The 226,643-nt window shown below is 72.1% G+C and carries 206 protein-coding genes and 4 pseudogenes (2 of these 210 only partly in view); 112 read left to right on the top strand and 98 right to left on the bottom strand.

Annotated features, from left to right (window positions below; translation table 11 throughout):
- Positions 1-670, top strand: partial view of a tyrosine-type recombinase/integrase gene (locus E5083_RS07355; protein WP_341869864.1) — the 3' portion only. It extends 236 nt beyond the left edge of the window; the window shows 670 of its 906 coding nt (coding positions 237-906); the start codon falls outside the window, past its left edge; it ends in the stop codon at positions 668-670.
- A 275-nt stretch (positions 671-945) separates the two neighbouring features.
- Here E5083_RS07355 and E5083_RS07350 read toward each other — a convergent pair whose 3' ends face one another.
- The 3 genes from E5083_RS07350 to E5083_RS07340 form a co-directional block, all read right to left on the bottom strand.
- Complete coding sequence (locus E5083_RS07350; protein WP_135784781.1) at positions 946-1,641, bottom strand: GntR family transcriptional regulator; 696 nt, start codon at positions 1,639-1,641, stop codon at positions 946-948.
- 145 nt (positions 1,642-1,786) lie between these two features.
- Complete coding sequence (locus tag E5083_RS07345) at positions 1,787-4,315, bottom strand: FUSC family protein (RefSeq protein ID WP_135784780.1); 2,529 nt, start codon at positions 4,313-4,315, stop codon at positions 1,787-1,789.
- The gene (locus E5083_RS07340) at positions 4,312-4,767 is read right to left on the bottom strand and encodes a MarR family winged helix-turn-helix transcriptional regulator (RefSeq protein WP_135784779.1); all 456 of its coding nucleotides are present in this window, start codon (positions 4,765-4,767) and stop codon (positions 4,312-4,314) included. Before E5083_RS07340 ends, E5083_RS07345 begins: the two co-directional genes overlap by 4 nt.
- 157 nt (positions 4,768-4,924) lie before the next feature.
- Here E5083_RS07340 and E5083_RS07335 point away from each other — a divergent pair, with 157 nt between their 5' ends.
- The 4 genes from E5083_RS07335 (at position 4,925) to E5083_RS07320 (ending at position 10,136) form a co-directional block, all read left to right on the top strand.
- The gene (locus E5083_RS07335; protein ID WP_135784778.1) at positions 4,925-6,406 is read left to right on the top strand and encodes an aldehyde dehydrogenase family protein; all 1,482 of its coding nucleotides are present in this window, start codon (positions 4,925-4,927) and stop codon (positions 6,404-6,406) included.
- A gap of 32 nt (positions 6,407-6,438) precedes the next feature.
- Positions 6,439-6,780 carry a DUF4286 family protein gene (locus tag E5083_RS07330; RefSeq protein ID WP_135784777.1) on the top strand — a complete coding sequence of 114 codons (342 nt, stop codon included), beginning with the start codon at positions 6,439-6,441 and terminating at the stop codon, positions 6,778-6,780.
- Between the two features lie 54 nt (positions 6,781-6,834).
- Positions 6,835-7,953 (top strand): NDMA-dependent alcohol dehydrogenase, encoded by a 1,119-nt coding sequence (locus tag E5083_RS07325; protein WP_135784776.1) that lies wholly within the window; start codon positions 6,835-6,837, stop codon positions 7,951-7,953.
- A 104-nt stretch (positions 7,954-8,057) separates the two neighbouring features.
- The gene (locus E5083_RS07320; protein WP_135784775.1) at positions 8,058-10,136 is read left to right on the top strand and encodes an FUSC family protein; all 2,079 of its coding nucleotides are present in this window, start codon (positions 8,058-8,060) and stop codon (positions 10,134-10,136) included.
- A 28-nt stretch (positions 10,137-10,164) separates the two neighbouring features.
- On the opposite strand, the gene E5083_RS07315 is transcribed toward E5083_RS07320, so the two are convergent.
- From E5083_RS07315 to E5083_RS07300, 4 genes are all read right to left on the bottom strand, one after another.
- The gene (locus E5083_RS07315; protein WP_244317412.1) at positions 10,165-10,629 is read right to left on the bottom strand and encodes a MarR family winged helix-turn-helix transcriptional regulator; all 465 of its coding nucleotides are present in this window, start codon (positions 10,627-10,629) and stop codon (positions 10,165-10,167) included.
- A gap of 100 nt (positions 10,630-10,729) precedes the next feature.
- On the bottom strand, positions 10,730-11,539 hold the full coding sequence (locus E5083_RS07310; RefSeq protein WP_135784774.1) for an HpcH/HpaI aldolase/citrate lyase family protein: 810 nt from the start codon (positions 11,537-11,539) through the stop codon (positions 10,730-10,732).
- On the bottom strand, positions 11,536-12,408 hold the full coding sequence (locus E5083_RS07305; protein ID WP_135784773.1) for an HTD2 family dehydratase: 873 nt from the start codon (positions 12,406-12,408) through the stop codon (positions 11,536-11,538). The genes E5083_RS07310 and E5083_RS07305 overlap by 4 nt, the downstream gene beginning before the upstream one ends.
- 124 nt (positions 12,409-12,532) lie before the next feature.
- Positions 12,533-13,471, bottom strand: coding sequence for a LysR family transcriptional regulator (locus E5083_RS07300; RefSeq protein WP_135784772.1), 939 nt, complete (start codon positions 13,469-13,471; stop codon positions 12,533-12,535).
- Between the two features lie 144 nt (positions 13,472-13,615).
- Here E5083_RS07300 and E5083_RS07295 point away from each other — a divergent pair, with 144 nt between their 5' ends.
- From E5083_RS07295 to E5083_RS07280, 4 genes are all read left to right on the top strand, one after another.
- Positions 13,616-14,800, top strand: coding sequence for a CaiB/BaiF CoA transferase family protein (locus E5083_RS07295; protein WP_135784771.1), 1,185 nt, complete (start codon positions 13,616-13,618; stop codon positions 14,798-14,800).
- 70 nt (positions 14,801-14,870) lie between these two features.
- Positions 14,871-16,037 carry an acyl-CoA dehydrogenase family protein gene (locus E5083_RS07290; protein ID WP_135784770.1) on the top strand — a complete coding sequence of 389 codons (1,167 nt, stop codon included), beginning with the start codon at positions 14,871-14,873 and terminating at the stop codon, positions 16,035-16,037.
- Complete coding sequence (locus E5083_RS07285; protein WP_135784769.1) at positions 16,034-16,822, top strand: electron transfer flavoprotein subunit beta/FixA family protein; 789 nt, start codon at positions 16,034-16,036, stop codon at positions 16,820-16,822. Before E5083_RS07290 ends, E5083_RS07285 begins: the two co-directional genes overlap by 4 nt.
- 21 nt (positions 16,823-16,843) lie before the next feature.
- Positions 16,844-17,806 carry an electron transfer flavoprotein subunit alpha/FixB family protein gene (locus E5083_RS07280; protein WP_135784768.1) on the top strand — a complete coding sequence of 321 codons (963 nt, stop codon included), beginning with the start codon at positions 16,844-16,846 and terminating at the stop codon, positions 17,804-17,806.
- A gap of 86 nt (positions 17,807-17,892) precedes the next feature.
- On the opposite strand, the gene E5083_RS07275 is transcribed toward E5083_RS07280, so the two are convergent.
- Entirely contained in the window at positions 17,893-19,224 is a 1,332-nt protein-coding gene (locus E5083_RS07275) for an MFS transporter (protein WP_135784767.1), read from the bottom strand.
- Positions 19,225-19,432: 208 nt separating this feature from the next.
- Here E5083_RS07275 and E5083_RS07270 point away from each other — a divergent pair, with 208 nt between their 5' ends.
- A complete protein-coding gene (locus E5083_RS07270; RefSeq protein WP_244317411.1) occupies positions 19,433-21,835 on the top strand; it encodes a SpoIIE family protein phosphatase in 2,403 nt (800 codons plus the stop codon).
- Positions 21,836-21,888: 53 nt separating this feature from the next.
- On the opposite strand, the gene E5083_RS07265 is transcribed toward E5083_RS07270, so the two are convergent.
- Positions 21,889-22,953: an aldo/keto reductase gene (locus E5083_RS07265; RefSeq protein ID WP_135784766.1), complete on the bottom strand. Its 1,065-nt coding sequence runs from the start codon at positions 22,951-22,953 to the stop codon at positions 21,889-21,891.
- A 104-nt stretch (positions 22,954-23,057) separates the two neighbouring features.
- On the opposite strand from E5083_RS07265, the gene E5083_RS07260 reads away from it, so the two are divergent.
- The 8 genes from E5083_RS07260 (at position 23,058) to E5083_RS07220 (ending at position 31,600) form a co-directional block, all read left to right on the top strand.
- The gene (locus E5083_RS07260; RefSeq protein ID WP_167513482.1) at positions 23,058-23,681 is read left to right on the top strand and encodes a TetR/AcrR family transcriptional regulator; all 624 of its coding nucleotides are present in this window, start codon (positions 23,058-23,060) and stop codon (positions 23,679-23,681) included.
- Positions 23,682-23,802: 121 nt separating this feature from the next.
- Positions 23,803-24,570: an SDR family oxidoreductase gene (locus E5083_RS07255; RefSeq protein ID WP_135784764.1), complete on the top strand. Its 768-nt coding sequence runs from the start codon at positions 23,803-23,805 to the stop codon at positions 24,568-24,570.
- A 119-nt stretch (positions 24,571-24,689) separates the two neighbouring features.
- Complete coding sequence (locus E5083_RS07250; protein WP_135784763.1) at positions 24,690-25,229, top strand: YbhB/YbcL family Raf kinase inhibitor-like protein; 540 nt, start codon at positions 24,690-24,692, stop codon at positions 25,227-25,229.
- A gap of 358 nt (positions 25,230-25,587) precedes the next feature.
- Positions 25,588-26,067 carry a MaoC family dehydratase gene (locus E5083_RS07240; protein WP_135784762.1) on the top strand — a complete coding sequence of 160 codons (480 nt, stop codon included), beginning with the start codon at positions 25,588-25,590 and terminating at the stop codon, positions 26,065-26,067.
- 27 nt (positions 26,068-26,094) lie between these two features.
- Positions 26,095-28,044, top strand: coding sequence for an AMP-binding protein (locus E5083_RS07235; protein ID WP_135784761.1), 1,950 nt, complete (start codon positions 26,095-26,097; stop codon positions 28,042-28,044).
- Positions 28,044-29,207 carry an acyl-CoA dehydrogenase family protein gene (locus E5083_RS07230; protein WP_135784760.1) on the top strand — a complete coding sequence of 388 codons (1,164 nt, stop codon included), beginning with the start codon at positions 28,044-28,046 and terminating at the stop codon, positions 29,205-29,207. The genes E5083_RS07235 and E5083_RS07230 overlap by 1 nt, the downstream gene beginning before the upstream one ends.
- A gap of 91 nt (positions 29,208-29,298) precedes the next feature.
- On the top strand, positions 29,299-30,420 hold the full coding sequence (locus tag E5083_RS07225) for a CaiB/BaiF CoA transferase family protein (protein WP_135784759.1): 1,122 nt from the start codon (positions 29,299-29,301) through the stop codon (positions 30,418-30,420).
- 10 nt (positions 30,421-30,430) lie between these two features.
- Complete coding sequence (locus E5083_RS07220) at positions 30,431-31,600, top strand: CoA transferase (protein WP_135784758.1); 1,170 nt, start codon at positions 30,431-30,433, stop codon at positions 31,598-31,600.
- A 190-nt stretch (positions 31,601-31,790) separates the two neighbouring features.
- Here E5083_RS07220 and E5083_RS07210 read toward each other — a convergent pair whose 3' ends face one another.
- On the bottom strand, positions 31,791-32,495 hold the full coding sequence (locus E5083_RS07210) for a GntR family transcriptional regulator (RefSeq protein WP_208753992.1): 705 nt from the start codon (positions 32,493-32,495) through the stop codon (positions 31,791-31,793).
- Positions 32,496-32,739: 244 nt separating this feature from the next.
- On the opposite strand from E5083_RS07210, the gene E5083_RS07205 reads away from it, so the two are divergent.
- Both E5083_RS07205 and E5083_RS07200 read left to right on the top strand, forming a co-directional pair.
- Entirely contained in the window at positions 32,740-33,471 is a 732-nt protein-coding gene (locus E5083_RS07205) for an SDR family NAD(P)-dependent oxidoreductase (protein ID WP_135784756.1), read from the top strand.
- Positions 33,472-33,551: 80 nt separating this feature from the next.
- Complete coding sequence (locus E5083_RS07200; RefSeq protein WP_135784755.1) at positions 33,552-34,385, top strand: oxidoreductase; 834 nt, start codon at positions 33,552-33,554, stop codon at positions 34,383-34,385.
- 93 nt (positions 34,386-34,478) lie between these two features.
- On the opposite strand, the gene E5083_RS07195 is transcribed toward E5083_RS07200, so the two are convergent.
- A complete protein-coding gene (locus tag E5083_RS07195; protein ID WP_135784754.1) occupies positions 34,479-35,651 on the bottom strand; it encodes a CaiB/BaiF CoA transferase family protein in 1,173 nt (390 codons plus the stop codon).
- 197 nt (positions 35,652-35,848) lie between these two features.
- Here E5083_RS07195 and E5083_RS07190 point away from each other — a divergent pair, with 197 nt between their 5' ends.
- From E5083_RS07190 to E5083_RS07155, 8 genes are all read left to right on the top strand, one after another.
- Entirely contained in the window at positions 35,849-37,657 is a 1,809-nt protein-coding gene (locus tag E5083_RS07190) for a CoA-transferase (protein ID WP_135784753.1), read from the top strand.
- Positions 37,641-38,825, top strand: a complete 1,185-nt coding sequence (locus E5083_RS07185; RefSeq protein WP_135784752.1) for an acyl-CoA dehydrogenase family protein — start codon at positions 37,641-37,643, stop codon at positions 38,823-38,825. Before E5083_RS07190 ends, E5083_RS07185 begins: the two co-directional genes overlap by 17 nt.
- 54 nt (positions 38,826-38,879) lie before the next feature.
- On the top strand, positions 38,880-39,671 hold the full coding sequence (locus tag E5083_RS07180; RefSeq protein ID WP_135784751.1) for an enoyl-CoA hydratase/isomerase family protein: 792 nt from the start codon (positions 38,880-38,882) through the stop codon (positions 39,669-39,671).
- A 53-nt stretch (positions 39,672-39,724) separates the two neighbouring features.
- Positions 39,725-40,615, top strand: a complete 891-nt coding sequence (locus E5083_RS07175; RefSeq protein ID WP_135784750.1) for an HpcH/HpaI aldolase/citrate lyase family protein — start codon at positions 39,725-39,727, stop codon at positions 40,613-40,615.
- A gap of 63 nt (positions 40,616-40,678) precedes the next feature.
- Positions 40,679-41,875, top strand: coding sequence for an acetyl-CoA C-acetyltransferase (locus tag E5083_RS07170; protein WP_135784749.1), 1,197 nt, complete (start codon positions 40,679-40,681; stop codon positions 41,873-41,875).
- A 62-nt stretch (positions 41,876-41,937) separates the two neighbouring features.
- On the top strand, positions 41,938-42,393 hold the full coding sequence (locus E5083_RS07165; protein WP_135785256.1) for a MaoC family dehydratase: 456 nt from the start codon (positions 41,938-41,940) through the stop codon (positions 42,391-42,393).
- A gap of 49 nt (positions 42,394-42,442) precedes the next feature.
- Positions 42,443-43,213, top strand: a complete 771-nt coding sequence (gene fabG, locus E5083_RS07160; RefSeq protein WP_135784748.1) for a 3-oxoacyl-ACP reductase FabG — start codon at positions 42,443-42,445, stop codon at positions 43,211-43,213.
- A 53-nt stretch (positions 43,214-43,266) separates the two neighbouring features.
- On the top strand, positions 43,267-44,301 hold the full coding sequence (locus E5083_RS07155) for an MBL fold metallo-hydrolase (RefSeq protein WP_135784747.1): 1,035 nt from the start codon (positions 43,267-43,269) through the stop codon (positions 44,299-44,301).
- A gap of 66 nt (positions 44,302-44,367) precedes the next feature.
- Here the strand turns inward: E5083_RS07155 and E5083_RS07150 are convergent, their stop codons facing one another.
- Positions 44,368-45,720: an MmgE/PrpD family protein gene (locus E5083_RS07150; protein ID WP_244317410.1), complete on the bottom strand. Its 1,353-nt coding sequence runs from the start codon at positions 45,718-45,720 to the stop codon at positions 44,368-44,370.
- Between the two features lie 296 nt (positions 45,721-46,016).
- Between E5083_RS07150 and E5083_RS07145 the strand changes: the two genes are divergently transcribed.
- The 4 genes from E5083_RS07145 (at position 46,017) to E5083_RS07130 (ending at position 49,975) form a co-directional block, all read left to right on the top strand.
- Positions 46,017-47,480: an aldehyde dehydrogenase gene (locus E5083_RS07145; RefSeq protein ID WP_135784745.1), complete on the top strand. Its 1,464-nt coding sequence runs from the start codon at positions 46,017-46,019 to the stop codon at positions 47,478-47,480.
- Positions 47,481-47,552: 72 nt separating this feature from the next.
- Positions 47,553-48,086, top strand: coding sequence for a cupin domain-containing protein (locus E5083_RS07140; protein ID WP_135784744.1), 534 nt, complete (start codon positions 47,553-47,555; stop codon positions 48,084-48,086).
- Positions 48,083-49,159 (top strand): zinc-dependent alcohol dehydrogenase family protein, encoded by a 1,077-nt coding sequence (locus E5083_RS07135; protein WP_244317409.1) that lies wholly within the window; start codon positions 48,083-48,085, stop codon positions 49,157-49,159. Before E5083_RS07140 ends, E5083_RS07135 begins: the two co-directional genes overlap by 4 nt.
- A gap of 114 nt (positions 49,160-49,273) precedes the next feature.
- Positions 49,274-49,975: a nitroreductase gene (locus tag E5083_RS07130; protein WP_135784743.1), complete on the top strand. Its 702-nt coding sequence runs from the start codon at positions 49,274-49,276 to the stop codon at positions 49,973-49,975.
- 67 nt (positions 49,976-50,042) lie between these two features.
- On the opposite strand, the gene E5083_RS07125 is transcribed toward E5083_RS07130, so the two are convergent.
- Positions 50,043-50,648 carry an alpha/beta fold hydrolase gene (locus E5083_RS07125; RefSeq protein WP_279632451.1) on the bottom strand — a complete coding sequence of 202 codons (606 nt, stop codon included), beginning with the start codon at positions 50,646-50,648 and terminating at the stop codon, positions 50,043-50,045.
- A gap of 560 nt (positions 50,649-51,208) precedes the next feature.
- Between E5083_RS07125 and E5083_RS07120 the strand changes: the two genes are divergently transcribed.
- The 6 genes from E5083_RS07120 to E5083_RS07095 are packed head-to-tail and all read left to right on the top strand — an operon-like array spanning position 51,209 to position 57,524.
- A complete protein-coding gene (locus tag E5083_RS07120; protein ID WP_135784741.1) occupies positions 51,209-52,729 on the top strand; it encodes a class I adenylate-forming enzyme family protein in 1,521 nt (506 codons plus the stop codon).
- The gene (locus E5083_RS07115) at positions 52,726-54,402 is read left to right on the top strand and encodes an AMP-binding protein (RefSeq protein ID WP_135784740.1); all 1,677 of its coding nucleotides are present in this window, start codon (positions 52,726-52,728) and stop codon (positions 54,400-54,402) included. Before E5083_RS07120 ends, E5083_RS07115 begins: the two co-directional genes overlap by 4 nt.
- Positions 54,399-55,490 (top strand): CaiB/BaiF CoA transferase family protein, encoded by a 1,092-nt coding sequence (locus E5083_RS07110; protein WP_135784739.1) that lies wholly within the window; start codon positions 54,399-54,401, stop codon positions 55,488-55,490. The genes E5083_RS07115 and E5083_RS07110 overlap by 4 nt, the downstream gene beginning before the upstream one ends.
- Positions 55,478-56,665: a CaiB/BaiF CoA transferase family protein gene (locus tag E5083_RS07105; protein WP_135784738.1), complete on the top strand. Its 1,188-nt coding sequence runs from the start codon at positions 55,478-55,480 to the stop codon at positions 56,663-56,665. The genes E5083_RS07110 and E5083_RS07105 overlap by 13 nt, the downstream gene beginning before the upstream one ends.
- 5 nt (positions 56,666-56,670) lie before the next feature.
- A complete protein-coding gene (locus E5083_RS07100) occupies positions 56,671-57,108 on the top strand; it encodes an FAS1-like dehydratase domain-containing protein (RefSeq protein WP_135784737.1) in 438 nt (145 codons plus the stop codon).
- Positions 57,105-57,524 carry a MaoC/PaaZ C-terminal domain-containing protein gene (locus tag E5083_RS07095; protein WP_135784736.1) on the top strand — a complete coding sequence of 140 codons (420 nt, stop codon included), beginning with the start codon at positions 57,105-57,107 and terminating at the stop codon, positions 57,522-57,524. Before E5083_RS07100 ends, E5083_RS07095 begins: the two co-directional genes overlap by 4 nt.
- A 10-nt stretch (positions 57,525-57,534) precedes the next feature.
- Here E5083_RS07095 and E5083_RS07090 read toward each other — a convergent pair.
- Positions 57,535-59,003 (bottom strand): annotated as a pseudogene (locus E5083_RS07090) (aldehyde dehydrogenase family protein).
- A 267-nt stretch (positions 59,004-59,270) separates the two neighbouring features.
- On the opposite strand from E5083_RS07090, the gene E5083_RS07085 reads away from it, so the two are divergent.
- A complete protein-coding gene (locus E5083_RS07085; protein WP_244317408.1) occupies positions 59,271-60,734 on the top strand; it encodes a sigma-54-dependent Fis family transcriptional regulator in 1,464 nt (487 codons plus the stop codon).
- Between the two features lie 20 nt (positions 60,735-60,754).
- Here the strand turns inward: E5083_RS07085 and E5083_RS07080 are convergent, their stop codons facing one another.
- Positions 60,755-61,198 carry a VOC family protein gene (locus E5083_RS07080; protein WP_167513481.1) on the bottom strand — a complete coding sequence of 148 codons (444 nt, stop codon included), beginning with the start codon at positions 61,196-61,198 and terminating at the stop codon, positions 60,755-60,757.
- 275 nt (positions 61,199-61,473) lie between these two features.
- Here E5083_RS07080 and E5083_RS07075 point away from each other — a divergent pair, with 275 nt between their 5' ends.
- On the top strand, positions 61,474-62,241 hold the full coding sequence (locus E5083_RS07075) for a glucose 1-dehydrogenase (RefSeq protein WP_135784733.1): 768 nt from the start codon (positions 61,474-61,476) through the stop codon (positions 62,239-62,241).
- 245 nt (positions 62,242-62,486) lie between these two features.
- Here the strand turns inward: E5083_RS07075 and E5083_RS07070 are convergent, their stop codons facing one another.
- Complete coding sequence (locus tag E5083_RS07070; RefSeq protein ID WP_135784732.1) at positions 62,487-62,909, bottom strand: hypothetical protein; 423 nt, start codon at positions 62,907-62,909, stop codon at positions 62,487-62,489.
- 126 nt (positions 62,910-63,035) lie between these two features.
- Between E5083_RS07070 and E5083_RS07065 the strand changes: the two genes are divergently transcribed.
- A complete protein-coding gene (locus E5083_RS07065) occupies positions 63,036-63,533 on the top strand; it encodes a (R)-mandelonitrile lyase (RefSeq protein WP_425276700.1) in 498 nt (165 codons plus the stop codon).
- A gap of 69 nt (positions 63,534-63,602) precedes the next feature.
- On the opposite strand, the gene E5083_RS07060 is transcribed toward E5083_RS07065, so the two are convergent.
- The 3 genes from E5083_RS07060 to E5083_RS07050 all read right to left on the bottom strand — a co-directional run bounded on the left by E5083_RS07060 (position 63,603) and on the right by E5083_RS07050 (position 66,546).
- Positions 63,603-64,535 (bottom strand): NADP-dependent oxidoreductase, encoded by a 933-nt coding sequence (locus tag E5083_RS07060; protein WP_135784731.1) that lies wholly within the window; start codon positions 64,533-64,535, stop codon positions 63,603-63,605.
- Between the two features lie 14 nt (positions 64,536-64,549).
- Complete coding sequence (locus tag E5083_RS07055) at positions 64,550-65,455, bottom strand: alpha/beta hydrolase family protein (protein ID WP_135784730.1); 906 nt, start codon at positions 65,453-65,455, stop codon at positions 64,550-64,552.
- An 86-nt stretch (positions 65,456-65,541) separates the two neighbouring features.
- Positions 65,542-66,546 (bottom strand): AraC family transcriptional regulator, encoded by a 1,005-nt coding sequence (locus E5083_RS07050; protein WP_167513480.1) that lies wholly within the window; start codon positions 66,544-66,546, stop codon positions 65,542-65,544.
- A gap of 218 nt (positions 66,547-66,764) precedes the next feature.
- Here E5083_RS07050 and E5083_RS07045 point away from each other — a divergent pair, with 218 nt between their 5' ends.
- From E5083_RS07045 to E5083_RS07020, 6 genes are all read left to right on the top strand, one after another.
- Positions 66,765-66,974: a hypothetical protein gene (locus tag E5083_RS07045; protein WP_135784728.1), complete on the top strand. Its 210-nt coding sequence runs from the start codon at positions 66,765-66,767 to the stop codon at positions 66,972-66,974.
- An 82-nt stretch (positions 66,975-67,056) separates the two neighbouring features.
- A complete protein-coding gene (locus tag E5083_RS07040; protein ID WP_135784727.1) occupies positions 67,057-69,096 on the top strand; it encodes a hydantoinase/oxoprolinase family protein in 2,040 nt (679 codons plus the stop codon).
- 2 nt (positions 69,097-69,098) lie between these two features.
- A complete protein-coding gene (locus tag E5083_RS07035) occupies positions 69,099-71,042 on the top strand; it encodes a hydantoinase B/oxoprolinase family protein (protein WP_135784726.1) in 1,944 nt (647 codons plus the stop codon).
- 29 nt (positions 71,043-71,071) lie between these two features.
- Positions 71,072-72,088 carry an alcohol dehydrogenase catalytic domain-containing protein gene (locus E5083_RS07030; RefSeq protein WP_135784725.1) on the top strand — a complete coding sequence of 339 codons (1,017 nt, stop codon included), beginning with the start codon at positions 71,072-71,074 and terminating at the stop codon, positions 72,086-72,088.
- 14 nt (positions 72,089-72,102) lie between these two features.
- On the top strand, positions 72,103-73,578 hold the full coding sequence (locus E5083_RS07025) for an aldehyde dehydrogenase family protein (protein ID WP_135784724.1): 1,476 nt from the start codon (positions 72,103-72,105) through the stop codon (positions 73,576-73,578).
- A 40-nt stretch (positions 73,579-73,618) separates the two neighbouring features.
- A complete protein-coding gene (locus tag E5083_RS07020) occupies positions 73,619-73,864 on the top strand; it encodes an alpha/beta hydrolase (protein ID WP_425276709.1) in 246 nt (81 codons plus the stop codon).
- A 59-nt stretch (positions 73,865-73,923) separates the two neighbouring features.
- Here E5083_RS07020 and E5083_RS07015 read toward each other — a convergent pair whose 3' ends face one another.
- Both E5083_RS07015 and E5083_RS07010 read right to left on the bottom strand, forming a co-directional pair.
- On the bottom strand, positions 73,924-74,883 hold the full coding sequence (locus tag E5083_RS07015) for a ketopantoate reductase family protein (protein ID WP_135784723.1): 960 nt from the start codon (positions 74,881-74,883) through the stop codon (positions 73,924-73,926).
- 112 nt (positions 74,884-74,995) lie between these two features.
- Entirely contained in the window at positions 74,996-75,919 is a 924-nt protein-coding gene (locus tag E5083_RS07010) for an alpha/beta hydrolase (RefSeq protein WP_135784722.1), read from the bottom strand.
- Between the two features lie 149 nt (positions 75,920-76,068).
- Here E5083_RS07010 and E5083_RS07005 point away from each other — a divergent pair, with 149 nt between their 5' ends.
- Positions 76,069-76,950 carry a helix-turn-helix domain-containing protein gene (locus tag E5083_RS07005; protein WP_135784721.1) on the top strand — a complete coding sequence of 294 codons (882 nt, stop codon included), beginning with the start codon at positions 76,069-76,071 and terminating at the stop codon, positions 76,948-76,950.
- An 85-nt stretch (positions 76,951-77,035) separates the two neighbouring features.
- Here the strand turns inward: E5083_RS07005 and E5083_RS07000 are convergent, their stop codons facing one another.
- On the bottom strand, positions 77,036-77,908 hold the full coding sequence (locus E5083_RS07000) for a helix-turn-helix domain-containing protein (protein WP_135784720.1): 873 nt from the start codon (positions 77,906-77,908) through the stop codon (positions 77,036-77,038).
- A 146-nt stretch (positions 77,909-78,054) separates the two neighbouring features.
- Between E5083_RS07000 and E5083_RS06995 the strand changes: the two genes are divergently transcribed.
- From E5083_RS06995 to E5083_RS06980, 4 genes are all read left to right on the top strand, one after another.
- Positions 78,055-79,035, top strand: coding sequence for an aldo/keto reductase (locus tag E5083_RS06995; protein WP_135784719.1), 981 nt, complete (start codon positions 78,055-78,057; stop codon positions 79,033-79,035).
- Positions 79,036-79,105: 70 nt separating this feature from the next.
- Positions 79,106-80,155, top strand: a complete 1,050-nt coding sequence (locus E5083_RS06990) for an NAD(P)-dependent alcohol dehydrogenase (RefSeq protein ID WP_135784718.1) — start codon at positions 79,106-79,108, stop codon at positions 80,153-80,155.
- Between the two features lie 59 nt (positions 80,156-80,214).
- Positions 80,215-81,057 (top strand): SDR family NAD(P)-dependent oxidoreductase, encoded by an 843-nt coding sequence (locus tag E5083_RS06985; protein WP_135784717.1) that lies wholly within the window; start codon positions 80,215-80,217, stop codon positions 81,055-81,057.
- A gap of 31 nt (positions 81,058-81,088) precedes the next feature.
- Entirely contained in the window at positions 81,089-81,502 is a 414-nt protein-coding gene (locus E5083_RS06980) for a (R)-mandelonitrile lyase (protein WP_135784716.1), read from the top strand.
- A 95-nt stretch (positions 81,503-81,597) separates the two neighbouring features.
- On the opposite strand, the gene E5083_RS06975 is transcribed toward E5083_RS06980, so the two are convergent.
- Positions 81,598-82,926, bottom strand: a complete 1,329-nt coding sequence (locus tag E5083_RS06975; protein ID WP_135784715.1) for an NtaA/DmoA family FMN-dependent monooxygenase — start codon at positions 82,924-82,926, stop codon at positions 81,598-81,600.
- 56 nt (positions 82,927-82,982) lie between these two features.
- Positions 82,983-84,146, bottom strand: coding sequence for an FAD-dependent monooxygenase (locus tag E5083_RS06970; RefSeq protein WP_135784714.1), 1,164 nt, complete (start codon positions 84,144-84,146; stop codon positions 82,983-82,985).
- A gap of 522 nt (positions 84,147-84,668) precedes the next feature.
- Between E5083_RS06970 and E5083_RS06965 the strand changes: the two genes are divergently transcribed.
- The gene (locus E5083_RS06965; RefSeq protein WP_244317407.1) at positions 84,669-85,601 is read left to right on the top strand and encodes an alpha/beta hydrolase; all 933 of its coding nucleotides are present in this window, start codon (positions 84,669-84,671) and stop codon (positions 85,599-85,601) included.
- 51 nt (positions 85,602-85,652) lie between these two features.
- Here the strand turns inward: E5083_RS06965 and E5083_RS06960 are convergent, their stop codons facing one another.
- Positions 85,653-86,528: a helix-turn-helix domain-containing protein gene (locus tag E5083_RS06960; RefSeq protein ID WP_135784713.1), complete on the bottom strand. Its 876-nt coding sequence runs from the start codon at positions 86,526-86,528 to the stop codon at positions 85,653-85,655.
- A gap of 262 nt (positions 86,529-86,790) precedes the next feature.
- On the opposite strand from E5083_RS06960, the pseudogene E5083_RS06955 reads away from it, so the two are divergent.
- Positions 86,791-87,036: pseudogene (locus E5083_RS06955) on the top strand (NAD(P)H-binding protein); the annotation flags it as partial.
- 160 nt (positions 87,037-87,196) lie between these two features.
- Complete coding sequence (locus tag E5083_RS06950; protein ID WP_135784711.1) at positions 87,197-88,363, top strand: low temperature requirement protein A; 1,167 nt, start codon at positions 87,197-87,199, stop codon at positions 88,361-88,363.
- A 19-nt stretch (positions 88,364-88,382) separates the two neighbouring features.
- Here E5083_RS06950 and E5083_RS06945 read toward each other — a convergent pair whose 3' ends face one another.
- From E5083_RS06945 to E5083_RS06930, 4 genes and pseudogenes are all read right to left on the bottom strand, one after another.
- Positions 88,383-89,405, bottom strand: coding sequence for an alpha/beta hydrolase family protein (locus E5083_RS06945; protein ID WP_208753990.1), 1,023 nt, complete (start codon positions 89,403-89,405; stop codon positions 88,383-88,385).
- Between the two features lie 210 nt (positions 89,406-89,615).
- Positions 89,616-89,832: pseudogene (locus E5083_RS32220) on the bottom strand (cupin domain-containing protein); the annotation flags it as partial.
- A gap of 272 nt (positions 89,833-90,104) precedes the next feature.
- A complete protein-coding gene (locus E5083_RS06935; RefSeq protein ID WP_135784710.1) occupies positions 90,105-90,707 on the bottom strand; it encodes a GNAT family N-acetyltransferase in 603 nt (200 codons plus the stop codon).
- Positions 90,708-90,718: 11 nt separating this feature from the next.
- Complete coding sequence (locus E5083_RS06930; protein ID WP_208753989.1) at positions 90,719-91,279, bottom strand: hypothetical protein; 561 nt, start codon at positions 91,277-91,279, stop codon at positions 90,719-90,721.
- Here E5083_RS06930 and E5083_RS06925 point away from each other — a divergent pair.
- From E5083_RS06925 to E5083_RS06915, 3 genes are all read left to right on the top strand, one after another.
- The gene (locus E5083_RS06925) at positions 91,268-91,756 is read left to right on the top strand and encodes a hypothetical protein (RefSeq protein ID WP_135784709.1); all 489 of its coding nucleotides are present in this window, start codon (positions 91,268-91,270) and stop codon (positions 91,754-91,756) included. The two genes, E5083_RS06930 and E5083_RS06925, sit on opposite strands and share 12 nt — an antisense overlap.
- A gap of 133 nt (positions 91,757-91,889) precedes the next feature.
- Positions 91,890-92,564 (top strand): hypothetical protein, encoded by a 675-nt coding sequence (locus E5083_RS06920; RefSeq protein ID WP_137984210.1) that lies wholly within the window; start codon positions 91,890-91,892, stop codon positions 92,562-92,564.
- A complete protein-coding gene (locus tag E5083_RS06915; protein WP_135784707.1) occupies positions 92,558-92,965 on the top strand; it encodes a hypothetical protein in 408 nt (135 codons plus the stop codon). The genes E5083_RS06920 and E5083_RS06915 overlap by 7 nt, the downstream gene beginning before the upstream one ends.
- A 1,507-nt stretch (positions 92,966-94,472) precedes the next feature.
- Here E5083_RS06915 and E5083_RS06910 read toward each other — a convergent pair.
- Together E5083_RS06910 and E5083_RS06905 are read right to left on the bottom strand one after the other, a co-directional pair.
- Entirely contained in the window at positions 94,473-95,438 is a 966-nt protein-coding gene (locus E5083_RS06910; protein WP_135784706.1) for a pirin family protein, read from the bottom strand.
- Between the two features lie 80 nt (positions 95,439-95,518).
- Positions 95,519-96,304, bottom strand: a complete 786-nt coding sequence (locus tag E5083_RS06905; protein ID WP_135784705.1) for a pyrroline-5-carboxylate reductase family protein — start codon at positions 96,302-96,304, stop codon at positions 95,519-95,521.
- Positions 96,305-96,418: 114 nt separating this feature from the next.
- Between E5083_RS06905 and E5083_RS06900 the strand changes: the two genes are divergently transcribed.
- Genes E5083_RS06900 through E5083_RS06890 form a run of 3 tightly spaced genes read left to right on the top strand, consistent with a single transcriptional unit; the run spans position 96,419 to position 98,705 of the window.
- On the top strand, positions 96,419-97,099 hold the full coding sequence (locus E5083_RS06900) for an ABC transporter permease (RefSeq protein WP_135784704.1): 681 nt from the start codon (positions 96,419-96,421) through the stop codon (positions 97,097-97,099).
- Positions 97,096-97,767 (top strand): ABC transporter permease, encoded by a 672-nt coding sequence (locus tag E5083_RS06895; RefSeq protein WP_135784703.1) that lies wholly within the window; start codon positions 97,096-97,098, stop codon positions 97,765-97,767. The genes E5083_RS06900 and E5083_RS06895 overlap by 4 nt, the downstream gene beginning before the upstream one ends.
- The gene (locus tag E5083_RS06890) at positions 97,764-98,705 is read left to right on the top strand and encodes an ABC transporter substrate-binding protein (protein WP_135784702.1); all 942 of its coding nucleotides are present in this window, start codon (positions 97,764-97,766) and stop codon (positions 98,703-98,705) included. The genes E5083_RS06895 and E5083_RS06890 overlap by 4 nt, the downstream gene beginning before the upstream one ends.
- 1 nt (position 98,706) lies before the next feature.
- On the opposite strand, the gene E5083_RS06885 is transcribed toward E5083_RS06890, so the two are convergent.
- The 4 genes from E5083_RS06885 to E5083_RS06870 are packed head-to-tail and all read right to left on the bottom strand — an operon-like array spanning position 98,707 to position 102,786.
- A complete protein-coding gene (locus E5083_RS06885) occupies positions 98,707-99,861 on the bottom strand; it encodes a betaine/proline/choline family ABC transporter ATP-binding protein (RefSeq protein WP_135784701.1) in 1,155 nt (384 codons plus the stop codon).
- Positions 99,858-100,559 (bottom strand): LutC/YkgG family protein, encoded by a 702-nt coding sequence (locus E5083_RS06880; RefSeq protein ID WP_135784700.1) that lies wholly within the window; start codon positions 100,557-100,559, stop codon positions 99,858-99,860. Before E5083_RS06880 ends, E5083_RS06885 begins: the two co-directional genes overlap by 4 nt.
- Complete coding sequence (locus tag E5083_RS06875) at positions 100,556-102,034, bottom strand: LutB/LldF family L-lactate oxidation iron-sulfur protein (protein ID WP_135784699.1); 1,479 nt, start codon at positions 102,032-102,034, stop codon at positions 100,556-100,558. Before E5083_RS06875 ends, E5083_RS06880 begins: the two co-directional genes overlap by 4 nt.
- On the bottom strand, positions 102,031-102,786 hold the full coding sequence (locus tag E5083_RS06870) for a (Fe-S)-binding protein (RefSeq protein WP_135784698.1): 756 nt from the start codon (positions 102,784-102,786) through the stop codon (positions 102,031-102,033). Before E5083_RS06870 ends, E5083_RS06875 begins: the two co-directional genes overlap by 4 nt.
- A gap of 65 nt (positions 102,787-102,851) precedes the next feature.
- On the opposite strand from E5083_RS06870, the gene E5083_RS06865 reads away from it, so the two are divergent.
- Positions 102,852-103,670 (top strand): pentapeptide repeat-containing protein, encoded by an 819-nt coding sequence (locus E5083_RS06865; RefSeq protein WP_135784697.1) that lies wholly within the window; start codon positions 102,852-102,854, stop codon positions 103,668-103,670.
- On the opposite strand, the gene E5083_RS06860 is transcribed toward E5083_RS06865, so the two are convergent.
- Positions 103,632-105,146 (bottom strand): cytochrome P450, encoded by a 1,515-nt coding sequence (locus E5083_RS06860; protein ID WP_135784696.1) that lies wholly within the window; start codon positions 105,144-105,146, stop codon positions 103,632-103,634. The genes E5083_RS06865 and E5083_RS06860 overlap by 39 nt on opposite strands.
- Positions 105,147-105,278: 132 nt before the next feature.
- Between E5083_RS06860 and E5083_RS06855 the strand changes: the two genes are divergently transcribed.
- Both E5083_RS06855 and E5083_RS06850 read left to right on the top strand, forming a co-directional pair.
- Positions 105,279-105,884 (top strand): TetR/AcrR family transcriptional regulator, encoded by a 606-nt coding sequence (locus tag E5083_RS06855; protein ID WP_135784695.1) that lies wholly within the window; start codon positions 105,279-105,281, stop codon positions 105,882-105,884.
- Between the two features lie 107 nt (positions 105,885-105,991).
- Positions 105,992-106,717 (top strand): DUF2470 domain-containing protein, encoded by a 726-nt coding sequence (locus E5083_RS06850; RefSeq protein WP_135784694.1) that lies wholly within the window; start codon positions 105,992-105,994, stop codon positions 106,715-106,717.
- Here E5083_RS06850 and E5083_RS06845 read toward each other — a convergent pair.
- The 5 genes from E5083_RS06845 to E5083_RS06825 all read right to left on the bottom strand — a co-directional run bounded on the left by E5083_RS06845 (position 106,685) and on the right by E5083_RS06825 (position 111,558).
- Positions 106,685-107,866, bottom strand: a complete 1,182-nt coding sequence (locus E5083_RS06845) for a lactonase family protein (RefSeq protein ID WP_244317406.1) — start codon at positions 107,864-107,866, stop codon at positions 106,685-106,687. The two genes, E5083_RS06850 and E5083_RS06845, sit on opposite strands and share 33 nt — an antisense overlap.
- Before the next feature lie 84 nt (positions 107,867-107,950).
- Complete coding sequence (locus tag E5083_RS06840) at positions 107,951-108,961, bottom strand: hypothetical protein (RefSeq protein WP_135784693.1); 1,011 nt, start codon at positions 108,959-108,961, stop codon at positions 107,951-107,953.
- Positions 108,962-109,009: 48 nt separating this feature from the next.
- Positions 109,010-110,269, bottom strand: coding sequence for an FUSC family protein (locus E5083_RS06835; RefSeq protein WP_244317459.1), 1,260 nt, complete (start codon positions 110,267-110,269; stop codon positions 109,010-109,012).
- Positions 110,270-110,365: 96 nt separating this feature from the next.
- A complete protein-coding gene (locus E5083_RS06830) occupies positions 110,366-110,860 on the bottom strand; it encodes an FBP domain-containing protein (RefSeq protein ID WP_135784692.1) in 495 nt (164 codons plus the stop codon).
- Positions 110,861-110,961: 101 nt separating this feature from the next.
- A complete protein-coding gene (locus E5083_RS06825) occupies positions 110,962-111,558 on the bottom strand; it encodes a PAS domain S-box protein (protein ID WP_425276708.1) in 597 nt (198 codons plus the stop codon).
- A 279-nt stretch (positions 111,559-111,837) separates the two neighbouring features.
- Here E5083_RS06825 and E5083_RS06820 point away from each other — a divergent pair, with 279 nt between their 5' ends.
- Both E5083_RS06820 and E5083_RS06815 read left to right on the top strand, forming a co-directional pair.
- Positions 111,838-115,011 (top strand): cytochrome P450, encoded by a 3,174-nt coding sequence (locus E5083_RS06820; RefSeq protein ID WP_135784690.1) that lies wholly within the window; start codon positions 111,838-111,840, stop codon positions 115,009-115,011.
- Between the two features lie 124 nt (positions 115,012-115,135).
- Complete coding sequence (locus E5083_RS06815) at positions 115,136-116,425, top strand: ROK family transcriptional regulator (RefSeq protein ID WP_135784689.1); 1,290 nt, start codon at positions 115,136-115,138, stop codon at positions 116,423-116,425.
- 171 nt (positions 116,426-116,596) lie between these two features.
- Here E5083_RS06815 and E5083_RS06810 read toward each other — a convergent pair whose 3' ends face one another.
- The gene (locus tag E5083_RS06810) at positions 116,597-117,625 is read right to left on the bottom strand and encodes a PHP domain-containing protein (RefSeq protein ID WP_135784688.1); all 1,029 of its coding nucleotides are present in this window, start codon (positions 117,623-117,625) and stop codon (positions 116,597-116,599) included.
- Positions 117,626-117,748: 123 nt separating this feature from the next.
- Here E5083_RS06810 and E5083_RS06805 point away from each other — a divergent pair, with 123 nt between their 5' ends.
- On the top strand, positions 117,749-118,018 hold the full coding sequence (locus E5083_RS06805) for a hypothetical protein (RefSeq protein WP_135784687.1): 270 nt from the start codon (positions 117,749-117,751) through the stop codon (positions 118,016-118,018).
- Here E5083_RS06805 and E5083_RS06800 read toward each other — a convergent pair whose 3' ends face one another.
- From E5083_RS06800 to E5083_RS06790, 3 genes are all read right to left on the bottom strand, one after another.
- Positions 118,019-119,254, bottom strand: coding sequence for a ricin-type beta-trefoil lectin domain protein (locus tag E5083_RS06800; protein ID WP_135784686.1), 1,236 nt, complete (start codon positions 119,252-119,254; stop codon positions 118,019-118,021).
- 117 nt (positions 119,255-119,371) lie between these two features.
- A complete protein-coding gene (locus E5083_RS06795) occupies positions 119,372-119,965 on the bottom strand; it encodes a VanZ family protein (RefSeq protein WP_135784685.1) in 594 nt (197 codons plus the stop codon).
- Positions 119,966-120,049: 84 nt separating this feature from the next.
- Positions 120,050-120,739: a DUF4230 domain-containing protein gene (locus tag E5083_RS06790; RefSeq protein ID WP_425276699.1), complete on the bottom strand. Its 690-nt coding sequence runs from the start codon at positions 120,737-120,739 to the stop codon at positions 120,050-120,052.
- Positions 120,740-120,930: 191 nt separating this feature from the next.
- Between E5083_RS06790 and E5083_RS06785 the strand changes: the two genes are divergently transcribed.
- The gene (locus tag E5083_RS06785; RefSeq protein ID WP_135784683.1) at positions 120,931-121,884 is read left to right on the top strand and encodes a ribose-phosphate diphosphokinase; all 954 of its coding nucleotides are present in this window, start codon (positions 120,931-120,933) and stop codon (positions 121,882-121,884) included.
- Here E5083_RS06785 and E5083_RS06780 read toward each other — a convergent pair.
- Both E5083_RS06780 and E5083_RS06775 read right to left on the bottom strand, forming a co-directional pair.
- Positions 121,881-122,249, bottom strand: coding sequence for an anti-sigma factor antagonist (locus E5083_RS06780; protein WP_244317405.1), 369 nt, complete (start codon positions 122,247-122,249; stop codon positions 121,881-121,883). The genes E5083_RS06785 and E5083_RS06780 overlap by 4 nt on opposite strands.
- A gap of 184 nt (positions 122,250-122,433) precedes the next feature.
- Positions 122,434-122,751 carry a DUF4235 domain-containing protein gene (locus E5083_RS06775; protein ID WP_135784681.1) on the bottom strand — a complete coding sequence of 106 codons (318 nt, stop codon included), beginning with the start codon at positions 122,749-122,751 and terminating at the stop codon, positions 122,434-122,436.
- A gap of 201 nt (positions 122,752-122,952) precedes the next feature.
- Between E5083_RS06775 and E5083_RS06770 the strand changes: the two genes are divergently transcribed.
- The gene (locus E5083_RS06770; protein WP_244317458.1) at positions 122,953-123,897 is read left to right on the top strand and encodes a cation diffusion facilitator family transporter; all 945 of its coding nucleotides are present in this window, start codon (positions 122,953-122,955) and stop codon (positions 123,895-123,897) included.
- Between the two features lie 73 nt (positions 123,898-123,970).
- Here E5083_RS06770 and E5083_RS06765 read toward each other — a convergent pair whose 3' ends face one another.
- Positions 123,971-124,420 carry a nitroreductase family deazaflavin-dependent oxidoreductase gene (locus tag E5083_RS06765; protein WP_135784680.1) on the bottom strand — a complete coding sequence of 150 codons (450 nt, stop codon included), beginning with the start codon at positions 124,418-124,420 and terminating at the stop codon, positions 123,971-123,973.
- A gap of 361 nt (positions 124,421-124,781) precedes the next feature.
- Between E5083_RS06765 and E5083_RS06760 the strand changes: the two genes are divergently transcribed.
- From E5083_RS06760 to E5083_RS06750, 3 genes are read left to right on the top strand one after another with little or no spacing between them, the layout of a single operon-like run.
- The gene (locus E5083_RS06760; protein ID WP_135784679.1) at positions 124,782-126,011 is read left to right on the top strand and encodes a cytochrome P450; all 1,230 of its coding nucleotides are present in this window, start codon (positions 124,782-124,784) and stop codon (positions 126,009-126,011) included.
- A gap of 13 nt (positions 126,012-126,024) precedes the next feature.
- A complete protein-coding gene (locus tag E5083_RS06755; protein WP_135784678.1) occupies positions 126,025-126,225 on the top strand; it encodes a ferredoxin in 201 nt (66 codons plus the stop codon).
- Positions 126,226-126,257: 32 nt separating this feature from the next.
- Positions 126,258-126,767, top strand: coding sequence for a flavoprotein (locus E5083_RS06750; protein WP_135784677.1), 510 nt, complete (start codon positions 126,258-126,260; stop codon positions 126,765-126,767).
- Between the two features lie 5 nt (positions 126,768-126,772).
- Here E5083_RS06750 and E5083_RS06745 read toward each other — a convergent pair whose 3' ends face one another.
- A complete protein-coding gene (locus tag E5083_RS06745; RefSeq protein ID WP_425276707.1) occupies positions 126,773-127,591 on the bottom strand; it encodes an endo alpha-1,4 polygalactosaminidase in 819 nt (272 codons plus the stop codon).
- 283 nt (positions 127,592-127,874) lie between these two features.
- On the opposite strand from E5083_RS06745, the gene E5083_RS06740 reads away from it, so the two are divergent.
- Positions 127,875-129,674 (top strand): ricin-type beta-trefoil lectin domain protein, encoded by a 1,800-nt coding sequence (locus tag E5083_RS06740; protein ID WP_135784675.1) that lies wholly within the window; start codon positions 127,875-127,877, stop codon positions 129,672-129,674.
- 9 nt (positions 129,675-129,683) lie between these two features.
- On the opposite strand, the gene E5083_RS06735 is transcribed toward E5083_RS06740, so the two are convergent.
- The 4 genes from E5083_RS06735 to E5083_RS06720 all read right to left on the bottom strand — a co-directional run bounded on the left by E5083_RS06735 (position 129,684) and on the right by E5083_RS06720 (position 133,813).
- Positions 129,684-130,175 carry a universal stress protein gene (locus E5083_RS06735; protein ID WP_135784674.1) on the bottom strand — a complete coding sequence of 164 codons (492 nt, stop codon included), beginning with the start codon at positions 130,173-130,175 and terminating at the stop codon, positions 129,684-129,686.
- Between the two features lie 31 nt (positions 130,176-130,206).
- Complete coding sequence (locus E5083_RS06730; protein WP_208754013.1) at positions 130,207-131,460, bottom strand: arsenic transporter; 1,254 nt, start codon at positions 131,458-131,460, stop codon at positions 130,207-130,209.
- Between the two features lie 93 nt (positions 131,461-131,553).
- Positions 131,554-132,258 carry a DUF4232 domain-containing protein gene (locus tag E5083_RS06725; protein ID WP_135784672.1) on the bottom strand — a complete coding sequence of 235 codons (705 nt, stop codon included), beginning with the start codon at positions 132,256-132,258 and terminating at the stop codon, positions 131,554-131,556.
- Between the two features lie 187 nt (positions 132,259-132,445).
- Complete coding sequence (locus E5083_RS06720) at positions 132,446-133,813, bottom strand: serine/threonine-protein kinase (protein ID WP_135784671.1); 1,368 nt, start codon at positions 133,811-133,813, stop codon at positions 132,446-132,448.
- A 47-nt stretch (positions 133,814-133,860) separates the two neighbouring features.
- On the opposite strand from E5083_RS06720, the gene E5083_RS06715 reads away from it, so the two are divergent.
- Positions 133,861-134,409 carry an RNA polymerase sigma factor gene (locus tag E5083_RS06715; protein ID WP_135784670.1) on the top strand — a complete coding sequence of 183 codons (549 nt, stop codon included), beginning with the start codon at positions 133,861-133,863 and terminating at the stop codon, positions 134,407-134,409.
- A 42-nt stretch (positions 134,410-134,451) separates the two neighbouring features.
- On the opposite strand, the gene E5083_RS06710 is transcribed toward E5083_RS06715, so the two are convergent.
- Positions 134,452-136,077, bottom strand: a complete 1,626-nt coding sequence (locus E5083_RS06710) for a multicopper oxidase family protein (RefSeq protein WP_135784669.1) — start codon at positions 136,075-136,077, stop codon at positions 134,452-134,454.
- A 162-nt stretch (positions 136,078-136,239) separates the two neighbouring features.
- Between E5083_RS06710 and E5083_RS06705 the strand changes: the two genes are divergently transcribed.
- The 3 genes from E5083_RS06705 to E5083_RS06695 all read left to right on the top strand — a co-directional run bounded on the left by E5083_RS06705 (position 136,240) and on the right by E5083_RS06695 (position 138,820).
- Positions 136,240-136,482, top strand: coding sequence for a hypothetical protein (locus tag E5083_RS06705; protein WP_078858354.1), 243 nt, complete (start codon positions 136,240-136,242; stop codon positions 136,480-136,482).
- Positions 136,483-136,488: 6 nt separating this feature from the next.
- Positions 136,489-136,866 carry a toxin Doc gene (locus tag E5083_RS06700; protein ID WP_135784668.1) on the top strand — a complete coding sequence of 126 codons (378 nt, stop codon included), beginning with the start codon at positions 136,489-136,491 and terminating at the stop codon, positions 136,864-136,866.
- 373 nt (positions 136,867-137,239) lie between these two features.
- Positions 137,240-138,820, top strand: coding sequence for an RICIN domain-containing protein (locus E5083_RS06695; RefSeq protein WP_135784667.1), 1,581 nt, complete (start codon positions 137,240-137,242; stop codon positions 138,818-138,820).
- Here the strand turns inward: E5083_RS06695 and E5083_RS06690 are convergent.
- The 4 genes from E5083_RS06690 to E5083_RS06675 all read right to left on the bottom strand — a co-directional run bounded on the left by E5083_RS06690 (position 138,817) and on the right by E5083_RS06675 (position 145,875).
- Entirely contained in the window at positions 138,817-139,986 is a 1,170-nt protein-coding gene (locus E5083_RS06690) for a lactate 2-monooxygenase (RefSeq protein ID WP_135784666.1), read from the bottom strand. The two genes, E5083_RS06695 and E5083_RS06690, sit on opposite strands and share 4 nt — an antisense overlap.
- A gap of 46 nt (positions 139,987-140,032) precedes the next feature.
- Entirely contained in the window at positions 140,033-141,319 is a 1,287-nt protein-coding gene (locus E5083_RS06685) for an MFS transporter (RefSeq protein WP_135784665.1), read from the bottom strand.
- Between the two features lie 71 nt (positions 141,320-141,390).
- On the bottom strand, positions 141,391-142,539 hold the full coding sequence (locus E5083_RS06680) for a tetratricopeptide repeat-containing protein (protein WP_135784664.1): 1,149 nt from the start codon (positions 142,537-142,539) through the stop codon (positions 141,391-141,393).
- Positions 142,540-142,578: 39 nt separating this feature from the next.
- A complete protein-coding gene (locus E5083_RS06675; RefSeq protein ID WP_135784663.1) occupies positions 142,579-145,875 on the bottom strand; it encodes a CHAT domain-containing tetratricopeptide repeat protein in 3,297 nt (1,098 codons plus the stop codon).
- 122 nt (positions 145,876-145,997) lie between these two features.
- Here E5083_RS06675 and E5083_RS06670 point away from each other — a divergent pair, with 122 nt between their 5' ends.
- Complete coding sequence (locus tag E5083_RS06670) at positions 145,998-146,405, top strand: hypothetical protein (protein WP_135784662.1); 408 nt, start codon at positions 145,998-146,000, stop codon at positions 146,403-146,405.
- The gene (locus tag E5083_RS06665) at positions 146,402-147,310 is read left to right on the top strand and encodes a hypothetical protein (protein ID WP_135784661.1); all 909 of its coding nucleotides are present in this window, start codon (positions 146,402-146,404) and stop codon (positions 147,308-147,310) included. The genes E5083_RS06670 and E5083_RS06665 overlap by 4 nt, the downstream gene beginning before the upstream one ends.
- Before the next feature lie 14 nt (positions 147,311-147,324).
- On the opposite strand, the gene E5083_RS06660 is transcribed toward E5083_RS06665, so the two are convergent.
- The gene (locus E5083_RS06660) at positions 147,325-148,878 is read right to left on the bottom strand and encodes a purine-cytosine permease family protein (protein WP_135784660.1); all 1,554 of its coding nucleotides are present in this window, start codon (positions 148,876-148,878) and stop codon (positions 147,325-147,327) included.
- Positions 148,879-149,329: 451 nt separating this feature from the next.
- On the opposite strand from E5083_RS06660, the gene E5083_RS06655 reads away from it, so the two are divergent.
- The gene (locus E5083_RS06655) at positions 149,330-149,752 is read left to right on the top strand and encodes a subtilase-type protease inhibitor (protein ID WP_135784659.1); all 423 of its coding nucleotides are present in this window, start codon (positions 149,330-149,332) and stop codon (positions 149,750-149,752) included.
- A 187-nt stretch (positions 149,753-149,939) separates the two neighbouring features.
- On the opposite strand, the gene E5083_RS06650 is transcribed toward E5083_RS06655, so the two are convergent.
- From E5083_RS06650 to E5083_RS06635, 4 genes are all read right to left on the bottom strand, one after another.
- Positions 149,940-152,756, bottom strand: coding sequence for an NHLP bacteriocin export ABC transporter permease/ATPase subunit (locus E5083_RS06650; RefSeq protein WP_135784658.1), 2,817 nt, complete (start codon positions 152,754-152,756; stop codon positions 149,940-149,942).
- Position 152,757: 1 nt separating this feature from the next.
- On the bottom strand, positions 152,758-154,992 hold the full coding sequence (locus E5083_RS06645; protein WP_135784657.1) for an NHLP family bacteriocin export ABC transporter peptidase/permease/ATPase subunit: 2,235 nt from the start codon (positions 154,990-154,992) through the stop codon (positions 152,758-152,760).
- On the bottom strand, positions 154,989-155,795 hold the full coding sequence (locus tag E5083_RS06640; RefSeq protein ID WP_135784656.1) for an HlyD family efflux transporter periplasmic adaptor subunit: 807 nt from the start codon (positions 155,793-155,795) through the stop codon (positions 154,989-154,991). The genes E5083_RS06645 and E5083_RS06640 overlap by 4 nt, the downstream gene beginning before the upstream one ends.
- A 108-nt stretch (positions 155,796-155,903) precedes the next feature.
- The gene (locus tag E5083_RS06635) at positions 155,904-156,119 is read right to left on the bottom strand and encodes a hypothetical protein (RefSeq protein WP_031179346.1); all 216 of its coding nucleotides are present in this window, start codon (positions 156,117-156,119) and stop codon (positions 155,904-155,906) included.
- 654 nt (positions 156,120-156,773) lie between these two features.
- Between E5083_RS06635 and E5083_RS06630 the strand changes: the two genes are divergently transcribed.
- Positions 156,774-158,201: a S1 family peptidase gene (locus E5083_RS06630; protein WP_135784655.1), complete on the top strand. Its 1,428-nt coding sequence runs from the start codon at positions 156,774-156,776 to the stop codon at positions 158,199-158,201.
- 54 nt (positions 158,202-158,255) lie between these two features.
- Here the strand turns inward: E5083_RS06630 and E5083_RS06625 are convergent, their stop codons facing one another.
- Positions 158,256-160,388: a PP2C family protein-serine/threonine phosphatase gene (locus E5083_RS06625; protein WP_425276698.1), complete on the bottom strand. Its 2,133-nt coding sequence runs from the start codon at positions 160,386-160,388 to the stop codon at positions 158,256-158,258.
- Positions 160,389-160,592: 204 nt separating this feature from the next.
- Between E5083_RS06625 and E5083_RS06620 the strand changes: the two genes are divergently transcribed.
- Entirely contained in the window at positions 160,593-163,046 is a 2,454-nt protein-coding gene (locus tag E5083_RS06620; protein WP_135785248.1) for a SpoIIE family protein phosphatase, read from the top strand.
- Between the two features lie 125 nt (positions 163,047-163,171).
- Positions 163,172-163,441 (top strand): hypothetical protein, encoded by a 270-nt coding sequence (locus E5083_RS06615; protein ID WP_135784653.1) that lies wholly within the window; start codon positions 163,172-163,174, stop codon positions 163,439-163,441.
- 60 nt (positions 163,442-163,501) lie between these two features.
- Here E5083_RS06615 and E5083_RS06610 read toward each other — a convergent pair whose 3' ends face one another.
- Both E5083_RS06610 and E5083_RS06605 read right to left on the bottom strand, forming a co-directional pair.
- Entirely contained in the window at positions 163,502-164,086 is a 585-nt protein-coding gene (locus tag E5083_RS06610) for a hydrolase (protein WP_135784652.1), read from the bottom strand.
- 32 nt (positions 164,087-164,118) lie between these two features.
- Positions 164,119-164,556, bottom strand: a complete 438-nt coding sequence (locus E5083_RS06605) for a MarR family winged helix-turn-helix transcriptional regulator (protein WP_135784651.1) — start codon at positions 164,554-164,556, stop codon at positions 164,119-164,121.
- An 89-nt stretch (positions 164,557-164,645) separates the two neighbouring features.
- Here E5083_RS06605 and E5083_RS06600 point away from each other — a divergent pair, with 89 nt between their 5' ends.
- Together E5083_RS06600 and E5083_RS06595 are read left to right on the top strand one after the other, a co-directional pair.
- A complete protein-coding gene (locus E5083_RS06600; RefSeq protein ID WP_135784650.1) occupies positions 164,646-165,140 on the top strand; it encodes a metallophosphoesterase family protein in 495 nt (164 codons plus the stop codon).
- 89 nt (positions 165,141-165,229) lie between these two features.
- Positions 165,230-166,255, top strand: a complete 1,026-nt coding sequence (locus E5083_RS06595; RefSeq protein ID WP_135784649.1) for an alcohol dehydrogenase — start codon at positions 165,230-165,232, stop codon at positions 166,253-166,255.
- 5 nt (positions 166,256-166,260) lie between these two features.
- Here the strand turns inward: E5083_RS06595 and E5083_RS31110 are convergent, their stop codons facing one another.
- Complete coding sequence (locus tag E5083_RS31110; RefSeq protein WP_167513479.1) at positions 166,261-166,437, bottom strand: hypothetical protein; 177 nt, start codon at positions 166,435-166,437, stop codon at positions 166,261-166,263.
- Positions 166,425-166,790 carry a nuclear transport factor 2 family protein gene (locus E5083_RS06590; protein WP_135784648.1) on the bottom strand — a complete coding sequence of 122 codons (366 nt, stop codon included), beginning with the start codon at positions 166,788-166,790 and terminating at the stop codon, positions 166,425-166,427. Before E5083_RS06590 ends, E5083_RS31110 begins: the two co-directional genes overlap by 13 nt.
- A gap of 171 nt (positions 166,791-166,961) precedes the next feature.
- Here E5083_RS06590 and E5083_RS06585 point away from each other — a divergent pair, with 171 nt between their 5' ends.
- The 6 genes from E5083_RS06585 to E5083_RS06560 all read left to right on the top strand — a co-directional run bounded on the left by E5083_RS06585 (position 166,962) and on the right by E5083_RS06560 (position 171,209).
- Positions 166,962-167,261 (top strand): hypothetical protein, encoded by a 300-nt coding sequence (locus tag E5083_RS06585; RefSeq protein WP_135784647.1) that lies wholly within the window; start codon positions 166,962-166,964, stop codon positions 167,259-167,261.
- 171 nt (positions 167,262-167,432) lie between these two features.
- Positions 167,433-168,521: an S-(hydroxymethyl)mycothiol dehydrogenase gene (locus E5083_RS06580; protein WP_135784646.1), complete on the top strand. Its 1,089-nt coding sequence runs from the start codon at positions 167,433-167,435 to the stop codon at positions 168,519-168,521.
- Positions 168,521-169,150, top strand: coding sequence for an MBL fold metallo-hydrolase (locus tag E5083_RS06575; RefSeq protein WP_135784645.1), 630 nt, complete (start codon positions 168,521-168,523; stop codon positions 169,148-169,150). Before E5083_RS06580 ends, E5083_RS06575 begins: the two co-directional genes overlap by 1 nt.
- A gap of 77 nt (positions 169,151-169,227) precedes the next feature.
- Positions 169,228-170,037 (top strand): SDR family NAD(P)-dependent oxidoreductase, encoded by an 810-nt coding sequence (locus tag E5083_RS06570; RefSeq protein ID WP_135784644.1) that lies wholly within the window; start codon positions 169,228-169,230, stop codon positions 170,035-170,037.
- Positions 170,038-170,184: 147 nt separating this feature from the next.
- Positions 170,185-170,880 carry a L,D-transpeptidase family protein gene (locus E5083_RS06565; protein WP_135784643.1) on the top strand — a complete coding sequence of 232 codons (696 nt, stop codon included), beginning with the start codon at positions 170,185-170,187 and terminating at the stop codon, positions 170,878-170,880.
- 143 nt (positions 170,881-171,023) lie between these two features.
- A complete protein-coding gene (locus tag E5083_RS06560; RefSeq protein WP_030805061.1) occupies positions 171,024-171,209 on the top strand; it encodes a hypothetical protein in 186 nt (61 codons plus the stop codon).
- Positions 171,210-171,296: 87 nt separating this feature from the next.
- Here E5083_RS06560 and E5083_RS06555 read toward each other — a convergent pair whose 3' ends face one another.
- Together E5083_RS06555 and E5083_RS06550 are read right to left on the bottom strand one after the other, a co-directional pair.
- Positions 171,297-172,670 carry a S1 family peptidase gene (locus tag E5083_RS06555; protein ID WP_135784642.1) on the bottom strand — a complete coding sequence of 458 codons (1,374 nt, stop codon included), beginning with the start codon at positions 172,668-172,670 and terminating at the stop codon, positions 171,297-171,299.
- A gap of 136 nt (positions 172,671-172,806) precedes the next feature.
- Positions 172,807-173,637, bottom strand: coding sequence for an SAM-dependent methyltransferase (locus E5083_RS06550; protein ID WP_135784641.1), 831 nt, complete (start codon positions 173,635-173,637; stop codon positions 172,807-172,809).
- A gap of 141 nt (positions 173,638-173,778) precedes the next feature.
- On the opposite strand from E5083_RS06550, the gene E5083_RS06545 reads away from it, so the two are divergent.
- On the top strand, positions 173,779-174,165 hold the full coding sequence (locus E5083_RS06545; protein ID WP_135784640.1) for a PPOX class F420-dependent oxidoreductase: 387 nt from the start codon (positions 173,779-173,781) through the stop codon (positions 174,163-174,165).
- Between the two features lie 9 nt (positions 174,166-174,174).
- Here E5083_RS06545 and E5083_RS06540 read toward each other — a convergent pair whose 3' ends face one another.
- On the bottom strand, positions 174,175-174,576 hold the full coding sequence (locus tag E5083_RS06540) for a Zn-ribbon domain-containing OB-fold protein (protein ID WP_135784639.1): 402 nt from the start codon (positions 174,574-174,576) through the stop codon (positions 174,175-174,177).
- Positions 174,577-174,692: 116 nt separating this feature from the next.
- Complete coding sequence (locus E5083_RS06535; protein ID WP_135784638.1) at positions 174,693-175,424, bottom strand: TetR family transcriptional regulator; 732 nt, start codon at positions 175,422-175,424, stop codon at positions 174,693-174,695.
- A 165-nt stretch (positions 175,425-175,589) separates the two neighbouring features.
- Between E5083_RS06535 and E5083_RS06530 the strand changes: the two genes are divergently transcribed.
- Positions 175,590-176,441: an ATP-grasp domain-containing protein gene (locus E5083_RS06530; protein ID WP_135784637.1), complete on the top strand. Its 852-nt coding sequence runs from the start codon at positions 175,590-175,592 to the stop codon at positions 176,439-176,441.
- Positions 176,442-176,508: 67 nt separating this feature from the next.
- The gene (locus tag E5083_RS06525; protein ID WP_135784636.1) at positions 176,509-177,111 is read left to right on the top strand and encodes a peptidoglycan-binding protein; all 603 of its coding nucleotides are present in this window, start codon (positions 176,509-176,511) and stop codon (positions 177,109-177,111) included.
- A 4-nt stretch (positions 177,112-177,115) separates the two neighbouring features.
- On the opposite strand, the gene E5083_RS06520 is transcribed toward E5083_RS06525, so the two are convergent.
- From E5083_RS06520 to E5083_RS06500, 5 genes are all read right to left on the bottom strand, one after another.
- Positions 177,116-179,485, bottom strand: a complete 2,370-nt coding sequence (locus E5083_RS06520; RefSeq protein ID WP_425276697.1) for a SpoIIE family protein phosphatase — start codon at positions 179,483-179,485, stop codon at positions 177,116-177,118.
- A 99-nt stretch (positions 179,486-179,584) separates the two neighbouring features.
- Positions 179,585-179,965: a hypothetical protein gene (locus E5083_RS06515; RefSeq protein WP_031179370.1), complete on the bottom strand. Its 381-nt coding sequence runs from the start codon at positions 179,963-179,965 to the stop codon at positions 179,585-179,587.
- Between the two features lie 108 nt (positions 179,966-180,073).
- Complete coding sequence (locus E5083_RS06510; RefSeq protein WP_135784635.1) at positions 180,074-181,012, bottom strand: MurR/RpiR family transcriptional regulator; 939 nt, start codon at positions 181,010-181,012, stop codon at positions 180,074-180,076.
- Between the two features lie 54 nt (positions 181,013-181,066).
- Positions 181,067-182,731 carry a phospholipid carrier-dependent glycosyltransferase gene (locus E5083_RS06505; protein WP_135784634.1) on the bottom strand — a complete coding sequence of 555 codons (1,665 nt, stop codon included), beginning with the start codon at positions 182,729-182,731 and terminating at the stop codon, positions 181,067-181,069.
- 165 nt (positions 182,732-182,896) lie between these two features.
- On the bottom strand, positions 182,897-183,562 hold the full coding sequence (locus tag E5083_RS06500) for a nucleoside/nucleotide kinase family protein (RefSeq protein ID WP_135784633.1): 666 nt from the start codon (positions 183,560-183,562) through the stop codon (positions 182,897-182,899).
- A 105-nt stretch (positions 183,563-183,667) separates the two neighbouring features.
- Here E5083_RS06500 and E5083_RS06495 point away from each other — a divergent pair, with 105 nt between their 5' ends.
- The 3 genes from E5083_RS06495 to E5083_RS06485 all read left to right on the top strand — a co-directional run bounded on the left by E5083_RS06495 (position 183,668) and on the right by E5083_RS06485 (position 187,895).
- Positions 183,668-184,408 carry an HAD family hydrolase gene (locus E5083_RS06495; protein ID WP_135784632.1) on the top strand — a complete coding sequence of 247 codons (741 nt, stop codon included), beginning with the start codon at positions 183,668-183,670 and terminating at the stop codon, positions 184,406-184,408.
- Entirely contained in the window at positions 184,405-186,756 is a 2,352-nt protein-coding gene (locus E5083_RS06490; protein ID WP_135784631.1) for a glycoside hydrolase family 65 protein, read from the top strand. The genes E5083_RS06495 and E5083_RS06490 overlap by 4 nt, the downstream gene beginning before the upstream one ends.
- 170 nt (positions 186,757-186,926) lie before the next feature.
- On the top strand, positions 186,927-187,895 hold the full coding sequence (locus E5083_RS06485) for a lysylphosphatidylglycerol synthase domain-containing protein (RefSeq protein WP_135784630.1): 969 nt from the start codon (positions 186,927-186,929) through the stop codon (positions 187,893-187,895).
- Positions 187,896-187,897: 2 nt separating this feature from the next.
- On the opposite strand, the gene E5083_RS06480 is transcribed toward E5083_RS06485, so the two are convergent.
- Positions 187,898-188,104, bottom strand: coding sequence for a hypothetical protein (locus tag E5083_RS06480; protein ID WP_030805020.1), 207 nt, complete (start codon positions 188,102-188,104; stop codon positions 187,898-187,900).
- 144 nt (positions 188,105-188,248) lie between these two features.
- Here E5083_RS06480 and E5083_RS06475 point away from each other — a divergent pair, with 144 nt between their 5' ends.
- Entirely contained in the window at positions 188,249-190,087 is a 1,839-nt protein-coding gene (locus E5083_RS06475) for a glycoside hydrolase family 15 protein (RefSeq protein WP_135784629.1), read from the top strand.
- Position 190,088: 1 nt separating this feature from the next.
- Here the strand turns inward: E5083_RS06475 and E5083_RS06470 are convergent, their stop codons facing one another.
- Entirely contained in the window at positions 190,089-190,670 is a 582-nt protein-coding gene (locus E5083_RS06470; protein ID WP_135784628.1) for a TetR family transcriptional regulator, read from the bottom strand.
- A gap of 59 nt (positions 190,671-190,729) precedes the next feature.
- On the opposite strand from E5083_RS06470, the gene E5083_RS06465 reads away from it, so the two are divergent.
- Complete coding sequence (locus E5083_RS06465) at positions 190,730-191,224, top strand: GNAT family N-acetyltransferase (RefSeq protein ID WP_135784627.1); 495 nt, start codon at positions 190,730-190,732, stop codon at positions 191,222-191,224.
- Between the two features lie 4 nt (positions 191,225-191,228).
- Here the strand turns inward: E5083_RS06465 and E5083_RS06460 are convergent, their stop codons facing one another.
- From E5083_RS06460 to E5083_RS32130, 5 genes are all read right to left on the bottom strand, one after another.
- Entirely contained in the window at positions 191,229-193,850 is a 2,622-nt protein-coding gene (locus E5083_RS06460; protein WP_135784626.1) for a SpoIIE family protein phosphatase, read from the bottom strand.
- Positions 193,851-194,122: 272 nt separating this feature from the next.
- Positions 194,123-194,413 (bottom strand): YkvA family protein, encoded by a 291-nt coding sequence (locus tag E5083_RS06455; protein WP_135784625.1) that lies wholly within the window; start codon positions 194,411-194,413, stop codon positions 194,123-194,125.
- A 78-nt stretch (positions 194,414-194,491) separates the two neighbouring features.
- Positions 194,492-195,661, bottom strand: a complete 1,170-nt coding sequence (locus E5083_RS06450) for a hypothetical protein (protein ID WP_135784624.1) — start codon at positions 195,659-195,661, stop codon at positions 194,492-194,494.
- A gap of 225 nt (positions 195,662-195,886) precedes the next feature.
- Positions 195,887-197,251, bottom strand: coding sequence for an FAD-dependent oxidoreductase (locus E5083_RS06445; RefSeq protein ID WP_135784623.1), 1,365 nt, complete (start codon positions 197,249-197,251; stop codon positions 195,887-195,889).
- A gap of 115 nt (positions 197,252-197,366) precedes the next feature.
- The gene (locus E5083_RS32130; protein ID WP_341869863.1) at positions 197,367-199,103 is read right to left on the bottom strand and encodes a C40 family peptidase; all 1,737 of its coding nucleotides are present in this window, start codon (positions 199,101-199,103) and stop codon (positions 197,367-197,369) included.
- A 458-nt stretch (positions 199,104-199,561) separates the two neighbouring features.
- On the opposite strand from E5083_RS32130, the gene E5083_RS06435 reads away from it, so the two are divergent.
- Positions 199,562-201,520 carry a DUF1996 domain-containing protein gene (locus tag E5083_RS06435; RefSeq protein ID WP_135785245.1) on the top strand — a complete coding sequence of 653 codons (1,959 nt, stop codon included), beginning with the start codon at positions 199,562-199,564 and terminating at the stop codon, positions 201,518-201,520.
- Between the two features lie 36 nt (positions 201,521-201,556).
- Here the strand turns inward: E5083_RS06435 and E5083_RS06430 are convergent, their stop codons facing one another.
- Positions 201,557-202,198 (bottom strand): class I SAM-dependent methyltransferase, encoded by a 642-nt coding sequence (locus E5083_RS06430; RefSeq protein WP_244317403.1) that lies wholly within the window; start codon positions 202,196-202,198, stop codon positions 201,557-201,559.
- A 108-nt stretch (positions 202,199-202,306) separates the two neighbouring features.
- Here E5083_RS06430 and E5083_RS31655 point away from each other — a divergent pair, with 108 nt between their 5' ends.
- The 7 genes from E5083_RS31655 to E5083_RS06400 all read left to right on the top strand — a co-directional run bounded on the left by E5083_RS31655 (position 202,307) and on the right by E5083_RS06400 (position 208,917).
- Positions 202,307-202,759, top strand: coding sequence for a flavodoxin family protein (locus E5083_RS31655; RefSeq protein WP_244317402.1), 453 nt, complete (start codon positions 202,307-202,309; stop codon positions 202,757-202,759).
- 212 nt (positions 202,760-202,971) lie between these two features.
- Positions 202,972-205,050 (top strand): acetoacetate decarboxylase family protein, encoded by a 2,079-nt coding sequence (locus E5083_RS06420; RefSeq protein WP_135784620.1) that lies wholly within the window; start codon positions 202,972-202,974, stop codon positions 205,048-205,050.
- A gap of 22 nt (positions 205,051-205,072) precedes the next feature.
- On the top strand, positions 205,073-205,390 hold the full coding sequence (locus tag E5083_RS31105) for a hypothetical protein (RefSeq protein WP_167513478.1): 318 nt from the start codon (positions 205,073-205,075) through the stop codon (positions 205,388-205,390).
- A gap of 110 nt (positions 205,391-205,500) precedes the next feature.
- The gene (locus E5083_RS06415) at positions 205,501-206,754 is read left to right on the top strand and encodes a beta-ketoacyl-[acyl-carrier-protein] synthase family protein (protein WP_135784619.1); all 1,254 of its coding nucleotides are present in this window, start codon (positions 205,501-205,503) and stop codon (positions 206,752-206,754) included.
- A 29-nt stretch (positions 206,755-206,783) separates the two neighbouring features.
- Positions 206,784-207,797, top strand: coding sequence for an acyl-CoA desaturase (locus E5083_RS06410; protein ID WP_425276696.1), 1,014 nt, complete (start codon positions 206,784-206,786; stop codon positions 207,795-207,797).
- A gap of 56 nt (positions 207,798-207,853) precedes the next feature.
- On the top strand, positions 207,854-208,351 hold the full coding sequence (locus E5083_RS06405) for a hypothetical protein (protein ID WP_135784617.1): 498 nt from the start codon (positions 207,854-207,856) through the stop codon (positions 208,349-208,351).
- Positions 208,352-208,446: 95 nt separating this feature from the next.
- Positions 208,447-208,917, top strand: coding sequence for an SPW repeat protein (locus E5083_RS06400; RefSeq protein ID WP_208753986.1), 471 nt, complete (start codon positions 208,447-208,449; stop codon positions 208,915-208,917).
- A gap of 99 nt (positions 208,918-209,016) precedes the next feature.
- Here E5083_RS06400 and E5083_RS06395 read toward each other — a convergent pair whose 3' ends face one another.
- The 3 genes from E5083_RS06395 to E5083_RS06385 are packed head-to-tail and all read right to left on the bottom strand — an operon-like array spanning position 209,017 to position 210,882.
- A complete protein-coding gene (locus E5083_RS06395; protein ID WP_135784616.1) occupies positions 209,017-209,430 on the bottom strand; it encodes an arsenate reductase ArsC in 414 nt (137 codons plus the stop codon).
- The gene (arsB, locus tag E5083_RS06390; RefSeq protein ID WP_135784615.1) at positions 209,423-210,517 is read right to left on the bottom strand and encodes an ACR3 family arsenite efflux transporter; all 1,095 of its coding nucleotides are present in this window, start codon (positions 210,515-210,517) and stop codon (positions 209,423-209,425) included. The genes E5083_RS06395 and arsB overlap by 8 nt, the downstream gene beginning before the upstream one ends.
- A complete protein-coding gene (locus E5083_RS06385; RefSeq protein ID WP_135784614.1) occupies positions 210,514-210,882 on the bottom strand; it encodes an ArsR/SmtB family transcription factor in 369 nt (122 codons plus the stop codon). Before E5083_RS06385 ends, arsB begins: the two co-directional genes overlap by 4 nt.
- An 80-nt stretch (positions 210,883-210,962) precedes the next feature.
- Here E5083_RS06385 and E5083_RS06380 point away from each other — a divergent pair.
- Positions 210,963-211,067, top strand: a pseudogene (locus tag E5083_RS06380) (VOC family protein); the annotation flags it as partial.
- A 273-nt stretch (positions 211,068-211,340) separates the two neighbouring features.
- Here E5083_RS06380 and E5083_RS06375 read toward each other — a convergent pair.
- The 7 genes from E5083_RS06375 to E5083_RS06345 form a co-directional block, all read right to left on the bottom strand.
- Positions 211,341-212,330, bottom strand: a complete 990-nt coding sequence (locus tag E5083_RS06375) for an aldo/keto reductase (protein WP_135784613.1) — start codon at positions 212,328-212,330, stop codon at positions 211,341-211,343.
- A gap of 138 nt (positions 212,331-212,468) precedes the next feature.
- Entirely contained in the window at positions 212,469-213,695 is a 1,227-nt protein-coding gene (locus tag E5083_RS06370; protein WP_135784612.1) for a cytochrome P450 family protein, read from the bottom strand.
- Entirely contained in the window at positions 213,692-214,912 is a 1,221-nt protein-coding gene (locus E5083_RS06365; RefSeq protein WP_135784611.1) for a cytochrome P450, read from the bottom strand. The genes E5083_RS06370 and E5083_RS06365 overlap by 4 nt, the downstream gene beginning before the upstream one ends.
- Positions 214,912-215,493 (bottom strand): GTP-binding protein, encoded by a 582-nt coding sequence (locus E5083_RS06360; RefSeq protein ID WP_135785243.1) that lies wholly within the window; start codon positions 215,491-215,493, stop codon positions 214,912-214,914. Before E5083_RS06360 ends, E5083_RS06365 begins: the two co-directional genes overlap by 1 nt.
- Positions 215,494-215,506: 13 nt before the next feature.
- Complete coding sequence (locus E5083_RS06355; protein WP_135784610.1) at positions 215,507-215,854, bottom strand: DUF742 domain-containing protein; 348 nt, start codon at positions 215,852-215,854, stop codon at positions 215,507-215,509.
- Positions 215,851-216,258 carry a roadblock/LC7 domain-containing protein gene (locus E5083_RS06350; RefSeq protein WP_030813062.1) on the bottom strand — a complete coding sequence of 136 codons (408 nt, stop codon included), beginning with the start codon at positions 216,256-216,258 and terminating at the stop codon, positions 215,851-215,853. The genes E5083_RS06355 and E5083_RS06350 overlap by 4 nt, the downstream gene beginning before the upstream one ends.
- Complete coding sequence (locus E5083_RS06345) at positions 216,255-217,766, bottom strand: sensor histidine kinase (RefSeq protein WP_135784609.1); 1,512 nt, start codon at positions 217,764-217,766, stop codon at positions 216,255-216,257. The genes E5083_RS06350 and E5083_RS06345 overlap by 4 nt, the downstream gene beginning before the upstream one ends.
- 282 nt (positions 217,767-218,048) lie before the next feature.
- Between E5083_RS06345 and E5083_RS06340 the strand changes: the two genes are divergently transcribed.
- On the top strand, positions 218,049-218,882 hold the full coding sequence (locus tag E5083_RS06340; RefSeq protein WP_135784608.1) for a hypothetical protein: 834 nt from the start codon (positions 218,049-218,051) through the stop codon (positions 218,880-218,882).
- A gap of 76 nt (positions 218,883-218,958) precedes the next feature.
- Positions 218,959-222,333, top strand: a complete 3,375-nt coding sequence (locus E5083_RS06335; RefSeq protein WP_135784607.1) for a pyruvate carboxylase — start codon at positions 218,959-218,961, stop codon at positions 222,331-222,333.
- Positions 222,334-222,395: 62 nt separating this feature from the next.
- Here the strand turns inward: E5083_RS06335 and E5083_RS06330 are convergent, their stop codons facing one another.
- The 3 genes from E5083_RS06330 to E5083_RS06320 form a co-directional block, all read right to left on the bottom strand.
- Entirely contained in the window at positions 222,396-222,845 is a 450-nt protein-coding gene (locus tag E5083_RS06330) for a hypothetical protein (protein WP_135784606.1), read from the bottom strand.
- Between the two features lie 91 nt (positions 222,846-222,936).
- Positions 222,937-223,707: a polysaccharide lyase family 7 protein gene (locus tag E5083_RS06325; protein WP_135784605.1), complete on the bottom strand. Its 771-nt coding sequence runs from the start codon at positions 223,705-223,707 to the stop codon at positions 222,937-222,939.
- A 120-nt stretch (positions 223,708-223,827) separates the two neighbouring features.
- On the bottom strand, positions 223,828-225,048 hold the full coding sequence (locus E5083_RS06320) for a carbohydrate-binding protein (protein WP_135784604.1): 1,221 nt from the start codon (positions 225,046-225,048) through the stop codon (positions 223,828-223,830).
- Positions 225,049-225,336: 288 nt separating this feature from the next.
- On the opposite strand from E5083_RS06320, the gene E5083_RS06315 reads away from it, so the two are divergent.
- Together E5083_RS06315 and E5083_RS06310 are read left to right on the top strand one after the other, a co-directional pair.
- Positions 225,337-226,428: a GNAT family N-acetyltransferase gene (locus tag E5083_RS06315; protein ID WP_135784603.1), complete on the top strand. Its 1,092-nt coding sequence runs from the start codon at positions 225,337-225,339 to the stop codon at positions 226,426-226,428.
- A gap of 201 nt (positions 226,429-226,629) precedes the next feature.
- On the top strand, positions 226,630-226,643 hold the 5' portion of the coding sequence (locus tag E5083_RS06310) for a discoidin domain-containing protein (RefSeq protein WP_135784602.1). It continues 2,143 nt past the right edge of the window; only the first 14 of its 2,157 coding nucleotides appear in the window; its start codon is at positions 226,630-226,632; the stop codon falls past the right edge of the window.

Below are 226,643 nucleotides of genomic sequence, written 5' to 3'. Positions count from 1 at the left end.
GGACGCCCACCGGCTGGGGATTTACGCCGACAACCCCTTGCTAGGGGTCAAGCCACCGCAGTACGACCCGGCGCGGGCCGTCATCCCGTCCCTCGATCAACTCCGCGCGATACGCACGGCTGGGGACGACGCCTTCATGCTGATGGTCGACCTGATGAGCGGCTGCGGCCTGCGCAATGGCGAGGCGGCCGCGGTGAACCTCGACAACCTCGTGGCCGACGACGTCTACCGGGTCAGCGAACAGGTCATCCTGTCGACCAGGAGCTACGGACCGCTCAAGCATCGCAAGGTGGGGGAGTATCGCGATGTGCCCCTGCCCGCTCGGATCAGGGAGACGATCGAGTGGTACGCCGAGAAGCACGGAACGTTCGACGGCTATCTCCTGCGTCAGCCCACTGATTCAAGCAAGCCGTATCCGCACTGGGCGATGGACAACCAGTGGAAGCGAATCCGGGCCGCCGGTGAGGTGGACATCCCGGCAGGGATGGTTCTCTACGGCAACCGTCACTTCTTCGCATCGAACTGCCTGAGCAACGGCATCCCGATCACGGACGTCGCCGAATGGATGGGTCACAAAAGCCTCGACATCACGTTCAAGACCTACCGGCATCTCATGCCTGGATCGATTGGTAGGGCCGCTGAAGTGCTGGATATGGCACTTGCTGCCTGATACGCAGAGGGTCCTGGGCGCTTTCGCGCTCAGGACCCGGCGGATTGGGCTTCAGCCGAGCCTCTGCTGCTGGGCCCAAGCCTGTACTTCTGAGATCTTGAATTGCAGTTTGGAGCTGTGGCCGTGCCCGAACTTGTAGGGTGTCAGGCCAAGTTTGGGTGCGTCACGGTAGACCCACGCGGGCATTGCCGTTCCTCCAGGTCGCGCTGCACAACACCTCAAGCGTCGCGGCGACTGTAGGATTTGGTGGAGCCGCAGCAGATGGTCCGCGTCGCTCAGGACGCCGCTTCGCCCTCCTCGTCCCGCTTCCAGACGCCGCGTTCCTCGAGGGTCTCGATCAGGTGGTCGGCGCTGTCGAGGGTGTGCTGTTCCATGAGGGAGCGGGCCATGCGGGAACTGCGCCTGCGGAGAGCTTCGAGGATGAGCGGGTGTTCCTCGCGGGTGGCGGCCGCCCGGCCCTCGATCGAGAGGTAGAAGCGGTTGGGGAGCTGCTTCACCACCGAGCGCAGGAGCAGGGACAGGCGGTGCGAGTCCGCGGCGAGGTTGATCTGACGGTGGAAGGCATGGCCGTACTCGACCATGCCTTCCTCGTCGTCCGCCGCGATGGCCTTCTCCTGCTGCTTGACGATCGCCTCGAGTCCGTCGAGCTGCTCGGGGGTGATGTTCTTCGCCGCGCGGGCCGCCAGCTCGCCGCCGAGCTGTGCCTGGACCCAGAACAGGTCCCGTACGTCCTGCTGGGTGAAGGGGGCGACGACGAAGCCTCGGCGGGGGATGAGTTCGATGAACCCCTCGCTGCTCAGGGCGAGGAGGCCCTCCCGTACGGGGGTGTTGCTGACGCCGACCGCTTCGGCGATGGGCTCCATGCGCAGGAAGTCTCCGGGGCGGACCTCGCCGGAGATGATCTTCTCCCGGACGTAGCTGGCCACTTCCTCGGGGAGCTGCTGCCGCCTGGAGTCGCGGTCGCGGGTCATCGATACCTCGTTCGCCGTCGTGTGTTCGGCTCCGCGGGCTCCACCGGCCGGCCGAACCGGGAATAGTACGCATCATATAGTCGTGGCCGACCGGCCGAGGCCCGCTTCGGCCCGGCCGACCTGTGCTCCTATTCCCTGACGGCGTTCAGCCCGTGACCGTGATGTCGTGGCGCACGTCGTGTCCGCTGCGGCGGATCAGCAGGCTCTGCGCGCGGGGCGGGTGCGCCGGGGAGGACACGATCAGCGTGTACGCACCCCGGGGCAGCCCGGTTACGGTGTAGCCACCGTCGGCCGAGCGCACCTGCGCCCGCCGGGTGCCCCGGTCGTCCAGCACGGTGACCGACACCTCGCAGTCGTCGTGCTCAGGGCACCGTACGGCGCCCCGAACGGTCACCAGGGTGTCCGGACCCACCGCGTCCACCACCGTCATGCCCTTCTCCTGGGCGAACGCGGCCAACGCCTGGTCCAGGGAAGCGAGTTCGCACAGTGCCCGGTCCGGGCGCGCGTGGCCGGCCGGGCGCAGTGCGGAGACCAGCGGGCCGACCCGGGTCCAGGTACCGCCGTGCTCGCCGGTGGTGACCCGGTGGTCCAAGGCGCGCAGGGAGGAGGTCAACACCTCCATGATCCGCCCGGTGCCGTACGCCGGGCTCGGGGCCACGGCCAGTGAACGGGCGTGCCGCGTCGCCGTGCCGAGCAGTCCCAGTACGGTGTCGGCGGACCGGCCACGCGTCCCGCGCGGCATCCGGACCAGCGGCCGGTAGGCGCTGTCGACCTGGTGCAGCGCGGCCTCCACCGCGCGGGCCGCGCCTCGCGGCCTGACCGCTGCCGTGGGGTCGCGCCAGCGCTCGGCGAGTCCGTCGAGCAGCTCCTCCACGGCGGACAGATAGCCGTGCACCGCCTCGCGCGTGACCTTCCGGGTGGGGACCGGCAGGATCAACAGACAACAGACGGTGGCCACCAGCATGCCCAGCACATTGTCGGCCAGCCGGTCCACGAGCAGTCGTTCCATGGCGTCGTATGGGGTGAAGAGCCCGTACACCTGCACCAGCGCGGCCACCAGGCCGACGACCAGGTAGGCGTACCGGCGCTGCATGCAGGCCGCGCCGATGGACAGGCCGGCCACGATGACCAGCAGTGTCCACAGGACGTGGCCGGGACCGATCAGCCTGAGCAGGGCGACGCCGAGGACGCCGCCGACGACGGTGCCGGCCGCCCGGTCGCCGAGCTTGCGCAGCCGTTCGCGGGTGGTGTTGGTGCCGAGCAGGGCGACCATCACGCCGACCAGGCCCCAGTAGTGGCGGCCCGGATTGACGGCGACGGCGATCGGCAGGGTGATCGCGCCCGCCGTCGCGGCCTGGAGCGGGGCCCGAAGCGCCGGGACGATCCGGCGGAGCCCACGTCCGCCGTGCGCGGTCACCACCCGCTGGGTGGCCGGACCCGTCCCTGCGGGACGTCCGTTCTCCAGCACGACCGTGGGCTGGAACGGCACCGACGCGCCCGAGGTGGAGGTGCGCCGGCCGAGCCGCAGCCAGGAGGCGAGGGAGTCGGCGAGCGCGTCCAGCAGATCGCCGATCCGTCGCGCCAGTGCACGTACCGCGTCGTCCTGCGCCGTGAGGCCCGGCGTGTCCGCCACCCGGTCGCGGATGCGGACGGCCACCGGCCGCAGCGCGTCGGCCCGCCCCAGCGGTGTGTCGCGGGCGATGACCAGCCCCTCGACGAGTGCCCGGCGCAGCGGGTCCGGCACCTCGTGCCGGGCGAGCGCGGTCACGGCCTCGCCGATGCCGTGCAGGGCGAGTTCGGCGTCGAAGAGGTACTGGTGGAGCAGTTCGGCCGCCTCCGGGTCGGCCGCCAGCTCGGGCTGTGCGAGCCGGCCGTCGATGATCAGTGTGGTGGTGTTGAGTCCGCGCAGCGCCCGGTGCACCCGGCGGAGCGCGGCGGCCCGTCCCGCGCCCGGTTCCAGCGCGGTGGCCGCCGCTCCGGTGATGCGGCGCGCCTCGACGACGAACGCCCGCTGGGTGCGTAGCAGATCCTCGCGTGGCGTCGGAGGGCACAGCAGCAGTCGGGCGGCCAGCAGGGCCACCGCCGTCCCGACCGCTACGCCGAAGAGGTCGCCGCATTGCGCCAGCGGCAGCGGGATCATCTCCCCGACCAGCAGCGCGACGAAGATCAGCGTCCCGGAGAGCAGCCCCAGCGGGCCGAAGCGCGCCAACACCATCACCAGGACCAGGCCGACGACGAGCAGACACATGGATGCCACCCGGTACGGCCGTACGGCGGCACTCACCGGCAGCGCGGCGGAGAACGGCACCGGCAGCCAGAGCAGCGCCCTTGCCAGCCTGCCGCGGGTGTTCTCGGCGATGAGGAAGGCGCTCACCAGGCCCAGCACGCCGCCGACCGTCATACCGAGCACGGCCGGCAGGCCGAGGGCGCGGGAGAGCCCGTAGCCCACGGTCAGGGAAGTGATCATCGACAGCAGGACGCGCCAGCCGGTCTGGAGCCGGCCGAGCCCGGGGTCGAGCGCCAGCGCCCAGTCCCACCAGCGCGGCGGTCCGCCGACCCGGCCGGGGAGGAGTCTGGCATGCGGTGCCTCGGGGTGAGCGGAGGGGCCAGGGGGCCCGGAGGCAACGCCGGACGGCGCCGGACCAGTGGCCGGCGCCGGGGGATGGGTACTCAACTAACCTCGGATTCCAGTGCGTTGACGAGTGTGAGGACGGTCTCTCGAGCCGAGGCGACCATGCGTTCGGCGTCGTCGGCCGGGGTGCCCAGGGCGTCGAGCAGGGCCGCCGCGATGCGCAGCCGGGCTTCGTGGAGCAGTTCGCGGCCGCGCTCCGTGAGATGGGCGCGGATCGCGCGCCGGTCCTCGGTGCAGCGATGGCGTTCGAGCAGGCCGCGCTCCTCCAGCTCCTGGAGGAGGACGGTGACCCTGGGCTGGGTGAGCCCGGTCGGCAGGGTGAGGTCACCGACCCGTAGCGGGCCGGACTCCAACGCGGTCAGCACGTTGACGTGGCTGTGCGGGACGCCGAAGTCACCGATGCGGTACATCGTGCGCCCCAGCCTGCCGACGCCGCTCATCAGGTCTTTCGCGGCCCGCGTGATGCGCTGCTGATCCTGCGCCCGCGAGTCCATAGGCAAATTATATAGGCAACCTATGGAAGCAGGCGGCCCGCCCGCCTTCGAGCCGGGCGAGACTCGGATCACATGCATAACCTATTTATATATTGCTATTATGTATCTCGTGCTCGGGTTCGAGCTCGCAGTGAGTGCGGTGAGAGGAGAGACGGCAATGACAGTCGAGATCGGGGCTGCGGTGCCCCGCTCGCTCGTGGAGCCCGAGCGGATGCTGATCGACGGCTCCTGGGTCCCGGCCCGGTCCGGGCAGACGTTCCCCGTGGTGGACCCGGGGACGGGTGATGAGGTCACCCGCATCCCCGAGGGCGACGCCGCGGACGTCGACACGGCCGTGCGCGCGGCGCGGCGGGCCTTCGAGGAAGAGCGCTGGACCGGGATGTCCAGCCAGCAGAGGGCGGTCGTGCTCTGGCGCGTCTCCGATCTGCTGGAGGCCCGCGCGGACGAACTGGCCCGGCTGGAGAGCCTCGACGTGGGCATGCCCGTGCCGGCGGCGCGCGGCATGCTCGGCGAGGCGGTCAACCTCTTCCGCTACTACGCGGGCTGGGCCGACAAGATCCACGGCCAGTCCGTGGAGATCGGCCCCGGCGAACGCAGGCTCCAGGGCATCACGCACAAGGAGCCGGTCGGCGTCGCGGGACTCATCGTGTCCTGGAACGCCCCCCTCATCGGTGTCTCCATGAAGCTGGCGCCCGCGCTGGCGGCGGGCTGCACCTGTGTGGTGAAGCCCTCCGAGGAGGCGTCCCTGTCGGTGCTCGCGCTCGTCGGCCTGCTGCTGGAGGCGGGCGTACCCGAAGGCGTCGTCAATGTCGTCACCGGCCACGGACCGGTGGGCGCCGCGCTGGCCTCGCACGACGATGTCGACAAGGTGAGCTTCACCGGCTCCACCGCCGTCGGCAAGAAGATCGTGCAGGCCGCCGCGGGCAACCTCAAGAAGCTCTCCCTGGAGCTGGGCGGCAAGTCCCCGGTGATCGTGCTGCCCGATGCCGACCTGGACGCGGTGATCCCCGGTGTCGCCGCGGGCATCTTCTGGAACTCCGGCCAGATCTGTACCTCCGGTACCCGTCTCCTCGTCCACCGGGACATCTACGAGGACGTCGTCCAAGGCGTCGCCGAGCACGCGGCGGCACTCAAGATCGGTTACGGCACCGAGTCCGGCGTCGATCTCGGCCCGCTGATCTCCCAGCGGCACCTGGACCGGGTCGCCGGATTCGTGGAGAGCGGGATCGCGGAAGGCGCCCGCATCGTCACGGGCGGCTCCCGCGTCGGCGACAAGGGCTACTACTACGAGCCCACCGTGGTCGCCGACGCCGACCCCTCCATGCGGATGATCCGCGAGGAGATCTTCGGCCCGGTGCTCGGCGCCATCCCCTTCTCCGACGTGGCCGAGGCGGTCGCCATGGCCAACGACACCGAATACGGCCTGGCCGGAAGCGTGTGGACCCGCGACATCGCCACCGCCCACACCGTCGCGCGCAAGCTGCGCACCGGCCGGATCGGCATCAACGTCCACCGCGCGGGCGGCGTCCAGATGCCCGTCGGCGGCTACAAGCAGTCCGGCTGGGGCCGCGAGAACGGCCCCGAGGGGCTGGACGAGTACCTGGAGACCAAGTCGGTCATCACGCTGCTCGACCGCTGAGCCCGCGTCACCACCCCCCGAAGGAACACACCATGCCCCGCTACACCTATGTCGTGCTCACCAACCCGGTCGAGGGCCGGGAGGACGAGTACAACGAGTGGTACACCAACACCCACGTCCACGACGCCCTCAAGGTGCCCGGATTCGTCGGCGCCCAGCGCTTCAAGCTCGCCGGCGCCCAGCGCAACGAGGCGCCCTACCCGTGGCAGTACCTCGCCCTGTATGAGATCGAGACCGACGACCTCCAGAAGTCGATCGACGAACTGGCCGCCCGGTACGACACCCCGGCCATGGTGATCAGCACCGCGCTGCACCCGGAGCGCCTCGGGCTCATCTACGAGGAACTCACCCCTCGCGTGGAAGCACAGCCGTAACCACGCCCCACATCCCCCCTGCCCGACATTCAACAGATCGACGGAGATCAGAACATGCGTACTCGTGGAGCAGTCATCCGGCAGAACCCCGGCGAGCTGGAGGTCGTTGAGCTGGAGCTCGACGACCCCCGCCAGGACGAGATCCAGGTCAAGCTCGTGGCCTCCGGGCTCTGCCACTCCGACAGCCACCACATGACCGGTGACGTACCGGTCGGCACCTACCCCTTCGCCCTCGGGCACGAGGGCGCGGGCATCGTCACCAAGGCGTTCCCGAACAGCAAGGGCATCGAGGTGGGCGACCACGTCGTCTTCACCGCCATCCCGTCCTGCGGCCACTGCCGCTGGTGCGCCTCGGGCATGGAGAACCTGTGCGACCTGAAGGACGGCATCCTGCGCGGCCCGCGCTGGACCGACGGCAGCTACCGGCTGCACACCCCCGAGGGCGCCCCCGTCGGCCAGATGTGCGGCATCTCCACCTTCGTCGAGCACACCACGGTGTCCCTGAACTCGGTCGTGAAGATCGACAAGGACATCCCGCTCGACAAGGCGTGCCTCGTCGGCTGCGCCGTCAGCACCGGCTGGGGCTCGGCCGTCAACCTGGCCGCCATCCAGCCGGGCGACACCGCGATCGTGATCGGCGTCGGCGGCATCGGCGCGGCGGCCCTCCAGGGCGCGGTGAACGCCGGGGCGGCGAACATCATCGCCGTGGACCCGCTGCCCTTCAAGCAGGAGAACGCGAAGCTGTTCGGCGCCACCCACGCCGCCGGCTCGGTCGGCGAGGCCGCGGAGCTCGCGAGCGGGCTCACCAGCGGCTACGGCGCCGACGCGGCCGTCGTCGCCGTGGGCGTACGCGACTCGTCCATCGTGGCCCAGGCGCTGCGCGCCGTCCGCAAGGCCGGCACCGTCGTCGTCGCCTCGGTGGCCCCGCACGCCGCCGACGAGGCGCCGATCCCGCTGTCCGACCTGACGCTCAACCAGAAGCACCTGGTCGGCTCGCTGTTCGGCGGCACCAACGGCAACCGGGACGTCAACCGGCTGCTCGACCTGTACCGGGCGGGCAAGCTCAACCTGGACGACATGATCACCCGGACCTACTCGCTCGACGAGATCCAGCAGGGCTACCACGACCTGCACGCGGGCAAGAACCTCCGCGGAATCGTCGTCTTCGACTGAGTCCCTCCCGCCCCTCACCCAACGGGGCACGCCCAGGAAAGACGGCCCCCTCGGCACGGCACGCCGAGGGGGCCGCGTCCAGCGGAAAGAAGCGGAACATCGCCATGTTGGTCCACTACCGGCGCGCGGTCCTCGACGCCGTACGTCACGGTTTCAAGCTGGGGCGCCCCTTCCAGAACCCGGAGGCGCTGCTCAGGGTCGCCGTGGCCGTGGTCGCCGCGACCGTCGTCGGCTACCTCACGAACGAGCCGATGCCCGCCATCGGCGCCTGGTTCAGCGGTATGGGCTCGCTGGTGCCCCGCCGCCGCAACCGCGTCGCCATCTCGGCCGCGAGCACCCTCATGCTCTGCATCGCCGGGCCGCTCCTGGGCGTCTGGCTGCACGCGACCCCCTGGCTCCTCTACGTCCTCGCCTTCGCCGGCACCTTCCTCGGCGGCCTGCTGCTGACCATCGGTGTCGGACCCGGCATGCGGGTCGTCATCATGATGATCATGATGGTGGCCTTCGCCGACATCTCGCCCGACGTCACCACGGGCCTGAGCGAGGTGAAGTGGCTCGCCGTCGGCGGCGCCATCGGCTTCCTCTGCCACCTCCTCCCGCCGTACGGCCCCCGGTTCGCCGCGCAACGCGAAGCGGTGGCCGCGCTCTACGACGCGCTCGCCGCCGACGCCCGCGCCTACGCGCGGGGGCAGACGCCGGACCAGCCCTGGCCGCTGCCCCTGCTGACCGCACGCCAGACCCTGGACGCCGTCCCGCAGCGCTCGCGGGCCGCCGCCGCACCCCTGTTCGCCCTGCTCGGCGAGGCACACCGCCTCGTCCCCCACCTCCGCGCACTGGAATCCACCGTCGACGGCGACCCCGCCGTCCGCGAGGCCCGTCACACCGCCGCCGCGGACATCCTGTCCGGCATCGCCACTGCCGTACGGTCCGGGAAGCCGGTCACCGATGCGCCGGAGCACCTTCCCGAACCGCGCCCCGGCGAGCCCCTTGAGGCCACCCTCCGCGCACTCGGCGACCTCCTCGACGAGGCCCGGCGCGTGGCCTCGCTGCCCGTCTCCCGCGACGCCGGGGCCTCCTGGCAGCACGCCGAGCTGACCGGGCCGCACGCACTGTCCGGCTTCCTCACCCGGGGCCTCGGACAACTGCGCGCCGAGTTCCGCACGGACTCGCCCGCACTGCGGCACGCCCTGCGCCTGGCGTTCGCCGCCACCCTCGCCGAGGCCGTCGGCCGCGCCACCGGTGACTGGGGCGGACTCGGGGTGAGCAGCCACGCCGTCTGGGCCTTCCTGACGGCCGCCGTCGTCCTCGTCCCCACCTTCGGTCACACCGTCGGCCGGGCGGTGAGCCGCAGCTCGGGCGCCGTCGTCGGCGGCCTCCTCGGCTGGGCGCTGGTCATGCTGCCCGACGACCGCCTGCTGCACGCGGTCCTGGTGGTCGTGCTGATCTTCGGCTACCTGGTGCTGCGCAGCGTCGGACAGGCACCGGTCATCATCTGCATCACGGCCGTCGTCGCCTACATCGGCGGCAGCGGCGCCAGCGCCTGGAGCCGCACCGTCGACACGCTGATCGGCGCCGCCATCGCCGTGGCCGTCCAGTTCCTGTGGCCCACCTGGCACACCGACCGGCTGCCCCGGCTGCTGGGGGAGTGGACCAGGTGCGAAGCCCGGCACCTCGAAGCCGTCGTACGCGTGTGGGCGGACCCCACCGGCGCCGACCGGGACGCCCTGGCCGGACTGCGGCACGAAGCACGTCTCGCCCGCCGCCGCTACCAGGAGGCCGCCACCGAGGCCGCGTCCGAACCGGTCCACCACCGCGCCCGGTGGAGCGGCTCCCGGCTGGCAGCCCTGTCCCGCGCCACCCGCGAACTCACCAAGGGCACCGCGCTGCTGGCCGCACACCTGCCCGAGCCGGACCGGGCGCCGGTCCCCGAGGCGGCCGGCCACGCCGAGATCCTGCACGAGCGGCTGACCCGGCTGGCCACGCGCGCCGAGACGGGCGCGGCATCCGAAGCCGTACCCGAGGTCCAGCCGCTGGAACTCCTCGCGCTGGACCCTGCGGCCGAGCCCGACCGCGAGCTGTTCGCACGGGTCGCGGACGCCATGGCCGAACTGGAGCGCGCGGTCGAGGACCGGCGGCCCGAGCACGGACGGCACCGGCTCGACCCGGCCGCCGGCGCGGCGTGAGCGCGTCCGTCCGGAGGGGCCCGGCGGCTCAGTCCGCCGGCTGACTCTCCCTGATCACCCGGGCGAGAGCGGGGAGCGCCGCCTTCACGGCGTGCTGCTCCGGCTCGCTCAGCCGGTCGATGAGATGCCCCAGGGCCGCGGACCGCTCGGCGTGCCGGGCCCGGAAGAGCTCAAGCCCGCTGTCGGTCGCCTCCACCAGCACGACCCGGCCGTCGCTGTCGTCGGCGACGCGGCGGACCAGCCCCGCGCGTTCCATGCGCGTGATGAGCTGGGTCATGTTCGGCTGGGAGACGCCTTCGGAGCGGGCCAGCGCGGTGAGCCGCTGCGGGCCCTGCCTGCCCAGACGGCCCAGTGTGGAGGAGGCAGCGGTGCTCAGCCCGCCGGCGGTGGCGCGCAGGCGCACATAGCGGGCGAGCTGCTCCACGGCGATCATCAGTTCTTCCGGGGGTGCCTCGGGCGCCGTGGGGTCGAGAGCTGCGTCCGCTTCGTGCATCCGGCCAGTATATCGGCGGGTCACCGGGCCGGAGATGGCCCCGAGCGCCCGCACCGGTCCGCCCGCGTGCGTGGTCCGCGCGGCCGGCCTCTGCCGCCCGTCAGCCCTCGGCCGCCAGGACGCGCCGGGCGCGGTCGAGCACCGGCTTGTCGATCATCTGCCCGTCGATCACCGTGACGGACTCGCCTGCCGCCAACACGGAACGCGCCCAGCGCAGTTCGTCCTCGCTCGGTGCGAATCCCGTCTGCACTCCGTCGACTTGTGCCGGATGGATGCACAGCTTCCCGCTGAACCCGAGGCGCCGGGCGTGCGTCACATCGGCCGTGAGCGCGTCCAGGTCCCGCACGCTCGTGGTGACACCGTCCACCGGCGGGCACAGGCCGGCGGCGGCCGACGCCGAGACCAGCCGGGAGCGTGCGTACGCCAGGGCCAGGTGGTCGTCGTGGGCGACGCCCAACTGGGCGGAGTAGTCGGCGTTCCCGAAGGCCACGCGGATCACACCGGGCGCGGCGCACACCGCTGCGGCCCCCTCGATCCCGGCCGCCGTCTCGACCAGGGGGATCAGCGGGCACGCGCCGCCGGTGAGGCGGCCGATGTCCGTGAGCACGGCCGGGTCCTCGGACTTGGGCACCATCACCGGCACACCGTGCCGGGCGGCCACTTCCAGGTCCGCCCCGAACCAGGTGGTGCCCGGCGGGTTGACCCGGAGCACGGCACTGCCGCCCGCCGCGAACCACTCGGCGGCGTGGGCGCGGGCCCGGTCCTTGTCCGAAGCAGCGACCGCGTCCTCCAGGTCCACGATGACCGCGTCCGCGCCGGAGGCCGCCGCCTTGGCGAACCGGTCCGGCCGGTCACCGGGCACGAAGAGGAAGCCGCGCGCGGTCTGGAGACGGCTGGGGAAGTACGTCATGCGAACGTCACCTCCGCCGTGGCGTGCCGTTCCTCGCGGTGCGTGGCGACGCGCAGGGCGGCACCGCCGTCGCCCGTCGGGGACCCGGCGACCAGCAGGCGCTCGCCCGCGAAGGCCGGGCGCCGCAGTCGGTAGGAGACGGACCGCACCTGCCGGGCGGGGGCCTCGCGGCGCAGCGGTTCGAGCATGGCGAGCACCAGCAGCGGGCCGTGCACCACCAGACCGGGGTAACCCTCCGCCTCGCGGGCGTACGGGGCGTCGTAGTGGATGCGGTGGGCGTTGGCGGTGAGCGCGCTGAACCGGAACAGCAGGGTCGGGTCGGGCTGGAGCGGCAGCAGCCAGGTCTCCTCGGCGAGCGGCTCGGCGAGCGGGTCGAGGGCCGCCGGGTGAGCGCCGGCGGCACGCCCGGACCGGTAGACGATGTCCTGCTCCTCGACCACGCGGGTACGGCCCGCCTGGAGGTATTCGGCGCGCACGGTGACGAAGAGGAGTTCGCCGGTGCCGCCCCGCTTGGCGGTCACCGTGGCCAGGCCGCTGATCCGCTGGACGGGTTCGCCGACGATCAACGGCTCCCGCACCTCACACCGGCCGCCGGCGAACATCCGCTGCCGGTCGGGGACCGGCGGCAGGAAGTGACCGTGCCGGGGGTGTCCGTCCTCGCCCAGCTCCCGCTGCGCGGGCGCGCCCAGGAAGTACAGCCAGTGCCACAGCGGCGGCAGGGCGTCTCCGGCCCGCACCGCGGTCTCCGGCACGTCCAACAGGGCCGACAGCGCTGCGGCCGGAGCGGGCGAGAGGACGTCGTCCTCGGTGACCGGCGCGGGACTCCACGACTCCACGTGGGAGGCGAGTCCGCTCGGTGTGGGGGGCATAGGTTCTCCTCGGCGAGGGGTATGGGCGGGCAGCATGGCGGGCCTCGGCCATCATGCGCGCTGATGACAGGCCGTACGTAATAGAAAACCCTGATGCCGCCATGCGGTCCCGGCATGCGCGGGGTCAGGCGCTCGGCCCGGACAGCTCCGCCGACGGCCACCTGCCCTCCCGTACGGCCGACTGGATCTGCCGGGACAGCTCCCGGGCGACGACCTCGGCGGCGGGCGTCACCCGCCCGGCCCGCGAGGTGGCGAGCACGATCGAGCGCCACACCTCGGGTGCGCACAGCGGGGCCGCGCTCAGCGAACCGCTCGCCACGTCCTCCGCGATGCCGACGCCCGGCAGGATGGTCCAGCCATGGCCGGCCCGCACCAACTGCTTCTGCACGGGCATCGAGTTGGTCTGCACGACCAGCGACAGTTCCGCCCGTGCCTGGGCGGCGGCCGCGTCGATCACCCGGCGCAGGCCATGGCCGGGCGCGGGCACCACCAGCGGGTGGGAGACGGCCTCGTCGAAGGGCACGGGCCGCTCGGCGGACAGCCCGGCCGAGGCGGGCGCCACCGCCCACAGGCGCTCGCGCACCAGCGGCTCCACGTCGAGCGACGGGGTGCCCGCCAGGTTGTACAGCAGGGTCAGATCCAGATCACCCTCGTCGAGCCACTGCTGGAGATGACCCGAGTACGCGGTGAGCAGGCGCAGTTCGATGCCCGGATGGTCGCGGACCACCGCGGACGCCAGGGGTTCCGCCAGCAGTTCGCTCGTACTGTCCAGCAGGCCGACCGCCACGATGCCGGTAACCACACCGGGTGTCGGCCGCAGCTCGGCGCGAGCCCGCTCCAGCTCGTGCAGCGCCCGCCGGGCACGCTCGACCATGGTCGTGCCGGCCGCGGTGGGCCGCATGCCCTGCCGGGTCCGCTCGAACAGCGTCACCCCCAGCTCCTGCTCCAGGGTCCGGATCTGCCGGGTGACGGCGGGCTGCACCAGATGCAGGAGTTCCGCCGCCCGCGTCACACTGCCCGCCTCGGCCACTGTGACGAGCGCCCTGAGCTGCCTGACGTCCATGGTGCTCCCTCCGTCCGCTCCATCCGCAGCGGGCATGGAGCCATCAGTAAAGAGTATTTCACCTGAGGTGCCATGAACATTGATGATGGAGCCCGGCCGTCCGGACCCCCGGCGCGGCCCGCACACGACTCTGGAGGCCACCGCATGACCGGACTCCCGCTCTCCGGCGTCACCGTGGTGAGCGTCGAGCAGGCGGTGGCCGCCCCGTACGCCACCCGCCAGCTCGCGGACCTCGGCGCCCGGGTGATCAAGATCGAGCGACCCGAGGGCGGCGACTTCGCCCGGCGGTACGACACCACCGTGCACGGCCAGTCCAGCTATTTCGTCTGGCTCAACCGGTCCAAGGAGTCCGTCACCCTCGACCTGAAGTCCCCGGCAGGCCGGGACCTCCTGGAACAACTGCTGGGCGGAGCCGACGTGTTCGTGCAGAACCTCGCACCCGGCGCGGCCGCCCGGCTCGGCCTGGACAACGACGCGCTGACCCGGCGCCACCCCTCCCTCATCCCGTGCACGATCTCCGGTTATGGCACCACCGGACCCTGGGCCGATCGCAAGGCGTACGACCTGCTCGTACAGTGCCAGACCGGCCTGGTCTCCCTGACCGGCACCCCGGAGGAGACCGCGCGGACCGGAGTGTCCGTCGCCGACATCGCGGCCGGGACGTTCGCCTTCTCCGGCATCCTGACCGCGCTGTACACCCGGGCGACCGCGGGGGTGGCGCGGGCGGTGGAAGTCTCGCTGTTCGAGGCGCTGGGGGAGTGGATGGGCCAGCCCGCCCACTACACCCGCCACGGCGGCACCCAGCCCCCGAGGCTCGGCACCCGGCACGCCACCATCGCCCCCTACGGCACCTACCCGACCGCCGACGGCAAGCAGGTCCTGATCTCCGTGCAGAACGAGCGCGAGTGGACCGCTCTGTGTGCCGAGGTGTTGGCCCGGCCGGAGCTGGCCACCGATCCGCGCTTCGCCACCGGCCCGGACCGGGTCACGCACCGTGACGAGCTGGACCCGGTCATCGCCGAGTCGTTCGGGCACGTCCCCTTCGCCGAGCTGACCCGGCGGCTGGACACCGCCGGAATCGCCAACGCCGGGGTCAACGACGTACCCGACTTCCTCGACCACCCGGTGCTCGCCGAACGCGGCCGATGGCTCGACGTGCGCGTACCCGGCGCGGTCGTGCCGGCGCTGCGCCCGCCGGCCGACCTGGCCGGTGTCGAGCCCCGCATGGACCCCGTGCCCGCCCTGGGCGAACACACCGACAGTGTCCTGGCCGAGCTGGGCCTCGACGCGGCCCGGATCGCCAAGCTGCGCGCCGACGACGTCGTATGACGGTCCGGCGCGGACCCGAGAAACCCGAGAACGGAAGAGCAGGAGACACCGTGAGGACGAGGAGCACTCTGTGAGCACCCTGGACGCGCTGTCCGAGGACGAGCGGTTCGTCGTGAAGACCGTGGCCGACTTCGTGGACAAGGAGGTGAAACCCGTCGTTCAGGAGCTGGACCACACCAATACCTACCCCGAGGCCCTGATCGAGCAGATGAAGCGGCTCGGCATCTACGGGCTCGCCATCCCCGAGGAGTACGGCGGCAACCCCGTCTCCATGCCGTGCTTCGTTCTGGTCACCGAGGAGCTGTCACGCGGCTGGATGAGCCTGGCCGGTGCCATGGGCAGCCACACCGTGGTCGCCAAGCTGCTCACCCACTTCGGCACCGAGGAGCAGAAGCGCCGCTATCTGCCCCGCATGGCCACCGGTGAGATGCGGGCCACCATGGCCCTGACCGAGCCCGGCGGCGGCTCCGACCTCCAGGCCATGCGCACGGTCGCCCGCAAGGACGGTGACGCGTACGTGGTCAACGGTGCCAAGACCTGGATCACCAACTCCCGGCGGGCCGGGCTGATCGCGCTGATGTGCAAGACCGACCCCGAGGTGAGCCCCGCGCACCAGGGCATCTCGATCCTGCTGGTGGAGCACGGTCCGGGCCTCACCGTCTCCCGCGACCTGCCCAAGCTGGGCTACAAGGGCGTGGAGAGCTGCGAGTTGTCCTTCGACGACTACCGTGCGCCCGCGGACGCCCTGCTCGGCGGGGTGGAGGGCAAGGGCTTCGGCCAGATGATGAAGGGTTTGGAGACGGGCCGGCTCCAGGTCGCGGCCCGCGCGCTCGGCGTCGGCCGCGCCGCCCTGGAGGACTCCCTCGCCTACGCCCAGGAGCGTGAGTCCTTCGGCAAGCCCATCTGGCAGCACCAGGCGGTCGGCCACTACCTGGCCGACATGGCCACACAGCTGACCGCGGCCCGCCAGCTCACCCTGTACGCGGCCCGCGAGGCGGAGGCGGGCCGCCGGGTGGACATGGAGGCCGGCATGGCGAAGCTGTTCGCCTCCGAGACGGGCATGCAGATCGCTCTCAACGCCGTCCGCATTCACGGCGGTTACGGCTACTCGACCGAGTTCGACGTGGAGCGGTACTTCCGGGACGCCCCGTTGATGATCGTCGGCGAGGGCACCAACGAGATCCAGAAGAACGTCATCGCCGCCCAACTGGTCAAGCGTGGAGGACTCGAAGCATGAAAATCCTTGTCACTGTGAAGTACGTGCCCGACGCCACTGGCGACCGGCACTTCGCCGATGACCTGACCGTCGACCGCGACGACGTGGACGGTCTGCTCTCCGAACTCGACGAGTACGCGGTGGAGCAGGCTCTTCAGATCGCGGAAGACTTCGACGGGGACGGCGACGCCGAGGTCACCGTGCTGACCGTCGGCCCCGAGGACGCGAAGGACGCGCTGCGCAAGGCCCTCTCGATGGGCGCCGACAAGGCGATCCACGTCGAGGACGACGACCTGCATGGCACCGACGCGCTGGGTACCTCGCTGGTGCTGGCCAAGGCGATCGAGAAGGCCGGCTTCGACCTGGTGATCTCCGGCATGGCCTCCACCGACGGCACCATGGGCGTCGTTCCGGCGCTGGTCGCCGAGCGTCTGGGCGTGCCGCAGGTGACCCTGCTCTCCGAGGTCTCGGTCGAGGACGGCACCGTCAAGGGCCGCCGTGACGGCGACGCCGCCTCCGAGCAGCTCGAGGCTTCGCTGCCGGCCGTGATCTCCGTGACGGACCAGTCGGGCGAGGCGCGTTACCCGTCGTTCAAGGGCATCATGGCGGCCAAGAAGAAGCCGGTGGAGTCCTGGGACCTGTCCGACCTCGGCATCGAGGCGGAGGAGGTCGGTCTCGAGGGCGCGTGGACCAAGGTCGAGACCGCGACCGAGCGCCCGGCGCGCACCGCGGGCACGATCGTCAAGGACGAGGGCGAGGGCGGCAAGCAGCTCGCCGAGTACCTCGCGGGCCAGAAGTTCGTCTGACATCAGAGGAGTTGGATTCCCATGGCTGAAGTTCTCGTCTACGTCGACCACGTGAACGGTGCCGTCCGCAAGCCCACTCTGGAGCTGCTGACGCTGGCCCGCCGTATTGGCGAACCGATCGCGGTGGCGCTGGGCGCGGGTGCTGCCGACACCGTGACTGTCCTGGCCGAGCACGGTGCGACCCGTGTCCTGACGCATGACGCGTCCGAGTACGCCGATTACCTGGTGGTGCCGAAGGTGGACGCCCTCCAAGTTGCCGTGGAGGCGGTGTCCCCGGCCGCCGTGTTGGTGCCATCCTCCGCCGAGGGCAAGGAGATCGCCGCGCGTCTGGCGCTGCGCATCGGCTCCGGTCTGATCACCGACGCCGTCGACATCGAAGTCGGCGACGAGGGCCCGGTGGCCACCCAGTCGGTGTTCGCCGCGTCCTTCACCACAAAGTCCCGTGTTATCAAGGGTGTTCCGGTCATCACGGTCAAGCCGAACTCGGCCGCCGTGGAGGCCGCCCCGGCCGCCGGCGCGGCCGAGGCCCTGTCGGTGACCTTCTCGGACCAGGCGACCGGCACCAAGGTCACCGGCCGTACCCCGCGCGAGTCGACCGGCCGTCCGGAGCTGACCGAGGCCGCGATCGTGGTCTCCGGCGGCCGTGGCGTGAACGGCGCGGACAACTTCGCGCTGATCGAGGCCCTCGCCGACTCGCTCGGTGCCGCTGTCGGCGCCTCGCGTGCCGCCGTCGACGCCGGCTGGTACCCGCACACCAACCAGGTCGGCCAGACCGGCAAGTCGGTCTCGCCGCAGCTCTACATCGCCAACGGCATCTCCGGCGCGATCCAGCACCGCGCGGGCATGCAGACCTCGAAGACGATCGTCGCGGTCAACAAGGACCCCGAGGCCCCGATCTTCGACCTGGTCGACTACGGCGTGGTCGGCGACCTCTTCGAGGTCGTCCCCCAGCTCACCGAGGAAGTCAAGACCCGCAAGGGCTGACCACCGCCGAAGTCGAAGCAGCATGCGCCGCCGACGCCGGTGCCGGACCGCGGTCACACCGTGGCCGGCACCGGCGCGTGCGCCGCTCAGACCGACCCGGCGGGTTCCTCCGTCGCGGGCCTGATCAGCCCCACGGCGATCAGGCTCACCACGGAGGACAGGGCCATGTACGCCGACACCGAGACCGTGGTGTGCGTGGCCGCCAGCAGCGAGACCATGATGAACGGGGCGAGCCCTGCCCCGAGCACGTTGGCGAGCTGGTTGCCGAGGGAGGAGCCCGAGTAGCGCATGCTCGGTGGGAACGCCTCCGCGAGCAGCGCGGTGCCCGGCCCGAACAGCGCGCCCACCGCGAACTGCCCCACGCAGACGCCGAGCAGGATCAGCGGGAAGCTGCGGGTCTCCACAAGCGGAAAGAGCGCGAACACCCAGGCCCCGGAGAAAACGGCACCGGCCACGTAGACCCGGCGCCGCCCCACCAGGTCGGACAGCCACGCGAAGCCGACCGTGCCCGCAGCGAAGAACACCATGGAGACCATGACCACGGTCAGCATGCTGTCCTTGGAGACCTTCAGATCCTCCGTCGCGTAGTGCAGTACGCCCGTGACGATGCCGTAGAACATGATGGTGGCGGGCAGGAAGGTGAACGCGACCACCAAGAGCTGCCTCGGATGCCGCAGCACCCGCAGGGCGGACGAGCGCGGCGCGGTGCCCTTGCCGGCCGACAGCCGCGCCTCGGCGCGGTGGAACTCCGGGGTGTCCTCCAGATAGCGGTGGACGAAGTGGGCGAGCGGGAACATCAGGACGCTCAGCAGGAACGGGACGCGCCATCCCCAGGACTCGAACTGCTCCGTCGTGGTGAGGCTGCCGACCAGCAGGAACACCAGCGTTCCGGTGATCATGCCGAAGACGATGCCGAGCTGGGGGAACGAGCCGAACAGGCCCCGGCGTCCCGGCGGTGCGCCCTCCAGCGCCAGCAGCGTGGCCCCGCCGAAGTGGCCGCCCACCGAGATGCCCTGCGCGGTGCGCAGGACGACCAGGGCGACCGGGGCGGCGGCACCGATGGTGTCGTAGGTGGGCAGCAGTCCGATGAGCGTCGAGGAGACGGCCATCAACAGCATGGCCATCAGCAGCGCGGGCTTGCGGCCGACCTTGTCCCCGATGTGCCCGAAGAGCGCAGCGCCGACGGGTCGGCCCGCGAAGCCGACCGCGAACGTGGCGAAGGAGGCGAGCGTGCTGGTCAGGGGGTTCCCCGAGGGGAAGAACAGGGTGTTGAGGACCAGTGAGGCGGCCGTCCCGTAGATCAGGAAGTCGTAGTACTCGATCGACTGGGCGGCGATGGCGGCGAAGAGGACCCGGCCTCGGCGCTTCGGCGGGGTTCCCGTGGCGGCTGTCGCCGTCGTGCTGTCTTGGACGCTCATTTTCCCCTTCCTGAGGGTTGTGGTGGAGGGGGGCCGTGAAGACCCTGAGCGACAGACAGGATTGTGTATTAAATTTTATGTGTCTAGATGCTGGAGATCGTCAAAAAATCACGCTCACCTGTCCGGCCGCCCTGAGCGCCTCGAAAAGCACTCCCACCTGGTCGGACGTACCTTTGGAGAGGCGGGGGCGCCGAGCCGGAGGAACGAGATGGGCGGGTTCAGTGCCGGTGCCGGGGACCGCGTGTTCTCCTTCGCCGGTGTGGCGATGGCGGTGCTCGACGACCGCGGCACCGTGATGCGCTGGTCGGGCGCGGCCGCCGATCTGCTGGGCTGGGCGGCCGAAGAGGTCTGCGGCCGTCCGGTGCGTGACCTGCTCGCCCGCGACTGCCCGAAGCTGAGCGGGAACGGTGTGCCGGCCGGCGACGGCAGGGCCCTGTTCCGGCATCGCTCCGGCGACTCGGTCGCCGTGGGATACCGGGCCCTGCCCATGGAACCCGCGGGGGAGTCGCTGCTGCTGATCGCCCCCACCTCGCGGGTGCGCCAGTGGGGGGTGGAGGCGAACATCCTGCGCGCCATGCTGTCGCAGGACCGCATCGGCATCGGACTGCACGACGTGGATCTGACCGTGGTGTGGACCAACATCACGCCCGGCATGTTCGCCGGCGCCGCTCTGCCCCGGGGCAGCCGACTGACCGAGGTCCCGAATCTGGAGGACGCCAAGGCCGTGGAGGCGGACCTGCGCCGAGTGCTGGAGAGCGGCGAGCCGCTGATCGGCAGGCCCCTCCATATGAGGTCGCCCCAAGAGTCGGACGGATACACGCACCTCTCGCTGTGCGCGTTCCGGGTGGACGACCCGGACGGCACCCCGGAGGGCGTCGTCGCCCTCTACGCCGACACCCCGGAACAGCAGCGGGCCCGCCGGCGCCAGAAGGTGCTGCACGCGGCCTCCGACCGTATCGGCAGTTCCCTCGATGTCACGCGCACCCTGCGGGACCTCATGGACGTGCTCGTGCCCGCCCTCGGCGACGTCGGATGGGCCGACGTCTCCGAAGCCGTGCTCGGCACGGAGGAACCACCGAGGTCCGCCGGCGGGGGAGACCTGCATCAGCGCCGGGTCACCGTCGTGCCCGAGTGCGATGCGGAATCCGGTGCTCTCTACCGGCCGGGTGAGCCCATCCCGCCGCTGCCGTACACGCCCGAACTCGGCTCGGTCCAGCGCGGCCGGCCCGTCGCACTCGACCGTGAGACCGTGGCGAACGTCCTCGGGGAGCCCACGCTGCTGGACCGGTTCGTGCCCGAGCACGGCCACTCCGGCATGTGGGCGCCGCTGTTCGCGCGCGGACTGCTCCTCGGGTCGGTCACCGTCTGGCGCACCGGCCACCGCGAGCCCTTCCAGCCCGAGGACGCCGAACTGCTGGCGGAGATCGCCTCGCGGGCCGCGCTGAGCGTGGACAACGCCCGCCGCTACGCGCGCGAGCGGCGGGTGGCAGTCGCCCTCCAGCGCCGGCTGCTCCCGCCCGCCACCACCCAGGGTCCCGCGGCCGAGACGGCCGGCCTCTACCTGCCCGCGGGCGGAGACGCCGACATCAGCGGCGACTGGTACGACGTCATCCCGCTGCCCTCCTTCCGAGTCGCCCTGGTGGCCGGGGACGTGGTCGGTCACGGCCTCAACGCCACCGCTGTGATGAGCGGCCTACGCTCGGCCGTCCGAACCCTCGCCGACCTGGAACTCGACCCGTCCGAACTCCTCACCCACCTCGACGACCTGGTGCAACGGCTCGGACAGGAGATGGAAGAGGACAACTCGGTCGGCGCCACCTGCCTGTACGCCGTCTACGACCCCGTCGCCCGCACCTGCGTCGTGGCCGGCGCCGGGCATCCGCCGCCTGTCGAGGTCCGCACGGACGGCACCACCCGGGTACTCCGATTCGCGCCCGGACCGCCGCTCGGGGTGGGTGGCCTGCCCTTCGAGACCTTGACCGCCGACCTGGAACCCGGCAGCGTCCTCGCCCTCTACACCGACGGGCTCCTCGACCGGTACGACGGAGACCTCGACGCGGGCCTGCGGTGGCTCACGGACCGGCTCGCCACCATGTGCGTCGCCGGCAGCGATCTGGCGGACGTCAGCCGCCGGTTCCTCGCCGAACTCGGCGATGCCCCGCGCCGCGACGACATCGCCCTGCTGCTGGCCCGCACCCACGCCGTCCCGGCGGAGGACATCGGCGACTGGGAGTTCGACGCGGACGGGTCCGTGGTGTCCGACGCCCGGCACGCCGCCAGGGAGAAGCTGGCCGAATGGGGGCTGGAGGAGCTCGCCTTCACCACCGAACTGATCGTCAGCGAGCTGGTCACCAACGCCGTACGCTACGCCGGCGGACCGGTGGGACTGCGACTGGCCCGGAACGACGTGCTCGTCTGCGAGGTCACCGACCCCAGCAACACCCAGCCGCGGTTGCGCCGGGCGCTCTGGAGCGACGAGGGCGGGCGCGGCCTCTTCCTCGTCGCCCAGCTCTCGACCCGGTGGGGCAGCCGCTACGGCCGCAGCGGCAAGACCATCTGGGCGGAACAACCGCTGATACCCCGCGATGTGGATTTCGCGGGCCTCGTGTGAACCACCGCCGCCCGGCCCCGGCGGACCGGGCGGCGGTGGCGCCGACTGTTCGGCTACTGGGCGAAGTCGATCGGTGTCGTCGGCTCGCCGTTCACGGTGGCGCCGGCGTGCATGAGGTTGGGCGCGCCCGCGTTGACGTTGGCGGGGAAGTTGAGCGTCGGCGTGGAGAGGGCGTCGAGCGCGGCGACCTGCTCCGGGGTCAGCCGGAGGTCGAGGGCCTTGAGATTGTCCTCGAGCTGGGTGAGCCGGCGTGCGCCGATGATGGTGGAGGTGACGCCGGGGCGGTTCTGCACCCAGGCGAGTGCGACGGCGGCGGGCGTGGTGTCCAGCTCGGACGCGATCCCGCGCAGTTCGTCGACGATGTCGAAGGTCTTCTCGGCCAGGTAGCCGGAGACCATCCAGCCGCGGTCGGCGTCGGCCTTGCCCGCGTCCTCGCGGGTGTACTTGCCGGACAGGGCGCCGCCGGCCAGCGGGCTCCAGGGGGTGACGCCCATGCCGAGGCGCTCGGCCATGGGGATCAGTTCGCCCTCAGGGGTGCGCTCCAGCAGCGAGTAGTTGAGCTGGATGGCGATGAGCGGGGCCCACCCGCGGAACTGGGCGATGGTGTGCGCCTGGGCGGTGGCCCAGGCCGGGATGTCGGAGAAGCCGATGTAGCGGACCTTGCCCGAGGTGACGAGGTCGTCGAGGGCCCGCATGGTCTCCTCGACCGGCGTGTACTTGTCGAAGTTGTGCAGCCAGTACAGGTCGATGTAGTCGGTCTTCAGGCGGCGTAGTGACTGCTCCGCCTGCGCGATGATCGCCTTGCGGCTCGCGCCGCCGCCGTTGGGGTCGCCCGGGTGGAGGTTGCAGAAGAACTTGGTGGCGATGACGAGGCGGTCGCGCAGCTCGCTCCGGCCGGCGACGTAGTCACCGAGGATCTTCTCGGAGTGGCCGTTCGTGTACACGTTGGCCGTGTCGATGAAGTTGCCGCCCCGCTCGATGTAGCGGGCGAGGATGGCCTCCGAGTCGGCGACGCTCGATCCCCATCCCCAGCCCTCCCCGAAGGTCATGGTGCCGAGCGAGAAGGGGCTGACCCGCAGCCCCGAGTTCCCGAGAGTGGTGTACGAGTCCAAGGACATGGATGCGTGTTCCCGTCAGTAGGAGAGAAGGGCGCCTATGTAAGTGCTCTTTCACATCAATGTAAGAGCGGGCTAGCATGGAGTCAAACGACGAGAGAGGGACCATGACGAGGGACTCGGCCGAGGGCGCCCGCCCGTACCATCACGGCGATCTGCGCGCTGCGCTCGTGCAGGAGGCGATGCACCTGCTTGCCGCGGAGGGGCTGGCCGGATTCTCCGTCGCCAAGCTCGCCCGTGCTCTCGGTGTCAGCTCGGCCTCGCCCTACCGTCACTTCCCCGACCGGGAGAGCCTGCTCGCCGCGGTGGCCGCCCGTATCGCCGACGAACTCACCGAGCGGCTCCGCGCGGCGGCCGACCGGGCCGGGGCGGACCCGGCCGCACGTCTGGCCGCGGCGATCGGCGCGTACACCCGCTACGTCATCGAGCACCGCGTCGGCCTCGACATCGTCTTCCTCGACGGACTCCAGCAGGCCAAGTACGTGGACCTGCACGAGCACACCCGCAGGCTGACCGACCTGCAGCTCGACCTGGCCGTCGACGCCTGCGCCGGGGCCGCCTACGACGACGTCTTCGACCTGGTGGACCAGGTGCTCGCCCTCGCCCACGGCTACGCGGCCCTGCACAACTTCGGTGCCTACGCCCAGGAGCGCCGATCCGCCGAGGAGATCGAGCGCAAGGCCGTCGCCGCCGCCCGGCGGCTGATCGACGGGCAGCGGTCCGCCGGCTGACGGCCGGCCGCTCCTCTGGTGGAGGTCCGGGGCGCATGCCAGAGTTGTGTGGGCGCTCATATCTGGGCATGTCGGTACGAATTCACCCCAACGCTCTGAAAGACCGAAAGGTGCGAATGCCGTGACCACGATCGATCGGGTGCTGGTTGTCGGCGCCACCGGCCGCACCGGCCGCCATGTCGTCGCGGAGGCCGCCGCGCGCGGTCTCACGCCCGTCGCCCTCGCCCGCGACGCCGGCCGTGCCCGCGAGGTACTGCCCGGCACCGAGATCGTCACGGGCGACCTCACCGACCCCGGCTCCCTCGCGGACGCGGTCCGTGACATCGACGCGGTCGTCTTCGTGCACGGTTCGGACGGCGACTCCCGCCCCGACTCCTTCGAGCGGATCGACTACGGCGGCGTCCTCGACGTGCTGCGCGCGCTCGGCGAGCGGCGCCCCCGGATCGTCCTCATGACCACCTTCTTCATCACCCACCGCGACCATTTCTTCAATGAGGGCGGCCACGCCCTGGACTGGAAGCGCCGCTCCGAACGCCTGGTGCGCGCCTTCGGTGCCCCGTACACGATCGTGCGGCCGGGGTGGCTGGACAGCGGGCCCGGCGGCGAGCACGTGAGCGTCGGTCAGGGCGACACCGTCGAGGGGTCCATCGGGCGCGCGGTTCTCGCGCGCGTGCTGGTCGCGGCGCTCCTCGACGACGAAACGACCGGGAAGACCTTCGAAGTCTTCGCCGGACCCGGCACCCCCACCACCGACTTCGGCGCGCTGTTCGACGGGCTCCGGCCGGACGAGCCGGGCGCCCCGGACGCGGTCGAGGACACCGCCAACCTGCCGGAGTCCGGCGAACCCGAGCGCGTCCGCGCCGACCTCGCCGCGTTGCGCACCCGCTGACCCGGACTCGCCCCCAGGCACGGCTCCGGCCGAGACATGCATAACACTATTATGCATGTACGTGTACCGTGCATCGGCGAGAGCATGCGGATGTGTATCCGCGAACCGAGGAGACACGTATGACCCAGCCATTCGACCCCTACAGCGTGCTGCCGCCGGTGCCGGGGTTCACACTGCGCAGCGCCGACATCGCCGACGGGCATACCCTCGACGTCGCTCAGTGCAGCGGTCTGTTCGGCGGCCCGGGACAGGACCGCTCCCCGCAGCTGGCCTGGGACGGGTACCCGCACGGCACCCGGAGTTTCGCGGTGACCTGCTACGACCCGGACGCGCCGACGGTCAGCGGCTTCTGGCACTGGGTGGTGTACGACATCCCCGCGACCGTGCACGAACTGGCCGCGGACGCGGGCGCGGTCGGCGGGAAAAACCTGCCCGCCGGCGCCAAGATGCTGGCCAATGACGCGGGCAGGGCCGGCTACATCGGCGCCGCGCCCCCGCCCGGGCACGGCGACCACCGCTACCTCTTCGTCGTGCACGCGCTGGACGTGGCCACGCTCGACATCGCGCCGGAGGCCACCCCCGCCTGGCTCGGCTTCCAGCTCCTCGGCCACACCCTGGCGCGGGCCACGCTCACGCCGGTCTACGGGGAACCGGCCTGAGCGGAGTAGACGCCCCGCGCGGGTCACGGCCTTCCAACAGCAGGGGGTGCTCCGTTCGGTCTGCCGCGCGGTGATCCGTCGCGCGGCCCGTGCGGCCGGCTCGCCGGACAACTGCGCCGGGGTCCGGGACAGATGGCGTACGTCCTGCCGGCTGAACGGCGCGACCAGGAACCCGCGGCGCGGGACCAGATGAACAAAGCCCTTGCTGCGCAGGGCGAGCAGGCCCTCGCGCGTGCTGCTGACACCGATCTTTCGTAGCTCCGGATCACTCTTGCTTGCGCATAATATATTTTGTATGTTGACGCCACTCCCTGAGAGTCCCCCCGAGAGTCCCCCAAGAGTGAGAGGGCCACCCCTCATGGCAGGTCTTTACTTCGAAGAGTTCGAGCCCGGTGCGGTCATCGAGCACGTGAACCGGCGGACGGTCACCGAGACCGACAACGTCCTCTTCAGCACCCTCACGCTGAACCTGGCCCCGCTGCACCTGGACGCGGAGTACAGCAAGAACAGCATCCACGGCCAGCGACTGGTCAACAGTCTGTTCATCCTGGGACTGGTCTCGGGCATCACCGTCCCCGAGACGACCCAGGGCACCACGCTGGGCAACCTCGGCTTCCAGGAGATCAAGTTCCCCAAGCCGGTCTTCCACGGCGACACGATCCACGTCCGCACCGAAATCGTGGACAAGCGTGAGTCCAAGAGCCGCGACGACTCCGGCATCGTCACCTTCCGCCACCTCGGCCTCAACCAGCGCGACGAGATCGTCTGCGACGCCCGCCGGGTCGGCCTGATGCTCAAGCGGTCCGCCGTCGAGAAGGCGGACACGGCCGCCTCCTGAGGACGCGGCTCGCAGATAGGAGTCGGTATGCGCAACACCAGCTTGTTCGCCAGGCCCGAGCACCCCGTGTGGGTGCCCGGCGAGGCCGAGCGCAAGCGCAGTCGCCTGCTCACGGCCATGCGCCGATGGGGATACGACAGTGTCGAGGAACTGCACCGGGAGTCCGTCGACAACCCGGAGCGGTTCTGGCGGGACGTCGTGGACGACCTCGGCATCACCTTCTCGCAGCCGTTCGAGCGGGTCCTCGACGAGAGCGACGGCAAGCCCTTCCCCCGCTGGTTCGAGGGCGGACGCCTCAACGCGGCGACCCTCTGCTCACGGCGGCACGCGGTCGGCCCGCTCGCCGACAAGCCGGCCGTCGTCTACGAGGGCGACGGAGGACAGCGGCGCTCGCTGAGCTACGCCCAGCTCGACGCCGAGGTGCGACGGTTCGCCGGCAATCTCGCCCAGCTCGGCGTCCAGCGGGGGGACCGGGTCGTCCTGTTCCTCCCGGTGACCCCCGAGGCCACCGTGGCCTTCCTGGCCTGCGCGATGATCGGCGCCGTCTCGGTGCCCGCCTTCACCGGGTACGGAGCCGAGGCCCTGGCCACCCGGCTGCGCGACTCGCAGGCGGTCGCCCTCGTCACCGCCGACGGAACCACCCGCCGCGGCAAGCGGATCCCGCTCAAGGAGACCGCTGACGACGCCCTCGCCTCGACGCCCTCGGTCCGCAACGTCGTCGTGGTCCGCCACCTCGCCGACGGCGTCGACATGACCGACGGACGCGACGTCTACTGGGACGAGCTCGACCGGCAGCCGGTCCCCGTCGACACGGTCGACGCCGATCCCAACGATCCGCTGACCATCGTCTACACCTCGGGAACCACCGGCGCCCCCAAGGGCATCGTGCACTCCCACGGCGGCCTCGCGGTGAAGGCGGCCGCGGACTTCGGCTACGGCTTCGACGTGCACAGCGACGACGTCATCGCCTGGATCAGCGACATGGGCTGGCTGGTGGGCCCGCTGCTCATCATGGGCGGACTGCAACTGGGCGCCACCGTCGTGTTCACCGAGGGCGTGCCCGACCACCCGACGCCGAAGCGCCTCTGGGAGATCGTCGAGCGCAACGGCGTCACCCTCCAGGGAGTCGCCCCCACCGCGATCCGCGCCGTGATGGCCGGCAGCGACGGCACGTTCGGCGACCTCGGCACCCTGCGCGCGTTCGTCTCCACCGGCGAGGCCTGGGACGAGCCGACCTGGCGCTGGCTGTTCGAGACCGTCGGCGAGTCCCGGCGCCCGATCATCAACTACAGCGGCGGCACGGAGGTCGGCGGCGGCCTGCTCAACAGCTACCCCTTCCTGCCCATGGACCCCGCGTCCTTCAACGGCCCGCTGCTCGGCATCGACGTCGCGGTCCTCGGGCAGGACGGCCGGCCGGTGACCGGCGAGGTCGGCGAGCTGACGGTGCTCAACACCTTTCCCGGCATGACGCACGCCTTCTGGCAGGACCGCGAGCGCTACCTGGAGACCTACTGGAGCCAGTGGGACGGCGTCTGGCTGCACGGCGACCTCGCTAGCGTCGGCCAGGACGGCACCTGGCGCATCCACGGCCGGTCCGACGACACGATCAAGGTGTCCGGCCGCAGGGTCGGCCCGGCCGAGATCGAGGCGTCCCTCCTGAAGGACCGCAGGATCGTCGAGGTCGCCGTCATCGGTGTCCCCGACGAGCAGCGCGGGCAGCGTGTGGTGGCCTTCGCCGTCCTCGGCGACGCCGACATCGACCCCGACGCGCTGAGCGCCAGCGCCGTCCACAACGTCGGCCGCTCCTTCGCGCCGACGCTGCACATCGTCGCGACCCTGCCGAAGACCAAGAACGGCAAAATCATGCGCCGCGCGATCCGCGCCCGCCACCTCGGTGCACCCCTGGGCGACCTGTCGTCGCTCGACCCCATGACCCCCCTGGAGGACATCCCCGTCCTCGAAGAAGGAGAACACTGATGGCTACGACCGAGCTCAGTGATCTGGAGCTGATCCGCAAGACCGTCCGCGAGCTGGCGCGCAAGTTCGACTACGGCTACTGGCGGGAGAAGGACAAAAAGGGCGAGTACCCCTGGGAGTTCGTCAAGGCCTTCGCCGACGGCGGCTGGCTCGGCGCGATGATCCCCGAGGAGTACGGCGGCCTCGGCCTCGGCCTGACCGAGTCCGCGGTCATGATGACGGAGATCGCGCAGTCCGGCGCCGGCATGAGCGGCGGCTCGGCGATCCACTTCTACGTCTTCCCGCCGGCCCCGATCCTGCGCTACGGCTCGGAGGCGATGAAGCGCGAGTACCTGCCCAAGCTCGCCAAGGGCGAACTGCTGATGGCGTTCGCCATCACCGAGCCCGACGCGGGCGTGGACACCTCCCGCATCCGGACGCGGGCGGACAAGATCGACGGCGGCTGGCGGATCAACGGCCAGAAGATCTTCATCACCAACGCGCAGAACGCCCACAAGATCCTGATCGTGGCCCGCACCTCGCCGCGTGACGAGAACAGGCCGCTGGACGGCATGACCCTGTTCTTCACCGACCTGGACCGCTCGAAGATCACCGTGCGCGAGATCGAGAAACTGGGCCGCGCGGCCATCGACACCAACGAGCTGTTCATCGACGACCTCGAGGTCAGCGACGCCGATGTCATCGGCGAGGTCGGCCAGGGCTTCCGCTACCTGATCGACGGGCTCAACCCCGAGCGCATCGTCGTCGGCATGGAAGGCGTCGGCATCGGCCGCGCCGCGCTGGAGCTGGCCTCCAAGTACGCCAACGAGCGCGTCGTGTTCGACCGCCCCATCGGCAAGAACCAGGCCGTCGCCCACCCGCTGGCCGACTCCTGGATCAGGCTGGAGGCCGCCGAACTGGTCGCCATGAACGCCGCCCGGCTCTTCGACGCCGAGCAGAACTGCGGCAAGGAGGCGGCTGCCGCGAAGTTCCTCGGCGCCGAGTCCGGCTTCCAGGCGTGCGACCGGGCCATGCAGACCCACGGCGGCTACGCGTACGCCAAGGAGTACCACGTCGAGCGGCTGTGGCGAGAGGTGCGCCTGCTCCCGAACGCACCGTTCTCGCAGGAGATGGTCCTCAACTACATCTCCGGCAAGGCGCTCGGCCTGCCCAGGTCCTACTGAGCCGTACCGACGAACGGCCGGGCCGCCCGCGCGGCGGCCCGGCGGACAGGAAGGCCACCGGAGGAAGAGTGAGGACACCATGGTTGACGCGATGAGCGGGCCCCTGGCCGGAGTCCGCGTCGTCGTCCTGGCCGGCATGGGGCCCGTCCCCTTCACGGGGATGCTCCTGGCCGACATGGGCGCGCACGTCGTACGGGTGACCCGGCCGGCCAACCGGTCCGCCCGCGCGCTGGGCCAGACCGACGGTCTGGGCCCGCAGCACGACCTGGCGAACCGGGGCGTCGACGCCGTGGCCGTCGACCTCAAGGACCCGGAGGGCGTCGAGACGGTGCTCCGCCTGGTCGAGGCCGCGGACGTCTTCATGGAGGGCTACCGCCCTGGCGTGGCCGAACGCCTCGGCCTGGGACCGGACGTCGTCACGGCCCGCAACGCGGCCGTCGTCTACGCCCGCCTGACCGGGTACGGCCAGAGCGGACCACTGTCGAGGACGGCCGGCCACGACATCAACTACGTCGCCCAGTCGGGCGCCCTGCACGCCATGGCCCGTCAGGGCGAGGCGCCCCGGCCGCCGGTCAACCTGCTCGGCGACTACGCCGGCGGCGGGACGATGGCCGCGTACGGGATCGTGTGCGCCCTACTGGAGGCGCGTACCTCGGGACGTGGACAGGTCCTGGACGCCGCGATGCTCGACGGGGTGGCCGTACTGACCGCCAAGCTGCAGGGCCTCCGGGCGGCCGGTCTCTACAGCGACGAGGCGGGAACCAACTTCCTGGATTCCGGCGCGCCCTTCTACGACACCTACCGGTGCGCGGACGGCCGGTACCTCGCGGTGGGAGCGCTGGAGCCGGACTTCTACCGGGAGTTCACCGCACGCCTCGGTGTCGACGTCACCGGCTGGCCCGACCAGAACGACCGGTCCGGCTGGCCGAAGCTGCGCGAACTCATCGCCTCGGCCGTCGGGTCGAGGACACGCGCCGAGTGGGCGGAGGTCTACGCGGGCACGGACGCCTGCGTCACGCCCGTCCTCACCTTCGACGAGGCGGCCGAGGACCCCCACAACTCCGAGCGGCAGGTCTTCCGGCGCGTCGGAGGCGTGCTCCACCCGACGCCCGCGCCGCGCCTGAGCCGCACGCCGGGGCGCGACCCCGTGACACCGAGCGCCGAGCCCGTCGAGGCGCGCGACCTGATCCACTCCTGGCAACGACAGGGCTGAAGGGATGACCATGCCTCCTGAAGAACTGCCCTCGCGGAAAGGGCTCCTGTCCGGCCTCAGGGTTGTCGAGATCTCCAGCTACGTGGCCACGCCGCTGTGCGGGCTCACGCTCGCGCAACTGGGCGCCGATGTCGTGCGGGTCGAGCCCGCCGGTGGCGCGGCGGACCGGACGCGCTGGCCGCTGGCCGATTCCGGCACGAGCCTGTACTGGTCGGGTCTGAACAAGGGCAAGCGCGCCGTGGCCGTCGACATGGGGTCAGCGGCGGACCGCGGGCGCGTGGTGGACCTGATCACGCGGGGCGGCCCGTGCGTGGTCGTGAGCAACAGTGACAGATACCCGGAGCTGGGCTACGAGGCGCTCAGCGCACTGCGTCCCGACGTGATCCACGTGCTGCTGCAGGGGCGTGCCGACGGCGGTGCCGGTGTGGACTACACCGTCCAGGCCGCCACCGGGTTCCCCCTGGTCACCGGAGCGCCGGGCGCCGCCGCGCCGGTCAACCACGTGCTGCCCGCCTGGGACATCGCGGCCGGCCTGTATCTGGCGGTCGGTCTGCTCGCCGCGGAGCGGGAGCGGCTGGTCAGCGGCCGGGGCCGGGAGATCCGGGTCGCGCTGGAGGACGTCGCGCTCGCCACTGCGGGCAACCTCGGCTATCTCGCCGAGGCGCAGGTGACCGACCACGAGCGCACGAAGTCCGGCAACGACGTCTTCGGCACCTACGGCCGCGACTTCGAGACCGCCGACGGCGTGCGGATGATGGTGGTGATCCTGACCGAGCGGCACTGGACGAAGCTGCTGACCGCCACCGGTCTGACGGCCGCGTTCGAGGGCCTGGCCGAGGCGTTGGACATCGGCTTCGCCGGCGAGTCGCAGCGCTACGAGCACCGCGAGCTGATCTCGACCCTGCTGGCGCGCTGGTTCGCCGGCACCCGGTTCGCCGAAGCGGCCGAGGCCCTGGACCGTCAGCGGATTCTGTGGGAGCGCTACCGGAGCTTCGAGGAGCTCGGCCGCGACGGCGGTGCCGCGCTGCGTAAGAGCGACCTGTTCGACGAGGTCGACCAGCCCGGGGTGGGCCCGCACCTCGCGCCGAAGTCCCCCATCGTCGTCGACGGAGGGCGTCTCGCACCCCGGCCCGCCCCCGCGGTCGGCGAGCACAACACGCAACTCCTCGACCGCGAGTAGGGCCTGTCTTCTGGATCAGGCCGGCTCGGGCCGACGGTGCCTTCGAGCCGACCCGAGCGGGGTCTGGTGCGTGCAGCTGCAAGGCGGAGGAGGGAGTCGACGCGGAGCGTCGGCGAGTGACGACAACGCCGCAGATGGGCGTGCCAGGCCCCGCGACACCGGCAAGATCCGGAAGACAGGCCCTAGGCGTTCAGGACGCCGACCCCAGCCTGCTCCACAGCCCGCGCTCCTCCAGGGCGTCCACCAGGTGATCGGCGCCCGCGGAGATGTGCTGCCGCATCAGCGCCCCCGCCTCGTTCGCGTCGCCCACGCGCAGCGCTTCGAGCAGGAGGGGGTGCTCGTGCCGGCTCGCGACGACCTGGCCCTCGATGGTCGCGTAGAAGCGGTTCGGCACGTGCTGGACGGCCGCGTTGAGCAGCAGGGTGAGGCGGTGGGAGTCCGCCGCCAGGTTGATCTCGCGGTGGAAGGCGTGGCCGAGGTCGGCGATGTGCTCCTCGTCGCCGGCGGCGATGGCCTCCTCGTGCTTCGCGAGGAGCGTCTCCAGCCTGGTGAGCCGCTCCTCCGTGATCTTCTCGGCGGCGCGTGCGGCCAGCTCGGCGGCCAGATGGGCCTGGGTCCAGAAGAGGTCCCGGATGTCCTGCTGGGTGAAGGGGGCGACCACGAAGCCGCGGCGGGGGACGAGTTGGACGAAGCCCTCGCTCTGCAGGGCCAGCATGCCTTCCCGCACCGGTGTGTTGCTGACGCCGACCGCCTCGGCGATGGGCTCGATGCGCAGGAACTCGCCTGCGCGCACCTCGCCCGAGATGATCAGTTCGCGGACGTAGCTCGCCACCTCGTCGGGAAGTCGTCTCCGCGTGGCACGTCGTCCGTGCAGGGTGATCACGTTGCCCGTCATGTCTGCTTCTCGCCTCCTCGTGAGAGGTCCAGCATAATATACGATCGATCGCATGCCTTTGTTCGTAGTCGACGCGCAACGAGACGTTTACGCGCGATACCGGGCGCGCTTGTGAGCGCCCCACGTTTCTCCCGCTCTGTACCACCCCGTCCTCGTTTGACTCGTCGCTAGAGCCCTCTTACATTGATGTGAGAGGGCTCTAGCATGCCGCTGGCATGCAGGAACGCATCAGTGAGGGAATTCGTTGATTGAGAACTTCGAGGGCAAGGTCGCGGTCGTCACCGGAGCCTCCGGTGGCATGGGGTCGGCGGTCGCGGCTCGACTCGCCGGGCTCGGGGCCACCGTCCACGGCGTCGACGTGAGCACCGAGGGGACCTCCCCGGACGGGGTCACGACGGCTGTCTGCGACATCACCGATCCCGGTGCCGTGCGGCATACCGCTGCGGAGATTCTCGGCGCCGAGGGCCGCGTCGACTTCCTGGTGAACGCGGCGGGCCTGGTGAGTACCACCCGGCCGGTGGAGACCATCGGGGACGACGAGTGGTCGCGCTTGATGGGCGTGAATGTGGACGGTGCGTTCTACTGGATGCGAGAGGTCCTGCCGGGGATGAAGGAACGGCGGTCGGGAAAGATCGTCAACGTCTCCTCACGGGCCGGCCGGACTCTCGCCAACTTCGCCGGTGCCCACTACTCGGCGTCGAAGGCCGCGCTGCTGGGCCTCACGCGTCAGGTCGCCCTCGAAGCCGCGCCGGACAACGTGCATGTGAACGCGATCGCACCGGGACTCGTGGAGACCCCGATGCTGAGCGGCTCGGTCGACGAGTCGCGTGTCGAGGCGGCCCGTCAGGCCACCCCGCTCCGTCGCATCGGGACGACCGGGGACATCGCCGAGCTGGTGCTCTTCCTGCTCTCACCGCGCTCGGACTACATCACCGGCGCCACGGTCGACATCAACGGTGGCGACCTGATCCTCTGACCGGCGCCGGGCGCCCGGACGGGCGCGACACGGGGCCACCCGGGGGGCTCACGCAGAAAAGATCAATGGGAGAGTTTCAGATGAAAACGTGGTTCATCACGGGCGCCGGCCGTGGACTCGGTCTCGAGGTCGCCCGGGCCGCACTCGAATCCGGGGACCGTGTCGTCGCCGCCGCGCGTCGGCCGGAGGTGGCCGCCGCGGAGCTGTCCGGGTTCGGCGACCGCCTGCTCACCGTGCGGCTCGATGTCACCGACCACGCCGCCGTCCAGGCGGGCGTCGACGCGGCGGTGGACCGTTTCGGCCGCATCGACGTCCTCGTCAACAACGCCGGATACGGCCAGCTCGGCACGTTCGAGGAGATCTCCGCTCCCGCGATGGAGCGGCAGTTCGCGACGAACGTGTTCGGCACGATGGCGGTGACCCGAGCGGTCCTGCCGGTGATGCGAGCGCAGCGCTCGGGGCGCATCCTCACGGTGTCGTCCATCGCCGGACTGAGGGGCTTCGAGGGCGCGTCCGCCTACACGGCGACCAAGTTCGCGCTGGAGGGCTGGTCGGAGACGCTCGGACTGGAGGTCGCGCAGTTCGGGATCAAGGTCACCCTCCTGGAGCCGGGATTCTTCCGCACGGACTTCCTGGACCCGAGCTCGGCCTCCTACGGTGACGTGGACGTACCGGACTACGCCGAGTACTCGGCCAAGCAGAAGGCCGGCTACGACGCGGCCAACCACCAGCAGACCGGTGACCCCGTGAGGTACGGCCGGGCGGTCGTCGCCCTGGCCGCGTCCGACGAGCCCCCGGTGCGCTTCGCCGCGGGACCCGACTCCTACGAGATCGTGACCAACCGGGCCGACACGCTGCGGGTCGACGCCGAGAAGTGGCGCGACCTTTCCGTCTCGACCGACTTCCAGAACTGAGGGACCGTGGGGAGGCGTGCGCGCCTGCCCACAGATCTGGACAACCCCGGCGGTCCGACCCCCGCCGGGGTTGTGTCATGGGTGCGGCCCCGTTCAGTCGGTGAACAGGACCCCGGCGGCGAGCAGTTCGTCCACGCGCGAGTCGTCGTACACCTCACCGGCGATCTCGCGGGTGTGCTGACCCACGCGGGGGGCGACGCCGCCCCGGTCGGGGCGGGTGCCGTCGAACCGCCACGGGGGCCGGAGCAGGGAGACGCCGTTGGTCTCCGGTTCGACGAGTTCGAGCCACTCGGTCTGCGGGTGGTTGATGTAGCCGGAGACGGTGAGCACCGGGGCGAAGGGGACGTCGGCCTCGGTCAGCCGCTTCTCCCACTCACGCGCCGGACGGGTGCGGAACTCGGCCTCCACGATCTCGACCAGCTCGAAGTAGTTGCGTTCGCGGTCGGGGTAGGTGGCGAACCGGGGGTCCTCCGCGAGATCGTGCCGGTCCAGGGCCGTGACCAGACACTGCCAGAACTTCTGCTGCGACGACAGGTGGATCGCGAAGTCCTCACCGGTGGAGGACTTGAGACAGAAGTTCTGGGCCTGCGGGTGGCGGCTGCGCCGGGTGGGGTCCCGGTGGTCGTCGTCGAAGTACTGGCTTACGGCGTCGGCGGTGATGGTGCTGACCGCCTCCATGATGGAGGTCTCCACATGCTGCCCGGTCCCGGAGGCGGCGCGGCCGACCAGCGCGGCCAGTACGCCGGTGGCGGTGGACAGGCCGGTGACCAGGTCCGCGAGGATGGTGCCGGTGAGCTGCGGGGTGCCGGCGTCGCCGAGCAGGGAGTACAGCCCGCCTACCGACTGGCCCATGGTGTCGTACGCGGGACGCTGGGCGAACGGGCCGCCGTTGCCGAAGCCGGTCACGGACGCGTACACCAGGTCGGGCCGGAGGGCCGCGCATTCCGCCTGGCCGAGCCCCAGAGAGGCGAGCTTGCCCGCACGCAGGTTCTCCAGCACCACGTCGAAGCGGGGGACCAGCGCCTTGACCAGCTCGACGCCCTCGGGGGTCTTCAGGTCTACCGCGAGGCTGCGCTTCCCGGCGTTGTACTGGATGAAGTAGGGGCTGCGGTCGTTCTTGTGCCGGCGGAAGTCCTCGCCGGTCCCGGGCCGCTCGACCTTCACCACCTCGGCGCCCAGCGCGCACATCAGTGAGCTGGCGTAGGGGGCCGAGATGTATCCGCCGAGCTCCAGTATCCGGATGCCGTTGAGCGGCTTGTGCTGCATTGGTGACCTCGCTCCATTGTGACGGTCGCCAGCTGACTGAGGTATGTAAAATATATTTAGGGCGCGCTGTCAAGGGGTGGGCCCGGCTGACGGCCGGGCGGGTGGGAGGGTGCTTGCGTGATCCGCGTCTCATTGCCCCTGGCGGTGGATGAATATATTTTATTTAAACTTCGCGACTGAGCAAGAGGGAGTTCGACATGGCGACCGCCGCGACGCAAGCCCACACCGAACCCGCGCCGCATGCCGTCGACTTCTGCCGGCTGGACGAAGCGATCTGCCGGTACGTGCGACCGGGCGACGCCGTGCACGTGATGATGGGGCACAGTCGCTGGAGCGCCCTGGTGCGCGAACTCGCCCGTCAGCACTGGGAGAAGCCCTCCGGCTTCACGCTGATCATGGCCAGCCTCTCCTCGCTGGGGGCCGTCCTCTTCCGCGCGGGCTGCCTGAAGAAGGTCGTCACCGTGTACTCCGGCGACTCGTTCCCGGTCTTCACCCCCAACCCCGTCTTCCAGGAGGCGTACGCCTCGGGCGCGGTGGAGGTCGAGAACTGGTCCTTTCTGACCTTCATCCAGCGGCTGCGCGCCGCGGCCACCGGGGTCCCCGCGGTCGTCACGGGCTCGGTGCGCGACTCCTCGATGACCGACAACGACGCCTACCAGGAGGTGGACAGCGCCTTCGGCCGGGTCGGTCTGGTCGCGCCCCTCGTACCTGATGTGACGCTGGTGCACGCCGCCGTCGCCGACCGGCAGGGCAACCTCGCCATCGCACCGCCCATGTTCGAGGGCGTGGTGGGCGCGCTCGCCTCGCGGCGCGGAGTGATCGCCACGGTCGAGAAGGTCGTGGACGACCTGCGTCCCTGGTCGTCCCTGGTGCGCATCCCCGCCCACCGGGTCCTCGGCGTTGTGGAGGTGCCCTTCGGCGCGCACCCCGGTGGTGTCTTCCCCGGACCTTCCGGAGCGCGGCTGCCCGTGCGGGGCTACGTGGAGGACATCCCCTTCTGGGTGTCCGCCCGCGAGGCCAGCAGGGGAGCGGACTTCGAGGACTGGCTGCGCGAGTGGGTCCTGGAGCCCGCCGACCACGAGAGCTATCTGGCGAAACTCGGTCCCGAGCGGCTGGAGGGGCTGGCGCGCGGGGCGGAGGGGGCGCCCGCGGTGCCCGCCGGGGCCGGGCGCGTCGAACCGCCGACCCCGGCCGAACGGGCCGCCGTATGGCTCGCGGACCTGGTGAACCGGCGTATCGCCGAGACCTCCGCGGACACCGTGCTCGCCGGGGCGGGACTGGCGAACCTCGCCGCCTGGGTCGGGGTCGGGCAGGCCAAGGCGGCCGGCCACCGGGTGGCGCTGGCGGCCGAGCTGGGACTCTGGGACTACACCCCGACACCCGGTGACCCGTTCATCTTCAGCTTCTCCAACTTCCCGTCCTCGTCCATGCTGCTCGACACGGAGCAGGTGCTGGGGAACCTGGTCAACGGCGCGTTCTTCCGGTCCATCGCCTGCGTGGGCGCCGCCCAGATCGACCGGCAGGGCGACATCAACACCACCAAGATCGAAGGCGGCCCCTACCTGGTCGGCTCCGGCGGCGGCAACGACGTCATCACCAACGCCGACGAAGTGCTGGTGATCGGCATGATGGGCAGACGGCGCTTCATCGAGAAGTGCGGCTACGTGACCAGCCCCGGCCGCCGCGTGCGAGCCGTCGTGACCGACCTCGGCACGCTGACGATGCGGGACGGGGAACTGGTCCTCACGCACATCGCCCCCAGCCCGGAACCCCTGGCCGAACGGATCGCCCACATCCGCGACAACTGCGGCTGGGACCTGACCGTCAGCCCGGACCTGGAGGAACTCCGCCCGGTCACGGCCGCCGACGTCGAGGAACTGCGGTCCTACGACCCGGAGGGGCTGTTCCTCGGCCGGGCACGCGGGCGGGCCCGGCGGCCCGCCCCCGAAGCGACGCCCTTCTCTGCCCCGAACACAGAAAGGAAGGAAAATGCCCACACCCGCTGAAGCGACGGTCGGCGCGGAGGACTTCGCCCACATGCGTTCCCAGGTACGGGAGTTCATCCGCGAGGAGGTCGTCCCCCGCGAACGGGAGATCGCGGACGGCGACGCGATCCCGGACGACCTGCGCCGGAAGGCAGCGGCGATGGGCCTGTTCGGCTACGCGCTGCCCCAGGAGTTCGGCGGACTCGGCCTCGTCATCACCCAGGACGTCGAGCTGGCCTTCGAGTTCGGCTACACGGCCCTGGCCTTCCGCTCGCTGTTCGGGACCAATAACGGCATCGCCGGGCAGGTCCTCGCCGGCTTCGGCACCGACGAGCAGAAGAAGCGGTGGCTGGAGCCGATGGCCGCGGGCGAGTGCATCGCCTCCTTCGCCCTGACCGAACCGGAGGCGGGGTCCGACCCGTCCGGCATGCGCACCACCGCCACCTGGTCGGCCGGCGGATGGAGCATCAGCGGCCAGAAGCGGTTCATCACCAACGCCCCGCTCGCCGACCTCTTCGTCACCTTCGCGAAGGTGCGGGGGACCGACGCCGACGGCAAGATCGCGGTGTTCCTGGTCCCGGCCGGCACCGAGGGACTGACCGTCGCGGCCAAGGACCGCAAGATGGGCCAGGAGGGCGCCACCACCGCCGACGTCTACTTCGACCAGGTCCGTGTCGGTCATGACGCGCTGATCAGCGGTGAGGTGGAGACGGGCTTCCGGGCGGCCATGACTGTCCTGGCGCGCGGCCGCGTGCACATCTCGGCCCTGGCCACGGGGCTGGCGGAGCGCGCCCTGGACGAGTCGGTGGCCTACTCGGCCCAGAACCGGCAGGGCGGCGTGCCGACCGGCGAACGGCAACTCGTCCAGGCCATGCTGGCCGAGCAGCAGTCGCTCGTCATGGCGAGCAAGGCGCTGGCCCGGGAGGCCGCGCGCAACTACCTCGACGGCTCCGACCGACGGCTGGGGCCCTCCGCGGCCAAGCTGTTCTGCACCGAGTCGGCGGGCCGGGTGGCCGACCTCGCGGTCCAGGTCCACGGCGGCAGCGGCTACATGCGGGAGGTCGCGGTGGAGCGCGTCTACCGGGACGCGCGCCTGCTGCGGCTCTACGAAGGCACGAGCGAGATCCAGAAGCTCATCATCGGACGGGAACTCATGCGACGGGAGCGTGATCGTGCGTCCCGTGCCTGAGAGCCGGGGTCACCACGGCCCGGACGCCGGACAACACGATCGGAAGGAACGACCATGACCCGCTACGCACGCTTCTCCAACCTCCGTGTCGACGGACCCGACGAGGCCGGAGTGATCGAGCTGGTGCTCGACGCGCCCAAGCTGAACGCCGTGAGCGAGGACGCCCACGCGGACCTCGCCGAGATCTGGCGCGAGTTCGACGCGGACCCCGAGGTGAAGGCGGTGCTGCTGCGGGGCGAGGGCAAGGGATTCTCGGCCGGCGGGTCCTTCGACCTGGTCGAGAAGCTGACGAACGACTTCGACACCCGTACCCGCACGATGCGCGAGGCACGGGACCTGGTCTACAACGTCATCGACTGCTCGAAGCCGGTCGTCTCGGCGATGCACGGTCCCGCCGTGGGCGCCGGACTCGTCGCCGGTGTGCTCGCCGACGTGTCCGTGGTGAGCAGGACCGCGAAGATCATCGACGGGCACACCCGGCTCGGCGTCGCCGCCGGTGACCACGCGGCGATCTGCTGGCCGCTGCTGTGCGGCATGGCGAAGGCCAAGTACTACCTGATGACGTGCCGTCCGCTGACGGGTGAGGAGGCCGAGCGGATCGGTCTCGTCTCGCTGTGCGTCGAGGAGGACGAGCTGCTGTCCACGGCCCGTGAGGTCGCCCGCGAGCTGGCGCTGGGCGCCCCGTCGGCCATCCGCTGGACCAAGCAGTCGCTGAACAACTGGTACCGGCAGGTCGCCGGTTCCATCTTCGACGCCTCGCTCGCCCTGGAGTTCTACGGCTTCGGCGGTCCCGAGGTGCGCGAGGGACTCGCGTCGCACCGCGAGCGGCGCAGGCCGAGCTTCTGATCCGGCTCCGGTCCGCCTGAGCGCTTTTTGTTCACAGAAGAGGAGAGGTTCCCATGAAGCCGTACCGTTCCATGCTGTTCGTGCCCGGCCACAAGCCCACGTGGGCGGAGAAGGCGATCGCCACGGGTGCCGACGCCGTGATCCTCGACCTCGAGGACTCGGTGCCGGCCACGGACAAGACCGACGCCCGCAAGACGGTCCGCGAGACGATCGGGCGGCTGCGTGCCCAGGACGTCCGCGCCGACGTCTGGGTCCGTCCCAACAGCGTCGACAGCGGGCTGTTCGGCGCCGACGTGGAGCAGGTCGTCACGGAGGGCCTGGCCGGGCTGTTCCTGCCCAAGGTGTTCACCGCCGAGGAGATCGTGCGCATCGACGCGGTGGTGTCGCACATCGAGGAGCGTGAGGGGATCGAGCGCGGCTCGGTCGGCCTCATCGTCAGCTACGAGACCGCGGTCTCGATGGCCCACTGCGAGGAGATCGCGGCGGCCAGCCCCCGGGTCGTGAGCCTGCTCGGCGCGACCGGCCCCAGCGCCGACGTCGGCCGTGAGCTCGGCTTCGAGTTCACCCCGGAGGGGTTCGAGACGCTCTACCTGCGCAGCCGGATCGTCCTCGCCGCCCGGGCCGCCGGTCTGCACCACCCGGTCGCCGGTGTCTGGCAGGACATCACCGACCTCGACGGGCTCCGGAAGTTCGCCGTGGACAACCGCGGCCTCGGCTACCGCGGCCTGGTCCTCATCCACCCCTCGCACGTCGCCGTGGCGAACGAGGTCTTCACGCCCGAGCCGGAGACGGTGGACCACTACCGCAGGATGATCGCCGCCTTCCGCGAGGCGGAGGCGGGCGGCAGCGGGGCGGTCACCTTCGAGGGGCAGCACATCGACCTCGCCCACGCCCGGACGGCGCAGGGCGTGATCGACCTCGCCGACGCCATCGCCGCTCACTGATACATATATGATATTTATCAAGTTTCCAGCTTTGCAGCACCGTCGAGAAAGGGCCCTGGAACCATGCGACGAGCAGCCATCGTCAGCCCGTTGCGCACCCCCATCGGTGCCTTCGGAGGCAGTCTGAAGCCGGTCCCGGCCGAGGACCTCGCGGCCACCGTCATCAAGGCCGTCGTCGAGCGGACCGGGATCGACCCGGAGCGGATCGACGACGTGACCATGGCCCAGTCGTACGCCAGCTCGGAGGCGCCGTGCATCGGCCGCTGGGCCGCGCTGCACGCCGGCCTGCCGCTCTCGGTGCCCGGCCTGCAGATCGACCGGCGGTGCGGCGGAGGACTCCAGGCCGTCGTCACGGCGGCCATGATGGTGCAGACCGGCGCCGCCGACGTCGTGCTCGCCGGCGGCGTGGAGAGCATGTCCAACATCGAGTACTACAGCACCTCGATGCGCTGGGGCGGCCGCGCGGGCAACGTGGCCATGTACGACCGGCTCGACCGGGGCCGGGAACGCTCACAGCCCGAACACCGCTTCGGCAAGATCTCCGGCATGCCCGAGACCGCGGAGAACCTGGCCAAGCGCTACGGCATCACCCGTGAGGACGCCGACCGCTTCGCCGTCTCCAGCCACCTCAACGCGGCCCGCGCCTGGGACACCGGCGCGTTCAAGGACGAGGTGGTGCCGGTCACGGTGCCGCAGCGGCGTGGCGAGCCCCTGCGCTTCGACCGGGACGAGGGCATCCGCCCCGACTCAAACACCGAGACCCTGGGAAAGCTGCGCACCGTCCTGCCCGGCGGCACCGTCACGGCCGGCAACGCCTCGCAGCAGAACGACGCCGCCGCGGCCTGCCTGGTGGTCGCCGAGGACCAGCTCGAGTCCCTGGGCCTGGAGCCCCTCGCCTTCCTGGAGGGCTGGGCGGCCGCCGGCTGCGACCCGGCCGTCATGGGCATCGGCCCGGTCCCGGCCGTGGCCAAGCTCTTCGCCCGCACGGGCAAGTCCTTCGAGGACCTCGACCTCGTGGAGCTCAACGAGGCGTTCGCCGTCCAGGTCCTCGCGGTGCTCGCCGAGTGGGACTGGCACGACCCCGACCGCCTCAACGTCAACGGCTCCGGCATCTCGCTCGGCCACCCCATCGGCGCGACCGGCGTCCGCATCATGACCACGATGCTGCACGAACTGCGCCGCCGCGGCGGCCGGTACGCCCTGGAGACCATGTGCGTCGGCGGCGGCCAGGGCATGGCCGCGCTGTTCTCCGCCGCGTGACGACGACCCTCGAAGAGACGACCCTCGAAGAGACGACCCTCAAAGAGGAGACAGGACACCCGATGACCAAGGTCTTCCCTTCCCCCGCCGCGCTCGCGGCGGCGGCGGGCACCCATGTCGGGACCGGTGAATGGATCTCCGTCGACCAGGACCGGATCGACATGTTCGCCGACGCCACCGGCGACCACCAGTGGATCCACACCTCCCCCGAGCGCGCCGCCGACGGCCCCTTCGGCGCCACCATCGCGCACGGCTACCTGACGCTGTCGCTGGTCCCCGCCCTGGTCAGGGAGGTGTACCGGACCGAGGGGGTGGCCATGGCCGTCAACTACGGCCTCAACAAGGTCCGCTTCATCCATCCGGTACGCGTCGGCTCCCGCATCAGGGCCTCGGTGGACCTGGTCTCCGCCGACCAGGTGGCCGGCGGCTACCAGGTCGTCTCCCGGGTGACCGTCGAGATCGAGGGCGCCGAGAAGCCTGCCTGCGTCGCCGAGACCGTCGCCCGCGTCTCCGGCTGACCGCACGGCGCACACCCCACCTTCCACACCGTCGTCCAGGAGTACCCACGTGTCCGAGTCCACCACCCCCGCTCAGCGCGTCGCCGTCGTCACCGGTGCCGCCCGTGGCATCGGCGCCGCGACCGCCCGGCGCCTGGCCCGCGACGGCTTCGCCGTCGCCGTCCTCGACCTCGACGAGGCGGCCTGCGCCGACACCGTCACCGCCATCGAGAAGGACGGCGGCCGCGCCCTGGCCGTCGGCGTGGACGTCGCCGACGCCGGACGCGTCGAGTCCGCCGTCGCCCGTGTCGCCGCCGAACTGGGCCCGCCCGCCGTGCTGGTAAACAATGCCGGCATCACCCGTGACAACCTGCTGTTCAAGATGGCCGAGGCCGACTGGGACGCGGTGCTCGGCGTCCACCTGCGCGGCGCCTTCCTGATGAGCAAGGCCGCCCAGGCGCACATGACCAAGGCGGGCTGGGGCCGTATCGTCAACCTGTCCTCCGTCTCCGCGCTCGGCAACCGAGGCCAGGCCAACTACTCCACCGCCAAGGCCGGTCTGCAGGGCTTCACCAAGACCCTCGCCATCGAGCTCGGCAAGTTCGGCGTCACCGTCAACGCCGTCGCCCCCGGCTTCATCGTGACGGAGATGACCGAGGCCACCGCCGAGCGACTGGGCGTGCCCTTCGAGGAGTTCAAGGCCAAGCGGGCCGCCGTCACCCCCGTGCCCCGGGTGGGCGAGCCCGACGACATCGCCCACGCGGTCTCCTTCTTCGCCGGCGAGGGAGCCGGCTTCGTGACCGGGCAGGTCCTCTACGTCGCCGGAGGCCCGCGGGGCTGAGCGGGCGAACCGGACAGCGAGATCCACGTCGTACCAGCAGTGAGGGAGTCACCATGAAGCGGTTCGATCAGGGACCCTGGGCCACCTCGGGGGTCCAGACCGTCCGGCCCGGCGTCCACCGCGTACCGCTTCCCCTCCCCAACGACGGACTGCACGCGGTCAACGTCTATCTGCTGGAGGACCTGACCGACGACGGCAGCCTCGTCATGATCGACGGCGGATGGGCGATACCCGAGGCGCGCAAGGCACTTGAGGAGGCGCTGTCCGCCATCGGCCGTGACCTCGGCGACATCAGGAACATCCTGGTCACCCACGTCCACCGCGACCACTACGCGCAGGCGGTGGAACTGCGTCGGCTGATGGGCGCCCGCGTGCACCTCGGTGCCGGGGAGCGCCCCGGCCTCGAACTGCTCAACAGGCTGCGCGGCGGCATCGCCTGCTCCCTGAAGATCCTGCGGCAGGCGGGCGCCGACGAGGTGGCGGACCGTGTCGAGGTGACCTACCCCAACCAGTACGACCCCCGTGACTGGGAGATGCCGGACAACTGGCTGGACGCGGGGACCCTGCGCCTGGGCGCCGGAGAACTCCAGGTCATCCCGACCCCCGGCCACACCCAGGGGCATGTGGTGTTCCTGGACGCGCGGCGCGGACTGCTGTTCGCGGGCGACCACGTCCTGCCGCGCATCACACCGTCCATCGGCTTCGAGGCGGCCGAGCCCGGCGGCCGGCCGCTGGCCGACTACCTGGACTCGCTGAATCTGATGGCACGGCACGCGGACGCCCGCCTGCTGCCCGCGCACGGTCCCGTCGCCGACAGCACCCACACCAGGGTCGCCGAGCTGCTCGCCCACCACGACGACCGGCTGGTCAGGACCCTCGACGCGCTGAAGGACGGCACGCACGACGCGTACGCGGTCGCGCGCCGGCTCGCCTGGACGCGCCGCGAGGTGCCGTTCGCCGACCTGAACTCCCTCAACCAGATGCTCGCGGTCAACGAGACGGTCGCGCACCTGGACGTGCTCGTCCTGCGAGGCGACGCCGCGGTGGCCTTCACGGACGGGGTGAACCAGTACACGCGCCTGCGCTGACACCGCCGGGGCATCGATTACAGAAGTCCGGGGTCCCCCTCCACCGGGAGGGGGACCCCGCGTGTGTCAGACCATCAGCAGGTCGACCAGAGCCGAGGCGGGCATGGTGGCGTCGCCCTCGGTGATGGCGAACAACAGTGCCTCGCTGCGTTCCGCGCCCAGGGCCGCGACCGTGAGGTCCCGGAACTTGGCATCGAGGTCGGACTGCGAGACCGGGTTGTCGGCCGTGCCGCGCGGGCTGTCGACGAACACGTTCTCGCTGGTGCCGTCGTCGTAGGTGACCGTGATGTCGGCGACCCACTTGCCGGGGTGGGCGGTGTCGAGTTCCGGCTTGTGCGTGATGCGGATGCGGCCGGCGAGCTTCGCGACCTGGCTGCCGTCGCCGATGTCGAGACGGCCGGCCAGGTAGTCGTGGTGCGTGGTGAAGCCGTTGCCGAGGCCCAGGAGCGAGAGGGCGAACTGGTAGGGAAGGCTGTACTGGAGGTTCTCGATGCTCTTGGGCGCGAAGGCGCTCGCGTTGCGGTTGCCGATGACGACGTCGCCGCCGGCCTGGATGCCCAGTTCCACGGAGTCGATCCGGTCGGCCCGGTCCGCCAGCTGCCGGGCGCCGTCGATGTAGGCGTGGTTGATGCCGCAGCAGCAGTACGGCTTGATCCAGATCCGGGTGATCTCGAACGGGGCGTCGAGAGCGAACGCGGCGGCGGCATCGGCGCCCACCTCACGCCGGACGAAGGTGCGGAAGAACCCCTTGTTGCCGGTCAGGAAGGCCGCGGGACCGGTGATGCCCGCCTTGGCCATCTCGGCCGAGCGGATGCCGCCCCGCGTGCCGATGCCCGCGTGCACCCGCTTCACCGAGCCGCCCGACGAGGTGTACTCGGTGGTCCCGGCGGAGTGGCTCATGGCGATGGACAGGGCGTGGAGGGTCTGTTCCACGTCCAGCCCGCGCATCTTCGCGACCACCGCGGCGGCGCCGAAGGTCGACAGCAGCGCGTGCGGATGGAAGCCGAGCTCCAGCAGTTCCGGCGCGGCGAGCACGCCGATCCGCGTGTAGACCTCGTAGCCCGCGACGATGCCGAGCAGCACCTCGCGCATGCTCGCGCCGATCTCCTCGCCGACCGCCAGCGCCGTGGGGACCACGCAGCTTCCGGGATGGCTGGAGCTGGCCCGGTGCGCGTCGTCGTACTCGAAGCCATGGCCGAAGCTGGCGTTGACGAACGCCGCGTCGGCCGCGCTCATCGCGTCGCCGTCGACGGTCACCCGTGCCCGGCCGGGCACGTGCCGCTCACGCGTCAGGCCGAGGATCGTCCGGCTCCAGGGAAGGCCGGCGCAGCCCGCCTGGAGGGCCAGTTGATCCTGCATGAGCCGACGGGCGCCCTGGATGACGTCGGAGGGCAGTGCGTCGTAGTCCAGCTCGGTCACCAGACGAGCGACCGCTGCCTCGACAGGGGGGATGTTCTGCATGTGTCCGCGTCTCGCTTCCGCTTCGGTTGACCGCCGTTCCGGCGGTCCGGCAAGGCACTGTGCGCATGGATCGTATATATTATATTTAGCGCCCTGGCAACCGCCGCGAGCCAGAGGCTGCTGGTCCCCCCTATGGAGAGCACCCCCTTCAGGGGGTTGACCTACTTAATATATTCTATAAAGTGACGCCAACTTACGAACCGCAGGGCCCGCGAGGAGACGCCCGGGTCGCTGTTCGGCGGGAGGACAAAACTGTGGTCTGGCAAGGAAATTACGCCCAGTTCTTCATCGGGGGCGAGTGGGTCCGGCCGAAGTCGGCCGAGACCATCGAAGTGATCAACCCCTTCACCGGGAAGCCGATCGCCAACGTGCCCGCGGGTTCCGCCGAGGACATGGACCGCGCCGTGGCCGCCGCGCGACAGGCCTTCGACCAAGGCGAATGGCCGCGCGCCACCCTGCAGGAGCGCATGCGGGTCCTGCGCCGGCTCAGCGAGCTGCTGGGAGAGCGGACGGAGGACTTCGCCTCCATCGTGACGGACGAGATGGGCTGTCCGATCACGCTCTCGCGCTCCATGCAGGCCGCCAGCCCCAAGGTGCTGCTGGACAGCTTCCTGGAACTCGCTCAGCGGTATCCGTTCACCGACGTCCGGCAGTCGGCGACCGGGCGGGCGCTCGTCCTGCGGGAGCCGGTCGGGGTCGTCGCCGCGGTCGTCCCGTGGAACGCGCCCCTCCTCATCACCATGCTCAAGCTGGCCCCGGCACTGCTCAGCGGCTGCACGATGGTGCTCAAGCCCGCGCCGGACACCCCGCTCGACGCCTATCTGCTCGGCGAGCTCCTCGTGGAGGCGGGACTTCCGGCCGGCGTGGTGAACATCGTCCCCGCGGACCGTGAGGCGAGCGAGCACCTCGTCACCCACCCCGGTGTCGACAAGGTCACCTTCACGGGTTCCACCGCGGCCGGCCGCCGGGTCGCGTCGCTGTGCGGGAACGACCTGAAGCGGGTCACGCTGGAACTGGGCGGGAAGTCCGCCGCCGTCCTCCTGGACGACGCCGACCTCGCGGCCGCCGCCGAGTCGCTGCGCGTGGGGTCGTTCCGCAACAGCGGCCAGGTGTGCAGCCTCAAGACCCGCATCGTGGTGCCCCGGTCGCGGGAGGCCGAGTTCCTCGACGTCTTCCGGTCCGTCGTCTCCTCGATGCCGGTGGGCGACCCCAAAGACCCGGGTACCCAGATCGGCCCCCTCGTCAGCGCCCGCCAGCGGGAACGCGTGGAGGGCTACATCGAGTCCGGACGCGCACAGGGCGCCCGGGTCGTGCTGGGCGGCGAGCGGCCCGCGGACCTCGCCGAGGGATTCTTCGTGGAGCCCACGGTCTTCGCCGGTGTCACCCCGTCGATGACCATCGCCCAGGAGGAGATCTTCGGGCCGGTCGTCTCCGTCCTCACCTATGACGACGAGGACCAGGCCGTGGCGATCGCCAACGACTCGTCCTACGGCCTCAACGGTTCCGTGTTCACCGCGGACCCCGAACGTGGCGTCGCGCTCGCGCGCCGCATCCGCACCGGCACTGTCGAGGTCAACGGCAGCCCGGTCGGATTCCACGCCCCCATCGGGGGGTTCAAGTCGAGCGGCATCGGCCGTGAGGCCGGGCTGGAGGGGTTCGACGCGTACGTCGAGCTGAAGTCCATCGGTCTGCCGCAAGGGTTCGATGTCCCGGCGTGACATCGCCGCACAGCAGGACAGCACCGAACAGCACGACAGTCTGAAGAGCACCGAACCACAAAGGAGTGGGAAGTGAGCGGAGAGCACCTGAAGGCTCAGGCGCGACGTGTGGTGTCCGGCCTCGATGCCGAGGGCAGGTCGGCGATCGTCGCCGACGGACCGACCCCGACGCGGATGGCGGCGCCGGGCTTCACGGTCATGGACGTGTGGCAGTTCGACAGTCTTCCGGCGCGTGTCGACGGGCCCAACACCCTCGGCACGGACGCGGTCATCGCCCCGCCGCCCGAGGGCCTCGTGGTCCGGCTGGCCAGCTTCCCGCCGGACAGCGAGTTCGACGCGGCCGACTACGCCGCGTCGCTCGACGCCTTCGGTGGCGGCGACTCCCACGACGGTGACACCAGTGAGGCCGGCGGGGTCTGGCACCTCACCGACACGGTCGACGTCGTCACGGTCATATCCGGCGAGCTGCATGCCGTCACCGAGACGGGGGAGACCCTCCTGAAGCCGGGTGACACCTTCGTGACGCGCGGCGTCAAGCACATCTGGAGCAACCGGACCACCGAGCCCGTGGTGATCGTGGCGACGATGATGGCGGCCAAGCGATGACGATGCGCGGTGTGGTGTTCAAGGGGAACCGGGAGCTGGAGGTCAGGGACTTCCCGGACCCGACTCCCGGCCCCGGTGAAGTGGTGGTCGAGATCAAGGCCTCCGGTCTGTGCGGCAGTGACCTGAAGTTCTACCGCGACCCGCCCGAGGCCGCGCTGAAGGCCCTCGGGTTCAAGGACTTCGCCTCGCGGGGCATGGCTGAGGTCCCCGCGATCATCGCGGGGCACGAGCCCTGCGGCGTGGTGGCCGAACTCGGCCCGGGCGTCGATCCCCGGAGCTTCAAGGTCGGGGACCGGGTCATGGTCTTCCACTACAAGGGATGCGGACACTGCGACCTGTGCCGCACCGGGTGGAGCCAGATGTGCCCCCAGGGGGCCACCATCTACGGCGCCACCGCCCACGGCGGTCACGCGAACTTCATGGTCACGCCCGCCGAGACCCTCGTCCGCCTGCCCGAGGAGATCAGCTTCTCGGCCGGCGCCGCCATCGCGTGCGGTACCGGTACGGCGTTCGGAGCGCTCAGGCGCGCGGACGTGACCGCCCGGGACACCGTGTCCGTGTTCGGGCTCGGACCGATCGGCCAGTCGGCCATCCAGTTCGCCTCGGCCATGGGTGCCGAGGTGATCGCGGTCGACATAGCCGCCGACCGGCTCGCCCGGGCAGGTGAACTCGGCGCTCACCACGTCATCGACTCCGGTGAGACCGACGCCGTGGCCGCGATCAGGGAGATCACCGGCGGCAGGGGGGCGACCGTCTCCGTCGAGTGTTCCGGCGCCCCCACGGCACGGGTCGCGGCGACGCGCTCCCTCGGGCCGTGGGGCCGGGTGGCGCTGGTCGGTCTCGGCGGCGACATCACCCTGGACGTGTCGCCGGACATCATCATCAAGCAGATCTCGCTGATCGGTTCCTACACCTTCTCCAACGTGGGACTGGGCGAGTGCGCCAGGTTCGTGGCCAAGCACGGCATCGACGTGGACCAGCTGTTCTCCGACCGCTGGAACATCGAGGACGCCGACGCGGCCTACAAGGAGTTCGACAAGCAGGTGCGGGGCAAGGCCGTCATCGAGTTCTGACCGGCCGGTCCACGGGATCAGGACGGCCGCCCGGAACCGGCCGTCCTGGTCCGCCCGCCCCACAACCGATCGGTACCGACAGGCCGCCGTACGGCGGCGTGCAGAAGGAGTCTCGTGAGCACGTCAGAAGCGCTTGAAGTCCAGGCAGTGTCCGCCGGGTTCAAGAGGCTGCTCGATGACCGGTGGAGTTGCCGCGCCTATCAGCCCGGCCAGGTGCCCGACGACGTGATCGCCGAGATGCTCCGGATCGCACAACGCACCGCGTCGTGGTGCAACACCCAGCCGTGGCAGGTGTATCTGACGAAGGGCGAGGCGACCGGGCGGTTCGCCCGGAGTCTGACCGAGCACGCGAAGACCCATGAGCAGGTCTCGGACCTCGACATGCCCGCGGGCTACCACGGCGTCTACAAGGATCGTCGGCGCGGGGCGGGTTACGCGTTGTACGCCAGTCTGGGGATCACGCGCGAGGACTGGGACGCCCGCGAGGCGCAGCGGCTGCGGAACTTCAGGTTCTTCGGCGCCCCGCACGTCGCCGTGATCACCACCGACCGGGACCAGGGCGTGTACGGGGCGGTGGACTGCGGCGGTTATGTCGCGAACTTCATCAACGCCGCCACGTCCCTGGGAGTCGCCACGATTCCGCAGGCGGCGATCGCGATGCACGCGGACCACGTGCGTGAGTTCTTCGAGATCCCCGAGGACCGGCTGATCGTGTGCGCGGTGTCCTTCGGCTACGCCGACACCGAGCATCCGGTCAACCAGTTCCGCACCAGCCGTGCGGAGGTCGAGGACGCGGTCGTGGTCGTCGACCACTGACCGGACCGCGTCGAACAGGCGGGCGGGAGCACCCGGACACCCCGGGGCTCCCGCCCGTCACGCGTTCTCAGACGCGGTCGGCGCGCTGGACCCGCTCGGCGAGGAAGTCGCGGAGCCGGGAGGTGAACACGTCGTTGTCATCACCGGTGATCATGTGCCCCGCCGCGACCTCGACCAGGCGCGCCGAGGGCACGAGTTGGAGCAGTTCGTTCGCCGCCTCGGCGGTGACCATGTCCGACCGGCTGCCGCGGACCAGCATGGTCGGAGCGGACACGTTGCCGGCCGCCCGGAGCAGCCTGTCGACGGCGAAGTTCTGCTCGTCCGTGCTGGCTTCGAGGAACCGCGGGTCCCAGTGCCAGTACCAGCGGCCGTCGGCGCGCTGCCGCACGTTCTTCCTGAGCCCTTCGACGTTGCCCGAGCCGCGGCGGCGGGGACTGTAGGCGTTCACCGCCTCCGCGACCTCCTCCAGCGAGGAGAATCCGTCCGGGGCGCCGGCCATGAACGCGCGCACCCTGGCCTGGCCGGCCGCGTCGACGCGGGGCGCGATGTCGACCAGAACCAGTCCGGCCGTCGTGCCGGGGCGTTCGCCCTCCGCGACGAGCGCGGTCCGCCCGCCCAGGGACGCGCCGACCACCACGGGCGGCCGGCCGATCGTGTCCACGACGGCGTACAGATCGCTCGTGATGGAGATGTTCCTCCGCAGCCACGCTGCCTCCGTGGGTTGATTCGCCGGCCGTCATCGCCAGATCCGACATTATATATATGCGCTTTGGTCCAGGTCGGGATCGGGCGACCTGCTCAAGATCGGCCGCGCGTGCCGGAGCCCGAAGGTGCAGACCGCCGCCAGGAGGCACAGCGCGGACAGGTAGATCCTAAAGGCGGACGCCCCGAAGGACTCCGTCATCGAGGGCGCGATCAGAGGCGAGACGCTGCCGCCGACGACCGTGCCCAGGTTGTACGAGACCGCCGACGCCGAGTACCGGTACCGGGTGTGGAACTGCTCCGGTAGGAAAGGGCGACGGGCGCCGCAGGGCCGATCAGCGCGGGATGTTCTCGGTGTGATTCATGGGGCCTCATCCGTGTGCTTCGTCGAACAGGGAAGAGCCCCTTGAGCCGCTGTACCGTATATTAAATATTTATGGAGTTCAAGACTCCCGAGGACTCCCGGCTGCGGCCTGAACGATCGTATATTTCCTGCGAGTTGGCCCGTTCCCTCTGTCGGGAGGACGAGTAATGCGCAGCTGGTCCGAGATGGTCGCCTACCACGCGGCGCGCAGACCGGACGCCCTCTTCGCGCGGGACGAGACGGAGGGAGCGACCTACGCGGAGATGTCCGGCCGGCTGGCCCGTCGTGCCACCTGGCTCGCCGAGCATGGCGTCGAACCGGGGTCCCGCGTCGCGCTGCTGGCCCGCAACAGTGTCGCGCTGGTCGAGGCCCTGCTGGCCTGCCACCACCTGGGCGCGGTCGGGGTTCCGCTGAACCACCGGCTGTCCGCCGACGAGATCGCGTACCCCGTCGGGCACAGCGGGAGCCGACTGCTCGTGGTGGAACCCGAGTTCCGCGAGCTCGCCCGCCAAGCCGTCGCAGACCGTCCGGATTCGCCCGGGGTCGCCGTGCTCCGGCCCGCCGCCGAGTCCGGGACCGACCGTCTCGCGCCCGCGGCACCCGTGGAGGTGGGGCCCGACGACGTCTGCCGGATCATGTACACCTCCGGCACGACCAGCAGGCCCAGGGGCGTCGCCCTGACGAACCGCAACATCCTCGTCAAGTGCGTCGCGCAGGCACGCGAGTTCGGCCTGAGCTACCGGGACCACGGCCTGGTCGCGGGACCGCTCTTCCACATCGCCGCCCTGGACGTGACGCTGACGAACGCGGCGTACGTGGGCGGTTCCGTCCGGCTGCTGCGCGGGTTCGACGCCGACCGCGTGCTGGAGCACCTCCGCGACGACGGCGTGACCCATGTCTGGCTCGCACCGGTGATGATCCGCCGGGTGCTCGAAGCGGCCCGGCGGGACGGCCTCGTCCTCGACGAGGGACCCCGGCTGATGATCGGCGGCGGCGAGCCGACCCCCGTGGAACTCATGGAGCGGATCGCGACGGTCTTCCCGAACACCTGGTACGCCAATGTCTACGGGCTGACCGAGACCAGCACGGGGGACACCGTGCTGCCACGCTCGCAGGCGTCGGTGCGCCCGGCGAGCGTGGGACTCACGGTCGCGGAGTCGACCGTACGGGTCCTCGATCCGGAGGGCCGGCCCGTCGCGCCGGGCGTGCGCGGCCAGGTGGCCATCGGCGGGCCGAAGCTGAGCCAGGGGTACTGGCAGGACCCGGCGGCGACGGCGGCGAGCAGGCACGAAGGGCTGTTCCTGACCGGCGACGAAGGCTATCTCGACGACGAGGGCTACCTGTTCATCACCGGACGCTTCAAGGACGTGATCATCTCGGGTGGCGAGAACATCGCCGCCGCCGAGGTGGAACGCGTGCTCGTGACGCACCCGGCGGTGGCCGAGGCCGCCGTGGTGGGCCGGCCCGACCCGCGGTGGGGAGAGGTCGCCGTGGCCTTCGTCGTGGCGAGACAGGAAGTCCCGCTGGAGGTCGCCGACCTCGACGGGCACTGCCGGGAGAGACTCGGGCCGCTGAAGACGCCCAAGGAGTACCGGCTGCTGCCGGAGCTGCCCCGGACAGCCATCGGAAAGACACACAAAGCCCGGCTGCGAGAGCTCCTGGGCCGCGCGGAGAGGGCGCACAGATGATGAAGCCGTGGGCCGAGGCCACTGTCCTCGACCTCTTCGAGTCCGCCGTACGCGCCCGGCCGCGCGGTGAGGCGGTGGTCTGCGGGACGGAGCGCCTCAGCTACGAGGAACTCGGCGCCCGGGTCGACCGGTTCGCCGAGGGGCTGCGGCAACTCGGCCTCACCAGGGGCGACCGGATCGCGGTGTGGATGGTCAACCGCACGGAATGGCTCGTCACCTACTTCGCGGTGGCCCGGCTCGGCGCGGTCCTGGTCGCGCTGAACCCCCGCTACACCGTGGACGAATGCCGGCACGTCCTCGACGCCTCCCAGGCGAAGGCCGTCGTCATGCAGGACGGCTTCCGGCGGCACGACTACCTGGCCGCGCTCCGCTCGCTCTGCCCCGAGATCGACCGGGTCGGACCCGGCCGGTGGTCGAGCGTCGCCGTGCCGAGCCTGCGCGAGGTCGTCGTGGTGGGCGACGCAGGCGCGCGGGGGACGCGCTCGTTCTCCGAGGTCGTCGAGAGCGGCCGCCGGTCGATCGACGCCGGTGAACCCGTACCGACGGCCGACGCCGACCCGGACGACACGTTCCTGCTCCTGTTCACCTCGGGGACGACATCGCGCTCCAAGGGGGTGATGCTGAGCCATCGCAACATCGTCGCCAACAACTTCCTGAGCGGGGAGCGGCAGCGCCTGACCCCGGACGACCGGATGCTGTTCGTGCTGCCGCTCGCCTCGGCGTTCAGTTGCGCCCACGGGCTGATCGCGATCCTCAGCCACCACGGCACGTTCGTACTGCTGGACTCCTTCTCGCCGTCGGACTGCATGCGCCTGATCGAGCGGGAGCGGTGCACGACCATGTACGGCGTGGGCTCGATGTTCCAGGACATCATCGACGCGCCGGAGCGGCCGGACCACGACCTCGGCTCGCTGCGCACGGGCGTCGGCATCCTGACACCCGAGATGGCGGAGGCCGTCCGGGAGGTACTGGGCGTCCCCGAGTACCACAACGGCTGGGGCATGACCGAGTCCGGCGGGGTCAGCACCATGACGACCGTCGCCGATCCCGTCGCGATCCGCACGGGCACCGTCGGCACACCGCTGCCCGGAGTGGAGCTCAAGATCGCCGATCCGGTGACCGGTGAGAGGGTCGCCGAAGGCGCGGCCGGAGAGGTCCTGGTGCGGGGCACCGCCGTCACCCGGGGGTACCACCAGGACCCGGAGGCGACCGCCGCGCTGATCGACGAGGACGGCTGGCTGCACAGCGCCGACCTCGGCCGGCTGCTGCCCGGCGGCTACCTGGAGTACCTCGGGCGTCTCAAGGACCTGATCAAACCGAACGGGTTCAGCGTGTCCCCGGCGGAGATCGAGGCGGTGCTGTCCACGCTGCCCGGCATCAGGGCCGCCGCGGTCGTCGGGGTGCCCGACCGGCGGACGATGGAGGCGGTCTTCGCCTTCGTCGTCCGCGATCCGGCTGCGGAGGTACCGCTCGACACCGACGCCGTGCGGGAGCACTGTGCCGGTCTGCTCGCCGGGTACAAGATCCCCCAGTACGTCGAGTTCATCGAGGACGACCTGCCCCGCAACGACCTCGGAAAGGTCCTCAAGAACCGGCTCCGCGAGGACGCGGAGCGGCGGGTCTCGTCGGGGGCCGCCGGACAGCGGTACCCGCGGGCGAGGACGAGCGCATGAGCGGGCCCCTGGAAGGCGTCCGGGTCCTGGAACTCGCCGGCCTGGGACCGGCCCCGCACGCCGGAATGCAACTGGCGGACATGGGGGCCGACGTCGTACGCGTCGTCCGGCCGGGCGCCGCCGCCCACGAACGCGCCGGAAACGCGCACGTGCAGCGCGGGCGCACCGTCGTCGTCGCGGACCTCAAGGACGAGGGTGCCCGCCCCGGTCTGGCCGGTCTCGTCCGCCGGGCGGACGTGCTGATCGAGGGCTTCCGGCCGGGGGTGGCCGAGCGCCTCGGGCTGGGGCCCCGGGAGTGCCATGCGCTCAATCCGGGCCTCGTGTACGCGCGGGTGACGGGGTGGGGGCAGGACGGGCCGCTGTCCGGGCGCGGCGGGCACGACATCAACTACATCGCCCTGACCGGCGCGCTGCACGCCATCGGCACGGCCGACGAGCCGGTGCCCCCGCTGAGCCTGGTGGGCAACTACGGCGGTGGCTCGATGTTCGTCGTCACCGGCGTGCTCGCGGCACTGCTGCGGCGGACCCGCACCGGACGGGGCGACGTCGTGGACGTCTCCACCGTCGACGGCACCTGCGCCCTCCTCCAGCCGATCCTCGAACTGCGCGGAAGACAGGAGTGGTCGGACCGCCGGCAGGACAACCTGCTCGACGGCGGACGCCCCTACTACCGCACCTACGCCTGCGCCGACGGCCGGCACATGGCCGTCGGCGCCATCGAGCCGAAGTTCTACGCGAACCTGGTCGCGGGACTGGGTCTCGCGGCGGCGGATCTCCCCGCGCAGGACGACCCCGAGGGCCGCCCGGCTCTGGCGAAGTCGTTCGCCGACGCGTTCGCCCGGTATCCCCGCGAGCAATGGGAAGAGGTCTTCCGCGACCTCGACGCCTGCGTGACACCGGTTCTCTCCTTCGCCGAGGCCGCGGCACATCCGCATATCGAGGCGCGGCGCACGCTCGTGGACGGCCCCGAGGGCCTGGTCGCGACCGGCGCGCCCCGCTTCGCGTCCGCGTCCGGCACCGGCGCGCCCACCCCACCGGTCTCCCGGACGGCGACCCTGGCGGAGGCGGTCGAGGCATGGCAGAGCTGACCGGGCACAAGGGAGACCGTCCCCTGGCGGCGGGAAGGTGGCCCGGCCCGTCACCCGGTGGCGCGGACACCGGGGCGCCGCTGCACGGGATACGCGTGCTCGACTTCTCCGCGTTCCTCCCCGGCCCGTTCGCCTCGCTGGTCCTCGCCGAGGCGGGCGCCGACGTCGTACGCATCGAACCCCCGGGCTCCGGTGATCCGCTGCGGTCCCTCGAACCGCTGCTGGGGCCGGGGCGGGTCGGCGCGATGTACGCGATGCTCAACCGCGGCAAGCGCGTCCTCGCCGCCGACATGGCCGACCCCGGGGACCGGGCCTCGGTCCTCCGGCTCGCCTCGGCCGCCGACGTGGTGATCGTCCAGGAGCGCCCGGGTGCCGCCGAACGCCGGGGACTCGGCCACGCCCAGCTGAGCCGGACGAACCCCGGGCTCGTCCACTGCGCGATCACCGGATACGGCTCGTCCGGCCCGCACGCCGAACGAGCCGGGTACGACCTGGCGTTCATGGCGGACTCGGGGCTCCTCGGCGCCGCCCTGTCCCCGGCGGGCGTCCCGGTACTGCCCGCCACGAGCGTGGCCGACATCGCCGGCGGCACCTACCCCGCGCTGATCAACATCCTGCTGGCCCTGCACCGGCGAGAACGCACCGGGCGGGGGAGCGCGCTGGAGATCTCCATGACGCACAACCTCCAGGCCCTCGGCTACCGGCATTTCGTGCGGCGCCAGGCACACGGCTCATGGCCCGACCCGCGCGAGGACTTCCTGGGCGGCGGCAGTGCGCGCTATCACCTCTATCCCACCGCCGAGGGCCGGTTCGTCGCGGTGTACGCCCTGCACGATCGCTCATGGGAACGGCTCGTCACCGTGCTGGGGCTGACCCCGGACGCCACCGGGGACAGCAACGGCCGTGACGCGGTCGGGCTGTTGACCGACGTCTTCCTCCGGCATCCGGTCACCCACTGGCGGGACGTGTTCGCCGCCACGGGCGTCAAGGCGACGGTGGTGTCCCACTTCGGGGAGGCCGAACAGGCCGGACTCATCGACACCGACTCCGCCGACCGGGTCCGTTGCGGGGACGACGAGGTCGGCACCCTGCCGAGCATCGTCGCCCCCTGCCTGCGCCGTCCGCCCGGCACGCTGAACTGCCCCGACTTCGCCGAGCTGGACCAAGGAGTGTGACAGCTATGGACGCCGACGCCGTCGGAATGACCAGCCCCCCGTTCACGATGCTCGTGGAACTCGGCAAAGTCCGCGAGTTCCACCGGGCGGTCGCAGCGCCCGGTCCCATGGCCTCGCCCGACGACACGCCCTGCGTCCTCCCGACCTTCCTGTGCACCCAGGACCTCTGGCACGACGGGTCGGCCGACCCTCTCGCCATGTCGGGGCTGGACGTGAGCCGGGGACTGCACGCGGAGCAGGAGTTCGTCTTCTTCGGCCCGCCTCCTCGCGCCGGAAGCCGCCTGACCTGCGTGACGAGGATCGAGGAGGTCTTCCGCAAGTCCGGACGCCGGGGCGGTGACATGACCTTCATGGTCGCCGTCACCGAATTCCGGGACGGGCGGGGCCGGTTGGTCGCCGAGTCCCGCAAGACGTCCGTGGAACTGGGAGAGGGGCACGCGTGAACGCGCGGGACATTCCCGTGCGCCCGGACCCCCTGGTCGTCGGGCCGGTGACCCGTACCGACTTCGTGAGGTACCAGGGCGCGTCCGGGGACATGCAACCGGTCCACCACGACGAGGAGTTCGCCCGGCGGGCCGGGCATCCCGGCCCGTTCTCGGTCGGCATGTACCAGGGCGGCGTACTGGGCGCGTGGGTGGCTGGGTGGTTCGGCGCCGAGAACGTGCGGCACTTCCGCCTGCGGTTCAAGGAGCGGGTCTGGCCGGGGGACGTGCTGACGTGCACGGGCGAAGTGGCCGCGTGGCGGCGCGGCGACGAAGGTCTGGAGGTCGACCTGGAGCTGCGTTGCACCCGGCAGAACGGTGACGTGGCCGTGGAGGGCCGGGCGATGTGCGTGGTGCCCCGGGCCCGGAACGGATGAAGGGCAGCGGTCAGGCGGTGGCGGGGGGAGTGCCGAGGACGAGTCCGTACGCGCGCCGGGAGACGTGGCCGGTCAGGTCGATCGTGATGGCCTTCTCCTCGGTGAACTCGTCGAGCGCGTCGGGGCCGAGTTCCCGGCCGTTGCCGCTCTGCTTGTAGCCGCCGAACGGCATGTGTTCCGAGATGTTGTGCCAGTCGTTGATCCACACGCTGCCCGCCTGGAGCCGGCGGGCGACGTCGAGCGCGCGCTGGACGTCCTGGCTCCAGACACCGGCGGACAGCCCGTACTCGGTGTCGTTGGCGATCTTGACGGCCTCGTCGAGGGAGTCGTAGCGCAGCACGGACAGGACCGGGCCGAAGATCTCCTCGCGGGCGATGCACATGTCGTTGGTGACGTCGGTGAAGACGGTCGGCTCGACCCAGAAGCCCTTCTCGAAACCGGGTCCGCCGGGGCTGGTGCCGCCGTGGGCGAGGGTGGCGCCCTCCTCTTGCCGCGCTCGATGTAGCCGAGGACGCGGTCGCGCTGGACGGCGCTCATCACGGGGCCGATGTCGGTGGCGGGGTCCAGCGGGTTGCCGATCTTCAGCGTCTTCAGGCGGGCGATGAGCCGCTCGACGAACTCGTCGTGCAGCGAGGTGGGCAGCAGCAGCCGGGTGCCGGACTCGCACGCCTGGCCGGCGTGCAGCAGGAAGGCGTAGAGGGAGCCGTCGACGGCCGCGTCCAGGTCGGCGTCGTCGAGGACGATGTTGGGTCCCTTGCCGCCGAGTTCGAGGGTGACCTTCTTGATGGTGTCCGCGGCGGTGCGCATGACCTCCCGGCCGACCTCGGTGGAGCCGGTGAAGGACACCTTGCGCACGTCCGGGTGGGCGACCAGGTGGGACCCGACGGTCTCGCCGTCTCCGGTGACGACGTTGTAGACACCGTCGGGCAGGCCCGCGTCCCGCAGCATCACGGCGAGTTCGAGCTGGGCCGTCGGGGTCTTCTCGTCGACCTTGATGACCACGCTGTTGCCGGCCGCGAGCGCCGGGATCGCCTTCCAGGCGCCCAGGACCAGGGGGAAGTTCCACGGCACGATGCCCAGGCAGACCCCGATGGGCTCCCGGCGCACGAGCTGGGCGTTGAGGACCTGGCCGCTCACCGGGCCCGGCCGCTCCCACTGGTAGGCGCGGGTCAGGTCGGCGAAGTGCTGGATGTGCATGAGCGGGAAGCCGACGCTGATCGCCCGGGACAGCCGCAGCGGGAAGCCGCATTCGCGGGAGCCGAGTTCGGCGAGTTCGTCCATCCGGCTCGCCAGCGTGACCAGGACCCGGTCCAGGACCGCGGCCCGCTCCACCGGTGGCGTGTCGCGCCATGTCCCTTCATCGAACGACCGCTTCGCCGCCGCGACGGCCGCGTCCGCGTGTGCCGCCGAACCGCTTCGGCGGCTTCCGACCGACGTTATGAGGCGACAACACCCTTGAGCGGCCAGGAAATTGGACACCGCGAGCGCGTGGCTCCGTCGCTGAGCGACCGGTCCGCGAAAGCGCAGATGTTATATAATGTTTCCAACAGATTTCATGGCATGCGACATCGAGCGGGACCGGCCGATGTGTCCGGCGAGAAGAGGTGGCTCGCGTTGTCCAGAACCTCCCGGGAGACTCACGCCGGACCGGCACGGCCCGAGATCGAGTCCTCGTGGGCCAGGTCGCGGCTGAACGGCTTGCGTCAGGACGGCAGTCCGGGACTCCGGCAGGGGACCGTCGCGGGAGTGGGCGGTCTGACGCGCGCGGCCGGTCCGGTGATGGAGCGGGTGAGGGCCGAACTCGACGACACGCCCTTCGCCTTCGTCCTCGCCGACCGCAGCGCACGGATCGTCGACATCCGCTGCTCGGACAGGGCGCTCGGCGACCTCGGCATCGTGCCGGGTGTCCGGTTCGGCGAGGACGAGGTGGGCAGGAACGCCATCGGTACCCCGGCGGAGACCCGGCAGGGCCTGTTCGTGCGCGGGGACGAGCACTTCCTGGCCGCGTTCCACGACTTCGCCTGCTACGGGCATCCGATCGTCCACCCCCTCACCCGTCGGCTCGAAGGCGTGGTGAACATCGGCGGCCGCGCGGGGGACGAGCACCGCCTCTTCTCGCCGCTGGTGCGCCGAGTCGTACGGGACATCGAGGACCGCCTCCAGCTCGACGCGTCCGGCGCCCAGCGGAAGTTGCTGGCGGCGTTCCAGACGGCGGCGCGCTCTCCCCGGCGCCCGGTGCTGGTGGTCGGGCACGGGCTCGTGCTGGCCACGCCCTCCGCGCTGGACCTTCTGGAACCCGCCGATCACGCGGCCGTGCAGGCGTGCGCCGAGGGGATGCGCGGCGGGGGCGAGGCGACCCACCGGCTGACCCTGGCCTCCGGCCGGACGGTCCGGCTGAGGTGCGCGCCGGTCGACGGGGTGGAGGGTGCGCTCGTCGACATCCTCCCGGAGCAGGAGGGCCGTCGCGGCACCCGCGGCCCCGGCCCCGCGGAGGGACGGCCGCTGCTCGTCGTCGGTGAACCGGGCAGCGGCCGGACGACCGAGGCGCGGCGGGCCGTGGGACCGGGGGCGGTCGTTCTCGACGCGACGGACGTCGTCCGGCAGGGCGAGCGGGCGTGGGCCGCGAGCCTGGTGGAGCTCCTCGAGGCCGAGGGGCCCGCGGTGGTCGTCGAGAACGTCCAACTGCTCTCCGAGCGGCTGACGTCGCTCCTTGCCAGATGCCTGCGTGGTGTCCGGCGTGAGACGGTGCTGACCGTCACGCCGGGCGATCACCTGGACGGAGCCCACGCCCCGCTGGTGGCCCTGTGCGGCGCCCGCCACGATCTGGTGCCCCTGCGCCGGCGCAGGCACGACATCCCCGGACTGGCCCAGCGCATGCTCGCCGAGACGAGCGGCACCGGACCCCGGCGGCTCACGGTCGACAGCTCGCGCGTGCTGGCGGCGCAGCCCTGGCCGGGAAACCTGGCCGAGCTGCGCCGCGTCGTCCAGGCCGTCGCCAGGACCCGTTCAGCCGGTGACATCATCCCCTCGGACCTGCCCGCCTCCTACCGCGAGGCACCGGCGCCGACGTCACCCTTCCGGCAGGCGGAACGGGAGATCATCGTCGAGGCCATCAAGGCCGCCGGGAGCAACAAGCGTCAGGCGGCACGCGCCCTCGGGATGAGCCGGTCCACGCTGTACAACCGGATGCACGCGCTGCACATCCACTGAGCCGGCGGAACCGGCGCCCGCTACTTCGCGGCGTGGATGTGCGGGACGGGGTGCGGGATCTTCTGATCCGTGGGGAGGTTGTCGATGACCATCTCGCCGGCGAAGATCTCGATGAGGTACCCGTCCGGGTCGGCGGCCATGAAGATGCTGAGCGGTCCCAGGCCGACCGGCTCGAACGCCACCTCGAAGCCGGCCGCCGCCAGCTCCTCCCGTGCGGCCTGGACGTCGTCGACCTCCAGGACGAGCGGCGACCATCCGGGGCACGAGGGGACGGGCAGGACCTCGCTGTTCATGAGGATGACGCGGCGTCCTCCGGTCTCGTCCTCCAGGAGCACCTCGGTGATGTCCGGGTCGGTGAAGTTGAACCGCGCGACTTCCCGCAGGCCGAACACGCCCGCGTAGAACGCGAGAGAACGATCGAGGTCGCTCACCACGACCTTGCAGCCGTAGAAGCGTCCGTTCATCAGGTACATCTCCGTCCGAGCAGCGGAGAGTCCGCGGGCGTGCTGTCGGCCGACCGTGGACCCCGGCCACGTCCGTGGCCCGTCGCGCCAGTCCACCCACCGGGGACACCTGCGAGGAAGACCCGTGCGCGGAAGTGTCCAGGAAGCTGGACACCGGATGTCCCGGCGGGAAAAAGAGGGCTGGAACCGCGTCCGCAGAGCTGACTCTCAGCGTTGATACATGATATACGATCTTGCGTCAACGGAACGGCCCGTGCCCGAAGGGATGTCAGCACATGACAGTCACGTACGACTACACGGGGAAAGTCGCGCTGGTCACCGGGGCCGGCTCCGGTATCGGACGGGCGGCGGCGGTGGCCTTCGCCCGGTCGGGAGCGGGGGTCGTCCTGCTCGACATCGACGCGGCGGGTCTCGACGACACGACGGCGCTGATCGCCGCGAGCGGCGGCACGTCCCACGCCGTGGTCACCGACGTCTCGGACGCCGGCCAGGTGGAACGCGCGGTCGCGGCCACCGTCGAGGTGTTCGGCCGGCTCGACATCGCGTTCAACAACGCCGCGACCTTCGACGCGCCCCAGGCCGTGGACGAGCAGGACCTCGATGCCTGGCACCGCGTCGTCGCGGTGAATCTGACCGGGATGTTCTCCTGCATGAAGTACGAAGCGGCGGCGATGCTGGCGACCGGTGGAGGCGCGATCGTCAACACGGGCTCCGTGGCCAGCGAGATCGCTTCGCTCGGCCTCACCGCCTACACCGCGACCAAACACGCGGTCGTCGGCCTGACGAAGAAGGCGGCCCTCGACTACGCCACGCGAGGCATCCGGGTCAACGCCGTGCTTCCCGGCGCCATCGACACCCCCATGGCCGCGACCTTCAGCGGAGGAACCGAGGAGGGGCGGGCCGCCATGGTCGCCCTGGAGCCCATCGGGCGCCTGGGCCGGCCGGAGGAGATAGCGAACGCGGTCCTGTGGCTCAGCTCCGACGCGGCCTCGTTCGTCACGGGGCACTGCCTCGCGGTCGAGGGCGGCTGGCTGGCCCGCTGAATCTGCGGGACGCGAATTCCTTCAGACGCCCGGCGGGGATCTCGCGCCTTCTTTTCCTCGAAAGGGGTACATTTTTGTACCCCCCGGAAAAGAGCCGAGCCAGGTATAAAACTGGGCCCCCCGGAACAGGAAGGCGGGGCGGCATGAACCCGGTCGCCACTTTTCTTCACAGTGGCCGGGAATGCCGCCCCGTCAGGGGTGCGCTTTTATGCGCGGTGCCTCTTCAGTCGCGAGGCGGTGGTGCTTCAGCCGCGGTCGCCGTTCCAGTTCTGGGAGCGGCCGTCGCCGTCACGGTGCTGACGGTTCTGGTCGTAGCCGGCGTCCTGGTGGCTCCGGTGGGACGAACGATTGTCGTTCCAGTGGTCCCAACGGACCTGACGGTCGTCGCGGTCGTAGCGGTCCCAGACCCAGCGGCCGTAACGGTCGTAGTGGCCATAGAAGTGACGGTAGTTGTCGAGGCCGTCACGGTCGTAGCGGTTGTGGCGGTAGTCCGAGTCGCGGCCCTTGTCGTGGGTGACGTGGCCGACGGACTCGGCCGGGACGCGGGCGGGGGCGTCGGTCGACATGGTCGCCGCGGACGCGGAGCCGCTGGTGCCGACGAGCGCGACAGTTGCGACCGCCGCGGAGGCGACTGCGACCGCAGCCCGACGCGCAAACTTGAGTGCCATGGTCTTTTTACTCCTTGCTACCCCGCGTTCTTCAGGAATTCTGTCGCGGGGGCTTGTTTTGCTTGGCAATAAAGACCATACGCCCGCACAAGTGAAGGGCGAACTATTCATGGAGTGACGTGCGCCATGTCCGCATATTCCCTTCGGCCGGAATATTCGACGGTATTGATCGACTTCGAGACTGACACCGATCCAACGGGAGTTTTCATGGAGCTGAAGCCGGTGGCGCCCGCCGCCAAGGGGCACGAGAGCCGGTTCGTGGGGGAGATGTATTCCACCGCTATCTCCGGGCGTGACGAACCGTCACCGCTGATCGCCGGAGTCGTCCGGTTCATGCCGGGTGCGCGCACCAACTGGCACTCCCATGCACTGGGGCAGACGCTGTACGTCACCGAAGGGGTCGGGCTGGTCGGCACCAGGGACGGCGAGGTGGTCCGCGTGCGCGCGGGCGACACGGTGTACGCGCCTCCCGGCGAGGAGCACTGGCACGGAGCGACGGCCGGCCAGGTGATGTGCCATGTCGCGATGGTCGTCCGTGACGCGGACGCTCCGGACACCACCTGGCTCGAGCCTGTTTCCGAAGAGGTGTACCGGGCGGCCGACGAGGCCGTGGCATCGGCATGAGCCGTGGCATCGGCATGAGCGGTCGCCCTCGACGGGAGACCGCTCATACCGTGCCCGCTCCGTGGCCGCTCAGTCCATGGTGAGGACGACGCGGCCCCGGAGACCGCCCGCGGCCAGGCGCTCGTAGGCCTTCGCGGCCTCTTCGAGCGGATAGATGTTGGCCACGCGGAGCGCCAGCTCCCCGGAGGCGGCCAGATCGGAGAGCGTGGTCAGCATCGCGGCGTCCGCGGCGACCTGGGTCAGCCGCACCCGGATACCGCGCTCGGCGCGGGGCACCGCGTCGCTCCGCGCGGTCACGAAGGTGCCGCCGTCCTTGACGGCCCCCATGAGGGACTGGCCCAGTGTGGTCGCGTCCAGGACGGCGTCGACCCCTTCCGGCCGCACCGCGCGGACCGCCTCCACGGGCGCCTGGGCCGTCGACACGTACGCGTCGGCCCCGGCCACCTTGGTCGCGAACTCGCTGTCGGCGCTCCTGCCACTCGCGATGACCACGGCGCCCCGGCGCTTCGCCAGTTGGACGGCGTAGCCGCCCACGGCTCCTTCCGCACCCGTCACGAGGACCGTCTGCCCCGGGCGGATACCCAGCAGCTCCACCGCCTGCGCGGCCGTCAGCCCGTTGAGGGGGAGGGTGGCCGCGTGGATCGGGTCGACACCCTCGGGAGCGGGGGCGATCGCGTAGCTGGGCACGACGGCGTACTCGGCGTGCGCCCGGTGCAGCCCCATCGGGACCCCGTAGCTGAGCGCGATGACGGGCTGTCCGGGCTCCCACGGGGCCCCCGGTCCCACCGCGTCGACGACACCGGCGATGTCCCAGCCGAGGCCGTAACGGCTGCCTTCCGGCGGCGCCGGGTAGTAGCCGCTCAGCGCCGCCAGATCGGTGAAGTTGAGCGCGGCCGCCTTAACCTTGATCCGGATTCCGATCAGGCCCGGCTCGGGCTTGTCGATCTCCGCGATCTCGATGGCGTCCGGGCCCCCGGTCGTACCGTATACGGCTGCTCGCATCAGTTCACTCCCCATCAGGCGAAGTGGCCGTTGAACCAGTTGATCAGCTGCTCGGGATTCTCCGGGAAGTAGTTGTACCCGTCGAAGCGCACGGACGTGCCCTCGATCCAGAACAGCTTCTTGTCCTCGGAGCCGAGGCTGTCGTAGATGCCCTGCACGTCCTCGGGACGGGTGGAGGAGTCGTCGTGCACCTGGGCCACGAGGGTCGGCACGGTGACGTCCTTGGCGTACGGCGTCGGGGACAGCTCGGAGAGGTCGAAGCTGGTCAGCCTCTTGAACTCCCGGCCGAACACCTCCACTCCCTCGGGGAAGCCGAGGGCCTCGGAGGTGGACTCGATCAGATAGCGCAGGGTCATCGGCTGGAGCGCCACCAGGGCGCGCAGCCCCTCGAACTCCTCGGGGTGCCTGGACATGGCGACGATCGTGGAGTTGGCGCCCGCGCAGCGGCTGTAGAGCCCGATGCGGGAGTTGTCGATGCCGAGGCGCTCGCGGCCGTAGCGCAGGGAGCCGATGACGTCGCGGTACTCCAGCAGGCCCTGCCCGCAGACGCCGCCGCTGGCCGAGTCGCTGCGCCCGTGGTTGCGCAGGTCGTAGGCGAGGACGTTGTAGCCGGCGTCGTGCAGGTTCTTGTAGTCCGGCAGGAAGTTGACCTCGAAGTCGACCGAGGGGTTGGCGTACTCGGGCAGGTGCCCGGGGTAGCCGTAGCGGTTACACGGCATCGGGTGGTTGGCGATGATCAGCTTGTCGGAGTCGGCCGGGATGAACCAGCCCTCCAGGATCGTGCCGTCCGTGGCCTGGAAGCGGACGTCCTCGTAGGCCATTCCGTACTCGTCCGGGCGTCGCAGGATCGGAGTGCGGATCGAGTAGGCGAGGGTCTGCGCCAGGCCGGTGATGATTCCCTCTGGCGTGGCTGTGGTCATGATCGAAAAGCTCCTGTTCACAGGGGTGCCCTACAGCGTGAATGTAAGTACTCTATCGCATCAATGTGAGAGGGCTCTAGCAACGGTCAGGCGTCAGGGGTGACCCGGCTGCGCAGGGTCTGGGAAGGGGAGTCGCCGAACCGCTGCCGGTACTGCTGGGCGAACCGGCCGAGGTGGTGGAAGTGCCACCGGCTCGCTATGTCGCTGACCGACGGCCCGTTGCCCGCCAGCAGGTCGCCGCGGGCGCCGTCGAGCCGCACGTTGCGGATGAACTCGCTCGGGGTGACTCCCGCGAACCTGCGGAAGCCGGACTGCAGCGTGCGCGCCGTGACCCCGGCGACCAGGGCCAGGTCGTCGACGGTCAGCGTGTCCTGCGCGCCGGCCCGGATGTAGTCCATGACGTGCCGGATGCGCCCGTCCGCGTCCCGGTCCTCCGCGTCGCGGTTCAGCGCCGGAGTGAGGTTGCTGCCGGCCACCAGCAGGACCTGGGTCATCAGTGCCGATTCCAGCTCCCGCTGCACGGCGCGCATGGTGGCGAGGCCGCCCTCCTGTGCGAGCTGCTGGTAGTAGAACGCCACGGCCGAGGACAGCGAGCGTCCGGCCGCGTCGTTCAGCGGGAACGTGAGACCGAACTCGACCGGCGCCACCGCCGGGCGCCCCGCCAGCTTCGCCGCGTGCTCCTCCAGGGCGCGCCGGGGGATCTTCAGGTGGTACTGGGCCGAGTCGGCGCTCCAGTCGATCAGCAGCGGCTCGTCCGGGCCGAAGATCACGCCGCGGCGGTCGCCGTCGGCCCCGAAGCCGCTGCGGCGGCCCGACTGCTCCACTCTGCAGCTGCCCGCGACCAGCAGGTTCACGTGGTAGCAGTCCCGCATCGCAGGACCTTTGATGCGGGCGCGCTTGCCGTACGCCATGCGCCCGACGGTGACTCCGGGCGTCACCGCCGTGTCCAGCCGGAAGGACATGCCGTCGCGGCCCTCGAGCGTCATCTCGTGCGCTGCGAAGGTCCGCTCCACGTACTCGTGTGCCGCGTCGGGATCGGTGGTCGTGAAGGTGCGGTGCACAGCACCGCCCGAGAGCGCCGGACCGGGCATCGTCACCTCCGGTCGGTCGTGAGAGGCGTCACCCAATATCGTACACAATATTTTTAGAGCACCCCATGGCTTCCCGCGTCGGATCTCCGGCTCACCCGCCCGACATCCGTTTCGCCGAGCGGACAGGGCTTCGTTCTGCGGATTGTGCCCCAGGTCACTCATTTCTAGCGTTGCCCGGCGTTCACCGAACCCGCGACGACATCGCTCGGGAGACCCGAATGAGCCAGATCCCACCCCCACGCCCCGTCGAGCGGACACCCGTCGATGGCGACTGCCCCGCCTGCGGCCGGGCCGAGCTCACCGAGTACGACGTGGTCGGCGAGACCGGGTGGACCCACGTGGTCAAGTGCGGCCACTGCCTGACCTCCGCTCGCCGCACTCCGGCGCACCGGCTGGGGCCGATCACCCTGCTCGTCGACCAGCTCTGAACCGGATGGCCCCGCACGCGGGGCCCGGTCCGTCCTCCCGCCCTCCCCCCTCTTCCGATCCACTATCCGAAGGAAGAACCACATGATCGCCGTTGATGTAGGCGGAACCTTCACCGACGTCGTCGGCTGGCGCGACGGCAAGATCCTGACCACCAAGGTGTCCACCGAGTACACCGACGTCGCCGCACCCGTACTGCGCGGCGCGGAGCGCCTCGGTGTCGACGGCTCGACCGTCTTCAACCACGCCAGCACGCACGGTCTGAACGCGGTGATCACCCGCAAGCTCCCGAAGATCGGCTTCCTGACGACCGAGGGGCACCGCGACATCCTGGACATGGGCCGCGTGTGGCGGCCGTCCGACGCGATGCTCGATCCCGGCTGGCGGCGCAGCTTCGGCGACGCCGCGAAGCCGCTGATCGACCGTTATCTGCGGCGCGGCATCGCCGAGCGGATGCTCGCGGGCGGCGACGTGCTGTTCAAGCTCGACGAGGCCCAGGCCCGAGCCGAGATCGAGACGCTGGCCCGCTGCGGCGTCGAGGGAGTCGCGATCTGCCTGATCAACGCGTACGTCAACCCGGCCCACGAACTGCGGCTGCGCGAGCTGGTCCGGGAGATCGTCGGTGACGTTCCCGTGTCGATCTCCAGCGAGGTCTCCCCGCTGGCCAAGGAGTACGCACGGGCCTCCACCACGGTGATCGACACCCTGATGAAGATCATCTACTCCGACTACACCGACCGGCTGTCCGCCGGTCTCACCGGGCTAGGCTTCACGGGCGCGCTCAACTTCGCGGACTGCGCGGCCACTCTGGTACCGGCCGAGCACGCGATGGCGAAGCCGTTCCGCATCGTGTTCTCCGGGCCGGCGGCCGGCACCGTCGCCTGCGCGCACTTCGGCAAGCTGACCGGCCAGATCGACCTGCTGTGCGCCGACGTCGGCGGCACGAGCTGTGACATCAGCGTGGTGACCGGCGGCGAGCCGTTCGTGAACACGTCGTTCGAGCTGGAGCACGACCTCGTGGTCAACGCCCTCGCCAACGACATCTCCAGCATCGGCGCCGGCGGCGGCTCGATCGTGCGCATCGGCGCGGCCGGCGAGATCCAGGTGGGCCCGGACAGCGCCCGCGCCGAGCCGGGCCCGGCGTGCTTCGACCGCGGCGGCACCACGCCCACCACCACCGACACCTGTCTGATGATCGGCATCCTGGACCCCGACGGCTTCGCGGGCGGCGAAGTGGCCATCGACCGCAGCCTGTCCCAGCGCGCGTTCGAATCGCTGGAGACTCCCTTCACGCTCCAGCAACGGGTGCGCTACGCCTACGAGATGGCCGTGCACAACATGGCCGAGGGTGTGTTCAACGTGGCCATCAAGAACGGCGTCGACCCGCGCGACTACAGCCTGATGGCGTTCGGGGCGGCCGGACCCATGCTGCTGCCCGCCGTGCTCGACGCCGTGCAGTGCAAGGAGGTGATCGTCCCGCCGAGCCCCGGTCTGTTCTCGGCGCTCGGACTGCTGTCCGCGGACCAGGTGTTCACGGTCAACCGCAGCGCCTACCTGATGCTCGACGCCGCGAACGCCGAACGCGTCGACGTTCTTTTCGCGGAGATGGAGGACGAGCTCCGGGCCCAGGTGGGCGACGGCGACGTCGAACTGCAGCGCAGCATGGACGCCCACCTGGTGGGCCAGAGCTGGGAGACGCCGTTCATCCCGGTGCCCGACGGCACGCTGGACGCCGACGCGCTGGCCGCGATGGTGGCCGCCTTCCACGACACCTACGAGTCGCGCTCCGACAACCGGTTCGAGGCGATGCCCGTCGAGGGCGTCACGTTCCGCGTCCGCGCCGTGCTGAAGACCGACAAGATCGAGTACCCGAAACTCCCCGCGCGGGGCGACGAGCCGCTGCTCCCCGTGGGCACCCGCACGCTGCGCTACCTGGGCGACCTCTCGGACGGCGGAGACGGCGACCAGACCGCCACCGTCTGGGACCGCGAGTCGCTGCGCGCCGGTGACGAGATTGCCGGCCCCGCCATCGTGCACGAGGGCCTGTCCACCACGCACGTCGGCGCGAACCAGAGCGCCACCGTCGGCGAGTACGGCGAGATCGTCATCCGGAGGAACCACTGATCATGACCGACACCATCGAACCCGCCGTGCGGCAGGCCGACCGGATACGTGACCTGTCCGACGACGACTTCGCGGCCCGGTACGGCAGCGACCGCTTCACCGCGTCGGTCCTGCGCAACCGGCTCGACTACATCGTCGAGCACATGTCCACCGGCTTCATGCGGGAGGCTTTCTCCCCGATCATCCGCGACTGGTACGACTTCGCCTGCACCATCAGCGGCCCCCCGGAGCAGGGCTATCCGATGGCCGTGGTGAGCAACAGCCTCATGGTGTTCCTGGGCACCATGGGCGACGCGGTGCGCAACACCGTGATCGAGTACGGGCCGGAGAACCTGCGCCCCGGTGACGTACTCATCTGCAACGACCCGTACCGCGGCGGCCGGCACGTGAACGACGTGGCGTTCATCCGACCGGTGTTCCACGACGGCCGGATCGTGGCGTTCGTGAACATGTGCGCGCACCAGCTCGACATGGGCGGCACGGTGCCGGGCGGGTTCTCGGCGACCAAGCGCAACGTCTACGAGAACGGCCTGGTGATCCCGCCGATGCTGCTCTGGTCCCAGGACCGGCCGGTACGCGGGACGTTCAGCCTGATCTTCGACAACACCCGCTGGGGCGGCCTGCTGCTGCCCGACTTCAAGAGCATGCTGCACCAGCTCAAGCTGGGCGAGGAACTCGTCCACAGCAACATCGAGCGATACGGGCTGGACGCCTTCCTGGGCAATCTGACGTACTCGTGCGACACCTCGGCGGAGCGGATGCGCGACGCCATCGCGCAGGTCCCGGACGGCGACTACCCCGGCTCCGCACTGGTGGACGCCGACGGCCTGGACGACTCCGAGGAGTACCGGGTGCACGTGACGCTGCGCAAGCGCGGCACGGAGATCGAGGTCGACCTCTCCGGCACCACCGGGCAGGCCCGTACCTGCATCAACTGCGGTGTCCTGGACACCAAGACGGCGGTCGGCGTGGCGCTGACCATGCTGCTCGATCCGGCCGTGCGCTTCACCTCCGGCACCTGGCGCAACATCGACGTCGTCACCCCGGCCGGCTCGTTCGTCTCGTCGCTGCCGCCGGGCGGCGGGATCATGATGTTCTGGGAGGCCTCCGGGGCGGTGGTCTCGGCGATCTTCGACGCGCTCAATCCGGTGCTGGGCGAGCGCGGTGTGGCCGGCGACTACGGCTCCACCAACACCCACAACGCGTCGGGTACGCGGGACGACGGCACGTTCTGGACCAGCGCCACCCAGTGCGGCGGCGAACACGGCCCGTGGGGCGCCACCCGGCACGGCGACGGCGACAGCTACACGGTGCTGTTCCCGCTGAACAACCTGGACCCGGCCACGGAGACCATCGAGCACGAGTCGCCGGTGGTGCTGCTGCGCAAGGAGCACGCCATCGACAGCGGCGGGCCCGGCGCGTTCCGCGGCGGCGCGGCCAACCTCAAGGACACCCTGTGGCTGACCGCCGCGGAGCAGTACCTCTCACCGTTCCGCACCAAGGAGCCGAGCGGCGTGGGCGCGAACGGCGGGCACCCGGGCCCCAACGGCGCGATGTGGCTGTTCCCACAGGCCGACGGGGCCGGCACCGCCATGCTGGGCACCGACCCGGAGGTCTACCGGGACAGCGTCCCGGTGGCCGGCGTGCTGGACCCGGAGACGAAGCACCTCGACCCGGAGCACGGCCGCTACCACTACTTCGCGAGCCAGAACGTGTGGCGGACGACGCCGAACACGGTACTGCGCTGCCTGACCAACGGCGGCGGCGGCTGGGGCGACCCGCTCACCCGCGACCCGGAGGCCGTGCTCCGAGACGTCCGCAACGAGTACGTGAGCGTCGAGGGCGCCGCCCGCGACTACGGGGTCGTGGTGGTGGGCGATCCGCACCACGACCCGGAAGGTCTGCGGATCGACGCCGACGCCACGGCCCGGCTCCGCGCGAAGTAACCCCCGGACAGCCAAAGGAGATTGACATCATGAAGGGCATCACCTTCGCGGGCGACGGCACCGCCGCCCTGACCGACTTCCCCGACCCCGAGCCGGGCGTCGGCGAAGTCGTCGTGAAGATCCGCGCGTCCGGGATGTGCGGCAGCGACCTGCACTTCCTCCACGGCAATTTCGACTTCGACCACTCGGTGATCCAGGGGCACGAGCCGTGCGGCGAGGTGTACGCCGTGGGCGAGGGCGTCACCCCGGCGCAAGCCGCGCCGGGCGACCGCGTGATGATCCACCACTACTTCGGCTGCGGGACCTGTCGCCGCTGCCGGGCCGGCTGGCCGCAGATGTGCGAGACCGCGCCGGGCCGGACGATGGCGGTCCACGTGAACGGCGGCCACGCGCCCTACGCGGTGGTGCCCGTGGCCGCGCTGCTGCCGATGCCGGATCGGCTGTCGTTCAAGGCGGGTGCCGCGATCGGCTGCGGCACGGGCACCGCGTGGGGCGCGATCAAGCGGCTCGGCGGGGTGGCGGACACCGTCACCGTCGTCATCGGGCAGGGGCCGGTGGGCCTCTCGGCGACGATGTTCGCGGCCGCGCTGGGCGCGAAGGTGATCGCGGTGGACGTGGACGACCGACGGCTGGCGAAGTCACGGGCGTTCGGCGCGGACGTGGTGGTCAACTCCCGCTCGGAGTCGCTGGTGGACGTGGTCTCGCGGTACACGCGAGGGCGGCTCGCCGACGTGGTGATGGAGACGTCCGGCCGCGCGGCCGACGACGCGTTCAGCGTGCTGGGCACGTTCGGCCGCGTGGTGTTCTCGGGCCTGCCCGGCGAGGTCAAGTTCACCACGCAGGCGGTCTACAAGAAGCAGTGGACCGTGATGACGAGCTGGACGCAGTCCTCGATCGAGCAGTCCCGGTGCGCCGACTTCACCGTGGCGCACGACCTGCCCGTGGACGACCTGTACTCGCACACCTGGCGCCTCGACCAGGCGGCCGACGCCTACGCGTGGTTCGACAAGCAGGACGCCGGCAAGGGCGTCATTGAGTTCGACTGAGGGAACGGAAGAAGATGACGACCGCATATCAGCTCCCGGCGTTCATAGGGGGCACCAAGCAGAACCTGATCGGCGGACGCTGGGTGTCCGCCGCCTCGGGCGAGACGATCGACGTGATCAACCCCGCCACCGGCTCCTCCCTCGGTGCGATCGCCGCGGGCGGCGCGGCCGACGTGGACGCCGCGGTCAGGGCGGCGCGCACCGCGTTCGAGGGGGAGTGGTCGCGGTGGACCCCGCACCAGCGGCGCAAGCTGCTGCTGAAGGTCCACGACGTGGTGCTGGACCACTTCGACGAACTCGCCCTGATCGAGACCCTCGACATGGGCGCCCCGCTGGCCCGCACCAGCGGACTGAGGGAATGGACGAGCCAGGTCCTGCAGTTCTTCGCCGGCCAGACCGGTGCGGCGACGGTGGCGACGGCACCGAACTCCCTGCCCGGGGACTTCTTGACGCTGAAGTCCCTGGAGCCCGTCGGCGTCGTCGGCGGGATCATCCCGTGGAACGGACCGCTGATCGGCCTGTGGTGGATATTCGGCCCGGCTCTCGCCACCGGCTGCACCGCGGTGCTCAAGCCCGCCGAGGACGCGTCGCTGTCGGTGCTCAGGATCGCGGAGCTGCTGACCGAGGCCGGCGTGCCGGACGGTGTGATCAACGTGGTCACCGGCTACGGAAAGGACGCGGGCAGCGCGCTCGCCGAGCATCACGGCGTGGACCGGATCGCCTTCACCGGCTCGGTGGGCACGGCACGGAGCATCGTGCGGGCGTCGGCGGGCAACATGAAGCGGCTGCAGATGGAGCTGGGCGGCAAGTCACCGGACATCGTGTTCGCGGACGCCGACCTGGACCTGGCCGTGCCCGGCGCCGCGATGGGCGTCTACACGAACAGCGGCCAGGTGTGCGTGGCCGGGACGCGGATCTTCGTGCAGCGGCCGGTCCATGACGAATTCGTCGAGCGGCTGGGCGAGTTCACCAAGACCGTACGGGTGGGCAACGGCCTGGACCCGGAGACGCAGATCGGCCCGCTGATCTCGGCCCGGCAGCTGGAGCGGGTGCAGCACTACATCGAGGTCGGCAGTGGTGAGGCCCGCCTGGTGGCGGGCGGAAGCCGCCTCACGGGCGACCACGCGGGCGGTTACTACATCGAGCCGACGGTGTTCGCGGGCGCCACCAACGACATGACCATCGCCCAGGAGGAGATCTTCGGCCCGGTGGCCACGGTGATCCCCTTCGACGACATGGACGAGGCGGTCCGGCTGGCCAACGCCACCCCGTACGGCCTGGCCGGCGGCCTGTGGACGCGGAACGTGTCCACGGCGCACAAGGTGTCGAGGGCGATCGACGCCGGAACCGTCTGGGTCAACTGCTACGGCGTGCTCGATCCCGCGATCGGTTTCGGGGGCACCAAGATGAGCGGTTACGGCTGGAAGGGCGCCCGGGAGCACGTCGAGAGCTACCTGTACCCGAAGGCCGTGTACATGAACTTGGGCTAGGCCGTGGGGCGGCCGGGACCAAGCCGGCCGCCCCGTCGGTCTGGGGCAGTACGGGCAGCACTGGCAGACCTTGTGGGAGCGGCAGTGGGGCGACTCGGCGGTGAGGATCTCCCCTGCCTCGTGGTCCGCCCCCGATCTGCACGACTGGGTCGGCGCCGTCCAGGAGGCGTACGACGAGGCGTCCCGGCGGGACAGCCGCATCGTGCTGGTGGCCCACATCCTGGGCTGCTGGGCAGCGCCGACGACCCGTACTGGCAGCACGGCCGTGAACTCCTGGACTCACTGACCCAGCAGTGATCCATCGTCGGGGGAGGCGCAGCCGGCGTAGAAGAGCGCGCCGGCCTCCTACACCTGGCGGGGCGCCGGTGCGGGGATGCGGGCGGCGAGGCGGACCAGCGGTGCCGGGTCGACACCGGCCGCCCCGGCCAGCCGGCTCAGCTCGCGCAGCAGCAGCGCGCTCTCGGCCGCCACCGAGTCCGAGACCTGAGCGACCATCCCCTTGCCCGCGGGCGAGGCGAACATCAGCCAGAACAGCGCGGTGAGCACCGGTCCGGGGACGAACGGCATCGCGCGCATGTTGCCCGGCGCGACCGTGGCACCCGACCCGCGCACCGCGCGCATACCGGTCCGCACGGCGGCGCCGAGTTCGCGGGCCGAGGACCAGCTCAGCCGGGGGCCGCGCCCCGGACGTCCTGGCAGGAAGGCCGCTGCCACCATCGGCGCGACGAACGCGGCGTGCGTCTTGAGCCAGCCGTCGATGACAGGGGAGACGACGGTCGGGATGGCGGCGCCGGAGAACAGCGAGGCGATCTGCCGCACGTCGTCGTCGATCACGCCGTCGGGACGGCCGATCGTGGTGACCTGGACGCGCGACACGATCGAGTACCCGACGGTGTCGCCGTTCACCTTGGCGAGGATCGCCGGGAAGCCCCAGATCAGGCGGTCGGCACCGATCTCGTCGGACCAACTGTCCGCGTCCGAGGCGTTGTTGAACATGAGCATGATGCGAGCCGAGCCGTTCGCCGCCAGCGTCGGGACGAGCCCGTCGATCTGGTGGCGCTGGACCGGCACGATCACCAGGTCGTAGTCGTCGTCGAGCGAAGCGGTCACCCGGACATCGGCGCGCTCGACGGTGCCGCCGCGCGCCCGGCCGCGCAGCCCGTCACGCTCCAGGGCCTCCCGCCGCCGCGCGTCGCGCACCGCCATGGTGACCTCGTGACCGGATTCGGCGAGCTTCAGCGCGATGGTGCTGCCGATCGCTCCGGCGCCGATCACGGCGATGCGCCAGTACGGGGTTGTCGTCATGGTGACCCTTCGAGTCGTAAAGGAACGTCGGAGAGGAGCGGTCGTGGTGCCGCGAGGGCGGGTGGTCCGCCGGTCCGGGACCGGCGGACCACCCGGTGCGCCACGGGACCGGTCAGTCCTGCGCGGCGGCGAGGTGCTGGGTGAAGAAGGGGACGGCCTCGGCGACGGCCTGGTCCACGTACTTCGGGACGTCGTAGAAGTCCATGTGGGTGCCGCCCTCGATGACGCGGAGGGTCTTGGTGCTGCGGGCGCGGCCGTGGAGTTCGGTGGACATCCACAGGGAGCCGGCGTCGCTGCCCGCGACGATCAGGATCGGCTGGGTCAGCAGGTCCTCGACCATGTGGAACGCGTCGAAGGTGAAGATGCGCGAGACGCTCTTGGTGAACAGGAACTTGTTCTTGGCGTTGGGGTGCTGGGCGCGCGGCGTGAGGTAGTACTCGCTGGCCTCGACCAGGTCGCGGGGGGTGTTCTCGTCCGGCTCGGCGGGGACGTAGGGGAGGTAGGCGGGCTCGGCGCCCTGGGCGGACTCGGCGGTGCGCTGCTGGGCGAGGGCCTGGAGGGTGGGGACGGCGGCGGCGTCGGAGTCGGTGCCGTACCAGCCGCGGCGGAAGGAGGTGCCGATGTTGACGGCGCTGACGGTGGTGAGGGCCTTGATGCGGTAGTCGGTCAGCGCGGCGTTGACCGCGTAGCCGCCGCCCGCGCATACGCCGAGGGCGCCGATGCGCTCGGGGTCGACGTAGGGGAGGGACTGGAGGTGGTCGACGGCCGCGCGGACGTCCTCGACGCGGGCGTAGGGGTCCTCCAGGTGGTGGGGCTCGCCGCCGCTGTCGCCCTGGAAGGAGGCGTCGAAGGCGAGGGCGACGAAGCCCTGCTCGGCGAGCTTGGCCGCGTACAGACCGGCGGTCTGCTCCTTGACGCCGCCGCCGGGGTGGACGGTGACGACGGCCGGGTAGCTGCCCTCGGCGTCGAAACCGGCCGGCAGGTAGAGGTTGCCCGCCATGGCGATCGGGCCGTTGGGGAAGGTGATGGCTTCCACGGATACTCCAGAGGGTCACAGTGGTTCCGGCCGGTCGTTCCGGCCGATGACTCCACCCTGCGGCTTCTTACGCGGGCGAGGCAGAGGCTCCTTGTCGGGGGTACTGGCAGCCTCTCCATCCGGTCCCGACCTGGGCTTAGCCTCGAAGCATGGAGACCGCCAAGGAGATCAAGGACTTTCTGACCACCCGCCGCGCGAAGATCACCCCCGACCAGGTGGGCCTTCCCGTGGTGGGCCGCCGTCGGGTGCCCGGCCTGCGCCGCGAGGAAGTCGCCCTGCTCGCCGGGGTCAGCGCCGAGTACTACGTCCAGATCGAACGCGGCCAGGTCGCCGGCGTCTCCGAGGAGGTGCTCCACGCCATCGCGGGCGCGCTGCGGCTGGACGAGGTGGAGACCGCCCACCTCTTCGACCTCGCCCGCGCGGCCGGGAAAGCGGGCCGCAAACAGACCCGCACCCCGCGCCGCCAGGTCACCCAGGCCCTCCAGGCACTCATCGACGCCATGGTCACCGCTCCCGCCATCGTGCAGAACAACTACCTCGACATCGTCGCCGCCAACCACCTCGGCCGCGCCCTCTACGAGGCCGTCTACGCTCACCAGCCTGAACCGCCCAACCTCGCCCGGTTCATCTTCCTCAACGACCGCGCCGAGGAGACCTTCCCCGCCTGGGAGAAAGCCGCCGACGACGCTGTCGCCCTGCTGCGCACCGCCGCGGCGAAGCCGCCGTACACGAAGGCGATCACCAACCTGGTGGGTGAACTGGCCACCCGCAGCACCGAGTTCCGCACCCGCTGGGCCGCCCACGACGTCCGCGCCCACCGCAGCGGCACCAAGGAATTCCGGCACCCGGCCGTGGGCGACCTCACCCTGCGCTTCGAGGCACTCGACGTCACCGGCGCGCCCGGACTCGCCGTCATCGGTTACACCGCCGAACCCGACTCGCCTTCCCAGCAGGCACTCACCCTGCTCGCCAGCCTCGCCGCCACCGAACGGGTCGAATCGGCGGCAGGGATGCCGCGCACGACGGAATGAGCCGCGCACCTTCTGACGGCGACCCTGGCTCCGGGAACTACTTCATGTGGGTGTCGAACCAGTCGATGCCCGTCCGGCGAGCCCTTCAGGCCGTGCCGGACTGTCGCGGAGCGGTGCGGTCGGTGGCGGACCAGGAAGCGAGGAAGCGGAGTCCGTCGTACGAGGGTGTACCCGGCTCCGCGGTCCACACGGTGAGCTGCTGGTCGGGGTCACCGGCGGAGCTGAGCGTCTCCCAGTCGAGGATGAGGTCGCCCGCCACAGGGTGACGCATCGCCTTGGTCCCGAAGGCCCGGTGCGCCACGTGGTGACCGGCCCACCACTGCCGGAAGTGCGGGTCCTTGACGGACAGCTCCCCGACGAGTGCCGTCAGACGCGGGTCGTCCGGGTTCCGCGCGGCCTCCATGCGGAGAAAGGCGACGCAGTCCCGGGCCATGGACTCCCAGTCCACGTACCGACTCCGTACCGTGGAGTCGGAGAAAATCAGCCGTACGTAATTCCGCTGCTCCTGCGGTATCCGGGAGAAATCCGTGATCAGGGCGGACGCGAGCGAGTTCCAGGCCAGAATGTCCATACGGCGGCCGAGGACCATGGCGGGAATGTCCGTGAGGCTCTCGAGAAGGCGCTGCATCGACGGCCGGACCTTCTGGTCCTTTTGGCGCCGCGGCCGGGTGTTCTCCTTGCCGGCGAGTTCGAACAGGTAGTCCCGCTGGCCGTCGTCGAGGCGCAGCACCCCCGCCAGGATGGTCAGTACCGGCGCGGACGCCTGGAGGCGTCCTTGCTCTAGACGCGTGTAGTACTGGGCGCTGATCGAGGCGAGTTGAGCCACCTCTTCCCGGCGCAGGCCAGGTACCCGTCGCAGCGTTCCGGTCTCGGGCAGTCCCACGGCCGAGGGGCTCAGCTCGGAGCGCCGGGCCTTGAGGAATTGTCCCAGCTCGCTGCGATTGATCTGCCTGCTCATGCGAATCAGGGTACTGCTGTCACCGTGCCGGAACCGGTCGGCTGGGGGGTAGGGATTCCTACCCTTCAGTACAGCCCTCCGGCGTGTAAGTCTTCATAGAGGCAGAAATGTCTCTTCACCTAGTCGGAGAACGGAATTACTTTCGTATGAAGCGCGTTTCCCTCGGCGGACTCGAGGTCTCCCGCATCGGTCTGGGCGCCATGTCGATGTCCGCTTATTACACCGGCGCGGGCACTGACGAGGCCGAGTCCGTCCGCGCCATCCACCGTGCACTGGAGCTGGGCGTCACCCACATCGACACCGCGGAGGTGTACGGGCCCTACACCAACGAGGAGCTCGTCGGCCGGGCCGTGAAGGGACGCCGCGAGCAGGTGGTGCTGGCGACGAAGTTCGGCGGCGGCATCTCGCACACCGGTCGCGAGGGCGTGGGGCTGGACAGCAGCCCGGCGAACATCCGCCTCGCCGTGGAGGGCTCCCTCAAGCGGCTGGGCACCGACCACATCGACCTGTACTACCAGCACCGCGTCGACCCCAGCACGCCCATCGAGGAGACCGTCGGCGCCCTCGCCGAGCTGGTGGCCGAGGGCAAGGTCCGGCACATCGGCCTGTCCGAGGCCGGCCCCGAGACGATCCGCCGTGCCCACGCCGTGCACCCGGTGGCGGCTCTGCAGACGGAGTACTCGCTGTGGACCCGTGACGTCGAGGAGGAGCTGCTGCCCCTGCTGCGTGAGCTGGGCATCGGTCTCGTCCCGTACTCGCCGCTGGGCCACGGCTTCCTCACCGGCGCGCTCCGCTCCCTGGACGGGCTCGCCGCGGACGACTGGCGCCGGGGCAACCCGCGCTTCACGGGCGAGAACCTGGGGCGCAACCTGCGCATCGTCGACGAGGTCGAGGCGGTCGCCGCCGAGGCGGACGCCACCCCGGCGCAGATCGCCCTCGCCTGGCTCCTCGCCCAGGGCGAGGACATCGCCCCCATCCCGGGCACCAAGCGCGTCTCCCGCGTCGAGGAGAACTCCGCCGCCGACGGCATCGAGCTGACCGCGGAGCAGATCGCACGACTGAACGATCTCCCGGCGGCGCACGGCGACCGCCACGACGAAATCGGCATGGCGGTCATCGACCGCTGAGCCCGGCAGGGCCCGGCCAGGCCGGGCCCTGCCGTCAGACCTACTCACCCCCCCACGAGGACTTCTCATCATGACCGCTGTACCGGCCTTTGCCGCCCCCGCCGCCGGAGTCCCGCTCGAGCGCACCACCATCGAGCGGCGTCCCGTCGGCGAGAACGACGTGCTGATCGAGATCAAGTACGTCGGTATCTGCCACACCGACATCCACCACGTCCGTGACGACTGGGGCCGGGGCGGCTTCCCCCTCGTACCCGGCCACGAGATCGCCGGTGTCGTCGCCGAGGTCGGACCTGGCGTGACCGGCTACCAGGTCGGCGACCGGGTCGGCGTCGGCTGCATGGTCGACTCCTGCCGCAAGTGCGAGAACTGCCGCAACGGCCTGGAGGTCTACTGCACCGGCGGCGGCCTCGTGGCCACCTACGCCGACACCATGCGGTACACCGACGGCGCGCCCACGCAGGGCGGCTACTCCACCCACATCGTCGTCGACGAGCGCTTCGTGCTGGGCATCCCCGAGGGACTTCCCCTGGAGCAGGCCGCCCCGCTGCTGTGCGCGGGCATCACCACGTACTCCCCGCTGCGGCACTGGAACGCCGGCCCCGGCAAGAAGGTCGCCGTCATCGGTCTCGGCGGTCTCGGCCATCTCGGCGTGAAGTTCGCCCACGCGCTCGGCGCGGAGGTCACGGTCCTCTCGCAGTCCCTGCGCAAGAAGGACGACGGCCTCCGCCTCGGCGCCGACCACTACTACGCCACCAGCGACCCGAAGACCTTCGAGGAACTGGCCGGCACCTTCGACCTCATCCTGAACACGGTCTCCGCCTCCCTGGACGGGGATGCCTTCCTGTCCCTGCTGCGCATCGACGGCACCATGGTCTATCTCGGCATCCCGGAGAAGCCGGTCTCGGCGAACGTCGGCTCCCTGATGATGGGCCGCAAGTCCATCGCCAGCTCCGGCATCGGGGGCATCCCCGAGACCCAGGAGATGCTCGACTTCGCCGCGGCGAACGGCATCGGCGCCGACGTGGAGGTCATCTCCGCCGACGAGATCGAGCAGGCCTACGACCGCGTGCTGCGCAGCGACGTCCGCTACCGCTTCGTGATCGACAACTCCACCATCTGAGCGTGGCCGGTCATCCGGCCACGCCGTCCGAACCATCGCCTGATCCGGAGCAACACCCCATGAGCAAGGTCTACTTCATCACCGGCGCCGGTCGCGGCCTCGGTGCCGACATCGCCCGCCAGGCGCTGAAGGCCGGCCACCGTGTCGTGGCCACCGGCCGCCGCCCCGAGAAGGTCCTCGAAGCCCTCGGCGGTGAGCGGGACACCCTCCTGCCGGTCGCCCTGGACGTCACCGACCCGGCCTCGGCCCGGAGCGCCGTCGACGCGGCCGTCGAACGCTTCGGCCGTATCGACGTCCTGGTCAACAACGCCGCCAACACCTACGGCGGGTTCTTCGAGACGATCTCCGACGCGCAGATGCGGGCACAGCTGGAGACGAACCTGTTCGGTCCGATGAACGTCACCCGCGCCGTCCTGCCCGTGATGCGGGCCCAGCGTTCCGGGCACGTCGTCTCGATCTCGTCCTTGGCGGGCCTGGTCGGCCTGCCCGGCACCACCGCCTACGCCACCTCCAAGTTCGGCCTCGAGGGCTGGATGGAGGCCCTGCGCTTCGACCTGGAGCCGTTCGGCATCCGCACCACGGTCGTCGAGCCGGGCTACTTCCGCACCGAACTGCTCACCGACGCCTCCTCCAACTTCGCTGAGCTGTCCATCGACGACTACGCCGAGCGCTCGGCGGCCATGCAGGAGGGCCGTGTGCGGATGAACGGCAAGCAGCCGGGCGATCCGGCCAAGCTGGCGGACGCCCTCCTCAAGGTCGTGGACCTCGAGGAGCCGCCGCTGCGGTTCGTCGCGGGTTCGGATGCCATCGAGGCCGTCGCGGTCAAGGCCGGGGAACTCCTCGCCCAGGCCGAGGCCTCGCGAGAACTGGGCACCGGCCTGTCCCACACCGACGCTGCCTGACCAGGCACAACGCACTACTCAGCGAGGAATCATGGAATTCGTCAAGCGACAGGCCACCAGCAAGGCGCCGGCCGACTGGTTCACCGGCGACGTCTGGTGGGACGTCATCCACGCGGGACAGGAGCCGTCCCGGGTGCGGGCCAACCTGGTCCGTTTCGCCCCGGGCGCACGCACGCACTGGCACTCCCACGTCCTGGGCCAGACCCTGCACGTCGTGTCCGGCGTCGCGCTGATCGGCACCCGTGACGGCACGGTCTTCGAGGCCCACCCGGGCCAGACCGTCACCTGCCCACCCGGCGAGGAGCACTGGCACGGTGCCGCCCCCGACCGGTTCATGGAGCACATCGCCCTGTGGGAAGGCGCGGGCGACGACACCCCGGAGACCGAGTGGAACGAAGCGGTCACCGAGGAGCAGTACGGCGCTCCCCGCACGACCGGCGGCTGACCGCGGGCACCCGTCCACCGCACGGACGAGGACATGCCGACGGCGTCGAGAAGGGCCCAACCTTCTCGACGCCGTCGGCATGTCCGGGTCGCGGGCTAGGCCGGGTGGGCGGCGGGCAGTCCGTTCTGGTACGGGATGCCCAGGTGGTCGCGCAGGGTGGTGCCCTCGTACTCGGTGCGGAACAGGCCGCGCTTCTGCAGGATCGGCACCACGTGGTCGACGAAGTCCTCCACGCCGTCAGCGGCGTCGGGAGTGATGGTGAAGCCCCCGCCGACGCCGGACTCGAACCAGTGCTGCAGCATGTCGGCGATCTGCTCGGGAGCCCCCACGGCGACCGGGTGGTACTGGATGATCCCGTGCGCGATGACGTCGCGGACCGTCCAGCCCTCCTTCGCCAGGCGCAGCGCGAGCGGCGCGCGCGGGTCGCCGGGGTGGGCGTAGGCGTCACGGAGCAGGTCTTTGTGGACCGGCTTGTCGAGGTCCCCCATGTCCAGCGGGACCCCGATCTGGACGCCGAGGTACTGGACCCGGGATTCCAGGTCGCCGAGCTCGTCCAGCTCCCGGCGCCGCTGGAGTGCCTCGCCTTCGGTGGAGCCGACCGAGGTGACGATCCCGTTGAAGACCGTCATGTGGTCCGGGTCGCGGCCGTAGGCCTGCGCGGCCCGCCGGACCGCCTGCCAGTGCGCGGCGCCGGAGGGGATGTCGAAGGGGCTGTTGTAGACGCCGTTCGCGTAGAGCCCGGCCAGGGCGAGGCCGTTGCCGCCGCCGCCCGCCTGGAAGACGACCGGCTGGCCCTGCGGGGAGGGCGGCAGGCCCAGCGGGCCGCGGGAGAACATGTGCCGGCCGCGGACCATCACCGGCTGGATGCGCTCGGCGTCGGCGAAGCGCCCGTTCTCGGTGTCCAGCAGCAGCGCGCCCTCGGGCCAGCTACCCCACAGCGCCATCACGGAGGCGATGAACTCCTCGGCGATCGCGTAGCGTTCGCCACGGCTGGGGACCTCGGCGCCGTAGTTCAGGGCGGCCTGGGGGCGGCCGGTGGTCACGGCGTTCCAGCCGATCCGGCCGCCGCTGACCAGGTCCAGGGCGCGGAACTGGCGGGCCACGTTATAGGCGTGGTTGAACGTCGTGGACGACGTGGCGACCAGTCCGATCCGCTCGGTCTCCCGGGCGAGGGCGGTCAGCACGACGACCGGTTCCAGGGGCGCCCAGGACGGCGAGCGGGTCGACAGATCGTCGACCACGGCGGGTGTGTCGGCGAAGAAGACGGCGTCGAACTTGCCGCGCTCGGCGGCCTTGGCCGCCCGTACGGCGGCGTCGACGTTGACGTATCCGTCGGCCGCGACACCCGGCCGGCGCCAGGCGCCCGGTTCTATGCCGGTGCCGCCGACGAGCTGCATGGTCAGGTGCATCTGTGGTGTGCGCATGTCGTTACCTCGTGGTGCCGGATGCGGCCCCCCTGGAAGTCGTCGCCTCCTGCGGGTCAGGCGGCTTCGCCGGAGAAGGAGCGGCTGAACTGCTGCCCGGAGCGCACCAGGTCACGAGCGCTGTGCAGGCGCGTCATCTGGTACGACCGGAGGCACTCCTCCATCGTCGACCCGGGCAGACCGGCCGCGAGGGCTTCGGCGAGCGCCTCCGCGTCCTGCACCGACTGGTCGAACCCCTGGCCGGTCATCGGGGTCTGCACGTGGGCGGCGTTGCCGACGAGTGCGAGACGCCCGTTGGCGATCGTGTCGGGCACGTACTCCGCGATCGGGGTGCCGATGAGCCGGCGCCGGCCGATGCGGTCGAGCACCGCGCTCCGCCACGGCTGGGGCCAGAGCTTTTGGGCCTGGGCTTCGAGCTCGCGGTACGTCCGCTCCGGGATGTCGTCGTTGCGCAGCGAGCGTCGCACCACGTCGCCGACGATGCGGCCCTTCTCCCGGAAGAGGTCGTTGCGGGTCGCGTCGAACCAGGCGAAGCCCAGCTGCCGGGACCCGACGGCACTGCTGCCGTCCTTGCCCAGCAGGGGATAACCGACGAAGTAGTCGTCCCCGCCCGACATCATGTCGGGCCCCTCCTGGTGGCGGCCCAGACGGTGCGCCGCAGGGAGGTCGGACTCCTGGGCGATGCCGAGCCAGAGGACGTAGCCGGCGAAGGTCGCGTCCGGCTTGTGCGGCGCGACGCCCCGGCGTACGACGCTGCGGTGCCCGTCGGCGCCCACGACGACGTCGGCCCGGAGCGTGTCGCCGTCCGAGGTGGTCACCCAGGCCGCGTCGGCGTCCTGGCCGACGTCGGCGACGACGGTGTGATGACGGAGTTCGACACGGGGATCGGCTTCGGCGGCGATCCGCAGCCTGGCGTGGACCGAGGACCAGGAGTGCATCGCGCTCGACCCGCCGGCGGCGATGGCGATCAGCGAGGGGGCCCTGCGGTTCGAGCCGTCCAGCAGCCTGCTCTCGCCGTCGAGGTCGACACCGACGAGGCCGAGCGCGGCGCCGCTCTGCGGAGAGGGGCCCGAGCGCTCCAGGACCGTCACGTGGAGACCGGCCCGGGACAGGGTCAGCCCGGTCATCAGGCCGGACAGGGAGGCACCCACGACGATGGCGGTGCCCCGGCTCTCGCGCCGGTCGGCGGCAAGGTGCGTTTCGCGTATGTCAGTGCTCATGAATCTCTGTTGTTCTGCGCCGCGCGCGGCGACGACGGGTGCGAATTCCTCGGGGCGGCCGTCGGAATTTCGGTCGGCCACCCCCTCGAGGCTCGCACGGGCCCATGTCCGCGAAAAGGGTAGATTTCTCTACCCCTGACAGGAGCCGACGCAGGTGGAAACGGCACCTCACGTGTGCTCCGCTTCACGCCGGGGCCCCGGTGGCACTCCGGCCGATCCGCGACGACATCCTGGTCTGCGAGGTCACCGACCTCAGCAACACCCAGCCCCGCTGCGGCGAGCGGTCTGGAGCGACGAGGGCCGACCCACCCCGGACCCGCGCAGGCGCGCCGTCCGGTGAGGGGTGCCGCCGGTGCCCCCCAATACCCCCACCCCCCTCAGGTGCTGCGCACCGGCTTTCTCCGGGTCAGGATGGTGGAGTCGGCCGCCCGAGGCGTCGGTCGCCCCTTCGTGAGAACCGGCGACCGCCCGCGAGCGCCCCAATCCCATTCCGAACCACCTCTTGCAGGAGGCGTTGTACCCGTGAGCGAGAACATCGAGCACGTCGAGATCAAGGCGCTGGCGTGGAACCTGGCCGCTGACATCCACTTCCCGCCCGGCTTCGACGCGAGCCGAACCTACCCCGCGATCGTGAGCGTCCACCCCATCGGCTCCTGCAAGGAGCAGACCTCGGGGAACGTCTACGGCAAGGCGCTGGCCGAACAGGGCTTCGTGGTCGTGGCCTTCGACGCAAGCTTCCAGGGCGCGAGCGGCGGGGAGCCCAGGTCGATCGAGGACCCGACGTTCCGGGTCGAGGACATCAGCTATGTCATCGACTTCCTGGTGACGCTGCCGTACGTGGACGCCGACCGCATCGGGGTCATCGGGGTGTGCGGCGGTGGCGCGTACGCCATCAACGCCACGATGACCGACCGCCGCATCAAGGCCGTCGGCAGTGTGACCGGCGTGAACTTCGGACGTCTGATGCATGAGGCGTTCAGCGGCTACGACCCCATCGCCACGCTCGACGCCATCGCCGAGCAGCGCACCGCCGAGGCGCGGGGCGGAGAGCCGCGCGTCAACCAGTACCTGCCGGCCTCGCCCGAGGCGGCCGAGGAGCAGGGACTGACCGAGCTGGACCTGTTCGAGGCCACCGAGTACTACCGCACGGACCGCGGTGAGAAGCCCGGCGGCCGCACCGAGTCGCTGTTCTCCCGCCAGGCCAACGCGGTCGGCTGGGACGCCTTCAACCGCGCCGAGGTCCTCCTCACCCGGCCCCTGTGCGTGGTGGTCGGCGACAAGCCTGGCGCCTTCGGCGCCTACCGGGACGGCCTGGAGATCTACCGCCGCGCGGCCTCCAAGGACAAGGAACTGGTCGTCGCCGAGGGCTACTCCCACTACGACCTGTACGACCAGCCCGAGCCGGTCAAGATCGCCCTGGACCACCTGATCCCGTTCTACAAGAAGTACCTCTGACCGAATCTACAAGAAGTACCTCTGACCGAAGCCCTCCCGACCCGCGCACCCTCAAGGCTGCGCGGGTCGAGGGCTCTCAGGGGCTCGTGCGGCGACGCCGACGGCCAGATGGTGAAGCCGCTGTTCCGAAAGGCTGCCCGGCACTGGAGTCCAGACGACGATGTGCTGGTCGGGAGCCGTGGAGCTGGTCAAGGTGTCCCAGTCCAGGGTCAGAGTGCCTGCCGAGGGATGGTGGAACACCTTGTTCCCCGTGCTCTGTACGGCGACCTCGCGCGCCTGCCACCACTGCTGGAAGTCGGAGTGCGAGCCCATCCGCGACAGCAGGGCCCTCAGCCTGGCATCCCGCGGGTGGGCGGTGGTGTGCATACGGAGGTACGCCACACAGGCGCGGGCGCCGGTCTCCCAGTCGTCGTACAGGGCACGCAGCGCGGGATCGTTGAAGAGCAGCCAGACGTAGTTCCGATCCTTCTCAGGAACCCTGTCGAAGTCGGTGAGGAAGGCCGCGGCGAGCCGGTTCCAGGCCAGGACGTCCATGGTGTCGGACAAGACCACGGCCGGGGACTCCGTGAGTTGGTCCAAGAGCCTGCGGGTGTGCGGGCTCACCGTCCGGTGCTCGTGTCCGTCGCGCGGCGGAGCCTGTGGCCGGCCGGCGAGCCCGAAGAGGTAGGCATGCTGGTCGTCGGTGAGACGCAGCGCGCGGGCGATGGATTCGAGGACCGGGACCGACGCCCGCATGCGCCCCTGCTCGACACGCGTGTAGTAGTCCGGGCTGATGGCGGCAAGCTGCGCGACCTCCTCGCGGCGCAGACCCGCGACGCGCCGGGGGACCCCGGTCTCCGGCAGGCCCACCTGGAGGGGGTCCAGCTCGGCCCGGCGGGCCTTGAGGAAAATGCCCAGCTCTCTCAGGTCGCCGTCGCCGGAACTCATGCCTCCAGTGTCGCAGCAGTCGCTGCGGACCGGGATGACAGCGGACCGGAGTCGCCCGACCGGTCCAAGGCGGAGGCCGAGGCGCCGGGCTGCTGGGCGTGGACCCGGTGGGTGCGGCAGCCGCCAATCCCCGTACCGACGGGCCGTCGGCGACCGCCTCGGCCACCCCGCCACTGGCCGGCCAGTCGTCGGCGCCACCGGCCGCACCGGTCGGCACGTCGTGGAGACCGCCACCAAGCGCGGCTGAACACCCGTCGCCTTCGCCCGGGACGAGGACCGTGCCCGCGGCGTACTTCCGCCGTACACCGAGATCGTGATCGGCGACCTGACCGCGCCGGACACACTCACCGCGGCCGTCCGTGACATCGACGCCGTGATCTTCGTCCACGGCTCGGACGACGACTCCCGACCCGAGTCGACGGACGCGGTCAGGGACAAGGCCAACCTCCGCCTGGACGAGGAGCCGGCACGCGTCAGGGACGACCTCGCGCACGTGCGAATTCCTTGACAGGGCATCACTCAACCGCCCTGCACGCACCTCGCCCATCAGGGCTGATGCGTGCCATATCGTGGTGCCGGTCGGCGCGCAGGCGCCGGTCGGTACTGTCGTACGAACCACAACGGGACGGCAATTGAGGCGCGTCGTCCCGAGGCAGGAGACCCTGATCATGAGCAGCGTGCCCGAGTCGCTGAATCTGCGGCGGGAGGTGTCGCCGCTGGAACTGTTCTACGACCTGGTCTTCGTCTTCGCCGTCTCCCAGCTCTCCCACCACCTTCTGGAACACCTCACCTGGCGCGGCGCCGTGGAGACGGCGATCCTCCTGGTCGCCGTGTTCGGCACCTGGTCCTACACCAGTTACGAGGCCACGTTCCTCGACATCAAGCGCGATGTCACCCGGTGGATGATCGTCATCGCCATGGGGCTCGGGCTGTTCATGAACGCCGAGATCCCGGGTGCGTTCGAGGACCGGGCCTGGGCCTTCGTCGTCCCGCTCCTCGCCATCCTGCTCTTCGCCAGTGCCGTCACCGCCCTGGCCGCCCGCACCGACGCGCTGCGCGAGCATTTCCACCGGACCCTGGTGTGGATCGTGGCGTCCGCGCCGCTGTGGATCGTCGGCGCCGTGGTCGGCCCCGAGCCGCGGCTGTGGTGGTGGGCCGCCGCCGCGCTCGTCGACCTCACCGGCACCTGGCTCGCGCATCCGCTGCCCGGCCGTACCCTCAGGGGCGGCGAACTCGTCTTCGACGCCGAGCACATGCTGGAGCGACTGCGGCTGTTCTTCATCATCCTGCTCGGTGAGACGGTCCTCACCGCCGGCCGCGCGATGACGGACGCGCCCGTCGATGTCGCGAGCGTGCTCGCCACCGCGGGCGTGTTCATCGCCCTGGTGTGCCTGTGGGCCGTCTACTTCGGCGGCGGCGAGGACGTCATCGCCATCGTCGTCGCGTCGTCCACCGACCGCGTGCGAGCGGTACGCCTCGGTGTCAACAGCGCCTACCTCGTGCTGGCGGCGCTGGTCGCCCTCGCCGTCGGCAGTGAGCTCGCCATCGCCCACCCGACCGGTCACGGGTCCGTGCCCCTCGCCCTCCTCCTCTTCGGGGGCCCCGCGCTCTACCTGGCCACCACGGCCTGGTTCTACCGCGCCACGGCCCAGGGCGCCTGGGCCCAACGCCTCGTCGCCTCCGGCGTCCTGGTCGTCGTGGGAATCGCGGCCGTCTGGCTTCCCCCGTTGGCGTCCATCGCCCTGCTCGACGTCATCCTCGTCGTGACGGCCGCCGTACTGGCCCGGGCGCACCGGGCGTTGACCCGGTCGCTCCGGGAGGATGCCGAGAGCTGAGCCGGGAGCGCCCCGGGAACTACTTGAGGTGGCTGTCGAACCAGTCGATGAGCTTCTCGGGGTGCTGTCCGAAGTAGTTGTAGGCGTAGAACCGCTGGTTGGAGCCCTCGATCCAGAACAGTTCCTTGTCCTTCGCGCCGATGGCGTCGAAGATCTCGGTGCCGTCCTTCTCGGCGTCGATCAGGAAGTCGTGGCGCAGTTGGGCCATGAAGGTGGGCACCTTGACCGCGTGGGCGTACAGCTGGGGGGCTTCGTCGTCCAGGCGCATGCCGCACATGCCGACCAGCTTCTTCGCCAGCGCCTCGCGTGCCGTGTCGGGGTCGAGGCCGATGTTCCTGGCGCCCTGCTCGATGAAGGTCTTGCCGGACACCGAGTTGAGGACCACGAGGGCCTGGACACCGTCGAACTCCTCGGGCCAGAAGTTCATGGCGACGATGGTGGAGTTGGCGCCCATGCACCGGCTGTAGAGGCCGAGCTTCATCGCCGCCAGGTCGTCGCGGCTGCGGACGTACCGCAGCGAACCGACGACATCGCGGGCCTCGATCAGCCCGAGCCCGCTGGTGACGCCGTTGGCGTCGCTGCTCAGGCCGTGGTTGCGGAGGTCGTAGGTGAGGATGTTGTAGCCGGCGTCGTGCAGGAACCGTAGCTCGGTCAGGAAGTCGACCTCGAAGCCCCCGAACACGCCCAGCTCGGTGTGCCACGGCTCGAGCTGCCCCGGGAATCCGTACCGGTTGCAGGTCATCGGGTGGTTGACCACGAGCAGGCGGTCCGACCCCTCGGCCGGGATGTACCACGCCTCCAACGGGACCCCGTCCTTGGAGGGGAACTGCACCTCCTCGTACTCCATCCCCACATCCGTCGGCCGCTTCAGCACCGACGTGCGGGCACCGTGCGCGAACATCTGCGCGTACTGGTCCACCAGCCCCCGCAGCTTCTCCTCGTCGGTGCCGGTGGGCTGGGGCAGCGTGGAGAGGTCACGGTCGTGCTGACCGAGGTCGAGGTCGACGTCGATCTGCTCACCCTTGTCGTTGAACGCGATCATGGCTTCTTCTCCTGGCTCTGGTCCGGGGTTCTTGTGTTGTCGCGGTGCAAGGGCCGGCGATACGCTACGGTCGCCGACCGACGCTTAACAGATTTCTTTCTCGATTCCGGAATTCCGGCGCAGTGCCGGTTTTTCACAGTGCCCTATTGCCGCACCAATTCCCGCCACAAATTTTACTCTCGGGCCCGTGGAATGGCCGCTTCGGCAGTCGGCCGTGCACAGCAGGATCTGATCACCGCCGCCACCCGTCCCGTGGCGGATAGGCCAGTTGTCGCGGCAGCCCGGCTCGAACGACGCGTTGCTGACCGGGACACTCCCGCCGGCCAGGGGGAGCCAGATGGCTCTGCCCGACGAAGTACTCGGCGTACGCGTCATTGGTCTCCCCGAGTGGGAAGATCCGCTCGAATCCTGGTGTGGCACGTCGGATGCCTCCTAGGTGATTAACGTTCTGGCGGTACCCAAGCGTCCTCCTGCCGGCGCGCCGAATTCCAACGTGCCACGTGTGTGGGCACCCCTGCAGAGCATGCTTGCCTCCTGGGACGCGAACATCCGGGGAGAGAATTCTCCCCCCCACGGCTGGTTTCACTGCGAGACCTGAGGCATGAGTCCGATGTCGGTGACTCTGTCGCTGTGTGCCTGGGCCGAAGTGGCCGGGCAACAAGACCAAGCTGGCGTGATTCAGTGCTGCCGAAAAGGCAGCTACTGCTCGCCGGGCCCAGAGGCTCTGCCTGCGGACAGGCAGACCGGCCCAGCGGATACGGCGGCCCACTCGCGGTCAAGGATCGCGTGCACGACCGAGTCGCGCCAGCGCCCGCCCTTGCGGACGTGCTCCCGGATGGTGCCCTCCTCGACCATGCCGACGGTCGTCATGACCCTGGCCGAGGCGGAGTTGACGGGGGACCGGGCACCCCATACGCGGTGCAGCAGCAGGTGGTCGAAGCCGAGGTGGAGGAGGAGGCGGACGGTCTCCGTCCCGTATCCGGCGCCCCACCAGTCCGAGTTCATCGCGAAGCCGATGGTGGCTCCGCTCGGCTGGTGGGGATCGAGGGCGAGGCGGCCGAACCCGCAGAGGCGGCCCGAGGCCCGGTCGGTGACGGCCAGGGCGTACTCCGTGCGCGGAACGGCCGTCGCCGAGGCGACGGCACGTATCACGATCTGGCCGACCTGTTCATGACTGCGAGGCTCGAACGAGAGGTGTTCGGTGGCCTCGCTGCTCCCGTAGATCGCGAACACTCCGTCCACGTCTTCGGCGGCGAGTTCGCGTAGTTCCAGACGGGCGCTGGAACAGAGGACGGGGTGCATGGGCACTGACCCTATCCCCGGGGCAACGCCAGCCGGGTGGCGGGGAACGCCTCGATCTCCGCCGTCAGGTCACGTGCGACGACGGCGCCGTTCACCGATCCGCCGGCCAGCGCCGCCCGCACGCGCTGGGCGGACACGACGATGCCGTTGTTGCGGTGGGAGACGGGAAGGTCCAGCACCGGTCGCATCGCCGCCGCCGCTCCGTCGAGGTCGCCGCTGAACAGCCGGACGAGGGCCAGGTCGCACTGAGCACCCGCGAGGTCACCGAAGGCCCAGCTTGCGGCCGTGGGGTCGCTGAATCCCTCGACGGCTCGCTCGGCCAGGGCGACGGTCTCCGCGCTTCCGTTCCCGAGCAGGGCCTCGCATTCCACGCTGTAGTAGAGCTGCTTCTCGACCGGATAGGTGAAAAGACCGCCAAGCGAGTCGAGATCGTCAGGGACCACCCGCTCACGTCGCTCGTCGGCCTCCGTGTTGGCCGCGCGGGCGGGCTCCGAGTCTCCGAGGGCCGCGGCGGCGCGGGCCTGGAGGCCCATCAGCCACACGCCTACGGTCCCTTGCAGGTGGGCGGCCATTTCGACGCCTTGGCCGGCGTAGATCGCATCCGCCAGGTGGCCGACCTGATGGCCGGTCGACAGGTTCGCCTCCCTCTCGGGGGCCAGTTCTTTGATGTTGTGGTCACCGCGAACGGTCCTGAGGCGTCCGCCGTCATCGCGATGCTCGACGACCTTCAGCGGGCCGAAGCAGACGCCCCGGACGCGTGCGGTCCCGTGATCGAGTCCCCTGAAGAAAGTCGGCTCTACTGGCTGGTGCCGCCCGGAACCAGGGCGCAGTGGCAGTCACACGCCTACGCCTCGTGCTTCGGCCAACCCCACGAGATCGTGCTTCCACCCCTACCCCACAATGAGCCGCCCGGCATCTACTGGCGCCGTCGCTGCCGCGCGGACCGCTTGGTGCCCGTCGGCCCGCTGCGAATCCTGCTGGACCGTTTCCGTCCTACCCCCGCGCCTCACGACGAGCCGCTCGGGCGGGTGCTCGCCATGAAGCCCTGATCTCCGCGCGCTGCTCCCTGTCCAAGCCGAAGCCTCCTCAGTCCCAACTCCTCCGCCGGCGAGCTGAGGTCTCCCTCACGACCCCGCGGCGGGGGAACACAACAAGTCTCAATCCACCCCTGGGAATACATCTATGCCGCGACAATTCGAATGGGGCGGAATGCCCGTCCCGTACATCACGGCCTGGTCCGCGGAGAGCCTGGATCAGCCCCCGCTCATCCGCCGTGTCGTCGGCTCCTTCCACGGCATCGGCTACGCGGACGAGGACCCACGCGCCGACCGCGATGCTGACACCGGGGCACTCCTCGCCCGGCAGGCGCTCGCTCCCGGGTTCGGTATTCCCGTCTTCGAGGAGATGAACGGCTTGCGGCAGCGACAGGCAGTCCGCCAGATGCTGTGCCAGGTATGCGGCCGGCCGGCCCCGATGCGCATAAAGGGTGGGCGATCCCTCTACATGGTCGGCTCCGGCACTCCCATCGGCGAGGGCGAGACGACCACGGCACCGTCTGTACACCCGGCATGTGCGCTCGAGTCCGTCGAGCATTGCCCGTCCCTACACCGCGGCTTCTCCGCCGCGCTCGTGGAGTACAGCCCGCTGTGGGGAGTCGCCGGCGTCGTCCATGACCCCGCGACGCTCGGCCCTCGCTTGCCTTCCCCTTCCCCGACCCGGCTGACCCGGGTGCCCGTGGGTTCGCCCGACATCCCGTGGACGCCGGCAGCCGCCCTGGTGATCAGTCTCCACGGAATTACCCCGATCTCGCTCGACGGCATCCGCAAGCTGGCCGTACTGGAGGAGGCGCCGTGCTGACGACCGAGAGCCTGGGCCCCGAAGAACTGCTGCGTCTGCGCGTGTTCTTCACCGTCGAGTTCCCCCACCAGCTCACCCCCGCCGTCGTCGCGGGCGGGGCGTGCGCGTGGTGCGGGAACCCGCCCGGAGCGAACGGGCTGCCCTTGGTGTATGTGAAGGGCTTTGACGTACGTGGGTGTGCCGACTGCTACTCGGCAAGGCTCCAATGGGTACTCAGCTGGGACACCTGGGCGGCGCACTTCCTGACCTGCGACGTGTGCCAGAGGGGTGAGCACTGCCGTGTGGCCCACGCTCAACGCCTGCTGCACGAGCAGACGATCAGCGCGGCGGCGGATCACACGCCCTGGGAACTCGCCTTTGCGGTCCCTCGGGACGGAGGCTGGGCCCTGGGCGGTGCATGACTTCCCCTTCCGTCTGCGTACGTGCGGCACGTTTCGCCGCCTTCATCTGGGTCCTTGGTCTGTTCCTCAGCTGAGTCGCGCGGCGCTGCCCCTCCATACTTGGCAGTCCAGGCTCGCGGTCGACGCCTGGCGTATACCGTCCTTGCGCACCAGGCGGGCGGGCAGAGGGCCGGCGCGGTTGCTCCTTCGGCCGCTGCCGTTTCGGCAGTGTGGCAGGCTTGCAGACCCTTCTCGGCGTCCGCATGTTGCTCTTCCGCCCGAGTGGGCGGTGCGTAACTCCAACCTGTTGATTGAGGGTTTTAGGGGTTCATGTTGGACGGGTCTGCTCCCCGCATGCGCGGGGATGGTCCGAACGAGTGGCGGTCCAACGCCCGCGCGTCGTCCTCGCCCTCGCGCCCCCGCCCGCGGGGATGCTCCGTTCTTGGCCTCGCTGCGGTGCCGGTTCTGCTGCCCGAGACGAGGGCGGCCGACCGTTGGCCATCGGATTGCTTGCAGCCGGTCTCACCGATGTGGAGTGCGTTGGGCGCAGCCCGGGTGGCGGTCTTCTCCGTGCGCAAATCCTGACGCTATGCCACTACAGCGATCCCAGAACCGGTAGTTACGACATGCTTTCGGCGAGCCCTTAAGGTGTTCTCTTCAGGGGGCTGCATGACACCGTTCAACAAGGGGGAGCCGCCCAGGTGGTGCCGCTGTCTGCCCTCAGTCGCTTGTCGCGCAACAGCGCCAAACAACTGCGTGTGCTGGAGTTCCTACTGGCGCATCAGGTAACCGTGGTGACAACCAACTACCTTCTGGCCCCTGGCACGGTGGGAGTGCGAGCCAGGCCGCTCGTCAAGCCGGACTCCTATGATCTCAGGCGCAGTTTTAAAAGTCTGCGTGGACTGGGCCCAGCACACACCCGGTGGGCCAAGGTGCTGCGCAAGCAACTGTAAGAGCCTGCGCGGGGACGGCCCCCCGGCGTTCGCTGTCATGGCCCAGGACGTGGCTGCGCCCCACACGCGGGGGATGGTCCCGGGACGCGTTCGCATCATGAGTGGATGGTCCCCGCGGGATTGGGCCGTCGAGGATGAGGTCCGCTGCTTCCCCGCCTGTGGGGATAGTCCGGCAGGCCCATGGGACACGGTATCGACCAGCCCATCGCACTCGCGCACGCGGGGACGCTCCGGGCGGCGTCCCCCCCCAGCCAGGGTGACGCGCCTCGCGCTGAGTTTGTGGGACCCCTATAGCAGGGGCCCAGGTCGGCATCGTTCCGATGGAGGCGGCGTTTCGAGCTTGCCAAGCGAGCGGTGCGCCGCTGGCGGCTCGCGGCGCGCCGTCGAAAACTCGGTGGTGAGAGGGGTGCGGGATGCGCGAGTAATCCCTTCCGCAGGGACCTGACTGCCTGTCAGGAAAGTTTGCATTGAGTCAGCATCAGTCCGAGTGAGGGCGATTAAGTCCGGCGAAACGGGTCGGGCGGGGGTGTGTCCCCTCGCCCGACTGCGCGTACCCCTGCTCGGGAAGTGTCAGGTCAGCGCACTCGACCGCGTGGCTTCAGCGGCACGGACGGCAGTTCGGGCGCGGGGAGTCGTCCTCCGTCGTACCCCTTCACTTCTCCGAACCGCGACCCCCTCATCCACTCCTCCCGAGCCCCCTCGATCTCCGCCTGCGTACGCCCCACGAAGTTCCACCACATGATCAGTTCCTCCGCGAACGGCTCGCCGCCCAGCAGCATGATCGAGGCGTCGGAGTCCGCGTGGAGGGGGAGGGACGTGCGGCCGCAGCCGAGGTAGAGCATGGAGCCGGGGGTGACGGGGACGCCGTCCACATGGACGGAACCCGACATGGAGAGGACGCCGTACTCGAAGTCGGGGTCGAGGGGGAGGTGGGTTCGGGTGCCCTCGGTGAGGGTCAGGTCGGCGCCGACCAGGGGGGTGTACGTCGTGCCGGGGGAGGTTGTGCCGTCCAGGGTGCCGAGGATCACCGTGGCCGTCAGGCCGGGGGCCGTTACCGTCGGCAGGTTCGCGTGGTACTCGAAGTGCGGGTCGGTGTGGCGGTGTTCGTCCGGGAGGGCCACCCACAACTGGGCTCCGTGCAGGTAGCGCGCGTGGGGCCTCGGGCTCTCCTCGGAGTGGCTGATCGCCCGGCCCGCCGTCATCAGGCCCAGCTCGCGCGGGCGGATCGTCTGGAGGCTGCCCGTGGAGTCCCGGTGCAGCACCTCGCCCTCGTGCAGCCAGCTCACCGTCTGCAGGCCGATGTGCGGGTGCGGGGGCACCTGCATGCCGGGCTCGTCCGCGATGTCGTCCGGGCCGTAGTGGTCCACGAACGCCCACGCGCCGATCATCCGCCGCCCCAGGTTCGGCAGCAGCCGGCGGACCTCGGTGGACTCCCCGAGCTTCACCGTACGAGGGCTCATCAGCTCACGCACCGGCTCGGCGACGACAAACCCACGTCCACCGCATGCGCTCGGCTCCGGCGCGAGGTCAAGGTTGCTCATACGGCCAACCTAACGCCCACCTCACCCGACGACGGGACCGATTCCCTCACATTCCCGCGCTCCGCCCGATCCGGCCCCCCTCACCCCGCCAGTTCCCGCGCTCTCTCCGTCGTGGCCTCCAGCGCCGTCCGTACCGATTCCCCCACCCGGTGTTCCCGCAGCGTGGCGATGCCCTCCGCTGTCGTGCCGTTCGGGGTGCTGGCCTGTTGGTACAGGGACTGTGGGGTCACGCCCGGTTCGGACAGGACGTCCGCCGTGCCCCGGAGGACCTGGGTGGTCAGCAGCAGGGCGTCGTCGGGGGTGAACCCCGCTCCCCGGGCGAAGTCCGTGAAGGACTGGGCCAGGTATGCCACCAGCGCCGGGCCGCTCCCCGCGACCGCGGTCGCCGCGTCGAGGAGGGACTCGTCCTGGATCACCAGGACCTTGCCGATGACCGAGAGGGCACCCTTGGCCCGGTCCACGCCCTCGGCGGGGACCTGGGGGCCGGGGCAGAGGACGGTCATGCTCTGGCCCACCCGCGAGGCGAGGTTCGGCATCGCGCGGAGGACCGTGTCCGTGCCCAGTGCGGAGGCGAGGGTCTCCAGGCGTACGCCCGCCATGATCGAGACGACGGTCACGCCCGCGCACGCGCCCCGAGGCAGCCCGTCCGCGAAGGAGTCGAACGCCTGCGGCGGGATGGCTAGGACGAGGAGGTCGTCCGCGCGGGGGTCGTACGCGGCGACCACCTCCGCGCGGCCGTCCAGGGAGGCGCGGCGTTCCGGCGAGGGTTCCACGATGACCACCTCGACCTGCGGCATCCCGTCCAACAGGCCCCGTACGATGACCGACCCCATGTGGCCGGCACCGACGACGACGATTCGTTCCACAGCCGCCACACTCCTCGCTTCGGATGCCAGAAGTGATACCAAAAGGGGCGTTACGGCCCCCGTACGGGCGACCACAACGCGCCGACCCGCTGCCCCGGCCGGTGCAATGGACGGGTGACCGCCGCTCCGGACGACTGCCTCGCGCGCAACGAGTGGATCTGCGGCGACTATCTGAGCAGCCGCCGCCAGATCCTCCTCGACGCGGTCGGCCAGCACCTGGAGCTGACCGCGCTGTCCGTGCTGATCGGGCTCGTCATCGCCGTGCCGCTCGCCGTGCTCGCCCGCCGCTGGGGGTGGGCCGCCGGGCCGGTGCTCGCCGTCACCACCGTGCTCTACACCATCCCGTCCCTGGCGATGTTCTCCCTGCTGCTGCCCGTGTACGGGCTGTCCGCCACCCTCGTCGTCGCCGGGCTGGTGCTGTACTCGCTCACCCTGCTCGTACGGAACATCCTCGCCGGGCTGCGCGCGGTCCCCGAGGAGACCCGGCAGGCCGCGCGCGGGCTCGGCTTCGGGCCCGTACGGCTGCTGCTCACCGTGGAGCTGCCGCTCGCGCTGCCCGCCGCGATGGCCGGGCTGCGCATCGCCACCGTCTCGGCGGTCTCCCTGGTCACCATCGGCGCGATCGTCGGCTTCGGCGGGCTCGGCAATCTGATCTACGCGGGCATGAACACGTACTTCAAGGCCCAGGTGCTCACCGCGTCCGTGCTGTGCGTGCTCATCGCCGTCGCCGCCGACCTGCTCCTGCTGGGCGTGCAGTGGCTGCTCACCCCCTGGGCGAGGAAGGGCCGTACATGAACGTGCTCGGCTCCACCTGGGACTGGCTCGCCGACCCCGCCCACTGGTCCGGCGACGACGGGGTCTGGCACCGGCTGCTGCAACACCTGCTGCTCACCGTGGTCTGCCTGATCGTCAGTTGTCTGATCGCGCTGCCCGTCGCGCTGGTCCTCGGGCATCTCGGCAAGGGCGGGGCGCTCGCCGTCAACATCTCCAACGTCGGCCGGGCCGTGCCCACCTTCGCCGTGCTGGTGCTGCTCCTGCTGACGCCGGTGGGCAAGTGGGGGGAGGGGCCCACCGTCGTCGCCCTGGTGCTGTTCGCCGTGCCGCCGCTGCTCACCAACGCCTACGTCGGCATGCGCGAGGTCGACCGGGGGGTGGTGCAGGCCGCGCGCGGCATGGGGATGACCGGGCGGCAGACGCTGGTCCGGGTCGAGGTGCCGCTCGCGCTGCCGATGATTCTCAACGGGGTACGGATCGCCGCCGTCCAGCTCGTCGCCACCGCCACCATCGCCGCGCTGGCGGGTGGGGGTGGTCTCGGCCGGATCATCACGGCGGGGTTCAACCTGGCCAGCACCCCGCAGGTCGTCGCGGGCGCGATCCTCGTCGCCGTGTTCGCCCTGCTCGTGGAGGGCGTGTTCGAGGTCGTGGAGCGACTCGGACCCGCCTGGGCGAGGGCCGGCCGGTGAGCGCCCGCGCGGCCCTCGCCGCCGCCACCCTCCTCACCCTGGCCGCCTGCTCCTCCGGGCCCTCGCTGGAGAACCGGGACGCCGTCACCGCGCCGCCCGGCGACAGCCACCACCTCACCATCGGCTCGGCCGGCTTCACCGAGAGCGATCTGCTCGCCCAGCTCTACGCCCAGCTCCTCGGCCAGGCCGGGTACAAGACCTCGCTGATCACCGTCGCCAACCGGGAGCTGTACGAACCCGCCCTGGAGTCCGGCCAGATCGACGTCGCCCCCGAGTACGCCGCCACCTTCGCCGACTGGCTCAACGCCAAGGCGCACGGCCCCGACGCACCCCCGGCCGGCTCACCCGACCTCGCGAAGACCATGAAGAACCTGCGCGCCCTGGCCACCCCGCGCGGACTCACCGTCCTCCCGCCGGGCCGGGCCGTCGACCAGAACGCCTTCGCGGTCAGCGCCTCCTACGCCCGCCGCCACCACCTCAAGACCCTCAGCGACCTCGGCGCCTCCGGCCTCAAGGTGCGCCTCGCGGCGGGCGACGAGTGCGTGAAGCGGCCGTACTGCGCGCCCGGCCTGAAGAAGGAGTACGGGATCGACATCACCGCCGTCGATCCCAAGGGCGTCGGCACCACCCCGGCCAAGCAGGCCGTGCAGTCCGGCCGGGACCAGATGGTGCTGACCACCACCACGGACGCCACCCTCGGCTCCTTCGGCCTGGTCCTGCTCGCCGACGACAAGCACCTCCAGAACGCCGACTACGTCGTCCCCGTCGTCAACCGCGCCCGCGCCGGCAGCGAGCGGGTCGCCAAGGCGCTCGGCAAGCTCAACGACGTCCTCACCACGCAGGACCTCGCCGACATGAACCAGCAGGTCGATAGCTGGCGCCGACTGCCGGCTGATGTGGCCCGCACCTATCTGGAGGACAAGGGACTCATCAAGTGAGCTACGCGTCCGACACCGAGTCGAACGGCACCTGACCCCGCGCCACCCCCAGCACGTCCGCGTCCACCGACCGCCGCAGCGCCTCGTGCAGCTTGGCCGGGGTCAGGACGCCCAGCAGCCGGGAGCCGTCCAGCACCGCGACCCACCCGGCGTCGTACTGGAGCATCACGCCGAACGCCTGCTTCAGCGGGGCGCCCACCGGGACCCACGCGGTCATCCGGTGCGCCAGCTCGCCGACCGTGCCGCCCGCCGACAGTTCCTCCAGGCCCACCCAGCCGTGCAGATCGCCGTCCGCGTCCAGGACGACCGCCCAGCGGGCACCCTCCTCGCGCAGCCGCCGGGCCGCCGATGCGGCGGGCTCGTCCGGGCGGGCCACCGGGGGCTGTTCCAGATCGTCCGGCTCGATCGCGGTCACCGACAGCCGCTTCAGACCCCGGTCCGCGCCGACGAACCCGGCGACGTAGGGGGTCGCGGGGGCGCCCAGCACCGCGCCGGGGGTGTCGTACTGCTCGATGCGGCCCGCGCCGTACACCGCGATCCGGTCGCCGAGCCGGACGGCCTCCTCGATGTCGTGCGTGACGAGCAGGACCGTCTTGCGCACCGCCTGCTGCATGCGCAGGAACTCGTCCTGCAACTGCTCGCGCACCACCGGGTCGACCGCGCCGAACGGCTCGTCCATCAGCAGCACCGGCGGGTCCGCCGCGAGCGCCCGCGCCACCCCGACCCGCTGCCGCTGGCCGCCGGAGAGCTGCTCGGGGTAGCGGGCGCCGAACGTCTTGGGGTCCAGGCCGACCAGGTCCAGCAGCTCGGCGGCGCGCGCCCGCGCCTTGGCCCGCTTCCAGCCGAGCAGGGACGGCACGGTGGCGGTGTTGTCCAGGACCGTGCGGTGGGGGAAGAGGCCGACCTGCTGGATGACGTACCCGATCCGGCGGCGCAGCCGGACCGGGTCGACGCGCGCGATGTCCTCGCCGTCCACGACGATCCGGCCCGCGGTGGGCTCGATCAGCCGGTTCACCATCATCATGGTGGTCGTCTTGCCGCAGCCCGAGGGGCCGACCAGCGTGACGAGTTCGCCCTCGGACACCTCGAAGGAGAGGTCGTCCACGGCCGTCGTTCCGTCCGGGTAGCGCTTGCTGACCTGCTCGAACCGGATCATTCCCCCACGCTAGCCGGGGTCCCGTCCGGCCGCCCGGTCCCGCCGACCGAAGGGATGACCCCGGCGAGCACGACCTCCAGCGTGCGCGGCCCGTGCACGCCCTCCACCCGGTTCAGCTCGATGTCGCTGGTGGCCGAGGGGCCGGAGATCCAGGTCAACGGGCGGGTGGGGGAGAGGCGTTCGAGGGCCTGCGGCACGGACGCCACGACCTGCTCGGGCACCCGGACCACGCAGATGTGGTGATCCGGCACGAGGGTGATCCGCCGTCGCCCCTGGCCTGGCCCGCCGTCCAGCACAAGGGTGCCGGTCTCGGCGATCGCCACCGCGCAGCCGGTCACCACGCTGTCCACGGCGTCCAGCTCGTACGTGGTGCTCGCGGCCCGGTCGGGGACGGGCACGAGGTCGGCGTCCGAGAGCCACGCCGGCGGGAGTCCGTCCGGCACGAGTACGTTCCGAGCATCCCGCGCCGCCAGCAGCCGGGCGATCAGCGCGGGCAGGTCCGCCTCCGCGCACCGGTGCACCACGGCCCGGTAGTCGGCCAGGTTCTCCGCCAGCAGCTCCACCGTCTCCTCGGCGGTGCGCTCGCCGTGCTCACGCGCGTAGGTGCGCGGAATCGCCCGGTCGTACGGCGGGTCGTCCGCGGGTACGTCGGCCAGCGCACGCCGGACCCGGCCCAGGACGCGTTCCCGGTCGCTCACGTCGTCTCCTCCTTGCCGCCTCGGGTGCGTGCCCACCAGTCCCGGAACGGCTCGGCGGGCACCTCCGGCAGATCGCGCGTCCGGGTCCACGCCGCGCCGGGCCCCGGCAAGGTGCGCGGGCGCAGGCGGCGGGCGCGGGAGGCGAGGCGCTGGCCGGTGCGCAGGGCGTCCGGGTGGGTGAAGGTCCAGCGGGCCGCCCGCATGGCCGCCCGTTCCGCCGCGTGGCCCCTGGCCGGCCGCAGCACCACCCGGTTGCCCTCGCGCACCGCCGGACCGCCCTCCACGACCCGCTCGCGCAGCCGGACCAGCACCTCGGGGATGTCGATGGCGACCGGGCACACCTCGTAGCAGGCCCCGCACAGCGAGGACGCGTACGGCAGCGAGGCGTCGATCTCGCTTGCCGTGCCGCGCAGTTGGGGGCTGAGGATGGCACCGATCGGGCCGGGGTAGACCGAGCCGTAGGCGTGGCCGCCCGCGCGCTCGTACACCGGGCAGACGTTGAGGCAGGCCGAGCAGCGGATGCAGCGCAGCGCCTGGCGGCCGACCTCGTCGGCGAGGGTGTCGGTGCGGCCGTTGTCCAGCAGCACCAGGTGGAAGGCGCGGGGCCCGTCGCCGTCGGTCGTGCCGGTCCACATGCTGGTGTACGGGTTCATGCGTTCGGCGGTGGAGGAGCGGGGGAGGGTCTGGAGGAAGACCTCCAGGTCACGCCAGGTGGGGACGACCTTCTCGATGCCGACCACCGAGATCAGCGTCTCGGGCAGGGTCAGGCACATCCGCCCGTTGCCCTCGGACTCCACGACCACCATCGTGCCGGTCTCCGCGACCATGAAGTTGGCCCCGGACACCCCCACCTCGGCCCGCAGGAACTTCTCCCGCAGATGCAGCCGCGCCGCCTCCGCCAGCTCGGCCGGACTGTCGGACAGCCCCTCGGGCGCCGGTCGGCCCCAACCGGCCATCGCAGTACGGAAGATGTCGCGGATCTCGGCCCGGTTGCGATGGATGGCCGGGACCAGGATGTGCGAGGGGCGGTCCTCGCCCAACTGGACGATCAGCTCGGCGAGATCGGTCTCGTAGGCCCGGATGCCGGCCGCTTCCAGCGCCTCGTTGAGCCCGATCTCCTGCGTGGCCATCGACTTGACCTTCACGACCTCCGACTCGCCGGTGTCGCGCACGAGTTGGGTGACGATCCGGTTGGCCTCCGCCGCGTCCGCCGCCCAGTGCACGGTGCCGCCCGCAGCGGTGACCGACTCCTCCAACTGCTCCAGATAACGGTCGAGATGGCGGAGGGTGTGCTCCTTGATGAGGCTGCCCGCCTCGCGCAGCTCCGCCCAGTCGGACACCTCCGCCACGGCCGCCGCGCGCTTGGCGCGGATGGTGTGGGTGGCGTGCCGCAGATTGCCGCGCAGGGTGTGGTCGTCCAGCGCTTCCCGTGCCGCGTCGGGGAAGGCGGGCATTCCGACGAAGGTCTCGTTCACCGGGCCGGGTCCTCCTCCGTGCTCGCCAGGATCTCCGCGATGTGCACCGGCCGCACCACAGAGCCCGCCCGGCTCATCGTGCCACCCAGGTGCATCAGGCACGAGTTGTCGGCCGCGCACAGCACCTCCGCGCCGGTCGACTCGGCGTTGCGCACCTTGTCCGCGCCCATCGCCGCCGACACCCCCGCGTTCTTGACCGCGAAGGTGCCGCCGAACCCGCAGCACTCGTCGGCGCCGGGCAGCTCGACCAGCTCAAGACCCCGCACCGCCTCCAGCAGCCGGCGCGGCCGGTCCCCGAGCCCCAGCGAGCGCAGGCCGTGACAGGTGGGGTGGTAGGTCACCTTGTGCGGATAGACGGCGCCGACGTCGGTGACGCCCAGCACGTCCACCAGGAACTCCGTCAGCTCGTACGTCTTCGGCACCACCGGCGCCAGTACGCCGGCCAGCGCCGCCCCGCGCCCCTCGGCCCGGGCCCGCTCGCCCAGCCTCGGGTACAGCTCCCGGACCATCGCCGCGCAGGAACCCGAGGGCGTGACGATCGCGTCGTACTCCCCGAAGACCTCGGCGTAGTGCCGGGCCAGTGGTTCCGTCTCGTGGCGGTAGCCGGTGTTGTAATGGGCCTGGCCGCAACAGGTCTGGGCCAGGGGGAAGTCGACGTCGACGCCGAGGCGGCCGAGGAGTCTCACCACGGCGCGGCCGGTGTCCGGGTAGAGCGTGTCGTTGACACAGGTCAGGAACAGGGCGACACGCATCGCGGCTCCTCGGGCGTCGAAGATCGGACAGGGGCAGCGTAGCCAGAGCCCGTACCCTGAGCGCGATGCCTGATCACATACCCCTTCTCCGTGCCGACTGCGCCGACTGCTTCGGCCTCTGCTGCGTCGCCCTGCCCTTCGCCCGCTCCGCCGACTTCGCGCACGACAAGCCCGCCGGAAAGCCCTGCGCCAACCTGCGCGAGGACCACGCCTGCGGCATCCACACCGAGCTGCGCGGCAAGGGCTACGCCGGGTGCACGGTGTACGACTGCTTCGGCGCGGGCCAGCGCGTCTCCCAGGTCACCTTCGGCGGCCGGGACTGGCGTACGGGCGGCAAGAAGCACGCCCGGCTGATGTTCGAGGTGTTCCCGGTGGTCCGGCGCCTGCACGAGCTGCTCTGGTACCTCACCGAGGCGCTCGGTCTCGACGCCGCCCGGCCCCTCCACCCGGAGCTGCGCCGCGCGCTGGAGCAGACCGAGCGGCTCGCCGCGCAGAAGCCCGAGGAGCTGGCCGCGCTGGACCCGGCCGAGCACTGGAGCGACGTGGCTGAACTCCTGCTCCAGGCTTCGGAGTTGGCCCGCAAAGGCCGGAAGAAGGGCCGGGATCGGAGGGGCGCGGATCTGGCGGGCGCGCGCCTCGACCAAGCCGACCTGCGCGGAATCAGCCTGCGCGGCGCCTGCCTCATCGGTGCCGACCTGACCGGAGCCGACCTGCGGCAGGCCGACCTGATCGGCGCCGATCTCCGGGGCGCCGATCTGACCGGCGCCGACCTCACCGGCGCGCTGTTCCTCACCCAGCCGCAGGTCAACGCCGCCCGCGGGGGGCCCGGTACCCGGCTGCCGGGCTCACTCGTCCGTCCCGTGCACTGGGCAGCGTCCCGCTGAACCGGCGTCCGGCTCGGGAGCGCCGGCCGGTGCGCCGACGGGGGCCTTCCGGCGCTCCAGGCCCAGGCGCAGGCCGTCCGGCATCAGCGTCAGGCGCTCGGTGACCTTCAGGCGGTAGCCGGGGTCGGGGATCAGCTCGTACCGGCGCAGCAGCAGACCGAGCACCAACGTGGCCTCGTGCAGGGCGAATTGGCGGCCCACGCAGGCTCGTGCGCCGGTACCGAACGGCTTGAAGGTGTGCGGCGCGCGGCCCCGTACCGCCTTGGCGTCGAAGCGGTCCGGGTCAAACCGGTCGGCGTCCTCGCCCCACACCTCGGGGTCGCGGTGCAGCATCGGCGTGAGCACCAGCGCCCAGCCGCCCCGGCGCATGGGGTGCTCGCCGGCCAGCACGGTGTCCTCGGTGGCCTCGCGGGCGAAGGCGGGCGCGGTCGGCCACAGCCGCAGCGACTCGTCCAGCACCCGGCGCAGATAGCGCAGCCGGGCGACCTGGTCGTAGCCCGGCTCGGGGGTGTCCCCCCAGACCCGGTCCACTTCGGCGCGGGCGCGGGCGGCGATCTCGGGGTGCCTGGCCAGGTAGTACAGGGCGAACGAGAGCGCGCCGGACGTGGTCTCGTGGCCCGCGACCAGGAACGTGATCACCTGCTTGCGGACGTTCTCCGCCGACAGCCGCTCGCCGGTCTCGGGGTGGGCCGTCTCCAGCATCCGGTCCAGCAGGTCGCCCTCGCCGCGCCCCGACTCACGGCGGGCGGCCACCAGGGCGTCGACCGTGTCGTTCAGGTAGGCGATGTCGGCGGCGTTGCGCCGGGCGGCCCTCCGCTGGAGCGCCGGGGGCATCGGCAGGCTGTTGAGCCGCTGGGCGTAGGCGAGGGTGCCGACCATGGCGGTGACGAAGGGGTGCGGCCGGTCGCGCTCGAAGGAGCCGAAGTCGTGCCCGAAGCCGGTGCGGGCGATGGTCTCCAGCGTCAGCCGGGTCATGTCGCCGGGCACGTCCACCGTGCGACCGGCGGCCAGCTCGCGGTCCCAGTGGCCGGTCAGCCGGCCCGCGACCGCCAGCATCATCGAGTGGTACCCGGCCATCGCCTCCCGGCTGAAGCCGGGCGCGAGCACGTCGTGCGCCAACTGCCAGTTGGGCTCGTGGTTGTACGCGGTGAACAGCCCGTCCCCGGCGACCGGGCGCAGGTTGGCCACCCCGAGGCCGACGTGCTTGGCGAACCGGGTCTCGTCCGCCATGTCCGCGGCCAGCTTCGCGCCCCACAGGAACACGAACTCCCGGTTCAGCACCCGCCGCCGGAAGATCGGGCCCAGCTCGCGCGCGAGGCGCATCGAGTCCTGGAGCGGGGTGCGCCGGTCGACGCCCAGGACGTCGCCGAGCAACGGCAGCCTGCGGGGCGGATGCGGGATGCGGTCCAGCTCCGGCCAGCCCTGCTCGGCACTGCGGAACCCCTTGGGCAGTCCCGCCCCCGTCGTCCCGTCCATGACGCGATCTCCCTTGATCCGGTGGCCTGTTGTGCGTCCACCACCCGCGTGTTGAACGCGAGTTCAATAGTGCTGGCAGTCTGGTCCGCCTACTGAACCCACGTCAAGCAACGCGTCCAGTAGGGTGACGGCATGGCCGCCAACCAGGGGGAACGCGCCCGGCGCCGACTGAGCACCGAGGAGCGCCGCGAGCAACTCCTGTCGGTCGGGGCGCGCCTGTTCTCCGAGAGTCCGTACGACGACGTGTGGATCGAGCGGGTCGCCGAGATCGCCGGGGTCTCACGGGGTCTGCTGTACCACTACTTTCCGAACAAGCGGGACTTCTTCGCCGCCGTGGTGGAGCGGGAGAGCGAACGCATGCTCCGGATGACCGCGGCCGTGCCCGGCGTGCCGGTCCGCGAGCAGCTCGGCGCCGGTCTGGACGCCTACCTCGGGTACGTCGAGGCGCACGCCCATGGCTTCCGCGCCTTCCACCGGGCCGACGCGGCCGGCGACCAGGCCGTACGGCGGGTCTATCAGCGGGCGTTGGCCGCGCAGGAGCGGCAGATCCTCGCCGCGCTGGCCGCCGATCCCGAGTTCGGGCCCGCCGTCGAGGGCTCCCCGCAGGCCCGGCTCGCGGTGCGCGGCTGGCTCGCCTTCACCACCGCCGTCTGCCTGGAGTGGCTGCGCGAGGGCGAGCCCGGCCGGGGCCAGGTGCGCGAGCTGTGCGCGCGGGCGTTGCTCGGCGCCATCGCCTGACGGCGCGTATCCGTAACCCTGTTCGTGTCACCCGATCGGGGTGGCGTGGTTGGCGTATGCCCGGATCTTCGATAGGTTAGGCAAGGCTTACCTAAGGAGGACTCGGGATGGGTGACACGCAGGACTGGGCGGCAGGACCCGGAGCGGCGGAGCGGGCGCGGTCGGTCCTTGCCGCCGCGTGGTCGTGCGCGGTGACCGCGGACGGCGCCCGCGAGGAGTACGTCGGCGCGCACACCGTGACCGGCGACGGCGGGGTGCTGCTCGACGTGCCCGAGGACAGCGCCCTGTTCGCCGCCGCGCTGTGCGCCCCGCGCGGCGAGCCCACCGCCGTGCTGGAGTTCGCCGACGTGGCACCCGTGCCGGTGCGCCAGCGCATCCGGGCCCGGCTGTGGCTGGCCGGCTGGTTCTCCCAGCGCGGCGCGCGGCTGCTGTTCACGCCCACCCGCGTGGTGCTGCGCCAGCCCTCGGGGGCAGTGCTGATCGAGCTGGAGGAGTACGCGGCCGCCCGGCCCGACCCGCTGGCCACCGCCGAGGCGCAGTTGCTCACCCACCTCGCCGACTCCCACCCGGACGCCGTGGAGCGGCTCACCCGGCTGGTCCGGCCGGAGAGCCTGCACGCCGTGACCCGCGTGGCTCCGCTCGCGGTGGACCGGCACGGTCTCACCCTCCGCATCGAACGCACCCGCGCGCACGGCGACGTACGGCTGGCGTTCCACACGCCCGCCGACGACGTCTCGCAGCTCACCGAGCGCATGCACGCGCTGCTCACCCAGGCCAGCGCCGCCGCCTGCCCGCGCGCCCTACAGCGGCACCGCGCAGACGGCGACCGGTGACGCGAACGGCTCACCGGCTTGACCGAGCGCTCCGGTACCGGTGTCGACGTGGAACACGCTCACCGTGCCGGAGCGCTGGTTCGCCGTGAACAGCAGCCGGCCGTCCGGCGCGAGGGCGAGCTGGCGGGGGAAGTCCCCGTCCACCGGCACCGTGTCCAGCAGCCGCAGCCGGGCGCCGTCCTCCTCGACGGCGTACCGGGCGATGCTGTCGTGCCCCCGGTTGGCGAGGAACGCGAAGTCGCCGCCGGGCGTCACCACGAACTGCGCCGGGTAGTTGGTGGCGTCCCCGCTCGCCCCCGAGGACTGCGGCTCGCCCACGGTCAGCCGCCCGGTCTCCGGGTCGTACGCGCAGACGGCCACCGTGTCGTCCACCTCGTTGGCGAGGTACGCGTACCGCCCGTTCGGATGGAACGTCAGATGGCGCGGGCCCGCTCCCGGTCGGGTGTGCGCCTGGGAGACCTCGGTCAGCGTGCCGTGCTCGGTGTCCAGCCGGTAGGTGTAGACGGTGTCGGTGCCCAGGTCGACCGAGAGCACATGGCCGCCGTCCGGGCTGGTGATGAACTGGTGCGCGTGCGGGCCCTGTTGACCCGGACCCGGCGCCGGGCTGGAATGCGTGACCAGCGCGGTCCGTTCACCGAGCGCGCCCGAGGTGTCGACGGGGTGCACGGCCACACTGCCCGAGCCGTAGTTCGCGCTCAGCAGCCAGCGCCCGCTCGGGTGCACCGACAGATGACAGGGCCCCGAACCGCCCGTGCTCAGGCTGCCCAAAACCTGTCCGTCCGCCAGCCGTACGGCGGTCACCGCGCCGTCCTCGCGCTCGTCGACCGCGTACAGCGTGTGTCCGTCCGGGTGGACGGTGACGTACGACGGGTCCGGGATCTCGGCCAGCGACTCCGCGTCGGTGACCGCGCCCGAGACCGGGTCGTACCGCGCCACGGTCACGCCCTTGCCGCCGCCCTCGACGGAGGTGTAGGTGCCCAGGTACAGTGGGCGGGGTCCCGGTTCGGCCTTCCGGCGCTGAGGCGCCGGGGCGGGGTCCGGGGGCGGCGCGGCGGGCGCGGGCACCGTCACGACGGCGGCCGTGCCCGCCATGGCGCCGACGAAGCGCCGCCTGCTCCAGCCGTCCCGTTCCCCTGCTGCGTTGTCCATGCCGCCCCTTGAATGCTCACCCGTCACCGTGGTCCCGGCCACCCTGTCGCGGACCGGGCGCCGAAGGCAAGGCGGGGCGCGCGGTCACCAGTCCCCGTCGGCCACCGGCTTGCCCGGCGCGTCCTTCAGCGGGACCACCTGACCCGGCGCCGGCTGCTGCCAGGGGTCCAGGTCGGCGCCCAGCCAGTCGCCCACCGGGCGCACCGGCTTCAGGGGGCCGGCGGGGGAGAGGTCGTCGGCCTCGTCGTCGTAGTGCTCGAACCAGGGCAGGCCCGCCCCGGTGTACGCGGCCCGGTCCACGGGGGAGGGCGGGGGCTCCTCGCCGGTGATGCGGCGCCACTCGGGCGGGGTGACCAGGTGGACGAAGACCCGGCCGGCCGGGGTGTCGGACCAGTCGGACGCGGGGCGTTCGTCCCGGTAGACCTCCTGGCGCATCGAGCCGCCCACGCCCAGTCCCATCGCCGCCGCCTGCCGGGGAGCGGCGCCCGGTGCCGGGGCGGCGAAAGCGGGCGGGGCGCCGTAACCCCCGGCGAGCGGCGCGCTCCTGGCCTGCTGGGTCTCCCGCCACCGCGCCAGCACCTCCGGGCGCAGCCCGTACGCCTGCAACTGCACCCCGCCCCAGGTCTCCTCGCCGGTCACCTGGCCCTCCACGGTCGCGCCGAGCCCGAGGGGTACGGCGACGAACTGGCGGACGGTGCCCTTGCCGGAGTTGATGCCGTCCAGCCAGGGCTGACGGGGGAGCGTGAGGTAGTTCTGCGGGTCCCGCGCCAGCGTGCCCTGCCAGGGCTTGCCGGAGACCGCGCACACCTTGCCGACGCCGACCTGGAGGGCGGCCGGTTCCGTCGTACCGGCGAAGCTGAGCCACATCGCCTCGCGCAGGTATATCGGCAGCAGCACCCCGCCGCGCGCCCGCCACGCCTCCGGCACCCGGTCGGCGTGGTCCGCGACCCGGCGCAGCGGGAACTCGCCCAGCCCCGGCGGCAGCGGATGCGTACCCCGCTCCGGCAGCCGCAGGGTGCGCACGAACCGCACCACCGCCCCGTCGCCCAGCCGCAGCGTGTTCCCGTCGATCCGCACCCCGGCCCGCTCGGCCATCGAACCGCCCCCTGAGAAGTTCCGGCACCGGTCGCGCCCGGTGTCCCGTCACCGAGAACGTCCGCCGACCCCCGTACGGTTCCGCCAGAGGTCCTCCTGGATGCCGAGACGCTGGCGCAGGCGGTTCACGCGGGGCATCTTGGCGCGCTGCTGGCGGGAGACGCGGTCCAGCTCCTCCAGCAGGCGGTGGCTGCGGTGCTCGGTGTCCAGCTCGTCGATGATGCGGCTGACCTCGGTGAGGACCGCGCCGAGCAACTGCCAGTCCTCGTGGTCCTCCGCGACGTGCTCGAGGAGCTGCTCCGCGAGCCGGTCGCGGGTGGCGGCGGCCGTGTGCAGCTCGGCGGTGAGCCGGGCCTCGGCCGACTCGGCGTTGGCGCTCAGGTCGGTGGTCACCAGGACCGCGAAGCTCACCACGGCGTCCGCGATCTCGGACAGCACCTGTTCCATGGTCTGCCCGATCGGCGGCGGGAACAGTTCCTTGGCACCGCGCGCCTTCGCCAGGTCGGTGAAGGAGCGGGCCAGCACCCGCAGGACGACCGTGCAGATCTCCAGCGTGTCCAGGCCGGTGCGCAGCACCACCCGGTGCAGCAGGCCCTCCTTGACACGCGGGTTGAGCCTGAGGCTCTCCTCGGCCTGCCGCAGGGCGGCGTCCACCTGGATGATGTCGTGATCCAGCCGGCGTGCCTCGTGCAGCCGTTCGGCCGCCCGCTGCCAGGGGATGGCGCCCGCCGCCTCCTCACCCATCCGGAGCATGAGCTGACGCAGCCTGCGGGCCAGCCACTCGATGGACCGCCCCGCCGCGTCCACCCACACCGGGGGCGGCAGCAGCAGATTGCAGGCCATGCCGATGATGGCGCCGATCAGGGTCTCCACGATCCGCGCCCACGCCGTGTAGCCGACCGTGGTGACGCCGAGCACGAGCATCGCGCTGATCGCCACCTCGTTCACGTACTCGTCCACGCGCACCAGGTGACCCACGCTCAGCGCGGCAATCAGCAGCAGGGCCAGGCTCCACCAGGTCAGGCCGACCAGGAGGCTGAAGACGATGGCGACCAGGACGCCCGTCACCACGGCGTTCACGCGGCGGATGCCGTTGGTGAGGGTGGCGAAGAAGGTGACCTGGACGACCAGCAGGGCCGTCAGGGGCGCGGTCAGCGGCGCCGGTTCCGGGCTGAGCCGGAGCGCGATCACATAGGCGACCGTGGCCGCACCGGCCGCCCGCAGTGTCTGGACGACCACCGGCTCCCGGCGGCGCGCGACCAGGCGCCGCAGCGCGTCGGCCCACTTGCGTCGCGCTTGCGCGTCCATCCACTTCCGTACGTCTGGCATCCTTTGGCGTCTTCCCTTTCCGTAACCGTGCCGAACGGGGCCGTTCGAGCACCGTGTACGCGAAAGGGGCGGCCCTCAGACGTACAGGCGATCGACGAAGGCGCCGAGGTTGCCGCTCGCGCGGGCGATCTGCTCCTCCGTCGTGAGGCTCTCCTCGAACCTGCTCCCCGACTCCGGCACCTTCTTCCCCCGGACATACAGGGAACACGCCAGGTCGGCGCACATGTACACGCCGACGGAGTTTCCCTCGCGGCCCGCCGCCCCGGCCTTGCGGGCGGTCATCAGCGAGACCCCGCCGCCGCGATGGGTCGTCAGACACACCGAGCACATGCTGCGGTGCTGGAAGCCGCGCCGGACCGTCGGGTAGCGCAGCGCGATGCCGACGAGCCCGGTGCCGCGTTCGAGGACCAGATAGCTGCGGTCGGGCGCGCCCGGATCGCGCCAGCCCAGGAAGTCCAGGTCGTCCCAGGGGCGTTCGGCCAGGTCACGGGGGACGGCCAGCCGCTTGGCGTCACCCTTGGAGCAGTTGACGAAGGAGGCGCGGATGTCCTGCTCGGTGAGGGGTCGCATCGGGGGATTCCTTCTGTTGTAGCCATGAGCCTAGGGGGTCTAGGTTTACGAGGGTATAGAGCGCCAGGGTGCCGGGCCAAGCGGTTTTCCGTGCGCCGTCCCTACTCGGCCTCGGCACCCCGTACCCGAGGCGGCCACACGCCGGGCGCGAGCACGCCCAGGGCGTAGGCGCGGGCGACCAGTTCGGTGCGGTTGGCCGTGTGCCAGCGGGCGGACAGGCGGCGCAGGTGATACGCGACACCGTCCCGGCTCAGGCCCAGCTCACGGGCGGCCCGGCCGGTCGTGGCGCCCTGGGCCAGCAGTGCCAGCACCGCGCCCTCGACCGGGGTGACGGGCGCGGGCTCGGCGGCTGGCTCCGGCTCGCTCTGTCCGAGTACCCGGAGCATCACCAGCAGCGCCGGGGTCTCGTCCGTGGAGTCGCTCACCGGGTCGGCGGTCAGCTCCCCGTACCGCTCCGTCCCGCCGGGCGGGCTCCAGCTCACCGACACCTGGTAGCGGGAGCGGTGCCGCAGCCGCAGCGCCTGGGCGATCCGCTCGACCTGGCCGGCCTCCTCGGGGCGGAACAGCTCCAGCACGTCACGGCCGCGGAGCTGCCCCGGTGACGTACCGCACTCGGCGGCCATCGCCGGGTTGGCCAGCAGCACCTTGCCGTACACGTCGCAGACCGCGACCGGCACCGCGACCCGGTCGAAGAGCATCAGGGCCCGGTTGCGCCACACCACCGCATCCGCCAGCCCCCACTCCACGCCAGCCTCCCAAGGTGCCGAACCGTCCTCACCATCCAAGACGAAAAGCCAGGTCAGCGGCAACTTAGGGCGTGATCCGGAGCGGGTGCGCAAGGGCCCGCGCCCACTTTCCACTGCACGTTCGTGTAGTGGCCCGGCACGGGCGCGCCCCGCCGCTGGAGCACGCTGGAAGACGCCAGCCCCCCACGCGAAACGCCAGTCCCCGCCCCGCGAAAGGCAGTTGCCGCCGCCATGCCCCCCACCGCACCGCACCCCGAGCCTCCCGCACTCACCGGCGTGCCGGTCGTCGACATCTCCGCCACCGGGCCGACCCGCACCCCCATCCAGCAGGTCATGGAGCTGATGCGGACCCACGGGCCGGTGCTGGTGCGCCGCCTGCACGGGCGCGACGCCCTCTTCGTCGCCGACGCCGACCTGATCGCCGACCTCGCCGACGAGGACCGGTTCGCCAAGCACATCGGGCCCGCGCTGGAGAACGTGCGCGCCTTCGCCGCCGACGGCCTGTTCACCGCGTACAACGACGAGCCGAACTGGGCCAAGGCCCACGACATCCTGATGCCCGCCTTCGCGCTCGGCTCCATGCGCGCCTACCACCCGGTGATGCTGAAGGTGGCCCGGCGGCTCATCGAGGCGTGGGACCGCTCCGCCCGTGCCGGGCAGCCGGTGAACGTGCCCGACGACATGACCCGGATGACGCTCGACACCATCGGCCTCGCCGGGTTTGACTACGACTTCGGCTCCTTCGAGCGGGCCGAGCCGCACCCCTTCGTCGAGTCGATGGTGCGCTGCCTCCAGTGGAGCATGACCCGCCTGGCCCGCGTGCCCGGCGGTGACTACACCGAGGCCGACGCCGCCTTCCGCGAGGACGCCGACTTCCTCGCCGGGGTCGTGGACGAGGTCATCGCCGCCCGCACCGGCACCGACCAGAGCGAGGCCGCCGACCTGCTCGGGCTGATGCTCACCGCCCGGCACCCCGCCGACGGCACCACCCTGGACCTCGCGAACATCCGCAACCAGGTCATCACCTTCCTCATCGCCGGCCACGAGACCACCTCCGGCGCGATGTCCTTCGCCCTGTACTACCTGGCCAAGCACCCCGCCGTGCTCCGCCTGGTCCAGCGCGAGGCCGACGCCCTGTGGGGGGACACCGCCGACCCCGAGCCGTCCTACGACGACATCGGCAGGCTCACCTACACCCGGCAGGTGCTCAACGAGGCGCTCCGGCTGTGGCCGACCGCCGCCGCCTTCAGCCGGGAGGCCCGCGAGGACACCCTGCTCGGCGGGCGGGTGCCGCTGCGCGCCGGGCAGGCGGTCAGCGTGCTGGTGCCGATGCTGCACCGCCAGCCCGTCTGGGGCGACAACCCCGAGCTGTTCGACCCCGACCGCTTCACCGCCGAGGCCGAGGCGGCGCGTCCCGTACACGCCTTCAAGCCCTTCGGCACCGGTGAACGCGCCTGCATCGGGCGGCAGTTCGCGCTGCACGAGGCGACCATGCTGCTCGCCATGCTGGTCCACCGCTACCGGCTGCACGACCACGCCGACTACGCGCTGGACATCAAGGAGACCCTCACCCTCAAGCCCGAGGGCTTCACCCTCACCCTGACCCCGCGCACCGACGCCGACCGCGTCCACGCCCCGCTGCCCGGCGCCGCCGCCGTGACCGCCGCCGAGGACACCGACGCGCAGGCACTCCCCGCCCGCGTCCGCCCCGGCACCGCCGCGCTGTTCCTGCACGGCAGCAACTACGGCACCTGCCGCGAGTTCGCCGGACAGCTCGCGGACGAGGCCGCGGCCCTCGGCTGCGCCACCGAGGTCGCCCCGCTGGACGCCTACGCCGACGGCCTGCCCACCGACCGGCCCGTCGTCATCGCCGCCGCCTCCTACAACGGCCGCCCCACCGACGACGCGATCGCCTTCGCCGCCTGGCTGGAGGGCGAGCACGACCTCACCGGCGTCACCTACACCGTGCTCGGCGTCGGCGACCGCAACTGGGCCGCCACCTACCAGCACATGCCGAGCCGCATCGACGCCCGCCTCGCCGAGCTGGGCGCCACCCGGCTCACCCCGCGCGCCGCCGCCGACGCCTCCGGCGACCTCACCGGCGCCGTCCGCGAATACACCGCCGGCCTGCGCACCGCCCTGCTCACCGAGTACGGCGACCCCGACGCCACCGCCCCGGCCGACGACCCCGACACCGCCTACGAGGTCCGCGCCCTGACCGGCGGCCCGCTGGACGCGCTCGCCGAGCGGCACGAGCTGGTCCCGATGACCGTCACCGAGGCGTACGACCTCACCGCGCCCGGACACCCCCGCGTCAAGCGGTTCCTGCGCGTCGCCCTGCCCGACGGCGTCACCTACCGCACCGCCGACCACCTGAGCGTGCTGCCGGTCAACGCTCCCGAGACCGTGGAGCGGGCCCTCGCCGCGCTCGGCGCCGACCCGTACACGGTGCTCGACATCCGCGCCAACCGCCCGCGCCGCGACGGACTGGCGGTGGACCGCCCGCTCACCGTGCGCGAACTCCTCACCCGGCACGTCGAGTTGCAGGAGCGCCCCACCGCGCGCCAGCGTGAACTGCTCGCGGCCGCCAACCCCTGCCCGCCCGAGCGGGCCGCCCTCGCCGCCCTCACCGGCGACGACCCGCGCACCCTGCTCGAACTCCTGGAGGACCACCCCGCCCTGCGCGAGGCCCTCGACTGGCCCCGCCTGCTCGACCTGCTCACCCCGCTGCGCCCGAGGCACTACTCCATCTCCTCCTCCCCGGCCGCCGGCCCGCGCCACGCCGACCTCATGGTCTCCGTGCTCGACGCCCCCGCCCGCTCCGGCAACGGCCGCTACCGGGGCACCGGTTCGGGCCACCTGGCCGGCGTCAAGCCCGGCGACACGGTGTACGCCCGCGTCCAGCCCTGCCGGGAGGCGTTCCGCACCGACACCTCCACCCCCATCGTGCTGATCGCGGCCGGCACCGGCCTCGCGCCGTTCCGGGGCGTGGTCATGGACCGGGCCGCCGCCCGCGCCCGGGGCGCCGAACTCCCGCCCGCCCTGCTCTACTTCGGCTGCGACGCCCCCGACGCCGACTATCTGCACGCGGCCGAGCTGGCCGCCGCCGAGAGCGCCGGAGCCGTCTCGCTGCGCCCCGCCTTCAGCGCGGCCCCCGTCGACGGCGCGCGGTTCGTCCAGCACCGGATCGCCGCCGAGGCCGACGAGGTCTGGGACCTGCTCGGCGCCGGGGCGCGGGTCTACGTCTGCGGCGACGGTGCCCGCATGGCACCCGGCGTCCGCGAGGCGTTCCGCACCCTGTACCGCGAGCGCACCCCCGGCGCGGACGAGGCGGCGGCGAGCCGCTGGCTGGACGAGCTGGCCGGCGCCGGCCGCTATGTGGAGGACGTGTACGCGGCCGGCTGAGCCGCACCCGCCCCACCCGCGCCCCCTGGAAATCTCACAGCATGAAATAAGGGGGCCCGTGAAGTCGTGCCCGGCCTGCCGCGAAGGGTATGTTGCAGGTCGGGCACGGGTCGGAAGGGGCCACATGGCGGGTCGGAACGGGCGCACGGTACGCGATCTCCGGCGAGGAAATCGCACGGCCGTGCTGCACAGGCTGTACTTCGACGGCCCCCTCAGCCGCTTCGAACTGGGCCCGGCCACCGGACTCAGCTCCGGCTCGGTGAGCAATGTCGTGGCCGACCTGATCGCGGACGGACTCGTGGAGGAGGCAGGCAGCGTCGACTCCGACGGCGGCCGCCCCCGCACCCTGCTCCGGGTCGCCCCGCACAGCGGCCAGATGATCGGCGTGGACGTCGGCGAGACCCGCGTACGCGTCGAGCTGTTCGACCTCGCCCTCACCGAACTCGCCCGCGCCGAGCGCCCGTTGACCCGCCCCGGTTACGACGTGGACGACATCACCGGCCACATCCGGGACGGCGTCGCCGAGGTGCTGGCCGCCGAGGGCGCGCGGCCCGAGCGGCTGCTCGGGGTCGGGGTGGGCGTGCCCGGCATCGTGGAGCACACCGCCGACCGGGGTGCCGTGGTGCACGGCCAGACCATCGGCTGGGACGCCGTCCCGCTGGAGCGGCTGCTCCGGGCGACCTCCGGGCTCCCCGAGAGCGTGCCGTACTTCATCGACAACGGCGCCAAGACGCTCGGCCAGGCCGAGATGTGGTTCGGCGCCGGGCGCGGCGCCCGCAACGCCCTGGTGGTGCTGTTCGGCTCCGGCGTCGGCGCCTGCCTGGTCACTCCAGAGGTGGAGCACGGCCGCGCGGTGGAGTGGGGGCATCTGACGGTGCGGGTGCGCGGGCGCCGCTGCCGCTGCGGGGCGCCGGGCTGCCTGGAGGCGTACGCGGGCGCCGAGTCGCTGCTGGCCCGCTGGCGCGAGGAGGGCGGGCGCCCGCCCGAGGGCACCGACGAGGAGACCGCGCTCACCGCGATGCTCGCCGCCGCCTACCCGGCGGGGGACGCGGAACCCGATCCGGTCGCGCTCGCCGTGCTGGAGGAGACCGCCGAGTACCTGGGCGCGGGCCTCTCCGACCTGATCAACCTCTTCCAGCCCGAGCGCATCCTCATCGGCGGCTGGGCCGGGCTCCAGCTCGGCACCCGCTTCCTGCCCGCCGTACGCCGGCACGCGGCCACCTACGCGCTCCGGCACCCGGCGGACCGGGTCACCATCGACCTGGGGCGGCTCGGCCCCGACGCGGTCACCGTCGGCGCGGCCATCCTGCCGCTGGCCGACTTCTTCGGCCGGGGCGGCCGCCGCGCCGAGCCGGTGCCGGAGGACCGGCCGCCCACGTGGCGGGCCGCGCTGGACGAGCGCGCCCCGCGCTGAGCCCGGACACGAAGATGCCCCGGCCGTGACGGGGGAATCACGACCGGGGCGGTCCATCGCGGACGGGGTCCAGGTCAGGGCGGGCCCGCGTCCACGTCTGGTTCAACGGACAACCAAGGGGTGGCGTTCCCGCCTGGCGAGGTGATCCGGGTCACGTGGAAGAACGCCTGGTCAGGACGCCGGCACCCGTCCCTCGCGGGTCCAGTCCAGCAACTCGTCCGCCGTCCAGGTGTTCACCACCCGCCCGGCGGGCACCCCGCACTCCTCGGCGCGCGCACAGCCGAGGATCTGCCAGTCGAGCTGGCCGGGCGCGTGCGCGTCGGTGTCGATGGAGAACAGCGTCCCGGCCCCCGCCGCCTTGCGCAGCAGCCGTTTCGGCGGGTCCAGCCGCTCCGGACGGCTGTTGATCTCCACGGCGGTGCCCGCCTCGGCGCACGCGGCGAACACCTCGTCCGCGTCGAAGGCCGACTCGGGCCGCCCGCGTCCCGTGATCAGCCGGCCGGTGCAGTGGCCCAGCACGTCGGCGTGCGGATCGGAGACGGCGGCCACCATGCGGCGGGTCATGGCGGCCGCGTCCATCTTCAGCTTGGAGTGCACCGACACCACCACGACGTCCAGCCGCTCCAGCAGCTCGGGCTCCTGGTCCAGCGAGCCGTCGTCCAGGATGTCGCACTCGATGCCGGTGAGCAGCCGGAACGGCGCCCAGCGCTCGTTCAGCTCCTCGACGAGGCCGAGCTGCTCGCGCAGCCGCTCGGGGGAGAGGCCGCGGGCCACGGTGAGGCGGGGGGAGTGGTCGGTGAGCGCGGTCCACTCGTGGCCCAGCTCGGCCGCCGCCCAGCCCATCTCCTCGATCGGGCTGCCGCCGTCCGACCAGTCCGAGTGGGTGTGGCAGTCGCCGCGCAGCAGCGCCCGCAGCTCCGCGCCGCCGTCCGCCGTCAGCGGGCCCCCGGCGTCCTCCTCCAGCGAGCGCAGGTAGGCGGGCGTCTCCCCGGCCACCGCCTCCTCGACCACCTTCGCGGTCTTCGGGCCGATGCCCTTGAGCGTCTGGAGCGTCCCGGTCGAGACGCGCCGGGCGATCTCGTCCTCGGGGAGGTCCTTCAGGACGCGCGCGGCCGTGCGGAACGCGCGTACCCGGTAGGTGGGCGCGAGGGAGCGCTCCAGCAGGAAGGCGATCCGGTCCAGCGCCGCGACGGGTTCCATGGCCACCTCCCGGCTCCGCACGGACCTCCAGGGTTGCCCACCGGGGCGGTACGCGCACGGTGGCGGCCCGGACGGCCCGTGCGGACGAGCCTTCCCCGCGCCCCGCGTTCTACGCTCGGAGGCATGACCGAACAATCAGCTCCGTACATGTCCAATCCGCGCATCCGGGTGCTCGGGGTCTGTGAGGGCCGGCCGGGTTCGCCGCCCTTCCGGATCATGGAGATCGACGGCGAGGTGATCGGCGAGGTCACGTCCATCACGGGGGTGCTGGAGGCCGCCGCCGCCCGCGGCATCGTCATCCACGATCTGGACGATCCCGACGTGGTCCGCTGGGTCGGCGGCGACAAGTTCACCTGGCGGGTGCGCGGCGGCACCCGCCGAGGCAAGGGCTGACTAGCCCACCGTCCACTTCTGGGCGGCCGTCCCGTTGCAGGTCCAGAGCTGGAGCCGGGTGCCGTTGGCCGAGTTGGCGCCCGTCACGTCCAGGCACTTGTTGGCCTGCGGGTTGACGATGTCGTTGGCCGAGGACACCACCCACTTCTGGTTGGCGCTGCCCGCGCAGTCCCACAGTTGCAGCGGCGTGCCGTCCGCCGTGCCGTTGTCCTTCAGGTCCAGGCACTTGCCGAGCGCGCGGATCGTGCCGTCCGAGCCGACCGTCCACTGCTGGGCCGCCGAGCCGTTGCAGTCGTAGAGCTGTACGGGGGTGCCGTTGGCGGAGTTCGCCGCGGCCACGTCCACGCACTTGCCGGCCAGGCCCCGGATGGCCTTGCCGCCCGTCGAGCCGCCGCTGGTGGTCACCGACACCGAGTCCACGACGAGCTGCGCCGGGAACTGGGTCGAGCCGTCCGGGTCGCCGGGCCAGTAGCCGCCGACCGCGAGGTTCAGGATCAGGAAGAACGGCTTGTTGAACACCCAGGTCTTCCCGCCCAGGTCGGCCGGGGTGCGCCGCTGGTAGACATTGCCGTCCACGGTCCAGGTGATGGAGTCCGGCGCCCAGTCGACCGCGTAGGTGTGGAAGGCGTCCGCGAACGCCTGCCCGTTCGGCAGCGAGTAGCCCGCGCCGATGCCGCCGGAGCCCGAGTAGCCGGGACCGTGGATGGTGCCGTGCACGGTGGAGGGCTCGAAGCCGACGTTCTCCATCACGTCGATCTCGCCCGAGTCCGGCCAGTTCACCGGGGTGCCGAGCATCCAGAACGCGGGCCACATGCCCTGCCCGCGCGGGATCTTCATCCGGGCCTCGACATGCCCGTACTGCGCGTTGAACTTGCCCGAGGTGTTCAGCCGGGCCGAGGTGTACTGGCAACTTCCGTACCAGCACTGGTAGTTCGCAGGGTTCTCGCGCTTGGCGGTGATCACCAGGTGGCCCTGGCCGTCCAGCGCCGCGTTGTTGGTGCCCGAGGTGTAGTACTGCCGCTCGTGGTTGTTGACGTTGTCTCCGGTCTCCAGCGTCCACTTGGAGCCGTCGACGGCGGAACCCGCCGGACCGTCGAAGGAGTCCGAGAACGTCGCCGCCGCGACGGCCGGGGCGGCGGCCGTGTCGGCCCGCGCGGGACCGACGGCCGCCGCGCCGACCAGCGCGGCGGAGAGAGCGGCAAGGAGGCATCTGCGGAGCAGGCGTGGGGATGCCATGACTCTCCGTTTCACATGGGGGGAGTGACGCCTCTTGTTGTAGAGACCGGGACCGGGGCCGTCAATAGCTTGGTACAGACCAGTGATCGGCCGACCGGACAAACCGGTGGAGGACGCTCAGTCCTCGACGACCTTGGGCCGCCGCGCGTGCACCGCCCGCCCCAGCCGGCGCCCCAGCAGCAGCCAACCCAGCAGCGCACCCGTGGTGTTGAGGATGACGTCGTCGATGTCGAAGGCCCGCCCGGTGATCAGCGCGCCCTGGGTCAGCTCCACCATCAGCATCACCAGCGCGGTCAGGAACAGGACTTGGAGGATGCCCCGCGCGCGGGGAGCCAGCACCGGCACCAGCACGCCGAACGGAACGCCCAGCAGGACGTTGCCGCCGATCTGCTTCAGGGTGTCGCGCACCGTCCCGTAATCGAAGTACGCCTTCAGGGAGTTGCCCGGCCGCATGTTGCTGTGCGTCAGCGCCTCCGACGCGGGCGACGGCTCCAGGGTGATCCGGGCCAGCGCGATGGCGAAGGCCACCATGAACACGAACGCCAGCAGCATGATCGGCAGCCGGATCGGCAGCGGCAGCGGCTTGCGCTCGGCCACCACCGGCTCCGTCACCACCGGCTCCGGCTCGGCGACCGGCTCGGTCTTCTCCCCGCGCCCCCGCCGCAGAGGGGCGCGCAGTACGGTCGGCAGACGTAGGGCGGTACGGGCCATGCGGTGGTCCTCCAGTCGTGAACATCCCCGTGAGAAGCAGCGAATGCCCGGTAAGCGGCCGGTGATGCCGCACCGGGCAAGGCGTCAGGAGCCGTACGACACGCGTACGTCCGTGAAGCCGAGGGAGCGCAGCAGGCCCTGGAGCATGCCGGTGGTGTTGGACTCGGCGCGCGCGGTCAGCTCGCTGTCCCGGGCGGCCTCGCCGATGTGCTCGACGGCCAGCTTCTGCACCGCCTGCTCGCCGTTGGGGTTGTCCGAGAACAGATCGCCCAGCCGGTCCAGCAGACCCCGCTGCTTGGAGACGGCGTAGGAGCGGTCCGGGTCCAGCGCGGGCTTGCCGAGCTGGGCGTGCGGCAGCTTCAGCACGGCGGAGGTGCGGTCGTCGTTGACCGTCACGTCCTTCTCGCCGACCTTGCCGAGGTCCACATAGGAGTCCACGGTGCCCGCGCCGACGTACAGCGTGCGGGTGCCGCGCAGCGCGTCGGGCAGGTACTTGGCGTTCTTCTCCAGGTCCACGACGACCTGGAAGTTGCCCGAGGCGGCCTGGTAGCGGCTCATGTCCTGGATGGACTGGAGCAGCGCCGGGCCCGAGCGGTCGCGGGACTCGGTGCCGAACAGGTCCTTGATGCCGGGCAGCACGGCCAGCCGTATCCCGGCGAACAGCAGCACCAGCACCAGGGCGATGCCCGCCAGTACCTTGACCCAGAGCGGCGTCCGCCGCCGGGGCCGCTGCTGGACTTCCGTCGTGCCGCCGGCCGTAGTCGTCTTTTCCACGGTTCTCCCTTCCCCCTCCTCGGATGCCCACCAAGTAAGCGAACAGGCAAGCGAGTTGACCATCCCCCACCGCTGACGTACGTACCCCTGCCGCGCCCGTACGAGACCCGCCACGCCTGCCGTCCGGGCCGGGGGAGGAGCGGCCGGTAGCATGGCCGCCCAGCCCGTACCGATCATGCGAGGAGCGGATCGTGCGAGACATCGCCGTCTTCAGCGGCAGCGCCCACCCCCGGCTGGCCGAGGAGGTGTGCGCGCACCTGGGCGTCACGCTCAGCCCGGCGCGGGTCAGCAGGTTCGCCAACGACTGCCTGGAGGTCCAGCTCCGCGCCAACTGCCGGGAACGGGACGTGTTCCTGATCCAGCCCCTGGTACGGCCGGTGCAGGAGCACCTGGTGGAGCTGCTGATGATGTGCGACGCGGCCCGCGGCGCCTCGGCGGCCCGGATCACCGTCGTCATGCCGCACTACTCCTACGCCCGCTCCGACAAGAAGGACACGCCCCGTATCTCGCTCGGCGGCCGGCTGGTCGCGGACCTGCTGGTGGCGGCGGGCGCGAGCCGGGTACTCACCATGACCCTGCACGCCCCGCAGGTGCACGGCTTCTTCTCGGTGCCGGTCGACCATCTGCACGCGCTGCGCGAACTCGCCGCGCACTTCCGCCAGTACGACCTCTCCCGCACCACGGTCGTCTCCCCGGACCTCGGCAACGCCAAGGAGGCCGCCGCCTTCGCCCGGCTGCTCGGCGCCCGGGTCGCGGCCGGTGCCAAGCAGCGGTTCGCGGACGACCGGGTCAGCATCAGCTCGGTCATCGGCGACATCACCGGCCGGGACGTGATCGTGCTGGACGACGAGATCGCCAAGGGCAGTACGGTGCTCGAACTGCTGGACCGGCTGCGGGAGCTGGGCCCGCGCTCGATCCGGGTCGCCTGCACCCACGGCCTGTTCGCGGCCGGGGCGCTGAAGCGGCTGGGGGAGCAGCCGGACGTCCTGGAGATCGTCTGCACCAACACCGTGCCGGTCCCGGAGGACGAGCGCACCGACAAGCTCCGGGTGCTGTCCATCGCCCCGGCGCTGGCGGAGGCGGTACGGCGCATCCATGACGGGGAATCGGTGAGCGCGCTGTTCGAGCAGCCGGCGGAAGCCTAGGAATTCTCGGAGGCCCGCAGCGCCGACTCCAGGGTCGGGTGCGGGGGCAGGACGCGGGTCAGGCCCGTGACCGCGAGGACGCGCAGGGTCAGCGGGTGCACGCAGACCAGTTGGATGCGGCCGCCGCGTTCCAGGACGCGGTGCCGGGCCCGGCCGACCAGGCGCAGCCCCGAGCAGTCGAAGAACTCCACGGGGCGCAGATCCAGCACCACCCGGGCGCGCTCGCGGCCGGTGAGCCGGTCCAGCAGGGGTGAGATCTCCGCCGCCGAGGCGATGTCGATCTCACCCCGTAACTCCAGCACGGTGTGCCCGTGCTCCTCGCGCACCCGCAGATGCCGGCTGAGCGGGGTGGGTTCCTCCCGCACGACGGCACCACCTCCCACCCGTCCCACCCGCGCCCGCGAGGGACCGCGCCGCGTGGCGACCAGCTCGACAGGAGGAATTTGAGCATGTTCGCTTGACATATGTCTTCGGGTTTGACGGAGCCGGTTCGAATCTGTGTGTTTGTGATCGGTTCGTTGCCTCCGGCTCCGTCGCCGGCCGGGTGGTTCAGCGCCTGGCCGGAGCCGCGTTCGGGTGCGGCCAGGTGCCCGTGGAGCGGGCGACCGCCTTGGCGCGGGTCCGGTCCACCACGCTGCGGGCCACCGCGAAGATCGCGCCCTGCACGGCCGCCGCCAGCAGGATCTCGCCCCAGCCGCGGTCCGGGTCCAGCGGGTCGGGCGCCTCCTCCTCGTGCCGGATCGCCATCCACGCCTTCCGGAAGGCCAGCCCGGCCAGCGCACCGCCGGCCCAGCTCAGCGCGAAGCCCACTGGTTTCTGCGTCAGCGGCGCCTTGATCTTGCTCATCTTCCTGCTCTTCTTCGCCATGTGACACTCCTTCCTCACCGGGCCCGCGTCCTCCCCGGTGAGCCCCCGACCTCCCCCGTCCGGGCCCGTGTGATCCTCTCCGCCGGGGGCATCCGGCGACAGGTGAGCGCTACTTCGGAAAAGCAGCCGGACACGACGACCGGCGACAGCGACGGCCAGGAGGCCGCCAACTCCGACGGACACACCCGCGTCACCGTCCTCGTGGCCCTCGCCGCGAACCTGGTGATCGCGGTGGCCAAGGCCGTCGGCGGAATCTTCGCGGGCTCGCCCGCCCTGCTGTCGGAGGCCGCGCACTCCGTGGCCGACAGCCTGAACGAGGTGTTCCTGCTGGCCGCGCTGAGCCGCAGCCGCCGCCCGCCGGACGCCCGCCATCCCTTCGGCTACGGCAAGGAACGGTTCTTCTGGTCCCTGCTCGCGGCCGTCGGCATCTTCGTGATGGGCGGCTGCTTCTCCTTCTTCCAGGGCTTCGAGGCGATCAGGAACGGCAGCGAGGAGAAGTTCAGCGGCTACATAGCGGGCCTCATCGTGCTCGGCGTCGCCTTCGTCGCCGAGGGGATCTCCCTGATCCGGGCGGTACGCCAGGCCCACCGGCAGGGCGAGGGCGTCGGAGACGTCCAGGACCCGGCGCTGCGCACCGTGCTCGCCGAGGACGGCACCGCGGTGCTCGGCGTGACCTTCGCCGCCATCGGCATGGTGCTGCACATGCTCACCGGGCAGGCCGTCTGGGAGGGCTGCGCGTCGATCCTGATCGGCGCCCTGCTGGTCTACGTCGCCTACCGCCTCGGCCGCGACGCCCGCGACCAGCTCATCGGCGAGGCCGCCGACCCCGAGCTGACCGGGCGGATACGGGAACTGCTGCGCGCGCAGCCGGAGATCGACAGCGTGGAGGCGCTGTTCACCATGAAGACCGGCGTCGACTCCGCCCTGGTGGCCGCGCGCATCGACCTGGTGCCCGGCATGGACAGCGAGGAGGTCGAGGAGGTCGCCGTCCGCATCAAGCGGTCCGTCGCCGAGATGTTCCCCGAGGCCGGTCAGATCTTCCTCGACGTCACCGACCGCGACCACACGGGCCACGACCACACCGACCGCGCCGTGCGCGACGCACACGAAAGCCCCGCCGCGACGGGGGAGCGCGGCGGGGCCTGACCTTCGCGTGCCCTCCGGGGGACGGTTCACACCCGCCGTAAGCGGAAGGGGTGAACCGTCCCCCGGCGGCCGTTCAGCTCGCGCCGGCCGGCTCCAGGACGAAGACCGGGATCTCGCGGTCGGTCTTCTGCTGGTACTCGGCGTAGGGCGGGTAGGCCGCGACGGCCCGCTCCCACCAATGGGCCTTCTCGTCGCCCTTCACCTCGCGGGCGCGCATCTCCCGCTTCTCGGGTCCGTCCTGGAGTTCGACCGTCGGGTCGGCCTTGACGTTGAAGTACCAGACCGGGTGCTTCGGCGCCCCGCCCACGGAGGCGACCACCGCGTACTTCCCGTCGTGCTCCACCCGCATCAGCGGGGTCTTGCGGATCTTGCCGCTGCGGTTGCCGCGTGTGGTCAGGATGATCACCGGCAGCCCGGTGTCGCGCAGCGTCGTCCCCTCCCGCCCGCCGGAACTCTCGTACTGCTCCACCTGATCGCGCACCCACTGCTCCGGGCTCGGCTCGTACTCGCCCTCAAGAGGCATGGCTTCGTCCCCTTCGTCGTGTCTCGTCCTGCCGACGGCTTCGCGCCTGCGGTCCACCGCAACACCGGGGGCCGCCGGAATCATCCGTACCGCGCATCCTCTGGGCCACGCGGGTGAATAGCCGGATCTCTCGGTCCCGTCCCGGCCGGGGGTGGCCGAAAAGGGGCGTACGCGACGACACTGGGAGGACCGATGTGCGTCGGACGACCGGATTCCGGTGCCCGCACACCTCGGGCGGTCGTGCTTCTTCGGCCAGATCCGACGGGTCGCCGATCTGGCCGAACTTGCCGTCGCCCCATAGGTGCCCGGGGCATCTAATGAAGATCGGTTCGAGGTACTTCTTCGTCTGCGAGGTCCATCCATGACGGAACTGACGGACACCACCGGCCCGGCGAAGGCGGCCGATCCCGTCGCCTTCCCGCAGGACCGCACCTGTCCCTACCACCCGCCCACCGGGTACGGCCCGCTGCGCGAGGGCCGGCCCGTGTCCCGCGTCACCCTGTACGACGGCCGCGAGGTCTGGGCCGTCAGCGGGCACTCGGCGGCCCGCGCGCTGCTCGCCGACCCCCGGCTCTCCAGCGACCGGCGCCGCCCCGAGTTCCCGATCCCCACCGCCCGGTTCGCGGGCGTCCGGGACCGCCGGGTCGCCCTGCTGGGCCTGGACGACCCCGAGCACCAGGTCCAGCGGCGGATGATGATCCCGTCGTTCACGGTCAAACGCGCCGCGGCGCTCCGGCCCGCCATCCAGGGAATCGTCGACGACCTCCTGGACGCCATGATCGAGCGGGGGCCCGGCGCCGAGCTGGTGTCGGCCTTCGCGCTGCCCGTGCCGTCCATGGTCATCTGCGACCTGCTCGGGGTGCCGTACGCCGACCACGAGTTCTTCGAGGAGCAGTCCCGCAAGCTGCTGCGCGGGCCGACGGCCGACGACAGCCAGAACGCCCGCAAGGAGCTGGAGACCTACCTCGGCGGCCTCATCGACGCCAAGGCCGGGCACCCCGAGCCGGGGAAGGGGGTGCTGGACGACCTGGTCCACAAGCAGCTCAGCGAGGGCGCGCTGGACCGGGCCGAGGTCGTCTCGCTCGCCGTCATCCTGCTGGTCGCCGGGCACGAGACCACCGCCAACATGATCTCGCTCGGCACCTACACCCTGCTCCAGCACCCCGACCGGCTGGCCGAGCTGCGCGCCGACCCCGCGCTGCTCCCCACGGCCGTCGAGGAGCTGATGCGGATGCTGTCCATCGCCGACGGCCTGCTCCGGGTGGCCGTCGACGACATCGAGATCGAGGGGGTCACCATCCGTGCCGGGGAGGGCGTGATGTTCTCCACCTCGGTGATCAACCGCGACGACTCCGTGTACGCCGACCCCGACGCCCTCGACTTCGGCCGCTCCGCCCGCCACCACGTCGCCTTCGGCTTCGGCATCCACCAGTGCCTGGGCCAGAACCTGGCGCGCGCGGAGCTGGAGATCGCCCTCTGCACCCTCTTCGCCCGGCTGCCCGGCCTGCGCCTGGCGGTCCCGGCCGAGGAGATCCCCTTCAAGCCCGGCGACACGATCCAGGGGATGCTGGAACTCCCCGTGACCTGGTAAGAGGCTTCTCGCCATGCACACCGACATCGAGATCGACAAGGACCTCTGCATCGGCGCGGGCCAGTGCACACTGGCCGCCCCGAGCGTGTTCACCCAGGACGACGACGGCTACAGCACCCTGCTGCCCGGCGCCGAGGACGGGGCGGGCAGCCCCATGCTCCGCGAGGCCGCCCGCGCCTGCCCGGTCGGCGCGATCACCGTCACCGAGAGCTGACCGCCGCCCAGGTGGGCTTATAGGGTTTCCCGGTGACCGAACTCGCCGGGAAACCCTTTCTCTACGTCGTCGTCTGCGCGGCCGGGGTCGCCTCCGGCGTCGGCACACTGATCGCCGAGGCCCAGGAGCGGGGCTGGGAGGTGGGCGTGATCGCCACCCCGGCCGCGATGAACGGCTTCTTCGACGCGCCCGGCACCGAGTCCCGCACCGGCCGCCCGGTCCGCTCCGCCTGGCGCTCCCCGGCCGACCCGCGCCCCTTCCCGCCGCCGGACGCGATCGTGGTGGCCCCGGCGACCTTCAACACCGTCAACAAGTGGGCACTGGGCATCGCGGACACCCTGGCCGTCGGCACCCTGTGCGAGGCGCTGGGGCTCGGCGTACCGATCGCGGTGCTGCCCAGCGTGGGGGAGGCGCTGGCCGCCCACCCCGCCTACCAGGAGAGCCTGACCCGGCTCCGCGGGCTCGGCGTCCGCTTCGGCGAGGGCAGGGTGCCGGACGGGTTCGCGTGGACACGCGGTCTTGAGCTGCTGGACCGGCCCTGACGGCATCAGCCGGTCCGGCGTACGTACCCCGCCTCGCCCGGTGTGGAGACGTCCAGGTCGCGGCGGACGATGCTGAGCCGTGCGCCCCAGCCGGCCAGCGCCTTGCGCAGGCCCACGTCGGTGTACTCGATGTCCAGCACCCGGTCGTCGTAGGCGCGGGCGTAGGTGCCGCACTCGTCGTACTGGCCGCACTCCTCGGCCACCGCGAAGTCGAGACCGGCACCCTCGCGCTTCCCGGCCAGCTCCGGGGTGTTCTTCTGGCCGACGGCCAGGTGGCGGGTGTGCGCGTGCCGGGTGAGCAGGCGCATGAAGGCGGTCGCGTCGGCGGGGGTGAGCAGGTGGCGGGAGCGGGTGTAGCTGTCGTAGTTGTCGAACTCGACCGCGTCGTAGCCCTTGTCCGCGCAGCCGTCGGTCCAGCGGTTCACCCGGTCGGCGATCCGTTTCCGCTTGGCCGGGGTGCCGATGTCGAGCAGGGGCTCGTCCCAGTCCTCGTCGATGACGACCTTGCCCGCGCGGTCGCGCAGCAGCAGGTCGGCCGGCCAGTCGGCGCGCTCCTGCGGCTGGGCCTGGAAGGCGTTGACGTAGCAGACGTTGTACAGCCCCTCGGCGGGGGAGTCGGCGCGGTCGCGGGTGACGACGCGGACCCCGGCGGGCGGCGGGTAGGCGCCGCCGATCTGGTAGTCGAACCCGGCGTGCCTGGGCGGCAGTTGGGGGCCCTCCGGGGTGGCGCTCCCCGAGCCGCAGCCGGTGAGGAGCAGCGCGAGGGCGAGGAGAACGGCTCGGCTCCCGCCGCGCGGGCTGGTCTCGGTCGGCACCCGGATGATCCAACCCGGCGGCCCGGAGCACGTCAACTCGGTGCCCGTAAATGCCCGTCCGGGCTTCTTTGACGCATCAACGATTTCGCGTCTCCTGAATACGGGTCAAAGATCTCCCGCGAACCCGTTTTCCGACGGGAGATCTCTTGTTCCCCCCTGTCGCCCTGTGCGAAAGTGTGCGTCGCCGTGACGGGGGTGATTTCCCTTCACCGAAACGGAGTTGAGGTCACCTCGTCCACTGTCCTGCCGACCGGTACGGACCTCATCCGGGTGGATTCTGGAGGAATGGCGCGTGAAGGGTGAAGGGCCGTCGAATTCCCAGGATTCCGCCGGGCCGTTCGGTATCTCCGACGGCGAACTCAGCGCGGAACTCCAGAAGTGGACGGGATCGGCGTCCGCCCTCCACCCCGTCGGCGAACTCCTCGACCGGCACTGGGCCGCCGCCTTCGCCTACGCCCGGCTGTGCACCGACGGGCCGCGCGCGGCCGGGATGCTGACCACGGCCGCGTTCACCCGGCTCTTCGGCGAGTCGCTGCGCCAGGCCGGTCCGTCCGCCGCCTGGCGGCCCCAACTCCTGGTCACCGTACGGCGCATCGCCGCCGAGTGGGACACCGACGGCCGCCAGGAACTCCTGCACCCCGCGCTGCGGCCCGACCCGGCGAGCGGAGAGCGCGCCGCCGCCCGGCTGCTCCCGCCGCCCGGCCGACGGCTGCTGGCCCGCGCTTTCCAGCGGCTGTCCCAGCCCTCCCGCGCCGTGCTCTGGCACACCGAGGTCGAGGGCGAACCGCTCGCCGTGCCCGCCGCGCTGCTCGGGCTGGACGAGGAGAGCACGGCCGTCGAACTGGGCCGCGCCCGGGACCGGTTGCGCGAGGAGTGCCTGCAGACCCACCGCGAACTCGCCCCCGACGCCGAGTGCGGACGCTATCTGCGGATGCTGGACGTCACCTTCCGGCGCGGTGGCGGTCTCGCCATGGACCCGGACCTGCGCGGCCACCTCGACGGCTGCGGTCACTGCGCCCGCACCGCCGACCAGCTCGCCCGCTTCCACGACGGGCTCCCCCTCGCGCTCGCCGAGGCCGTGCTCGGCTGGGGCGCCGCCGCCTACCTCGCCGCCCGCGCCGACGACAGCGCCGCACCGCCCGCACCGGTGCCGCCCCTGCCCGCCGGCGGCGAGGAGTTCGTACCCCCGCCCGCCGCCGCCGAGGGGGAGCGGCCTCCCGTCGGCCGTACCGCCCACCGCGCGGCCCGGCGGGTCCGGCGCCGCAATGTCTCGCTGGCCGTCGCGACCGTCAGCGCCCTCGTCGCGCTGCCCCTGGTGCTCTGGTCGGTGCTCGGCTCCGACGACGGCCCCACCAGCGCCCACGAAGCCACCCCGTCCCCGGCGCCGGACTCCTCCCAGCCCGCGCCGCAGCCGTCCTGGGCTGGCGCGGACGGCAACCGGCCGACCGTCCGGGGGCGCCTGCACAACGTGGCCTCCGGGCGCTGCGTCGGCATCGTCGGGAAGAAGGCCGTCGAGGGCGCCGAGACCGAGGTCGTCACCTGCTCCTCGGCACCCGGCCAGCGCTGGCGGTACGAGGCGGACGGGCGGCTGCGCAGCGACGCGGCGCCCGCGCTCTGCCTGGACTCCCGCCTCGGCTACTCGGTCCGGCTCGCCCCCTGCTCGGCCACCGGCACCGACGGCCGCTTCATCCGCTACGACTTCACCCTCCAGGGCACCCTGGTGCCCCGCTGGAACCAGAATCTCGCCCTCACCCCGGCGGCCACCGACGGCTCCGGCGCGCTGGTGCTGAAGAACCGCGCCGAGACCGCCGTCCAGCGCTGGGTCGTGGACACCGCCCGCAACGACCCGCAGATGGAGGTCGTCAACTGGGACAAGGGGTCCCCCTCGGCCTCGGCCCGCCGCACCCCGGCGAAGCCGAGCCCGACCCAGCATTCCGCGAGCCCGACGCTTACACCGACCCCGTCCGCCAGCCCGACACCCAGCGCGACGGACGACGACTCCTGCTCCTCGTACCGGGACCGCTGCGGCTGGGACGGCGGGCGAGACGGTCGCCGGTACGGGGGCGGTGGCTACGGAGGCCGGCACCGCTGAGCCGTCACCTCAGCGGTGGTGCGGCGGGGGCGGGATCGTGCCCAGGCCCGGCGCCTGTTCGGGCCACACCAGGAGCACCGGGCAGGGCGCGTGGTCGACGATGAAGCGCGCGGCCGGGCCCAGGCTGTGGGGGCCGAGGCGGGAGCGGTCGCCGTCACGGGCCAGGACGAGCAGGCCCGCGCCCTCGGCCGCCGCGACCACCTCGCGCTCCGGCCGGCCCGACCGCTCCTCGCGTACACAGGGTCGGCCCAGCCGTTCGGCGGCCGCGTCCAGCAGCTCCGCCGCCGAGCCGTCGCCGAGGGCCTGGAGACGGTCGCCCGGATCGGCCTCCCAGGCCCGCCCGCGCCCCATCAGCCCCGCGAACGCGCCGTGCGCCACACCGGGCACCTCGGAGCCCGACACATGGAGCAGCACCACCTCACGGGCGTGCGGGGCGTGCACGCGCACCGCGTCCACACAGGCGGGCCAGGTGCCCTCGACGAGCCAGACGACCGCACGCATCCGATGTCCTCCTCGCATCCACGCCACCCCGTCAGAAGAGCCGCAGCGCCCCCCACAGTGCCACCACCGACACCGCCAGCGCCGAGGGCACGGCGATCAGACCCAGCCGGGTGAACTCCCCGAGGTCCACGCCCTCGTCGTGCTGGTGCACGATCCGCCGCCACAGCAGGGTGGCCAGCGAACCGGCGTAGGTGAGGTTCGGGCCGATGTTCACGCCCAGCAGCACCGCCAGCACCGCGCCCGCCCCGCCCGGCGCGGCCAGCGGCAGCAGCACCAGCACGGCGGGCAGGTTGTTGATCAGGTTGGCCAGTACGGCGGCCAGCGCGGCGATCCCCAGCAGCGCGAGCAGCCCGCTCCCCGACGGCAGCAGGTGCCCGAGCGCGTCCGAGAGACCGTTGTCCACGACCGCCCGCACCACCACGCCCAGCGCCAGCACGAAGGCCAGGAACGGCGGCGCGGCCGCCCGCACCACGGACAGCGGGGTCGCCTGCCGCCGCAGCACGGCCCGCCCGGCCATGACCAGCGCGCCCGCCGCTGCCGCCCACGCCGGATCGACGCCGAACGCCGACGCCACCACGAACCCGGCGAGCGTGCAGCCCACGGTCACCAGCGCGAACACCGGCAGCGGCGGCTCCTCGCCGGTGTCCCGCGCGGCCGGCGCCGCCGCCGACAGGTCGCGGCGGAAGAAGCGCCGGAACACCGCGTACTCCACCGCGATCGCGGCCAGCCACGGCAGCGCCATCAGCGCCGCGAACCGGGTGAAGGACAGTCCGCTCGCCGCGAAGGCCAGCAGGTTCGTCAGATTGGACACCGGCAGCAGCAGTGACGCCGTGTTCGACAGATGGGTGCAGGCGTAGACGTGCGGCTTTGGGCGCACGCCGGAGCGGGCCGCCGTGGCGAACACCACCGGGGTGAGCAGCACGATCGTCGCGTCCAGGCTCAGTACGGCGGTGATCACCGACGCCAGCGCGAACACCGCCGTCAGCAGCCGTACCGGCCGCCCCCGCGACCAGCGGGCCATCCACGCCCCGCAGGCCCGGAACAGGCCCTCCACGTCGCAGAAGTGGGCCAGGACGAGCACCGCGGCCAGGAAGCCGACCACCGGGCCCAGCCGGGCCACCTCGTCGCGCGCGTGGTCCAGGGAGATGGCGCCGGTGAGGATGGCGATCCCGGCGGCGGGCACCGCGAGGACCGCCTCGGACCGGCCGAAGGGCCGTACCACCGCCCAGGCGAGGACGGCGACGAGCAGGACGGCCGACAGGGCCTCGGCGAGCGGGGTGTTCAGGGCGATCCTCCGGACCGGTGGTGATGTGCCCGCTCATGAAAACAGAACCCGGTGCGCCGGGCCGACCGGGACCCGGCGCACCGTCGTGTCAGGTCAGGCGCCCGAACCGGGGGCGAAGACGGTCAGGCGGACCGAGGAGGAGTTCCCGGAGACCGGCACCGCGCCGCCCGTCCAGGTCACCTTCAGCGGGTCCCGCTCATCGGGCGGGGTGATGACCAGCGAGGCCGGCTTCGCCGTCTTCGCGCCGCTGATCTGCGGGTTGGAGAAGGTCAGCCCGGCCCAGGCGCTCTGGCCGGGGCGCAGCGTGACCGTCACCGGGGAGCCCGAGGTGCGCTGCGGGTCGGGGCCGAGCTGGGTGCCGGAGGCGTTCACGAAGGCCGCGCCCGGATAGCCGCGCAGGGTGCAGGTGCGGGACGACTTGTTGGTGAGGACGACGGGGAAGTTCTCCTGCCCGGCGCCCGGATCGTTGCGGCCCACGGCCGCCCGCAGCTCCGAGGTGTGGCAGCGCGTGCTCTTCGCGCTGTCGGGCTTGACGGTCTTCGTCGCCGTGTCCGGCGCCGAGCTGGGGTTCGTGGTGCCCCCGCTCTGGGTCACCGGCGACGGCGTGTCGGCGGGGTCGGGCGAGCCGGTGGACTCGGCCGGGGCCGAGGTCTCGGTCGCGGGGGCCGCCGAGCCGGACACCGTCTTCGCCGGGGCCGCGCCCACGTCGCCGTTGCCGCAGGCGGTCAGGAAGCCCAGTACGGCGGCGGAGCCCACGAGCAGGGTCCCGCGCCGCCTGGCCGGGGATGAGTTCGCCATGTCGCACAAGCCTCCCTGTAATCCACGGCCCGCGGGGTCCGCGTGCCGTCGGCGCCGGATGCGCCGTCACAGCTTCCGATGCGCCGTCCGGCGGAAAAGTTCGGACGAGGAGGAAAAAACTTCCGCGCCCGGAAAAGTCTCCGCTCGGCGGGGCCTCCCCGCCACGCCGGACGGGGGTTCCCCCCGATCAGGTGACCCGGAGCGAGCGGAGTATGCCGTCGGTGGCGTCCGGGTCGCCGTGCTGGCGCACCTGTACGTACACCTGCGGGCCGTGCGCGCCGTCCGAGGGGCGCAAGGCGGACTCCGTGACCGAGCCCCCGCCCGCGCAGCCGCTCCACACCCGCACCGTGCCCCGCCAGCCGGACCCGGTGAACGCACGCCGGTCCGCGCCCCGGCACCCGGAGTGCGCCAGCGCGTCCACCCGCCCGGTGAGATCCCCCTCGCCCACACCGACGAACACCCCGTTCACCGGCGCACCGAGGTCGGACCAGCGGGACAGGTCGTCCGCGACCACCAGCCCCGGCTCCTTGCCGCCGGACAGCCCGAGGGCGCGCGGGTCCCACCCGGAGTCGCGCAGCTCCCGGTCCCAGCCGGCGGGCACCTGGACGGAGATCCGCCCGGAGGCGTCCCGTACCCGCGCCGCGTCGGTGCCCCCGGCGGGCCGGTGCAGCACCAGCGCCGTCACGCTTCCGGCCGCCACCAGGGCGATCGCGGCCGCCACGGCGAGGAGCGCGCGCCTGCGGCCGGACCACCCCTGCCGGGCGGGGGCCGCCGCCAGCCGGTCCAGTTCGTCGGCGAACGCCCGCGCGGAGGGCCAGCGCCGCTCGCGGTCCGGCTCCAGCGCCCGCAGCACCGCCCGCTCCACGCCGGGGTCCAGGTCCGACCGCAGACGGCTGGGCGGTACGGCCTTGCCCGGCGGGCCCGGCACGGTGCCGGTGAGCAGCTCGTAGCCCACCGCGCCCAGGCTGTAGACGTCGGCGCGCTCGTCGATGCCCGCGCCCGGCTCGGCCTGCTCCGGGGGCTGGTAGCCCGCCGAGCCCGCAGCCAGGGTCAGCGCCGACGCCTGCGCCAGGCTCTTGGCCAGCCCCAGGTCGGCCAGCAGCAGCCGGCGCCCGCCGTCCGGGGCGGTGCGCAGCAGCAGGTTGACCGGCTTGATGTCCCGGTGCACGATCCCCGCCTCGTGCAGCGCGGCGGCGCCCCGCGCGGCCAGCGCCGTCAGCTCCAGCGCCTCGGGCACCGGCAGTGGGCCGTCGGCGCCGAGGTCGGCGAGGGTGCCCCCGTCGGCGTACTCCATGACGAAGTACGGCCTGCCGTCGTCCAGTTCACCGATGTCGTAGACCTGCACCACCCGGCTGGACCCCGCCCGGCGCAGCAGCCGGGCCTCGGAGAGGAAGCGCTCGCGCACATCGAGGCGGTGGGACCAGTTGTCGGCGAGCACCTTGACCGCCACCAGGGCGTCCAGTTCGTCGTCGTGGGCGAGCCACACCGTGGCGAACGCGCCGCTGCCCAGGCGCTGTCGCAGGCGGTACCGGCCGATCCGCTCCGGGGAATGCATACGACTATCATGCCTGGCCCGAGATCGACTTCGAGAGGAGAGCCGACGTGCCGGACGCCGCGACGGCCGAGGAGCTGGCCCGCCTGGCGGCCGCGGGCGACCGGGCGGCCCTGGACCGGCTGCTGACCGAGCTGCGGCCGGAGGTGGTGCGCCGCTGCGGGCGCTTCCTGCCCTGCCGGGAGGACGCCGAGGAGGCCGCCCAGGACGTACTGCTCCAGGTGGCCCGGCACATCGGCGGCTTCGAGGGCCGCAGCCGCTTCAGCACCTGGCTCTACACGGTCGTCGCCAACTGCTGCCGGCAGAAGTACCGCGAGCTGAAGCGGCGGGCCGCCGAACAGCCCGCCCCCGCCGAGGTGCCGGAACCCGCCGACCCGCGCACCACCAGCGTCATCGCGGGCTCCCGGATCGACCTGCTGGAGGCGCTGGACCGGCTGGAGCGCGAGCACCCGCACCTGGTCGCCCCGCTGGTCTACCGCGACCTGTGCCAACTGGAGTACGCCGAGGCCGCCGAACGCGCGGGCATTCCGCTCGGCACCCTGAAGTCCCGGCTGCACGAGGCCCGCAGGCTGGTCCGGCCCTGGCTGCGCGCCCACTGACCCGCCACCGGGGCGGGTCCGGGGTCACTCACGCGGCCCGGCTCACTTCTTGTAGCCGAGCACCGTCATCATGCCGCTCTCCGAGTGGTACTGGTTGTGGCAGTGCAGCATCCACAGACCGGGGTTGTCGGCGTCGAAGTCGATGACCAGCTTGCGGTGCGGGAGCACCACGGCGGTGTCCTTGCGGGCGCCCACCGCGTCGAGGCCGGTCAGCGCGAAGGTGTGGCCGTGCAGATGCAGCGGGTGCCACATGTCGGTGGCGTTGATCAGGGTCATCCGCACCCGCTCCCCGGCCCGCACCGCGTGCCGTTCGCGCACGTCGTACTGCTTGTGGTCGAAGCCCCAGTCGTACTTCGCCATGGTGCCGGTGACCCTGATGCGCATCTCGCGGTCCGGCTCGCGGTGGTCCAGGGCGACGGAGTCGGCGGGCACCAGACGGCGCGCCGGGAGCACCTCGCGGTCCAGCTCCGGCAGCTTCACATCCGCAGGAGGAACGGTTCTGCCGTTGTCGGTACGGAGCACCGCGAGCGCCTGACCGCTCTTGCCCTCGGCCACCGCGACCAGCGGGAACACCCCGTCCTTGGCCGTGATCAGCACGTCGTACCGCTCCGCCATGCCGACCAGCAGCGCGTCCGTCTCCCGGTGCTGGACCGGGTAGCCGTCGGTGTGCGTCACCGTCAGCTTGTGGCCGCCGAGCGCCACCCGGAAGGCGGTGTCCGAGCCCGCGTTGATGATGCGCAGCCGCACCCGCTCGCCGGGACGGCACTTGAACGAGGTCGGCGCGCCCGGCCGGCGCCCGTTGATCAGGTAGATGGGGTACGAGACGTTGCCGCCGACCCCGTCCAGGATGCGGCTCTTCGGCCCGTGCAGCATGCGGTTGGGGCCGGTGTTCTTCGGCGGGTCGGGCATGGCCGACATCGGGGGCTCGTGCGGGTGGGCGGTCGGGCGGGCCGGGTGCTGGGGGCCCATCATCGCCATGCCGCCGCCCGGCTTGAGCTGCCGCAGCACCTTCTCCGGGGTGGAGCCGTCCACACCGTCCACCCAGTCGTCGAGGACGACCACCCACTCCTTGTCGTACTTCAGCGGCTCGTGGGGATCGTCCACCACGAGCGGCGCGTACAGGCCCCGGTCCGGCTGCATGCCGACGTGGCTGTGCAGCAGGTAGGTGCCGGGGTCGGCGACGGTGAAGCGGTAGTTGAAGTCCATCCCGGCCGGGATGGCGTCCTGGGTGAGACCCGGCGCGCCGTCCATGTCGCAGCGCAGCCGGACGCCGTGCGAGTGGAGGGTGGTGGTCTCCGGGAGCCGGTTGGCGAGCGTGATGCTCAGCACGTCACCGGCGGTCGCCCGCACCAGCGGTCCGGGCAGCGCGTCCTGGTACGCCCAGGTGCGCACGGACCGGCCGCCCAGGTCCAGCGTGGTCTCGCCAGCCGTGAGCGAGTACATGCGCACCCGGCCCGATCCGCGCCGCCGCTCGGCGGCCCGGACCTCCGGACCCGACGGTTCGACGTAACCCGCGGGCCCCGGCGGGACGAAGTTCCCCGCCGCCATCATCGTGCCGCGCGGTCCGGGCCGGGGCCGGGGGCCCGAGTCGGAGCAGGCGGCCAGGAGTCCCGCGCCCGCGGCAGCGAGCGGGACGCGGAGGAGAGTACGCCGCGAAGGTGTATGCATGAAGGAAATAAGACACTTTTTGTGCTCATATGTGATGGATCTGGGGGCGGCGCGTCTGCTGGTGTCGGCCCGGCGAGGGGTCCGGGGCGCCAGGTACCGGGGGAGCGGGTGGCTGATCTGGCTCGATTTACGGGTGAGTACCCTCGCGGTACCGTTGAGGGCATGCCAGCTCTCAACGTGGAGTTCAGCGAGCGCGAACTAGCGGACCTGCGGCAGATCGCCAAGGAACGCGGTACGTCGATGAAGGCCCTGGTGCGGGAGGCGGCCGCGGCGGACATCGCCCGGCACCGGGCGCTGAAGGAGGGCGCGGAGACGTTCCGGGCCTTCTTCACCGCGCACGCCGAGGAGTTCGCCGCCGCCTTCCCCGACGACGAGGCCGTTCCGGCCAGGGGAGAGGCCGCCTGACCGGCGATGGCCCCCGTCATCCACATCGACGTCCCCTGGCTGCTCCAGCGTCATGAGGACGTCCTGCCCGAACAGCCCTCGGTGGACGACTTCTCCGCCCTGGTCGCCGCCGTCGCCCGGCACCGCGTCGACCCGCCCCGGCTCGGCGTCGACTCCGACCCCGCCTGGCGGGCCGCCGCCCTGCTGCACACCCTCGCCGTGCTCCGCCCGCTGCCCTCGGCCAACGCCCGCTTCGCCTGCGCCACCGCCGTCGCCTATCTGCACATCAGCGGCGCCGGCATCGACCCGCCGTACGGCGCTCTCGTCGACCTCGTCCGCGACCTGACCGACGGCCGCGCCGACGTGTACGGCGCGGCCGACCGGCTGCGGTCCTGGCGGATCTGACACCGCCCCGGCGGACGGGGGAAGCCGTCACGGCGATCGGCCGGGGGGTCCTTCGCGAGGGCCGGGCACAGTCCATACCCGGCCCGCGCGGCGGGAGAAGGGTGCGTGAGGGGCCGTCGTGTGCGCGAGTTTCACACGGGGCGCACGGAACCCGACTTCCCTGCAAACCCGGCGATGTGGGACGCGCTCCTTGTTGCGTGTGGAGAAGTTGTGCGAGGGTTGACACTCCCGCGCGGGGGGTGAAGTCCGGAACCGATGCGGCAGTTGGGCCACCGGGCCGGGGGACGCCGGGGCGGAGCCGTGGGTCCCGTTCACTCCATGCGCACCCCGGAGGACCGCTCCCACGCTCCGCACGCGCCAAAGGAACCGCTCAGTGACCACCCCTCAGCCTCCCCTTCCCCCCTACCTGCCCGGCATGGCGGCGGGGGAGTCCGACGAGTCCACGGCCGCCCCGCTGCGCGCCGGTTCGGACCCGGAGGCGTCCCGGTCGGCCGCCCTGCTGATGGCCCGGCACTGGCAGCCCGCCGCCGACTACGCGGTGATCTGCCTCGCCGGTCCCGGTCCGCTGGCCCACATGGTCACCGCCGCCGTCTTCCACCAGGCCCTGGACCGCCTCGCCCTCGGTGAGCCCGCCGAGGCGCTGCGGCCCCGGCTGCTTCTTGCCGTACGGGACACCGTCCTGGACTGGGCGGCCACCGACCGCCTCACCGCCGCCCTGCCCGGCCTCGCCAAGCCCGCCGGGGGACGCGGGATGCGCGCCGCGAACTCCCTCACCCCGGAGAACCGCGTCCTCGCCGAGCGCGCCTTCCACCTGCTGCCCCGGCTGGAGCAGACGCTGCTCTGGCACACCGAGGTCGAGGCCGAGCCGGTGACCGTCCCGGCCGCGCTGCTCGGCGTGGACCCGGTGGGCGCGTCCGCCGCGCTCGAACAGAGCCGGGAGAAGCTGCGCGCGGGTGTGCTGCGCGCACACCGTGAGCTGGCGCCCAGTGGGGAGTGCCGCCACTACAACCGGCTGCTCGATGTGCCGGTGCGCCGGGGCGGGGGCGTACTCCCCGACGTCCGCCAGCACTTGGACGCGTGCTCCTACTGCCGGTACGCCGCCGAACAGCTCGGCCAGCTCGACAGCGGCGCGGGGCTGCTGCTCGCGGAGGCGGTCCTCGGCTGGGGCGCGCGCCGCTATCTCGACTCCCGGCCGGGGCGGGGTCAGGGCGCCGCCGTTCCGAACCAGGCCCCGCGTTCCGGCGGGCGCCGGCGGGCCGGAAAGCGGGGCGCGGGGCGGCGCGGTGGCGGGTGGTCGCTGCGTACCGGGGCGGGCGTCGTCTCGGCCGGGCTGCTGGCGACCGGGCTGGCCTTCGCCGTCTGGCCCGAGGCGGAGGGCGGCCGCAGCCCGGTGGCCTCCGCCGGGGCCGCGCCCGCCGCCGACCCCCGTACCGCCGAGCCCTCGGCGACCGCCTCGGCCACCCCGCCGCTGGCCGGCCGGCCGATCCGGCTGCGCAACGCGGGGGCCGCGCTGTGCCTCGGCATCAAGGGCGAGCCGGAGCGCGGCGGGCTGGTGACGCTGGCCCTGTGCTCGGACGCCGTCACCCAGCAGTGGACGTACGACGCGGACGGCCTCCTGCACAGCCAGGCCGACCCCGAGCTGTGCCTCGACTCCCACGCGGACGCCGCCGTCGTCATCCTCGGCACCTGCGACGACGCGGGCACCGAGCGCGGGGACGACGTACGGTACGACCTCACCGTGCGGGGCGAGCTGCTGCCCCGCTGGGACGAGACGCTCGCGCTGGCCTCGGCGGACGCGCGTCCCGGCGCCGACATCGTGGTCTCGCTCCGCGACCGCTCACCCGCCCAGCACTGGCTGACCGACACCCCGTCGGCCACCCCCGGCCCGCTGTCGGCGGCGGAAACCTCCGAGACCCCGGCCCGCCAGGCGGAAGCACCGGACCAGGGTGCCTAGTTCGGCCCCTCCCTGAGGACGGACGGGTTCAGGGTGGTGGGGGAGGCGTGGCCGGAGAGGGCGAGGGTCAGGTCGAGTTCCGCGAGGATGCTGCGGACGACGTGCTCGACGCCCGCCTGGCCGTCCAGACCGAGTCCGTACGCGTAGGGGCGGCCGAGCAGGACCGCGCGGGCGCCCAGGGCGAGGGCCTTGGCGATGTCGTCGCCGGTGCGGATGCCGCTGTCGAACAGCACGTCGAGCCGGTCGCCGACCGCGTCCACGACACCCGGCAGGGCGTCGGCGGCGGCGACGGAACCGGCGACCTGACGGCCGCCGTGGTTGGAGACCACCACCCCGTCCATCCCGGCGTCGGCGGCCGCGCGGGCGTCGTCCGGGTGCAGGATGCCCTTGAGGACGATCGGGCCGTCCCAGTGCTCCCGCAGGAACGCCAGGTCCGGCCAGGTGTGCCCGGCGTCCCCGAAGAGGCCGAGGAAGCGGAGGACGGCCGCGTTCGGGTCCTCCTCCACCGGCTTGGCGAGCCCGGCCCGGAAGGCCGGGTCGGTGAAGTAGTTGGCGGTGCCCACCCCGTGCAGGAACGGCAGATACGCCCGGTCCAGATCGCGCGGGCGCCAGGACAGCAGCGGGGTGTCCAGTGTGACGACCAGCACCGAGAACCCGGCCGCCCGCGCCCGGCCCAGGAAGCTCCGGGTCACCTCGCGGTCGCTGCCCCAGTAGAGCTGGAACCACCGCTCGGCGTCCCCCATCGCCTCCGCGACGGTCTCCAGCGGCGTGCTCGACGCCGACGACAGGATGAACGGCACGCCCTGCGCGGCGGCGGCCCGCGCGGCCCCGCACTCCGCGTCCGGGTGCATGATCGACAGCACGCCGACCGGCGCGAGGGCCAGCGGCGCGGGCAGCGTACGTCCCAACAGCCGTACGGAGAGGTCGCGTTCCTCGACGTTCCGCAGCATGCGCGGCACGATCCGGCGGCGCTCCAGTGCGGCCCGGTTGGCCCGCTCGGTGCTGCCGTTCCCCGCGCTCCCCGCGACGTACCCGACCGGGCCCGGCCCGAGCCGGTGTTCCGCCAGTTCCTCAAGACGGGTCAGGTCGGTGGGCAGCCGGGGGACTGTCCCGTTCATCCCGTTCAGATAGATCTCGTACTGAAAGTCGGCCCACCGAGCACCCACGCCGCCGCTCCCTTTCGTTGGGGTGTCATGCTCCGCTCAGTCTGCCTCAGGGGGTGGGCGTGGCCCGAGCCTGGCCGGCGGGGTGCACGGGGTCCTGGGTGCGGGGGAGTTCGCGCAGGGTGCGCAGGGGGGAGAGGAGTGCGGGCAGCAGGCTCAGGGTCATGCCGGCCGCGCCCACGCAGAGGGTGAGCCGTGCGCCGAGGAGCGAGCCGGCGGCGCCGCCGAGGACACCGCCCAGGGCGAGGCCGCCCCACGAGACGAACCGGGCCGTCGCACTCATCCGGCCCATGAGCCGGTCCGGCGTGAGCGCCTGCTGAAAACTCGCCTGCGCCACCATCCGGACGACCCCGCCCAGCGACAGCGCGGCCAGTCCGAGCGCCGCCACCCAGACGCTCCAGCCGGGCCGCGCCAGTGCCATCAGGGCGGTCGACGGGCAGGTCACGAGCGGCGCCAGCCAGATGACCGGCCCCTGTCCGAGCCACCGCGACGCCCGGGCCGACAGCAGCGCGCCCAGCAGGCTCCCGCATCCCATGCCCGACAGGACGAGGCCGATCCCGAAGGACCCCAGGTGGATCTCCCGTGCCAGGAACACCATCAGCATGGTCTGGTACATCACCAGGAAGACGTTGAAGGTCCCGTCCGTCAGCACGGTCGCGCGCAGCACCGGCCGGTGCAGGACGAACCTCAGCCCCTCCTTGATGTCCCGCCCCAGCCGGGAACGCTCACCGCGCTCGGGCTCGGGTTCCCGCTCGCGGATGCCCGCCGCGAGCACCCCGGACGCGGCCATCCCCACCGAACTCACCAGCACCGCGACCGGCGCCCCGAGCCACCCGACCAACGGCCCCGCCACCGCCGGCCCACCGATACTCGTCACCGAACGCACCGCCGACAGCCGGGAGTTGCCCTCCACGAGATGCTCGCGCCCCACCAGATGCGGCAGATAACTGACGTACGCCACATCGAAGAACACGGTCAGCACCCCGTGCACCAACGCCACGGCATACAGCCACCAGACCGTCAGCACCCCCGCCCACCACGCGAGCGGCAACGACACCAGCACCAGCGCCCGCAGCAGATCGGTACTCACCAGCACCGACCGCTTCCGCATCCGGTCCACCCACGCCCCGGCCGGCAGCCCCACCAACAACGACCCCGCCATGGTCGTCGTACTGAGCAGCCCGACCTGGAACTCCCCGACGTCCAACGCCACGATCGCGATCAACGGCAACGTCAGAAAGACGACCCGGTCCCCCAACTGTCCCAGCGCGGTGGCCGCGAACAGGCGCCGGAAGCCGGACTCACGGAGCAGACCGAAACGGTGGGGTAAGGGCATGCGCACGACCTTGGGTGCGGGGAGAAAAGGACCGGCCAAGCCAACAGCACGGGTGGTCAAGAAGGCAATGCTCAGGCCGAGTTGTCCCGCAGCCAGGCCAGGCGTTCCGCTGTCGTGCGGGTCAGCGGGTGGTGGGGGCCGAAGACTCGGGTGTAGTCCGTGTGGCAGCGGGTGAGGAGAGTCGCGGCCTCCTCGTGGTCGCCGTTGTCGATCAGGATGTTGGCGAGGTTGTCGCGGGCGTGGAGGGTGTCGGGGTGGGATTCGCCCTTGTGGTGGAGGGTGAGGGTGAGGACTTCGCGGAGGGTGTGGGCCGCTTCGGCGTAGTGCTCGCGGGCGTGGAGGACGGCGGCGAGGTTGTTGCGGGTGGTGAGGGTGTCGGGGTGGGCCGGGCCCTTGGTGCGCTGCTGGGTGGTGAGGACCGAGCGCATCACCGCCTCCGCCTCGTCCAGGCGGTCCAGCCGGCACAGCGCTGCGCCCAGGTTGGCGCGGGCGGCCAGGCCGGTGTCCTCGTCCTGGAGGCCGCGGCGCTCCAACTTGGCGATGAGGGAGCGTAGTTCCTGTTCCGCCTCCGCCCAGTGGCCGGCCTTGACCAGGGCCGCCGCATGGCTGCTGGTGGCGGAGAGGACCGCCGGGTCGTCCGGGCCGAGCGCACGCTTGCGGCGTTCGAGTACGTCCCGGCGCAGGGCGGCCGCCTCCGGCTCGCGGCGCAGGTCCTCCAGTACCGAGGCGAGGGAGGACGCGCTGTCCAGGGTGTGCGGATGGTCCGGCCCGAGAAGTTCGGCCCGGCTGGTCCACACGCTGCGCCACACCTCCTCCGACTTGCCCAACTCGCCCGTGACGTGCATCAGTCCGGCCAGGTCGGCGGCGGTGGTCAGGGTCTCCTCGTGCACGTAGCCGAGGGTCCGGGACTGGGTGTACACCAGCGCCATCAGCCGCTCGCGCGCCTCCTCCTGGCGGCCCTCCAGGTGGGTCAGCACACGGGCGTAGTCGCGGAACGCCCGCAGGGTTTCCGGGTGTTCGGGGCCGAGTCGCTGATGGGCGGAGTTGGCGCGCATGCCGTAGAACTCGTCCGGGGGCAGGCCGACGCGGCTGATCTCCTCCTCGGTGCCGTCGTCGCCCAGCATCGTGAAGACCAGGTCGGCGGCCGGGGGCAGCTCCGGTTCGGGATCGGTGTCCCGTCGACCGTCGTCCTCGCGTTTCCTGCGCCATCCGAGGGCCATGTCCGGACCCCCTCCTCTCCTCGTCCGGCTCCGCAGGCGCTACGCCCCGGAGTGCACATGGGCGGCCCACAGGCTGGGGCTGCCGGGGAAGGCCGCCCGGCACTCCCGTACGGCGTGGTGCAGGGCGAGGGCCGCGTCCAGCTCCGCCGATGCGGCGAGCGCGTCGCGCATCCCGCCGTACAGGGTCCGCGTCACGCGTACCGCCACCGCGTCGTGCACCGGCCACAGGGTGCCGATCGCGTGCGGGTACCCGGCGATCTGGAAGGCCGAGGTGATGTGGATCGACTCGTCCGCCAGCAGCTCCGAGCCCCGCGCGGTCTCGCAGGCGGACAGTACGGCGAGCCGGGCGTCCGGCAGCTCAAGACGGGAGAGGTGACGTACCGTCAGCGGATGCTCTTGGTGGTCGTGCACCAGCAGCCGCGCCCCGGACGGGTCGTCCGGCTCGCTCACCCCGTGGCAGGCGAAGTGGACGTACGGATGGGCGGGCAGCGCCGCCAGCACCCCGGCGAACGTGGCACGCGGGCCCGCGATCACCTCGGTCGGCAGCAGTGCGCTCAGCTCCCGTACCTCCCGGCGCACCCCGCCGAGCCTGCGGGCTCCGGGGGCGTCGGGCACGACCACCGCGAGCAGGCGCCCGGCAGGCGGGGGACCGGCCGCGCGGGCGCGGGCGTACGCCAGGGCGCGGACGGTCGGCGTGTAGGAGGAGACCGCGAGGTCCAGCACCGTACGGGAGGGGTCGCCGTGGTGGCCGGACGCGTGCAGCGGCAGTGCGGCCAGCGGGCCGCCCGGCGACCACCACAGCCTCGGCCAGACACCGTCCGCCGGCGGGGCGGACAGCCCCAGCGCGTCGAGGACCGGGCCGGTGACGTGGTCCCACGTCCAGGCGAGCACCTCCGCGAGCGTCTCCTGCGCGGCCCGCTCCCCGTCCGGCACGGCCGCCTCGGCGAGCGCGGTGCCGAGCCGCCGCGCCTGCGCCTCCACGACGGCGGGACCGGCACCCGGCAGCGGGACCGGCAGCACCCGGTCCGGCAGCAGGACCAGCGCGTCGCTGCGGTACGGGCTCGCGTACACCAGGACCACCGGCCCCCGCCCGGCGCACGCCCGCACCTCGGCGGTCGTCGGACCGTCCAGGAAGCCGCCGAAGCCGGGCAGCGTGCGGATCTCCGCGACCAGGTCCGCCCAGTACGCCGCGAGCATGTGCCGTTCGTCGGTGTCCTCCTCCGCGGGGTCCAGCGCGTCGATGAGGTCCCGAAGCTCCACGAAGCGGTCGGCGGCGACCGGATACGCGGCCCGCAGCCGCTCCAGCTCGGCGCGGGCCGTGATGGTCTGCCCGAGCAGCACCCCGCGCCCCTGCTCCAGCAGCAGCACCGCGTGGTCGAGCCGGCCCAGGTGCACCGCGCACGCGGCGGCGTCCGCGGCGAGCCCCTGCACGCTGATCAGCCCGTGTTCCTGGTCGTCGCGGGTCAGCCGTCTGCTGATGCTGAACGGCAGCAGGGCGAGGGCGAGTTCGAACCCGTCGAGTGCCTGCTCCCAGCGGCCCGCGTCCGCCGCCGCGACACCCCGGGAGTAGGCGGCCCGCACGCGCTGCGCGGCGGGCAGCGCCGTGATCCCGGCGACCTGCCGGTAGGCGTCCTCCGCCGCGAGCAGCACCGCCGGGTCCTCGGTCACCGCGTGCAGGGAGCGCAGCGCGGACGCGTACGACTGGAGCCGGTTGGCGGTGGGGGCCGCGCCGGGGGCCGACGCCCACACGGACCGGCCCAGCGTGGTCACCGCCTGGTTCAGCAGCACCGGGTCCTCCGCCGCGCGGGCGCCCGTGAGCTGGGACAGGCCCAGGTTGTGCAGATAGTCGGCGTGCTCCGAGGTGCCGTACGCCGTCCGCTCCACGGCCTCGGTCAGCATGGCGACCGACTCCGCCAGGTCGGCCGGGTCGCCGCCGGACTCGTACCGCTGGAAGAGGGCGTTGCCGAGGTGGTTCAGCCGCATGGCCCGCTCCGCGCCGCCCGGCGGGGTGCGGGCGAGGACGCGGCGGGCGGCCTCGACGGCCTCGGCGGCGGCGTCGGGGTCGCCGGTGCGGTCGTACCAGGTCTGGAGGACCACGCCGAGGTTGGCGAGCTGGGTGTCGGAGTCCGTCGACGTACGCGGGGTGTTCAGCGCGAGCCGGGCCAGGCGGGCGGCCTCCCGCAGGGTCTCCAGGTCGCCGGTCTGGTGGTAGCGCTCGCGCAGGGCCAGGGCGAGGTTCGCCACCCGGCCCAGGTGGCCGTCCTCCTGCGGCGAGGGTTCCGCGCAGGCGGCGCGCAGGACGCGTACGGACTCGTCCAGCAGGGCCACGTCGCCGGTGCGCTCGCCCAGCCGGTGCAGGGCGTTGCCCAGGCTGTTGAGCCGGTGCGGGGCGGCCCGGCTGCCCTCGGGTGTCTCCCGTACGGCCTCGCCGAGCAGGGCCACGGCGGCGCGGAGCGGCTCGGTGTCCTCGGTGTGCTCGGCCGCCAGCCGGAGGGCCACGCCCAGGCCGGTGAGGGTGCGCGCCCGTAGGGGATGGCCCCTCGGGGTCTCGGCGAGGGCGGCGTCGTGGGCGGCGACCATGGCCTCGATGTCGGCGGGAGCGCCGGTGAGTTCGGCCTTCGTCTGCCAGGCCGTGGCCAGGTGGTGCAGGGCCTGCGGGCGGCGGGGCGGCGGGGTGTCCGCGAGGGCCGCGCTCAGCAGCTCGACGGCCTCACGGGCCCGGGCGGGGTTCCGGTGCAGCTCGGCGGTGTGGCGGAGGCTCGCCGCCAGGTTGTTCCGCACGGTCGGCAGCTCCGGGGAGCCCTCGGGCAGCAGGGTCAGGGCCACCCGGCGCAGGTGCTCCGCCTCCGCGAGGTCGGCGAGGTCGCCCGTCGCCTCGCCGCGTTCGGCCAGCAGGCCGCCGAGGGTGTCGAGGGTGAACGGCCGGTTGTCCCAGCCCCGCACGGGCAGCTCGGCGGCACGCCGCAGGGCGGCGATGCCCGCTTCCAAGTCGGCCGGATCGCGGATGAGTTCATGGCGGTCGGCCAGCATGCGGCCCAGGAGGCGGAAGTCCTGCTCGTCGGGGGCGGGGCCTGCCGTGAGCGCGTGTCCCTCGGTGATCGACTCGTCCAGGTCCCGCCGGTCGCGGAACTCCGACCAGCGCATCACGAGCGTGCTGCGCAGTGCCGCCCGGCACGCGGTGTGGACGGGGCCCTCGGGCGGCGCCGCGCGGAGGGCCTCCCGGCAGAGGCCGACCGCGCTGTCCAGCGGACGGCGGTCACCTGATCGGTCGAACTCATCGATCAGCGAGGCGACTTGGCGGAGCGCGTGCCCAGCCGCTCCGTGCGCGTCCGACATGACCGGCCCCCGTGTGTGACGCCATGGGCTCTCGAGGCCCGAGCCCGATTTTACCCAAGTGGTCCCTTCGGCGCCCTCGTTATGCTGAGTCGCCGGTCGGCTGGTCCCAGGGAGGTACGACGATGAGCGGGCTCGACGACGACGTGGACGGCGGCCTCGGCCACGAGCGACTGGCGGCCCTCTGTCACCGGTTGACCGAGCGGGCGCCCGAACTCGGCCCCGAGGGGCGCCGGTTGATCGACCACATCACCACCGAGGTACGCGGCGGCCGCTCACCGGAGGAACTGGAGGACTCCTTCGACGAGTTGGAGGACCTCCTGCTGGCCGCCGGTTTCACCGCCGGCCTCGGTTCGTACCGCACCGACATCCCGCCCGTCTATCAGCGGTTCCCCGGCGCCGGGCACCCGCTGCTGCGCGTACTGGCGTGTCCGGGCGGCGGCTGCGCCCGCGTCGAGGCACCCGAGCCCGAAAGCCCGGCCCAGTGCATGGTCTTCGGGCGGCCGCTGCGGGAGATCAGGCTGCGCCCGTGACCGCGTTCCTCAACGCGCTCGGCGGCAAGCTGGCCGAGCGCTGGCTCGCCCTACTGGCCGTCCCCGGCCTGGTGTACCTCGTCGCGCTGGCCACCGCCCTCACCCTCGGCCAGCGGCACTGGCGGGACACCGGGCGGCTGCGCGAGCGCCTCGACGCCCTCGCCGCCGCTCCGGGCGCCCACAGCGCGGGCGTGCTCGCGGTGTGCGCGGTCGCCGTGCTGGCCGGGGCCGCGCTGACGGGCACCGGTGCGCAGGCGGTGGGCGCGCTGGTCGAGCGGGTCTGGCTGGCGGGTCCGCGCGGGCCGGTGACCCGGTGGCTGACGGAGCGCCGGGCGCGCAGGTGGCGGGCCGCCGACGGTGCCTACCGTACGGCCCTGGTCGCGGCCGGCCGGGCCCGGCTGGGCGGCGCCGCCGACGCGGACGCCCTGGTGGCGGAGGCGGAGGCGGGGTACGCCCGGCGCAACGAGGTCGGGCTCGTCGCGCCGCGCCACCCCTTCTGGACCGGAGACCGGGTCACCACCCCGGACCGGCGCGTGTGGCGGGCGTACCGCCTGGACCTGACCGCCGCCTGGCCCCACCTCTGGCTCCTCGCCCCCGACAGCACCCGCGCCGAACTCGGCACCGCCCGCACCGCGTTGAGCGCCGCCGCACGGCTCACGGCCTGGGGTCTCGGCTACCTGCTGCTGGCCGTGTGGTGGTGGCCCGCCGCACTGGTCGGCGCGGCCACGCTGACGACGGGTGCCGTACGCGGCCGTACGGCGGCTGCGTCCTTCGCGGAACTGGCGGAGGCCCTGGTCGACCTCCAGGGCCCGGACCTGGCCCGCACCCTCGGCCTGGACTGCGCGGGCCGCCTCACCCCGGAGACGGGCGAAGAGGTGACCCGCCTGCTGAGCAAGCCCGACTGAGCCCGTCGGCGGAGTCACACACCGGCCAGTGCGGGCGCCTCCGTGATCGGCGGCACCGGGACCTCCCTGGTCCGCACCCAGCGCGCACCCTCCGGGCCATAGGCGGCCCTCGGCTCCGGGAACAGCCACAGCAGGGACAGGTACAGCACCGCCGCCACGGCCAGCGACAGCGGCAGGCTGATGTCGACCCCGCCCGCCAGGTCGCCCAGCGGGCCGACGAACTGGCCGGGGATGTCGGTGCACAGGATGCCGAGGGCCGCCGACACCCACCACGCGGTCATCCCGCGCCAGTTCCAGCCGTGGGTGAACCAGTAACGGCCGCCCCGCTGGCGGCGGTTGAAGACCTGGAGGGCGTCCGGGTCGTACCAGCCGCGCCGGGTGAAGAAGCCGAGGATCATCACCACCATCCACGGCGTGGTGCACGTGATGATCATCGTGGCGAAGGTGGAGATCGACTGCACCAGGTCCAGGGCGAACCGGCCGACGAAGATGAACGCGATCGACACCACGCCGACCAGCATGGTCGCCCGCACCCGCGACAGCCGGGGGAACACCGAGGAGAAGTCCAGCCCGGTGCCGTACAGCGCGGTCGTGCCGGTGGACATGCCGCCGATCAGGGCCAGCAGGCACACCGGCAGGAAGAACCAGCTCGGGGAGATCGCCAGCAGCCCGCCCACGAAGTCGGGCGCCGCCGGGTCGACGTACTTCGGAGCCTTGGTGGCGATGATGCTCGCCGTCGCGAGGCCGAACACGAAGGGGAGCAGGGTGGCGAGCTGGGAGAGGAACGCGGCGCCGACCACCCGCCGGCGCGGGGCGTCCGCCGGGATGTACCGCGACCAGTCACCGAGGAACGCCCCGAACGACACCGGGTTGGACAGCACGATCAGCGCCGCCCCGATGAAGGACGGCCAGAACATCGCCTGCGTCGCGGCATCCGCCGAGGCGGTGAACGAGCCCCCGTACGACGGGTCGAAGTCACCGGCGAAGGCGACCGCGCCCAGCAGGAACAGCACCGTCGCCGAGGTCACCGCGATCTTGTTGACGAACAGCATGAACCGGAACCCGTACACGCACACCGCGAGCACCAGCCCGGCGAACAGCGCGTAGGCGACCACGTACGACAGCGTGCCGCGCGGGAGGCCGAACAGGCGGTGCGCGCCGCCGACCAGGGCGTCGCCCGAGCTCCACACCGAGATGGAGAAGAACGCCACCGCCGTCAGCAGGGACAGGAAGGAGCCGACCACACGGCCGTGCACACCCAGGTGCGCCGAGGAGGAGACCGCGTTGTTGGTGCCGTTGGCCGGCCCGAACATCGCCATCGGACACAGGATCAGGGCGCCCGCGAGCACGCCGAGCACGGTCGCCGCGAGGCCCTGCCAGAAGGAGAGCCCGAAGAGGATCGGGAACGCGCCCAGGACGCAGGTGGAGAAGGTGTTGGCGCCGCCGAAGGCGACCCGGAACAGGTCGAACGGGGTCGCGGTGCGCTCCGCGTCGGGGATGCGCTCGACTCCGTAGGGCTCGACCTCGGTGAGCGAGGGGGCGGGGGAGTTGGGGTGCTGTGAGGTCAACTGGGGCTCCAGGGACGGGGTCTGCCGACGGTACGGCCGGATCGGCACGGCGAGCCAGGGGACGTTTCATCCATCTCCGGCCGCCCCTGTGGAGGGTTCGACCATCCGGAGGGGTCGGCGAAACCCGGGCGAACGCGGGGAATCGTGAAGGTGTCGCGGGCGGATCGTGAAAGCGGCCCCGGCGCGGGTGGGCGGAATGTTTCAGGCCGATTGCTCAGGCGGTGAGTTCCGGCCATCGGGCCGATCCCGGTATTCGGAAAGCCCGGCGTTGAGGGGCCGACGTGTTCGAATTCCGTGACTTCGCGCCACTGATTCAATACGCAATGTTACTGAAAGTCATGGGTGGGATGTGTGTTCCGGCTGCGGACTCGGCAGAGTGGCGCTCGCCGTCGCGGCGCCCCACCGGGCAAAGGACGGCACACCCTCAAAATCGAGCGGAAGGATGCACACCATGCGGAACACCGCGCGCTGGGCCGCGGCCCTCGGCCTCACCGCCGCCGCCGTCTGCGGACCCCTGACCGGTTCCGCCGTAGCCGCGCCTGCCTCCCTGTACGCGCCCTCGGCACTGGTCCTCACCACCGGGCACGGCGACAGCGCGACCACGGTCACCCCGGAGCGCGCCGTCACCCTGAGCTGCGCCCCGACGGCCACCGGCACCCACCCCGCGGCGGCCGCCGCCTGCGACGAACTGCGCGGCGTCAGCGGCGACTTCACTGCCCTGAAGGCCCGCCCCGACGTGTACTGCACCCGGCTGTACGACCCCGTGGTCGTCACCGTCCAGGGTGTCTGGCAGGGCCAACGGGTCGCCTACGAGCGCACGTTCGGCAACGCTTGCGCGAAGGACGCGCTGAACAGCAGCGTCTTCGCGTTCTAGACCGGGATCGCACGGGCTCCGTGCCGCAGGGTCGGTTTCGCAACTGGGGAGTGCGGCCCCTGGGGCGGAGCGACCGGCGATCCCGTACCGGGAGGGTGAGGCGGAGTGGGGCCGCCGCCTTCCGGACCCACAGCCGCTTCCCGGCCAGGCCCGTGGGGGGCCTCGCCGGGAAGCGGCACATCCATCCCTACGCCAGTTGCCTGCGCACCAGTTCGTGCAGCCGGCCCCCGGTGTCGGCGAGCAGTTCGGCGGGGGTGCCCTGCTGGATCACCTTGCCGTCCTCCATCACCACCACCCGGTCCGCGTCCATCACGGTGGACAGCCGGTGCGCGATGACCACCCGGGTGGCGTTCAGCTTGCGGGTGGACTCGATGACCGTGCGCTGGGTGTCGTTGTCCAGGGCGCTGGTCGCCTCGTCGAAGAAGAGGATGCGCGGCCGGCGGATCAACGCCTGGGCGATCATCAGCCGTTGGCGCTGCCCGCCGGAGACCGCGCCGCTCCCGGCGACGATGGTGTGCAGCCCCATCGGCATCCGCCGCACGTCCTCCGCGAGGCCCGCCAGCTCGATGGCCGCCATGACCTCCTCCGGCGTGTACGGCTCGGTGCCGCAGACCACGTCCATGATGGAGCCGTTGAACGGCTGGGCGTGCTGGAGCACCACCCCGCACTGCCGCCGCACCGCCGACTGGTCCAGCGCGCCGAGATCCTGGCCGTCGTACAGCACACTGCCGGAGACCGGCTTGTCGAAGCCGATCAGCAGGCGCAGCAGGGTCGACTTGCCGCAGCCGCTCGGGCCGACCACCGCGACGAACTCGCCCGGCCGCACCGCGAAGGACACGTCGTCCAGCACCAGCGGGCCGTCGTCGGAGTAGCGGAACGACAGCCGCCGGGCCTCCAGCGCGCCGGTCAGCGGGCCCGGCCGGGTGCTGCCCGCCCGCACCTCCGGGGTGGCGTCCAGCACCGGGCGCAGCTCCTCGAACAGCGGCAGCGCCGCCACCGCCGACACGAAGGCGCCGGTGAGCTGGGTGACCGAGGTCAGCACCATCGTCACCGCCGTGCTGAAGGTGAGGAACGCCGCCGCCGACATCGCGCCCTTCGCCGGACCCGCCAGCAGCATGAACATCACCAGCGTGCACACCGGCAGATACACCGCGCCCAGCACCGAGCTGAGGTTCTTGATCCGGCCGACCTTCTGCTGGAGCTCCCGGCTGCGGGCGAACTCCCGCGCCCAGGCGGCGTAGGCGTAGTTCTCCGCCGACGCCACCCGCAGCTTGGGCAGGCCGCGCAAGGTCTGGAACGCCTGGTTGTTCAGCTTGTTGCCGAGGGTCACCAACCGCCGCTGCCAGCGCACCTGCCACAGCCCAAGTCCCGTGAAAACGGCGCCGATCACCAGGAGCATCGCGATCGCGGCCATCGCCATCGGCACGCTGTAGTACAGCAGCAGGCCGACGTTCATCGCGCCGATCGTCACCGACTGCGCCACCACCGGGCCGACGCCCGCCAGCAGCCGCCGGATCGAGCTGATGCCCATCGCGGCGCTCGCCAGCTCACCGGTGGAGCGTCCGCTGAAGAAGCGGGTCGGCAGCCGCAACAGCCGGTCCCAGACCGCCGGTTGGAGCGAGCCCTCGATGCGCCCCTCAAGACGCAGGATGGTGAGGTTCTCCAGCAGCGTGAACGCCGCCGACACCACCCCGCTGAGCATCACCGCGAGACAGACCTGCGCGATCAGGTTCTCCCGCGCCTGCGGTACGTACTCGCCGAGCACCTTGCCCGTGGCGATGGGCACGAGCGCGCCGATCGCCACCGTGACCAGCCCCGCGAGCAGCAGGTTCAGCACATCGTTCCGCGTCCCGCCCAGGCTGAACCGGAGCAGGCCCAGCGGGCCGAGCCGCTTCTCGGGCAGCGGCCGGTAGAACATCACCGCACGCGGCTCGAACTCCTCCGCGTTCGCCTTCTCCACCGGCGTCTCCCGGCCGGTCGCCGGCTGTACGGCCACATAGCCGCCCCGGCGCCACAGCAGCGCCACCGGCGCCCCGGACAGCGCCCGGTGACCGACCAGCGGGCCCACGTTCTCCCGCCACCAGCGGCCCTCCAGGCGTACCGCCCGGACCCGGACCCGGGAGGCCAGCGCGACGCGCTCCACCGGGTCCAGCCGCTCGCTCTCGCCGATCCCGCGCGCCGGGTCGGCCAGTGTGATCCCGGCCGCCTGCGCGACCAGCTTGCAGGCCGCGTACCCGGCGTCCGCGTCGGCCGCCGTGGTCCGCCGGTCCGAGCGCTTGCCGATGGAGGCGAGCAAGGTCTGGTCGGCCTGGGCGCGTACCGCCTCACCGGCCTTGATGCCGGCCGCCGCCCGTGTCTCGTGGGTGCGCTCCAACTGCTCGATCCAGCGGTCCAGCGCGGTCAGCAGCCGGTACTGCTGGTCGACCAGGCTCTGCCACAGCCCCGGGTCCATCAGCAGGTCGGCCGCCGCCTCCGCGCCGTACACCGAGCCGTACTGCACGCTGCCCGGCGGCACCTGCATCCAGAACACGTCGTCGTCCGACGGCGCCACCGACCGGTCCTCGGCGAGCGGCGCCTGGAACAGCACCGACAGGCCCCGGCCGACGCCGAGGGCGAGGGCGTACTCCAGCGGGCTGGAGGAGGGCGGGACGTACTGCGGGTTGCCGTACTCGTCGTAGGACCAGGTCTCGGTGTGCGCGCCCTGGTACAGCTCGCGCAGGTTCACCCGGTGCACCACACAGTCCCGCACCGGGCGGGCCACCAGGGTGTGCTGGGGTCCGGCGACCGGGCCGAGCAGCAGCGCGCCCGCCTCCACCCGGCCCAGGTGGTGCCAGTGGCCCTGCTCGGCGGCGTCCACCGCGAACAGGTCCAGCGCGCCGGCCGCCACCAGCCAGAGCACCTGCGGACCCTCGAGATCCAGCCGGTTCAGCCCGGCGCAGTCGACCCGCGTACCCAGCGAGCCGAGGGCGCCCAGCACCAGATCACCGTCGTGCGTGGACGTCATCTCACCGCTCCCTGACCAGCGCCGCGTACGCGCCACCGCGCGCCACCAGCTCCTCGTGCCTGCCCCGCTCCACGACCGTGCCGTGCTGGAGCACCACGATCTCGTCGCTGTCACGGACCGTGGACAGCCGGTGGGCGATCACCACACAGGCGCAGCCGCGCCGGCGCAGGTTGTCCATCACCGTCAGCTCCGTCTCCGCGTCCAGCGCGCTGGTCACCTCGTCCAGCACCAGGATGCTGGGGCGGCGCACCAGCGCCCGCGCGATCTCCAGCCGCTGGCGCTGACCGCCGGAGAAGTTGCGGCCGTCCTGCTCGACCTTGCTGTGCACCCCGCCCGGCCGGCGCGCCACCACGTCGTACAGCGCCGCGTCCCGCAGCGCCTCCTCCACGGCCTCGTCCGGGATCGAGGGGTCCCACAGCGCCACGTTGTCGCGGACCGAGCCCTCGAAGAGGAACACGTCCTGGTCCACGAAGGACACCGAGGCGGCGAGCGCGCCGCGCGGGATGTCCTCCAGCCTGCGGTCGTCGATCCGGATCACGCCCTCCCAGGGCGAGTACAGCCCCGAGATCAGCCGGGACACCGTCGACTTGCCGCTGCCCGAACCGCCCACCAGGGCCACCTGCTGCCCCGGACCCACCGTGAGGTCGAAGTCGGTCAGCAGCGGCTTGTCCAGCGGGCTGTAGCCGAAGGTGACGCCCTCCAGCTCGACGTGCCCGCGCAGCCTGCGGGTGTCGTCGGCGCCCTGGGGGCGCGCGTACAGCGGGTCGGCCTGGAAGTTCTCCACGTCCTTCAGCCGGGCCACGTCGGCCGCGAAGTCCTGGATGCGGCCCGCCACGCCGTTGAGCCGGGTGAGCGGCGCGGTGAAGCGGGCCACCAGCGCCTGGAACGCCACCAGCAGACCGACCGAGATGTGCCCCTCGACCGCCCTGAGGCCGCCGATCCACAGGATCAGCGCACTGTTGAAGGTGGCCAGCGTCGGCGCGACCACGCCCAGCCAGGCGCTCGGCACCCCGAGCTTCTGCTGCTCCTCCAGCGTCGCCGCGTGCTGCCCGGCCCACTTGCGGAAGTAGCCGTCCTCCCCGCCGGTCGCCTTCATCGTCTCGATGAGCTGAAGCCCGGTGTAGGAGGTGTTGGTCAGCCGCGCGGTGTCCGCCCGCAGCTTCGCGGTACGCGTCGCGCGCAGCCGGATCACCAGCCGCATCGCCACGATGTTCAGCAGGGCCACGCCGATGCCGACGAAGGTGAGCTGCGGGTCGTAGGTGTACAGCAGCACCGCGTACAGCACGACCACGATCGCGTCCACGCCCGCCGCCGCGAGGTCGCGGGCCAGGGTCTCGGCGACCTGGTCGTTGGACTGCAGCCGCTGGACGAGGTCGGCGGGGGAGCGCTGGGAGAAGAAGGTGACCGGCAGCCGCAGCAGATGGCGCAGGAAGCGCGCGCTGGACAGGGTGGAGGAGATGATCCGGCCGTGCAGCAGGTTGGCCTGCTGGAGCCAGGTCAGCACCAGGGTCAGCGCCACACAGGTCGCCATCGACGCGAACAGCACGCCGAGCAGCGAGGTCTGGCCGCCGATCAGAAACATGTCGATATAGGTACGGCTCAGCGCGGGCACCGCCGCGCCCACCGCGACCAGCAGCAGGCTCGCCAGCACCGCCGCCGGCAGCGTGCCCGCCGTGCCGCGCAGCCGGGCGGGCATCGCGCCGAGCACTCCGGGCTTGCGGCCGCCCTTGCTGAAGCCGTCGCCCGGCTCCAGCACCAGCACCACTCCGGTGAAGCTGCCGTCGAACTCCTCCATGGGCACGAACCGGCGGCCCTTGGCGGGGTCGTTGATGTACACCCCGCGCCGGCCGAAGCGGCGGCCCATGCCGTCGTAGACGACGTAGTGGTTGAACTCCCAGAACAGGATGGCCGGGGCGCGCACGTCGGCGAGCGCCGCGAGGTCCATCTGCATGCCCTTGGCGGTCAGCCCGTAACTCCGGGCTGCCTTCAGCAGGTTGCTCGCGCGCGAGCCGTCGCGGGAGACACCGCAGGCGATGCGGAGTTCCTCCAGCGGGACATGGCGGCCGTAGTGGCCGAGCACCATGGCGAGGGAGGCGGCACCGCACTCGACGGCCTCCATCTGCAGCACGGTGGGCGTACGGACCGTGCCGCCACGGGGTTTGGGCACCGGGCGGCGAGCGGGAGAGGCCCGTCTGCGGCCGCGGTTCTCCTGCGCGGTGTCGGTCGGGGCGGTCACGGAAGCAGCCAATCGATCGGGCGCTGGTCGCTCAGATGGACCGCACCGGAGGCCAGGGTCATGGAGTCGAGCCCGAAGGGCGGCCCACCCGCCGACGACCAGCGGTAACCGCTCCTCGCCGACGAGGACTTGTCCAGCGCCACGAGGACGGCGACCGGGCGGCCCTTGCTGGTGAATTGCTTGCCGAGCTGGCTGTCGCCGAGGAACGCGCCGATCGACTGCGCGGACTGCGCCGTGCGGTCCACGGACTTCACCGTGCCGCGCAGCACGCCGTAGCGCTCGGCCGGTACGGAGGACACGGTCAGGTCGACCGTGGCGTGCGCGGGAATCGAGGCGGCGTTCTCGGCGGGGACGTACACCGTCGCGTAGAGGGGGTCGGAGTCGTGCGCGACCTTCTCCACCGCGGCCACGTCGGCGCCGGGCTGCACGATCTGCCCGATGGTCGCGGCCAGCGCGGTGATCCGCCCCGCGGCGACGGTACGGATCACCGAATCGCCCTCGGCGGTACGGACCTTGAGCACGGGGGCGTTCGCGGGCAGCCGTTGCCCCTGCCTGGCGAGCACACCGGTGACCTGTCCGGCCACCGGGCTCTGGAGGACGTAACTGCCCTGCCCGTGGTTGAGGATGGCCGGGGCGCTCACGGTGGAGGCGACCGAACCGGTCACCGCCCACACCGAGGCGGCCGCCATCACGACGACGGTGATGCCCAGCACGAGCCACCCCTGCGGGCGTGCCAGCCGCACCGGGAGGTCGAGATCCTCCGGCGACTGGAGCTTGGCGAGGGCCTGTTGGCGGAACTGCACGGAACTTCCCTCACCCGAGGAGAGACGACGGCACGGAATTGTTTCGGGACGCCCGAGAGTCCCGGACCCGCGAGGGGGTCCGGGACTCTCGGTGACACCGAGGTGCGGTCAGAGACCGGCGACCAGGCCGGTGACCGGGGCCGTGTTGAGGCCGGTGACACCCTCGACGGTGCCGACGACGGTGTCCACCAGGCCGGAAACCGGGGCGATGCCGTTGACGGCGCCGGTCACGGTGGAGAGGGCGTTCACGGACAGGCCGCCGGAAACGTTGTCCAGCTCGGCGTCCGAGATCTCGACGGTCTCGACACGGGGGGTGGAGTTCATGAGGGAACTTCCCTTCGTATGGGTCTTCACAAGGGGGGAGCGGCCCCCTCTGGGGACAGATGACGGCCGCGACCGCGAGGAGTTCCAGACCTTCGGGCCGCCGTCTCCGGCAGCCCTGGGGCGGTTCCTGCGATGCGATGGATCAAAGCACGCACGCAGCGCCCGGTTCCACTTGCTCAGGGCTCTCACCAGCGAGTTCGGTCCACGGTGAGGTTCATTCGTGCAGGGGCGCGCACGCCGTGGACGGTTCTCCTTCACATTCCCCGCGTCGTCGTCGCGCCGTCTCCACTACCGCCGGTAACGCGAATCCGGCACACCTCTCCAAAGGCGTGTCCGGGACACCCGCACCGGTGTGCAAACCTCGCGGTCCGTGACCTGCCTGGGTGCGGGATGTGCAGATTCCCTGAAGCGGGGATTCCGCTACCGGTGTTGGGCGCACGGCGACCGGTCGGTGACGCGGGGTCACTGAGGTGCCGGTGTGTCAGAAGAGGCGTGGGCGTGGCCGATTCCCCACCCACGCAACGAAGTTGGCGATCGGGATTGAACGCGCTGGGCCGGACGCCCGTACCTGTAGCCAGCCGGCACCCCCCTACGAACTGCCCGACAGCGGCAGACCCCCGCACCCAGGAGGTCGAGAAGTTGAGTCACAAGCGCATGCCCAAGAGGAAGGCCGCGATAGCGGTCGGCGGTGTCGCGGCGCTCGGAGCGGCGGCCCTGCTGCTGCCCAACGCCATGGCCTCCCAGGACAACTCCCAGGATCAGGGGGCGGCCGCGGCGGGCAACGCGAGGACCCTCAAGACCACCGACGCGACCGCGCTCGCCGCCCAGTTGAAGCAGTCCCTCGGCGGCCAGTTCGCCGGTGCCTACTACGACAGCGCCAAGCGGCAGCTCGTCGTCAACGCGGTCGGTGACGGTGCCGCCGTCGCACGTGCGAAGAGTGCGGGCGCGGTCGTACGGCAGGTGGAGAACAGCACCGCCGACCTCCAGTCCGCCGCGAAGACCCTGCGGACCAAGGCGGCCATCCCCGGTACCGCCTGGGCCGTCGACCCGCGCACCAACAAGGTGATCGTCAGCGCCGACTCCACGGTGACCGGCGCCAAGTGGGACCGGCTGGAGTCCACCGTCGACGGCCTCGGCTCCGGCACCGCCACCCTGAAGAAGACCGGCGGCACCTTCAAGACCTTCGTCTCCGGCGGCGACGCGATCTTCTCCCAGGTGCAGGGCGGCGGCGTCCGCTGCTCCCTCGGCTTCAACGTCACCGCCGCCGACGGCAGCCCCGCCTTCCTGACCGCCGGTCACTGCGGGGTCGCGGCCGAGGAGTGGTCCGACTCGCAGACCGGGCAGCCCATCGCCACCGTCGACCAGGCCACCTTCCCCGGCGAGGGCGACTTCTCCCTCGTCAAGTACGACGACCCGGCGACCGAGGCGCCCAGCGAGGTCAACGCGGGCAACGGCCAGGTCGTGGCGATCACCCAGGCCGCCGAGGCCACCGTCGGCTCCACCGTGTTCCGCATGGGCTCCACCACGGGGCTGCACGACGGCCAGGTCACCGGCCTCGACGCCACCGTCAACTTCCAGAGCGAGACCGACCCGAACGGCGTCGACACCGTCACCGGTCTCATCCAGACCGACGTGTGCGCCGAGCCGGGCGACAGCGGCGGCTCGCTGTTCACCCAGGAGGGCGCGGCGATCGGCCTGACCTCCGGCGGCAGCGGCGACTGCACCAGCGGCGGCGAGACCTTCTTCCAGCCGGTCACCACCGCCCTCGCGGCCACGGGCGCGACCCTCGGTGACGGGGGCGCGGGCGCGGGTGCCGGCGACGACCAGGCGGGCGCGGGCGACCAGGCCGGTGCCGGGGACGAGGCCGGTGCGGGCGACCAGGCGGGTGCGGGCGACCAGGCGGGTGCCGGTGCCGGTGACCAGGCCGGCGGCGACGAGATAGGCGGCGCCGACGACCAGGCCGGTGCGGGAGCCGGTGCGAGCGCCGACGACCAGGCCGGTGCGGGCGCGGGTGCCGCTCAGGAGCAGGGCACCAAGCACCACCACCGCAACCGTCAGCAGGGCGGAACCTCCGCCAACTGACGCACCGGGTCCGGCCCTTCGGCGGAAGGGCCGGGCCCTCCGCGTGCCGGGCGCTCAACTCCCGTCCCGCGCCCGCAGCAACAGCACCGCCACATCGTCCACCCGGTCCCGCCCCGCCGTACCGTGCCGGACCAGCGCGTCCGCCAGCTCCTCCAGCGGACCGTCGCCCGCCTCGGAGAACAGCGCCCCCAGGTCGATCAGCGCGTCCTCGATGTCCACACCGGGCGACTCCACGAGGCCGTCCGTATAAAGGGCGAGCACCGAGCCCGGCGTCAGCGTCACCTCCGTCGTCGGGTACGCCGCCTCCGAGTCGATGCCGAGCAGCGGACCCCCGGCCAGGTCCAGCACCCGTACCCGCCCGTCCGGACGCCGGAGCAGCGGAGGCGGATGACCCGCCCGCGCCATCACGGCCCGGCCGTGCGCGGGGTCGAGGCGGAGGTAGAGACAACTGGCGAACAGCTCGGTGCCGAGGTCGATCAGCAACCGGTTGATGCTGCCCATCACCTCGCCCGGCGCCTGCCCCACCGCGCTGTACGCGCGGACGCCGGTACGGATCTGGCCCATCAGCGCCGCCGCCGTCACGTTGTGCCCCTGGACGTCGCCGATCACGGCGGACGCCTGCGGCCGGGTCGGCACCAGATCGTAGAAGTCGCCGCCGATGTCCATGCCCCGCGTCGCCGGGAGATAGCGCGCGGCCGCCTCGATGCCGGGCGGCGGGTACAGCGAGTGCGGCAGCAGCGCCTCCTGGAGCCCGTGCGCCAGCCGGTGCTTGGCGTCGTACAGCATCGTCCGCTCCAGCGCCTGGGCGATCAGCCCGGCGAGGCTGGTCAGCACCGCCCGCTCCTCGGCGGGGAAGGAGTGCGGCTCCGGGTACGCCAGCACACACGTCCCCACCCGGCGCCCGGACGCGACCAGCGGCAGGAAGGCCCAGGCCGCGAAGCCGTCGCGGGACTCGCGCCGCACGGGATACAGCCGCTCCAACTGCTCCCGCGACTCGAAGAACGCGGGCACTCCACTGCTCAACGCCTGGGTGCCCGGGGTCCGTTCGCTCAGCGGCAGCCCGTCGAACCACCCGGCCACCCGCTCGTCCGGATAGCCGCGGTGCCCGAGCACCCGCATCCGCCCCTCCTCGGCGGCGAGCAGCATCAGCGCATGACTGCCGACCGCCGGACCCACCTCGTCCGCGACCAACTGGACCAGGTCGTCCACCGCCACCGCCTCGGTCAGCGCCCCCGTCAGGCTCAGCAGCCGGGAGATCGTCACCAGCCGGTGCGGCCGCGCCCCGGCCGGCACGCCCGTGCGCTCGGTCAGCACCCGGACCCGCGTGATGCGCACGCTCACCCCGGTGCTGCCCGGATAGAGCCGGAAGGACAGCCAGTGGCCGGGCGGCCGCAGCGCCACGAACGAGGTCGGACGGCGGCTGATCAGCGCGGCCCGGTAACGGTCCTCGTACAGCGGGTCGTTGAGCCATGGCACCGACACCCAGGGCAGCGTGCCGAGCAGTTCGGCGGCGGGACGGCCGAGGAGTTCGGCGGCCGCCGAGTTGACGTGGCCGATCCGGCCGTGCAGATCGAGCGACACCAGCCCGTACGGCAGCCGGGCCACCATCCGTGCCGCCTCCACCGGACCGAGGGTGTCCACGACGGCCGCGTCCGGGGTCGCCACCAGATCCCGCTCGGGGCCCAGCGGCAGATTCTCGGCCGACGCCCGCGCCAGCACCCGGGTCAGCCGCTCGCACCCGGCCGACAGCAGCGTCCGCTCCCGCTCGGTCAGCTCCGGGCCGTGCCCGGCGGGCCAGGTCACGAACACCGCGCCGAGCACGGCGTCGTCCGTGGCCAGCGGCAGCGCCGCCAGCGCGAAGGGGTACGGCAGCACCACCGCGATGCGCGGGAAGCGGCGCGCCATCTCCTCGCCCCCGCCGACCCACACCGGCCGCCGCTGCCGCACCGCCTGCGCGACCGGGATCGGCGCGCTCACCCCGACCCGCTCCCAGGGCGCCGCGAACGCCCTCGGCAGGCCCGCCATCACCGCCATCTCCAGCACCGGCACGTCCGGCCGCAGCAGGTAGACCGCGCCCGAGTGCGCGCCCACGTCCTCCATCATCGCGGCCAGGGCGACCGAGAGCAGCGGCCGCCCGGCCCCCGGGGGTTCCCGTGCGGGGTCCGGCGTGTCGGACACGCCGACCACCTCCTCGTACGGCCCTCGCGCCCCCGCCTGCGGACGAGTCCCACTTCTGGGGATACGCCGAGTACCCCCTCCCGACACCGCTCATGCCGAGACCGGAAAAGGCGAGTAGGTGCCGCTATGGGGCTTCCGGGTCAATCGCGCGGTAGGGAAAAACCGCGCGTGGTCGCTGCACAGGGGCTGCGCCGCGCGCCCGCACGCGCTGTAATGGCCAACGTGGCGAGTGAGGGTGCTGCGGTGCGCAGGACGGGAGCCGGGCGTGCCGAGCACGTCCTCGCCACACTCATGGCCGCGCCCCCCTCCGCCGACCGGCTCCGCCGCGTCCTGGAACAGGCGCTCGTCCTCGCCGGCGCCTCGTTCGCCGCCGTGTACGCCCCCGGCGACGACCCCGCCGTACTGTGCCTGGCCGAGTCCGTCGGACTGCCCGGCTCGCTGTACGGCCTGCGCGACGGCTACCCCGCCGACGGCGGCGCCCCGGTCGCCGAGGCCCACCGCACCGGCCGCCCCCGCTGGCTCGGCCCGAGCGAAGTGGCCGACCGCGCCGAGGGCCGCCGTACCCCCGAACCCGGCTTCTCCCTCGCCGCCCTGCCCCTCGCCGGGCCGGGCGGCGGCTCGCTGCTGGCGGTCGCGGAACGGCCCGAGGGGTTCGACGCGGGGGAGAGGGCGGCGCTGGAACTCATCGCCCGCGCCGTCGCCGTCCCCGAGCCCGGCCCGGCCGACGCCCACGAACCGGCCCCGGACGCCTTCAGTCTCGCCATGGACACCGGGCGGGTGGAGGTCGGCGACGAGATCCTGCGGCTCTTCGGGATAGGGCGCGACGACTTCGACGGCAAGGTGGAGACGCTGCTAGGGCTCACGGTGCCCGAGGACCTGCCCGCGCTGATGTCCGTGGTGGAGCCCGACCACATGTCCCTGGACGAGCGCGAGCTGGAGTTCCGCGTCCGGCAGCCGTCCGGGGCGCTCCGCTGGCTCCGGCTGCGCGGACGGCTGGTGCCCGGCGGGGAGGGGCGGCCCGCCCAACTGGTCGGCACCGTCGCGGACGCCACCAAGCTGCGCTCCGACGTCACCGACGTGGCCCGCGTGCAGCGCCTCGCCGCCGACCTCGCCACCGCGGGCACCGTCAAGGACGTGGGGCACGCCGTCGTCGACGCCCTGCGCAAGCCGCTGCGCGCCGACCGCATCGCGCTGGCCGAACTGGAGAACGACCGCCTCGTCGTCACCGTCCTCGACCCGCCCGAACCCGAGGCGTGGCCCGAACTCTGGCGGGCCGAATGGCGCGGCGAGTGGCCCGACGCCCCCGTACGCGCCATGCCCGCCCTCGCCGCCGCCCTGCGCGACGGCCGCGCCCACATCTGGCCGGCCGGCTCCGCCCTGGAGCCCGGCCTCGCCGGAGTCGGCCCCGGCGGCCTCGCCGTACTGCCGCTGCCCGCGGGCGGCCGGATGGCCGGGGCCTGCCTGATCGGCTGGGACCGCCCGCACGAGTTCGCCCCCGACGAACGCGCCCTGCTCACCGCCTGCGCCGCCCTCGCCGGACAGGCCCTGCGCCGCGCCCACGCCTTCGACGCCGAACACGAACTCGTCGGCATGCTCCAGCGCGCCCTGCTGCCCCACCGGCTGCCCCGGCTGCCCGGCGCCGAGGCCGTCGCCCGGTACCTGCCCGCCACCGAGGGCCTGGAGGTCGGCGGCGACTGGTACGACGTGATCCCGCTCGCCGACAACCACGTGGCCTTCGTCATCGGCGACGTCCAGGGCCACAACGCGGGCGCCGCCACCCTCATGGGCCAGATGCGCACCGCCCTGCGCGCCTACGCCGCCGAGGGCCACCCGCCCGACGTGGTCGTCGCCCACGCCAACCGGCTGCTGCTGGACATGGAGAGCGACCTCTTCGCCACCTGCGTCTACGTCGACATCGACATGGAACAGGGCACCGCCCTCTGCGCACGCGCCGGGCACCCGCAGCCGGTGCTGCGCCACCCGGACGGCAGTACGGAGACCGTGCGGGCCGAGGGCGGACCCCCGCTCGGGGTGCTCACCCGGGCGGAGTACCCGATGACCCCGCTGAAACTCAAGCCCGGCACGGTCCTCGCGCTCACCACCGACGGCCTGGTCGAGTCCTCCGGCACCGACCTCGACACCGGCATGGACCGGCTCGCCCGCGACCTCGCCGCAGCCGACCCCGCCCACCTCGGCCAGACCGCCGACGCCCTGCTCGCGGGCGCCCACCGGGGCGACGACGTGGCGCTGCTGCTGGTCCGCTACGACGGCATGGCCGTGCGCCCGCGCCGCGAGAGCTGGAGCGTGTGGCGGGTCCCGGAGGCGGTACGGCACGCCCGGCGCTTCGTCCGCCGCACCCTGCGCGCCTGGGAGCTGCCGAGGGACACCGCCGACACCGCCCTGCTGGTGGTGTCCGAGCTGGTCACCAACGCCCTGGTGCACACCGAGGGGCAGGTGCGGCTCGACCTCAGCCTGGTCGGGCACCGGCTGCGCATCGCGGTCACCGACTCCTCGCCGCGCGGACCTCTCAAGCCGACCAACGTCGGCTGGGAGGCCACCGGCGGCCGGGGCATCCTGCTGGTCGAGGCGGTCTCCCACGCGTGGGGCACCGTCCCGGTCAGCGGCGGCAAGCAGGTGTGGGCGGAGCTGGTGACGGACGAGGCGTGAGGGGCGGGTGGGGGATGAGAGACCTCGACGAGGCGGGCGACGGCGCCGGGAGACGGGCCCCGGCGGACGGCGCGGACGGCGGCCCCGAGTGGCGGGTTCGCCCGGCGTGCCTAGGGTCGGTTGGTGTGGCACACACCTTCGAAGAACTGGTCCAGAAGCAGCGCGCGGCGGCCGCGGCACACGCCACCGTGGAGGAGCTGCGGGACACCTACGGGCCCCCGGCCGAGCGGGCGATGACCGGCGCGCAGTCCGGGACGTACGAGACCGCCCTGCGCGCCTGGCGCGACCTGGCCCGCGATGTGCAGACCGCGCTCAACGAGTACGCCCGCGACACCGGGCGGGCCCGCGCCGAGGTCGAGGCCGAGGTGGAACGCGCGGCGGCCGCCGGGGACTGACCGGACGGCGGCGACGGAAAGGCCCGGCACCCGCGTGGGTGCCGGGCCGTCCGGGCGTGCTCAGGCGTGCGTCTTGGCCAGCAGCTCGAGGATCTCCGCCGTCGTACCGCTCTCACCGAGGCGGGGGAAGATCCGCTCGACGGTGTTGGTGTGCGCGTCCGCGTCGGAGTCCGCCATGGCGTCGGTGGCCAGGGTGACGTTGTAGCCGGCCGCGTACGCGTCACGGGCGGTGGACTCCACGCCGATGCTGGTGGCGATGCCGGTGAGCACGATCTGTGTGACGCCCCGGCGGCGGAGCTGCACCTCCAGGTCGGTGCCGAACAGGGCGCTCCAGTTGTGCTTGGTGACCAGGACGTCACCGGCGTGCCCGGACAGCTCGTCCACGATCACGTCCCAGCCCTCGGGGAAGGACAGGCCGCGCGCCTGGCGCTCGGTACGGCCGGGCACCGCGTCCGCGCCGTCGGCGGCGAAGGAGACCCGGACCAGCACCACGGGCAGGTCACGGGCGCGGAAGGCGTCGGCCAGCTCGGCACTGCGGGCCACCACGTCGGCGGCGCTGTGCGGCTGGACGGGCATCGCCGTGATCCCGGCCTGGAGGTCGATCACGACGAGGGCGGTACGGGGGTCGAGCGTGGTGACGGACATGCGGGGGCCTTTCGGAATGAGTGGGGGGTCGTTCAGGGGCGGGACAGCCGTTCCAGCAGCTCCAGCGCGGTCAGCACCGTCTCCCGCTCCTCCTCGGTGAACCGGTCCTGGAAGGCGCGGGCCAGCCACTCCTCGCGCAGTTGCCGGTTGCCCTCCACGCGGGCCCGGCCCGCCTCGGTGAGGGTGACGAGCTGACGGCGGCCGTCGTCCGGGTCGGGGGCGCGGCGGATGAGTCCCTGGGCGTCCAGCGCGGCGAGCGTGGCCGCCATGGACTGCGGGCGTACGCCCTCGGCGGCGGCGAGCGCGCTCGCCGTGGCCGCGCCGTGCTTGCCGACCAGGGAGAGCGCGGACTCCTGCGGGGGCGTGAGATCGGCGTCTTGCGCCACCTCACGGATACGGCGCCGCAGCCGGCTGAACACCACCCGCAGCTCGCGTGCCGCGCGGGCGGCCGAACCGGAGATGTGGACCATGCCCGCCACCGTACGGAACCTCAGCCCAGCCTGTCCAGTTCGGACTGTTCAGTTTTACCTGTCCATTGTGCTGTCCCTACGCTGGAGACGTGCGCCTCCTCCTGATGTCCGACACCCACCTCCCGAAGCGGGCCAAGCGGCTCCCGGACCGCCTGCTCGCCGAACTCCCGCACGCGGACGTGGTGTTCCACGCCGGTGACTGGGTGGACACCGCCACCCTCGACCTGCTGGAGTCCTTCGGCCGCCGCCTGATCGGCGTGTACGGCAACAACGACGGCGACGACCTGCGCGCCCGGCTGCCCGAGGTGGCGTACGCCGAGCTGGGCGGCCTGCGCTTCGGCGTGGTCCACGAGACCGGGCCGGCCCGGGGCCGCGAGGCCCGCTGCGCCGAGCGCTTCCCGGGCCTGGACGTCCTGGTCTTCGGGCACAGCCACATCCCCTGGGACACCACCGCCCCCGGCGGCCTCCGCCTGCTCAACCCCGGCTCCCCGACCGACCGCCGGCGCCAGCCGCACGCCACGTACATGACCGCCACCGTGGCGGACGGCGCCCTGACCGACGTCACCACGCACACGCTGCCGTAGCCCCCGCGTCGACGCGCGCGATCCGGGTACTGCTGGTCTGCTGGAGCGAGGGCCCGCGCGGGCTTTTGCGACGTTCTCCGGAGAGGCGTATGAGTACCTATCGAGTGGCGCAGGTGACGGAACCCGGCGGCGGCTTCGAGCTGGTCGAACGGGAAGTGCGGCAGCCGGGCCCCGGCCATGTGCGGATCGCCGTGGAGGCGTGCGGGATCTGCCACAGCGATGCCATGTTCGTCGAGGGCGGGCTGCCCGGCATCTCCTTCCCCGAGGTCGCCGGGCACGAGATCGCCGGGCGGATCGCGGAGCTGGGGGAGGGCACGGCGGAGCGCGACTGGAAGGTCGGGGACCGGGTCGCGGTCGGCTGGTTCGGCGGGAGCTGCGGCTGGTGCAAGCCGTGCCGCGAGGGCGACTTCATCACCTGCGTCCGCCTCCAGGTGCCCGGCTGGGCCTACGACGGCGGCTTCGCCGAGCAGGTGATCGTGCCCGTCGACGCGCTCGCCCGCATCCCCGAGGGACTGGACGCCGTCGACGCGGGGCCCATGGCCTGTGCTGGCGTCACCACCTTCAACGCCCTGCGGCGCACCGACGCCCGGCCCGGCGGAGACCTGGTCGCCGTCCTCGGGGTCGGCGGGCTGGGGCACCTCGGGGTGCAGTACGCGGCCGCGATGGGGTTCGAGACCGTCGCCATCGCGCGCGGCGCCGAGAAGGAGGACTTCGCGCGCGAACTGGGCGCGAACCACTACATCGACAGCACCTCGGGGACGCCGGTGGCCGACGCGCTCCAGGCGCTCGGCGGTGCCAAGGTGGTGCTGGCCACCGCCGGGAACTCCGACGCCATGTCGGCCACCGTGGACGGTCTCGCCCCGCGCGGCCAGCTCGTCGTCATCGGAGCCACCACGGAACCGCTCGACATCAGCCCGGTCCAGCTCCTGATGGCCGGCCGCGAGGTCAAGGGCCACCCCTCCGGCACCTCCCAGGACGTGCAGGACACCATGGAATTCAGCACCCTGCACGGCATCCGCCCGATGACCGAGACCGTGCCGCTGGACGACGTCGACTCCGCCTTCCAGAAGATGCTCGCCGGCAAGGCCCGCTTCCGGATGGTCCTCACCACCTGACCCGCTCAGCGGTGCCGGTGCGGCAGCCGCGGCCGCACCGCCCGCAGCACCGCCAACGCCAGCCGGGGCAGCACGGAGCGCCGGGAGCCCGGCGGCGGACCCGTCCCCAGCCGCGCCGAGAAGGTCCAGGTCAGCCGGGAGCTGACCTGGACCCGCGGGTGTCTCGCGCCTACTCGTCCCATGCCTGGATGAGGATCTGGTCCGAGATCCGGCCGTCGCGCAGCGTGACCATCGACTCGGCGTAGACCTTGTTGCCGTCGGGGTACTGGCACGACTCGGTGAACGCCGCGTGGTCGCCGTCGATGACGCACTGGTCGAGCCGGTGGATCATCTCGCGGCTGTAGATGTCGGCGAGCATCTCCTCGATCTCGCCCCGGCCGCGCAGCACCTTGGGGTGGCTCGGCTGGTCGGCGTGGTCGATGACGCGGATCTGCGCGTCGTCCTCGTAGAGCGCGAGCAGGCCGTCTCCGGAGTCCGCTTCGATGGCCTCGCGCAGTGCCTCCGTGGTGAAGGCGGAATCCTTCTTGCTGCCCATGGTGACCTCCTTCGTACGCCCGCGGCCCGGCGGGCGGCGGACCGCGGGGGCCCACATCCGAGACTCCTCCGCCCCGGCGGCGACGGCAAACGCAAGGGGCCGGGTCCGCCTCACGGGTGAGCGACGGCCACCGCCCGTGTCCGGCGCGGGGGTACGGGCGTTGCTCACAGCATGATCTCAACACGACGCATCGTCGCCGCCGTCGGTCTGGCCGTCGGTGTCACGGGCCTTGCCGCACCTATGGCGAACGCGGCCGACGCGAGCGCACCGGCCACCGGGCAGCTCAACCCGATGACCGTGCTGGACGACGTCGCCGTCAGCCAACTCCCGCCCCAGGCCCAGAGCCAGGTCCCGCGCGTCGGCGAGCAGGTGCGCGGCCTGAACCAGGTGAGCGAGCTGAACCGGCTGAACGAACTGCACCAGCTCACCGACCTCGCCGCCCCCGTCACCGGGCTGCTCCCCGGCCTCTAGACCGCGCGGCCACCAGTACCGAACAGCCGTACCCCTGAGGGCCGTCCGCGTGCGGGCGGCCCTCACCCGTGCCGGGAAACCCGCTGGTCCACGCCCTCGCGGAGCCCTCCCGGCGGGCCGTGGTGGCGTAGGGTCGACGCGATAGGAACACCGACGGAAAGGGGCCTGACCATGGCGCAGGAAGTACGCGGCGTCGTCGCACCGGGGAAGGACGAGCCGGTACGGATCGAGACGATCGTGATCCCCGATCCGGGCCCCGGCGAGGCCGTCGTGGACATCCAGGCGTGCGGGGTCTGCCACACCGATCTGCACTACAAGCAGGGCGGCATCTCCGACGACTACCCCTTCCTGCTCGGACACGAGGCCGCCGGTGTCGTGGAGTCGGTGGGGGAGGGCGTCACCGACGTGGCGCCCGGTGACTTCGTGATCCTCAACTGGCGTGCGGTGTGCGGCAATTGCCGGGCCTGTCTGCGCGGCCGCCCCTGGTACTGCTTCAACACCCACAACGCGAAGCAGAAGATGACCCTCGCCTCCACCGGCCAGGAACTCACTCCCGCGCTCGGCATCGGCGCCTTCGCCGACAAGACGCTCGTCGCGGCCGGCCAGTGCACCAAGGTCGACCCCGCGGTCTCCCCGGCCGTCGCCGGACTGCTCGGCTGCGGGGTGATGGCGGGCATCGGCGCGGCCATCAACACCGGCAACGTGGGCCGGGGCGACTCCGTCGCCGTCATCGGCTGCGGCGGCGTCGGGGACGCGGCCATCGCCGGTGCCGCGCTGGCCGGGGCCGCGAAGATCATCGCCGTCGACATCGACGACCGCAAGCTGGAGAAGGCGCGCACGCTGGGCGCCACCCACACGGTCAACTCCAAGGAGACCGACCCGGTCGAGGCGATCCGCGAACTCACCGGCGGCTTCGGCGCCGACGTGGTGATCGACGCGGTCGGCCGCCCGGAGACCTACCAGCAGGCGTTCTACGCCCGCGATTTGGCCGGCACCGTCGTCCTGGTCGGCGTGCCCACCCCGGAGATGAAGCTCGAACTGCCCCTGCTGGACGTGTTCGGCCGCGGCGGCTCTCTCAAGTCCTCCTGGTACGGCGACTGTCTGCCCTCGCGGGACTTCCCGATGCTGATCGACCTGCACCTCCAGGGACGCCTGCCGCTCGACGCGTTCGTCACCGAGACCATCCCACTGGACCAGGTGGAGCAGGCGTTCGAGCGGATGCACCACGGCGACGTGCTGCGATCGGTGGTGGAGTTCTGATGACCGCCCGTATCGAACGCCTCGTCACCTCCGGCCAGTTCACCCTCGACGGAGGAAGCTGGGACGTCGACAACAACGTGTGGATCGTCGGCGACGACCACGAGGCCGTGGTCATCGACCCCGCGCACGATGCCGAGGCCATCCGCGCGGCCGTGGGCGACCGCCGGCTCACCGCGATCGTGTGCACCCACGCGCACAACGACCATGTGAACGCGGCCCCCGCCCTCGCCGACCTCACCGGCGCCACCATCTGGCTCCACCCGGACGACCTGCCGCTGTGGCAGCTCACCCACCCCGACCGCGAGCCCGACGAGCACCTGGTCGACGGCCAGGTGCTGGAGGCCGCCGGAGCCGACCTGACCGTGCTGCACACGCCCGGCCACGCCCCCGGCGCCGTCTGCCTCTACGACCCCGGTCTGGGCGCGGTGTTCAGCGGCGACACCCTCTTCCAGGGCGGCCCCGGCGCCACCGGACGGTCGTACTCGCACTTCCCGACGATCATCGACTCGATCCGCGACCGGCTGCTCACCCTCCCCCCGGAGACCAAGGTGCTCACCGGCCACGGCGACCCCACGACGATCGGCGAGGAGTCGGGCCACCTCCAGGAGTGGATCGAGCGGGGCCACTGAGCCGCACCGCCTGATCGGGGACCATCGCGGCCGGACAGCCTCTGTCGCGGTGGTCCCCGCTGCCCTACCGTCGGCCCATGACCGATCTCACCCATCGCTTCACGGGCCACACGGCCCTCGTCACGGGCGCGGGCCGGGGCATCGGCGCGGCCGTCGCCCGGCGCCTCGCCCAGGAGGGCGCCCGGGTCCTGGTCACCGACCAGGACGCACCCGAGGCCGAGCGGACCGCCGCCGCGCTGCGTCAACAGGGGCTCACCGCCGAGGCGTTGGTGTGCGACGTGGCCGACCGGGCCTCGGTGGACGCGGCCGTCGCACGCGCCGTCGACGCCTTCGGCTCGCTCGACGTGCTGGTGAACTGCGCCGCCCACTGCTCACCGGACGCGGGTACGAAGTTCGAGGACGACGCGGACGAGTCCTGGGCCCGTGATCTCGACATCACCCTGGGCGGCGTCCGCCGCTGCTGTCAGGCCGCGCTGCCCCACCTCGCCGCCTCCGGACGCGGCGCCATCGTGAGCATCGGCTCGGTCAACGGCCTGATGGACTTCGGCAACCACGCCTACAGCGCGGCCAAGGCCGGCCTCGGCTCCCTCACTCGCACCCTCGCCGGGCGCTCGGCCGCGCGCGGGGTCCGGGTCAACCTGGTCGCGCCGGGCACCGTGCGCACCTCCGCCTGGGAGGGCCGCGACGACGACCTGGACGCCGTGCGCGACTGCTATCCGCTCCGCCGGGTCGGGGAGCCCGAGGACATCGCGGCGGCCGTCGCGTTCCTCGCCTCCCGCGACGCCGCCTGGATCACCGGCACCACCCTCGTCGTCGACGGCGGCCTGACCTCGGTGCACACCGGGTTCCGGACCGCGATGGACGGCGGCCGCACCGGGCCGGGGTAAAGTTCACCGTTTCGTCACAGCATGCCGGAAACACAACCATCCGGCCGCAGAGCCGGTCTAGTAGGCCGAAAGCCCCAGGAACCACCGGGGCCGAGAACCCCGGGGGACGTCCCCGGGACCCGCAGGGGAGAAGGGATGGGGCCGACCATGGGCGACATACGCAGACGGGGAGCCGTCGCACTCGGGGTCGGCGCGCTGGTCGCGCCGCTCACCCTCGCCGTCACCGCCACTCCGGCCCAGGCCGCGAGCTGCACCACCACGGCGGGCCCGTACCAGAAGCAGGTCGAGCGGTTCCTCGGCCGCACGGCGGACGGCAAGCAGTCCTCGGGGGACTGCTCGGCCATCCGCGGCTTCCAGACCAAGCACGGCATCACCCCGAACATCGGCTACGCCGGACCGGTCACCTGGGGTGTGATGGACCTCATGAACCGGCAGAAGGCCGTGGGGAAGAACCCCAACAAGGCCGGTAAGTGTCCGACCAACAAGGGCCGGATCGCCTGTGTGAACCTCACCCTCCAGCTCAGTTGGGTGCAGGACGGCAAGAAGCTGGTCTACGGCCCCGTCCCGGTGCGCACCGGCCGCGACAAGTACGAGACCCGCACCGGCCTGAAGAAGGTCTACTGGCGTGACATCGACCACGTCTCCAACCTCTACGACGTGCCGATGCCCTACAGCCAGTTCTTCGACGGCGGCCAGGCGTTCCACTCCGTCGGTCTCAGCATGTGGAACCCGCCGGGCTCCCACGGCTGTGTGAACATGACCACGAAGGACGCGAAGAAGTACTGGTCACTGCTGAAGAACGGCGACGACGTCTTCGTCTACGGCCGCAAGCCCGGCACCTGAGCACGGCCCACGTGTGGACGGGCGGGCCGGTCCGGCCGGGCCGAACTCGCCCTTCCGCACGGCTTCTTGACGTGATGAGCAACACGGTCCGAAATGCCCGAATAGCGCGTACTTATTCACGGCGCCTTCACGGGGACCGGCATATGCTTCACACCATGTCCACCACTGCTGAAGCCTCCTGCGGGCGCTCGGCCGCGGAGGTCAACGAGGAGATCCGGGCCCTGTGGCGCCGGTCGGGCGGCATCCTGACCAGCGAGCAGCGCGCGGAGTACCAGCGCCTCGTGTTGGAGTGGGCCGCCGCGGCCCCGACGCCGCGCCGCCCGGTCTGACCGGACCCCGCAGAGCCACCGTCGAACCACCCAGAGGGCACCCGTGACCGGGTGCCCTCCTTTGCCGTGCTCTCCCCGGTGCCGGGGTCAGCCCCAGGTCGCCGAGTAGTACCGCTGGTACGCCTTGCGGTCCTGCTCGGCGCGGATGTACCGGGTGGCGACCAGTGCGATCACACTGCCCGCGATCACCAGCAGTCCGGGGCCGATGTTGCGGGTGTCGGTGAGGCGGGCGAGCAGCGTCTGGCCGTCCACGCCGGTCACCGGGGCCGAGGAGCCGGGGCGGGCCGCGCTCGGCGTCATCCCGCTCTGGCCGGCCTCGGTCGCGGGGGTGGGGGCGGCGCTCGGGGCGCCGGGGGGCGGGGTGGCGGTGATGAGCTTGACGTTCAGCGCGGTGAGCGCCTTGGTCACCGGCTGGAAGAAGGTCGTACCGCCGGTGGTGCAGTCGCCGTTGCCGCCCGAGGTGACGCCGAGGGCGACCCCCTCGGAGAACATCGGGCCGCCGCTGTCGCCGGGTTCGGCGCACACATCGGTCTCGATCAGGCCGGTGACGGTGCCCTCGGGGTAGTTCACGGTCGCGTTGAGCGCGGTCACCTGGCCGTCGTGCAGCCCGCTGGTGCTGCCGCTGCGGAACACCCGCTGGCCCACGGCCGCGTCGCCCGCGCCGGTGATGCGGACGCCCTTGCCGCCGCCGACCGCGACCACGTCGGCGCCCTGGCCGGCCTTGTTCGTGTCGTACTGGACGAGGGAGAAGTCGCCGCCGGGGAAGCTGCTGTTGACCGTCGCGCCGAGCTGCCGGGTGCCCTGGCCGTCCGTGAACCAGATGGAGCCGGTCGGCCCGCAGTGCCCGGCGGTGAGGATGAAGTCCCGTTGCCCGTCGGTCACGTTGAACCCCGCCGAGCAGCGGCCGCCGGTCGAGAGGATGGGCTGGGCGCCGTTGAGCCGGGTGGTGAACGTGCCCCCGGTCCGCCGCATGGTGACGAAGTCGCCGATGCGGGAGGCGACTCGGGTCATCTTCGTCCAGTCGCCGGACGACACCGTGCGGTCCCCGCTGACCACGATCCGGTTGGTGCGGTAGTCCACCGCCCACGCGGTGCCCGGCACGCGCGGGGCCGAACGCAGCGTGCCGGTGGCCGACTTCAGCTCGTTCATGCTGTGCCCGACGACCTTCGCCTGCGCCCCGGCCGCGCGTACCTCGGCGGCCGCCCGCTCGTCGGTGACGGCGACGACCGGACGGCCCTGGGCGTCCACCCAGTTGCCCGCCGAGCGGGCGGTGCCGAGCTTCTCCGCGAGCGCCGCGCCCTTGGTCCCGGCCGTAGCGGCCGCGCTGAACGTGGTGGCCGGCGCGGCAGGGGTCTCGCTCGCCATGGCCGCCTGCGCGACCATCCCTCCTCCCAGGAGGAGTCCGCCGACCGCCGCCAGCCGTGTCACTCGCCGGACGACCCGCCGTCGTGCGTGCCTCATGCCAGACTCCCGAACCCCGAGCGCGCACCGCCCGTACCGGCGGCACGGGGCCCTCCGGTCGTGAGCGCCCCCCGTCAGTACGGGAGCGGGGCCGGGAGTGTTCACCGGACGCCGGGATTCCGCCCGGCGCACGGGGTCAGTTCTTGCGGGCCACCCCGCCGAACATGGCGACCTCCTCCGGCTCGGTGTCCCCGGCGCCCTCGGGACGCCAGCGCGAGCAGGAGACCACGCCGGGCTCCAGCAACTCCAGGCCGTCGAAGAAGCGGGTCACGTCCTCGGGGGTGCGCTGGGTGAGCTTGGGAGTACCGTGCTCGTTCCAGAACTTCACCGCCTCGTCCACGTCCGGCATCGAGGGGCTGGTGACGGTGTGCGACAGCACCAGGTAGCTCCCGGCAGGCAGCCGGTCCACCAACTGCCGCACCAGGCGGTACGGGTCCTCGTCGTCGCCGATGAAGATGACCACGCCGAGCAGCATCAGGGCCACCGGCTTGCTGAAGTCCAGGGTCTTCGCCGCGTGTTCGAAGATCGCGTCGATGTTGCGCAGATCCTCGTCGAGGTAGTCGGTGCGGCCCTCGGGGGTGCTGGTGAGCAGGGCGCGGGCGTGGGTGAGGACCAGCGGGTCGTTGTCGACGTAGACGACCCGTGTCTCCGGGGCCACGCTCTGCGCGACCTCGTGCGTGTTGTCGGCGGTGGGCAGACCGGTGCCGATGTCCAGGAACTGCCGTATGCCGAGGTCGCCGACCAGATGACGCACGGCACGGCCCAGGAAGAGGCGGTCGTGACGGGCGTACTCCCCGATGCCGGGGTGCAGTTGGCGGATCTGGTCGCCGGCCGCGCGGTCGACCTCGTAGTTGTCCTTGCCGCCGAGCCAGTAGTTCCAGATCCGGGCGGTGTGCGGCTGGCCGGTGTTGATACGGGCGCGCAGGGACACGGCCACGTCGTTGGTGGCGGCCGGGTTGTCGGTCACGGGGGTCAGCTCCTGGGGTGCCTGGGGCGGGAGGTACCGGTCAAGACGCAATCTAGACGCCGGAGTTGCTCCGCGCCGCAGGTCCACGGCATTGGGGGTGTCCGCGCGACTCCGGTGGGGCCCCCTCGTAGACTCGGAGGCATGGACGACGCGCTAGTGTCCCGGCTCGGCTCGGGCAAGTACCTGCTGGTCACCAGCTACCGGAAGGACGGTTCCCCGGTGGCCACCCCGGTGTGGGTCGTCCCCGACGGCGACGCCCTCGGCGTCTGGACGGCCGCCGACAGCTACAAGGTCAAGCGCATCCGCCGCCGCCCGGACGTCCTCGTGGGACCCTGCGACATGCGCGGCCGCCCGACCGGCGCCCCGCACCCCGCGCACGCCGAGATCGCCGACCCGGCCACCACGGCCCGCTACCGCACCCTGATCGCCCGCAAGTACGGCATCGCGGGCCGCCTCACCCTCCTGGGCAGCAGGCTGCGACGGGGGACCGAGGGCACGGTGGGGATTCGGGTGACGTTCCCGGCCTAGCCGATCGCCTCAGGTCCAGGCCCGGCACGACTCGTCCAGCAACTGGAAGACCGGCTCGCCGCGTACCGGGTCCTCGGCCGTGGACAGGCGGACGCGGTCGCCGCTGTGGATGCCGATCAGGGGGCCCATGACGCGGCCGCGTACGACGAAGCCCTCGGCGAGTTCGACGAGGGAGACGTTGCGGGCGGCGGGGGTGTTGCGGTGGACGATGGTGGCGTGGCGGACCGTGCCGATGCCCTCGCTGCGCTCGGTGCGGAGGTCGCTGCCCTGGCAGACCGGACACAGGAGCCGGTGGTACATCGCGGTGCCGCACCAGCCGCAGCGCTGGTACTCGAGGGAGTCCGCGGGGCGCTCGGTGAGGAGGCCCGCCGAGCCCGCCACCGGTTGGGCCGTTCCTGCTGAGTGGTACACGCTCGTCAACTCCCTGCACTGGGCCGGAATCCGCTCGTGCCCGATGCCGTGCCACCGTGCACGAGCGACAGCGTATGGCACTCAGTGTCACTCGTAAAGGCACTGCGTACCCTTAATTACCGGCTCTCGCCCTGCGCCGCCTCGAACTGCCGGACCACCTGCCACAGGGGAGCGTCCCGGCGGGCCACCAGGACCACCACGTCGTCGGGGCGCGGCGACTCGGGCGGGAAGGGGGAGGGCGCGGGCCGGGCCGGCGCGTCGGCGAAGGCCGACTGCACGCAGGCCAGCGCGTGGTCCACGGCCGCCTCCGCGTCCCCCTTGCCATCCGAACGCAGCCAGGAGCGCAGGGCGTTGTTGTGCGCGGCGACCACCGCGGCCGCGATCACGTCCGCGCGCAGGGTGCCGTCCGGCCGCCCCGCGAACCGGCCGCGCAGATACGCGGCGAGCGCGCGCTCGTAACGCCAGACGACCGACAGCTCGTACGCCCGCAGCCCCGGCACCCGGCGGGTGAGCCGGTAGCGCTGGACCGAGAACGCCGGGTTCTCCGCGTACATGCGCAGCACCAGCCGGGCCGCGTCGCACACCCGCCGGACCGGTTCCTCGTCGCTCTCGCCCGCCGCGAGGAACGCGGTCATGTCGGCCAGGCAGCTCTCGTGGTCGGGGAAGACCACGTCCTCCTTGGAGGGGAAGTAGCGGAAGAACGACCGCCGTCCGACCTCCGCCAGCGCCACGATGTCGTCCACCGTGGTCTGCTCGTACCCGCGCTCCAGGAAGAGCTGGAAGGCGGCCGCCACCAGGGCGTCCCGCATCGGCGGCTTCGCGGGCGGCGCCGCACTGCTGGTGCTCATGGACGGGAACGTAGCACTCGGCGGCCGCCTCTGGCACTGAGTGCAGCCCACCGGCCCCGGTGAGGGAACCGAGTGCTCCGCACGGGCCCGGCGATCATCGTCCGTCTCCCGCGACGTAACCTTTCTCCACCCTGTCGGCACCCGGCCCGTACGAGGAGATCCCGTATGCCCTCCGCCCGCCCCCGCCTGCTCTACGTCACCGACCTGGCGTACCCGGCCCGCGGGCGTCGCTACGGCGACGAGGACGTCTTCCTCACCTCCCGGCTGCGCGACCACTTCGACCTCGCCCTGTGCCACCCGAGGGACGCGGCCGCGCTGATGGACGGCTTCGACGCCGTCGTGGTCCGCAACAGCGGCCCCGTCCTCGGCTATCACGCCGAGTACGAGGCGTTCCGCGCCCGCGCGCTGGAGACCGGCGCCCGCGTCTACAACCCGCTGACCGGCAAGGCCGACATGGCCGGCAAGGGATATCTGCTGGACCTCACGGAGGCCGGGTTCCCCGTCATCCCGACCGTCGACCGCGCCGAGGATCTGCACCGGCTGCCCGCCGCCGACCGGTACGTGGTCAAGCCGGCCTACGGCGCCGACTCCCTCGGCCTGCGCACCGTCCCCGCGAGCCGCGTCGCCGAGGCCCCGGTGGCGGACGGCTCGGTCCTGGTCCAGCCGCACATCGACTTCGTCCACGAGGTGTCCTTCTACTTCGTGGACGACGACTTCCAGTACGCCCTCTACGCCCCCGACCCCCGCGACCGCTGGGAGCTGAAGCCGTACCGGGCGACCGCCGCCGACCTGGAGTTCGCGCGGGGCTTCATCGACTGGAACGCGCTCGGCCACGGCATCCAGCGCGTCGACGCCTGTCGCACCCTTCAGGGTGAGCTGCTCCTGGTCGAGCTGGAGGACCTGAACCCCTATCTCTCCTTGGACGTCCTCCCCGAGGACGAGCAGGACGCGTTCGTGGGCACGTTCACCGCGTCCCTGAGCCGCTTCGTGCTGGCGGGCGCCCTGGCCCCGGCGTGACGGGGGCCCGCTGAACGGCGCCGCCCCGCGCTCCGTAATCCCCGGCGAGGGACGGAAGGAGAGCAGCGTGCCGACACCCCCCGATCCCGAACGCCCGCGCCCCGCACGGGTCGTGGAACCCGTACGCGTCCTGCGCGCCCGCCCCACCGACGCCCTCGCGGAGCTGATGCGCGAGCTGATGCCGGAACCGGGGGAGGGGGCGCGGACCGGGCCGCCCGCCGACGCGGACGACGATGCCGACACCGAGGAACTGCCGCCGGTCCCGGCGGAGGACCCGGCGGCCCCGAGGTCGCGTCGGCGGCGCTGGGCCGTCGCACTGGCGTTGGCGGCAGCCGTCCTCGTCGGCTTCGGCTGCGCCCTCCTGCTCCCCGGCCGTCACGAACCCACCGCGCGCCCCGCGCCGTCCCCCGTCCCCTCCGCTCCCTCGAAGGCCGACCCCGACGGCCCCGGCACCCTCCGCGAAGGCGACTCCGGCCCCGAGGTCACCGAGCTGCGCCGCCGCCTCCTCCGCATCCCCGACGTCTTCCGCGACGGCTCCGCCACCGGCCCCTACGACACCCGGCTCACCGAAGCCGTGGCGAGGTTCCAGCTCTGGTACGGCATCCGGGGCGACGAGACCGGTGTCTACGGCGACGACACCCGTCGCGACCTGGAGTCCCGCACCGGCTGATCCCTCACTCCTCCGGCAGCCGGATGTCCACCACGCACACGTCGTCGCGGTGCTCGTCCACCAGCATCGAGGCGAGCAGCGAGTCCAGGCTGTCGCCGCCCTTGGTGCGGACCGTCTCGGCGAGCCGGGCGAAGCCCGTGTGGACGTCCTCGCCGGGGCGCTCCACCAGACCGTCGGTGAACAGCAGCAGCCGGTCGCCGGGCTCCAGCCGGGCCTCGGCGGAGTCGAACACCGGGTTCGCGCCGGCGCCGAGCAGCATGCCGACGGGCCGGGTGAGGAAGCGGGCGGTGTCCCCGCGCACCAGCAGCGGCGGGGGATGCCCGGCCTGCGCCCAGGTCAGGACGCGGGTCGTGGGGTCGTAGCGGGCGAGGACCATGGTGGCGGTGGAGCGACCGTCCCGTGAGTGCAGCAGCAGGGTGTTCAGCCGGGTCAGCGCGCCGGTCAGCGAGGAGCCCGTGCCCACCATGCCCTTGGCGGTGAACCGGAGTTGGGCCATGGTGGCCACCGCCCCGATGCCGTGCCCCGCCACGTCACCGACCACGAACAGCGCCGTGCTGTCGGAGAGTTCGACCGCGCTGAACCAGTCACCGCCCACCTGGATGCCCGACTGGCCGGGCAGATAGGCGACTTCGACCCGCAGCCCGGCCAGCCGGACCGGTCCGGCCGGCAGCGGCAGCAGCGCGTGCTGCAACCGGTCGGCCAGCGCCCGCTCGGCCTGGAGCACCCCGCGCTGGAGCAGCATCGCCCGCTCGCTCTCCACCAGCGCGAGTTCGGCGCTGCGCTGGGCGGTGAGGTCCTGCACGAAGCCGTGCACCTCGGCGGGCGTGCCGTCCGGCTCGGTCACCGCCTCCGCGACGATCCGCAGGTGCCGTACCCCGCCCGGCGCGTCGATACGGAAGGGCACGTCGAAGGGGCGGGCGTGGCGCACGAGTCCGGTGATCGCGGCCCGCAGCGGAGCCGCGTCCTGCGGCGCCACCAGCGCGGGCAGCTCCGCCAACGGCACCGGCCCGCGCGCCGCGTTGAGACCGAGCACGGCGTACGTCTGCGCGGACCAGGAGGTCTCGCCGGTGACCAGGTTCCAGTTGGCCCAGCCCAGGTTGCCCAGCCGCTGCACGTCCCACAGCCGCTGCTCCTGCCGGTCCACCGGGTCCAGCCGCAGCCAGGTCACCAGCAGCCCGTCGCCCAGCGGCGCCGCCCGTACGGAGTACGTGGCGGTCACCGGGACGCCGTCCACCACGTCCTGGTAGGCGAACGGCGCGCTCTCGAAGGGCACGCCCGTGGTGAGCGCCGTCAGATAGCCGTGCCACAACTGCTCGCCCGCGACGGTGGGATAGCTCTCGAGGATCTGCCGGCCCAGCATCTCGCGCCCGGTGTTGCCGAACACGTCGACCGCCTCCGGGCTCACGGCCTCGATCCGGTAGTCCTCGACCGCGCCGGAGGCGGCGCGCAGCGGGCGCAGCAGGATCGCGGCACCCGGCAGCGCGTCGAGCACCGTCTGCACGTACGGGGTGACGCCGTCCGCGTCGCCGGCCCGGTCCGCGTCGAAGGCGCGCAGCCGCCCCGCGCACAACCGGGCGGCGCCCAGCAGCAGTTGACGTTCGCGGGGCTCGAACGGCCCCTCCTGGGCGCGCAGTACGCCGAGCGCCACGCCCGAGCCGTCGCCGCCCGGCACCGGCAGCCAGGCCCGTGACAGCCAGCGCTCCGGCGGGTCCCCGAGCAGGTAGTGGCGCCGGTCCTCGGCGAGGTTCTCCAGCCAGCGCGGCTCGCCGGTGCGCAGGCACTCCAGCGGGGCGAGCCGGTTCATCTCGGGCATGTGGTGCCAGCGCCCGGCGAGGGCGGCGTCGATGCCCGCGTACCCGATGAGTTCGAGGCCGTCGTCGGGGAGGCGCTGGTACAGCAGGACGGCGTCGGCGGCCGCGTCCGGGCCCAGGTGGCGCAGCAGAACCCCGGCCAGCTCCTGCGGCGAGCCGACCCGCACCAGGGCACGGCCCAGGTCGGCCAGGACGTCCGCGAGGTCGCCGGGCGCGGTCGGCGCGGGCTTGCGGGAGGGGGACGCCGGCGCCGGCACCCCGGCCGGGTCCGCGTCCGGCGCCGCCGACTTCGGGGGCTCCAGTGCGCCCAGGGTGAGCCAGCACTCCTCGATCAGGGTGCGGCGCCCGGCCTCGGCGCGGGCGAGCAGCTCCTCGTGGGCGGCCTCGGCGGACCGGCCGGTCAGGGCCATCAGCGCACCCTTGGCGCGTTCCAGCACCGCCGAGGACGCGGTGAGGTCCCGCAGCCGCTCCATCTCGGCGCGCTGCCGGGCCACGACTTTGGCCAGCGCCGCCACATCGGCGCCGAAGCCGGTCTCCACGGAGGGGGTGGGCTCGCTCGTCACGCGATGAGCATGGCACACCCCGGCCGTTCGCTCACTTGTCCGGCACAGCCGTTCCCATCAGGGGCGGTATGCGTCGGACGGGGTGCGCGGAGAGCGGGGTCAGCGGCCGGTGCCACGGGTGCCCAGTGCCTCGGAGACGGCGCGGACACTGCGCGCGATGTGCTGGAGCTGGAGCAGCTCGGCGGCGTACAGCTTGATGGTGTGCTCGATGACCGACTCCGGCAGTCCGAGCATCGGCAGTTCGGCGCGGGCGGTCTGGAGCGCGGTGCGGGCCACCCGGATCTCCTGCTGCACCTGGAGCCCGGCGTGCCGGGCCAGCAGGACGGGGTGCCGGATCAGCGCCGGATAGCTGGCGTAGCGTGCCGGGATCAGCTCGCGCAGCCACTTGGCCGCCGAGCGTTCCCAGTCGTAGCTGCCCGGCTGCTTGACCTGGCAGGGCCAGTCGGGACTGATCCGCGTGGTGGTGATCGGCATGCTCATCGCTTCCGGAGTGCCTCGTCGTCCGGGAGCAGTATTTATATATGCCAACCGCTTTTCAAGACGGATGAAAACATTCATCCGCGCCGGTGCAGGAAGATCCGCCGGAGATCAGTCCCGCAGGAAGAACTGCTGCTGGTCGGCGACCTGCTCGTACTTCTCCAGCCGGGCCTGGGTGCGCTCGGGGTCGGCGTCGGTCATCGCCTGGAGCAGCGCGGCGGCCAGCAGACCGGGAGCGGCGTAGGAGTCGAAGACCAGCCGGGAGCCGGTGCCGGTGGCGAAGGTGACGTCGGCCTCCTCCGCCAGCGGGCCCAGCGCGAGATCGGTGACCAGCGCGACCTTCAGCCCCGCCTCCCGCGCCACCCGCAGCGCGGCGAGCGTCTCCTGCGCGTGCCGGGGCATCGCGAACGCCAGCACCCAGGTGCCGCCCGCCTCACGGGACTGCAACAGCGCGTCCGACGCCACGCTGCCGCCCCGCGTCACCAGCCGCACATCGGGGTGGATACGGCGGGCCGCGTACCCGAAGTACTCCGCCAGCGACCCCGAGATCCGCAGCCCCAGCACGGTCAGCGGGGTGGAGCGGGACAGCTCGCGGCCCACCCGGATCACCCGGTCGGGGTCGGCGAGGTCGCGGCGCAGATGCTCCAGGTTCTGGATCTCCGCGTCCACGGCCGCCTGCAGCTCGTTCGCCCGGTCCTCCTCACCCGGACCCGCCAGCGCGCCCAGCGCGATCGACTGGAGCCGCTCCCGCAGCGCCGGATATCCGCTGAAGCCCACGGCGGACGCGAACCGGGTCACCGACGGCTGGCTGACCCCCGCCCGGTCGGCCAGCTCGGTGATGGACAGGAACGCGGCCTCGGTGAGGTGTTCGATCAGGTACTGCGCCACCCGGCGCTGTCCGGGGGAGAGGCGGGGCCCGTCGAACAGCGCCCGGAGCTGGGAGGTCGGCGCGGCCTCGGCGCCCGTGGCGGGGCCGCCCGAGGTGATCGCTGATGCCTGGGCGCGCGCCTGCTGCGGCGAGGGCGCCGGACCGTCGACTTTGTCTCCCACGACGAGCCAACATAGCTCACCGCCCCTGGTGGCCCCGCGTGTTGGCCCGGAGCGTCAGCGCCGGTACACCGTGATCGAGTGCCCCACGTCGTCGACCGGCCGGCTCGTCCGGATCAGCTCCGCCAGCCGCCCCCGCGCCTTGGCCGCGGCCGAGTCCGACACCACCAGCAGCCCCCGCACCCGCTCCGGCGGCACCGCGAGCGGAGCGCCCGCCTTGATGCCGTAGTACGACGGCACCCCGCTGCCCTTGTACACCAGCCACACCCGCTCGCCCGGATACCGCTCCCGCAGCCGGTCCGCGAGCGCGCCGAGGTCCTGGCCCCAGTCCACGTTGGAGTCGTGCAGCAGCCGGTGCGTCCGCGCGGGGCCGCCGAACGCCTCGTTGGCGTACGGAAGGTAGTACGGGAACGTCCGCAGCGAACTCACCGCCACCCACAGCACCAGCACCCCGGCCAGCGCCTCGGCCCACCGGCGCCGCCAGAGCGTGACGCAGCCCCCGGCGAGCGCCAGGAACACCGGGACGAACAGCGCGTACCGGGTGCCGAAGTCCCGTGCGCCCGTCATCGCCACCGCCAGCAGCAGCGCGGGCGGCAGCAGCAGGTACGGGGCGGCGGGGCGCAGGCGGGGCACCGCCAGGACGGTCACGGCACCGGCCGCGCCTAAGGCCAGCAGGCCCAGCGGGGTCTTCACCAGGAGGGCCACCGGCAGGTAGTACCAGAGGGCGCCGGTGTACACACGGCCGAACAGGAAGCCCTCCCACGGGTAGTACTCCATCGCGAACTGCGCCCGCAGCCCGGCGCCGTAGGCGGGCGGCAGCGGCAGCAGACCGCTCACCAGGGCCCGCTTGCCCGCCAGCGGCGGGATCGGCTCGGCGGGCGCGAACCCGAGCCGGGGGTCGACGGCCAGATAGGAAGCCCAGACGACGGCCAGCGCCACCACCAGCACCGCTCCCGCGCCCCCGAGCGCCGACAGCGCCCTCCGCCGCCGCCCGGCGCCGGCTCGCGCGTGCCACACCGACCAGGCGGCCAGCAGCATCAGCAGCGGGATCGCGGGCAGCGCGCTCATCTTCGTGGCCACCGCCGCGCCCAGCGCCGCCCCGGCGAGCGGCACGTACAGCCGGGGCCGGTTCCGGGCCCGCCAGGCCAGCCAGACCGAGGTCAGCAGGAAGGCGGTCATCGGCAGGTCCAGCGTGGCCAGCGAGCCGTGCGCGACGACATCGGGGCAGAAGGCGTACAGCGCGAGCGCCACCGGACCGGCCGCCCGCCCCGCCAGGTCCCGCGCGAAGGCGAACACCACCAGCCCGCCGAGCAGGGTCAGCGCGATCACCGGCAGCCGCGCCCACAGCATCAGCCGCCCGGGGTCGTTCCCCGACTCGTACAGCAGATGGCGGCCCGCCTCGCCCTGGGTGCCGGGGAAGCCGGGGTCGTAGTGCGGGGCGGCCACCGCGATCCCGGCCGCGATCAGGAGCTTGCCGAGCGGCGGGTGCTCGGGGTTGTAGCGCAGCCGGTGCTCGTGGAGGTAGTCGGTGGCGGTGACCACGTAGACCGGCTCGTCGATGGTGGGCGTCTGCCGGACGGCCGTGGTGACCATCGCGGCCGCCATCTGGGCCAGGAGCAGCGCGACCAGCAGGGGGACCAGCCAGCGGCGCTCGCGGGGGCGGGGGAGCGGGGGCGCCGGTGCGGGGATCGTTCCGGTCCCGAGGTGTTCGCTCGCCATCATCCGCCCCACGGTGGCACGGGCCGCACCGGTGCCGGTGCCGATCCGCCCTCGTCGGGGCCGTGTCCGCACACCGTTCCCGCGACCGGCGGTGCCACCGCCCCCGCCGGTCCCCTCGGCGGACCCTCCGCCGCGCACCCACGGATACGGGCCCCGGCGGGCGCCGGTTCAGCCCCGGCCGGGTACGGGCAGCGCCGAGGCCGGTATCACCAGGTCCGCCCGGTCCCGCGTGGTGGCGATCAGGTCGGCGTTGCGCTGGTCGGTGCCGAGCACCCAGGCGACCGCCGCCGTGTGCTCCTTGCCGAACTCCACATGCCGGGCCACCAGCCGCCGTACCCGCTCCGGCTCGTCGACCTCGCAGTACCAGACCTCGTCCAGCAGCGGCCGTACCCCGGCCCATGAACCCTCGCGCAGCAGAAGGTAGTTGCCCTCGGTCACCACCAGCCGGGCCGACGGCGGCACCGGGATCGAGCCCGCCACCGGCTGCTCCAGGTCCCGCTCGAAGGCGGGGGCGTACACCACCTCGTCCGCATCCGTGGGCCGCTCGCGCAGCCGCCGCAGGAGCGCCGCGTACCCGGCCGCGTCGAAGGTGTCCGGGGCGCCCTTGCGGTCCCGGCGGCCCAGCCGGTCCAGCTCGGCGTCGGCCAGGTGGAAGCCGTCCATCGGCACGTGCGCCACCCAGGGCGGGCCGTCCGCGTTCAGGGCGCGTACGAGGTGTCCGGCGAGGGTCGTCTTGCCCGCGCCCGGACCGCCCGCGATGCCCAGGATCGCGCGCTGCCCGTCCTCGACCAGGCTGCGGGCGCGGAGGAGAAGATCGTCGAAGGTCGGCGGCATGCAGCAGAGTGTGCCACCGGGCGTGCGCGGGGCGGCCGCCGGGCGCCCCCATTTCCGCTCGGAACGGCGTGATCGCCGCGCCCGATCCGGGGAAGGGAGCAGGGTATGACTCAGCTCGGACTGCCCGACACCATCCAGGCGTGCCTGTTCGACCTCGACGGAGTCGTCACCAAGACGGCCGTCGTGCACGCCGCCGCCTGGAAGGAGACCTTCGACGCCTTCCTCCGCGACCACGAGGGCCCCGACGCGCGGCCGTTCGACAAGGTCGCCGACTACGACGAGTACGTGGACGGCCGCCCCCGCGCCGACGGCGTCCGCTCCTTCCTGGAGTCCCGCGGGATCGAACTCCCCGAGGGCACCCCCGACGACCCGCCGGACGCCAATACCGTGCAGGGCCTCGGCAACCGCAAGAACGAACTGCTCCTGGAGAAGATCCGCACCGACGGCGTCGAGGCGTACGAGGGCACGCTCCGCTATCTGGCCGCCGTGCGCGCGGCCGGCCTGGCCACCGCCATCGTCTCCTCCAGCGCCAACTGCCGGGACGTGCTCCGCTCGATCGACGCCGAGGACCTGTTCGACGTACGCATTGACGGCGTGGTGGCCGCCGAACGGCACCTGCCGGGCAAGCCCAAGCCCGACACCTTCCTGGCCGCCGCGAAGGACCTGGGCGTGCCCCCGGAGCGGGCCGCCGTCTACGAGGACGCGCTCGCCGGGATGGACGCGGGCCGCGCCGGCGGCTTCGGATACGTGGTCGGTCTGGACCGCACGGGGCAGGCCGACGCGCTGTACGCGCACGGCGCGCATATCGTCGTGAAAGACCTCGCCGAGCTGGGAGGGAAGCAGTGATCACTGAGCGGGCGTACACGGTCGAGCCCTGGCACGTGCGCGAGACCACCCTCGATCTGGACGTACTGGCCCAGAGCGAGTCGGTGTTCGCGCTGTCCAACGGGCACGTCGGCTGGCGCGGCAACCTCGACGAGGGTGAGCCGCACGGCCTGCCCGGCAGCTACCTCAACGGCGTGCACGAGGTGCACCCGCTGCCGTACGCGGAGGCCGGCTACGGCTACCCGGAGTCCGGGCAGAGCGTCATCGACGTCACCAACGGCAAGATCCTGCGCCTGCTGGTGGACGACGAACCCTTCGACCTGCGCTACGGCCGCCTGGTCTCCCACGAACGCGTCCTCGACATGCGGCGCGGGGTGCTGGAGCGCACCTGCGAGTGGACCTCGCCGGCCGGCTCCACGGTCCGGGTGCGCTCCACCCGGCTGGTCTCCCTCACCCAGCGCGCGGTGGCCGCCGTCGCCTACGAGGTGGAGGCCGTGGGCCGCCCCAGCCGGGTGGTGATCCAGTCCGAGCTGGTCGCCAACGAGAGCCTGCCCGAGCCCAACGGCGACCCGCGCGCCGCGATGAGCCTGCGCTCGCCGCTGGAGCAGGAGGACGGCTTCGCCTCCGGGGAGCGGCTGCGGCTGGTGCACCGCACCAAGCGCAGCGGCCTGAGGGTCGCGGTCGGCGCCGACCACGTCGTCACCGGGCCCGGCCGCACCACCAGCCGCAGCGAGAGCGGCATCGACGTCGCCCGGCTCACCGTCACCTCCGTGCTGGAGCCCGGCCACACCCTGCGCGTGGAGAAGCTGGTCGCGCACGGCTGGTCCGGTACCCGCTCGCTGCCCGCCATGGCCGACCAGGTGGACGCGGCCCTCGCCGCCGCCTCCCACGACGGCTGGGAAGGGCTGATGGCCGCCCAGCGCGAGGCCCTCGACGACTTCTGGGCCCGCGCCGACGTCGAGGTGCACGGCGACGAGGAGATCCAGCAGGCCGTACGCTTCGCCCTCTTCCACGTCTTCCAGGCCGGCGCCCGCGCCGAGCAGCGCGCCATCCCCGCCAAGGGCCTCACCGGCTCCGGGTACGACGGGCACGCCTTCTGGGACACCGAGATGTTCGTGCTGCCCCTGCTCACCCACACCGCGCCACGCGCCGTCGCCGAGGCGCTGCGCTGGCGCCACAACACCCTGGACGCCGCCCGGGAACGCGCGGCCCAGTTGGGGCTCGGCGGCGCCGCCTTCCCCTGGCGCACCATCGAGGGCTCGGAGGGCTCCGCGTACTGGCCCGCGGGCACCGCCGCCTTCCATGTGAACGCCGGCATCGCGGACGCGGTCGTGCGGTACGTGGAGGCCACCGGTGACGTCCGCTTCGAGCGCGAGGTGGGCCTGGAGCTGCTGGTGGAGACCGCCCGGCTGTGGCGCTCGCTGGGCCACCACGACCATCACGGCGCCTTCCACATCGACGGCGTCACCGGGCCCGACGAGTACAGCGCGGTCGCCGACGACAACACGTACACCAACCTGATGGCGCGGCAGAACCTGCTCGCGGCCGCCGACGCCGTGGAGCGCTACCCCGACGAGGCGCACCGGCTCGGCGCCGACGAGGAGGAGAGCGCGGCCTGGCGGGACGCGGCCGAGGCGATGAACATCCCCTACAACGACGAACTCGGCGTCCACGAGCAGAGCGCCGGCTTCACCCGCTACCAGCGCTGGGACTTCGCCGGGACCCGCCCCGAGCAGTACCCCCTGCTGCTGAACTTCCCGTACTTCGACCTCTACCGCAAGCAGGTCGTCAAACAGGCCGACCTCGTCCTGGCGATGTACACCTGCCCGTCCTACTTCGACGACGAGCAGGTGGCCCGGAACTTCGCCTACTACGAGCCGCTGACCGTCCGCGACTCCTCCCTGTCGGCCTGCTGCCAGGCCGTCATCGCCGCCCAGGCGGGCCATCTGCGGCTCGCCTACGCCTACACCACCGAGGCGGCGCTGATGGATCTGCACGACCTGGAGCACAACACCCGCGACGGACTGCACATCGCCTCGCTGGCCGGGACCTGGATGGCGCTGGTCGCCGGGTTCGGCGGCATGCGGCGGGTGCTGGACGGACCGGCCGGGATGAGCTTCGCGCCCCGGCTGCCCGAGCGGCTGCGCAAACTCGCCTTCCACCTGCAGTTCCGGGGGCGGCGGCTGCGCGTGGAGATCAGCGGGGACAAGACGACGTACACGCTGCTCGAAGGGCCGCCGCTGATCATCGAGCACCACGGGGAGACCGTGATGCTGGAGGCCGACGAGCCCGCCGTGCGGACCGTGCCGCCGCTCACCCCGCGCCCCACCCCGGAGCAGCCGCCGCACCGGGTGCCGAAGGGGCTCTAGCCCGCCGGACACCCCGTTCCTCCCCTCGCCGCGCGCCGGGCCACCGCCGTATGGCGGTACGTACGCGGCGGGGGGTGTGGTTCCGCGTTAGTTTGACCTTGATTTCGCTGTGGCGTCCGGTTTCCCCGGGCGTCGGCGACGGGTGCTTCCGTGGAGGGGGAGGGGTGCCGATGACCCAGGACGCTCCCGAAGTGCTCCCCGTACCGGCCGGCCGTCCGGCGCCGCGCACGCGGGGTCTCGTCTGGCAGGTGGGGCTGCTGGTCTGCGTCCTGCTCGTCCTCGCCTACCTCACCCAGCGGTACTGGCCCACCGTGCGCAGTGGCGCGGTGCGGCTCACCGAGGCCGACCAGGGCTGGCTCTCGGTCGGCGCGGTCGCGGCCGTGGGCACCTGGGCGGCCTCCGCGCTCGCCCAGCAGGGGGCCGTCGTGGAGCGGCTGCCCGGTGTACGGCTCGTCGCGGCCCAGTTCGCCGCCTGCGCCGCCAATCATCTGCTGCCCGCCGGGATCGGCGCCGGGGCGGTGAACCTGCGGTTCCTGCTGCGCTGCGGGCTGCCCATGGGCCGCTCCGCCGGCGCGCTCGCCGTCAAGGGCGGGGCCGGAGGGGTGTCGAAGCTGCTGCTGATCGCGCTGCTGGTGCCGTTCTGTCCGGGGCTGCTGCGCGTACCCGAAGTGCCGCTGGTCTGGCTGACCGGTGCGGTCGGGGCGGCACTGCTCATCGCGGCGGTCGCCGCCGGGCCGCTGTGGCCGCGCTGCCGCCAACTGCTGGGTGCCCTGATGGCCGACGTACGGGCCGTGCACGCCCGGCCGGCGCGGGCGGCCGCCCTGTGGGGCGGCTCGCTCGGCTTCGCCGCGCTGCACTGCGCGGTGCTGGTCGCGGTGGCGCGCGCCGTCGCGCTGCCGCTGCCCGCGCCCGAGGTGGCCCTGCTGTACCTCGCCGCCAGCGGCGCGGCCGCCCTGCTGCCCACGCCCGGCGGGCTCGGCTCGCTGGACGCGGCGCTCGTCCTCGCGCTCACCACGTCCGGCGCGCCCGCCGCCACGGCCGCCTCCGCCGTGCTCGGCTACCGCATGCTGACCGTCTGGCTGCCCCTGCCGCCCGGCCTGCTGACCCTCGCCGTACTCATGCGCCGCAAGGCGCTGTAGATCTAGGGCAGGAGCTTCTCGATCGCCGCCGAGCCCTCCGTCTCCAGCTTGCGGCGGGCCCAGTCCAGGGTCTTCGGGGTGACGTCCCTGCCCGCCGCCATCACCAGGTCCTCCGGGGTGACGTCCCTGGCGGGAGCGGTGTGCAGCAGGGCGTCAGGGGTGCAGTGGTCGTCGATCGACCGGGACTCTTCGGGCGTGGAACTCGACATGATGCCTCCTCCTCCGGATGGGCGCATCCGTGCCGGTGCCGCCGAACGGGGCACCCTCTCACCATCGGCCGCCGCGCCGCCGCCCGCATCCGGAGCGGCCTACGCTGGACAGGCAGCCGTACACCGTCACGGGAGGCCGCAGCGATGGCCGAGACGCCCTTCCAGCAGGAGACCCGGCAGAGCCGGCGCTATCTGCCGATCGCCGAGCACGGCCTCATCGGGGACCTGCGCAGCGTGGCGCTCGTCGGCAGCGACGGCACCATCGACTGGTACTGCTCCCCGTCCTTCGACGCCCCCAGCGTGTTCGCCGCGCTGCTGGACGCCGAGCGCGGCGGCCGGTTCGAGCTGGCGGCCTCCGTCCCGGCGCACACCAAGCAGTTCTACTTCCCCGACACCAATGTGCTGATCACCCGCTTCTTCACCGAGGAGGGCGTCGGCGAGGTGCAGGACTTCATGCCGGTCGGCACCGATCACCCCGGCGAGGAGGGCCGGCACCGGCTGATCCGCCGCGTGGTCTGCGTACGCGGCACCGTGCCGTTCCGCGCCTTCGTCGCGCCCCGCTTCGGGTACGGCGCCGACCCGCACACCCTGCGCGAGGAGGAGGGCCTGCTGCTGTTCGACGCCGGGGAGCGGGCCCTCACGCTCACCGCCACGGTGGCCATGGAGTGCGACGGCCGGGACGCGCGGGCCGAGTTCAAGCTCGGCGAGGGGGAGAGCGCGGTGTTCGCACTCGACCAGGCGGGCGGCGAGATCGCCCCGCGCGGCTGCGCGCACGCCGAGGCCGAGCACGAGTTCAACGCCACCGTCGACTACTGGCGCCGCTGGCTCGCCCAGTCCCGCTACCGGGGCCGCTGGCGCGAGATGGTGCACCGCTCCGCCCTCACCCTGAAGCTGCTCACCTACGCCCCCACCGGCGCCATCGTCGCCGCCCCCACCACCAGCCTGCCCGAACAGCTCGGCGGCGAGCGCAACTGGGACTACCGCTACGTCTGGGTCCGCGACGCCGCCTTCGCCGTCTACGCCCTGCTCCGGCTCGGCTTCACCGGCGAGGCCGAGGCGTTCATGCGCTTCCTCACCACCCACATCAGCCCCGGCGACGGAGCCGTCGAGGGCCCGCTGCAGATCATGTACGGCATCGACGGCCGGGCCGAGCTGCCCGAGAGCGAACTCCCGCATCTGGAGGGCTACTTGGGCTCGGCGCCGGTCCGCGTCGGCAACGCCGCCGCCCCGCAGCTCCAACTCGACATCTACGGCGCCCTGATCGACTCCATCTACCTCTACGACAAGTGGGCCCAGCCCATCTCCAGCGCCCAGTGGGACGACGTGTGCCACCTGGTGAGCTGGGTGTGCGACCACTGGGACCAGCCGGACGAGGGGGTGTGGGAGACGCGGGGCGGGCGCAAGAACTTCCTGTACTCCCGGCTGATGTGCTGGGTCGCCATCGAACGCGCCATCCGCCTCGCCAACCGCCGCGGCCTGCCCGCCGACCTGCCCCGCTGGCGCCGCTCCCGCGACGACATCTACCGCCGCATCATGGACCGCGGCTGGTCCGAGCAGCGGGGCGCCTTCACCCAGTGCGAGGACAGCGACGTACTGGACGCGTCCCTGCTGATGATGCCGCTCGCCAAGTTCATCGCGCCGACCGACCCCAAGTGGCTCTCCACCCTCGACGCCCTCACCGAGGACCTGGTCTCCGACTCCCTGGTCTACCGCTACGACCCCGAGGCCAGCCCCGACGGCCTGCGCGGCGACGAGGGCACCTTCTCCATCTGCTCCTTCTGGTACGTCGAGGCCCTGGTCCGCGCCGGCCGCGTCGACGAAGCCCGCCTGGCCTTCGAGAAGATGCTCACCTACGCCAACCATCTCGGCCTCTACGCCGAGGAAATAGGCCGCACCGGCGAACAACAGGGCAACTTCCCCCAGGCCTTCACCCACCTCGCCCTGATCAGCGCGGCCTTCAACCTGGACAAGGCGCTGGGCTGAATCAGCTTTCGGCCGAGGCCAGTTGGCGGTGGACCGCCGCCGTGACGCGCCCCGTGTCGCCCGTGGCCAGCAGGTCCAGCAGCCCGCCCCGCAGCACCGCGAGCACCAGCGTGCGTTCCGCGCGGGCGTCCTCGGTGTCGCGTGACGCGGCGGGCTGGACGGCCGCGAGCAGCGTCAGCCAGTCCTCCACCGTGGCCCGCGCGAAGCCGCCCCAGGGGCCGTCCGGGTCGGTGAGGGAACGGGCGTAGCTCTCCACCCACAGCGTGAGCAGCCCCCGGTGGGCGTCGTCGGAGAGCCACCGCCACAACTCCAGTGCGACCGGCCGCAGCCCCCGCGGCTCCTCCCGCGCGTCGGTGATCCGCCGCAGCCCGGCCAGCTCGTCGGCCCGTGCCCTGGCGAGCAGGGCGCGGATCAGGCCGTCCTTGCTGCCGAACAGATAGAGCAGGACTCGCGGACTGGACCCGATCGCCTCCGCGAGCGGGCGCAGCGACAGCTCCGCGAGGCCGCCGCGCAGCGCGTAGGCGTATGCGGCCTCCAGCAGTTCCCGGCGGCGGGGAGAGGGGTCTGGCTCGGCGGGGCTCACCGGAGCTAGTCTACTGAAACAGTCGTTTCAGTGACGCGGAAGGGCACCGGGAGGACGCGATGACGGAGCGTACGGCGGTCGTGCGGCCCCTGGGTCGGCCTGGTGACCTGGGCTGGGTGGTCATGGCCCACGGGGAGTTCTACGATCGGGAGTTCGGCTGGGACACCGACTTCGAGGCGCTGGTGTGCCGGATCGCCGCCGACTACGCCGACGGCAAAGAACCCGGACCGCAGGCCGCCTGGATCGCGGAGGTGGACGGCCGGCGGGCGGGCTGCGTCTTCTGCGTGCGCGCGGACGACCGGACCGCCAAGCTGCGTCTGCTTCTCGTCGATCCGGCGGCCCGTGGGCTCGGCGTCGGCGCCCGGCTGATCGAGGAGTGCCTGACCTTCGCCCGCGAGGCGGGGTACGAGGCCATCACCCTGTGGACCAACGACGTCCTCGGCTCCGCCCGCCGCCTCTACGAGCGCCACGGCTTCCGGCTCACTGCCGAGGAGCGTCACCACAGCTTCGGCCACGATCTGGTCGGCCAGATCTGGCGGCGCTCGCTTCAGTAGAGCCTCACGGCAGTGGTTGTTCCGCCCAGATTATTTTGCCGGTCGGGGTGTAGCGGGTGCCCCAGCGGTCGGAGAGCTGGGCGACCAGGAAGAGGCCGCGGCCGCCCTCGTCGGTGCTGGCGGCGTAGCGGAGGTGGGGGGAGGTGGTGGTGCCGTCGGAGACCTCGCAGATGAGGGCGCGGCCGCGCAGGAGGCGTACGCCGATGGGGCCCCGGCCGTAGCGGATGGCGTTGGTGACCAGTTCGCTGAGGATCAGTTCCGTGGTGAAGGTCAGCTCCTCCAGGTCCCAGTCGGCGAGCTGACGGGTCACCTTGGCGCGGATCTCCGAGACGGCCGCCGGATCGGCGGGCACCTCCCACGTGGCGACCTGGTCCTCGCCCAGGACGCGGGTCTCGGCCACGATCAGCGCGACGTCGTCCGTGGGGCGTACCGGCAGCCGGTCCAGGACGATCCGGCAGGTCTCCTCCGGCGAGGCGCCCGGCGCGTGCCGCAGCGCGTCGCGCAGCAGGTCGAGCCCCTCGTCGATGTCCCGCTCCCGGTCCTCCACCAGCCCGTCCGTGTATAGCACCAGCCGGCTGTCCTCCGGCAGCTCCAGATCGGCCGTCTCGAACGGCAGCCCGCCCAGGCCCAGCGGAGGACCGGCCGGCACGTCCGGGAACTCCACCGTGCCGTCCGGCAGCACCAGCGCGGGCGGCAGATGCCCGGCCCGCGCGATGGTGCAGCGCCGGGACGCCGGGTCGTACACCGCGTACAGACAGGTCGCGCCGGTGACGGCGGCCGCGCCGTCCTCCGGGGTTTCGTCCTGGTCGAGCCGGGCCACCAGCTCGTCCAGCAGGCCCAGCAGCTCGTCCGGGGGCAGGTCGAGCGAGGAGAAGTTGTGCACGGCCGTACGCAGCCGGCCCATCGTCGCCGCCGCGTGCAGCCCGTGCCCGACCACATCGCCCACCACCAGCGCCACCCGCGCGCCCGGCAGCGGCAGGACGTCGAACCAGTCGCCGCCCACCCCCGACTGCGCGGGCAGATACCGGTAGGCGATCTCCAGCGCGTCCTGCGCGGGCAGCGTGCGCGGCAGCAGACTGCGCTGGAGGGTCACCGCCATGCTGTGCTCACGGGTGTACCGGCGGGCGTTGTCGATGGACACCGCCGCCCGGGCCACCAGCTCCTCCGCCAGCGCCAGATCCTCGGAGTCGAACGGCTGCGGCTTCTCCGAGCGCCAGAAGTTCGCCACTCCCAGCACCAGGCTGCCCGCCCGCAGCGGCACCGTGATCAGCGAGTGGACGCCGTACTCGACGATCTGCTCGGTCCGCTCCAGGTCCTGCGCGTGCCAGCCCGGCGCCTCGCGCAGATCCGGCTCCACCACGGACTGCCCGGTCGCCAGGCTGCGCGCCTGCGGCGAGGTCGGCACGAACCGGATGCGCTCGCCCAGCGGATACAGCGGGGCGTCCTTGCGGATGCCGCTGAACGCCGCCCGCCGCAGCTCGGTGCCCGGCTTCGGCTCCTCGCCCTTGAGCACCGGGTCGAACAGGTCCACCGTGACGAAGTCCGCGAACCGGGGCACCGCCAGCTCGGCCAGCTCCTCCGCCGTCCGGCTCACGTCGAGGCTGGTGCCGATGCCCACCCCGGCGTCGTACAGCATGTTCAGCCGCTCACGGGCCACCTCGGCACGGCCGGACAGGGCGCGCAGCTCGGTGGAGTCGCGCAGCGTGGTGACGCTGCCGGGCGGGCCGCCGTCCAGATCGGTGGGGCGCTGGTTGATGGCCAGCAGCTTGTCCTTGACGAGGTGCACCTCGTCCGTGGCGACCCGCCCCGAGGCGAGCAGCCCGGCCGTCTCGTCGTCCAGCCCGAGGTCCAGCACGCTGCGCATCTCGGCGTCCTCGGGCAGATCCAGCAGCCGGTGCGCCTCGTCGTTGGCGAGCAGCAGCTTGCCGCCGTCCCCGACGATCAGCACACCCTCCCGGACCGCGTGCAGCACCGCGTCGTGGTGCTCGTACATCCGGGTCATCTCGTAGGGGCCCAGGCCGTGGGTCTGGCGCAGCAGGCGCCTGCTGACCAGGGCGGTGCCCGCCGTGGCCAGCGCGAGCGCCGCCGCGGCCGCAGCGAGGAGGAGCGGTAGCTGCTGGTCGGCGGCCCCGCCGACGTGCGCGGTGGTGATGCCGGCCGAGACCAGCCCCACCACCTTGCCGTCCGCGTCCCGCACCGGGACGACCACCTGGACCAGCGGACCTATCGTGCCGGTCAGCTCCTCGACCACCGTCTCCCCGCGCAGCGCGGGCCCGATCGTGCCGACGAACTTCTTGCCGATCCGGTCCCGGTCGGGGTGGGTGTAGCGGATGCCCTGGGTGTTCATGACGACGATGAAGTCGACGTTGGTCGCCTTGCGGGCCGCCTCCGCGCTCGGCTGGAGGATCGCCGTCGGGTCCGGCGAGCGCAGCGCGGCCGCGGTACCGGGGGCGTTGGCGAAGGAACCGGCGGCGGACAGGGAGCGGTTACGGGCCTCCAGGCCGCTGTCGTGCCGTACCTGGAGCACCTGCGCCACCACGGCCGACACGACCAGCAGCAGCACGATCACCACCTGGAGCAGGAACACCTGCCCCGCCAGGCTGCGCCCCGTCGCGGCACGCAGCACACCGGGCGGACCGCCTTCGCCGTCACCTCCCGGATGCCGCGCGCCTATGGGCGCGCGCGGGTGCCCGAACGAACGGGGCGCCCGCGGATCGGGTCGGCCGGGCAGTCGCACCATGTGCCCATGTCTACACTGCCGCGCTCCGTCAGGCGAGGCCGAACCCCGAGGTGAAGGGCGTGATGAGGCCGATCCGCGCTCACCTGCGCCGCCCCCCGCTCACCCGGTCGGCGGAAACCCGTACGGGGTCACCCGAACCGCCCCGGACTCCCCGACGATCAGAAGTCGCCGGGCTTCTCCGGCAGCGGGCGTGTCGCGGCGCGCATGCTGCGCAGGGCGAGCAGCAGGACGCCGATGTCGTCGAGGTAGACCGGGTCGGGGAGCAGATCGGTCGGCAGCACCAGATAGAGGACCGCGCCCCAGAACACCCAGCGCGGCCCGGTCGGCAGCCCCGCGTCCCGCAGCGAGCGTCGCGCCCTGACCAGCCGCACCAGCAGGACGACGGCGAACCCCAGCACCACCGCCGCCGCGAGGGCCGCGACCACCAGCACGATCGTGGAGTTGTCCATGCGCCCTGTCCCCTCCCGCCGCGCGGTCCGCCCGCGCCCTCTTCCTTCTGCCCGCTCCTGAGCCCGGCAGCCGCCGGGTCACACCCGGTCGCTGCCCTCGGGTTCGCGCTCCGGGCCGGGGTCGGTCTCAGGGGCGGCCTCGGGCCGCTGTCCCCGAGTGGGGAGCCGCAGCCGCTCGAAGGTACGGGTGAGCTGCTGCAACGGCGACTGGTTACGGGCCTGGGGCCGCTGCTGCGGCAGGACGGGCAGCGGGGTGTCGCGGTACGCGGCCAGCGCCTCGTGGGCCTGCTCGGCGGCCTCCCGGTACAGGTCCCGCGACTTCGTCATCGCCTCCAGCGCCTCCCGGTACCGCTCGACCCGGCGCCGCTCCCGCTCCAGCTCCTCCTGCGGGGTCATCAGCGTCCAGTTGTCCCGCAGCCCGGCCAGCGCCTCACCGAGCCCGCGCGGCCTCGGGCGCGACAGCGCGACGAAGTCCCGCAGGGCCGTGACCAGCTCGGCGGGCTCGGAACCGTCCAGGAAGACGCTGCGCACGGCGTACGCCTGCCGGTCGTACCCCGCGGGCGCCGGGTCCGGGGGCAGCAGTACGGCGCCGCCGCGCGGCACCTCCACGCCGAGGTCCTTCAGCGCCCAGTTGACCGCCCGGAACTGCTGGGGGGTGGCCCGGTGCTCGATCACCCGGTGCCGCAGCCCCGGCGGCAGCAGCCGGGCCAGCGGCAGCCTGCCGCGCTCGTCCGGCGTCATCGCCTCGTGCACGACCAGATTGACGCACCACGCCTCGCGGGCCGCGTCCCGCAGTCGCCGGCGCATCTCCTTGTCGTCCAGCGGCAGCGCGTTGACCTGCCGGAACCGCAGCCCCGGCACGGTCGGGTGGTGGTCCCACTCGCCGTCCTCGGATGCGGAGCCGGACTCGGGCCAGAACAGGGTGGCCGGTGAGGGCCACGCCTCCTCCCACAGCCGCTCGGCCTCCGCGACGAGCGTCCACTCGTGCCCCGGCCGCTCCGGCACGGAGACGAGGGTGAGCCGGGCCCGCACGGTGATCGTGCCCCCGGCGCGCCAGCGCGCCTCGAAGACGCGGTCGGTGGAGCCCTCGGGGACGGGCGGCTCCGAGAAGTCGTCCAGATCCCCGCTCGCCCGGCGTTCTCTCAGGGTGCGGCGGACGACGTCCTCGGGGGTGGGACCGGTGTGACGGCCGCGGGCCGCCCAGATCGTCTGCGGGACGGGGGCGCGGTCGGTGGCGGAGTTCGACATGGGCCAATCTGCTGGTGGGGGCCGGGGCGCGTTCCAGTATCACCGGTATGCCCCGTCATCGGGGGGCCGGGTCCCGGGGCGGCGCGTCGGGCGGGGGCGCGCGCGGTCGCGTACGCCCCCGACGCGCCTCGCACGCGCCCCGTGGGGGCCGGGTACGCGAAACCCCGACGAAGGCCGGGGTACGGCCGTGTCGGGGTCTCGTCGTCGGTCAGTGGCGCTGTGCGATCAGGCGCCGCTCTCCCGGAGCATGTCCTCGCGCTCCACGAGCTTCACGCGCTCGCGGCCGTGCGGCTCACCGAGGGCGCGCTCGGCGGCGTCGAGCTTGTACCAGCCGTCCCACGTGGTGAAGCGGACGCCCCGGCCGGACAGGAAGGCGTACACGGCCTCCGGGTCCGGAGCGGACGGGGTGTGCAGCCGGCCGTTGGCGTGGTCGTCCAGCAGGTTGGCCACCGTCTCGTTGGCGTCGCCCTTGGTGTGACCGATCAGACCGACCGGGCCGCGCCTGATCCAGCCCGTGACGTAGGTCGACGCCAGGTGGGCGCCGCTCTCCTCGATGACCCGGCCGCCCTCGTCCGGGACGGTGCCCGTCTGAAGGTCCCAGGGCAGCTTGGGCAGCTTCTCGGAGAGGTAGCCGACCGCGCGGTACACCGACTGGACGTCCCAGTCCTTGAACTCGCCGGTGCCCTTGACATTGCCGGTGCCGTCCAGCGCGGTGCGCTCGGTGCGCAGGCCGACGACCTTGCCGTTCTCGCCGAGGATCTCCGCCGGGGACTCGAAGAAGTGCAGGAAGAGCTTGTGCGGGCGGTCGCCGACGTCGCGGATCGCCCAGTTCTCCAGCGTCTTGGCGACCATGTCGGCCTGCTTGTTGCCGCGCCGGGTCTCGATGGAGCCCGCGTCGTAGTCGATGTCCTCGGGGTCGACGATGACCTCGATGTTGGGGGAGTGGTCCAGCTCGCGCAGCTCCATCGGGCTGAACTTCGCCTGCGCGGGGCCACGGCGGCCGAAGACGTGGACCTCCAGGGCCTTGTTGGCCTTCAGACCGTCGTAGACGTTCTGCGGGATCTCCGTCGGCAGCAGCTCGTCCGCCGTCTTGGCCAGGACGCGGGCCACGTCCAGGGCGACGTTGCCGACGCCGAGGACGGCGACCTTCTCGGCCTCCAGCGGCCAGGTGCGCGGCACGTCGGGGTGGCCGTCGTACCAGGACACGAAGTCGGCGGCGCCGTAGGAGCCGTCCAGGTCGAGACCGGGGATCGACATGTCGCGGTCGGCCATCGCGCCGGTGGAGAAGATCACCGCGTCGTAGAAGGCGCGCAGGTCGTCCAGGTTGATGTCGCGCGGGTAGTCGACATTGCCGAAGAGACGGATCTGCGGCTTGTCGAGCACCTGGTGCAGGGCGGTGATGATGCCCTTGATGCGCGGGTGGTCGGGCGCCACGCCGTAACGGATCAGGCCGAACGGGGCGGGCATCCGCTCGAAGAGGTCGATGGACACGCCCGGATCGGCGGCCGTCTCGGACTTCAGCAGGGCGTCGGCGGCGTAGATCCCGGCGGGGCCGGCTCCGACGATGGCTACCCGCAGGGGGCGCGGCATGATCAGGTTCCCTTCGAGCGTGGACAGGCGACTCGATCAGGAAGCCTAAGCTAAGGCAGCCCTAACTTAGTACACGGGTCCAGTCTATGGGCTCATAAACAGCTTTTATGGGTGTTCAGGCGGGCCTGATCACCCGGTGGATCGCGGCCTCTCCGGCGCCGTAGACCGACTCCTCGCGGATGGCCGCGCCCGGCCCCGGCGCGTGGATCATCGTGCCGTTGCCGACGTACAGGCCCACGTGCCGGTCGTCCTCGAAGAAGAGCACCAGGTCACCGGGGAGGGCTGCGGCGAGCGCCACCTCGGTACCGGCCGACGCCTGCTCGTGCGCGGCCCTCGGCAGCTCGACCCCGGCTGTGCGCCAGGCGCCCTGGGTGAGGCTGGAGCAGTCGAACGAGTCGGGCCCGGTGGCACCCCAGACGCACGGCTTGCCGACCTGAGCGGCGGCGAAGGCGATGGCTTTGGCGGCGCGGACGATGTGGGCGGATTCGGTGGTGGGGCGGGGGGTGAGGGGGGTGGTGGGGAAGGTGCCGGGCTGGGGGGCGGGGGTGGGTGCGGCTGCCTGGGCGGGCGCGGGGGCCGTAGGCGGTGCGGGCGGGAAGGTGGGCGCCGGAGCTTGGGAAGGCGCGGGAGTCGGCGCCGGGGCGGGTGCGGCGGCCACAGGCGGTGCGGGCTGGAACGCGGGGGCCGCCGGGAACGCACCCGTTCCGTACGTAGGGGCCGGGGCCTCGACCACCGGAGGTACGGCCGGGAACGTGCCCGTCCCGTACGTCGGGACCGGGGCCACTTCGGCCACCGGAGGTACCGCCGGGAACGCCCCCGTGTCGTACGTCGGCGCCAGCGAAGCCGCCGCCGGGAACGCGCCGCTGTCGTAGCCGGGCGCGAACGCACTGGTGTCGACGGCCGGCAGCGTGCCCGTGTCCGTCTGCGGGGCCGGGGCCAGATAGCTCAGGCCGCCGGTGTCGCTCAGCGGGCCGGGGATCGGGTAGGGCAGCGAGCCGGTGTCGCCGAGCGCGCCCGGCATCGGGTACGTCAGCGGGCCGGTGTCCGTGACGGATGCCGGTACCGACCACTGGCCCGTCGGGGCGGCCGGTGCCTGCGCCGCGCCGGAGCTGGCGATCCCCGGCGCGGCAGTCTGTATGCCGTCCGCCTGCGGGGTGCCCCACACCTGCGCCGGGGCGGCGTTCCAGGAGTGGCGGGACAGCAGATCCTTGGCGGAGGCTAGCTTGCGGCGGTTGCCCGCCTTGAGGTCGGCGGGGGAGCGGCGGCCCGGGGCGGCGGGCTGGGCCGGCAGCACGGCGGGCGGTGTCGGCGCGGGAGCGGCCGGGAGGCCGACCGGCATGGCGGGGGGAGACAACTGGGGTGCCGTCAGCGGGAGTTGAGCGACCGGCGCGGCCGGCAGCGCCGCCACGGACGCGGCCGGGGGAAGCGCGGCCGCCGTACCCGCCGCTTCCAGTGCCGGGGCGGACGACGTACCGCCCGTCAGCTCGGCCACCGGGCGCTGCGAGGAACCCGCGGGCAGCGCGGGCGTCTCCGGCTCGATGCTGGGCAGACCCAGTTCGGCGGCGGTCCAAGTCCGTTCCACGGCAGGGCCGTTGTCGGGCATCCGGTCGGCGGGGAGGGTGGCGGGCACGGTCGGTCCTGCCTTGGCGCGGGCCGCGTCGAACCACTGGCGGGTCACGGCGTCGAGCGCCGGGTCCGGACGGCTGCCGGACCGCTTGGCCAGCGGTACGCCCCGCCTGCGGGTGGCGGCCGCCATCGCACGGGTGGCGTTGTAGTTGCCGGTCGCGTTCTCGGCCCGTGCGTAGAGGGAGTCGATCCGCTGCCGAACCTCTTCGTGACTCTCCGGCGCCATGGGAGACGACTCCTTCCTTGCCCCGCAGGGCAGTTGGGCCGGCGCGCCCGGACGTCGGTCGAATCTCCCGTACCGGACGCCGCTACGGGCTCCTGGGGACGGGGAGCCGGGCGGCCTGCCGTCAACCTAGCCAACTTGTGTCACTCGTGTGAAGGTCACCGGGTGGAATGTCCGATACGTATTTGTGATGTTCGCCGCCGTGTTCGGATGGGCACACTAGGCGCTCAACTCCTTTGTACAGGTGCGCGCGTGGCCTTCCATGCCTCATGTGGCGCAGTTTTCTTGAGAGTTCGCCATGAAATCCGGGCCGCGCTGAACACACCGGCACCACCCCGCGTATGGGTGTGGGGCGCCACATGCCCCCCACCGACCACGACCCGCAGGGGACGATCTTGGAACCGAACAGGCGCAGGCGCCCGACCGGCGCACGACGCGTGACCCTCGCCGCGGTCGCGCTGATGCTCGGCGGCGGCGGCCTCGTCGCGGCGAACGTCTACGCGTCGGCCAGCGAAGGAGGCTGGAGCGGACAGGGCTCCGGCGACGCGACGGGCGCATCTCTCAGGTCGGCCGGCATGGCCACCATCGACTGCCCCGACGTCGGCGCCCGGCTGACCGACGTACCGGAGGCGGCCCGAGGGGACGTCGACCGTGAACTGGCCACGCTGGACCAGCAGATCGCGGAGGCGTACCAGCGGCTCCAGCAGTCGGCGGACGCGCTCCGGCAGGACCCGTCGGCCGCCGACAACTCGGTGATGAACCCGCTGAAGGACAAGCGGACCGCGACCCTGGGCCGTATCGCCGACGCCATCGGCCGCGCCGGGAACCGCCCCGACCAGCTCGACGCGCTCGCCCCCTGCACCCTGCGCCCCGCCGAGGCGGCGCCCGGTGGCTCGGGCCAGGAATCCGCCGCGCCCTCCCAGGGCAGCGGGGAGCAGGGCCAGGGCCAGGGTCAGAACGGCGGCGCCGGCCAGGGCGGCAACGGACCCGTCGCCGCCGACTACGCGGACATCAACTCCGTACAGCCCAACGCCCCCAAGGCGCCCCCCGGCGGCACCTTCCGCACCGAGTGCGGGGTCAACGAGAACGGCCTGTTCAACTCGGACAACGTGATCGTGGCCCCCGGTGTCTCCAACGGCGCCCACCACTTCCACGACTACGTCGGCAACCAGTCCAACACCGCCTTCGCCAGCGACCAGGACCTCGCCGACGCCAAGACGAGCTGCGCCGACCAGGGCGACAGGTCCACGTACTACTGGCCGGTGCTGCGCCTGCAGAACGGCACGCAGGAGCGGGACGCCGGGGCGCCGGGCGGCGGCACCGAGGGCAACGCGGGCCAGATCGTCACGCCCAAGGAGGTCACCCTGACCTTCGTCGGCAGCCCGAGCGGCAAGGTCACCGAGATGCCGCGGCTGCTGCGCATCATCACCGGTGACGCCAAGGCGTTCGTCAACGGGCCCGCCAACGCCAACGCCTCCTGGAGCTGCACCGGGTTCGAGGACCGGCAGCTCAAGGACAAGTACCCGTTGTGCCCGTCGGGCAGTGACGTGGTGCGCAGCTTCCACTTCCAGAGCTGCTGGGACGGCCGTAACGCCGACAGCGCCAACCACCGCACCCACGTGGCCTTCGCCGACGCCCAGGGCAACTGCCCCGAGGGGTTCAAGGCCATCCCGCAGCTCGTCCAGCGGATCGTCTACGACGTGGACGCGCCGAGCCTGGACGACGGCGGGAAGAACACCCCGCTGTTCGCGGTCGACTCCTTCCCGGAGCAGCAGCACAAGCCGGTCACCGACCACGGCGACTTCATCAACGTCTTCGACGAGGGCCTGATGCGCACCATGGTCGACTGCATCAACTCCGGCCGTAACTGCGGCCCCGGCGATGACGGCAAGGGCGACGACGGCAACGGCAACGGCGGGACGGCCGAGCCCAGCGAGCAGCCCGGTGGCGGCCAGAACACCGCCGAGCCGAGCGCGACCGCCGAGCCCGAGCAGCCGGCCGAGTCCCAGCCGGAGAAGTCGGAGCAGCCGGGCAACACCGAGGAGCCCGGCAAGCCCGAGGAGCCCGCCAAGCCCGCCGACACCGCCCCGGCCGAGCAGCCCGCGCAGTCCGACCCCGTCGAGGCCCCCCGCGCCGACGCCACGACCGCGCCCGCCAACACCACGAAGAACCAGGGCGGCACCGCCAAGCAGGACGAGTCCAGCGCACCGGCCACCGCCGCCGCGCCCCAGGTCTCCGAGTCCGCCCCGGCACAGGCCGCCGCCGTCACCACCCCGCCGCCCGCGAACCTGGAACCGCAGGCCGTGGGCAACGGCGGCCTCGCCGAGACCGGCGCCAACCTGTGGCCCGCCGCCCTCGGCGTGATGCTGGCCGCCTCCGGCCTGGTGATGCTGCTCCGCGCCCGGCGTCTGCGGTACTGAGACCGAGCCCCCGGTTCCCTTGCGGGGGCCGGGGGTTCAGTGCGCCGTACGCCGGCAGTACAGGAACAGATGCGGCTCCGGCCCGGCGTCGGCGTGGGCCGGCACGAAGGTGGCGTGCGCCTCGGACAGCACGGAGAAGCCCGCGTCCGTGACGAGTTGGGCGAAGTCGTCGGGGGAGAAGCTGCTCACCCGCACCGGCTGCCCCATGAACTCGGTCTCCGCGTCCGCCACGTCCACCGGCACCGTGGCCAGCACCGCGAGACCGCCCGGCCGCAACGCCCGCGCCAGCGAGGCGAGTACGTCCCGCTGTTCGTCGCGGGACATCTGGAGCAGCGAGAAGTACACGCAGACCGCTTCGAACGACCCTTCCTGCAAGTCGAGTTCACGGATGTCGGCCACCTTGAACTCGGCGTCCGGCACCTGCCGCGCGGCCAGCTCGACCATCACCGGCGATACGTCGACACCCAGCACCCGGTGCCCGGCCCGCGCGAGCGCCTCGGCGGTGGGCCGGCCGGTGCCGCTGCCCACGTCCAGCACCCGGCTGCCCGGCATCAGATGGTCCACCAGCCAGCTCAGCGAGGCCAGATGCGGCCCGGAGGCGGCGAACGCCTGCTCATAGGCGATGCCCAGCGTGTCGAACACCACCGCCGCCGGTGCCCGCTGCTCTTCCTCTGCCAAGACGGCTCCTCTCACGTTCCCTACCGATGCCCGGCATCGTCGCACCCATACCCGCACTCCGGGCAGCCCTGTTTGCGGACCGAAGCGCCTACCGGGCAGGGTGCGGGCGTGCCCACCTTGCTGATCATCCACCACACGCCGTCGCCGAACTGCCAGGAACTGTTCGAGGCCGCCGTGTCCGGCGCCACCGCGCCCGAGATCGAGGGCGTCCGCGTGGTCCGGCGGGCCGCCCTCGCCGCCACCGCCTCCGACGTGCTGGCCGCCGACGGTTACCTCCTCGGCACCCCGGCCAACCTCGGCTACATGTCCGGCGCCCTCAAGCATTTCTTCGACCAGATCTACTACCCGTGCCTGGACGATACCCGGGGCCGCCCCTTCGGCTACTGGGTGCACGGCGGCAACGACGTGACCGGCGCCGTCCGCGCGATCGAGACCGTCACCACCGGCCTGGGCTGGCGCCGCGCCGCCGAGCCGGTCACCGTCACCGGCGCACCGGGCAAGGCGGACACCGAGGCGTGCTGGGAACTCGGCGCCGTCCTCGCGGCGGGCCTGGCCGGCTGACGCCGGGGTCGCCCGTTCGGCGGCACCCGCGCACACCCCTCCCGGCCCCAGCCCCGCCCGGCGCCGGACCGGAAAGTCGCTGGTCCCTACACCCGACGCCCGCCGGACGAAGGTGCGGGCGCGGGACCCCTGGCCGACGATGGGCACGAGGCCGCGTCCCGCCGGACGCGGTCGCATCCCGTCGTACGTCGACTGAATCGAGGGAGCGTCGGATGCGAGCGGACGGCCACGCACCCGGACGGCCCGCGCCCGGCGGGCAGGACGCCGACCAGCGCACCACCGAGCAACTCCTGCGCGACGGCGCCCGCGAGGTCGCCGAGGTCGCCGACGGCGTACGCGCCGTCGCCGAACGCACCGCGGACGCGCTGCTCGCCCCACCCCACAGACGCGCCGCCCGCCACCCCCGTACGGGACTCACCGCCCGCTGGGCCTTGCTGCGCGCCCTGACGGACCCGCGCGGCCTGGGCGCCCCGGCCGGTGCCGCGCGCCGAAGGATCGCGCGGCTGCTCGGCGCCCGCCGGGGCGGGGAGCCCCTGGCCGCGCTGATGGCCGTCACCGCGCTGCGGCTGCGCATCGCCGCCGTGCTCGCCGGCCACCCCGAGCTGGCCCGCGACCCCGGCATGCGCCGCCTCACCGAGGCCCTCGGCACCAAGGGCGACCGCGAGGCCGTACGCGCCCTGCGCGCCCTCTTCCAGGACCCCGGCGCCCAGCGCGCCCTCGCCGCGCTCACCCCCGTACTGGACGAACTCCTGGGTGTTCGTGCCCTGTTGGACGCCGAGCCGCCCACGGAACCGGAGACCGACGGGGAGCAGCGCGCCGCCGAGGCCGTCGACCTCACCGACCGGGAGAAGCAGACCCTCGCCACCGAGGGCTCGCTCCTCGGCTTCCTCCGCAACATCGACACCCTCGCCCCCGAGGGCCGCGTCCTGGTGCAGAACGTGCGCGGTCCCGACGGTGTGGTCCGGTACGTCGTCCAGGCCCCCGGCACCAGTTCCGGCCGTCCCCGGCACGGCTCCCCGCGTGATGTGGTTGGCGCCTGGCGGGAGCAGCTCACCGCCGACTCGCCGTACACCCGCGCGCTGCGGCCCGCGATCGAGGAGCACGGCATCCCGCGCGGCGCCGAACTCGCCCTGATCGGGCACGGCGAGGGTGGTACCGCGCTGCTCAACCTCGCGCGGGACGCCGGGTTCTGCCGCGCCTACCGGCTCACCCATGTCATCGCGGTCGGCGCGCCGGACCCCGCCGGACGCCCCGCCGACCCCCGCACCTGGGTCGGCCACGTCACCAACGAGCACGACCTCGTCCCGGCCGCCGCCCCCGCCGACCCGCACCCGAACCGGTACGACGCCCGCTACACCGGCCCGACCCGCGCCTTCCCGGAGTCCCACCTGCTGCGCGAGTACATCGGCCATCTGCGCACCGTCGCCCCCGAGGCCCGCGCCCACCTCGACGAGGCCCTCACGCCGTACCGGGGTCCGGTCGTGCGCAGCCAGGCGTACCAGCTCAAGGACCCGGCGCACCCGCCCGAGGGCCACCCCTTCCTCACCCTGCCGACCTCCTCGGTGCCGACCACCACCGGCCCGGTCGGCGTGCCCGTGCGCTACCACGACTCCGCCGCCGCACACCTCTGCTTCCCGGTCGACACCGAGGCGGTACGGGCCCTGCTGCCCGACGTGCCCTGGATGCGGCCCAGCGGGATCGGCCGGCGCACCCTCGCCGTGCTCTCGCTGTACGAGCACCGCTGCTCCACCCTCGGCCCGTACACCGAGATCGCGCTGTCCGTCCCGGTGGACGACCTGTGGCGGCCCCGCCCGGCCGACTTCGCCACCGACCTGCTGCGCCGCGCCGACCTGCGCCGCACCGGCCGCTACGTCCTCTCCCTCGCCGTCACCACCGAGGAGGCCCGCGTGGCGGCCCGCGAGGTCTGGGGGCAGCCCGCGATACGCGCCGCCGCCGAGGTCCACCTCACCGGCCCCCGGCTCCGGCTCAGCGCGCCCGGCCTCGGCATCGCCGTCCTCGGCCGCCTCGGACCCGGCGTGCGCTGCCCCGAGCCGGACTGGGCGCTGTACGGGCGGCGCGGCGACAGCACCGTACGCACCGCGATCCGCACCTCCGCGCGCCCCCGGCTGCACGCCGGGGCCGGGGTGCGCCTCCGGCTGGACACGGCCGCCGCCGAACCCATGGCCGGGCAGTTGCGCAGACTCGGCATCGACACCGCCCGGCCGCTGTTCGTCGTGGCCTGCCCGCAGTTCATGGTCCACCGCGCCGCGGGCGCCGTCCTGCCGCGCTGAACCTCCGCCACCGGGAGCCGTCATGGTGAGCCACTCCACGCCCGCCCACCCGATCGCCGCCGAACTCCTCGACCGCATAGCCCAGTTGCGCACCGACGCCGACCTGATGGACGGCTACGCCCGCCGCCTCCTCGCCACCGCGGCCGCCCTGAACGGCCGCACCGCCGCCCCGGAGTGGAGCCGCCCCACCCTCGCCCGCCAGGCCGCCGCCTGCCGCACCACCGCCCGCCAACTCCGCCTCGCAGCCGAGGCGTTGCTCAGCCAGAACGGCCCCGGCCGGTCCCGGCCCCGCCGCCGTCCGGCCGCGCCCGCCGCGCTCCCGGCCACCGGCCCTAAATGACGCGGCGCGTCAAGGACGTTCGGGCATCCGGGTGGTAGCCCGTGGCGTCCTGGGCCGAACGGGTCGTGGCGGCCGGGGGAGTGCGCGCGAGGTCCGGATAATCACCGCTCATGCAGCTCGTGAACGCAGGTCAAGCGACCCGGCGCGCCCCCGTGGCCGTCACCGGACTCGGACTGGTCACCCCGGCCGGCGTCGGACAGGCGGCCGCCTGGGAGGGCCTGTGCGCCGGGGCCTCCACGGCCACCGCCGACCCCGGACTCGACGGACTGCCCGTGGCGTTCTCCTGCCAGGTGCCCGACCTCGACGCGCCCCGGCTGCTCGGGCACCGGCTCAGCCGCCGCCTGGACCGCTTCACCACCTTCGCCCTGCTCGCCGCCCGCGAGGCCGTCGCCGACGCCGGACTCACCCCCGGCGACTGGGACGGCCCGCGCATCGGCATCGTCATGGGGGTCGGCACCGGCTCCATGCAGGGCTGGCAGGCCGAGTTCGACCGGCTCGCCGCCCGCGTCCCCGACCGGGTCTCCCCGCTCGCCCTGCCGCGCAGCGTGCCCAACATGGCCGCCGCCGAGATCGCCCTCGACCTTGGCGCCACCGGGCCCAACCTGGTCGTCTCGACGGCCTGCGCCTCCGGTACCAGCGCCATCGGCCTCGCCCGCGACCTGCTGCTCTCCGGCGCCTGCGACCTCGTCCTGGCCGGCGGCAGCGAGTCCGCCCGGCTGCCGATGACCGCCGCCTGCTTCGCCCAGATGCGCGCCCTGTCCCGCCGCGCCGACGCCCCGCACGAGGCGTCCCGCCCCTTCGACCGCGACCGCGACGGCTTCGTGCTCGGTGAGGGCGCCGCCGTCCTCGTACTGGAACGCACCGCCGACGCCCGCGCCCGCGCCGCCCGGCCCACCGCCCTGGTCGCCGGGTACGGCGCCTCCTGCGACGCCCACCACTTCACCTCCCCGCACCCCGGCGGCGACGGCGCCGCCCGCGCCATCCGCAGCGCCCTCCTCGACGCCGGGCTCGCCCCCGAGGACGTCGACCACGTCAACGCGCACGGCACCTCCACCCCGCAGGGCGACCTCGCCGAGCACAACGCCCTCCACCAGGTCTTCCACCGCCCGCCCCCGGTCACCGCCGTCAAGGGCACCATCGGCCACGCCATCGGCGGCGCCGGTGCCATCGAGGCCGCCTGCACCGCCCTCACCCTGCGCCACCAGCTCATCCCGCCCACCGCCAACCTGCACACCCAGGACCCGGCCATCGACCTCGACGTCGTCGCCAAGGCCCCGCGTCCCACGCCGATGCGCGCCGCCATCAGCAGCTCCTTCGGCTTCGGCGGCCAGAACGCCGTACTCGCCCTCACCGCCGCCGAGTAGTCACTCCCCACCGGGCCCACCCAGCGCCCGTGCCCAGCCGAAAGGTCCCGCCCGTGCCGGAAGTCCCGGAAGCGCCGCAGAGCCCGGACGCCGTACCGCCCCTCGGCCGGGCGTGGTCCTGGCCCAACGCCGAGCAGATCCTCATCGGGGTCTTCGTCGCCGTCCCCTTCCTCGCGCTCCTCGCCGCCGTCCCGCTGGCCTGGCGGAACGGGCTCAGCCCGGTGGACGTGGTGCTCGCCGCCGTGTTCTACCTGGTCAGCGGGCTCGGCATCACCGTAGGGTTCCACCGGTACTTCACCCACGGCTCCTTCAAGGCGCGCCGCCCGCTGCGGATCGCGCTCGCCGTTGCGGGGAGCCTCGCCGTGCAGGGGCCGCTGTTCACCTGGGTCGCCGACCACCGCAAGCACCACCGCTACTCCGACCGCGACGGCGACCCGCACTCGCCCTGGCGCTACGGCCGCACGCCGGGCGCGCTCGCCAAGGGCATGTTCCACGCCCACCTCGGCTGGCTCTTCGACACCGACCACGCCTCTACGAGCCAGTACGCCCCCGACCTGGAACGGGACCCGGCGCTCCGGCTGATCTCGCGGGGCTTCGGGGTGTTCGTGGTGCTCTCGCTGGCGCTGCCCGCCCTGCTGGGGCTACTGATCACCGGGACCTGGGCGGGTGCGGCGACGGCGTTCTTCTGGGCCGGGCTGGTGCGGATCTGCCTGGTGCACCATGTCACCTGGTCCATCAACTCCATCTGTCACGCGGCCGGTTCCCACCCGTTCCGCAGCCGGGACCGCTCCGGCAACGTGTGGTGGCTGGCCCCGCTGTCGTTCGGCGAGTCCTGGCACAACCTCCACCACGCGGACCCGACCAGCGCCCGGCACGGGGTTCTCACCGGTCAACTGGACGCCAGCGCCCGGCTGATCCGCTGGTTCGAGGGCCTCGGCTGGGCCTACGACGTGCGCTGGCCCGACGCCGGCCGGGTGCGGGCGCGACGCCGCAGGGACAAAGCGCCGGAACCGGGAACCGGGGCGCGAGAATTGCGGTCTTAGGCACCGTCAACGACCGGGATCGGCCCGGTCGCGTGGAATCCGGGGAATCGAGACACATGTCCATCCGCATTCGTACGACTCCGCTGACCGCCGTCGCCCTCGCCACGGGCCTCGCCCTGGCCGCCGTCACCCCGGCACTCGCGGGCACCGCCGCCACCCCGGCCCGGCCCGCCGCTGCGACCTCCGCCCAGGGCGACCCGCGCAATGTCACCCAGCGGGTCACCGACTTCTACGGCGCGTACATCGACGCCGTCTGGGAGACCGAGGACCCGGCGGCGGGCGCCGACGCCAAGGCTCTGCGGAACTTCTACCTCTCCGCGTCCGCCCGCAAGAAGGTCACCGCCTGGGAGAAGAAGAACCACGCCGACGGCATCCTCTTCGCGCAGAACGTCCCCGTGAAGTGGAAGGTCGCCTACACCGGCTCCGGCATGGGCCACGCCACCAGCAGGGTCACCCTGACCTGGAGCGACGGCAAGAACCCGGAGGTCACCCGGATCGACGTGCAGTCCGACCTGACGACGCGCAAGATCACGGATCTGAAGCCGGCGGAGTGAGGCCGGTTTCCTCGGGTGTGCGGTGTTTTCGGGGGGTACTCGGGTCGCGTCAAATCCACATAAAGGCGTGGAGCCCCTACGCAGGAGGCGCGATCATGACGGAACGAATGCACACCACGATGGAGACGCACCCGGACGTCCTGGAGATGCGGGAGCGCTTCGTGCTCGCGGAGCGGGCGGCCGCGACGCAGCAGGGACAGGCCGTCGAGGCGATGGCCCTGATCACGGGGCTGTACATGGCGGCGTCCCCGTGGATCGTGGGCTTCAACGGGTCCACCACCCTCGCGGTGAACAACCTGATCGCGGGCATCGCCTACGCCCTGCTGATGAGCGGCTTCGGCCACGCCTACGAGCGCACCCACGCCCGCGCCTGGGCCGCCGCCCTCATCAGCATCTGGATGATCATCTCCCCCTGGGTGGTCGCGGGCAACGTCACCACCACCCGCACGATCACCAGCAACGTCATCGCCGGAGCGGTCGGCCTGTGCCTCGCCCTCATGGCAGCCGCAGCCAACCGAGCGGGCACCCGCCGCCGGAACCGGGCGGCCGGGATGATGGACCGGTAGAGCACCACACCGACCGGGACCCGCCGCAGCACGCGGGTCCCGGCCGGTGATGCGTCGCATCTTCGCGCACGGTTTGGGGGGTCTGAGAGGGGCCCTTCGCTAGGCGGGCCGGAGGCCGAGGCCGGCAAGGAGACTGCGGATGCGTCGCTCGATGTCGTCACGGATGGGACGGACCGCCGCGACGCCTTGCCCGGCAGGGTCGTCGAGGGTCCAGTCGAGGTACTGCTTGCCGGGGAAGACGGGGCAGGCGTCGCCGCAGCCCATGGTGATGACGATGTCCGAGGCGCGTACGGCGTCGGTGGTCAGGACCTTCGGGATCTGAGCGGAGAGGTCGATGCCGACCTCGGCCATCGCCTGGACCACAGCGGGGTTGACCGCGTCGGCGGGGGCGGAACCGGCGGACCGGACCTCGACGCGGTCGCCCGCGAGGTGGGTGAGGAAGGCGGCCGCCATCTGGGAGCGTCCGGCATTGTGGACGCACACGAACAGGACGGAGGGCTTGGTCTCAGGCACGGACGGTGTCCTTGGGGGCGGCGACGGGCTGGGGGAAGCGGTGGCGGACGGCTAGGGCGACGTGGACCAGGCCGATGAGGACGGGCACCTCGATGAGCGGGCCGACCACACCGGCGAGGGCCTGGCCGCTGGCGGCACCGAAGGTGGCTATGGCGACGGCGATGGCCAGCTCGAAGTTGTTGCCCGCCGCGGTGAAGGCGAGCGTGGTGGCCCTCGGGTAGTCCAGGCCGACGGCTCGTCCCAGCGCCATGGACCCGGCCCACATCAGCGCGAAGTACACCAGCAGTGGCAGCGCGATGCGGGCGACGTCGAAGGGCTGGGAGGTGATGGCGTCGCCCTGGAGGGCGAACAGCACGACGACGGTGAACAGCAGCCCGTACAGGGCGAACGGCCCGATCCGGGGCAGGAACCGTGCCTCGTACCAGGTGCGGCCCCGGACCCTCTCGCCCAGGCGGCGGGTGAGGAACCCGGCGAGCAGGGGGATGCCGAGGAAGATGAGCACCGAGCGGGCGATCTCCCTCCCCGACACGTCCAACGCGGTCTGCTCCAGGCCGAGCCGGCCGGGCAGGACGGTGAGGTAGAACCAGCCGAACACGCCGAAGGCGAGGACCTGGAAGACCGCGTTGAGGGCGACCAGGACGGCGGCGGCCTCGCGGTCGCCGCAGGCCAGGTCGTTCCAGATGACGACCATGGCGATGCAGCGGGCCAGCCCGACGACGATCAGTCCCGTGCGGTACTCCGGCAGGTCGGGCAGGAACAGCCAGGCCAGCGCGAACATCAGGGCCGGTCCCACGATCCAGTTGAGGACCAGGGAGAGTACGAGCAGGCGCCGGTCGCGGGTGACGGCGTCCAGCCGGTCGTAGCGGACCTTGGCCAGGACCGGGTACATCATCACCAGCAGACCGAGCGCGATGGGCAGGGAGACACCGGTGACGGTGACCTTCGCCAGGCCGTCGCCGAGGCCCGGCAGGAGGCGGCCGAGTCCGAGACCGGCGGCCATCGCGGCGATGATCCACACGGCGAGGTAGCGGTCCAGGAAGGACAACCGCCCGGCCGGCGCGGCGGGTTGTGGCTGCCGCACGCTCACGAAGCGGCTCCGGCGGGGCGGGTGAGGATCGCCGCGAGACGGTCGGTCATCTCCGGCAGCAGGCGGTAGTACACCCACGTCCCGCGCCGCTCGGAGTCGATGAGGCCGGCCTGCTTGAGCAGCTTGAGGTGGTGGGAGATCGTCGGCTGTGACAGCTCGAACGCCGGGGTCAGGTCACAGACGCAGACCTCGCCGCCCGCCCGCGAGGCGATCATCGACAGCAGCCGCAGACGCACCGGGTCGCCCAGTGCCTTGAACACCTTGGCCAGGGTGTCGGCCTGGTCCTCGTCCAGCGGTGCGGTGAGCAGGCCGGGGCAGCACTCCCCGGCGCTCTGGCCGAGCACCACAAGCTGCTGTTTCGACATGCTTCTATGTTGACGTTTTTCGATTCAGGGCGCAAGGTTGCATCGACCGACATCGATACAGACTGATCGGGGGGACCGGCATGTCCCGTGTTCAGCTCGCCCTCAACGTCGCCGACCTAGAAGCCACGGTGACCTTCTACTCCAAGCTCTTCGGCACGGAACCGGCCGAGCCCCCGCGTCGGCCTGCGCGTGACCGTCCTGCCACCACCCACCTCCAGGAGGGCGACCTCGACCAGGCTCTCGCCGTCGGCAATCGCGCTGTCGACATCCTCGGTCGCGTGGCCTCCGCGCGGGCTCGGGACTACGTCGCGGATGTCGCCGTTGCCCTGACTCCCTGGCGCCGAGAACACCCTGGGGCCGAATTCATGCACCGCGCCCGTACGGAACTCACCCTCGCCGGCTAGCCGAGTCCGGCCGGGACCCGGCATGCAACGCGGGTCCCGGCCGGGCAGGTTGGCTCAGCGGTTCACGGCTCGCATCCCCGCCTCGTCGTACCGTTCGCCTGAGACCTCGGGCAACTCGGCGTCGATCTGGGACAGTTCCTCGGGGGTGAGGGTGATGTCGACCGCGGCGGCGTTCTGTTCGAGGTAGGAGCGGCGCTTGGTGCCGGGGATGGGGACGATGTGGTCGCCCTGGGCGAGGACCCAGGCGAGGGCGAGCTGGGCCGGGGTGACGCCCTTCGTCTCGGCGATCTCCTTGACCTTGGCCGCCAGGCGCAGGTTGGCCTTCAGGTGCTCGTCGGTGAAGCGGGGGCTGTTGCGGCGGTAGTCGTTCTCGTCCAGCTCGTCGGGGGAGGAGAAGCGGCCGGCGAGGAAGCCGCGGCCCAGCGGGGAGTAGGCGACGAAGCCGATGCCCAGCTCACGGCAGGTCGGCAGCACCTCCGCCTCCACGTCCCGCGACCACAGCGAGTACTCGCTCTGCACGGCCGTGATCGGGTGGACCGCGTTGCCCCGGCGCAGCGTCTCCGCGCTCGCCTCGCTCAGCCCGATGTGCCCGATCTTGCCCTCGGCGACCAGCTCGGCCAGCGCGCCCACCGTCTCCTCGATCGGCACGTTCGGGTCGACCCGGTGCTGGTAGTACAGGTCGATGTGGTCGGTGCCGAGCCGCTGGAGCGAGCCCTCCACCGAGGCCCGGACATGCTCGGCCGAGCCGTCCTGGCGGCCCACGCTGGACATGTCGCCCGGTACCGCGTCGTCCATCCGGTAGTTGAACTTGGTGGCCAGCACGTACTGGTCACGGTGGCCCCGGATCGCCTCGCCGACCAGGGACTCGTTGGTGAGCGGCCCGTACATCTGGGCCGTGTCCAGGAAGTCGATGCCCAGCTCGCGGGCGCGCCGGATGGTCTCCACGCCCTCGTCCTGGTCGGCCGTTCCGTAGAAGGCCGACATTCCCATACAACCCAGACCAATTGCGGAAACTTGCAGGTCACGCAGGCTGCGCTGTCGCATGTGGGGTTCCAACCTTTCGCACGCGTTCGGGCCCCTTCATCCATCTAGCGACGGATCTGGCCGCCCGGCATCCCGTGGCGGGACGCCGGGCACCGGAGCGCCTGCGACGCTACGAGCTGAAGCGCGCTCGAAGTCAAGTCACCCGTTCAGGCGGACCGGAAGCTCGAACAGGTCGTTCTGGGTGACGACGGGCTTGTGGCGCAGCTCGGCCGCCGGGACCGCCAGGTCCAGGTGCGGGAAACGGGCGTACAGCGCGGGCAGCGCCACCCCCGCCTCCAGCCGGGACAGCGCCGCGCCGGGGCAGACGTGCGGGCCGTGGCCGAAGGAGATGTGCCGGTTCTGAACCTCCCGCGTGATGTCGAACTCCCCGGCACTCGGCCCGTGCGCCTCCTCGTCACGGCCGAGCGCGCCGTACGACACGATCAGCGCGTCCCCGGCCGGGATGACCTTGTCGCCGACCGGTACGTCCTCGGTGGCGAAGCGGATCAGCACGTGCGAGGTCGGGGTGGACCAGCGCAGCGTTTCCTCGACCACCGCCGACCAGTCCGCCTGCCCGGACAGCACCAGCTCCCGCTGGTCCGGGTGGGTGGAGAGGTTGACGACCGCGTTGACGATCAGCGAGATCGTCGTCTCGTGCCCGGCCGCGATCATCAACTGGAGGGTGGCGACGATCTCCTCGTCCGTGAGGTGGTCGCCGTCGGCGGAGGCGAGGATCAGCGCGCTGGTGAGGTCGTCCCCCGGCTCGGCACGCTTCGCCGCGACGGTCGCCGCCATCATCCCGGCCAGCTCGGTCAGGGTGGCGATGACCTCGGCGGGCGGGGTCTGAGTGGAGAAGAACTTCTCGAACAGCACCTTCAGCCGGGGCAGCAGCGCCTCGTCGATGCCCATCAGCTCGGCCACCACGTACATCGGCAGTGGGTAGGCGAAGGCCGCCTTCAGGTCGACCACCTCGCCGCCGGCGGGCAGCGCGTCCAGCAGGTCCTGGGTGAGCTTGCCGATCCGCTCCCGCATCAGCTCCACCCGGCGCGGGGTGAGCGCCTGCGCCACCAGCGTGCGCATCCGGCGGTGGTCCGCGCCGTCCACGGTGAGCATCGAACGGCCCGGATTGGCCAGCCCGATCAGCGGCCAGTCCGCCGGTATCTCGCCGCGCCGCCAGGCGCCCCACACATTGATGTCCTTCACCAGGCGCGGGTCGGTCAGCAGCGCCTTGGCCTCGGCGTGCCGGGTGACGGCCCACACCGGCACCCCGCCGGGCAGCTCCACGGCCGCCAGCGGTCCGGCCGCGCGCAGGGCCGCGCTCTCGCCGTCCAGGTCGGTGACGAAGGGGTCGAGGGCGATACGGGAAATCCCGGTACCGGTGGTCATCGTGACGTGCCTCCCAGGGCAGGGGTCGAAGTGAACCGCACGGGCAGCTCGGTCAGCCCGCGCAGCCAGGGCGAGGGCCGGCGGGTGAGGGACCCGGCGGGTACCGCCAGGTCGATGTCCGGCAGCCGGTCGAGGACGACCTCGATGCCGGTGCGCGCGATGACCTCGGCGATCTCCTGCGCCGGGAACGGGCAGCGGTGCTCGCCGTGCCCGAAGGAGAAGTGCGCGTTGTTGCCGCCGGTCAGCGCGGAGGCGTCGGTACGCACCTGGGGATCGGAGTTGGCGCCCTGCAGACCGAGCAGCAGCAGGTCACCGGCGCGCACCCGGCGCCCGCCGAGGTGGGTGTCGCGCGCGGCCCAGCGGCCCGCCACGTTCTGCGTGGGCGTGTCCTCCCACAGCACCTCGTTCATCGCCTCCGCGACACTGTTGCGGCCCCCGAACAGCGAGGCCGCGAACCGGTCGTCGGTCAGCATCAGCCGCAGCGAGTTGCCGATCCAGTCGGCGGTCGGCTGGTGCCCGGCCGCCATCATCACCATCAGGTCCTGGACGATCTCCTCGCCCGTGAACCCGCTGTCGTCCGCCAGCATCCGCGAGACCACGTCGTCGGCGGGCTGCTCGGTACGGTCGGCGACCAGCCGGGCCATGGAGGAGGCGAGGTGGGACTGCCCGGCCAGCGCCCGCTCCCGGCCGTCGATCATGTCGTTGAGCGCGGTGACCAGTCCGGGCCCCTCGTCGTCGGGGAAGCCGTAGAGGTGCGCGAGGACCCGTACCGGCAGCAGGGAGGAGTACTGGGCGACCAGGTCGGCCTCGCCGGAGAGGCAGACGGTGTCGATCAGCTCGTCCGCGAACCGCTCGGCCTGGCGCCGGAGTTCGAAGGGATCGACCGACTCCAGGGCGTTGCTGATCATCGCGGCGCGCTGCCGGTGCCGTTCCCCGACCGTGTAGAGGATGGAGGGCTGACGGTGCCCGATCATCGGCAGCAGCGGCCAGTCCTCCGGGATGTTCTCCCACTGGTTCCACAGCTCGGAGTCCCGGCTGAACAGCGCCGGATCGCCGGTGACTTGATGCAGCTCGCGGTAGCCCAGCACCAGCCAGGCCGGGATGCCGCCGTCCAGCTCCACCGGGACGACGGAACCGTGGTCGCGCCGCATCTCCCGGTACAGGCAGGCGGGTTCGGTCTGGAAGCGGGGTCCGCCGAGCGGAACGGCCTCGGACATCACACCAGTTCCCCTCTGACCCCGGCGGCCGTGGCGTACCGGGCCTGCACATGGCGGACCAGGGTGATCAGGACCTCCTTGGCCGACTCGCGGGACCGCGCGTCGCAGTCGACGAGCGGCACGTCCGGGTCGAGGTCGAGTGCCGCGCGTACGTCCGCGCCCGCGCGCGCCGGGCCGCCGAAGTCGTTGCAGGCCACGATGAACGGCGTGCCGTGGTGCTCCAGGCGGTCGATGGCGTACCAGGAGTCGTCGATGCGGCGGGTGTCGACGAGGACGACCGCGCCGAGCGTGCCGGAGAACAGCCGGTCCCACAGGAACCAGAACCGCTCCTGGCCGGGCGCGCCGAACAGGTACAGCACGTTGTGCGCGTCCAGCGTGATGCGGCCGAAGTCGAAGGCGACGGTGGTGGCCGTCTTGGTGCCGACCTGCGCGATGTCGTCCACCGACTCGCCCGCCTGCGTCATCGTCTCCTCGGTGTTGAGGGGACGGATCTCGCTGACCGAGCGGACCAGCGTGGTCTTGCCGACGCCGAAGCCGCCCACGACGACGATCTTCAGACCGTTGTCGGCGGAGGCACCCAACGGGGTGCGCGCGTCAGAGATTGCGGAGTCCAACGAGCACCTGCTCCAGGATGTCGGGGTCGGTGATGGCGGGGCGGCGCGGATGACGGGCGCTGACATGGCCGGTGGCCAGCAGGTCGGACAGCAGCACCTTGGTGATGCTGACGGGCAGGCGCAGCTCGGCGGCGATCTCCACCACCGAGGTGGGGAACTCCGTCAGCCGCAGGATGGCCACATGCTCGGACTGCATCCCGGTGGCCGCCGCCGACTCGGCGACGATCAGCGTGACCAGGTCCAGCGGGCGGCCGGCGCCGGTCCCGATCCGTCCCCGCGTGATGGTGTAGAGACGGTCGGGAGCGTCGTCCCTGCCCGGACGGCTCATGAGGAGCGGGGCGGCGCGGTCAGGTGTTCGCCGAGCTGCTCCACCAGTTCGCTCATCGTGTGGCCGACCACGCCCGGATCGGCGTCCTCGCTGGTCACCACGGCCAGGTGGGCGCCCTCGCCGGCCTCGACGATGAACAGCACCCCGCCGTAGAACTCGGCCATCGCCGAGCGGACGCCGCCGCTGCCGTCGCCGAACTCCACGGACGCCCCGTGCGACAGCGACTGGATGCCGGCGGCGATGGCGGCGAGCTGGTCCGCCTGGTCGACGGACAACTCCGGGGTACGGCACAGCTTGAGGCCGTCGCGGGAGAGGACGAGCGCGTGCCGGGCGCCCGGAGTCTTCTCCAGCAGGCCCTCGAGGAGCCAGGTGAGCGTGTCGTCCGCGGTGGTCGGGCCGGTCATGAAGTGGTGTCGCCTTCCAGGTGCGTGTGCGGTTCGTTGCGGGGATGGGAGACAGCGGGGGTGTCGGCCGGGCCGCCTGCGCGCGGTTCCTCGGGCCGGGTGTGCGGTGCGTCGCCCTCGGGGGTCGTGCCGGGGCGTACCGCGTTGCGGAAGCTGCTGAAGCGGGCCGCGCGGACCTTGGCCTCGTCGGGGCCGGGTGCCGGTCGCCCGGTGTCGTCCCGCGAGGCCGACCGGGACCGCTCGGCCTCGGCCAGAGTCCGGCCCCGACGGCGCTTGGGCAGACCGCCCACCTCCTCGGCGGGCGGCGCGGGGGCCTCGGGCTCCGGGGCGGGGGGCGCGGCGGGGCGCTCGGGCTCCGGCGCGGGGGCGGCCGGGGCCGCGGGCGCCGGGCTGGTGAGGATCTCCTGCGGTACGAGCATCAGCACACCGGTGCCGCCGCGCGCCGAGGGCCGGAACGACACCTTCAGCCCGTGCTTGCGGGCCAGCCTGCCGACCACCGCGAGCCCGAGCCGGGTGCCGGTCAGACCGCCCAGCCCGGACACGTCACCGGTCACCGCCTTCTCGGCGCGCCGCAGTTGGACGTCGCCCATCACCAGGCCGCTGTCCTCCACGGAGACGATGACCCCGGCCGGGACCTCCTCCACATAGACATGGACCTCGGCGGTGGGCGGGGAGAAGTTCGTGGCGTTGTCCAGGAGTTCGGCGAGCGCGTGCATCACGCCCTCCGCCGCGTGCCCGGCGACGGCGACCTCGCTGACCGAGTGCACCCGCACCCGGCGGTAGCCGCCGATCCGGCCCATGGCGCCGCGCAGGATGGACTCCATCGCGATGGGCCGCGCCCAGCGCCGTCCCGAACGCGCCCCGGTCAGCACGGCGATGGAGTCCGCCAGCCGCCCCGCCTGCGCGGTGCGGTGGTCCAGATGCAGCAGGTCGGCGAGCACGTCCTCGTCGCTGTGCCGCTCCTCCATCGCCCGCAGGTCGGCCAGGGTCGCCGTGGCCAACGCCTGCATCCGCCCCGCCGTGTTGGAGGTGGCCGACACGGCCGCCGCCCGCTCGCGCCGGGCCTTCTCCCATTCGCCGGAGAGCCGCAGCACTTCGCGGCGCAGCCGGTCCGCCTCGCGGGCGCCCTCCTTCTCCAGGCGGGCCTGCTCGGCGGCGAACTCGGCGCGCTGTGCGGCCAGTTCGTCGATGAGCCGCTGCTGCTCCCGGCGCGTCTCCTCGGTCGCCGAGGTCCGCTGCCGCTCCAGCCGCTCCAGGTCGGCCAGCGCGCTCGCCAGGCGCAGCCGGGCCCGGCGGGCGGAACTCCGGGCATGCGCGGCCACGGTCACCGCGACACAGAGCACGACCGCCGCCGAACCCCCGGCCCACAGCAGCGTGTTGCGTGCCGCGTGAGGGGCCACCGCCACGGCCGCGCCGAGCGCGAGTGCCGACAGGACGGCGGTCGCGGCCAGGGCGAGGGCGGGCGTACGGAGGGCTGGGCGGTCGCCGGGAGGCGTGGGCGCGGTCATCGGTCCGGTCTGGTCCTCGCGGAAATCGGGGGGTGGTCAGGAGACGAGAAGCGACAAGAAACAGCGTCTTGGGTGAACCGGCGGTCACTATACGAGAGTTGATGATCAAAATGGAAAGAAAGCAGCGGCCTTCCATGAAGTGGACGTTCAAATCGTGGCGTTGGGCGTGAACCGGGCGCCGACGGCGTATCCACCGAAGCCGTAGATCTTGACTCCCGGTTCCCGGCCCGATGGACTGTGACCGCATGCCCCGGCGGGGTGACGGCGAAGGGGGAGCGGCACGTGGCGGGGGAACCGGGGGCGTCGCGCCCCCTCGTGCGCGCGGCCCGGTTCACCGGCCGCACCCTGCGCGGCGAATGGCACGCCATCGTGGTGGACCCGGTACGCCGCCTCGCCCACCGGGGACTGTCCGGGCTGCTCCTCGCCTTCGTGGCCGCCTTCGGCGTCATCCTCTTCCACGACCTGGCCCAGCACCCCGCCGGCGCCACCTGGGTCCGGCGCCTCGGCGGCGTCACCGCCGACCTCCCCCTCTGGCTCTCCCTGCTGCGCACCCCCGTCTCGCTGTACGTCCCCGCGCTCGACCTGCCGGTATGGGCGGGCATCACCCAGCTTTTCCTGGCCTTCGCCCTCGCCGAACTGGTCCTCGGCCGCGCCCGCACCCTGGCCGTCGCCTACGTCACCACCCTGGCCGGCACCCTCACCGCCCGGCTGATGATCGAGCTGGGGCCCGGCTGGTCGGGATTCGGGCTGCCCGCCGAGTGCGGAGCCGTCCTGGACACCGGCCCGTCGGCGGCCGTCGTGGGCCTGTTCACCTATCTGGCCGTGGTCCGGCGCGCGCCCGTGGTTTTCACCCTGACAGGCGGATCGATGGTGTGGGAGTCCATCGCCGTACCCAACCTCGCCGGACGCGAGCACCTCGTCGCCGTGTCGGCCGCGATCGTCCTCGCCCTGCTGCGCGGCCGCCGCCTTCGCCTGCCGTACGCCCGCGAGAACAGGCCCGCACCGGTGCCCCCGCCCGTCCCGGAGCCCCGCGCCCCGGCCGTACTCCTCGCCGACCCGGCGCGCACACGTCAATGTGACGGTTTTCGCACTTCGACCGGAGCACGCACCCCCTAGTGTTTCCGCGGAGTACGGGGGCAGGACGTGGCTGACACCATGGTGTTCGTCGCCGGCAGGCTGAAGGGAATCCCAGATGTTCCGCAAGGTGCTGGTAGCCAACCGCGGAGAGATCGCCATCCGCGCGTTCCGGGCGGGCTACGAACTCGGCGCGCGCACGGTGGCCGTCTTCCCCCACGAGGACCGCAACTCGCTGCACCGGCTCAAGGCCGACGAGGCGTACGAGATCGGCGAGCCCGGTCACCCCGTCCGCGCCTATCTCTCCGTCGACGAGATCGTGACCGCCGCCCGCCGCGCCGGTGCCGATGCCGTGTACCCCGGCTACGGCTTCCTCTCGGAGAACCCCGACCTGGCCCGCGCCTGCGAGGAGGCCGGGATCACCTTCGTCGGCCCCAGCGCCGACACCCTCGAACTCACCGGCAACAAGGCCAGCGCGGTCGCCGCCGCCCGCGCGGCCGGGGTGCCCGTGCTCGGCTCCTCCGCACCCTCCAACGACGTGGACGAACTGGTGCGCGCCGCCGACGAGATCGGCTTCCCCGTCTTCGTGAAGGCGGTCGCCGGCGGTGGCGGCCGGGGCATGCGCCGGGTCGAGGAGCCCGCCCAGCTCCGCGAGTCCATCGAGGCCGCCTCCCGCGAGGCCGCGTCCGCCTTCGGCGACCCGACCGTCTTCCTGGAGAAGGCCGTCGTGGACCCCCGCCACATCGAGGTGCAGATCCTCGCCGACGGCGAGGGCAATGTGATCCACCTCTACGAGCGCGACTGCTCGCTCCAGCGCCGCCACCAGAAGGTCATCGAGCTGGCGCCCGCCCCCAACCTCGACCCCGAACTGCGGGACCGGATCTGCGCCGACGCCGTGCGCTTCGCCCGCGAGATCGGCTACCGCAACGCGGGCACCGTGGAGTTCCTCCTCGACCGGGACGGCAACCACGTCTTCATCGAGATGAACCCCCGCATCCAGGTCGAGCACACGGTCACCGAGGAGGTCACCGACGTCGACCTCGTCCAGTCCCAGATGCGCATCGCCGCCGGGGAGACCCTCGCCGACCTCGGCCTCTCCCAGGACCGGATCACCCTGCGCGGCGCCGCCCTCCAGTGCCGGATCACCACCGAGGACCCCGCCAACGGCTTCCGCCCGGACACCGGCCTGATCAGCGCGTACCGCTCACCCGGCGGCTCCGGCATCCGGCTCGACGGCGGAACCACCCACGCCGGCACCGAGATCAGCGCCCACTTCGACTCCATGCTGGTCAAACTCACCTGCCGGGGACGGGACTTCCAGGCCGCCGTCGGCCGCGCCCGGCGCGCGGTCGCCGAGTTCCGCATCCGGGGTGTGTCCACCAACATCCCGTTCCTGCAAGCCGTGCTGGACGACCCCGACTTCCGCGCCGGACGCGTCACCACCTCGTTCATCGAGGAGCGCCCGCATCTGCTGACGTCCCGTCACTCGGCCGACCGGGGCACCAAGCTGCTGACCTACCTGGCCGACGTCACCGTCAACAAGCCGCACGGCGAACGCCCCGAACTCCTCGATCCCGTCACCAAGTTGCCCGCCCTTCCCACGGGCGAGCCCCCGGCGGGCTCCCGGCAGCGCCTCGTCCACCTCGGGCCCGAGGGCTTCGCCCGCGAGCTGCGTGAGTCCCCGGCGCTCGGCGTCACCGACACCACCTTCCGCGACGCCCACCAGTCCCTCCTGGCCACCCGTGTGCGCACCAAGGACCTGCTCGCGGTCGCCCCCGTCGTCGCCCGCACCCTGCCCGAACTGCTCTCCCTGGAGTGCTGGGGCGGCGCCACCTACGACGTGGCGCTGCGCTTCCTCGCCGAGGACCCCTGGGAGCGGCTGGCCGCGCTGCGCGAGGCGGTGCCCAACATCTGCCTCCAGATGCTGCTGCGCGGCCGCAACACCGTCGGCTACACCCCGTACCCCACCGAGGTCACCGACGCCTTCGTACGGGAGGCCGCCGCCACCGGCGTCGACATCTTCCGCATCTTCGACGCGCTCAACGACGTCGACCAGATGCGGCCCGCCATCGACGCCGTGCGCGAGACCGGCACCGCCGTCGCCGAGGTCGCCCTCTGCTACACCGCCGACCTCAGCGACCCCGCCGAGCGGCTCTACACGCTCGACTACTACCTGAGGCTGGCCGAGCGGATCGTCGAGGCCGGCGCCCATGTCATCGCCGTCAAGGACATGGCCGGCCTGCTGCGCGCGCCCGCCGCCGCGAAGCTGGTCACCGCGCTGCGCGGCGAGTTCGGGCTGCCGGTGCACCTGCACACCCACGACACCGCGGGCGGCCAGCTCGCCACCTATCTCGCCGCGATCCAGGCCGGCGTGGACGCGGTGGACGGCGCGGTCGCCTCCATGGCCGGGACGACCTCCCAGCCCTCGCTCTCCGCCCTGGTCGCCGCCACCGACCACTCCGAGCGCCCCACCGGCCTCAGCCTGCACGCGGTGGAGGAACTGGAGCCGTACTGGGAGGGCGTGCGCAAGGTCTACGCCCCCTTCGAGGCGGGCCTCGCCTCCCCGACCGGCCGGGTCTACCACCACGAGATCCCCGGCGGCCAGCTCTCCAACCTGCGCACCCAGGCCGTCGCGCTCGGCCTCGGCGACCGCTTCGAGGAGATCGAGGCGATGTACGCGGCCGCCGACCGTATCCTCGGCCGGCTGGTCAAGGTCACCCCGTCCTCCAAGGTGGTCGGTGACCTCGCCCTGCACCTGGTCGGCGCGGGCGTCTCGCCGGACGACTTCGAGGCCGACCCGGACCGCTTCGACATCCCGGACTCGGTGATCGGCTTCCTCCGCGGCGAGCTGGGCACCCCGCCCGGCGGCTGGCCGGAGCCGTTCCGCACCAAGGCGCTGCGCGGCCGCGCCGAGGCCAAGCCGGTGCGGGAGCTGTCCGCCGAGGACCGTGAGGGGCTGGAGAAGGACCCGAGGCCCACCCTGAACCGGCTGCTGTTCCCCGGCCCGGCCGGCGAGTTCGACACCCACCGGCAGGCGTACGGCGACACCAGCGTCCTGGACAGCAAGTCGTTCTTCTACGGCCTGCGCCCGGCCAAGGAGTACGCCGTCGACCTGGAGCCCGGTGTGCGGCTGCTGATCGAGCTGCAGGCGGTCGGCGAGGCGGACGAGCGCGGTATGCGCACGGTGATGTCGACCCTCAACGGCCAGCTCCGGCCCATCCAGGTCCGCGACCGCTCGGCCGCCACCGACGTACCGGTGACGGAGAAGGCCGACCGCTCGAACCCCGGTCATGTCGCGGCGCCGTTCGCCGGGGTGGTGACGCTCGCGGTGGAGGAGGGCGCCGAGGTGGCGGCCGGGGAGACCGTGGCCACCATCGAGGCGATGAAGATGGAGGCGACGATCACCGCGCCGAAGGCGGGCCGGGTGTCCCGGCTGGCGATCAACCGCATCCAGCAGGTGGAGGGCGGAGACCTGCTGGTCGAGCTGGCCTGAGCCGCCCGCGTCCGCTCCGGCCCCTCAGGTGCGGGGCCGGAGCGGACGGCGTACGGGCGGGATCAGCCCCAGAGCGGGTAGTCCATGGTCTGCGTGAAGCCCTTCGGGCGCGCGTCGTCGTACGTCACGCTCATCCGGGTCCAGCGCTTGACGTCCGGGTTCTTCTTCCAGGTGTCCGGGCGGTCGAGGCGCACGGTCACGTGGTAGGAGCGGAAGACGCCCTTGGCGCAGTACGGCTCGCAGTCGTTGACCACGTTCACACCCTCGGCCACGGCCGACTGCGAGTCCCACTTCACCCAGTTGAGCCCGGTGAGCCGGCTGTTGCCGTCACCGCAGGCCAGGATGAAGTCCGCCGGGCGCACGTTCTTCTGGAACTGGCAGTCGACGAGCACGGGCGCGGTCCGGTGTGGCACGGGGGCCGTCGGCGGGCTGGCCGACGCCGTCGTCATCGCCGCGGTGAGCAGGGCTCCCGCAGCCAGGGTGACCGTCGTTCCCACCAGTGATCCGCGCATGGTCGCTCCCACCTGTCGTGCTGTGTCCGACCGTTAGCCGACGCTACGACCGTTCGCCCGAATGCACCACTCGCGCAGGTGGGAGCGTGGGTCACCCGTGCTGGACGGTCAGCCCGTAGAACGCGACGCGGGCGCCGTTGGTGGTCGAGTCCGAGGAGGACTGGTTGTAGGACCCGGCCTTGAAGTACTGCTTGTACGGGTTGAAGGACGCGGGGATCGGGTAGCGCGTGGTGCTGCCGTTGACGGTCAGCTCGATGGTGTTCCCGCCGGTCACGGCGATGCTGTAGGTCCAGGTCTTGCCGAGGGACACATGGCCCACCGTGTGCGGGGTCTGGCCGCCCGAGGGGGAGTTCTCGGTGCCCAGGACGATGTCGCCGTCCGCGTGGTAGTAGAGCTCCAGCAGCGGCTTGGTGGAGGAGCCGCCGGAGCCGAGGTGGATCTGTCCGACGCAGACGTTCTTGGTCACCGACACCACCCGGAGGGTCGCGTTCATCCGGTGCGTGCCACTGAGCGCCCAGTCGGCGGCGCCGCCGTCGCGGTTCATCTCGCGCAGCTCGGAGCGGGCGTAGTTCGAGTTCGGCGTGGTGACGCCCTTCTCGGGCGCCCAGAAGGTCATCGCGCCGTCGCGGGTGTCGGTGTAGAAGTACGCGTCCTGGTAGCCGTTCGCACCGCGCAGCCGGGACGAGGAGATCGTGGTGGGGGAGCCGGGGGAGCCGACCGGCTCCTGGAGCTGCCAGACCGAGAGGTCGAAGTTGCCGCCGGGCGCCACGTGCGGGTCGGCCGCGTGCGCGGTGCCGCCGAAGGCGCCGAGAGTGAGGGCGAGGCTCGCGGCCGCAGCCGTGAGAAGCCGGGAACGGATCATGTGGGGGGGTCCTCCCGCCGGGCCGGATGCGTTCAGCATGCTGAACACCGAACGCATCCTTGGACGTCGATGACCCGTGAAGCTAAAGGTCCGGTCCAGGCCCGTCAAGGGGTCACGCGATCAGCAGGCGCCCTCGTCCTGCCACGGGCCCCAGTCGGAGCCGTTCGGGGTCTCGTTCTGGGTCCACCACTTGGCCTTCCAGTTGTGGTGGTTGTAGGACGCCTCGTCCCCGGCGACGTACACGGCCGAGGAACTCCAGGCGGCCTTGCAGGAGTTGCCGGGATTCGGGGGCGTCGGGGTCGGGGTGGGCGTGGGCGTCGAGTTGGGCGGGGTGGCACCGGCGAACTTCACCGAGAACTTGGCGAAGTCCCAGGCGTTCTGGGCCACGCTGGAGCAAGTGCCGGACGTGCGCCCGCCGTTGTCGGCCGGGGTGCACTGGCGGTCTCTGTTCAAAGACCAGAAGGTGAAGCGGTCCATGTGGTGGCCGGTGGCGAAGTCCAGCACCGTCTGGAAGTCGGCCTGGGAGAAGTACTCCCCGGTGTCGCTGCGGCCGTTCATCCCGGAGAAGCCCTCGTGCGCGTACGCCGTGGCCTCGTCCCAGCCGAAGGTGGAGCGCAGGACGCCGTTGAAGGCGGCCAGCGCGCTGGTCTGGCTCGCCGCGCCGTTGAAGCCGCCGTCGAACGGCATGATGGAGAAGTTGTTCGGGGTGAAGCCCTGGGACTTCGCCTCCAGCAGCATCTGCTTGCCGAACCAGCCGGTGCCGTCCGCCGTGCCGGCCGTGGTGACCGAGACGTACAGGCCGGGGTTGTTCTGCTGGAGGATCTTGGCCGCGCCGATCTCGTTGTGGATGGCCGCCGTGTTCTCGTACTCCGGCTCCTCCAGGTCGAAGTCGATGGCGTGCAGGCCGTACTTGGTGATGACCTGCTGGTAGGCCGCCGCCGTGGCCGCCGGGTCGGCGCAGGTCTGGCCCAGCTTGGTGCCGCCGTACCCGCCGATCGAGATGGAGACGTCACCGCCCTTGGAGCGAATGGTGTTGATCACGGACTGCACGGCGGTGTCCGAGGAGACCGGCGAGGTGCCGCCCCAAGTCGGCGAGCAGCCACCGCCGTTGGGCGCCAGCACGAACGCGAGCTGGAACGCCTTGAGGCCGGTCGCGTCCATGATGGCGGCCGCGTCCGGCGGGTCGTTGTCCGTCGGCATCAGATACGGGGCCGCCGCGTACCAGCGGTTGTCGAGCGCGTTCGTGGCGCCGGACGCGCTGCCCGCGACCAGTGCCGTGGTGCCAGCCGCCGCCAGCGTGACGGCGGCCGCCGCGCCCAGACATGCCCGAAGTCGTCTCACTACGAGCCTCCAGAGGGGGGTGGGGGAGGGGGAAGGCCAGCGTCGTGGACGGAGCCCGACTTGGTCTAGTCCAATACGCGTCTTTGGACTGGACCAAACCGTCTCTTTACCCGGCGGTAAGTGAACGCCCCTCCTGTGCACGGCACTTGCCGAACCCGTCGATCTCTGCGGAACCGTGGCGGACCGTCCGCCCTCTGAGGCACCCTTGACGCTGTGCGTACTGTTTCGCCACGTTTGAGCGGCGGTGCGCGAGGGGGAGCGATCACATGAAGGGCGGGGCGAACCACGGTGGAGATCACCATTCACAGACCCGGCGAACTGACCTCCGCGCTGCGCGGGGCCTGGCACCGGGCGATGGACGAGTCACCCGAGTACGCCAACCCCTTCCTCGCACCGGAGTTCGCCATCGGAGTCGGCCGCCATCGCGGCGGCGTCCGCATCGCGGTGCTGCGCGAGGGAGGTGAGCCGGTCGGCTTCCTCCCGTACGAGCGGGGGCCGCTCGGCACCGGACGGGCCATCGGGCTCGGGCTCTCCGACTGCCAGGCGCTCGTGCACCGGCCCGGTGTCACCTGGGACGCGGCCGAACTGCTGCGCGCCTGCGGGCTCAGCATCTTCGAGTTCGACCATCTGGTGCAGGAGCAGCGGCCGTTCGCCCCGCATCTCACCGGCACCTTCGCCTCACCGGTCATCGACGTGAAGCCCGGCGACGGCACGTATGCGGAGTGGCTGCGCGCCACCTACCCCGGTCTCGCCAAGGCGACCCTGAAGAAGGAACGCCGGCTCGGCCGGGACATCGGCGAGGTGCGGTTCGTCTTCGACGAGCGGGACCCGCGGGTGCTGGACACCCTCATGCGCTGGAAGTCGGCCCAGTACCGCCGCACCGGCCGGATGGACCGCTTCTCCCGCCGCTGGATCGTGGACCTGGTGGAGCACCTCTTCCACGTCCGCGAGGAGCACTTCACCGGCGTGCTCTCCGTGCTGTACGCGGGTGACCGCCCGGTCGCCGCCCATTTCGGACCCCGTTCCAGCACCGTCCTGGCCGCCTGGTTCACCGCCTACGACCCCGAACTGCACTACTACTCACCGGGGTTGATGATGCACCTGCGCACGGCCGAGGGCGCCGCCCGCAGCGGGGTCACCCTGGTGGACCTCGGGCGGGGCGACAAGGAGTACAAGGACTGGCTCAAGACCCGCGAACTCCGGGTCGGCGAGGGCTTCGCGTCCCGTCCGCACCCCGTCTCCGTGGCCCAGCGGGTGTGGCGCCGGCCGGTGCGCGGACTGCGCAACACCGTGCTGGGCCATCCCCAACTGCTGGCGCCTGCCGATCGGTTGCTGAAGACGGTCGGTCAACTACGCACCCAGGGGCGGCCGGGCCGCTGACCTCACCGGGCGGGGCTGCCGGGACCAAAGCACATGGTCCGGACAGTCCCGCCCCGGTGTGAACGGCCGCTGGGTGTGAACGCCCTTGTGCGCGAAGGATTTGGCTTCCGAAGGCTTGCGCCGCGTTGGTTCATCCCTTAAATCAAAACATGAACTAAGCAGGGGCCGGTCTCCCCGGTCCCGAAGTCGCAGGGAGCCGCAATGAGACTGAGATC

Source organism: Streptomyces bauhiniae (genome assembly GCF_004784475.1).
GTDB classification, from domain to species: domain Bacteria; phylum Actinomycetota; class Actinomycetes; order Streptomycetales; family Streptomycetaceae; genus Streptomyces; species Streptomyces seoulensis.
The sequence above is the reverse complement of the archived record's forward strand: the minus strand, read 5'-3'. Positions and strand labels throughout refer to the sequence as shown.

Bases quoted from the DNA above. Each gene is read 5' to 3' on its own strand.
- E5083_RS07075 (WP_135784733.1), top strand. From the start codon at position 61,474: ATGACAGTCACGTACGACTACACGGGGAAAGTCGCGCTGGTCACCGGG.
- E5083_RS07235 (WP_135784761.1), top strand. From the start codon at position 26,095: ATGCGCAACACCAGCTTGTTCGCCAGGCCCGAGCACCCCGTGTGGGTG.
- E5083_RS06450 (WP_135784624.1), bottom strand. From the start codon at position 195,661: ATGTCGAACTCCGCCACCGACCGCGCCCCCGTCCCGCAGACGATCTGG.
- E5083_RS06545 (WP_135784640.1), top strand. From the start codon at position 173,779: ATGGACGACGCGCTAGTGTCCCGGCTCGGCTCGGGCAAGTACCTGCTG.
- E5083_RS06795 (WP_135784685.1), bottom strand. From the start codon at position 119,965: ATGGCCCGTACCGCCCTACGTCTGCCGACCGTACTGCGCGCCCCTCTG.
- E5083_RS06495 (WP_135784632.1), top strand. From the start codon at position 183,668: ATGACTCAGCTCGGACTGCCCGACACCATCCAGGCGTGCCTGTTCGAC.
- E5083_RS07190 (WP_135784753.1), top strand. From the start codon at position 35,849: ATGGCGACCGCCGCGACGCAAGCCCACACCGAACCCGCGCCGCATGCC.
- E5083_RS06370 (WP_135784612.1), bottom strand. From the start codon at position 213,695: ATGACCACCGGTACCGGGATTTCCCGTATCGCCCTCGACCCCTTCGTC.
- E5083_RS06865 (WP_135784697.1), top strand. From the start codon at position 102,852: ATGCCTGATCACATACCCCTTCTCCGTGCCGACTGCGCCGACTGCTTC.
- E5083_RS06355 (WP_135784610.1), bottom strand. From the start codon at position 215,854: ATGAGCCGTCCGGGCAGGGACGACGCTCCCGACCGTCTCTACACCATC.
- E5083_RS06840 (WP_135784693.1), bottom strand. From the start codon at position 108,961: ATGGCCGAGCGGGCCGGGGTGCGGATCGACGGGAACACGCTGCGGCTG.
- E5083_RS06595 (WP_135784649.1), top strand. From the start codon at position 165,230: ATGAGTACCTATCGAGTGGCGCAGGTGACGGAACCCGGCGGCGGCTTC.
- E5083_RS07120 (WP_135784741.1), top strand. From the start codon at position 51,209: ATGCGCAGCTGGTCCGAGATGGTCGCCTACCACGCGGCGCGCAGACCG.
- E5083_RS07000 (WP_135784720.1), bottom strand. From the start codon at position 77,908: ATGAGCAGGCAGATCAATCGCAGCGAGCTGGGACAATTCCTCAAGGCC.
- E5083_RS06485 (WP_135784630.1), top strand. From the start codon at position 186,927: ATGACCCAGGACGCTCCCGAAGTGCTCCCCGTACCGGCCGGCCGTCCG.
- E5083_RS07280 (WP_135784768.1), top strand. From the start codon at position 16,844: ATGGCTGAAGTTCTCGTCTACGTCGACCACGTGAACGGTGCCGTCCGC.
- E5083_RS06515 (WP_031179370.1), bottom strand. From the start codon at position 179,965: ATGAGCATGCCGATCACCACCACGCGGATCAGTCCCGACTGGCCCTGC.
- E5083_RS06775 (WP_135784681.1), bottom strand. From the start codon at position 122,751: ATGGCGAAGAAGAGCAGGAAGATGAGCAAGATCAAGGCGCCGCTGACG.
- E5083_RS07230 (WP_135784760.1), top strand. From the start codon at position 28,044: ATGGCTACGACCGAGCTCAGTGATCTGGAGCTGATCCGCAAGACCGTC.
- E5083_RS06655 (WP_135784659.1), top strand. From the start codon at position 149,330: ATGCGGAACACCGCGCGCTGGGCCGCGGCCCTCGGCCTCACCGCCGCC.
- E5083_RS06800 (WP_135784686.1), bottom strand. From the start codon at position 119,254: ATGGCATCCCCACGCCTGCTCCGCAGATGCCTCCTTGCCGCTCTCTCC.
- E5083_RS06980 (WP_135784716.1), top strand. From the start codon at position 81,089: ATGGAATTCGTCAAGCGACAGGCCACCAGCAAGGCGCCGGCCGACTGG.
- E5083_RS07015 (WP_135784723.1), bottom strand. From the start codon at position 74,883: ATGACGACAACCCCGTACTGGCGCATCGCCGTGATCGGCGCCGGAGCG.
- E5083_RS06445 (WP_135784623.1), bottom strand. From the start codon at position 197,251: ATGCCGCGCCCCCTGCGGGTAGCCATCGTCGGAGCCGGCCCCGCCGGG.
- E5083_RS06975 (WP_135784715.1), bottom strand. From the start codon at position 82,926: ATGCGCACACCACAGATGCACCTGACCATGCAGCTCGTCGGCGGCACC.
- E5083_RS06560 (WP_030805061.1), top strand. From the start codon at position 171,024: ATGCTTCACACCATGTCCACCACTGCTGAAGCCTCCTGCGGGCGCTCG.
- E5083_RS07035 (WP_135784726.1), top strand. From the start codon at position 69,099: ATGACCGACACCATCGAACCCGCCGTGCGGCAGGCCGACCGGATACGT.
- E5083_RS06420 (WP_135784620.1), top strand. From the start codon at position 202,972: ATGCGAGCGGACGGCCACGCACCCGGACGGCCCGCGCCCGGCGGGCAG.
- E5083_RS07325 (WP_135784776.1), top strand. From the start codon at position 6,835: ATGCGTACTCGTGGAGCAGTCATCCGGCAGAACCCCGGCGAGCTGGAG.
- E5083_RS06920 (WP_137984210.1), top strand. From the start codon at position 91,890: ATGCCGCGACAATTCGAATGGGGCGGAATGCCCGTCCCGTACATCACG.
- E5083_RS06720 (WP_135784671.1), bottom strand. From the start codon at position 133,813: ATGCATTCCCCGGAGCGGATCGGCCGGTACCGCCTGCGACAGCGCCTG.
- E5083_RS07240 (WP_135784762.1), top strand. From the start codon at position 25,588: ATGGCAGGTCTTTACTTCGAAGAGTTCGAGCCCGGTGCGGTCATCGAG.
- E5083_RS06725 (WP_135784672.1), bottom strand. From the start codon at position 132,258: ATGGCGAACTCATCCCCGGCCAGGCGGCGCGGGACCCTGCTCGTGGGC.
- E5083_RS06620 (WP_135785248.1), top strand. From the start codon at position 160,593: ATGGCCAACGTGGCGAGTGAGGGTGCTGCGGTGCGCAGGACGGGAGCC.
- E5083_RS06860 (WP_135784696.1), bottom strand. From the start codon at position 105,146: ATGGACGGGACGACGGGGGCGGGACTGCCCAAGGGGTTCCGCAGTGCC.
- E5083_RS06705 (WP_078858354.1), top strand. From the start codon at position 136,240: ATGCCAGCTCTCAACGTGGAGTTCAGCGAGCGCGAACTAGCGGACCTG.
- E5083_RS07110 (WP_135784739.1), top strand. From the start codon at position 54,399: ATGAGCGGGCCCCTGGAAGGCGTCCGGGTCCTGGAACTCGCCGGCCTG.
- E5083_RS07080 (WP_167513481.1), bottom strand. From the start codon at position 61,198: ATGAACGGACGCTTCTACGGCTGCAAGGTCGTGGTGAGCGACCTCGAT.
- E5083_RS06335 (WP_135784607.1), top strand. From the start codon at position 218,959: ATGTTCCGCAAGGTGCTGGTAGCCAACCGCGGAGAGATCGCCATCCGC.
- E5083_RS07330 (WP_135784777.1), top strand. From the start codon at position 6,439: ATGCCCCGCTACACCTATGTCGTGCTCACCAACCCGGTCGAGGGCCGG.
- E5083_RS07065 (WP_425276700.1), top strand. From the start codon at position 63,036: ATGTCCGCATATTCCCTTCGGCCGGAATATTCGACGGTATTGATCGAC.
- E5083_RS06960 (WP_135784713.1), bottom strand. From the start codon at position 86,528: ATGAGTTCCGGCGACGGCGACCTGAGAGAGCTGGGCATTTTCCTCAAG.
- E5083_RS06530 (WP_135784637.1), top strand. From the start codon at position 175,590: ATGCCCTCCGCCCGCCCCCGCCTGCTCTACGTCACCGACCTGGCGTAC.
- E5083_RS06385 (WP_135784614.1), bottom strand. From the start codon at position 210,882: ATGTCGAAACAGCAGCTTGTGGTGCTCGGCCAGAGCGCCGGGGAGTGC.
- E5083_RS31110 (WP_167513479.1), bottom strand. From the start codon at position 166,437: ATGGGACGAGTAGGCGCGAGACACCCGCGGGTCCAGGTCAGCTCCCGG.
- E5083_RS06365 (WP_135784611.1), bottom strand. From the start codon at position 214,912: ATGTCCGAGGCCGTTCCGCTCGGCGGACCCCGCTTCCAGACCGAACCC.
- E5083_RS06885 (WP_135784701.1), bottom strand. From the start codon at position 99,861: ATGATCCGGTTCGAGCAGGTCAGCAAGCGCTACCCGGACGGAACGACG.
- E5083_RS31105 (WP_167513478.1), top strand. From the start codon at position 205,073: ATGGTGAGCCACTCCACGCCCGCCCACCCGATCGCCGCCGAACTCCTC.
- E5083_RS06415 (WP_135784619.1), top strand. From the start codon at position 205,501: ATGCAGCTCGTGAACGCAGGTCAAGCGACCCGGCGCGCCCCCGTGGCC.
- E5083_RS06680 (WP_135784664.1), bottom strand. From the start codon at position 142,539: ATGGCCCTCGGATGGCGCAGGAAACGCGAGGACGACGGTCGACGGGAC.
- E5083_RS06835 (WP_244317459.1), bottom strand. From the start codon at position 110,269: ATGGACGCGCAAGCGCGACGCAAGTGGGCCGACGCGCTGCGGCGCCTG.
- E5083_RS06610 (WP_135784652.1), bottom strand. From the start codon at position 164,086: ATGTCCGTCACCACGCTCGACCCCCGTACCGCCCTCGTCGTGATCGAC.
- E5083_RS07320 (WP_135784775.1), top strand. From the start codon at position 8,058: ATGTTGGTCCACTACCGGCGCGCGGTCCTCGACGCCGTACGTCACGGT.
- E5083_RS07335 (WP_135784778.1), top strand. From the start codon at position 4,925: ATGACAGTCGAGATCGGGGCTGCGGTGCCCCGCTCGCTCGTGGAGCCC.
- E5083_RS06605 (WP_135784651.1), bottom strand. From the start codon at position 164,556: ATGGTCCACATCTCCGGTTCGGCCGCCCGCGCGGCACGCGAGCTGCGG.
- E5083_RS06455 (WP_135784625.1), bottom strand. From the start codon at position 194,413: ATGGACAACTCCACGATCGTGCTGGTGGTCGCGGCCCTCGCGGCGGCG.
- E5083_RS06850 (WP_135784694.1), top strand. From the start codon at position 105,992: ATGGGTGACACGCAGGACTGGGCGGCAGGACCCGGAGCGGCGGAGCGG.
- E5083_RS06350 (WP_030813062.1), bottom strand. From the start codon at position 216,258: ATGACCGGCCCGACCACCGCGGACGACACGCTCACCTGGCTCCTCGAG.
- E5083_RS06755 (WP_135784678.1), top strand. From the start codon at position 126,025: ATGCACACCGACATCGAGATCGACAAGGACCTCTGCATCGGCGCGGGC.
- E5083_RS06475 (WP_135784629.1), top strand. From the start codon at position 188,249: ATGGCCGAGACGCCCTTCCAGCAGGAGACCCGGCAGAGCCGGCGCTAT.
- E5083_RS06845 (WP_244317406.1), bottom strand. From the start codon at position 107,866: ATGGACAACGCAGCAGGGGAACGGGACGGCTGGAGCAGGCGGCGCTTC.
- E5083_RS07040 (WP_135784727.1), top strand. From the start codon at position 67,057: ATGATCGCCGTTGATGTAGGCGGAACCTTCACCGACGTCGTCGGCTGG.
- E5083_RS06805 (WP_135784687.1), top strand. From the start codon at position 117,749: ATGACCGAACAATCAGCTCCGTACATGTCCAATCCGCGCATCCGGGTG.
- E5083_RS06330 (WP_135784606.1), bottom strand. From the start codon at position 222,845: ATGCGCGGATCACTGGTGGGAACGACGGTCACCCTGGCTGCGGGAGCC.
- E5083_RS06435 (WP_135785245.1), top strand. From the start codon at position 199,562: ATGCTCGGCGGCGGCGGCCTCGTCGCGGCGAACGTCTACGCGTCGGCC.
- E5083_RS06585 (WP_135784647.1), top strand. From the start codon at position 166,962: ATGATCTCAACACGACGCATCGTCGCCGCCGTCGGTCTGGCCGTCGGT.
- E5083_RS06670 (WP_135784662.1), top strand. From the start codon at position 145,998: ATGAGCGGGCTCGACGACGACGTGGACGGCGGCCTCGGCCACGAGCGA.
- E5083_RS07060 (WP_135784731.1), bottom strand. From the start codon at position 64,535: ATGCGAGCAGCCGTATACGGTACGACCGGGGGCCCGGACGCCATCGAG.
- E5083_RS06995 (WP_135784719.1), top strand. From the start codon at position 78,055: ATGAAGCGCGTTTCCCTCGGCGGACTCGAGGTCTCCCGCATCGGTCTG.
- E5083_RS06855 (WP_135784695.1), top strand. From the start codon at position 105,279: ATGGCCGCCAACCAGGGGGAACGCGCCCGGCGCCGACTGAGCACCGAG.
- E5083_RS06760 (WP_135784679.1), top strand. From the start codon at position 124,782: ATGACGGAACTGACGGACACCACCGGCCCGGCGAAGGCGGCCGATCCC.
- E5083_RS06810 (WP_135784688.1), bottom strand. From the start codon at position 117,625: ATGGAACCCGTCGCGGCGCTGGACCGGATCGCCTTCCTGCTGGAGCGC.
- E5083_RS06345 (WP_135784609.1), bottom strand. From the start codon at position 217,766: ATGACCGCGCCCACGCCTCCCGGCGACCGCCCAGCCCTCCGTACGCCC.
- E5083_RS06700 (WP_135784668.1), top strand. From the start codon at position 136,489: ATGGCCCCCGTCATCCACATCGACGTCCCCTGGCTGCTCCAGCGTCAT.
- E5083_RS07070 (WP_135784732.1), bottom strand. From the start codon at position 62,909: ATGGCACTCAAGTTTGCGCGTCGGGCTGCGGTCGCAGTCGCCTCCGCG.
- E5083_RS06505 (WP_135784634.1), bottom strand. From the start codon at position 182,731: ATGATGGCGAGCGAACACCTCGGGACCGGAACGATCCCCGCACCGGCG.
- E5083_RS07305 (WP_135784773.1), bottom strand. From the start codon at position 12,408: ATGCCCCCCACACCGAGCGGACTCGCCTCCCACGTGGAGTCGTGGAGT.
- E5083_RS06580 (WP_135784646.1), top strand. From the start codon at position 167,433: ATGGCGCAGGAAGTACGCGGCGTCGTCGCACCGGGGAAGGACGAGCCG.
- E5083_RS06935 (WP_135784710.1), bottom strand. From the start codon at position 90,707: ATGCACCCCGTCCTCTGTTCCAGCGCCCGTCTGGAACTACGCGAACTC.
- E5083_RS07045 (WP_135784728.1), top strand. From the start codon at position 66,765: ATGAGCCAGATCCCACCCCCACGCCCCGTCGAGCGGACACCCGTCGAT.
- E5083_RS06375 (WP_135784613.1), bottom strand. From the start codon at position 212,330: ATGCGACAGCGCAGCCTGCGTGACCTGCAAGTTTCCGCAATTGGTCTG.
- E5083_RS06930 (WP_208753989.1), bottom strand. From the start codon at position 91,279: ATGGCCGCCCACCTGCAAGGGACCGTAGGCGTGTGGCTGATGGGCCTC.
- E5083_RS07200 (WP_135784755.1), top strand. From the start codon at position 33,552: ATGAAAACGTGGTTCATCACGGGCGCCGGCCGTGGACTCGGTCTCGAG.
- E5083_RS32130 (WP_341869863.1), bottom strand. From the start codon at position 199,103: ATGGCGCCGGAGAGTCACGAAGAGGTTCGGCAGCGGATCGACTCCCTC.
- E5083_RS06895 (WP_135784703.1), top strand. From the start codon at position 97,096: ATGAACGTGCTCGGCTCCACCTGGGACTGGCTCGCCGACCCCGCCCAC.
- E5083_RS06710 (WP_135784669.1), bottom strand. From the start codon at position 136,077: ATGCATACACCTTCGCGGCGTACTCTCCTCCGCGTCCCGCTCGCTGCC.
- E5083_RS07225 (WP_135784759.1), top strand. From the start codon at position 29,299: ATGAGCGGGCCCCTGGCCGGAGTCCGCGTCGTCGTCCTGGCCGGCATG.
- E5083_RS07350 (WP_135784781.1), bottom strand. From the start codon at position 1,641: ATGACCCGCGACCGCGACTCCAGGCGGCAGCAGCTCCCCGAGGAAGTG.
- E5083_RS06535 (WP_135784638.1), bottom strand. From the start codon at position 175,424: ATGAGCACCAGCAGTGCGGCGCCGCCCGCGAAGCCGCCGATGCGGGAC.
- E5083_RS06630 (WP_135784655.1), top strand. From the start codon at position 156,774: ATGCCCAAGAGGAAGGCCGCGATAGCGGTCGGCGGTGTCGCGGCGCTC.
- E5083_RS06555 (WP_135784642.1), bottom strand. From the start codon at position 172,670: ATGAGGCACGCACGACGGCGGGTCGTCCGGCGAGTGACACGGCTGGCG.
- E5083_RS06570 (WP_135784644.1), top strand. From the start codon at position 169,228: ATGACCGATCTCACCCATCGCTTCACGGGCCACACGGCCCTCGTCACG.
- E5083_RS06325 (WP_135784605.1), bottom strand. From the start codon at position 223,707: ATGATCCGTTCCCGGCTTCTCACGGCTGCGGCCGCGAGCCTCGCCCTC.
- E5083_RS07180 (WP_135784751.1), top strand. From the start codon at position 38,880: ATGACCCGCTACGCACGCTTCTCCAACCTCCGTGTCGACGGACCCGAC.
- E5083_RS06765 (WP_135784680.1), bottom strand. From the start codon at position 124,420: ATGCCTCTTGAGGGCGAGTACGAGCCGAGCCCGGAGCAGTGGGTGCGC.
- E5083_RS06480 (WP_030805020.1), bottom strand. From the start codon at position 188,104: ATGTCGAGTTCCACGCCCGAAGAGTCCCGGTCGATCGACGACCACTGC.
- E5083_RS07185 (WP_135784752.1), top strand. From the start codon at position 37,641: ATGCCCACACCCGCTGAAGCGACGGTCGGCGCGGAGGACTTCGCCCAC.
- E5083_RS06650 (WP_135784658.1), bottom strand. From the start codon at position 152,756: ATGACGTCCACGCACGACGGTGATCTGGTGCTGGGCGCCCTCGGCTCG.
- E5083_RS07170 (WP_135784749.1), top strand. From the start codon at position 40,679: ATGCGACGAGCAGCCATCGTCAGCCCGTTGCGCACCCCCATCGGTGCC.
- E5083_RS07260 (WP_167513482.1), top strand. From the start codon at position 23,058: ATGACGAGGGACTCGGCCGAGGGCGCCCGCCCGTACCATCACGGCGAT.
- E5083_RS07025 (WP_135784724.1), top strand. From the start codon at position 72,103: ATGACGACCGCATATCAGCTCCCGGCGTTCATAGGGGGCACCAAGCAG.
- E5083_RS06970 (WP_135784714.1), bottom strand. From the start codon at position 84,146: ATGAGCACTGACATACGCGAAACGCACCTTGCCGCCGACCGGCGCGAG.
- E5083_RS07050 (WP_167513480.1), bottom strand. From the start codon at position 66,546: ATGCCCGGTCCGGCGCTCTCGGGCGGTGCTGTGCACCGCACCTTCACG.
- E5083_RS07275 (WP_135784767.1), bottom strand. From the start codon at position 19,224: ATGAGCGTCCAAGACAGCACGACGGCGACAGCCGCCACGGGAACCCCG.
- E5083_RS07105 (WP_135784738.1), top strand. From the start codon at position 55,478: ATGGCAGAGCTGACCGGGCACAAGGGAGACCGTCCCCTGGCGGCGGGA.
- E5083_RS06820 (WP_135784690.1), top strand. From the start codon at position 111,838: ATGCCCCCCACCGCACCGCACCCCGAGCCTCCCGCACTCACCGGCGTG.
- E5083_RS06910 (WP_135784706.1), bottom strand. From the start codon at position 95,438: ATGAGCAACCTTGACCTCGCGCCGGAGCCGAGCGCATGCGGTGGACGT.
- E5083_RS07155 (WP_135784747.1), top strand. From the start codon at position 43,267: ATGAAGCGGTTCGATCAGGGACCCTGGGCCACCTCGGGGGTCCAGACC.
- E5083_RS06405 (WP_135784617.1), top strand. From the start codon at position 207,854: ATGTCCATCCGCATTCGTACGACTCCGCTGACCGCCGTCGCCCTCGCC.
- E5083_RS06990 (WP_135784718.1), top strand. From the start codon at position 79,106: ATGACCGCTGTACCGGCCTTTGCCGCCCCCGCCGCCGGAGTCCCGCTC.
- E5083_RS06685 (WP_135784665.1), bottom strand. From the start codon at position 141,319: ATGCCCTTACCCCACCGTTTCGGTCTGCTCCGTGAGTCCGGCTTCCGG.
- E5083_RS06735 (WP_135784674.1), bottom strand. From the start codon at position 130,175: ATGCGTGCGGTCGTCTGGCTCGTCGAGGGCACCTGGCCCGCCTGTGTG.
- E5083_RS07300 (WP_135784772.1), bottom strand. From the start codon at position 13,471: ATGGACGTCAGGCAGCTCAGGGCGCTCGTCACAGTGGCCGAGGCGGGC.
- E5083_RS06830 (WP_135784692.1), bottom strand. From the start codon at position 110,860: ATGCGACCCCTCACCGAGCAGGACATCCGCGCCTCCTTCGTCAACTGC.
- E5083_RS06565 (WP_135784643.1), top strand. From the start codon at position 170,185: ATGGGCGACATACGCAGACGGGGAGCCGTCGCACTCGGGGTCGGCGCG.
- E5083_RS06590 (WP_135784648.1), bottom strand. From the start codon at position 166,790: ATGGGCAGCAAGAAGGATTCCGCCTTCACCACGGAGGCACTGCGCGAG.
- E5083_RS06945 (WP_208753990.1), bottom strand. From the start codon at position 89,405: ATGATCGCGTTCAACGACAAGGGTGAGCAGATCGACGTCGACCTCGAC.
- E5083_RS06575 (WP_135784645.1), top strand. From the start codon at position 168,521: ATGACCGCCCGTATCGAACGCCTCGTCACCTCCGGCCAGTTCACCCTC.
- E5083_RS06950 (WP_135784711.1), top strand. From the start codon at position 87,197: ATGAGCAGCGTGCCCGAGTCGCTGAATCTGCGGCGGGAGGTGTCGCCG.
- E5083_RS07135 (WP_244317409.1), top strand. From the start codon at position 48,083: ATGACGATGCGCGGTGTGGTGTTCAAGGGGAACCGGGAGCTGGAGGTC.
- E5083_RS07340 (WP_135784779.1), bottom strand. From the start codon at position 4,767: ATGGACTCGCGGGCGCAGGATCAGCAGCGCATCACGCGGGCCGCGAAA.
- E5083_RS07175 (WP_135784750.1), top strand. From the start codon at position 39,725: ATGAAGCCGTACCGTTCCATGCTGTTCGTGCCCGGCCACAAGCCCACG.
- E5083_RS07195 (WP_135784754.1), bottom strand. From the start codon at position 35,651: ATGCAGCACAAGCCGCTCAACGGCATCCGGATACTGGAGCTCGGCGGA.
- E5083_RS07250 (WP_135784763.1), top strand. From the start codon at position 24,690: ATGACCCAGCCATTCGACCCCTACAGCGTGCTGCCGCCGGTGCCGGGG.
- E5083_RS07115 (WP_135784740.1), top strand. From the start codon at position 52,726: ATGATGAAGCCGTGGGCCGAGGCCACTGTCCTCGACCTCTTCGAGTCC.
- E5083_RS07055 (WP_135784730.1), bottom strand. From the start codon at position 65,455: ATGACCACAGCCACGCCAGAGGGAATCATCACCGGCCTGGCGCAGACC.
- E5083_RS06465 (WP_135784627.1), top strand. From the start codon at position 190,730: ATGACGGAGCGTACGGCGGTCGTGCGGCCCCTGGGTCGGCCTGGTGAC.
- E5083_RS07285 (WP_135784769.1), top strand. From the start codon at position 16,034: ATGAAAATCCTTGTCACTGTGAAGTACGTGCCCGACGCCACTGGCGAC.
- E5083_RS06985 (WP_135784717.1), top strand. From the start codon at position 80,215: ATGAGCAAGGTCTACTTCATCACCGGCGCCGGTCGCGGCCTCGGTGCC.
- E5083_RS06675 (WP_135784663.1), bottom strand. From the start codon at position 145,875: ATGTCGGACGCGCACGGAGCGGCTGGGCACGCGCTCCGCCAAGTCGCC.
- E5083_RS06825 (WP_425276708.1), bottom strand. From the start codon at position 111,558: ATGCTCTTCGACCGGGTCGCGGTGCCGGTCGCGGTCTGCGACGTGTAC.
- E5083_RS07165 (WP_135785256.1), top strand. From the start codon at position 41,938: ATGACCAAGGTCTTCCCTTCCCCCGCCGCGCTCGCGGCGGCGGCGGGC.
- E5083_RS07265 (WP_135784766.1), bottom strand. From the start codon at position 22,953: ATGTCCTTGGACTCGTACACCACTCTCGGGAACTCGGGGCTGCGGGTC.
- E5083_RS06400 (WP_208753986.1), top strand. From the start codon at position 208,447: ATGACGGAACGAATGCACACCACGATGGAGACGCACCCGGACGTCCTG.
- E5083_RS07315 (WP_244317412.1), bottom strand. From the start codon at position 10,629: ATGCACGAAGCGGACGCAGCTCTCGACCCCACGGCGCCCGAGGCACCC.
- E5083_RS07100 (WP_135784737.1), top strand. From the start codon at position 56,671: ATGGACGCCGACGCCGTCGGAATGACCAGCCCCCCGTTCACGATGCTC.
- E5083_RS06815 (WP_135784689.1), top strand. From the start codon at position 115,136: ATGGCGGGTCGGAACGGGCGCACGGTACGCGATCTCCGGCGAGGAAAT.
- E5083_RS06870 (WP_135784698.1), bottom strand. From the start codon at position 102,786: ATGCGTGTCGCCCTGTTCCTGACCTGTGTCAACGACACGCTCTACCCG.
- E5083_RS07210 (WP_208753992.1), bottom strand. From the start codon at position 32,495: ATGACGGGCAACGTGATCACCCTGCACGGACGACGTGCCACGCGGAGA.
- E5083_RS07270 (WP_244317411.1), top strand. From the start codon at position 19,433: ATGGGCGGGTTCAGTGCCGGTGCCGGGGACCGCGTGTTCTCCTTCGCC.
- E5083_RS06635 (WP_031179346.1), bottom strand. From the start codon at position 156,119: ATGAACTCCACCCCCCGTGTCGAGACCGTCGAGATCTCGGACGCCGAG.
- E5083_RS07310 (WP_135784774.1), bottom strand. From the start codon at position 11,539: ATGACGTACTTCCCCAGCCGTCTCCAGACCGCGCGCGGCTTCCTCTTC.
- E5083_RS07030 (WP_135784725.1), top strand. From the start codon at position 71,072: ATGAAGGGCATCACCTTCGCGGGCGACGGCACCGCCGCCCTGACCGAC.
- E5083_RS07295 (WP_135784771.1), top strand. From the start codon at position 13,616: ATGACCGGACTCCCGCTCTCCGGCGTCACCGTGGTGAGCGTCGAGCAG.
- E5083_RS07220 (WP_135784758.1), top strand. From the start codon at position 30,431: ATGCCTCCTGAAGAACTGCCCTCGCGGAAAGGGCTCCTGTCCGGCCTC.
- E5083_RS07005 (WP_135784721.1), top strand. From the start codon at position 76,069: ATGGAGACCGCCAAGGAGATCAAGGACTTTCTGACCACCCGCCGCGCG.
- E5083_RS06500 (WP_135784633.1), bottom strand. From the start codon at position 183,562: ATGCCGCCGACCTTCGACGATCTTCTCCTCCGCGCCCGCAGCCTGGTC.